At 75.2% G+C, this 191,533-nt stretch carries 161 protein-coding genes and 2 pseudogenes (1 of these 163 running past the window's edge); 82 read left to right on the plus strand and 81 right to left on the minus strand.

Annotated elements, in window-relative coordinates; all coding sequences use genetic code 11:
- From ACFY0O_RS23835 to ACFY0O_RS23855, 5 genes and pseudogenes are all read left to right on the plus strand, one after another.
- On the plus strand, window positions 1–1,309 hold the 3' end of the coding sequence (locus ACFY0O_RS23835; RefSeq protein ID WP_388949694.1) for a DNA-binding protein. The gene continues 3,662 nt to the left of window position 1, outside the view; the window shows 1,309 of its 4,971 coding nt (coding positions 3,663–4,971); its start codon lies off the left edge, out of view; its stop codon occupies window positions 1,307–1,309.
- Window positions 1,310–1,438: 129 nt separating this feature from the next.
- Window positions 1,439–2,593 carry an AAA family ATPase gene (locus ACFY0O_RS23840; protein WP_388949696.1) on the plus strand — a complete coding sequence of 385 codons (1,155 nt, stop codon included), beginning with the start codon at window positions 1,439–1,441 and terminating at the stop codon, window positions 2,591–2,593.
- Window positions 2,590–6,714 (plus strand): DUF5682 family protein, encoded by a 4,125-nt coding sequence (locus tag ACFY0O_RS23845; protein ID WP_388949698.1) that lies wholly within the window; start codon window positions 2,590–2,592, stop codon window positions 6,712–6,714. Before ACFY0O_RS23840 ends, ACFY0O_RS23845 begins: the two co-directional genes overlap by 4 nt.
- On the plus strand, window positions 6,711–8,822 hold the full coding sequence (locus ACFY0O_RS23850; protein WP_388949700.1) for a hypothetical protein: 2,112 nt from the start codon (window positions 6,711–6,713) through the stop codon (window positions 8,820–8,822). Before ACFY0O_RS23845 ends, ACFY0O_RS23850 begins: the two co-directional genes overlap by 4 nt.
- Window positions 8,823–8,997: 175 nt before the next feature.
- A pseudogene (locus ACFY0O_RS23855) lies at window positions 8,998–10,239 on the plus strand (DUF6777 domain-containing protein); the annotation flags it as partial.
- A gap of 443 nt (window positions 10,240–10,682) precedes the next feature.
- On the opposite strand, the gene ACFY0O_RS23860 reads toward ACFY0O_RS23855, so the two are convergent.
- On the minus strand, window positions 10,683–11,918 hold the full coding sequence (locus ACFY0O_RS23860) for an erythromycin esterase family protein (RefSeq protein WP_388949703.1): 1,236 nt from the start codon (window positions 11,916–11,918) through the stop codon (window positions 10,683–10,685).
- A gap of 87 nt (window positions 11,919–12,005) precedes the next feature.
- Between ACFY0O_RS23860 and ACFY0O_RS23865 the strand changes: the two genes are divergently transcribed.
- The 6 genes from ACFY0O_RS23865 (at window position 12,006) to ACFY0O_RS23890 (ending at window position 23,631) form a co-directional block, all read left to right on the plus strand.
- Window positions 12,006–12,770 carry a TioE family transcriptional regulator gene (locus ACFY0O_RS23865; RefSeq protein ID WP_388949706.1) on the plus strand — a complete coding sequence of 255 codons (765 nt, stop codon included), beginning with the start codon at window positions 12,006–12,008 and terminating at the stop codon, window positions 12,768–12,770.
- A 129-nt stretch (window positions 12,771–12,899) separates the two neighbouring features.
- Entirely contained in the window at window positions 12,900–15,200 is a 2,301-nt protein-coding gene (locus ACFY0O_RS23870) for an MMPL family transporter (RefSeq protein WP_388949709.1), read from the plus strand.
- A 73-nt stretch (window positions 15,201–15,273) separates the two neighbouring features.
- A complete protein-coding gene (locus ACFY0O_RS23875; protein ID WP_388949712.1) occupies window positions 15,274–20,502 on the plus strand; it encodes an aminotransferase class I/II-fold pyridoxal phosphate-dependent enzyme in 5,229 nt (1,742 codons plus the stop codon).
- 12 nt (window positions 20,503–20,514) lie between these two features.
- Complete coding sequence (locus tag ACFY0O_RS23880) at window positions 20,515–21,162, plus strand: 4'-phosphopantetheinyl transferase family protein (RefSeq protein WP_388949713.1); 648 nt, start codon at window positions 20,515–20,517, stop codon at window positions 21,160–21,162.
- 98 nt (window positions 21,163–21,260) lie between these two features.
- On the plus strand, window positions 21,261–23,219 hold the full coding sequence (locus ACFY0O_RS23885; RefSeq protein WP_388949716.1) for a SpoIIE family protein phosphatase: 1,959 nt from the start codon (window positions 21,261–21,263) through the stop codon (window positions 23,217–23,219).
- A gap of 175 nt (window positions 23,220–23,394) precedes the next feature.
- Complete coding sequence (locus ACFY0O_RS23890; protein WP_388949718.1) at window positions 23,395–23,631, plus strand: response regulator transcription factor; 237 nt, start codon at window positions 23,395–23,397, stop codon at window positions 23,629–23,631.
- An 18-nt stretch (window positions 23,632–23,649) separates the two neighbouring features.
- On the opposite strand, the gene ACFY0O_RS23895 is transcribed toward ACFY0O_RS23890, so the two are convergent.
- From ACFY0O_RS23895 to ACFY0O_RS23915, 5 genes are all read right to left on the minus strand, one after another.
- On the minus strand, window positions 23,650–24,702 hold the full coding sequence (locus ACFY0O_RS23895) for a serine/threonine-protein kinase (protein ID WP_388949721.1): 1,053 nt from the start codon (window positions 24,700–24,702) through the stop codon (window positions 23,650–23,652).
- A 178-nt stretch (window positions 24,703–24,880) separates the two neighbouring features.
- Window positions 24,881–25,459: a hypothetical protein gene (locus tag ACFY0O_RS23900; protein ID WP_388949723.1), complete on the minus strand. Its 579-nt coding sequence runs from the start codon at window positions 25,457–25,459 to the stop codon at window positions 24,881–24,883.
- A 135-nt stretch (window positions 25,460–25,594) separates the two neighbouring features.
- Window positions 25,595–26,065 (minus strand): hypothetical protein, encoded by a 471-nt coding sequence (locus ACFY0O_RS23905; protein WP_388949725.1) that lies wholly within the window; start codon window positions 26,063–26,065, stop codon window positions 25,595–25,597.
- A gap of 111 nt (window positions 26,066–26,176) precedes the next feature.
- Window positions 26,177–26,770 carry a hypothetical protein gene (locus ACFY0O_RS23910; protein ID WP_388949728.1) on the minus strand — a complete coding sequence of 198 codons (594 nt, stop codon included), beginning with the start codon at window positions 26,768–26,770 and terminating at the stop codon, window positions 26,177–26,179.
- 231 nt (window positions 26,771–27,001) lie between these two features.
- Window positions 27,002–28,135: a PP2C family protein-serine/threonine phosphatase gene (locus ACFY0O_RS23915; protein ID WP_388949730.1), complete on the minus strand. Its 1,134-nt coding sequence runs from the start codon at window positions 28,133–28,135 to the stop codon at window positions 27,002–27,004.
- 142 nt (window positions 28,136–28,277) lie between these two features.
- On the opposite strand from ACFY0O_RS23915, the gene ACFY0O_RS23920 reads away from it, so the two are divergent.
- The 9 genes from ACFY0O_RS23920 to ACFY0O_RS23960 all read left to right on the plus strand — a co-directional run bounded on the left by ACFY0O_RS23920 (window position 28,278) and on the right by ACFY0O_RS23960 (window position 38,674).
- Window positions 28,278–29,219 carry a cyclase family protein gene (locus ACFY0O_RS23920; RefSeq protein ID WP_388949733.1) on the plus strand — a complete coding sequence of 314 codons (942 nt, stop codon included), beginning with the start codon at window positions 28,278–28,280 and terminating at the stop codon, window positions 29,217–29,219.
- A gap of 138 nt (window positions 29,220–29,357) precedes the next feature.
- Window positions 29,358–32,057 (plus strand): SpoIIE family protein phosphatase, encoded by a 2,700-nt coding sequence (locus ACFY0O_RS23925; RefSeq protein ID WP_388949735.1) that lies wholly within the window; start codon window positions 29,358–29,360, stop codon window positions 32,055–32,057.
- Between the two features lie 96 nt (window positions 32,058–32,153).
- Window positions 32,154–33,713, plus strand: coding sequence for a sugar ABC transporter ATP-binding protein (locus ACFY0O_RS23930; RefSeq protein ID WP_388949738.1), 1,560 nt, complete (start codon window positions 32,154–32,156; stop codon window positions 33,711–33,713).
- Entirely contained in the window at window positions 33,611–34,747 is a 1,137-nt protein-coding gene (locus ACFY0O_RS23935; protein WP_388950041.1) for an ABC transporter permease, read from the plus strand. The genes ACFY0O_RS23930 and ACFY0O_RS23935 overlap by 103 nt, the downstream gene beginning before the upstream one ends.
- A gap of 20 nt (window positions 34,748–34,767) precedes the next feature.
- On the plus strand, window positions 34,768–35,904 hold the full coding sequence (locus ACFY0O_RS23940; RefSeq protein ID WP_388949741.1) for a substrate-binding domain-containing protein: 1,137 nt from the start codon (window positions 34,768–34,770) through the stop codon (window positions 35,902–35,904).
- A 122-nt stretch (window positions 35,905–36,026) separates the two neighbouring features.
- Window positions 36,027–36,764 carry an HNH endonuclease family protein gene (locus tag ACFY0O_RS23945; protein WP_388949744.1) on the plus strand — a complete coding sequence of 246 codons (738 nt, stop codon included), beginning with the start codon at window positions 36,027–36,029 and terminating at the stop codon, window positions 36,762–36,764.
- The gene (locus ACFY0O_RS23950; protein ID WP_358892148.1) at window positions 36,761–37,042 is read left to right on the plus strand and encodes a hypothetical protein; all 282 of its coding nucleotides are present in this window, start codon (window positions 36,761–36,763) and stop codon (window positions 37,040–37,042) included. Before ACFY0O_RS23945 ends, ACFY0O_RS23950 begins: the two co-directional genes overlap by 4 nt.
- A gap of 117 nt (window positions 37,043–37,159) precedes the next feature.
- Window positions 37,160–37,570, plus strand: a complete 411-nt coding sequence (locus ACFY0O_RS23955; RefSeq protein ID WP_388949748.1) for a rodlin — start codon at window positions 37,160–37,162, stop codon at window positions 37,568–37,570.
- Window positions 37,571–37,750: 180 nt separating this feature from the next.
- Entirely contained in the window at window positions 37,751–38,674 is a 924-nt protein-coding gene (locus tag ACFY0O_RS23960; RefSeq protein ID WP_388949751.1) for a glycoside hydrolase family 19 protein, read from the plus strand.
- Window positions 38,675–38,679: 5 nt separating this feature from the next.
- Here ACFY0O_RS23960 and ACFY0O_RS23965 read toward each other — a convergent pair whose 3' ends face one another.
- The 3 genes from ACFY0O_RS23965 to ACFY0O_RS23975 form a co-directional block, all read right to left on the minus strand.
- Window positions 38,680–41,445, minus strand: coding sequence for an AAA family ATPase (locus ACFY0O_RS23965; RefSeq protein WP_388949753.1), 2,766 nt, complete (start codon window positions 41,443–41,445; stop codon window positions 38,680–38,682).
- A 254-nt stretch (window positions 41,446–41,699) separates the two neighbouring features.
- Window positions 41,700–43,475 (minus strand): S8 family serine peptidase, encoded by a 1,776-nt coding sequence (locus ACFY0O_RS23970; protein WP_388950043.1) that lies wholly within the window; start codon window positions 43,473–43,475, stop codon window positions 41,700–41,702.
- Between the two features lie 426 nt (window positions 43,476–43,901).
- On the minus strand, window positions 43,902–44,648 hold the full coding sequence (locus tag ACFY0O_RS23975) for a DUF1838 family protein (RefSeq protein ID WP_388949755.1): 747 nt from the start codon (window positions 44,646–44,648) through the stop codon (window positions 43,902–43,904).
- A gap of 176 nt (window positions 44,649–44,824) precedes the next feature.
- On the opposite strand from ACFY0O_RS23975, the gene ACFY0O_RS23980 reads away from it, so the two are divergent.
- The 3 genes from ACFY0O_RS23980 to ACFY0O_RS23990 all read left to right on the plus strand — a co-directional run bounded on the left by ACFY0O_RS23980 (window position 44,825) and on the right by ACFY0O_RS23990 (window position 47,210).
- A complete protein-coding gene (locus ACFY0O_RS23980) occupies window positions 44,825–45,799 on the plus strand; it encodes a DUF1996 domain-containing protein (RefSeq protein ID WP_388949758.1) in 975 nt (324 codons plus the stop codon).
- 83 nt (window positions 45,800–45,882) lie between these two features.
- Window positions 45,883–46,488, plus strand: a complete 606-nt coding sequence (locus tag ACFY0O_RS23985; protein ID WP_358892154.1) for a sigma-70 family RNA polymerase sigma factor — start codon at window positions 45,883–45,885, stop codon at window positions 46,486–46,488.
- Window positions 46,485–47,210, plus strand: coding sequence for a zf-HC2 domain-containing protein (locus tag ACFY0O_RS23990; protein ID WP_388949760.1), 726 nt, complete (start codon window positions 46,485–46,487; stop codon window positions 47,208–47,210). Before ACFY0O_RS23985 ends, ACFY0O_RS23990 begins: the two co-directional genes overlap by 4 nt.
- A 107-nt stretch (window positions 47,211–47,317) precedes the next feature.
- Here the strand turns inward: ACFY0O_RS23990 and ACFY0O_RS23995 are convergent, their stop codons facing one another.
- The 6 genes from ACFY0O_RS23995 to ACFY0O_RS24020 all read right to left on the minus strand — a co-directional run bounded on the left by ACFY0O_RS23995 (window position 47,318) and on the right by ACFY0O_RS24020 (window position 52,804).
- Window positions 47,318–48,562: a cytochrome P450 gene (locus ACFY0O_RS23995; RefSeq protein WP_388949762.1), complete on the minus strand. Its 1,245-nt coding sequence runs from the start codon at window positions 48,560–48,562 to the stop codon at window positions 47,318–47,320.
- Entirely contained in the window at window positions 48,559–49,788 is a 1,230-nt protein-coding gene (locus ACFY0O_RS24000; protein ID WP_388949765.1) for a cytochrome P450, read from the minus strand. The genes ACFY0O_RS23995 and ACFY0O_RS24000 overlap by 4 nt, the downstream gene beginning before the upstream one ends.
- Before the next feature lie 71 nt (window positions 49,789–49,859).
- On the minus strand, window positions 49,860–50,468 hold the full coding sequence (locus ACFY0O_RS24005) for an ATP/GTP-binding protein (RefSeq protein ID WP_358892158.1): 609 nt from the start codon (window positions 50,466–50,468) through the stop codon (window positions 49,860–49,862).
- Window positions 50,449–50,805 (minus strand): DUF742 domain-containing protein, encoded by a 357-nt coding sequence (locus ACFY0O_RS24010; protein ID WP_358892159.1) that lies wholly within the window; start codon window positions 50,803–50,805, stop codon window positions 50,449–50,451. The genes ACFY0O_RS24005 and ACFY0O_RS24010 overlap by 20 nt, the downstream gene beginning before the upstream one ends.
- The gene (locus ACFY0O_RS24015) at window positions 50,802–51,203 is read right to left on the minus strand and encodes a roadblock/LC7 domain-containing protein (RefSeq protein WP_045948273.1); all 402 of its coding nucleotides are present in this window, start codon (window positions 51,201–51,203) and stop codon (window positions 50,802–50,804) included. Before ACFY0O_RS24015 ends, ACFY0O_RS24010 begins: the two co-directional genes overlap by 4 nt.
- On the minus strand, window positions 51,200–52,804 hold the full coding sequence (locus tag ACFY0O_RS24020; protein WP_388949767.1) for a sensor histidine kinase: 1,605 nt from the start codon (window positions 52,802–52,804) through the stop codon (window positions 51,200–51,202). The genes ACFY0O_RS24015 and ACFY0O_RS24020 overlap by 4 nt, the downstream gene beginning before the upstream one ends.
- A gap of 234 nt (window positions 52,805–53,038) precedes the next feature.
- Here ACFY0O_RS24020 and ACFY0O_RS24025 point away from each other — a divergent pair, with 234 nt between their 5' ends.
- The 3 genes from ACFY0O_RS24025 to ACFY0O_RS24035 are packed head-to-tail and all read left to right on the plus strand — an operon-like array spanning window position 53,039 to window position 55,822.
- Window positions 53,039–53,950 carry a RimK family alpha-L-glutamate ligase gene (locus ACFY0O_RS24025; RefSeq protein ID WP_388949770.1) on the plus strand — a complete coding sequence of 304 codons (912 nt, stop codon included), beginning with the start codon at window positions 53,039–53,041 and terminating at the stop codon, window positions 53,948–53,950.
- Complete coding sequence (locus ACFY0O_RS24030) at window positions 53,947–54,741, plus strand: RimK family alpha-L-glutamate ligase (RefSeq protein WP_388949771.1); 795 nt, start codon at window positions 53,947–53,949, stop codon at window positions 54,739–54,741. The genes ACFY0O_RS24025 and ACFY0O_RS24030 overlap by 4 nt, the downstream gene beginning before the upstream one ends.
- A gap of 31 nt (window positions 54,742–54,772) precedes the next feature.
- The gene (locus ACFY0O_RS24035) at window positions 54,773–55,822 is read left to right on the plus strand and encodes a zinc-dependent alcohol dehydrogenase family protein (RefSeq protein WP_388949774.1); all 1,050 of its coding nucleotides are present in this window, start codon (window positions 54,773–54,775) and stop codon (window positions 55,820–55,822) included.
- Window positions 55,823–55,867: 45 nt separating this feature from the next.
- Here the strand turns inward: ACFY0O_RS24035 and gap are convergent, their stop codons facing one another.
- Entirely contained in the window at window positions 55,868–56,863 is a 996-nt protein-coding gene (gene gap, locus ACFY0O_RS24040) for a type I glyceraldehyde-3-phosphate dehydrogenase (protein ID WP_358892164.1), read from the minus strand.
- A gap of 126 nt (window positions 56,864–56,989) precedes the next feature.
- A complete protein-coding gene (locus ACFY0O_RS24045) occupies window positions 56,990–57,946 on the minus strand; it encodes a helix-turn-helix domain-containing protein (protein ID WP_358892165.1) in 957 nt (318 codons plus the stop codon).
- Between the two features lie 67 nt (window positions 57,947–58,013).
- Between ACFY0O_RS24045 and ACFY0O_RS24050 the strand changes: the two are divergent.
- Both ACFY0O_RS24050 and ACFY0O_RS24055 read left to right on the plus strand, forming a co-directional pair.
- Window positions 58,014–60,195, plus strand: a pseudogene (locus ACFY0O_RS24050) (hypothetical protein).
- 207 nt (window positions 60,196–60,402) lie between these two features.
- Entirely contained in the window at window positions 60,403–60,888 is a 486-nt protein-coding gene (locus ACFY0O_RS24055) for a hypothetical protein (protein WP_388949778.1), read from the plus strand.
- Here ACFY0O_RS24055 and ACFY0O_RS24060 read toward each other — a convergent pair.
- From ACFY0O_RS24060 to ACFY0O_RS24080, 5 genes are all read right to left on the minus strand, one after another.
- Window positions 60,869–61,528 carry an HAD family hydrolase gene (locus tag ACFY0O_RS24060; RefSeq protein WP_388949780.1) on the minus strand — a complete coding sequence of 220 codons (660 nt, stop codon included), beginning with the start codon at window positions 61,526–61,528 and terminating at the stop codon, window positions 60,869–60,871. The two genes, ACFY0O_RS24055 and ACFY0O_RS24060, sit on opposite strands and share 20 nt — an antisense overlap.
- The gene (locus ACFY0O_RS24065) at window positions 61,525–62,619 is read right to left on the minus strand and encodes an ABC transporter ATP-binding protein (protein ID WP_388949783.1); all 1,095 of its coding nucleotides are present in this window, start codon (window positions 62,617–62,619) and stop codon (window positions 61,525–61,527) included. The genes ACFY0O_RS24060 and ACFY0O_RS24065 overlap by 4 nt, the downstream gene beginning before the upstream one ends.
- 5 nt (window positions 62,620–62,624) lie before the next feature.
- Complete coding sequence (locus ACFY0O_RS24070) at window positions 62,625–63,446, minus strand: ABC transporter permease (protein ID WP_388950046.1); 822 nt, start codon at window positions 63,444–63,446, stop codon at window positions 62,625–62,627.
- Between the two features lie 194 nt (window positions 63,447–63,640).
- Window positions 63,641–64,549, minus strand: a complete 909-nt coding sequence (locus ACFY0O_RS24075) for an ABC transporter permease (protein ID WP_388949786.1) — start codon at window positions 64,547–64,549, stop codon at window positions 63,641–63,643.
- Window positions 64,549–65,712, minus strand: a complete 1,164-nt coding sequence (locus ACFY0O_RS24080; RefSeq protein ID WP_388949789.1) for an ABC transporter substrate-binding protein — start codon at window positions 65,710–65,712, stop codon at window positions 64,549–64,551. The genes ACFY0O_RS24075 and ACFY0O_RS24080 overlap by 1 nt, the downstream gene beginning before the upstream one ends.
- Before the next feature lie 230 nt (window positions 65,713–65,942).
- Between ACFY0O_RS24080 and ACFY0O_RS24085 the strand changes: the two genes are divergently transcribed.
- The 7 genes from ACFY0O_RS24085 (at window position 65,943) to ACFY0O_RS24115 (ending at window position 75,155) form a co-directional block, all read left to right on the plus strand.
- The gene (locus ACFY0O_RS24085) at window positions 65,943–66,695 is read left to right on the plus strand and encodes a GntR family transcriptional regulator (protein ID WP_388949791.1); all 753 of its coding nucleotides are present in this window, start codon (window positions 65,943–65,945) and stop codon (window positions 66,693–66,695) included.
- A gap of 86 nt (window positions 66,696–66,781) precedes the next feature.
- Complete coding sequence (locus tag ACFY0O_RS24090; RefSeq protein ID WP_388949793.1) at window positions 66,782–67,696, plus strand: LysR family transcriptional regulator; 915 nt, start codon at window positions 66,782–66,784, stop codon at window positions 67,694–67,696.
- A 41-nt stretch (window positions 67,697–67,737) separates the two neighbouring features.
- Entirely contained in the window at window positions 67,738–68,745 is a 1,008-nt protein-coding gene (locus ACFY0O_RS24095; RefSeq protein WP_388949796.1) for a hypothetical protein, read from the plus strand.
- Window positions 68,746–68,812: 67 nt separating this feature from the next.
- The gene (locus ACFY0O_RS24100; RefSeq protein WP_388949799.1) at window positions 68,813–69,421 is read left to right on the plus strand and encodes a DJ-1/PfpI family protein; all 609 of its coding nucleotides are present in this window, start codon (window positions 68,813–68,815) and stop codon (window positions 69,419–69,421) included.
- 90 nt (window positions 69,422–69,511) lie between these two features.
- Window positions 69,512–73,087 carry an NACHT and WD repeat domain-containing protein gene (locus ACFY0O_RS24105; RefSeq protein WP_388949801.1) on the plus strand — a complete coding sequence of 1,192 codons (3,576 nt, stop codon included), beginning with the start codon at window positions 69,512–69,514 and terminating at the stop codon, window positions 73,085–73,087.
- Between the two features lie 50 nt (window positions 73,088–73,137).
- Window positions 73,138–73,629 carry an STAS domain-containing protein gene (locus ACFY0O_RS24110; RefSeq protein WP_388949803.1) on the plus strand — a complete coding sequence of 164 codons (492 nt, stop codon included), beginning with the start codon at window positions 73,138–73,140 and terminating at the stop codon, window positions 73,627–73,629.
- Between the two features lie 71 nt (window positions 73,630–73,700).
- Window positions 73,701–75,155: a condensation domain-containing protein gene (locus tag ACFY0O_RS24115; RefSeq protein ID WP_388949805.1), complete on the plus strand. Its 1,455-nt coding sequence runs from the start codon at window positions 73,701–73,703 to the stop codon at window positions 75,153–75,155.
- Here the strand turns inward: ACFY0O_RS24115 and ACFY0O_RS24120 are convergent.
- The 4 genes from ACFY0O_RS24120 to ACFY0O_RS24135 form a co-directional block, all read right to left on the minus strand.
- Window positions 75,145–76,380, minus strand: coding sequence for an RNA polymerase sigma factor (locus tag ACFY0O_RS24120; protein ID WP_388949808.1), 1,236 nt, complete (start codon window positions 76,378–76,380; stop codon window positions 75,145–75,147). The two genes, ACFY0O_RS24115 and ACFY0O_RS24120, sit on opposite strands and share 11 nt — an antisense overlap.
- Window positions 76,380–76,736, minus strand: a complete 357-nt coding sequence (locus ACFY0O_RS24125; RefSeq protein WP_388949810.1) for a YciI family protein — start codon at window positions 76,734–76,736, stop codon at window positions 76,380–76,382. The genes ACFY0O_RS24120 and ACFY0O_RS24125 overlap by 1 nt, the downstream gene beginning before the upstream one ends.
- A 140-nt stretch (window positions 76,737–76,876) precedes the next feature.
- Window positions 76,877–77,497 (minus strand): hypothetical protein, encoded by a 621-nt coding sequence (locus tag ACFY0O_RS24130; protein ID WP_388949813.1) that lies wholly within the window; start codon window positions 77,495–77,497, stop codon window positions 76,877–76,879.
- 95 nt (window positions 77,498–77,592) lie between these two features.
- Window positions 77,593–77,862: a hypothetical protein gene (locus ACFY0O_RS24135; protein ID WP_388949817.1), complete on the minus strand. Its 270-nt coding sequence runs from the start codon at window positions 77,860–77,862 to the stop codon at window positions 77,593–77,595.
- An 81-nt stretch (window positions 77,863–77,943) separates the two neighbouring features.
- Between ACFY0O_RS24135 and ACFY0O_RS24140 the strand changes: the two genes are divergently transcribed.
- The 3 genes from ACFY0O_RS24140 to ACFY0O_RS24150 all read left to right on the plus strand — a co-directional run bounded on the left by ACFY0O_RS24140 (window position 77,944) and on the right by ACFY0O_RS24150 (window position 79,856).
- The gene (locus ACFY0O_RS24140) at window positions 77,944–78,288 is read left to right on the plus strand and encodes a thioredoxin family protein (protein ID WP_358892183.1); all 345 of its coding nucleotides are present in this window, start codon (window positions 77,944–77,946) and stop codon (window positions 78,286–78,288) included.
- 153 nt (window positions 78,289–78,441) lie between these two features.
- Complete coding sequence (locus ACFY0O_RS24145) at window positions 78,442–79,641, plus strand: cytochrome P450 (protein WP_388949820.1); 1,200 nt, start codon at window positions 78,442–78,444, stop codon at window positions 79,639–79,641.
- Between the two features lie 5 nt (window positions 79,642–79,646).
- The gene (locus ACFY0O_RS24150) at window positions 79,647–79,856 is read left to right on the plus strand and encodes a ferredoxin (RefSeq protein ID WP_358892185.1); all 210 of its coding nucleotides are present in this window, start codon (window positions 79,647–79,649) and stop codon (window positions 79,854–79,856) included.
- A gap of 91 nt (window positions 79,857–79,947) precedes the next feature.
- Here ACFY0O_RS24150 and ACFY0O_RS24155 read toward each other — a convergent pair whose 3' ends face one another.
- Window positions 79,948–80,151 carry a cold-shock protein gene (locus ACFY0O_RS24155; protein ID WP_079424163.1) on the minus strand — a complete coding sequence of 68 codons (204 nt, stop codon included), beginning with the start codon at window positions 80,149–80,151 and terminating at the stop codon, window positions 79,948–79,950.
- 294 nt (window positions 80,152–80,445) lie between these two features.
- Here ACFY0O_RS24155 and ACFY0O_RS24160 point away from each other — a divergent pair, with 294 nt between their 5' ends.
- Entirely contained in the window at window positions 80,446–81,948 is a 1,503-nt protein-coding gene (locus ACFY0O_RS24160; RefSeq protein ID WP_388949824.1) for a DEAD/DEAH box helicase, read from the plus strand.
- 54 nt (window positions 81,949–82,002) lie between these two features.
- Here the strand turns inward: ACFY0O_RS24160 and ACFY0O_RS24165 are convergent, their stop codons facing one another.
- The 4 genes from ACFY0O_RS24165 to ACFY0O_RS24180 all read right to left on the minus strand — a co-directional run bounded on the left by ACFY0O_RS24165 (window position 82,003) and on the right by ACFY0O_RS24180 (window position 85,549).
- The gene (locus ACFY0O_RS24165; RefSeq protein ID WP_388949826.1) at window positions 82,003–82,950 is read right to left on the minus strand and encodes a class I SAM-dependent methyltransferase; all 948 of its coding nucleotides are present in this window, start codon (window positions 82,948–82,950) and stop codon (window positions 82,003–82,005) included.
- A gap of 117 nt (window positions 82,951–83,067) precedes the next feature.
- Window positions 83,068–83,646 carry a hypothetical protein gene (locus ACFY0O_RS24170; protein ID WP_388949829.1) on the minus strand — a complete coding sequence of 193 codons (579 nt, stop codon included), beginning with the start codon at window positions 83,644–83,646 and terminating at the stop codon, window positions 83,068–83,070.
- Window positions 83,647–83,715: 69 nt separating this feature from the next.
- On the minus strand, window positions 83,716–84,450 hold the full coding sequence (locus ACFY0O_RS24175; protein ID WP_388950049.1) for an SDR family oxidoreductase: 735 nt from the start codon (window positions 84,448–84,450) through the stop codon (window positions 83,716–83,718).
- Between the two features lie 91 nt (window positions 84,451–84,541).
- Complete coding sequence (locus tag ACFY0O_RS24180) at window positions 84,542–85,549, minus strand: NUDIX domain-containing protein (protein WP_388949831.1); 1,008 nt, start codon at window positions 85,547–85,549, stop codon at window positions 84,542–84,544.
- Window positions 85,550–85,850: 301 nt separating this feature from the next.
- On the opposite strand from ACFY0O_RS24180, the gene ACFY0O_RS24185 reads away from it, so the two are divergent.
- The 4 genes from ACFY0O_RS24185 to ACFY0O_RS24200 all read left to right on the plus strand — a co-directional run bounded on the left by ACFY0O_RS24185 (window position 85,851) and on the right by ACFY0O_RS24200 (window position 92,264).
- Window positions 85,851–86,342 carry a hypothetical protein gene (locus tag ACFY0O_RS24185; protein WP_388949832.1) on the plus strand — a complete coding sequence of 164 codons (492 nt, stop codon included), beginning with the start codon at window positions 85,851–85,853 and terminating at the stop codon, window positions 86,340–86,342.
- Between the two features lie 62 nt (window positions 86,343–86,404).
- On the plus strand, window positions 86,405–87,088 hold the full coding sequence (locus ACFY0O_RS24190) for a hypothetical protein (RefSeq protein WP_388949834.1): 684 nt from the start codon (window positions 86,405–86,407) through the stop codon (window positions 87,086–87,088).
- Window positions 87,089–87,183: 95 nt separating this feature from the next.
- Window positions 87,184–88,992: an RNA ligase family protein gene (locus tag ACFY0O_RS24195; RefSeq protein ID WP_388949836.1), complete on the plus strand. Its 1,809-nt coding sequence runs from the start codon at window positions 87,184–87,186 to the stop codon at window positions 88,990–88,992.
- A complete protein-coding gene (locus tag ACFY0O_RS24200) occupies window positions 88,992–92,264 on the plus strand; it encodes a poly(A) polymerase (protein ID WP_388949839.1) in 3,273 nt (1,090 codons plus the stop codon). The genes ACFY0O_RS24195 and ACFY0O_RS24200 overlap by 1 nt, the downstream gene beginning before the upstream one ends.
- Window positions 92,265–92,731: 467 nt before the next feature.
- On the opposite strand, the gene ACFY0O_RS24205 is transcribed toward ACFY0O_RS24200, so the two are convergent.
- Together ACFY0O_RS24205 and ACFY0O_RS24210 are read right to left on the minus strand one after the other, a co-directional pair.
- On the minus strand, window positions 92,732–93,649 hold the full coding sequence (locus ACFY0O_RS24205) for an NADP-dependent oxidoreductase (protein ID WP_388950052.1): 918 nt from the start codon (window positions 93,647–93,649) through the stop codon (window positions 92,732–92,734).
- A gap of 150 nt (window positions 93,650–93,799) precedes the next feature.
- Entirely contained in the window at window positions 93,800–94,879 is a 1,080-nt protein-coding gene (locus ACFY0O_RS24210) for an RNA ligase (ATP) (RefSeq protein WP_388949842.1), read from the minus strand.
- Between the two features lie 135 nt (window positions 94,880–95,014).
- On the opposite strand from ACFY0O_RS24210, the gene ACFY0O_RS24215 reads away from it, so the two are divergent.
- Complete coding sequence (locus tag ACFY0O_RS24215; protein WP_388949844.1) at window positions 95,015–95,758, plus strand: SDR family NAD(P)-dependent oxidoreductase; 744 nt, start codon at window positions 95,015–95,017, stop codon at window positions 95,756–95,758.
- Between the two features lie 70 nt (window positions 95,759–95,828).
- Here ACFY0O_RS24215 and ACFY0O_RS24220 read toward each other — a convergent pair whose 3' ends face one another.
- Together ACFY0O_RS24220 and ACFY0O_RS24225 are read right to left on the minus strand one after the other, a co-directional pair.
- Window positions 95,829–96,575 carry a peptidoglycan-binding protein gene (locus ACFY0O_RS24220; RefSeq protein ID WP_388949846.1) on the minus strand — a complete coding sequence of 249 codons (747 nt, stop codon included), beginning with the start codon at window positions 96,573–96,575 and terminating at the stop codon, window positions 95,829–95,831.
- A gap of 53 nt (window positions 96,576–96,628) precedes the next feature.
- On the minus strand, window positions 96,629–98,086 hold the full coding sequence (locus ACFY0O_RS24225; protein ID WP_388949847.1) for an MFS transporter: 1,458 nt from the start codon (window positions 98,084–98,086) through the stop codon (window positions 96,629–96,631).
- Between the two features lie 295 nt (window positions 98,087–98,381).
- Here ACFY0O_RS24225 and ACFY0O_RS24230 point away from each other — a divergent pair, with 295 nt between their 5' ends.
- Window positions 98,382–98,819, plus strand: coding sequence for a hypothetical protein (locus ACFY0O_RS24230; protein ID WP_388949850.1), 438 nt, complete (start codon window positions 98,382–98,384; stop codon window positions 98,817–98,819).
- A 17-nt stretch (window positions 98,820–98,836) separates the two neighbouring features.
- Here ACFY0O_RS24230 and ACFY0O_RS24235 read toward each other — a convergent pair whose 3' ends face one another.
- Window positions 98,837–99,130 (minus strand): hypothetical protein, encoded by a 294-nt coding sequence (locus ACFY0O_RS24235; RefSeq protein ID WP_388949852.1) that lies wholly within the window; start codon window positions 99,128–99,130, stop codon window positions 98,837–98,839.
- A 92-nt stretch (window positions 99,131–99,222) separates the two neighbouring features.
- On the opposite strand from ACFY0O_RS24235, the gene ACFY0O_RS24240 reads away from it, so the two are divergent.
- Window positions 99,223–99,678, plus strand: coding sequence for a hypothetical protein (locus tag ACFY0O_RS24240; protein ID WP_388950055.1), 456 nt, complete (start codon window positions 99,223–99,225; stop codon window positions 99,676–99,678).
- A gap of 100 nt (window positions 99,679–99,778) precedes the next feature.
- Here ACFY0O_RS24240 and ACFY0O_RS24245 read toward each other — a convergent pair whose 3' ends face one another.
- Entirely contained in the window at window positions 99,779–102,508 is a 2,730-nt protein-coding gene (locus tag ACFY0O_RS24245) for a DNRLRE domain-containing protein (RefSeq protein WP_388949853.1), read from the minus strand.
- 114 nt (window positions 102,509–102,622) lie between these two features.
- Window positions 102,623–104,563, minus strand: a complete 1,941-nt coding sequence (locus ACFY0O_RS24250) for a glycoside hydrolase family 5 protein (protein ID WP_388949856.1) — start codon at window positions 104,561–104,563, stop codon at window positions 102,623–102,625.
- A 225-nt stretch (window positions 104,564–104,788) separates the two neighbouring features.
- Here ACFY0O_RS24250 and ACFY0O_RS24255 point away from each other — a divergent pair, with 225 nt between their 5' ends.
- The 4 genes from ACFY0O_RS24255 to ACFY0O_RS24270 all read left to right on the plus strand — a co-directional run bounded on the left by ACFY0O_RS24255 (window position 104,789) and on the right by ACFY0O_RS24270 (window position 107,032).
- Window positions 104,789–105,091: a hypothetical protein gene (locus ACFY0O_RS24255; protein WP_388949858.1), complete on the plus strand. Its 303-nt coding sequence runs from the start codon at window positions 104,789–104,791 to the stop codon at window positions 105,089–105,091.
- Window positions 105,092–105,116: 25 nt separating this feature from the next.
- Window positions 105,117–105,755: a hypothetical protein gene (locus ACFY0O_RS24260; protein ID WP_388949860.1), complete on the plus strand. Its 639-nt coding sequence runs from the start codon at window positions 105,117–105,119 to the stop codon at window positions 105,753–105,755.
- 98 nt (window positions 105,756–105,853) lie between these two features.
- The gene (locus ACFY0O_RS24265) at window positions 105,854–106,324 is read left to right on the plus strand and encodes a Crp/Fnr family transcriptional regulator (RefSeq protein ID WP_388949863.1); all 471 of its coding nucleotides are present in this window, start codon (window positions 105,854–105,856) and stop codon (window positions 106,322–106,324) included.
- Window positions 106,325–106,588: 264 nt separating this feature from the next.
- Window positions 106,589–107,032, plus strand: coding sequence for a subtilase-type protease inhibitor (locus ACFY0O_RS24270; protein ID WP_388949866.1), 444 nt, complete (start codon window positions 106,589–106,591; stop codon window positions 107,030–107,032).
- Window positions 107,033–107,109: 77 nt separating this feature from the next.
- Here ACFY0O_RS24270 and ACFY0O_RS24275 read toward each other — a convergent pair whose 3' ends face one another.
- The gene (locus ACFY0O_RS24275) at window positions 107,110–107,952 is read right to left on the minus strand and encodes a GNAT family N-acetyltransferase (RefSeq protein ID WP_388949869.1); all 843 of its coding nucleotides are present in this window, start codon (window positions 107,950–107,952) and stop codon (window positions 107,110–107,112) included.
- Between the two features lie 22 nt (window positions 107,953–107,974).
- A complete protein-coding gene (locus ACFY0O_RS24280; RefSeq protein ID WP_388949872.1) occupies window positions 107,975–108,418 on the minus strand; it encodes a hypothetical protein in 444 nt (147 codons plus the stop codon).
- Between the two features lie 201 nt (window positions 108,419–108,619).
- Between ACFY0O_RS24280 and ACFY0O_RS24285 the strand changes: the two genes are divergently transcribed.
- On the plus strand, window positions 108,620–109,342 hold the full coding sequence (locus ACFY0O_RS24285) for an NAD-dependent deacetylase (protein WP_388949875.1): 723 nt from the start codon (window positions 108,620–108,622) through the stop codon (window positions 109,340–109,342).
- Here ACFY0O_RS24285 and ACFY0O_RS24290 read toward each other — a convergent pair.
- From ACFY0O_RS24290 to ACFY0O_RS24320, 7 genes are all read right to left on the minus strand, one after another.
- Window positions 109,339–109,830, minus strand: coding sequence for a VOC family protein (locus ACFY0O_RS24290; protein WP_388949878.1), 492 nt, complete (start codon window positions 109,828–109,830; stop codon window positions 109,339–109,341). The genes ACFY0O_RS24285 and ACFY0O_RS24290 overlap by 4 nt on opposite strands.
- 130 nt (window positions 109,831–109,960) lie before the next feature.
- A complete protein-coding gene (locus tag ACFY0O_RS24295; RefSeq protein WP_388949880.1) occupies window positions 109,961–113,524 on the minus strand; it encodes a CDP-glycerol glycerophosphotransferase family protein in 3,564 nt (1,187 codons plus the stop codon).
- A 196-nt stretch (window positions 113,525–113,720) separates the two neighbouring features.
- Window positions 113,721–114,095, minus strand: a complete 375-nt coding sequence (locus ACFY0O_RS24300; RefSeq protein WP_388949882.1) for a hypothetical protein — start codon at window positions 114,093–114,095, stop codon at window positions 113,721–113,723.
- Window positions 114,096–114,155: 60 nt separating this feature from the next.
- Window positions 114,156–114,593, minus strand: a complete 438-nt coding sequence (locus tag ACFY0O_RS24305) for a roadblock/LC7 domain-containing protein (RefSeq protein WP_358892214.1) — start codon at window positions 114,591–114,593, stop codon at window positions 114,156–114,158.
- Window positions 114,594–114,664: 71 nt separating this feature from the next.
- Window positions 114,665–115,450: a transcriptional regulator gene (locus tag ACFY0O_RS24310; RefSeq protein WP_388949885.1), complete on the minus strand. Its 786-nt coding sequence runs from the start codon at window positions 115,448–115,450 to the stop codon at window positions 114,665–114,667.
- Complete coding sequence (locus tag ACFY0O_RS24315) at window positions 115,447–115,860, minus strand: hypothetical protein (RefSeq protein ID WP_388949888.1); 414 nt, start codon at window positions 115,858–115,860, stop codon at window positions 115,447–115,449. Before ACFY0O_RS24315 ends, ACFY0O_RS24310 begins: the two co-directional genes overlap by 4 nt.
- Window positions 115,861–116,023: 163 nt before the next feature.
- Window positions 116,024–116,590: a TetR/AcrR family transcriptional regulator gene (locus ACFY0O_RS24320; RefSeq protein WP_388949890.1), complete on the minus strand. Its 567-nt coding sequence runs from the start codon at window positions 116,588–116,590 to the stop codon at window positions 116,024–116,026.
- 132 nt (window positions 116,591–116,722) lie between these two features.
- Between ACFY0O_RS24320 and ACFY0O_RS24325 the strand changes: the two genes are divergently transcribed.
- The gene (locus ACFY0O_RS24325; RefSeq protein WP_388949893.1) at window positions 116,723–118,027 is read left to right on the plus strand and encodes a helix-turn-helix domain-containing protein; all 1,305 of its coding nucleotides are present in this window, start codon (window positions 116,723–116,725) and stop codon (window positions 118,025–118,027) included.
- On the opposite strand, the gene ACFY0O_RS24330 is transcribed toward ACFY0O_RS24325, so the two are convergent.
- The gene (locus ACFY0O_RS24330; RefSeq protein ID WP_388949896.1) at window positions 117,933–119,885 is read right to left on the minus strand and encodes an APC family permease; all 1,953 of its coding nucleotides are present in this window, start codon (window positions 119,883–119,885) and stop codon (window positions 117,933–117,935) included. The genes ACFY0O_RS24325 and ACFY0O_RS24330 overlap by 95 nt on opposite strands.
- 176 nt (window positions 119,886–120,061) lie before the next feature.
- Between ACFY0O_RS24330 and ACFY0O_RS24335 the strand changes: the two genes are divergently transcribed.
- Entirely contained in the window at window positions 120,062–120,481 is a 420-nt protein-coding gene (locus ACFY0O_RS24335; protein WP_388949898.1) for an SHOCT domain-containing protein, read from the plus strand.
- 19 nt (window positions 120,482–120,500) lie between these two features.
- Here the strand turns inward: ACFY0O_RS24335 and ACFY0O_RS24340 are convergent, their stop codons facing one another.
- Together ACFY0O_RS24340 and ACFY0O_RS24345 are read right to left on the minus strand one after the other, a co-directional pair.
- On the minus strand, window positions 120,501–120,956 hold the full coding sequence (locus ACFY0O_RS24340; RefSeq protein WP_388949900.1) for a (2Fe-2S)-binding protein: 456 nt from the start codon (window positions 120,954–120,956) through the stop codon (window positions 120,501–120,503).
- A gap of 18 nt (window positions 120,957–120,974) precedes the next feature.
- On the minus strand, window positions 120,975–123,221 hold the full coding sequence (locus tag ACFY0O_RS24345; RefSeq protein WP_388949902.1) for a molybdopterin cofactor-binding domain-containing protein: 2,247 nt from the start codon (window positions 123,219–123,221) through the stop codon (window positions 120,975–120,977).
- 306 nt (window positions 123,222–123,527) lie between these two features.
- Here ACFY0O_RS24345 and ACFY0O_RS24350 point away from each other — a divergent pair, with 306 nt between their 5' ends.
- Window positions 123,528–123,776, plus strand: a complete 249-nt coding sequence (locus tag ACFY0O_RS24350; protein WP_358892223.1) for an SCO4226 family nickel-binding protein — start codon at window positions 123,528–123,530, stop codon at window positions 123,774–123,776.
- Window positions 123,777–123,983: 207 nt separating this feature from the next.
- Window positions 123,984–125,408, plus strand: a complete 1,425-nt coding sequence (locus ACFY0O_RS24355) for a PP2C family protein-serine/threonine phosphatase (protein WP_388949904.1) — start codon at window positions 123,984–123,986, stop codon at window positions 125,406–125,408.
- A gap of 128 nt (window positions 125,409–125,536) precedes the next feature.
- Here ACFY0O_RS24355 and ACFY0O_RS24360 read toward each other — a convergent pair whose 3' ends face one another.
- Entirely contained in the window at window positions 125,537–127,039 is a 1,503-nt protein-coding gene (locus ACFY0O_RS24360; RefSeq protein WP_358892225.1) for a hypothetical protein, read from the minus strand.
- A gap of 232 nt (window positions 127,040–127,271) precedes the next feature.
- Here ACFY0O_RS24360 and ACFY0O_RS24365 point away from each other — a divergent pair, with 232 nt between their 5' ends.
- Both ACFY0O_RS24365 and kstD read left to right on the plus strand, forming a co-directional pair.
- Window positions 127,272–128,399 carry an aminoglycoside phosphotransferase family protein gene (locus ACFY0O_RS24365; RefSeq protein WP_388949906.1) on the plus strand — a complete coding sequence of 376 codons (1,128 nt, stop codon included), beginning with the start codon at window positions 127,272–127,274 and terminating at the stop codon, window positions 128,397–128,399.
- Window positions 128,400–128,589: 190 nt separating this feature from the next.
- Window positions 128,590–130,389: a 3-oxosteroid 1-dehydrogenase gene (kstD, locus tag ACFY0O_RS24370; protein ID WP_388949909.1), complete on the plus strand. Its 1,800-nt coding sequence runs from the start codon at window positions 128,590–128,592 to the stop codon at window positions 130,387–130,389.
- A 21-nt stretch (window positions 130,390–130,410) separates the two neighbouring features.
- Here the strand turns inward: kstD and ACFY0O_RS24375 are convergent, their stop codons facing one another.
- Entirely contained in the window at window positions 130,411–130,911 is a 501-nt protein-coding gene (locus ACFY0O_RS24375) for a hypothetical protein (RefSeq protein WP_358892228.1), read from the minus strand.
- 337 nt (window positions 130,912–131,248) lie between these two features.
- Between ACFY0O_RS24375 and ACFY0O_RS24380 the strand changes: the two genes are divergently transcribed.
- The 3 genes from ACFY0O_RS24380 to ACFY0O_RS24390 are packed head-to-tail and all read left to right on the plus strand — an operon-like array spanning window position 131,249 to window position 133,670.
- Window positions 131,249–131,872: a hypothetical protein gene (locus tag ACFY0O_RS24380; RefSeq protein ID WP_388949912.1), complete on the plus strand. Its 624-nt coding sequence runs from the start codon at window positions 131,249–131,251 to the stop codon at window positions 131,870–131,872.
- 14 nt (window positions 131,873–131,886) lie between these two features.
- Complete coding sequence (locus ACFY0O_RS24385) at window positions 131,887–132,423, plus strand: toxin-antitoxin system, toxin component (protein WP_388950058.1); 537 nt, start codon at window positions 131,887–131,889, stop codon at window positions 132,421–132,423.
- Between the two features lie 2 nt (window positions 132,424–132,425).
- Entirely contained in the window at window positions 132,426–133,670 is a 1,245-nt protein-coding gene (locus ACFY0O_RS24390; protein ID WP_388949915.1) for an MAB_1171c family putative transporter, read from the plus strand.
- Between the two features lie 47 nt (window positions 133,671–133,717).
- On the opposite strand, the gene ACFY0O_RS24395 is transcribed toward ACFY0O_RS24390, so the two are convergent.
- Complete coding sequence (locus ACFY0O_RS24395) at window positions 133,718–134,536, minus strand: maleylpyruvate isomerase family mycothiol-dependent enzyme (protein ID WP_388949917.1); 819 nt, start codon at window positions 134,534–134,536, stop codon at window positions 133,718–133,720.
- A gap of 178 nt (window positions 134,537–134,714) precedes the next feature.
- Between ACFY0O_RS24395 and ACFY0O_RS24400 the strand changes: the two genes are divergently transcribed.
- Window positions 134,715–135,281 (plus strand): hypothetical protein, encoded by a 567-nt coding sequence (locus ACFY0O_RS24400; protein WP_388949918.1) that lies wholly within the window; start codon window positions 134,715–134,717, stop codon window positions 135,279–135,281.
- A gap of 6 nt (window positions 135,282–135,287) precedes the next feature.
- Here the strand turns inward: ACFY0O_RS24400 and ACFY0O_RS24405 are convergent, their stop codons facing one another.
- The 5 genes from ACFY0O_RS24405 to ACFY0O_RS24425 form a co-directional block, all read right to left on the minus strand.
- Window positions 135,288–135,527: a DUF397 domain-containing protein gene (locus ACFY0O_RS24405; RefSeq protein WP_079424222.1), complete on the minus strand. Its 240-nt coding sequence runs from the start codon at window positions 135,525–135,527 to the stop codon at window positions 135,288–135,290.
- A 117-nt stretch (window positions 135,528–135,644) separates the two neighbouring features.
- Window positions 135,645–136,829: a thiolase domain-containing protein gene (locus ACFY0O_RS24410; RefSeq protein ID WP_388949921.1), complete on the minus strand. Its 1,185-nt coding sequence runs from the start codon at window positions 136,827–136,829 to the stop codon at window positions 135,645–135,647.
- Complete coding sequence (locus ACFY0O_RS24415) at window positions 136,826–137,893, minus strand: thiolase domain-containing protein (RefSeq protein ID WP_388949924.1); 1,068 nt, start codon at window positions 137,891–137,893, stop codon at window positions 136,826–136,828. Before ACFY0O_RS24415 ends, ACFY0O_RS24410 begins: the two co-directional genes overlap by 4 nt.
- The gene (locus tag ACFY0O_RS24420; protein ID WP_388949927.1) at window positions 137,893–138,873 is read right to left on the minus strand and encodes a Zn-ribbon domain-containing OB-fold protein; all 981 of its coding nucleotides are present in this window, start codon (window positions 138,871–138,873) and stop codon (window positions 137,893–137,895) included. The genes ACFY0O_RS24415 and ACFY0O_RS24420 overlap by 1 nt, the downstream gene beginning before the upstream one ends.
- A gap of 157 nt (window positions 138,874–139,030) precedes the next feature.
- The gene (locus ACFY0O_RS24425; RefSeq protein WP_358892236.1) at window positions 139,031–139,831 is read right to left on the minus strand and encodes a crotonase/enoyl-CoA hydratase family protein; all 801 of its coding nucleotides are present in this window, start codon (window positions 139,829–139,831) and stop codon (window positions 139,031–139,033) included.
- Window positions 139,832–140,004: 173 nt separating this feature from the next.
- Between ACFY0O_RS24425 and ACFY0O_RS24430 the strand changes: the two genes are divergently transcribed.
- The gene (locus ACFY0O_RS24430; RefSeq protein WP_388949929.1) at window positions 140,005–141,636 is read left to right on the plus strand and encodes an acyl-CoA synthetase; all 1,632 of its coding nucleotides are present in this window, start codon (window positions 140,005–140,007) and stop codon (window positions 141,634–141,636) included.
- Window positions 141,637–141,803: 167 nt separating this feature from the next.
- Here ACFY0O_RS24430 and ACFY0O_RS24435 read toward each other — a convergent pair whose 3' ends face one another.
- Window positions 141,804–142,652, minus strand: a complete 849-nt coding sequence (locus tag ACFY0O_RS24435) for an alpha/beta fold hydrolase (protein WP_388949931.1) — start codon at window positions 142,650–142,652, stop codon at window positions 141,804–141,806.
- A gap of 193 nt (window positions 142,653–142,845) precedes the next feature.
- Here ACFY0O_RS24435 and paaK point away from each other — a divergent pair, with 193 nt between their 5' ends.
- The 3 genes from paaK to ACFY0O_RS24450 all read left to right on the plus strand — a co-directional run bounded on the left by paaK (window position 142,846) and on the right by ACFY0O_RS24450 (window position 146,120).
- The gene (gene paaK / locus ACFY0O_RS24440; RefSeq protein WP_388949933.1) at window positions 142,846–144,168 is read left to right on the plus strand and encodes a phenylacetate--CoA ligase PaaK; all 1,323 of its coding nucleotides are present in this window, start codon (window positions 142,846–142,848) and stop codon (window positions 144,166–144,168) included.
- 169 nt (window positions 144,169–144,337) lie between these two features.
- On the plus strand, window positions 144,338–145,192 hold the full coding sequence (locus tag ACFY0O_RS24445; protein ID WP_388949935.1) for a YhjD/YihY/BrkB family envelope integrity protein: 855 nt from the start codon (window positions 144,338–144,340) through the stop codon (window positions 145,190–145,192).
- 70 nt (window positions 145,193–145,262) lie between these two features.
- Window positions 145,263–146,120, plus strand: a complete 858-nt coding sequence (locus ACFY0O_RS24450; protein ID WP_388949938.1) for an oxidoreductase — start codon at window positions 145,263–145,265, stop codon at window positions 146,118–146,120.
- Between the two features lie 54 nt (window positions 146,121–146,174).
- Here the strand turns inward: ACFY0O_RS24450 and ACFY0O_RS24455 are convergent, their stop codons facing one another.
- Window positions 146,175–147,674: a fatty acyl-CoA synthetase gene (locus tag ACFY0O_RS24455; RefSeq protein WP_388949941.1), complete on the minus strand. Its 1,500-nt coding sequence runs from the start codon at window positions 147,672–147,674 to the stop codon at window positions 146,175–146,177.
- Window positions 147,675–147,735: 61 nt separating this feature from the next.
- Window positions 147,736–148,839 carry a calcium:proton antiporter gene (locus ACFY0O_RS24460; protein ID WP_388949944.1) on the minus strand — a complete coding sequence of 368 codons (1,104 nt, stop codon included), beginning with the start codon at window positions 148,837–148,839 and terminating at the stop codon, window positions 147,736–147,738.
- 158 nt (window positions 148,840–148,997) lie between these two features.
- Between ACFY0O_RS24460 and ACFY0O_RS24465 the strand changes: the two genes are divergently transcribed.
- Entirely contained in the window at window positions 148,998–149,552 is a 555-nt protein-coding gene (locus ACFY0O_RS24465) for a DinB family protein (protein ID WP_388949947.1), read from the plus strand.
- Between the two features lie 13 nt (window positions 149,553–149,565).
- On the opposite strand, the gene ACFY0O_RS24470 is transcribed toward ACFY0O_RS24465, so the two are convergent.
- Window positions 149,566–151,119: an acyl-CoA synthetase gene (locus tag ACFY0O_RS24470; protein ID WP_388949950.1), complete on the minus strand. Its 1,554-nt coding sequence runs from the start codon at window positions 151,117–151,119 to the stop codon at window positions 149,566–149,568.
- 14 nt (window positions 151,120–151,133) lie between these two features.
- The gene (locus ACFY0O_RS24475; protein ID WP_388949952.1) at window positions 151,134–152,240 is read right to left on the minus strand and encodes a nitronate monooxygenase; all 1,107 of its coding nucleotides are present in this window, start codon (window positions 152,238–152,240) and stop codon (window positions 151,134–151,136) included.
- Window positions 152,241–152,886: 646 nt separating this feature from the next.
- Between ACFY0O_RS24475 and ACFY0O_RS24480 the strand changes: the two genes are divergently transcribed.
- The gene (locus tag ACFY0O_RS24480) at window positions 152,887–154,605 is read left to right on the plus strand and encodes a serine hydrolase (protein WP_388949954.1); all 1,719 of its coding nucleotides are present in this window, start codon (window positions 152,887–152,889) and stop codon (window positions 154,603–154,605) included.
- A 342-nt stretch (window positions 154,606–154,947) separates the two neighbouring features.
- Window positions 154,948–157,014, plus strand: coding sequence for a protein kinase (locus ACFY0O_RS24485; protein ID WP_388949956.1), 2,067 nt, complete (start codon window positions 154,948–154,950; stop codon window positions 157,012–157,014).
- Between the two features lie 2 nt (window positions 157,015–157,016).
- On the opposite strand, the gene ACFY0O_RS24490 is transcribed toward ACFY0O_RS24485, so the two are convergent.
- The 4 genes from ACFY0O_RS24490 to ACFY0O_RS24505 all read right to left on the minus strand — a co-directional run bounded on the left by ACFY0O_RS24490 (window position 157,017) and on the right by ACFY0O_RS24505 (window position 159,979).
- Window positions 157,017–158,360: an AMP-binding protein gene (locus tag ACFY0O_RS24490; protein WP_388949958.1), complete on the minus strand. Its 1,344-nt coding sequence runs from the start codon at window positions 158,358–158,360 to the stop codon at window positions 157,017–157,019.
- 110 nt (window positions 158,361–158,470) lie between these two features.
- Entirely contained in the window at window positions 158,471–158,902 is a 432-nt protein-coding gene (locus tag ACFY0O_RS24495; protein ID WP_388949961.1) for a DUF6234 family protein, read from the minus strand.
- Window positions 158,903–158,988: 86 nt separating this feature from the next.
- Window positions 158,989–159,372 carry a VOC family protein gene (locus ACFY0O_RS24500; protein ID WP_388949964.1) on the minus strand — a complete coding sequence of 128 codons (384 nt, stop codon included), beginning with the start codon at window positions 159,370–159,372 and terminating at the stop codon, window positions 158,989–158,991.
- Window positions 159,373–159,382: 10 nt separating this feature from the next.
- Window positions 159,383–159,979 carry a TetR/AcrR family transcriptional regulator gene (locus tag ACFY0O_RS24505; protein ID WP_388949966.1) on the minus strand — a complete coding sequence of 199 codons (597 nt, stop codon included), beginning with the start codon at window positions 159,977–159,979 and terminating at the stop codon, window positions 159,383–159,385.
- Between the two features lie 80 nt (window positions 159,980–160,059).
- On the opposite strand from ACFY0O_RS24505, the gene ACFY0O_RS24510 reads away from it, so the two are divergent.
- Window positions 160,060–161,289, plus strand: a complete 1,230-nt coding sequence (locus ACFY0O_RS24510) for an FAD-dependent monooxygenase (RefSeq protein WP_388949969.1) — start codon at window positions 160,060–160,062, stop codon at window positions 161,287–161,289.
- Window positions 161,290–161,358: 69 nt separating this feature from the next.
- Window positions 161,359–161,814 carry a nitroreductase family deazaflavin-dependent oxidoreductase gene (locus ACFY0O_RS24515; protein WP_388949971.1) on the plus strand — a complete coding sequence of 152 codons (456 nt, stop codon included), beginning with the start codon at window positions 161,359–161,361 and terminating at the stop codon, window positions 161,812–161,814.
- A gap of 44 nt (window positions 161,815–161,858) precedes the next feature.
- On the opposite strand, the gene ACFY0O_RS24520 is transcribed toward ACFY0O_RS24515, so the two are convergent.
- From ACFY0O_RS24520 to ACFY0O_RS24530, 3 genes are read right to left on the minus strand one after another with little or no spacing between them, the layout of a single operon-like run.
- Window positions 161,859–163,439: a phytoene desaturase family protein gene (locus tag ACFY0O_RS24520; protein WP_388949973.1), complete on the minus strand. Its 1,581-nt coding sequence runs from the start codon at window positions 163,437–163,439 to the stop codon at window positions 161,859–161,861.
- On the minus strand, window positions 163,436–166,558 hold the full coding sequence (locus ACFY0O_RS24525) for a tetratricopeptide repeat protein (RefSeq protein ID WP_388949974.1): 3,123 nt from the start codon (window positions 166,556–166,558) through the stop codon (window positions 163,436–163,438). The genes ACFY0O_RS24520 and ACFY0O_RS24525 overlap by 4 nt, the downstream gene beginning before the upstream one ends.
- Entirely contained in the window at window positions 166,540–167,493 is a 954-nt protein-coding gene (locus ACFY0O_RS24530) for an oxygenase MpaB family protein (protein ID WP_388949981.1), read from the minus strand. The genes ACFY0O_RS24525 and ACFY0O_RS24530 overlap by 19 nt, the downstream gene beginning before the upstream one ends.
- 271 nt (window positions 167,494–167,764) lie before the next feature.
- On the opposite strand from ACFY0O_RS24530, the gene ACFY0O_RS24535 reads away from it, so the two are divergent.
- The 5 genes from ACFY0O_RS24535 (at window position 167,765) to ACFY0O_RS24555 (ending at window position 172,355) form a co-directional block, all read left to right on the plus strand.
- Window positions 167,765–168,166 carry an SAV_915 family protein gene (locus ACFY0O_RS24535; RefSeq protein ID WP_388949984.1) on the plus strand — a complete coding sequence of 134 codons (402 nt, stop codon included), beginning with the start codon at window positions 167,765–167,767 and terminating at the stop codon, window positions 168,164–168,166.
- Between the two features lie 16 nt (window positions 168,167–168,182).
- Window positions 168,183–169,517, plus strand: coding sequence for a diaminopimelate decarboxylase (lysA, locus tag ACFY0O_RS24540; protein WP_388949987.1), 1,335 nt, complete (start codon window positions 168,183–168,185; stop codon window positions 169,515–169,517).
- 577 nt (window positions 169,518–170,094) lie between these two features.
- The gene (locus ACFY0O_RS24545; RefSeq protein ID WP_388949990.1) at window positions 170,095–170,532 is read left to right on the plus strand and encodes a hypothetical protein; all 438 of its coding nucleotides are present in this window, start codon (window positions 170,095–170,097) and stop codon (window positions 170,530–170,532) included.
- A complete protein-coding gene (locus ACFY0O_RS24550; RefSeq protein WP_388949992.1) occupies window positions 170,532–171,884 on the plus strand; it encodes a hypothetical protein in 1,353 nt (450 codons plus the stop codon). Before ACFY0O_RS24545 ends, ACFY0O_RS24550 begins: the two co-directional genes overlap by 1 nt.
- 3 nt (window positions 171,885–171,887) lie before the next feature.
- Window positions 171,888–172,355, plus strand: coding sequence for a hypothetical protein (locus ACFY0O_RS24555; RefSeq protein WP_388949995.1), 468 nt, complete (start codon window positions 171,888–171,890; stop codon window positions 172,353–172,355).
- Between the two features lie 9 nt (window positions 172,356–172,364).
- Here the strand turns inward: ACFY0O_RS24555 and ACFY0O_RS24560 are convergent, their stop codons facing one another.
- From ACFY0O_RS24560 to ACFY0O_RS24570, 3 genes are all read right to left on the minus strand, one after another.
- Entirely contained in the window at window positions 172,365–173,555 is a 1,191-nt protein-coding gene (locus ACFY0O_RS24560; protein ID WP_388949998.1) for an acyl-CoA dehydrogenase family protein, read from the minus strand.
- Window positions 173,556–173,683: 128 nt separating this feature from the next.
- Entirely contained in the window at window positions 173,684–174,907 is a 1,224-nt protein-coding gene (locus ACFY0O_RS24565) for an Ig-like domain-containing protein (protein ID WP_388950001.1), read from the minus strand.
- A gap of 102 nt (window positions 174,908–175,009) precedes the next feature.
- Window positions 175,010–175,279 (minus strand): hypothetical protein, encoded by a 270-nt coding sequence (locus tag ACFY0O_RS24570; protein ID WP_388950004.1) that lies wholly within the window; start codon window positions 175,277–175,279, stop codon window positions 175,010–175,012.
- Window positions 175,280–175,349: 70 nt separating this feature from the next.
- Between ACFY0O_RS24570 and ACFY0O_RS24575 the strand changes: the two genes are divergently transcribed.
- Window positions 175,350–175,484 (plus strand): hypothetical protein, encoded by a 135-nt coding sequence (locus tag ACFY0O_RS24575; protein WP_388950007.1) that lies wholly within the window; start codon window positions 175,350–175,352, stop codon window positions 175,482–175,484.
- Here the strand turns inward: ACFY0O_RS24575 and ACFY0O_RS24580 are convergent.
- Entirely contained in the window at window positions 175,475–175,693 is a 219-nt protein-coding gene (locus tag ACFY0O_RS24580) for a hypothetical protein (RefSeq protein WP_388950010.1), read from the minus strand. The two genes, ACFY0O_RS24575 and ACFY0O_RS24580, sit on opposite strands and share 10 nt — an antisense overlap.
- A 77-nt stretch (window positions 175,694–175,770) precedes the next feature.
- Here ACFY0O_RS24580 and ACFY0O_RS24585 point away from each other — a divergent pair, with 77 nt between their 5' ends.
- On the plus strand, window positions 175,771–176,004 hold the full coding sequence (locus ACFY0O_RS24585) for a hypothetical protein (RefSeq protein WP_388950013.1): 234 nt from the start codon (window positions 175,771–175,773) through the stop codon (window positions 176,002–176,004).
- 572 nt (window positions 176,005–176,576) lie between these two features.
- On the opposite strand, the gene ACFY0O_RS24590 is transcribed toward ACFY0O_RS24585, so the two are convergent.
- The gene (locus tag ACFY0O_RS24590) at window positions 176,577–177,413 is read right to left on the minus strand and encodes a ketose-bisphosphate aldolase (protein ID WP_388950015.1); all 837 of its coding nucleotides are present in this window, start codon (window positions 177,411–177,413) and stop codon (window positions 176,577–176,579) included.
- On the minus strand, window positions 177,410–178,312 hold the full coding sequence (locus tag ACFY0O_RS24595; protein ID WP_388950017.1) for an SIS domain-containing protein: 903 nt from the start codon (window positions 178,310–178,312) through the stop codon (window positions 177,410–177,412). Before ACFY0O_RS24595 ends, ACFY0O_RS24590 begins: the two co-directional genes overlap by 4 nt.
- Window positions 178,313–178,530: 218 nt before the next feature.
- Here ACFY0O_RS24595 and ACFY0O_RS24600 point away from each other — a divergent pair, with 218 nt between their 5' ends.
- The gene (locus ACFY0O_RS24600; RefSeq protein ID WP_388950019.1) at window positions 178,531–179,310 is read left to right on the plus strand and encodes a DeoR/GlpR family DNA-binding transcription regulator; all 780 of its coding nucleotides are present in this window, start codon (window positions 178,531–178,533) and stop codon (window positions 179,308–179,310) included.
- Between the two features lie 84 nt (window positions 179,311–179,394).
- Here ACFY0O_RS24600 and ACFY0O_RS24605 read toward each other — a convergent pair whose 3' ends face one another.
- The 3 genes from ACFY0O_RS24605 to tdh all read right to left on the minus strand — a co-directional run bounded on the left by ACFY0O_RS24605 (window position 179,395) and on the right by tdh (window position 183,005).
- The gene (locus ACFY0O_RS24605) at window positions 179,395–180,309 is read right to left on the minus strand and encodes a LysR family transcriptional regulator (RefSeq protein WP_388950021.1); all 915 of its coding nucleotides are present in this window, start codon (window positions 180,307–180,309) and stop codon (window positions 179,395–179,397) included.
- Between the two features lie 12 nt (window positions 180,310–180,321).
- Window positions 180,322–181,530, minus strand: a complete 1,209-nt coding sequence (locus ACFY0O_RS24610; RefSeq protein ID WP_388950024.1) for a glycine C-acetyltransferase — start codon at window positions 181,528–181,530, stop codon at window positions 180,322–180,324.
- Window positions 181,531–181,976: 446 nt separating this feature from the next.
- Entirely contained in the window at window positions 181,977–183,005 is a 1,029-nt protein-coding gene (tdh, locus tag ACFY0O_RS24615; protein ID WP_388950026.1) for an L-threonine 3-dehydrogenase, read from the minus strand.
- A gap of 229 nt (window positions 183,006–183,234) precedes the next feature.
- On the opposite strand from tdh, the gene ACFY0O_RS24620 reads away from it, so the two are divergent.
- Window positions 183,235–184,146: an alpha/beta hydrolase fold domain-containing protein gene (locus tag ACFY0O_RS24620; protein ID WP_388950029.1), complete on the plus strand. Its 912-nt coding sequence runs from the start codon at window positions 183,235–183,237 to the stop codon at window positions 184,144–184,146.
- A 24-nt stretch (window positions 184,147–184,170) separates the two neighbouring features.
- Here the strand turns inward: ACFY0O_RS24620 and ACFY0O_RS24625 are convergent, their stop codons facing one another.
- Together ACFY0O_RS24625 and ACFY0O_RS24630 are read right to left on the minus strand one after the other, a co-directional pair.
- Entirely contained in the window at window positions 184,171–184,899 is a 729-nt protein-coding gene (locus ACFY0O_RS24625; protein WP_388950032.1) for a class I SAM-dependent methyltransferase, read from the minus strand.
- A gap of 106 nt (window positions 184,900–185,005) precedes the next feature.
- A complete protein-coding gene (locus ACFY0O_RS24630) occupies window positions 185,006–185,917 on the minus strand; it encodes a LysR family transcriptional regulator (protein WP_388950035.1) in 912 nt (303 codons plus the stop codon).
- 175 nt (window positions 185,918–186,092) lie between these two features.
- On the opposite strand from ACFY0O_RS24630, the gene ACFY0O_RS24635 reads away from it, so the two are divergent.
- The 3 genes from ACFY0O_RS24635 (at window position 186,093) to ACFY0O_RS24645 (ending at window position 191,366) form a co-directional block, all read left to right on the plus strand.
- Window positions 186,093–187,532, plus strand: a complete 1,440-nt coding sequence (locus ACFY0O_RS24635; RefSeq protein ID WP_388950061.1) for an MFS transporter — start codon at window positions 186,093–186,095, stop codon at window positions 187,530–187,532.
- Window positions 187,533–187,536: 4 nt separating this feature from the next.
- The gene (locus ACFY0O_RS24640; protein WP_388950037.1) at window positions 187,537–189,654 is read left to right on the plus strand and encodes a SpoIIE family protein phosphatase; all 2,118 of its coding nucleotides are present in this window, start codon (window positions 187,537–187,539) and stop codon (window positions 189,652–189,654) included.
- A 278-nt stretch (window positions 189,655–189,932) separates the two neighbouring features.
- Window positions 189,933–191,366: an APC family permease gene (locus tag ACFY0O_RS24645; RefSeq protein ID WP_388950039.1), complete on the plus strand. Its 1,434-nt coding sequence runs from the start codon at window positions 189,933–189,935 to the stop codon at window positions 191,364–191,366.
- Window positions 191,367–191,533: the final 167 nt, after the last annotated feature.

Below are 191,533 nucleotides of genomic sequence, written 5' to 3' on the forward strand. Positions count from 1 at the left end.
CGGCTTCCTCCCCGCCGAACTGCGCACGGTCCTCGGGGTCAAGGCCACCGAGGCCGCGCACGCCCGCGACGACCTCAAGGCACTCTCCCCGCAGGTGCGGCGCGAGCTGGTCGCGGCGCTGCTGCCCGCCGACCCGGCCCGGCTGTGGACGGACGGCCCGGACGCCGAGGCCGCCGCGCTCGTGTGGAACCGGCGCGCGGGCCGCCGTACGCCGGTACCCGAGTGGCTGCTCGCCGAGGCCGGCAAGGAGGTCCGCGGGGCCTGGGCCGCGCACCGGGCGCTGCCCGCGCTGCTGGACGCGGCGGCGTCCCCGGAGCTGTCCGCCGACACGGCCTGGGCCGTGAAGGGCGACCGGGCCGAGCCCGTGGTCCCGGGCGGGCGCCCCTTCGACGCCGGGGTGCTCACCTCCGCGGTGGGCTTCGCGGCCTGGCTCGCGCACCGGCTGCCCGCCGGGCACCCCGTACGGTCCTGCCTGCCGCCGGTGCTCACAGCGGTGCGGCAGCGGCTGGCCTCGCCGGAGCTGCTGCTGGCCGTGGGGCACTACGTGGACCTGGCCGGCTTCCGCAAGGCGGCCGGCACCCCGACCGAGACCGCGGCCGGCTACGAGCGGTACGGCGCGGTGGTGCTGGCCACCCAGGACGGCCGCCCGCTGCCCGCGCTGCGCACGGCGCTGCTGGACTCGACCGGGTCGGACCCGTACCTGCCGCTGCTGCGCGGCACCGAGCAGCTGCCCGGCGCGACGGAGACGGCGCTGCGACTGGCCCACGACCCGGGGTTCGCCGCGCTGCTCGCCGACCCGGGGGCGCCGGTGGCGGGCGCGGTGGACGCGGAGGGCGCCTGGTGGCCGCAGGACCCGGGCCGCAGCGTGCCGGAGCTGGTGGCGGAGGTGTCCGCGCGGTACGGGCTGGGGGCGGACGCGGCCACGCTGTACCTGGCGCTGCTCGCGATGCCCGACCCGACCGACCGCAACACGGCGCGCTGGACGGGCTGGAAGCCGGCCCGGCTCAAGGCGGCCCGCGCGGAGCTGGCCACCACGGAGCTGGTCGTCACGGCAACCCGGGCCCGGGCCGGGCGCTCCCTGTTCCTGCCCGGCCCGTGGGCCGAGCCGGCCGCGCCCGCGCTGCCGGTCGAGCAGTGGAAGCTGCCGATGTACGCCCTGGCTCCGGCCGGCCGCCCGGTGCTGGGCACGCTGGTGCCCGCCGAGCCGGCCGCGGAGCTGTACCGCCGGGCGTGGGCGCGGGTCCGCGAGGGCGACGTGCCGCGCTTCGAGGAGCTCAAGGTGAAGCGCACCGCCGGCCGGCGGCGCTGAGCCCCGCCGGGCGACCGGCTCCGGCGGGGGCGCGGCCCGACGGCCCGTGCCCCCGCCACCTCCTTGATTCTCTCCTTGCTTCTCCTTGCTTCTCTCCGACTTCTTCGACCAGGACTTGAGGACTACCCGATGACCGTGACCGAACCGTCCGCCCCCGCGCGGCAGGTGGTGCCCGCCGAGGAGCGGTACGCCGCCGAACTGGCCTTCCTCGCCGCCCAGGACCCCGGCCCCCGCCCGCCGGGCTGGGCGCTGACCCCGCGCGCGGTGGTGACCTTCGTGTGCGGCAGCGGGGGCGAGGAGCTGGCCCTGCCCAAGCGGCGCGCCGGGCTGCCGTCCAAGCTGGTGATCGCCCCGAAGTTCGTCGGCGAACGCGCCCTGGTGGAGCGCTGCGTGGTGACCCTGGCCAGTGAGCGGGGGCTGCTGCTCACGGGCGAGCCGGGCACCGCCAAGTCGATGCTGTCCGAGCTGCTGTCGGCCGCGGTGTGCGGCACGAGCGCGCTCACCGTGCAGGGCACGGCGGGCACCACCGAGGACGCCTTCCGCTACGGCTGGAACTACGCGCTGCTGCTGGCGCAGGGCCCGACCCGGGAGGCCCTGGTCGACTCCCCCGTGCTCGCGGCGATGCGCGCCGGGCGGGTGGTGCGGGTCGAGGAGATCACGCGTTGCCTGCCCGAGGTGCAGGACGCGCTGGTGTCGATCCTGTCCGACCGGCGGGTGAGCGTGCCGGAGCTGACGGCGACCGAGGACTCGGTGGTCTCGGCGGCTCCCGGGTTCACCGTCATCGCCACCGCCAACCTGCGCGACCGGGGCGTCTCGGAGATGTCGGCGGCGCTGAAGCGGCGCTTCAACTTCGAGACGGTCGGCCCGATCTCGGACCCGGACGCGGAGGCCTCGCTGATCCGCCGGCAGGCCGTCTCCGCCGTGGAACGGGCCGGGGCCGCGTTCGGGGTGGACGACAGCGTGCTCGACGCGCTGGTCACCGTCTTCCGGGACCTGCGCTCGGGGCGCAGCGCGGAGGGCTGGGACGTGGAACGGCCCGGCACGGTCATGTCCACGGCGGAGGCGGTGCAGGTGGCGGCCTCGCTGGGGGTCGCGGCCGCGTACCTGCCGGGTGGTGACGTGCTGGACCTGCTGCCGGGTCATCTGCTGGGCGTGGTGCGCAAGGACGACCCGGCCGACCACGGACGGCTGCTGGGCTACTGGGACGGTCCGGTGCGCCGCCGGGCCGAGGACGGCTCGGCGATGTGGCGCCGGCTCTGGGACCTGCGCGGGAGCCTGCGTTGACGCCGACCGCTGAGCCACGGGAGGCGGTGGCGGCCCTGGCCGCCTCGCGCGCGCCCTACCTGCTGGGGGTGCGGCACCACAGTCCCGCCCTGGCGGCGGTGGTGCCGGCGCTGCTGGCGGCCGCGGACCCGGAGGTGGTCTGCGTGGAGCTGCCGGCCGACTTCCAGCCGTGGCTGACGCACCTGGCCGACCCGGAGACGGTCGCCCCGGTGGCCCTGGCGGGCCTGGGCCTTGAAGGCCGGCTGGCCTTCTATCCCTTCGCGGACTTCTCCCCGGAACTGGCGGCGATCCGCTGGGCCCGCGACCACGGGGTGGAGGTCCGCTGCTGCGACCTCCCCCTTTCGGACGCCGGCTGGTCCCTGCCGGCTGCGTCGGGGCCCGGAGCGGCCCCGGCGGCGCCGGGTACGGGCCCTGCGGACGGGCAGGCCGCGGCTTCGGCGGGGCCCACGTCCGGCAACACCGAGACGGCTTCGGCCCCGGCGGGACCCGCGGGGCCGTCCCCGGTACGGCCCGGGACGCACGGCGGCTCCGCGTCCGGCTCCGCCCCGGCGGGTCGCGGAACGGACGGCGACAGGGAGGCCGCCGCGCTGCCCACGACGGTGCCCGAGGCGGAGCGGAGCTCCGGGCCCGGTCCGGGTGCGGGCCCGCGCCGGTCCTACGGGGACGCGCTCGCGGCGTCCGGTACCGGGCGCGAGGGCGACGACCTGTGGGACCGGGCGGTGGAGGTCCTCGCCCCGGGCTGCTCCCCGGAGGCCGTACGCCGTGCCGCGCTCGGTGTCGGCTGGGCCCTGCGTGCGGACGCCGGTGCCGTGCCGGCGACGGACCTGGCGCGGGAGTCCCACATGCGGGAGGTCCTCACGGCGGCCGCCGAGGGAGGCCGCCGTGTGGCGGCGGTCGTCGGCGCCTTCCACGCCCCGGCCCTCCTCACGGAGACGCCGGTTCCGGCGCCCCGCGGGCACGCGGCCGACCCGGGGCAGAAGCCCGGGGCCCGCTCGGAGGCCGGGGACGGCGGGGGCGGGGTCGTGACCTCGTTCGTGGCGTATTCCCATGATCTGCTCGACTCGCGGTCCGGGTATCCCGCCGGGATCCGGGATCCGCTGTGGCAGCAGGCCGTCTTCGAGGCCGGCGGGGATCCGGTGCGGCTGCGGGAGGCGGCTGCGGCCGCGCTCGTCCGGCTGTGCCGGGAGCTGCGCCGCGCCGGGCACACCGCCGGGACGGGGGAGGCCGCCGAGACCCTGCGGCTCGCCTGCGACCTGGCGGGGCTGCGCGGGCTGCCCGCGCCCGGCCGCGGTGAGCTCCTCGAGGCCGTCACCACGGTGCTCGGGCAGGGCGAGCCCCTCGGCCGGGGGCGGGCGCTGGCCCGCGCCCTGGAGGCCGTCTTCGTCGGTACGGGCCGCGGCCGGACCACCCCGCACGCCCCGCGCTCCGGGCTCGGCCCTTCCGTGGAGGCGGAGTTGGCGGCCCTGCGGCTGCCGTCCCCCGAGGACGCGGCGCCGCGCGAGGTACGCCTCGACCCCCTGCGCTCCGAGCTCGACGGGCGCCGCGAGGTGCTACTCCGGCGCCTGCTGGTGTGCGGGGCCTCGTACGGCGAGCCCGTGGACGTCGCCGCCACCGGCGACGGCACCGCCCTGGGGAGCAAGTGGCGGCTGTCCTGGACCCCTGCGGTCCCGGCCCGCCTGGACCTGGCGGGGGTCCGCGGCGTCACCGCCGCCCAGGCGGCCGCGGGTACGTTGCGCGACCTCGCACGCCGCGAGGCCGCCGAGGGCGGCCCGACCGCCGCGCAGGTGCTGGCCGGCCTGGAGGCCGCCGCGCGCTGCGACCTGCCCGAGCTGGTCGACGTACGACTGGAGGAGGCGGCCGCCGTGCTGCCGGAGACCGCCGGGGTGGCGGAACTCCTTGAGGCCGTCGACCTGTTGGAGGGGCTGCGGCGCGGCCACCTCCCCGGCACCTCCGCCGGGGCGCGGGCGGCTGCCGGGGTGCTGGCCGGCGATCTGCTGGACGCCGCCGTACGGTCGTTGCCCGGTCTCGCGGGCAGTGACGACCCCGCCGACGCGGCCGCCCTGGTGGCCCTCTCCGACCGGGCCGCGGCGCGCGGGCTGGGCGTGCGGATGGATGCCTCCCTGGCGGAACTCGCCGACGGGGGGAGCCCGTTGATGCGGGGGGCCGCGTCGGCCGTACGGGTGCTGCTGGACCTGGACCCGGCGGCCGGGCTCGGCGCCCGCGCCGCCGCCTGGGTGGACGGGGCGGCCACGGCGGACGGGCGCCGCACCCTGGCCCGCCGGATCGCCGGACTGCTCACCGCGGCCGGGCCGCTGCTGGAGACCTCCCCGGCCGCGCTGACCCCGCTGCTGGACCGGGTGGACGGCCTGGCCGACGCGGACTTCCTGCAGCGGCTGCCCGCACTGCGGGCCGGGTTCGACGCGCTGTCCCCGGCCGCGCGGGACCGGCTGCTGGACACGGTGGCCGAGCGCCTCGGCGACCGGCCCGACCTCGCCCTAGACGCTCCGCCCGCCCTGCTCGCCCTCTGGGCCGCCGCCGACGCGGCGGGGCTGGGCGCCCTCAAGGAACTCCCGCTGCCCGTGCCTCCGGCGCGGCCGGCCGGGGCGGCGGTCTCCCCGCTGCCGGGGTCGCCCACGGTGGCGGCCGCCCGTGAACAGGAGAACGCCCGGGCGGGCACGGCGGCGGCCTCGCACGCCGACGAGCGGCGGCCCGCGGGGGCGGAACGGGCGCCTGCGGCGCGGCCGGCCGGTCCGGGCAGCGGAGCCGCGGACGCCACCCGTCCGGCGGCGCCGACGGGCACGGCCGCGGAAGCCGCGCCCCACGCGGACCACGGGCGGCCGCAGGAGTCGGCCACCGCAGGGGCACGGCCCGTCGCACGGCGGTCCGCCGAGACGGCCCTCGGAGCGGCGCGGCCGGCGGGCGCGGCCCTTCCGGGCAGCCGTACCGGCGCGTCCGGCGGGACGGCGGACCCCGCGGGCCCCGGTGCCGGGGAGGGGGACGGGCAGCGGCTCGCCGCCGCCGACCGGTGGCGGCTGCTGCTGGGCCGCCAGCGCGACCGGCTGCCGTCCGGGGCGCACCGGTACGCCCGCGCCCTCGACGAGCTGTACGGCGCGGGACGCGGTGAGGGCTCCGGCGACATCGGCCGGTCGGGGCCCGGCGGCGGGGACGGGCCGTCCTTCCCGACGGCCCGGGAGTGGTCCGAGGAGCTGGAGTCGCTGTTCGGCGCCGACGTACGGGAGGAGGTGCTCGCGGACGCGGCGGGCGCGGGCCGTACCGACGTACTGGCGCAGCTGGATCCGGCGGCCGTGCGCCCCTCCGTGGAACTGCTGACCTCCGTGCTCTCCCTGGCCGGCGGCATGCCGGAGCAGCAACTCGCCCGGCTGCGGCCGCTGGTGAAGCGACTGGTAGACGAGTTGGCGGCACAGCTGGCCACCCGCGTGCGGCCGGCCCTGTCGGGCCTGTCCACCCCGCGCCCGACCCGCCGCCCCGGCGGCCGGCTCGATCTGGCCCGCACCCTGCGGGCCAACCTGGCGCACACGCGGCGCTTCGACGACGGCCGGGTGGTCGTGGTCCCGGAGCGGCCGGTGTTCAGCACCCGCGCGTCCCGCGAGGCGGACTGGCGGCTGATCCTGGTGGTGGACGTCTCCGGCTCGATGGAGGCCTCCGTGGTCTGGTCGGCGCTGACGGCGGCCGTGCTGGGCGGGGTCCCGACCCTGTCCACGCACTTCCTGGCCTTCTCCACCCAGGTCGTCGACCTGACCGGCCGGGTCGCCGACCCGCTCTCCCTCCTCCTGGAGGTCCGCGTCGGCGGCGGTACGCACATCGCGGCCGGCCTCGCGCACGCCCGGACCCTGATCACGGTGCCGAGCCGCACCCTGGTCGTCGTGGTCAGCGACTTCGAGGAGGGCGCCCCGGTCGGGGGCCTGCTCGGGGAGGTCCGTGCGCTGGCCGCCTCCGGTGCCCATCTGCTCGGCTGCGCCGCACTCCACGACGCGGGCGCGCCCCGGTACTCGGTGCCGGTGGCGCGGCAGCTCGTCGCGGCCGGGATGCCGGTGGCCGCGCTCAGCCCTCTCGCCCTCGCCCGCTGGGTGGGCGACCGACTCCGTGGGGAGCCCCGATGACCAGCCCGCTGTTGCCGCCCGTCGCCGCCGAGGTGACGGCGGAGGCCGTGGAGGCCCTGAGCGCCCGGCTGCGCAAGAAGCTCGACGCGGCCGTGGAGGGGTGCCGGGACGGCGCGCGGGCCGGGGCGGACGGGGGCCTCGTCGTCTCCTTCGGCGAGGACGCGGTGGTGACGCTGCGGCCGGGGCCGTCGGGGGTGGTGGCGGAGGCCGGGCAGGCCCTCTGCACCTGCCTCCTCGCCCCGCGCTGCCTGCACCGCGCGGCGGTCCTGGCCGCGTCCCCGGTGGCGGACCCGTCCCCCTGGCCGGGCGAAGGCGAGGCCGGGGACCCGGATGCCGGTACCCCGTCGGAGGCGGGGCGGCCCGGGCCGTCGCCCTGCGGGGCCGGTCCCCTCCCCGCCCTTCCTCCGTTCCCCGGGCCCCGCCCGGACCCCGACACGGACCCCGCCGGCGGACAGGAGAACGCCCCGGGGGCCGCTGCCCCGGTCCCTGGCTCCGCCGACGGCACCGGCCCCACCGGGACGGCCGGCCCGGCGGACGGGCCCGGCCCCCGGGGCGCGTACGGCGCGACCCCGGCCCCCGCAACCGCCGGGGGCGGCCCTGCCGCAGACGGATACGCCCCCGGACGCACGCGTGGCCCGGGCGGGCCCGGCGTCACCGCCGGGGTCGGCGCGGGACCGGGCGGGGACGCGCCCAGCGCCGCGCAGGTGCGGGCCGGGGCCGCGCTGTGGGGGGTAGGGGCCGAGGCCCTCGCCGCCGGGGCGGCCGCCGGGGGCGCGGTGGTGCAGGCCGAGTTGCTGCGGGCCGCGCACACCGCCCGCGTGGCCGGGCTGCCCGGTGCCGAGGCCGCCGCGCTGCGGGTGGTGCGGGGGCTGCGGGCCGCCCGGGAGCGGCGGGCCGGTGAGCGGCTGGCCGACCTGACCGCCGCCTTCGAGGCGCTGCTGCGCACCGCCGCGCTGCTGGCGGCCGGTACGGGCGGCCCCGGGCTGACCGGGAGCGGCCGCCGGGCCTACGCCTCCGGGGGCAGCCTGCGGGTGCACGGCCTGTGCCGGGAGCCCGTGCTGACGGCGACCGGCTACGGCGGCGTGGTCACCCACCTGCTCGGGGCGGACGGCGTCCCCTACTCGCTGTCGGACGTCCGCCCCGGCGGCCTCGCCCGTGCCCGCGGTGCGGGGGCCGCGTCCGTGGCCCTGGGCGGCGGCGTCCTCGACCACGCCGGGCTCGCGCGCGGCGGCCTGCGCATCGCCGGGGCGACGGTCTCCGCCGACGGGCGGCTCGGCGCGGGACGCGGGGTGCGGGCCACGCCCGTGCCGGGTGTCTCCTGGGACCGGGAGCCGCTCGCCGCGCTGTTCGCCCGCCCGGCGGTCGAGGCCGTCGCCGAGCTGCTCGCGCGGGACGCCGAACCCGGCCTGCTGGGCTGCGCCGTCCGGGTCGAGGGCGCGGCCGGCGAGCACCTCCTGGTGCGGGAGCTGTCGCCCGACGGCACGGTACGGGCGGACGCGCCGCTGCTCCGGCTGGTCCCGGCGCACCCGCACCCGGAGCTGGCGCACACCGCCAATCTGCGCCGGCTGGCCGGCTGGCCGGGGCTGGCGCTGCGGGTGGTGGGCCGCCCGGACCCGGACCGGGCGGCCACGCTGCGGCCCCTCTGCGTGGGGCCGGTGCCGGGGGCCGCGTACACGCTGCGGCTGCCGCCGGAATGGCGGGACCGGGCCGACCTCGGCTACGACCGCCTCCAGGGCGGCCACGTCACCGGCGAGGCCCCCGCCGCCGCGCCGGGCCCCCTCGAACCGGGCCCGGATCCGCTGGCCGACTCGCCCCTTTGGCGGGTGCGCCGGCTGCTGGAGGCCGGGGTCGCGGGCGGCCGCCGGGCGGTGGCGGAGTCGGCGCGCCCGCCCGAGCCTGAGGCCGGGTACGGGCCGTTGCGCCGGGCCGGGTTCACGGCGGCGGCGGACCTGGCCGCGGCCCTCGTCGCGGAGGCGGACCGGCGGCCCCGGGACGCCTTCGGCCGGCTCACCGACCCGTCGGCGGACGGGTACGCGTGGGCCTGGCTGGCGGCCTCGGCGCACCTGACGGCGGCGCGGCGGTCGCTCGTGGCCGCTTCCTGGGCGTAGGCGGAGGAGGGCGGGTGAAGCGGGGCCGGGGCCCGGTGTAGGCCGTTCGGCTTGCGGACCCCACGGGGCCGGGGGACACAATGGGCGCTAACGGTGTGAAACTCGGATGAAATTGCATAAAACATGTACGCCGTTCGAGTTTCGCGTTCCTGCGCCCGCCCGGTGGGAGGGGAATGTGAGTTCCGAACCGCTGTCAGAGCGTCCCACCGGCCCGCCCTCCGGCCCCCTCTCCGGGCGCCCGTCCGGCGACCAGGCCGGCCCCACGCCACCGCCCCCGCCCTCGGGCGGCGGCCCGCCGTCGGGCCCCGGCGGCCCCGGTCCCGGCGGACCGAGGCCGTCGTCCGGCGGCGACGGCCACCGCCCCTGGTGGCGGTCCGTGCCGCGGATCGCGGCGATCACCGCCGCCGTGGTCGTCGCCGTGGTCCTGGCCGTCGTGCTCGGCCGTCCCGGCGGCCAGACGGCCTCGGCCGGCGAGGTCATCCTCCAGCCCACGGACGACGCGGGCGTGGACCCCTACACCCCGTCGACCGCCAACACCACCTCCGCCCTGCCGGCGGCGGCCCCCACCGCGGCTCCCGTCAAGCGGGACAACATCGCCAGCGTGACGGGCTCGGAGCCGGGCCTCTACGGCGGCACCCGCAACACCGCCAGCTGCGACGTGGAGAAGCAGGTCCGCTACCTGTCGGCCGACCCCGCCAGGAACCGCGCGTTCGCCTCCGTCGTGGGCGTGCAGGAGTCCTCGGTCCCCGCCTACCTGCGGTCGCTGACGCCCGTGCAGCTGCGTTCGGACACCCGCGTCACCAACCACGGCTACCGCAACGGCGTCGCCACCAGCTACCAGTCCGTGCTGCAGGCGGGCACGGCCGTGCTGGTGGACAAGTACGGGGAGCCGAAGGTGCGCTGCGCCTGCGGCAACCCGCTGAGCCGGGTGGTCCCGCAGCAGGGCACCCCGCGGCAGAAGGGGGCCAGCTGGCCCGGGTACCAGCCGCAGAACGTCGTGGTCGTCAACCGCTCGACCACCGTGATCAACGTCTTCGTCCTGTACGACCCCAAGGACAAGAAGTGGGTCCACCGGTACACCGGTGACCAGGTCCACCACGACAGGCCCGCCCCGCCCCCGCCCCGGCACTGGCCGACGAACCCCCCGTCCCCGCCCTGGACGCACACCCCGGGGACGCAGTCGCCCTGGACGCACACGCCGGGAACGCAGACACCCGGCACGCAGACACCCGGCACGCAGACACCCGGCACGCAGTCCCCGGGCACGCAGTCCCCTGGCACGAAGCCGCCCACGGAGACCCCGGGAACGAAGTCCCCGGGCACCACGCCCCCGGCCACCGAGACCCCGGGAGGGAAGACGCCGACGGCCACCCCGACCGGCACGCCCACGGGCACCGCGACCGGTGCGACCGAGACCCCGGCGCCCACCCCCACCCCGACGCCCCACACCGAAATGCCCGTGCTGCCGCCCGTGCCCACGCCGGCCACCACCACCGAATCGCCGGTGACCCCCACGCCGAAGCCGACCCCGACGCCGAAGCCGACCCCGACGCCGGCGACCAAACCCCCGGCGCCCACCCCCACCCCGACGCCCCACACCGAGATGCCCGTACTGCCGCCCGTACCCACGCCTGCCACGCCGGCGCAGACACAGGGCCCGGCCACCCCGCCTCCGGTCACGGAACGGCCCGCGACACCGCCACCGCCGGCAGCCACCCAGGCGCCTCCGACCGAACGGCCCGCCGAACCGCCCGCCCCCGACCAGAACCAGCAGAACCAGAACCAGAACCAGAACCAGCAGAACGACAACCGGCAGAACCAGAACCAGAACAACCAGAACAACCAGAACCAGCCCGGGTACTAGCCCGCCCGTCCGACCTCCCGCCGGGGCCCTGCCTCCGGCGGGAGGTCGCGTACGTACACCAGCCCGTCGACCGTCGCCAGGTGGGCCGGGTCCAGCGGGGCGTAGCCGAACCAGGGCGACACGCGCGGCGCGGGCGGCGCGGCGGCGAGGACGGCCGCCAGACCGCGCGGGTCGACGAGGGGGCGGTCCGCCGGCAGCGCGTGCAGCAGCCCCTCCACCGTGTCCGGGGGCGGGGTGTCCACCCCGCGGTGCCGGATCGTGCCGACGGCGGTGGAGACGAAGGCGTACTCCCGGCCGAGGCGGGCGTCCACCAGCGCACCGGCGCTCCACCACTCCAGCGCGGTCCCGCCCATCCGCATGCAGCTCTTCTCCCGCTGCAGGTGGGCGTTGTGCGCGAAGACCAGGACCGGGCCCCGCTCGGCGAGGGCGAGGAGGTTGTCGGCCATCATCCGGTCACGCACCCCCGACAGCCGGGACCAGCGGGACGGCGACGGGTCCGCCGTCCAGTGGTGGTAGTGCAGCAGGCCGGTGGCGGTGCGCCCGTACAGCCGTGCCCGCTCCCAGTCCTCCCTCGACGTCGCGGAAATCAACCCCGGGCTCTGCTCGTCGAGCAGTTCCACCAGGTCGTCGGCGAGCAGCCGCAGCTCCCTGGCCTCGGCGGAGCGCCCCACGGACAGCGCCGGGTCCCACATCACGCCCTCGTCGGTCCACGGCCCGTCCGGGCCGAGTAGGCGGTCGAGCGTGTCGGCGTCACAGGGCAGCAGTGCCGGATCGACCGATGCCGCGAGCCTGCGGTGAAGGGCGGTGAGGGCCTGCCGGGGGCTCTCGGGCGCGGTGATCTCCAGCGGGCCGTCGATGCCGGCGAAGCGGAGCCGTTCGGCGGGGGGCCGGGCGGCGTTGTACTCCCGCATCCAGCGCACGAGCCCGCGGTTGGCGGCGGAGGCACCGAGCCCGTGGCTGAAGCCCCCCTCCATCACCGCGTCGAGGGTGCCCTCGCCCGTGGCGAGGTAGTCGTCCACGACCAGGCCCCGCAGGCAGTCGCTCTCGATCGCGACCGTCCGGTAGCCCTCCTCCTCGATCAGCCGGCGGAAGAGGTCGTTGCGCAGTTCGAGGAGGGCGTCCTCGCCGTGGGTGGGCTCGCCCAGGGCGAGCACCCGGGGCCGGTTCCCGAGCAGTTCCCTCAGGGCGGCGGCGTCGAGCGTACGCAGGGTGTGCTTGATGTCGATTGCCATGCATTCCACGCTATCGTTGAACTTTCGGTGGAGAGTTGGGCGGCCAACCAGCGCGCTATCCTCGGCGAGGTGGAACAAAACCTTCAAATGGGTCGGAAGCTCAGGCCGGTCGATCTCGCGCGCGCCCACGGTCTGTCCACCCAGGCGGTCAGGAACTACGAGGAGGCGGGGATCCTCCCGTCCGCCGCCCGCGGCGAGAACGGCTACCGCGTCTACACCCCGGGGCACGCCCTGGCTCTGGCCGCGTTCCTGGCGCTGGTGCCCGGCCACGGCCACGCGACGGCGACGGCCGTGATGCGGGCGGTGAACCGGAACGCCGCCGACGAGGCCTTCCGCCTCATCGACCTGAGCCACGCCCAGCTGGCGGAGGACCGCCGGACGCTCGAAGCGGTGGAACGGGCCCTTCGCGACCTCGCTCCCGCGGCGAAGGCGGCGGCGGCGCCGGAGGCGGCGGAGGCACCGGAGGCGGCGGAGGCACCGGACAGGAATGCCGGCGGCGGCCCCGGCGGCCGGTTCATCGGACCCCTGGCGCGGGAGCTCGGGGTCCGGCCCGCGACCCTGCGCAAGTGGGAGGCCGCCGGGCTGGTGCGCCCGCTCCGCGACCCGCTGACCGGGTACCGGGTCTACGACGCGGCCGCCGTGCGCGACGCCCGGCTCGTCCACCAGCTGCGGCGGGGCGGCTACCTGCTGGAGCAGATCGCGCCGCTGGCCGAGCAGGTGCGCGCGGCGGGCGGGGTGGAGCCGCTGGAGGCCGCCCTCGGCGCCTGGCGGGCCCGACTGTCGGCCCGTGGCCGGGCCCTGCTGGCGGGGGCCGCGGAGCTGGAGGCGTACCTCCGGGAGGCTGTCAAGTAACGAACAGCCGGGGCTACGTGCCCCGTACCTCCCCCGGGCACGGTGGAAGTCCACCGCCCCGCGCACCCGTCGGGTGCCGGAGCACCCGTCCGGACCGGAGGCATCATGTTCCGTCGTGCGGGGGACCGCGTGACCCGCCGTCCCCGACTCGTGCTCCTCGCCGCGCTGGCCTTCCTCGTCCTGGCCGCCGTGTTCGGCGCGGGCGCGGCCGGCCGGCTGAAGAGCCAGGGCTACGACGACCCGCGCTCCGAATCCAGCCGCGCCGCCCGGCTCCTGGCCGAGCACGCCGGGGCCGAACCGAACCTGGTCCTCGTCGCCCGGACCCGCGGCGGCTCCGTCGACGACCCGGCGGTCCGCAGTGCGGGCGAGGCCCTGACCGCCCGGCTCGCCGCCGAGCCGTACGTGGGCGGGGTGACCTCGTACTGGTCCGCCGCTCCCGGGGCCGCGGAGCTGCGCGGCCGGGACGGGGACGCGGCCATGCTGGTGGCGCACCTGGACGGCGAGGGCGGGCAGCTCGGCGAGCGCGCCCGGCGGCTGCGCGAGGAGCTGGGCACGGGCGGTGCCCCGGACGGCGGCGCCGGACCCGTCCTGGCCGTGCACGTCGGCGGTGCGGCCGTGGTCGACGCCGAACTCCAGGACCTCTCGGAGTCCGACCTGAAGCGGGCCGAGGCCGTCGTCCTGCCGGGCACCCTGGTGCTGCTGGTGCTGGTGTTTGGCAGTGTGGTGGCCGCGGCGCTGCCGCTGCTGATCGGGGTGCTGGCCATCGCCGGGACGCTGCTCGTGCTGAGCCTGCTGGGCGGTGTCACGGACGTGTCCGTGTTCGCGCTGAACCTCACCACGGCGCTGGGCCTTGGGCTGGGCATCGACTACGGACTGCTGGTGGTCTCCCGGTTCCGCGAGGAGCTCGCCGCCGGGCACCTCCCGCGCGAGGCCGCCGTGCGGACCGTGCGGACGGCCGGCCACACCATCGGGTTCAGCGCCGCGACGGTCGCCGCCGCCCTGGCGACGCTGCTGGTCTTCCCCCCTTACTTCCTGCGCTCCTTCGCGTACGCGGGCATCGCCGTGGTGGCCATCGCGGCGGTCAGCGCCGTCACGGTGCTGCCCGCGCTGCTGACGCTGCTCGGTGAACGGGTCAACGCCTGGCCCGTCCCCTGGCGCCGGCGGGCCCGCAGCGGCTCGCGCTCGCGGCTGTGGGAGGGGCTCGCGCGGATCGTCGTGCGGCGGCCGCTGCTGGCGGCGCTGCCGGTGATCGGCCTGCTGCTGGTGCTCGCCGCGCCGTTCGCGCACGCCGGTTTCGCCACCCCGGACGACCGGGCGCTGCCGGTGAGCTCGTCCAGCCGGCGCACCGGTGACCTGGTGCGGGAGGAGTTCGACCCGGCGGGCGCGAGTGCGCTCTCGGTGGTGCTGACGGGCCCGGTGTCCGCGTCGGAGCGGGCCGACTACGCCCTGCGGCTGTCGCAGCTGCCGCACGTGGCCCGGGTGACCGGCCCCGGGGTCGGCTTCCGGCAGGGCCTGCCGGAGCAGGCCCCCGGCCCCGGCCCGCAGGTGGCCCCGCCGGCCGCCCCGGGCGGGGCGGCCGCCGCGGGAGCCGGTCCGGAGCGGCTCTCCGTGGTGCCGCTGGACGACCCCCGGTCGAGCGCCGCGCAGCGGCTGGTGCACGAGGTCCGTGCCACTCCGGCCCCGGCGGGCACCGCCGTTCTCGTCGGCGGGCCGAGTGCGGTACTGGTCGACGCCAAGGCCACGGTGGGGGCGCGGCTCCCGCTGGCGCTGTACTTGATCGCCCTGACCACCTTCGCCCTGCTGCTCGGCTTCACCCGGAGCCTGCTGCTGCCGCTGAAGGCGATCGCGCTGAACGCCCTGAGCCTCGCGGCCGTCCTCGGTGCGATGGTCTGGGTGTTCCAGTCGGGCCATCTGCGCGACCTGCTGGGCTTCACGCCCGGGCCGCTCAGCACGACCATGCCGGTGCTGCTGTTCTGCATCGTCTTCGGGCTGTCGGTGGACTACGAGGTGTTCGTGCTCGCGCGCATCAAGGAGGCGCACGAGGCCGGCGAGGACAACGCCACGTCGATCGTCTCGGGCGTCTCCCGCACCGGCGGCATCGTGACGACCGCGGGCGCCCTGCTCGCGTTCACCCTGCTGAGCTTCGGCACCTCGCAGGTGTCCCTGCTGCAGTTCTTCGGCATCGGCGCCGGCCTCGGCGTGCTCCTCGACGCCACCTTGGTACGGGGGGTCCTGGTACCGGCGCTGATGCGCCTGGCGGGCGCCTGGAACTGGTGGGCGCCCTGGCCGGTGACCGCCGCGGCACGGCCGGCGCCCCGGCCCCCACCGCCCCTTCCCGCGCCGCCCCCGCCCCCGCCCCCTCCGGCCGGCGCGTGCCCGACCCGGGCGGTCCTGGCGGCGCCCCCGCCCCCGGCCCTCGCGCCGCCCTGACCCGGCGCGCCCCGCCCCGTTCCCCCTGATCCCCGCCACCACGACACGGCACACACATCGAAGGAAGACCGTCATGACCGACATCGCCATCACCGGACTCGGCTGCCGCTTCCCCGGCGCCCGCGACACCCGCGCCTACTGGAAGCTCCTGATGAGCGCGGAGCGCCAGTTCTCCTCCGTCCCGGCGGAGCGCTGGAACCACGGGACCTTCCACGAGCCCGGAAACCACTCGGCCACCCACGCCGCCTACACCGACCAGGTCGCCTTCCTGGACGGGGTGGACCGCTTCGACGCCCTCCACTACGGAGTGCCCCCCGCCCGCGCCCGGGCCATGGACCCGCAGCACCGGCTGATGCTCGACGTGACCCGCGAGGCCCTCGAGGACGCGGGGCTGGGGCGCGGCGACTTCGACCGGGAGAACACCGGCGTCTTCTTCGGCCTCTCCGTCTCCGATTACAAGGACCTGATGGCGGCTCCCCTGCGGGCGATCGCCCTGGCCGAGGAGGAGGGGGCCGCGGACGGCACCTTCGACCGCGAGGCCGCCCGGGAGCAGGCCCGGCGGTTCGGCACCGTGCAGTCCTTCACCCTGCCGGGGAGCCTGCTCAACATGGCCTCCGGCACGGTGAGCCGGCAGTTCGACCTGGGCGGCCCCAGCTTCGCCGTGGACGCCGCCTGCTCCGGCTCCCTCGTCGCCCTCGACCAGGCGATCGCCCAGCTGCACCGGGGCACCTGCCGGATCGCGGTCGTCGGCGGCGTGTACCTCAACCTCACGCCCGACAGCCTGATCGGCTTCTCCCGGCTGCGCGCGCTGTCCGCCGCCGGGGTGTGCCGCCCGTTCGACGCGCAGGCCGACGGCTTCGTCCTCGGCGAGGGCGCCGGCACGGTCGTCATCCGGCCGCTCGCCGACGCGCTCGCCGCCGGGGACCGCGTCTACGCCGTGATCCGGGGCATCGGCTCCGCCAACGACGGCGCCTCCCCCGGCCCGCTGGTCCCCACGGCCGAGGGCCAGCTGCGCGCCATGCGCCGTGCCTACGAGGACGCCGGGGTGCCCCCGTCCTCCGTGGGCTTCCTGGAAGCCCACGGCACCGGCACCGCCGCGGGCGACCGCGCCGAGATCGAGGCGCTGCGGCGGCTGCGCACCGAGTGGCCGGACGACGACCCGAGCCTGTGCTGGCTCGGCTCGGGCAAGGCCCTCATCGGGCACGCCCTGTCGGCGGCGGGCATCGCGGGCCTGATCAAGACCGCCCTGGTGGTCCACCACCGCACGATCGTGCCGCAGCCGCGCACCGCCCCGCACCCGGACCTGGGCGTTGCCGCGGCCGGCCTGCGCTTCGCCGAGACCCCGCGGCCGTGGAAGGACGGGGACGCCCCGCTCCGGGCCGCCGTGAGCTCGTTCGGCTTCGGCGGCACCAACGTCCACGTGGTGCTGGAGGAGCGGCCCGCGCCGGCTCCGGCCCGCCCGCCGCTGGAGGCCCCCTTTCCCGCCCACGGCACGCCCCAGCTGGTCCTCCTGTCGGCCGGCAGCCCCCGGCTGCTGGACCGGCACATCGGCGACGTGCTCGACGCCCTTGCGGCACTCGACCCGGCGGACCGGCCCCCGCTGGGGGCACTGGCCCACACCCTGGGCGGCCGCGCGCCGCTGAAGACCCGGCTGGCGATCGTGGCCGCCGACACGGAGGAGTTCACGGAGCGGCTGCGCCGGGCCCGCCGGCAGCTGGAGGACGGCGCCCGCGGCGACCTCGGCGACGACGCCTTCGCCGCCGAGGCCCCGCTGCCGCCCGCGCAGCGCCGGGTCGCCCTGCTCTACCCCGGCCAGGGCAGCCAGCGGCCGGGCATGATGCGGGACCTCTACGAGCGGTACGCGGGGTTCCGTACGGCCGTCGACGCGCTGGGCGCCGTCGCCGGAGCGGACACGGCCGCCCTGTTGTACGGGACGCGGCCGGCCCGCACAGGGTCGCCGGCGGAGGAGGCCGGGCGGCGGCTGGCCGCCACCGAGGTCTGCCAGCCGGTGCTGGGCGCCGTCCAGCTCGCCGCCACCGCTCTGCTCGCCGACTGCGGGATCACCCCGGACCTCACCCTCGGACACAGCGTCGGGGAGTTCGCGGCGGCGGCCGCCGCCGGGGCGCTGACCGGCGAGGACACCGTACGGCTGCTGGCCGGGCGGGGTGCGGCGATGCGGCGGGCGGCGGAGAGCGGCCCGCCGGGCGGGATGCTCGCGGTGCAGACGGACGAGGAGACCTGCCGGCGGCTGGTCGAGGGCATCGACGGGGTGTGGCCCGCCTGCTTCAACGAGCAGCGCCAGATCGTGGTCAGCGGCACCGCGCGGGGCCTGGCCGCGCTGCGGGAGGCCTGCGCCGGGGCCGGGGTGGTCACGGTGGCGCTCGAGGTGACGGGGGCCTTCCACTCGCCGCTGCTGGCACCGGCCGAGGAGGAGGTGCGCGCGGTGCTCGCCGCCCGGCGGATCACCGCTCCCGTGGTGCCGTTCGTCTCCTCGGTGGACGGGCAGCTCTGCGCGGACCCCGCCGCGCTGCGCGGGCTGTGGGCCCGGCACGCGTCCGTGCCGGTGCGCTTCGGTGACGCGGTCCGCACCGCCTACGGGCAGGGCGCGCGCGTGTTCCTCCAGGTGAACGGGGGCGGCTCGCTGCTCACCGCGGTCCGCCGCACCCTCTACCACCACGACGACGTGCACCTCTTCGCCGCCGACGCGGTGGAACGGGAGGACGGCCGCGGCTTCGTCCGGACCCTGGCCCGGCTCGCGGTCCTGGGCGTCCCGGTCGATCCGCGGGGCCTGGTCCCGGCCGAGCACCGCCGGATGCTGGACCTGCCCCCGGCGGAGCTGGACGCCCAGTCCTACTGGGTACCGGCCGGGCGCCCCGCCCCGCCCGCGCAGCCCCCGTCGGACGGCACCCCGTACGAACTCCTGCGCCTGATCCGCCACCAGGCGGCCCTCCTCACCCACCTCACCAACGCCCTCCCGGAACCCCGCAAGCCCGTCCCCACGACCACCGCGGCCCCGCCCGCGACAGCCCGGACCGGGGCCGCCCCGGCCGACGCACGCCCGGCGGTCGACGCCACGGCAGCGGACAACCGTCCCGAAGCCGCCCGGGGCCCGGACGGCCCGGCCCTGAGGGCCCGTGCCGACTCCAGGCCCGGCGGTGCGGCGGCCGCCACCCCGGCGGACACCGCCCGGACCGACGCGGGCCGGGTCGGGGCCGCACCGGCCGGTGCGAGCCTGGCCCCTGACGTCCCGGCCTCCGGCACCCGGGCCGACGCCGTCCGGTCACCGGATGCCCGGGGCGCCTTCCAGGGGCTCGACGGCCGGGATCCGGCGGGCCCGGGCGGCCTTCCGGCGGCCACGCCGGCCCCGGCCGCGGGTGCCGCGGAGGGCCCTGCCGTGGCCGTCCCCGAACCCGCCGTCCCCCTCTGGACCGCCTCCTCCGCCCGGCTCACCGCCCCACCGGCGCCCGTGCCGGAGGGGTCCGACCCGCTCGCTTCCCATGGGGAGCCCGTTCCCCGCGACCGCGAGGCCGACGCGGTCACCGAGTCCGTCCTCGCGCAGGTGGCGCGGGTCAGTGCCTTCCCCGTCGGCCATCTGCGCGGGGACCAGCTCCTGGTCGACGACCTCGGGTTCGACTCGCTGATGCTGACCGACCTGTTCACGGCCCTGGCCCGGCAGTGGCCGCAGTGGGAGTTCGACGAGGGGGCCGCCGCCCGGCCGACCGTCGGCGGGCTGGCCGCACAGATCGCCGCCGCCCACCCGGTCCCCGTGCCACGGGTCGCGCCGGAGCCGGCCGCCCCGGCGACCGACCCCGAGGCGCCCGCCGCCCCACCCCAGGCCGCCCCGACCTCCGCGCCACAGGCGCCCGCCACAGCCGCCCCCGCCCCCGCACCGCAGACCGTCCCGGAGCCCGTCGCCCCGACCCCCGCGCCGCGGGCCGTCCCGGAGCCGGTCGCCGCGGCCCCCGCGCCCGAGGCATCCCCCGTGGCCGCGCCGCCGGCGCCCGGGTGCGAGCCGCCGCCCGCGGGGGCGCCGCTGCCCGAGGAGCACACGCGGATCGAGTGCTTCCCCGAGGTCGCCCGTCACGGCGAGCGCTTCGCCCTCCTCGGCCGGACGGGGCTGGCCAACCCGTACTTCCTCGTCCACGAGGGCGGCCTGACCGGCACCACCGTGGTCGACGGCCGCGAGCTCCTCTCCTTCTCCGGCTACAACTACCTCGGCATGGCCACGGACCCGCGGGTCACGGCGGCGGCCCGGGAGGCCGTGGAGCGCTACGGCACCTCGGTGTCGGCCAGCCGGCTGCTGTCCGGCAACCGCCCGCTCCACCTGGAGCTGGAGGCGGAGCTCGCCGCCCTGCTCGGCTGCGATTCCGCCCTCGCCCTGGCCAACGGCCACGCCACCAACGTCACCGTCGTCGGGCACCTCGTGGGCCCCGGGGACCTCGTGGTCCACGACGCCCTGGCCCACGACAGCATCCTGCAGGGCTGCCGGCTCTCCGGCGCCACGCGGCGGCCGTTCCCGCACGACGACGCCGCCGCCCTGGACGCCTTGCTGGCCCAGGTCCGCCACCAGTACCGCAGGGTGCTCGTGGTCGTCGAGGGCGTGTACAGCATGGACGGCGACATCGCCGACCTGCCGGCCCTGATCGAGGTCAAGCGGCGGCACGGCGCCCTGCTGATGGTCGACGAGGCGCACAGCATCGGGACGATCGGCGCGACGGGCGGCGGCATCGGCGAGTACCACGGTGTGGACCGCGCGGCCGTCGACCTGTGGGCGGGCACCCTGTCCAAGGCGCTGGCCGGCTGCGGCGGCTACGTCGCGGGCGCCCGGGCGGTGGTCGAGTACCTGCGGTACACCGCCCCCGGCTTCGTCTACAGCGCCGGACTGACCCCGGCCGACACGGCCGCCTCCCTGGCCGCGCTGCGCCTGCTGCGGGCCGAACCGGAGCGGGTGGCCCGCCTGGCGGCGAACGCCTCCCTGTTCGCCCGCCTGGCGCGTGCGGCGGGGCTCGACATCGGCGACAGCCACGACACGCCCGTCGTGCCGTGCATCGTCGGGGACTCGGCGAAGACCCTGCGCCTGGCGGAGGCCCTGTTCCGGCAGGGCGTCAGCGTCAACCCCATCCTCCACCCGGCCGTCCCGGAGGAGCTGGCCCGGCTGCGGTTCTTCGTCACCCGCGACCACACGCCCGAACAGATCCGCCGGACGGTGACCGCGCTGACGCGGGAACTGCGCCGGCTCGACGCGGCGGCGGCCGGGGCGGGGGCTGCGGGCTCCGCCGCCGCGGCCCCGGCTGCCGCCTGACCGGGGCCCGCCGTGGAGACCGTCTTCCGGCCGCTCGTCCCGGGCCGCGTCCACCACTGGGGCGGGGCCGGGCTGCTGGTGGCCCGCCGCCCCGACCTCACCCACCTGCCGCTGCGCCTCTCCCCGGCCGAACAGCGGGTGGCCCGCGCGCTGCCGGCCTGGCGCCGGTCCGAGTGGATGGCCGGCCGCCTGCTCGCCAAGCGGCTGGCCGGTGAACTCCTCGGGGCCCCGGCCCGGGAGGTGGAGGTCCTGCCCAGGGAGGACGGCAGCCCGCAGCTCCTCGTCGGCGGCAGCCCGCCGCCCCGGGTGCACGTCTCCATCAGCCACACCGCCGGCCACGCCGCCGCGGCCCTGGCCGGGCGGCCGGTGGGCGTGGACCTGTGCGAGACGGGCTCGGCCGCCGCCGTGCGCCGGGTCGCGGACCACGCCTTCTCCCCGGGGGAGCTCTCCCTGATCGGCCCGGACCGGCCGGAGGCGCTGGCCGGGGCCTGGGCGCTGAAGGAGGCCGCGGTCAAGGCCGACCGCAGCGGGGTGTTCGGCCCGGCGCCGCGCCGGATCCCGCTCCTGGGGCTGCGCCCGCCCGCGCTCGGCGGCCCGCGCCGGGCGATGGCCTGGCGGACCGGGGAGGCGGTCGTGGCCCTGGTCCTCACGGGCCCGTGAGGACGGGGGACGCGGCCGCGTTGCGTTGGTGCTCCCCGCCCGGCCGGATCATGCTTGTCAGTGGAGCACCCTGCCTAGCGAGGGCGAGATGAGCTGCGATGGCGCAACTTCCCACCTTTCCCGGTGAGCGGCCGCAGGAGACGAGCGGCTCCGCCGGGGCGGCGTACACCGCGACGGCCATGATCGGCGAGGACGGCGTCGTGACCGAGTGGGGCGAGGGCGCCCGCCGGCTCCTGGGGTACGCCCCCTCCGAGGTGGTGGGACAGCCCGCCGCCCGGCTGCTGGCCGAGGACGGCGGGGCCGTCCGGGAGGCCGGTCCGGGGCAGGGGCGGTGGAGCGGCACGGTGGCGCTGCGGCACCGGGACGGCCGGCGGGTGGAGGTGCCGCTGATCGCCCACCGGTGGACGTCCACGGGCGGGACCGTCAAGTGGACGGTGGTGTCCGCCGTGCCGGACCCGGCCGACGGGCCCCGGGAGACTCCGCTGAACGAGTGGGCGTTCGCCCAGTCGCCGTGTTTCCTGGCGGTCTTCGACGCGGACCTGCGGCTGCTGCGGGCCAACGCGGGCATGCAGCGCACCCTCTCCCTGACCGAGGAGCAGATGCGGGGGCTGCGGCTGCCGGAGATCGCCCCGGACCCGGTGAGCGACGAGACGGAACGGCGGATGCGCCTGGTCGTCGAGACCGGCGAGCCGCAGCAGCTGACCGCGTTCGTCCCCCGGACGGGGGAAGGGCCCGAGCAGGGCTGGGAGACCTCCCTGGCCCCGCTGCGCGACCGGGACGGGCGGGTGCGGGCGGTGTGCCTGGCCGCGCACGACCGGGGTTCCGCCGAGCACGCCGCGCACCCCGAGCACCTGCGGCTGGCCGAGGAGCTCACCGCCCGGCCGGACGGGGGCGCCGCGCAGCCGCCCGGCCCGGGCCGGGAGCACCGTGAGCACACCACCACCATGACGCTGCAGCGCAGCCTGCTGCCGCACACGCTGCCCCGGCAGGGGGCGCTGGAGATCGCCTCCCGTTACCTGCCCGCCGGCGGCGAGGCCGGTGTGGGCGGCGACTGGTTCGACGTGATCCCGCTGTCGGGGGCCCGGGTGGCGCTGGTGGTGGGCGACGTGGTCGGGCACGGCATCCGGGCCTCGGCGACCATGGGCCGGCTGCGGACGGCCGTGCGCACCCTGGCGGACGTGGACCTGCCGCCCGACGAGCTGCTGACCCACCTGGACGACCTGATCATCCACCTGTCCGCGGACGAGGCCGATCCGGACGCGCCCGAGGAGTCGGCGGGGGGCATCGGGACGACGTGCCTGTACGTGGTCTACGACCCGGTGACCCGGCACTGCACCGTGGCCCGGGCCGGTCACCCGCCGCCCGCCGTGGTCTCCCCGGAGGGCTCGGTGTACCTGCTCGACGTGCCGGCCGGGCCGCCGCTGGGCCTGGGCGGGCTGCCGTTCGAGACCATCGAGGTGGAGCTGCCCGAGGGCAGTCTCCTCGCCCTGTACACCGACGGGCTGCTCCAGGCCCGGGAGCACGACCTGGACGAGGCCCTGGACAGCCTGTTCTCGGCGCTGACGCGGCCCGCCTCGACGCTGGACACGGTCTGCGACCGGGTGCTGTCGGCGCTGCTGACCCACCGTCCCGACGACGACGTGGCCCTGCTGGTGGCCCGGACCCGGGCCCTGCACGCGGACAAGGTGGTGGTGTGGGACCTGCCGTCGGATCCCTCGGTCGTGGCCGACGCCCGCCGGTACACCACCGAGCAGCTGACGGCGTGGGAGCTGGACGAGGCCGCGTTCGTCGCCGAGCTGGTGGTGAGCGAGCTGGTCACCAATGCCATCCGGTACGGCCGACCGCCCATCCAGCTGCGCCTGATACACGAGAACGACACGCTGATCTGCGAGGTCTCCGACGCGAGCAGTACGGCCCCGCACATGCGGCGGGCCCGGACCTTCGACGAGGGCGGGCGCGGGCTGCTGCTGGTGGCCCAGCTGGCCCAGCGCTGGGGGACGCGGCACGCCCCCACCGGGAAGACCATCTGGGCCGAGCAGTCGGTGGTGGGGTTCTGAGGGTTCCGTGTTCCGGTTCCCTGTGACGCGCCTGTGACAGTCGACGGACAACTCTATGAAGTGGCGCCCGCAAGCTCTTTAACAGGGACATACAGCGACATTCCGATATATGTCCCTCTGCTTCCAAGGGTGTGAGCAGCAGCGATGACCGAGCCGACACGGCGGAGGAAATCCCATGAGCCTCACCCTCGTTCTGGAGCACGTCGAAGCCCCCTCGACCTCGACCTCGCTGGCCCCGCGTGAGCAGGAGGCGCTGCGCCACATCGCCGCCGGGTGCACCTATCTCCAGGCCGCCCGCAACATGGGGCTCTCCAAGCACACCGTCGACGCCTACCTGCGCCGCATCCGCGCCAAGTTCGGCGTCTACACCACGGCGGAGCTGACCCGCCTGGCCGTCTCCCTGGGCCTCTGAACGAAGCTCCCCCCGGCCCTACGGCCCGTACGGCATCGCGCCGTGCGGGCCGTCGTGCTGTGCGCGGAAGACGGGCAGGGCCCAGGCCGGGGGCTCCTGCGGCGGCTCGGGGACCACGCAGACCTCGGTGGGCGGGTGGTCCGCCCGGACGCCGGGCTCCGTGTCGGTGCGGCGGGCGGCGGGGGTGCCGGTCGCGGCGCGCAGGGCGGCGATGAACTCAAGGCAGCTGTCGTAGCGGTCCTCGGGCACCTTCGCCAGGCCCCTGGCCAGCACCTCGTCGACGGCGGGCGCGATCTCCGGCCGCGTTCCGGTGAGCTTGGGGGGCGGGTCGTACTGGTGCGCCCACAGCAGCGCGGTGGGCTCGGTGTCGCGCCCGAAGGGCGGGCCGCCCGCGAGGGTCTCGTAGACCACGCAGGCCAGGCTGTAGAGGTCGCACCTGCCGTCCACCGGGCGCCCGGAGATCTGCTCGGGCGCCATGTAGTCGACGGTGCCGACGAACTCCCCGGCGGTGGTGAAGCCGGTGGGTGACAGGGCCTTCTTCGTGAGTCCGAAGTCGGTGAGGTAGATGTGCTCGGGATGGTCGCTGTCGGTGCCCGCGGCGACCAGCACGTTGCCGGGTTTGACGTCCCGGTGGACGAGGTCGTGGCGGTGGGCCGCGTCGAGGGCGGAGGCGAGCTGGCCGGCGATCCGCAGGGCGGTGGTGACGGGCAGGGGCCCCTCGCGGTCGAGCAGGGCCCTCAGGTCCAGGCCGGCGACGTAGCGCATGGCGATGTAGAGGAGGCCGCCGGTCTCGCCGGCTTCGAAGACGGGCACGATGTGGGGGTGGTCGATGGCCGCGGCCACCCGTGACTCGTGGGTGAAGCGCCGCCGGAAGGTCTCGTCGCGGGCCCGTTCGGGGGCGATCAGCTTGAGCGCGACCGTGCGGTCCAGCCGCAGGTCCCTGGCCTGGTAGACGACGGCCATGCCGCCGCGGCCGATCATGCGCTCGACCAGGTAGCCCGCGATCTGCCGGCCGATGAGCCCGGAGGCCCGGCCGTCCGCGTACAGGTGCAGATTGGATGCCGTGCCCATCAGGCGCCGCCCTCACCCGGCCGCCGCGGTCGCGCTGGCGCGCGGCTGGCCGCTATTGGCTCATGGAAAGTCTATCCAGTGGTCCCGCGGGGTGCCCCTCACCGGCGGGGCCCGTACGCGCGGGACGCCCTCCGGGGCGGGTGCTCCGGAGGGCGTCCGAGGGTGCGTGGGCCGGGGGTCAGCCGTCGCCGCCGTCGCCGCCGCGGCCGCCGAGGCCGCTGCTCTCGCAGCCGACGCCGACGCAGATCCCGCCGTTGCCGCCCCGGCCGCCGTCGCCGCCGTCGCCGCCGGGAGGGGCGTCGCCGCCGTTGCCGCCGTTGCCGCCGTTGGCGCTGCCGTGGCAGACGCCGGCGCAGACGCCGCCCTTGCCGCCATCGGTGCCGTTGCCGCCGACCGGGCCGGTGGTGCCGTCGCCGCCGTTGGCGCTGCCGTTGCAGAGGCCGGCGCAGATGCCGCCGCCGCTCCCGTTGGTGCCGTTGACGGTGCCGTTGCAGCGGCCGGCGCAGACGTTGTCGCCGACGCGGACGCTGCCGTGGCCGATCTTGACCCCGCCGGCGCCGGAGCCGGAGCCGGAGCCGCCGAAGATCTTCCCGAGCGGGCCGGAGCCGTTGCCGGAGCCGTGCTGGGCGAGGACCTGGGCCTGCTGGACGGCCGGTGCGGCGGGGGCCGCGGAGGCGATCGGGGCGAGGGCGCCGGCACCGAGGAGGGTGGTGGAGACGACGAGACCGAGACGAAGCTTCCAAGAACGTATACGCATGGCATTTCTTCCTTGCTGGGGAATCGTTTCCGCTACGGCTGAGAAGTCTTTTTCCTTGGGATGCGCGGGGCGCCCCGGCCGTTTCGGGCCGGGGCGCCCCGGAGCCTTTCGTTCCGGCTCGTCCGCCTCGCGGGATCAGGTGGTGGTGCCGCTCATCAGGGCGAACCAGTCACCGTCCTGGTACTGCTTCTTCCAGGTGTCGATCTGCTCGGTGCTGATCTTGTACTTGTCGGCGATCTTGTGCGTCATGTCCTTGGAGTCGTCGGCCGCCATCACCGTGAGCACGATGCGCACCTTGTCCACGACGGTCAGTTCCGACTTGGGCTTGTCCGGCAGGTCGGAGAAGCCGAGGCAAGCCGTTCCACCGGGCTTGCCGGGCTCGCCCGGCTGGCCGGGCTGACCACCCTTGCCGCCCTCGCCGCCCTTGCCGCCCTCGCCGCCCAGGCCGCCCAGGGCGCAGTCCGAGGTCCGCAGGGCCGGGGCCGAGGCGCTGGTGGCCGCCGGGGTGTGGGACACCGCCGCCTGCGCGGCGCAGGCCGTACCGGTGACGAGGGCCAGGGAGGCCGCGGCCAGGATGAGCGGACGCTGGAAGGGGATCGTGAACATGGGGGTTTCTCCGTTTCAGAGAACTTCGAGTCACAGGAGTGGGAGGGGATCGAGAGGGTGAGGGGGTGGGGGGAGGCCCGAGGGCCTCCACCCCGTCATGCCGGGCGCCGGTCAGAAGATGCTTCCGCCGCCGGTGCCGCCGCCGCCGCCGAGGCCGCCGAAGATGCCGAGGCCGCCGGTGCCGCCCTTGCCTCCGTTGCCGCCCTGGAAGACGCCGAACCCGCCGCCGCCGCCCTTGCCGCCGTTGCCGCCCTTGAGGAGGCCGTCGCCGCCGCCACCGCCGCCGCCGCCGTTCCCGCCGAAGAGGCCGGAGCCGCCCTTTCCGCCGCCGCCGCCGTTGCCGCCGATGACGCCGTCGCCGCCACCGCCGCCACCGCCGCCGCCACCGCCGGAGAGGATGCCGTTACCGCCGTTGCCGCCCTTGCCGCCGTCGCCGCCGGTGCCGAAGACGCTGCCGCCGCCGGAACCACCGGAGCCACCGCCGCCGCCGATCAGGCCGCCGCCGCCGTCGCCGCCGTCCCCGCCCTTGCCGCCGCCGTTGTGGAAGGCGGTGACCACGTGGGACGGAGCGGGAGCCGCCATGGCCGTCGAGGCCGGGAGGACGACGCCTCCGGTGACGATGGCCGCGGCGGCCGCCAGGGTCGCCAGGCGGAATCCCCGGCGCTGCGGGCGGACGGTACCGGTGGTGTCAAACTTGCGGTTCATGAGTTTCTCCTGACTGTGCATTCCGTTGATGGGGTGCCCGGAATTCGTGGGCGGTGCGGTGAGGGAGTGAGGGGGATTCGATCGGGAATTCCTCCGGGGAGGTTTTCCCTCTCTTTCCTGTTTCCTCGTTTCCTTTCCGTGCCTCAAGTAAGCCCCAGCGGGCACAGCAGGGTCACGTTCCGGAAAGTCGGGACTTGACAGCTCTGCGGACGGCGGGTTAAAAGCCGGATCTCAGTCGATCCGGTCGACGAGGACGACCGCCACGTCGTCGGCCAGCCGGCCGCGCGCATGGCGCAGCAGCGCCCCGCGCAGGCCCTCCAGGAAGGACTGCCGGGTGCGGTCGCGCAGGGCCTCCACGGCCCCGGCGAGATCGAAGAAGGTGTCCTCGCCGTCGCGGGCCTCGAGGATCCCGTCGGTGTACAGCAGCAGCCGGTCCCCCGGCAGGAACGGATGGGTCTCCGTCCTGCCCGGGGGGCCGCTCATGAGCTCCTCCAGGCCGAGCGGCGGCAGCGGGAGGGCGGGCACCAGCGGGCGGACCGCGCCGTCGCGCAGCAGCAGCGGGGGCGGGTGGCCCCGGTTGACGACCTGCACGTCGGGGCTGTCGGGGATCTGGGCCACGACCGCGGTCACGAAGCCCTCCAGGAGGGCCTCCTCGCCGCCGGCCAGGCCGGCGCCCGGGGTGCCCGCGTCCCGGCACAGGGCCGCGCCGCAGTGCCGGACGACCTCCACCAGGTCGTCCTCGTAGTGCACGGACTCCCGGAAGGCGCCCAGGACGACGGCGGCGGCGCGTACCGCGGGCAGCCCCTTGCCCCGGACGTCCCCGACGATGAGCCGGACCCCGTACCGGGTCTGGACGGCGTCGTAGAGGTCGCCGCCGATCTGCGCGCCCGTCTCGGCGGCCAGGTACATGCTGGCGGCGCGTACGGGGCCCAGCCGGGCGGGGACGGGCCGCAGCAGGACCTCCTGGGCGGCCTCGGCGATCCGGCGGACCTGGCCCAGCTCGTGGTCGCGGCGGGTGCGGACGGCGCGGCTGGTCATGACGCTGGCCGTGGTGACCAGGACGAGGGCGAGGAGGTTCGTGTAGACCTGCTGGCCGCCCCAGGCGTGGTTGTACGTGGCGGTGACGACGCTGACGCAGAGGGCCAGTCCGGCCGCCGCGAGCGTCCCGGCGGGGCCGAGGGTGACCGCCGCGAGGGCGGGGGTGGCGACCAGCATCGGGCCGCTGTAGACGAGGTGCGCGGGGGTGAGTTCGACGAGGAGCACCGCGAGGGCGATCGCGAAGGGGACGCCCTGCGCGAGGGTGAAGAGGAACTGGTGGTGGCCGCGGGCTCCCGGTTCCGGGGGCGAGCGCCAGGGCGCTCTCATGAGTCCAGCCTGCCCCGCCCGGGCGTACGGCCGCCACTTCGTGCGGCGCGTCGCGCCGGGGCACCGTCCGGGGGCGCGGCGCGGGGGGTAGGGATGCGGGGACGGCCCGCCGGCCGGCCCCCGCGACACCGGAGCGCCCCGCATGAGCACCGACCCCGACACCGAACAGGCCCCCCGGGTCTCCCGGGAGGAGTTCGACGCCCTGTTCGCCGAGGTCCGCACCTGGGGCCGCTGGGACCCGGCCGCCCGGGGCGCCTGGAACCGGGTCACCCCCGCCCACGTGCTGCGGGCGGCCGCCCTGGTCCGCGACGGTGCGGCCGTGCCGCTCGGGCGGCCGTGGGACACCCGCCCCTCCCCGGACAACCCGCGGCCGGCCCTGCACCACATGACCGACCTGGGCGACGTGGAGTCCCCGGAGCCCACCGCCCACAAGGACTTCCTCGGCGCCGACTACCACGGGAAGTCCGTCAGCCACCTCGACGCGCTGTGCCACATCGCCTACCGGGGGGAGCTCTACGGGGGCCGTCCGGCCCGCGCGGCCGTCGGCTCGGGCGGCGCCCGCTTCGGTTCGGTGGCCGCCCTGGGCCCGCTCGTCACCAAGGGCGTGCTGCTGGACCTGCCCGCCGTCCTGGGGACCGGCTGGCTGGAGCCCGGGCGGGCGGTGCGGGCGGGCGACGTGCTGGCCGCGGAACGGGCGCTCGGCGCGGAGATCGACGAGGGCTGCGCGGTGCTGTTGCGCACGGGCCGCTTCCGGCGTCGCCGGGAGCTGGGCCCGTGGGACCTCGACGCGGCGAGCGCGGGCTTCCACGTGGACGCGGTGCCCCTGCTGGCCGGGCGCGGGATCAGCCTGCTGGGCTCGGACGGGGACGGGGACCTGCGCCCCTCGCCGGTCGAGGGCGTGCACTCCCCGGTGCACACCCTCGCCCTGGCGGCCATGGGGGTGCCCCTGCTGGACAACCTGGACCTGGAGGGGCTGTCCGCGGCGTGCGCCGGAACCGGGCGGTACGCGTTCCTGCTCGTCGTGAGCCCGCTGAACGTCCCCGGCGGAACGGGGTCGCCGGTCAATCCGGTCGCCGTCCTGTGAAGCGGGAAAACTCCCGGAATATACTCAAATCGCACTGATTGAAGCTCCACCGCACACACACCACACACCGCACACCGCACGGACCAGAGCGATCGCCTCGACGCCGCCGGCCGGCCCCGGCAAGGGGAAGTGATGCAGATGGGGGTCACGGGAGACCAGACGGGCCCCGCACGCTCCCGTGAGCGGTTCCTGGGGGGCGAGCCGGTGGAGGGCGGGGTGCGCGGCCCCATCCTGGACTCCTGGCTGCGCTGCCGGCTGCTGGGGCTCTCCCCCGACGAGGCCGACCTCCCCTACCGGGAGGACTTCGACCCCGACAGCCGGCTCGTGCGGGCCGCCGGACCGGTCCTCGACGAGCTGCAGAACCGGTTCTCCGGCAGCCGGATGAACATCTCGGTCACCGACGCGGACGGCATGGTCCTGCAACGCCGCTTCGGCGAACCCTCCCTGGCCCGCAGCCTGCCCCCCATCCAGACAAGGCCCGGTTTCGTCTTCGCCGAGCGGTACGGCGGGACCAACGGCATCGGCCTCGCCCTGGCCGAACGCCGCCCCGTGCAGGTCTACCGCGCCGAGCACTTCGCCGAGCGCGCCCAGTCGAACGCCTGCTGCGCCGCCCCCATCCGCGACCGGCTCAGCGGGCAGGTCGTCGGCGTGCTCTGTTTCGGCTACCCCTACGCCTACGAGAACCCGGAGCTGCCGGTCCTGCTGGGCCGCGCGGTCGGCACGATCGAGCGGCGGCTGATGGCCCAGAGCGCGGAGCGCGAACGCGGCCTGCTGCGCACCTACCTCGACGCCGAACGACTCGCCCGGACGACGGCCCCGGCCGGCCCCGGCGCGGCGGACGGGGCGGACCTGCCGCCGGGCCCCGCCGCCCCCGGACTGGACCCGCACGACCGGGCGGTGCTCAGGGAGCGGGCCACCGAGCTGATCTCCTCGGCCCGCCGGGGCGCCTTCGGCGTGGCCCTCCCCCACGGCGGCGAGGCCACCCTGCTCAGCCGCCCCCTCACCAGCGGGGCCGGCGTCGACGGCATGGTCGTCGAGGCCGTCATCGGCGCCGGCCCGCCCGACCCGCACGCCGCGCCCCCGGACCACCCCGCGCCCCCCGCCCGGCCCCGGGACGCCTTCCGCGGCCTGGTGCTGGTCGGCGAGCCGGAGGTGGGCAAGTACGCCGTCGCGGCCCGGCGGCGCCTGGAGCTGCTGGCCGAGGCCAGCACCCTCATCGGCACCACCCTGGACGTGGCCCGCACCGCCCTGGAGCTCGCCGAGACGGCGGTCCCGCGGCTGGCCGACCACGTCACCGTCGACCTGCCCGAGTCCGTCCTGCACGGCGAGGAATCGGCCGACCCGGCGGCCGAGCTGCGCCGCACGGTGGTCCACGGCATCCGCGACGACTGCCCCTTCCAGCCGGCCGGTCAGCACGTGGAGCTGTTCCCCGGCGGCCCCCACATGCGCTGCCTGACCGGCGGGCACCCCGTCCTGGAGCCCGAGCTGGGCTCCGCCGCGGGCTGGATCGCCCAGGACCCGCGGCGGGCCCGCCGGCTCCTGGCACACGGCGTGCACTCCCTGATCGTCGTCCCGCTGCTCGCCCGCGGGGTGCTGCTGGGCATCGCGAGCTTCTACCGCGCCCAGGACCCGGCCCCGTTCGGGGACGACGACGTCCGGCTCGCCGGGGAGCTCGCCGCCCGGGCCGCCCTGTGCGTCGACAACGCCCGCCGCTACACCCGGGAGCACAACCTGGCCCTGGCCCTCCAGCGCAGCCTCCTGCCGCGCGGCCTGCCCGAACAGGGCGCCGTCGAGGTGGCCCACCGCTACCTGCCCGCCGAGTCCGGGGTCGGCGGCGACTGGTTCGACGTCATCCCGCTCTCGGGCACCCGGGTCGCCCTCCTCGTCGGAGACGTGGTGGGCCACGGACTGCACGCCGCCGCCACGATGGGCCGGCTGCGGACCGCCGCCCGCACCTTCGCCGAACTGGAACTCGCCCCCGACGAGCTCCTCACCCACCTGGACAACCTCCTGGTCCGCCTGGACCGGGAGGAGGGCGGCGACGAGGCCCCGGGCAGCACCGGCGTCGTGGGGGCCACCTGCCTGTACGCGGTCTACGACCCGACCACCCGGCTCTGCACCATGGCCCGGGCCGGCCACCTCCCGCCCGCCCTGGTCCACCCCGACGGCCTCGTGACCTTCCCCGACCTGCCCGCCGGCCCCCCGCTGGGCCTGGGCGGGCTGCCCTTCGAGACGGCCGAGATCGAGCTGCCCGAGGGCAGCACGCTGGTCCTCTACACCGACGGCCTCGTGGAGGACCGCCACGGCGACATCGACGTCGCCCTCGACCGGCTGCGGACCGTCCTCGCCCACCCGGACCGGGCCCCCGAGGAGACCTGCCGGGCCGTCATGGACGCCATGGCCCCCGAGCACCCGGGCGACGACATCGCCCTGCTCGTCGCCCGCGCCCACACCCTGCCCGCCGGGCGGATCGCCGCCTGGGACCTGCCGGCCGACCCCGCCCAGGTCTGCGACGTCCGCGCGGCCGCCACCCGGCGGCTGGCCGAATGGGGGCTGGAGGAGCTCTCGTTCGCCGCCGAACTGCTGCTGAGCGAGCTGGTCACCAACGCCATCCGCTACGGGGGCGAGCCCATCCGGGTACGCCTCATCCACGACCGCACACTGATCTGCGAGGTCTCCGACGGCGGCAGCACCGCCCCCCACCTGCGGCGGGCGGCCACCACGGACGAGGGCGGCCGCGGCCTGTTCCTCGTCGCCCAGCTGGCCCAGGCCTGGGGCACCCGCTACACCCCGCGGGGCAAGGTGATCTGGGCCGAATGCGCCCTGGACGCCGCTTAACGTCCGCCGTATCCCGAAATAGGGGCATCCGGCCAGTAGCATCCCCCTGTCCGCCCTCCCGTGCGGGGGCCCGAGGCCGGCCCCGGAGACGTCCCGTTGCACGACGCCCATGACGAGTACGACGCCCCGCCCCAGCCTGGCCCGGAGCCGCTCCTGCGGATCCGGGGCCTGCGCAAACGGTTCGGCGGCACCGTCGCGCTGGACGGGGTGGACCTCGACCTGCACGCCGGCCGCGTCCTCGCGCTCCTCGGCCCCAACGGCGCCGGCAAGTCCACGCTCATCAAGGTGCTCGCCGGGATCCACCGGGCCGACGCGGGCGAGGTCACCATGGCCGGACACCCGCTCGGCAGCGCGGCCGCCTCCGCGGCCATGTCCTTCATCCACCAGGATCCGGGCCTGGTCGACTGGATGACCGTCGCCGAGAACACCGCCCTGGCCACCGGCTACCCGCGCCGCCTCGGCCTGATCTCCTGGCGGCGCACCCGGGAGCGGTGCGCCGAGGCCCTCGCGGCCGTCGCCGGCCATCTGGACCCCGGCGCCCGCGTCGCCGGCCTCGCCCCCGCCGAACGCGCCCTGGTGGCCATCGCCCGGGCCGTCGCGCGCGACACCCGCCTCCTCGTCCTCGACGAGCCCACCGCCACCCTCCCCGCCGCCGACTGCGCCCGCCTCTTCGAGGTCCTGCACGCCCTGCGCGACCGGGGCCACGGCATCCTCTACGTCACCCACCGGCTCGACGAGGTCCACCGGGTCGCCGACTCCTTCGCCGTCCTGCGCGACGGCCGCACCGCCGCCCGCGGCCCCCTCGCCGGATACGGGCCCGACCGGCTGGTCCGGGACATCACGGGCGGCGGCGCCCCGGCCCGCCCCGGGCGCCCGACCCCGGCCGCGCCCCCGCCCGGGCGTCCCCCCGTCCTGCGCCTGGACGCCGTGACCACCGCGGGCTGCGGGCCCGTCAGTCTGGAACTGGCGGCCGGGGAGATCCTGGGCATGGTGGGGCTGACCGGAGCCGGCCACGCGCACCTGGGCCGCGCCCTGGCCGGGGTGCTGCCGCTGCTCGGCGGCCGGGTCCTGCTCGACGGCCGGCCCTACCGGCCGCGCGGACCGGCCGGGGCGGTGCGCCGGGGCGTGGGCTTCGTGGCCGCCGACCGCCAGGAGGAGGGCTGCGCCCCCGATCTGACGGTCCGGGAGAACCTGCTGGCCAACCCCGGGGCGGCCGGGGTGCCGGCCTGGCACTGGCTGGGGCCCCGGCGCGAGCGGCGCGAGGCGGCCGCGCTGACCGAACGCTTCGCGGTGCGCCCCGCGGACACCGAGGCGCCCCTCGCCTCCCTGTCGGGCGGCAACCAGCAGAAGGTCGTCCTGGCCCGGTGGCTGCGCGGGCACCCGCGGCTGCTGGTCCTGGAGGAGCCGACCGCGAGCGTGGACGTGGGCGCCAAGGCCGCGGTGCACCGGATGCTCGACGGTGCGGCCGCCGACGGGACGGCGGTCCTGCTGGTGTCCACCGACTTCGAGGAGGTCGCGGACCTCTGCCACCGCGCGCTGGTCTTCGTCCGGGGATCGGTGGCGGCCGAGCTGTCCGGCGCCCGCCTGACCCCGGCCGGACTCACCCGCACCGCCTCGGCCGTGCCCGCCGTCACCGGACCCGCGGGGGCTCCGTGAGCGCCCGTTCCCCGCGCGGGCACCTCGTCGGCACCTACGGCCTGCCGGCCCTGGGCGTCCTGCTGTTCCTGGCGTTCTCCCTCGCCCTGCCGGCCACCTTCCCCACCCGGGACAACGTCTCCTCGATCCTGTCCGCCCAGGCGATCCCCGCCCTGCTCGCCCTCGGCGCGACGGTGCCGATCGCCACCGGGAAGTTCGACCTGTCCCTCGGCTACGGGCTGGGGCTGGCCCACGTCCTGGTGATGCACCTCGTCGTCGATACCGGCACGCCCTGGCCCCTGGCCTGCCTCGCCGTGGTCGCGGGCGGCGCGCTGGCCGGCGCGGTGAACGGGATCGTCGTCGAGTTCGCCCGCATCGACTCCTTCATCGCCACCCTGGGCACGGGCAGCATCATGTACGCCTTCACCGGATGGCTCACCGAGGGCAGCCGCGTCGTGCCCGGCCCGCAGGGGCTGCCGCCCTCCTTCACCGCCCTGTACGACACCACGTTCCTCGGTCTGCCGCTGCCGGCGTTCTACGTCCTGGCCGCCGCCGCGGTGCTCTGGGCGGTGCTGGAACGGCTGCCCTTCGGCCGGTACCTGTACGTCGCCGGCTCCAACCCCCGGGCCGCCGCCGTCCTGGGGATCCCCACCCGCCGGTACGCGGTCTGCGCGTTCGCCGCCTCGGGCCTGGTCACCGGGATCGCCGGGGTGCTGCTCGCCGCGCAGCAGCAGATCGGGAACCCGAGCGTCGGCCTGGACTACCTGCTGCCGGCCTTCGTCGGCGCCCTGCTGGGCTCCACCACCGTCAGACCCGGCCGGGCCAACGCCCCCGGCACCCTGGTGGCCGTCGGGGTGCTCGCCGTCGGGCTCGCCGGGATCGGCCAGCTCGGCGCCGACTTCTGGGCCACCCCGCTGTTCAACGGCGGGACGCTGCTGGTGGCCGTCGGCCTGGCGGGCTACGCGGCCCGGCGGCGGCTGCGCGCCCGTCCCGCGGCGGCCGGGCCCGCCTCCCCCGCCGACGCCGTCTCCCCCCGGCCGCCCGCACACCCCTGACCAGGAGCACCGTGTACCCGATGCGCAAGCGCCTCCTCGCGGCGGCGGCCCTGTGGGCCGCCTCCGCCGTACTCGCCGCGGGCTGCGGCGGCGGCGGCTCCGCGCACCCCTCGGCCACCGCCTCCGGTGCCCGCTGCCCGGCCGCGCTCGCCCGGGCGCGGGAGGCGGTCCGGCTGGCCGAGCGGACCGGCGCCGCCTGGAACGGGCCCGCCACCGGCCCGGTGGCGGTCCCCGGCAAGTCCCTGGTCTACGTCGCCCAGACGATGACCAACCCCGGGGTGGCCGGGGTCGCCGAGGGGGTCCGGGAGGCCGCGGCGGCCATCGGCTGGCAGGTCCGGGTGATCGACGGGGAGGGCAGCCCGGCCGGTCTCCAGGCCGCGCTCGGCCAGGCGGTCACCCTGCGGCCCTCGGGCATCGTCATCGGCGGCTTCGACCCGCGGCTGACGGCGCAGCAGACGGCGCAAGCCCGGGCGGAGGGCATCACGCTGATCGGCTGGCACGCGGTCGGCTCCCCCGGCCCGAGCACGGAGCCCCGGCTGTTCACCAACATCACCACCAGGGTGGAGGAGGTGGCGGGGATCAGCGCGGACTGGGTCGTCGCCCGCTCCGGCGGCGCGGCCGGGGTGGTCGTCTTCACCGACGACTCCGTCCCCTTCGCCCGCGGCAAGGCGGAGCTGATCGGACGGCGGCTCGCGGCCTGCCCGGGCGTGGACGTGCTCGCCACGGAGAACATCCCCATCCCGGACGCCGGCCAGCGCACCCCCCAGGAGGTCTCCTCGCTGCTGTCGCGCTTCGGGGACCGGTGGACCGACTCCGTGGCAATCAACGACCTGTACTTCGCCGACGCCGCCCCGGCCCTCCGCGCCGCCGGGCGGCCGGGCGGGGGGCCGCCCTTCAACATCGGTGCGGGCGACGGGGACCCGTCCGCCTTCCAGCGGATCAACAGCCGCGGCTTCCAGGCGGCCACCGTCCCCGAACCGCTGTCCCAGCAGGGCTGGCAGGCCGTCGACGAGTTCAACCGCGCCTTCGCCGGGCAGCCGGCCAGCGGCTACGTCGCCCCGGTCCACGTGGTGACGGCCGAGAACAGCGGCGGGGCCACCTCCTGGGACCCGAAGGGCTACCGGGAGGCGTACCGGAGGATCTGGCACGGCGGGTGACCTGGGGGGCGGCGGAAAGGAATCGGCACCCCGTCCAGGGGCCGGTGCGGGGTTGGTTGTCCGGTTATGGGTAGGCTTCCCGAGTCGGTGTGCGGGTTCCGTCCGGGCGGGGTGGGGTTGTCATGGGTCGTCAGACCAGGGTGTGCGCGGGGGCGGTGGCCGCGGTGCTGCTGATCGGGCTGAGCGGGTGCGGCGGCCCGAAGGGCCAGGCGGACGGGAAGACCCCGCACGGGCCGGCCTCGGGCGCGGCCCCCTCCGCCTCCTCCGCGCCTCCGGCCGGGGACGCCAAGCCGCTCCCGGGGGACGTGCTGCCGGGCATGGTCGGCGCGGCCGTGGCGCGCGCCCAGCTGGCGGCGCTCAAAACGGGCAAGCCCGGCACCATGGCCGGGTACAGCCGCGACAAGTTCACCCACTGGGCCGAGCAGGGCGACAAGTGCGACACCCGCGAGGCGGTCCTCCAGCGCGACGGCAAGAACGTCACCCGGGACGCCGAGTGCCGGGCCGTTTCGGGCAGCTGGAAGAGCCTGTACGACGGGGTCACCGTCAACGAGGCGTCGAAGCTGGACATCGACCACATGGTCCCGCTCGCCGAGGCGTGGCGCTCGGGCGCCGCCGGGTGGGACTCGGCCAAGCGCAAGGCCTTCGCCAACGACCTGACGCGGCCCCAGCTGCTGGCCGTCTCGGCCGCCTCCAACCGTTCCAAGGGCGACCAGAGCCCCGACCTGTGGCAGCCGGCGGACAAGTCGAGCTGGTGCCAGTACGGGCGCGCCTGGACCACCGTCAAATCCCACTACGGGCTGACCGTCACCGATGCCGAGAGGGCCATGCTGACCACCATGATCGACACCTGCGCCGCATGACCGGCCCCCGTCAGTACCAGTGGCAGGACGAGGTCCTCGCCGGCCCCGGCGGGGCCATGACCGACGAGGTCGGCGTCATCACCGGCCCGCTGACGCTGCGCACCACCGGCGGCCCGGACGGGAAGGTCCGTTTCGAGGTGCAGTACACGGACGCGGACGAGTGGTACACCCTCACGGGCAGTCCGGCGGCGCACGGCGACCCGCACGCGCTGCACACCGCGGCACTGCGGGCGATCCGCGCGGGGGGTGGCGCCGAGGCCCCGGCGCCACCCGTCTGAGCAGCCCTTCCGGACGGATCGTTGGGCCGCCCGGGTGACGGGCGATAACCCCTGGCGCCGGGGGCAGTTGATCCAGACGTCCCGCCGGGGACAGCTCATGCGACAGAAGGATCCCCAATGCTCAAGAAGTTCATGGCCACCGCTGCGGTCACCGCCTCCATCCTGGGCACGGGCGCCCTCGCGGCCTCCCCGGCGATGGCGATCGGCAACGACAACGGCGTCAACACCGTCAACGGCAACGGCGCGCAGCAGATCTACGGCAACCAGGAGACCTCGGGCGCGATGAGCCCGGAGCTCGGTGTGGTCCAGGGCTCGCTGAACAAGCTCTGCGTCGGCCTGCCCGCCAAGGTCAACGTCCAGTCCGTCCTCGCCCTGATCAACGTCGGCGTCCAGGACATCCCGATCGCCTCCAACCCGCAGAACCAGCAGTGCGCCGAGAACTCCACCCAGGCCAAGGGTGACGAGACCCTCTCGCACATCGTGGACAACATCCCGGTCCTGTCCGGGAACCTGTCGGCCGGCAGCTGATCCAGCGGCTCCGGAGCGGCGTGGCGACGCGGTCGCCACGCCGCTCCGGCGTTTCCCCGCACGCACGCCGCTCCGAAGTTTGGTCTAGACCTTGACAGGTCCATACCAGTTCGGTTCAGTGGCGGTACTCGTCGCCCCCCACTTCCCGCGACGACTCCCCCCACTCAAGGAGCAGTTCACGTGATACGTGCGCTTCGCCGCCGCGCCCTCTCCCTCGCCACCGCCGCCACCGCGACCCTCGGTCTCGCCGTCGCCCTGCCCGCCTCCCCCGCCTCGGCCGCCCCCGCGTGCGCCGGCGCCTGGAGCTCCTCCGCCGTCTACACGGGCGGCATGAACGCCTCGTACGGCGGCCACAACTGGCAGGCCAAGTGGTGGACCCAGGGCGAGACCCCGGGCACCACCGGCCAGTGGGGCGTCTGGTCGGACCAGGGCGCCTGTGGCGGCGGGGGCGGCCAGGACCCCGACCCGGGCACCGGGAACCCGTCCGGGTTCGTGGTCAGCGAGGCCCAGTTCAACCGGATGTTCCCGAACCGCAACCCCTTCTACACCTACAACGGCCTGGTCGCCGCGCTCTCCGCCTACCCCGCCTTCGCCAACACCGGGGACGACACGGTCAAGCGGCGCGAGGCGGCGGCCTTCCTCGCGAACGTCTCCCACGAGACGGGCGGGCTGGTGTACATCGTCGAGCAGAACACCGCCAACTACCCGCACTACTGCGACGCCTCGCAGCCCTACGGCTGCCCGGCCGGCCAGGCCGCCTACTACGGCCGCGGCCCCATCCAGCTCAGCTGGAACTTCAACTACAAGGCCGCCGGCGACGCCCTCGGCATCAACCTGCTCGCCAACCCCTACCTCGTGGAGCAGGACCCGGCCGTCGCGATGAAGACGGCGCTCTGGTACTGGAACACCCAGAACGGTCCGGGCACGATGACCGCCCACGCGGCCATGGTCAACGGAGCGGGCTTCGGCGAGACCATCCGCTCCATCAACGGGGCCCTGGAGTGCAACGGCGGCAACCCGGCGCAGGTGCAGAGCCGGGTGGACAAGTACCAGGCGTTCACCAGCCTGCTGGGCGTCACCCCGGGGGCCAACCTGAGCTGCTGACCGCCTCAGTGGCCCCGCAGCGCGGTGGCCAGCTGGGCCCGGGAGCGGACGTCGAGCTTCTGGTAGATCCGGGTGAGCCGGGCCTCGACGGTCTTGACGCTGAGGAACAGCTTGGCCGCCGCCTCCTGGTTGCTCGCGCCCCCGCCGACCAGCAGGGCGAGCCGGGCCTCGGCGTCGGTCAGCGCCGCCGCGCCCGGGTGCGGGACGCAGGTCTCGGGCGCGTTCTCCCGGGCCAGGGCGAGCCACGGCCGCGCCCCGGCCCGCTCGAACACCTCGGCGGCGTCCTGCAGCGCGGCCCGGGCCGGCGCCCGGCGGCGGCGCCGGCGTTCCACCCGGGCCAGCGCGAGCAGCGTCCGGCCCCGTTCCAGGGGCAGTCCGAGGGCCTCGAAGCGCCGGACGGTGTCCTGGAGCAGGGCGACGGCGGGCTCCGGTTCGCCCTGCGCGGCCAGGGCGAGCCCCCGGGCCCGGTCCAGGGCGGCGAGCACGGGGCCGCGCTCCAGGGCGCGGGCGACGGGGGTCACCGCGTCGAGGAGGGCGACGGCCCCGCCCGGGTCGTCGGCGGCGACCAGCGCCTCGGCGAGCTCGCCGTGCCAGCGCAGGATCGAGGGGTCGACCACCTGCTGGGCCCGTTCCAGTTCGGCGACCCGGCGCAGGGTGGCCACCGCCTTGGCGGCCTCTCCGGTGGCCAGTTCCACGGTGCCCAGGGCGTAGAGGCCCCGGGAGAGGAAGACCTGGTCGTGTTCCTCCTCGGAGGCGCGGATGCCGCGGCGGGCGTAGGCGGCGGCCCGGGCGAAGCTGCCGCCGGCGGCCTCGGCGGTGGCGGCGACGTACCAGGCGGGGCCCGGGGAGAGGCCCGCCTCGATGGTCAGCTCCAGGGCGCGGCGGGCGTGGGCGGCGCCCAGGACGCAGGCGCCGCGCCGCAGTTCGACCTCGGTGAGGCTGCGCAGCACCTCGAAGACGTCCTCGGCGGATCCGGTGCGCTGGACGGCGGGCAGCAGCACGAGCAGCCGGCTGCGGGCGTCGGCGAGCCGGTCGTCGAAGAGGGCGTGGCGGACGGCGAGGTACTGGGGGGCGTTGCGCATGCCGAGGGGGACCTCGGGGGCGGGCAGGGCGAGGGCCTCGGCCAGGATGTCCTCGGCGTCGGGGTCGGCGAGGATGCGCCCCATGCGGGCCCGGACGGTCAGGGCCATGGCCTCGGCGACCTGGTCGCCGCCCGCCTTGGCGAGGGCCCCGGCCTCGGCGGCGGCGTCGCGGGAGCGGACGGGGTCCCCGTCGCTGAGGTTGTGCTTCCAGGCGATGCGCAGCTGTACGGCGGCCAGCAGGGAGGGGTCGTCGGCGGCGTCGGCCTCGGCGCAGGCGAAGGCGAAGGTCTCGTCGAGGGCGGCCAGGGCCTGCCCGGCGGCGTCGATCACGGCGAGCCGGGCCCGTACCCGCTGGGCGGGCGAGGCGTCCCGGGCGAGGACGGCGCGGGTGGCGCGGCGGGCGAGGTCGGCGCGGCCGGCCCAGCCGGCGTCCTCGGCGGCCGCGACGAGCCGGGCGAGTTCCTCGGCGGGCCGGTCGGCGGGGGTGCGTTCGGCGGCGAGCAGCCCGAGTTCGGCGGCCAGGGCGCGCTGGCCGCGGCGGCGGCAGGCGTCGGCGGCGCGGGTGATCCCGTCGGCGAGTTCCGCGTCGGGGGTGTCGACGGCCAGGGCGCGGTGGCGGACGGCCTGGACGGGGTCGCCGACGGCGGCGGCGAGGGCGGCGTGTCCGGCGGAGCGCTCGGGCCAGCCGGCGTCGGCGGCCAGGGCGGTGGGCAGGGCGCCGGCGGTGAAGGTGACGGCGCCGTCCTCGCCGACGGTGACCAGGGCGGCCCGTTCGGCCTCCGCGAGTTCCGCTTCGGCGTCGGGGCGGCCGGCGCGGCGCAGCAGGGCGGTGGTGGGGCGGTCGGCGAGGGCGGCGAGGAGCAGGGTGGGGCGGGTGTGGGCGGGGGCTTCGGCGAGGAGCCGGCGGGCGACCTCGCGGGCCTGGCCGGAGACGGGCAGGGGATCGGCGTGGTGGATGCGGGCGCCCTGGCTGCCGGCGGCTTCGGCGAGGGAGTGGCCGAGGGCGAGGGCGAGGCGGGGGTTGCCGCCGCTGGCCTGGTGGATGCGGCCGGCGAGGCGGGCGGGGAGGCCGTGGCGGAGCAGCAGTTCGGCGACCTCGTCGGCGCCGAGGGCGGGGACGCGGACGGCGGGGGCGCCGGGGCCGCAGAGGGTCTCGGCGGCGGGGGCGGCGCCCTGGGCGCGTTCGGCGACGAGGACCCGTACGCGGGGCGGGGTCAGGCGCAGGGCGTAGCGGAGCAGGTCGGCGCTCTCGGCGTCGAGCCACTGGGCGTTGTCGACGAGGAGCAGGAGGGGGCCGGGGGCGGCGAGGGTGCGCAGGACCTCGGCGAGGGCCAGGCGCAGGGCGACGTGGTCGCGTCCGGCGCGGGGTGCGTCGGCCTCGCGGCGCAGCAGGGCGATGGCGGCGCGCTGGGGTCCGGCGAGGCGGTCGAGGACGGAGCGGGGCACGCGGGCGAGCAGGGCGGCGGCCGAGGCCTCGGGTATGTGCAGGTCGGCGGCTTCGGGGGCGAGCCGCAGGACGGTCTCGCGGCGGGATTCGGCGGCGGCCGCGACGGCGTGGGCCACCTCGGTCTTGCCGGCTCCGGCGGGGCCGGTCAGGACGGCGCGGCCGTGCGCGCTCAGCGCGCGGCCGACGGCCTCGATGAGTACGCCGTGTCCGATGTTGGTGTCAGCGTGCCCCGTCGCCGCCACGCACAGCCACCAGCCTTTCGCTCCCCGGTCCTGCCCTTCCCGTGAGACGCGACAATACGAGGTCCGCCCCCCGGCGGACCCGGATTGTGACGCAGAATTCAGTCGGGCGACAGAAATGTCCCGCGGACCTGCCGGTACGGGAGGTATCGGCAGGTCCGCGGGGTGGGTTGGTCCGTACTATCGCCCCGTCAGGCCGGAGGTGGGGGACTCCGGCGGGCGTCCGGACCGGGGAGTGGCGCGGGGGGTCCGGCGGATCAGAAGCCGAGGCTCCAGGAGTCGATCTTGCCGGTGTCGCCGCCGGCGTTGTCGTTGACGCGGAGCTTCCAGGTGCCGTTCGCGGTCTCGGAGGAGGCGTCGACGGTGTAGGTCTGGTTGATGTTGGCGGTGCTGCCGCCGGCCCGGTTGTGCAGGGTGTAGACGGTGCCGTCGGGGGCGACCAGGTCGACCTTCAGGTCGCCGATGTAGGTGTGGGCGATGTTCACGCCGACCTTGAGGGCGGCCGGGGCGTTGCCGGTGACGCCGGTGACGGTGATCGGGCTCTCCACCGTGCTGTTGTCGGCGATGGCGAAGTCCGCGGTGTTCTCGAAGAACGGCGTGTTGGGGGTGGAGGTCACCGCGTTGACGGTGGCCGCCGCGTCGGCGAGGCCGGCGCCGCAGCCGCCGGTGCAGGTGCCGGCCAGCGGGCGGGCGTTGGCCTTGATGGCGGCCTCGACCTGCGCCGGGGTGAGGGAGGGCTTGGCGGCCACGAGGAGCGCGGCGAGGCCGGCGATGTGCGGGGCGGCCATGCTGGTGCCCTGGTACGGCTTGTAGATCTCGGCGCCGGGGGTGGTGGTGCCGTTGTTCAGCGTGGAGAGGATGCCGTTCTCGGGCGTGGTGACGGTGCCGGGCGTGTCGGTGGCGCGGCGGGTCTCGCCGCCGGGGGCCGAGACGTCGACCTTGGCGCCGAAGTTGGAGTAGAAGGAGCGGTCGCCGGTGCGGTTGGTGGCGGCCACGGTGATGACGTTGTTGCAGCTGGCCGGGGTGAAGGAGCTCGCGTCGGCGTTGCTGTTGCCGGCGGCCACGACGACGGTGGTGCCGCGGGCGACGGCCGCGTTGATGGCGTTCTGGTAGCTGGAGCTGCAGGTGCCGGAGCCGCCGAGGCTCATGTTGATGACCTTGGCGGGGGTCGGGTTCGCCGGGACGCCCGCGACGGTGCCGCCGGAGGCCCAGGTGATGGCGTCGACGATGTCCGAGGTGGCGCCGCCGCACTTGCCGAGGACGCGGACGGGCTGGATCTTCGCGTTGTACGCGATGCCCGCGACGCCCTTGCCGTTGTTGGTGGCGGCGGCGATGGTGCCGGCCACGTGCGTGCCGTGCCAAGAGGAGTCGCTGGCCTTGGAGCCGGTGCCGCACTCGCCGGCGGCGCTCCAGTCGCCCTGGTCGGCCGGGTTGTTGTCGCGGCCGTTGCCGTCGCGGGCGGCGGTGGAGTCGGAGATGAAGTCGTAGCCGGCGACGATGTTGGGGGCGACGTCGGAGTGGGTCACGTAGCCGGTGTCGATCACGGCGACGGTGACGCCGGCGCCGGTGGTCTTGTCCCAGGCGGCGGGCACGTTCATGCCGGCGGTGGGCTCGAAGAGGTCCCACTGCTTGGCGTACTCGGTGTCGTCCGGGGTGGCCATCGCGTAGGCGCGGGAGTCCGGCTCGACGTAGGCGACGTCCGGGTCGGCGCGGAACTGGTCCATCACCTTCGCCGCGTCGGCCGGGGCGGTCGCACCGCCCAGGTTGACGAGCGCGGCTCCGGTGCCCAGGCGGCGGTCGAACTTCGCCTTCTTGCCGGCCTTCTCGCCCTTGGCGCTGGCGTCGGCGGCGGCCGCGGTGTTGGAGCCGGCCTCGGGGGCGGAGGACTTGTAGCCCACGATCAGGTTCTCGACCGGGGCGGCGGCCGGGGCGGACGGGGCCGCCGCGTTCGGGAGGGTGTGGGCGGCCGGGTCGCTCGCGGGGGTCACGGCCACGGCGGCGGTGGCGGAGCCTGCGAGGAGGGTGACGGACATGGCCACGACGGATATGAGCCGTCGTCGGGGTGCGTGCACGGTGTTCCCCTTACGGGCCGGTTCCGGGCAGGCCGGAGCGGCCGGTGTGTGCGGTGTGGGAGGTGGAACCGGCGCCGCGGGGCCGGGAGGGCTGGTCGAACCGCCCCGGCCGCCGCCGCGCGCCAGTCGCCCGGCCGCAACGGCGGGGCTGGGCGACTGCGTGTACCGGCGATCCGCGCCTCCGCGTACGGCTTCACACCATGTGGGGTTGGTGCGGGGGCAGTTCGGGGTGCGGGAGACCGCCGGTGGGCAGACAGTAGGCAACGCGGGGATGAACCCGATACAGGGAAAACCCTTGTCCGGACCCTGGGGAAGCCTGTGGAACCCCTGTGAAACACCTGTGCAATCTGCACGCAACGAACGGGGGCGGCACCGGCCCCCCGCGGGCTACTGCGGGTTGCCGCGCGGGTGGAGGGCGCGGAAGTACGTCCAGCTGGTCTCGTTCGGCTCGGTCCACTTCTCCGGGGCGTGCGCGAACTCGGGGTGGCGGCCGGAGACGTAGGCGCGGGTGCGCTCGGGGACCTCGGCGTAGGAGCCGAGCTTCACGCCCCGGCAGTGGAAGGTGAGGCCGCCGGGGCGTTGTCCCTGCTCCATCCAGGGCAGCCAGGGGGACATCCGCGTCCAGGACATGGTCGCCGGGACGCTCGGCGCCGCGCCGGCGAGGGCCTCGGCGGGGGTGAAGAACTGGAAGAGCTCCAGGGCCCGGTAGGTGTCGTCGGCGGAGTTGAGCGGGTAGTCCGCGACGGGCAGCGGGGAGGGGTAGGCGAGGGGGATCTCCAGGCTGAAGCAGACCTGGCCGCCGAGTTCGGTGCGGGGGACGGGGAAGGGCCGCAGGCGCAGGTTGGCCGGGTCGTTCCAGACGTGGACCACGGGCTTGTCCTGCCAGGTCTCCAGGATCTCCCGAGTGGCGGGGTCGAGGTAGAAGGCGGCCTCGCGCGAGAGCAACCGGTAGCCGCCCTCCGCCTCGTCGGCCACGAGCCGGGAGACGTTGACCCCTTCGAAGCCGAAGAGGCGCCGGTAGGGCTCGCCGGGGGCCCAGGCGTGGACGTCGCCGGTCCACCAGTAGACGGCCTCCTCTCCGTCGAGGGAGGCCCGGGTGCGGGCGAAGTCGCGCAGCAGGTCGTCCGGTGTCATACGGAGAACTCTGGCCGGACGGTATCCGGCCGGGCAAGCGTCCCGTGCGCCAACTCCCGCGCGCGGCTTCGCGCCCGCCACCCCCACACCTACGAAGGCGGGGCCCGCAGCTCGTAGGGCCGCCCGGTTGACGGTTGTACGAACCACCGGCGACCGTGACCGCCATGGGGAACCCCTTGGGGAAGGTACACCGGCTTCCGCTGCTGCTGGCCTGCCTGGTGCTGGGCCTGGGACTCACCGCCGCCGTCCTGGGCGCCTCCCGGGCGGCCGGGCCCGCCTCCGTCGCGGGCCCGTACGTGGACCTGCGGCGGGTGCCGCCCGGGCCCGCCGGGCCCGCGCCCGGGCCGGGGGCGTCCACCGGCACGGTGACGGTGGAGTGCGGGCGCAACGAGGAGGGCCACTGGAACGAGGACAACCTGGTGGTCTCGCCGGGGGTGCGGGCGGGCGCCCACCACACGCACGCGTACGTGGGGAACCTGTCCACGGACGCCCTGTCCACGGACGCCTCGCTGGCCGCCGCCGCGACGAGCTGCACGGGCGGGGACCGGTCCGCCTACTACTGGCCGGTGCTGCGCCGTACGGACCGGCCCGGGAGCGGCCCGCACGAGGGGGCGGCGGGTCACGGCAACGCGGGCGAGATCCTGCGGGAGGCCTCGGTGCGGGTGGAGTTCCGGGGCAGTCCGGTGAGCGGGGTGGTGGCGATGCCCCGGTTCCTGCGGGCGATCACCGGCAACGCCGTGGCCTACACGGCGGGCGGGGGCGCGGGGGTCCGGGCCCGTTGGGGCTGTTCGGGCCTGCCGGACCGCTCCACCACCGGCTACCCGCGCTGCCCGGCGGGCGAACTGGTCACCCGTACGCTGGTCTTCCCCAGCTGCTGGAACGGGCTGGACACCGCCACCCCGGACCACCGCTCCCACCTGGCCTTCCCGGCCGCCTCCGGGGTCTGCCCGCAGGGCACGTTCCCGGTTCCGGAGCTGCGCGTGTCGCTGGCGTACGCGGTGGCGCCGGGGGTGCCGCTGGCGCTGGACTCCTTCCCCGAGCAGCGGCACAGCCCGATCACCGACCACGCGATGTTCGTGAACGTGATGACCGACGCGCGGATGGCGGAGCTCGTCGCCTGCCTCAACGAGGGCCGCGCCTGCCGGATGTGAGTGACACAGGTCACATGAACCGCCCGCGCCTGCGGGGCGTGTTCCGACCGCACCGAATGGCACCAGGCGGACGGAGAGCGTGAATGGCCGGACCACTGTGGCCCCGCGCGCGGCGGGGCTCGACCGACGAGGCTCTCATCAGGGCGGTCTACGAGGAACACGGCAACGCCCTGCTCGCGTACGCCACCCGGCTCACCGGTGACCGGGCCACCGCCGAGGACGTCGTCCAGGAGACCCTGATCAGGGCCTGGCGGCATACCGAGGTGCTGGTGAACGGGAAGGGATCGGTGCGCGGTTGGCTGCTCACCGTGGCCCGCAACATCATCACGGACCGGTACCGGGCCAGGGCGGCCCGGCCGCCGGAGGTCTCCGGCTCGGAGGCCGCTCCCCCGGTGGAGGGCGACCACGCGGACTCCGTGGTGGACGCGATGACGGTCCTCGGAGCCCTGGACCGGCTCTCCCCGGAACACCGGGACGTGCTCACGGAGTTGTACTACCGCCAGCACAGCGTGGCCGAGGCCGCCGACCGCCTGGGCATTCCGGCGGGCACGGTCAAGTCGCGCTCGCACTACGCGCTCAAGGCCCTGCGCGCGGTGTTCACGGACGGCGGCGCCGAGGGGTTCGGCGGGAACAGACGATCAGGCCGGCCGCCCCAGCAGCCCGGCGGACTGCGGGAGGTGGTGGCGTGAACGCGCCGCGGCACGAGGAGGAGCTGCTCGGACCGTACGTGCTCGGCGTCCTGGACGAGGAGGACGTACGGCGCGTCGAGGAGCACGTCGGCGACTGCACGGGGTGCCGGGAGGAGGTGGCCGCGTTGCGCGAGATGGAGAGCGTCCTGGGCGAGGTGCCCGAGGAGGCGTTCCTCGACGGGCCGCCGCCGGGCGGCGACCTGCTGCTCCAGCGGACCCTGCGGCAGGTGCGCGGCGAGCGGGCCGCGCGGACCCGGTGGCGGGGCGCGGTGGCGGGGCTGGCGGCGGCCGCCTCGCTGGCGGCCGTGTTCTGGGCCGGGGCCCGGCTGGGCGGGGACGCGGGGAGCACGGCGGCGCTGCCCCCGCCGCCACCGCCGAGCTCGTCGGCCCCGCCCTCGCCGCCGCCCCCGGGGACCAGGGTGGCCTCGGCGACGGATCCGGGGACCGGGGCGCGGATGACCGTCCAGGTGACCCCGGCGGCGAAGTGGGTCCGGGTGCGGGCGGCGGTGACCGGGGTGCCGGCCGGGGAGCGGTGCCGCCTGGTGGTGGTCTCCCGGGACGGTACGCGGTCCACGGCGGGCGGCTGGGTCGTGGGCACGGCCGAGCACGGCGAGGGCAAGGGCGCGGCCCTGGACGGCTCGGCGGCCGTGGACCCGTCGGACGTGCGGGCGGTGCTGGTGGAGAACGAGTCGGGGCGGACGTTCGTGTCCGTGCCGGTGTGAGGGCGGGGCCCCGCCGCTCGGGCGGGGCCCCTACGGGCCGTCAGGGGTCGGGGCCGGGGTGAGGAGGGCGGGTGAGGCCGCGGTGCGGCGGGAAGTCGTACGGCCGGTCAGGGGTGCAGGCGCACCGGGAGGTCGAACAGGTCGTTCTGGGTGAGGACCGGCTTGTTGCGCAGTTCCGCGGGCGGGACGGCGAGGGACAGGTGCGGGAAGCGGGCGTAGAGGGCCGGGAGGGCGACGCCGGCTTCCAGGCGGGAGAGGGCGGCGCCGGGGCAGACGTGGGGGCCGTGGCCGAAGGAGATGTGGCGGTTGGGGGTGCGGGTGGCGTCGAAGGCGCCGGCCGTCTCCCCGTGCTGGGCCTCGTCGCGGCCCAGCGCCCCGAAGGAGACGATCAGGCCCTCGCCCTTGGGCAGGATCCGGTCGCCGACCTCGATGTCCTCGGTGGCGAACCGGATCAGGACGTGCGAAGTGGGCGTGGCCCAGCGCAGGGTCTCCTCGATGACGTTCTCCCAGGGGACCTCGCCCGCGAGGACGAGGGCGCGCTGCTCGGGGTGGGTCTCCAGGGCGACGACGGCGTTGACGATCAGGCTGATGGTGGTCTCGTGGCCGGCCGCGACCATCAGCTGGAGGGTGTTGGTGATCTCCTCGGTGCTCAGGTGGTCGCCGTTCTCGGAGGCGGCGATGAGCGCGCTGGTGAGGTCGTCGCCGGGGTTGGCCCGCTTGGACTCGACGATCCGGGAGAAGAGGGCGCCGAGGTCCGCCATCATCTGCGGGACTTCCTCGGGGCGGGTCTGGGTGGAGAAGAACTTCTCGAACAGGGCCTTCAGGCGCGGGTGTTCGGCGGCGTCCACGCCCATCAGCTCGCTGATGACGTTCATCGGCAGCGGGTAGGCGAAGGCGGCCTTCAGGTCGACGGTCTCCCCTTCGGGCAGGCCGGCCAGCTTGTCGAGGGCCTCGGTGGTGAGGGCCTCGATGCCGGCGCGGAGCTTCTCGACGCGGCGGGCGGTGAGGGCCTGGGCGACGAGGGTGCGCAGCCGGCGGTGCTCGTCCCCGTCGACGGTCAGCATGGAGCGGCCGGGGTTGGCGAGGCCGATCAGCGGCCAGTCCAGGGGGATCTCGCCGCGCTGCCAGGCGCCCCACACGTCGATGTCCTTGACGACCCGGGGGTCGGTGAGCAGGGCGCGGGCCTCGGCGTGGTGGGTGACGGCGTAGACGCCGACGCCGCCGGGGAGGACGACGCGGACCAGCGGGCCGGCGGCGCGCAGGGCGGCGCTCTCGGCGTCGAGGTCGGTGACGAGGGGGTCGAGGGTGATCGGGGCGGGGACGGCGCCGGTGTGGTCGATCGGGCAGCTCATCGGTGGGCTCCAAGCGCGGGGGTCGGGGTGTAGGTCACGGGGAGCGCGGTCAGGCCGCGCAGCCAGGGCGAGGGGCGCCGGGTCAGTTCGGCGGCCGGTCCGGCGAGGTCCACGTCGGGGAGGCGGTCGAGGAGGACCTCGATGCCGGTGCGGGCGATGACCTCGGCGACCTCCTGGGCCGGGAAGGGGCAGCGGTGTTCGCCGTGGCCGAAGGAGAAGAAGGCGTTGTTCCCGCCGGTGAGGGCGCCCGCGTCGGCGCGTACGTGCGGGTCGCCGTTGGCGGCGGCCAGGCCCAGCAGGACCAGGTCGCCGCGGGCGAGGGTGCGGCCGGCCAGCTTGGTGTCGCGGGTGGTCCACCGTCCGGCGACGTTCTGGGTCGGGGTGTCCTCCCAGAGCACTTCGTTCATGGCCTCGCCGACGCTGTGGCGGCCGCCGGCGAGGGAGGCGGCGAAGCGGTCGTCGGTGAGCATCAGGCGCAGCGAGTTGCCGATCCAGTCGGCGGTCGGCTGGTGTCCCGCGGCCATCATCACCATCAGGTCCTGGGCCACCTCGTCGAGGGTGAACCCGGCCGTGTTGGCGAGCATCCGGGAGGCGACGTCGTGCCCGGGAGCCTGGGCCTTGGCGGCGAGCAGCGCGTACATGGACTCGCCGAGGTGGCGCTGGCCCGCCAGGGCGCCCTCACGGCCGTTGATCATGTCGTTCATGGCGGTGACGAGGCCGGGGCCCTGTTCGTCGGAGAAGCCGTAGACGCGGGCGAGGACGCGCAGCGGCAGGAGCATGGCGTACTCGCCGACGATGTCGCAGGAGCCCTTGCCGCAGAGTCCGTCGATCAGCTCGTCGGCGAAGCGTTCGGCGTGGCCCTTGAGTTCGAAGGGGTCGACGGATTCGAGGGCCTCGCTGATGACGGCGGCGCGCTCGCGGTGGCGTTCGCCGGTGGTGTAGAGGATGGAGGGCTGCTTGCGGCCGATCATCGGGAGCAGCGGCCAGTCCGCGGGGATGCGGTCCCACTGGTTCCACAGGTCGGAGTCGCGGGAGAACAGCTGCGGGTCGCTGGTGACCTGGTGCAGTTCGCGGTAGCCGAGGACCAGCCAGGCCGGGACGTCGCCGTCGAGGACCACGGGGGCGACGGCGCCGTGGTCGCGGCGCATCTCCCGGTACAGCTCGGCGGGGTCGCTCTGGAAGCGGGGTCCGCCGAGGTAGACGGGCTGGGGCTCGGGGGTGGTCACTGCGTGGGCTCCGGGAGGGTGCGGGGACGGCCCTCGGCTGGAGGGCTCTGGTCTCGGGGGCTCGGGCGCTGCTACGGGAGGGGCTGGAGGCTGCTGAGGTGCTGGAGGTGCCGCACGAGGGAGATGAGCACCTGCTTGCTGGACTCGCGGGAGCGGGCGTCGCAGAACAGCAGGGGCACCTCGGGCGGCAGGTCGAGGGCGGCGCGGATCTGCTCCGGGGTGTGGGCGGGCCCGCCGAAGTCGTTGCAGGCGACGACGAAGGGGGTGCCGTGGTGCTCCAGGCGGTCGATGGCGTACCAGGATTCCGCGAGCCGGCGGGTGTCGACGAGGACGACCGCGCCGAGGGTGCCGGAGAACAGCCGGTCCCACAGGAACCAGAACCGCTCCTGGCCGGGGGCGCCGAAGAGGTAGAGCACGTTGCGGGCGTCGAGGGTGATCCGGCCGAAGTCGAAGGCGACGGTGGTGGAGGTCTTCGCGGCGATGCCGTCGGTGTGGTCGACGGCCTCCCCGGCCTGGGTCATCGTCTCCTCGGTGTTCAGCGGGCGGATCTCGCTGACCGAGCGGACCATGGTGGTCTTGCCGACGCCGAAACCGCCGACGATCACGATCTTCAGACCGTTGTCGGCGGTACTGCTGAGTGCCTGCCGGGGCGCGCCCGGGTCAGAGGTTGCGGAGTCCAACGAGCACCTGCTCCAGGAGTTCGGGTTCGGGAAGGCGGTACGCCGCGGCCCGCGGGTGCCGGGCACTGACGCGTCCGGCGGCCAGGAGGTCGGCGAGCAGGATCCGGGTGATCGACACCGGCAGCCCCAGGTCGGCCGCCACCTCCACGACGGCGGTGGGGTGGCGGCACATCCGCAGGATGGCCGCGTGTTCCGACTGCATCCCGGGGACGGGGTCGCATTCGGCGACGATCAGGGTCACCAGGTCGAAGGCGTCGCTGCCGGAACTGCTGCGGCCGCCGGTGAGGGTGTAGAGCCGGTCCGGGGAGTCGTCCCGGCCCGGCCGGACCCGGCTCAACCCCGGGGCCTGGCGGTCAGATGCTCGCTCAGCTGCTCGACCAGTTCGGACATGTTGTGGCCGACGAGTCCGGCGTCGGCGTCCTCGGCGGCGACGAGGGCGAGGTGGGCGCCCTCGCCGGCCTCGACGATGAAGAGGATCCCGCCGTAGAACTCGGCCATGGCGGAACGAACCCCTCCGGTGCCGTCGCCGAACTCGATGGAGGCGCCGTGCGAGAGGCTCTGGATGCCGGCGGCGATGGCGGCGAGCTGGTCGGCCTGGTCGACGGAGAGCTCGGGGGTGCGGCACAGCTTGAGGCCGTCGCGGGAGAGCACGAGGGCGTGACGGGCGCCGGGGGTGCGCTCCAGGAGTCCTTCCAGGAGCCAGCTGAGCTTCTCGTCGGTGGTGGAGCCGGTCATCTCGTGTCGCCTTCCGGGTGCGGGGGATTCGTGGGCTGCTGCCGCGCCGGCGCGTCGCGCACGGCCTGGCGGAAGCTGCCGAAGCGGGCGGCGGAGCGGGACGCGCCGGTGGGGGCGCCCTGGGTGCGGGGCGCCGGGGAGGCGGCGTCGGGCCCTTCGGGGTGGGCTGCGGCCAGGGTGCGGCCGCGTCGTCGCTGGGGCAGTCCGCTCTCGCCGAGGACCGGGGTCCGGCCGGAGTGTTCGGGGTCGTGGGGTCCGTCGGGGCCGTCGGAACCGTCGGAGCCGCCGCGGGACGCTCCGGCCACCGGGCGCGGGGCGGGGGCGAGGGCGGGGACTGCCGGGGCGGGGGCGGGCGCGCGGTCCGCTGCGCCGGTGGGGGCCGCGAGGAGCGCCGGGGCCGGGACGGGCTCGGCCGGGGCGTGGCTGATCAGTTCCTCCGGGATCCGCATCAGCGCGCCGGTGCCGCCGCGCGCGGAGGGGCGGAAGGAGACGGTCAGCCCGTGCTTGCGGGCGAGGCGGCCGACGACGGCCAGGCCGAGGCGGGTGCCGGAGAGTCCCGCGAGGTCCAGGGTCTCGGCGCCGACGGCCTGTTCGGCGCGGCGCAGCTGGAGCTCGCTCATCACGAGGCCGCTGTCCTCGACGGTGATGACGATCCCGGCCGGGACCTCCTCCACGTAGACGTGGACCTCGGCGGTGGGCGGGGAGAAGTTCGCGGCGTTGTCGAGGAGCTCGGCGAGGGCGTGCATGACGCCCTCGGCGGCGTGTCCGGCGACGGCGGCCGTGCTGGTGGAGTGCAGCCGGACGCGCTGGTAGCCGCCGATGCGGCCCATGGCGCCGCGCAGGATCGACTCCATGACGATGGGCTTGGCCCAGCGGCGGCCCGAACGGGCGCCGGTGAGGACGGCGATGGAGTCGGCGAGGCGGCCGGCCTGGGCGGTGCGGTGGTCGAGGTGCAGCAGGTCGCCGAGGACCTCCTCGTCGGCGTGCTTGTGTTCCATCTCGCGCAGGTCGGCGAGCATGCCGGTGGCCAGGGCCTGCATCCGGCCGGCCGCGTTGGCTGCGGCGGCCATGGCGGCGGCCCGGCCCGACTGGGCGCGCCGCAGTTCCTCGCCGAGCCGCTCGCGGGTGGCCTGCTGGGCGGCGGCCAGGTGGTCGAGTTCGGTGGTGTGGGCGGCGGCGAGCCGGGCCGCGTCGGCGGTGTGGGCGGCCGTCAGCCGGTCGGTCTCGGCCGTGTGCTCGGCGGTGAGGCGGGCGACGCGGGCGGTGTGGTCCGCGGTGAGCCGGGCGAGTTCGGCGGAGAGGTCGGCCGTCTCGCGGGCCGCGTCGGCGGTCAGCCGGGCGATGTACGCGTCACGGGTGGCCACTTCCCCGCCGAGCAGGGCCAGGCTGCCGCGCAGTTGCCGGGTGGTGCGCGCGCACCAGGTGACGGTGAAGGCGGCGAGGGCGAGGAGCAGGGTCCCGAAGGCGGCGAACCAGCCCAGGGGGGCGCGGACGCCCGTCGGGGCCGCAGCCACCGCCGCCGCGGAGATGGTGCCGGCGGCCACCGCCGTGACGACCAGGGCGAGCGCGGAGGGGCGGAGGGGAGAGGGCGACGCCGTCATCAATCAGAGCCTCAAGAAAGGGGCGTATACGGAAGTGAGCGTTCCTGTGGCAACGAGGCATCACTATAAGAGGATTGGTGATCGTTTAGGAAAGCCTCTGACAAAGATCACGCTGTGTAGCGCCCACTAAGGTGGCTTCTGGAGCGGTTTCGGGGCTATGCCGTGGCATCCTGTGACGTCACAACTCGCCGGACGGGACCGACGGCGGACGTCCGGGGAATACGAGGAAGATCCATGAGGCTCTGCTTCCTGGTGGAGGAGCACTACCGCCACGACGGCATGCCGAACGAGGTGATCCGTCAGCTGACCTCGTGGGGCCACCGGGTGGACGTCGTGCGGCCCGGCGGCTCGCTGCTGCGCATGACGGACCTGGTGCGGGCGGGCACGCACGACGCCTGGGTGCTCAAGACCGTCTCGGGAGGCCCCGGGCTCACCCTCCTGGAGGCCGCGGCCGCCGCCGGGGTGACCACCGTCAACGACGCCCGGTCGATCCGCGGGGTCCGGGACAAGGCGCTCGCCGCCGCCCTCGGCAGCGCGCGGGGGCTCCCCCTGCCGCCCACGTACGCGGTGGCCCGCCCCGAACTCCTGGCGGAGATACCCGACGAGCTCTACCCGCTGGTGGTCAAGCCTGCCGACGGCAGCTCCGGCCGGGGGGTGCACCTGCTGCCCTCGCCGGACCGGCTCGCGGCGCTGCTCCCCGCGCTCGCGGGCGAGGGCATGCTCATCGCCCAGCCCTACGTCCCGAACCCGGGCACCGACATCAAGGTGTACTGCGTGAACGGGGAACTGCACGCCACCGAGCGCTGCTCCCCCCTGCACCCCGACGCCGCCGTCCGCGAGCGCCGGGTGCCGCTGCCGGCCGAGGTCGCCCGGATCGCCGCCCGGGTGGGCGAGGTGTACGGGCTGGACCTGTACGGGGTGGACGTGCTGCTGGGCCCCGACGGGCCGGTGGTGGTCGACGTCAACGACTTCCCGAGCTTCCGGCAGGTGCCGGACGCGGCGGCCCGGGTGGCGGGGGCCGTCCTGGACCTGGCCCGCGCGGGCGGCGGGCGGGCGTCCGCACCGCTGTGCCCGCCGGCCCGGCCGTACGCGCTGCCGGTGGCCATCCCGGCGCAGGCGTCGGCGCGGGCGGGGGACGGCGCGTGAGGATCGGCCTGATCACCCCGGACCCCGGGCACCCGCTGCTGGCGGCCACCGCCGCCCTGCTCGGCGGACGGCACGAGGTGCGGGTGCTGCACCCCGGGGCGGGCGCCGCCGCGGCCCCCGCCGAGGCCGCCGACGTCTACCTGCTCAAGGCCCGCACCCCGGCGGCGCTGGAACTGGCCCGCGCGCTGGAGGAGTCGGGCGCGCCGGTGCTGAACTCCGCCGCCGCCACCGAGCGCTGCCAGGACCGCACCGGCATGGCCGAACTGGCCCTGGGGGCCGGGCTGCCCTTCGCGGCCACCCGCACCTTCGCCGCGCTGTCACTGCTGGGGTCCGCCGAGGGCCTGCGGTGGCCGCTGGTGGCCAAGAGCCGGCGCAGCCGCAAGGACGACCTGGTGGTCCGACTCGACGGCCCCGGAGGGCTGCGGGAGCTGGAGCCGCGCTGGGGCGGGGAGCCGGTGGTCACGCAGGTGTTCGCGCCCAACGACGGCTGGGACCACAAACTGTGGGTGGTCGGGGACGAGGTCTTCGCCGGTCTGCGCCGCTCCGAACTCGCCGTCGGCGGCGGGGAGCCGGCCCGGGGCCCGGACCGGCTGCCGGACGGCTGGGCCGCCCTGGCCCTGCGCGTGGGCGAGGTGTTCGGGCTGGACGTGTACGGGGTGGACGTCATCGCGACCGGCGACGGGCCCCTCATCGTCGACGTGAACGCCTTCCCCGGCATCCGCGGCCAGGCCGGCGCCCCCGAGGCGCTCGCGGCCCTGGCCCTGAGGCGGGCCGCGGGCGCCGCGCGGTAGCCTGCGGGCCGGACCACAGGAGGGCGGGGCCGTGCGCGCGGTGGTGTTCGAGCGGTACGGGGAACCGGGCGAGGTGCGCGAGGTACCCGATCCGGTGCCGGCGGCGGGCGGGGTCGTGGTGCGCGTCGAGGCCACGGGGCTGTGCCGCAGCGACTGGCACGGCTGGATGGGCCACGATCCGGACGTCACCCTGCCGCACGTGCCGGGGCACGAACTGGCCGGAGTGGTCGAGGCGGTGGGCGCGGGTGTGGCGGACTGGCGGCCCGGCGACCGGGTGACCGTGCCCTTCGTCTGCGCCTGCGGCACCTGCGCCGACTGCGCGGCCGGGGACCACCAGGTGTGCGCCCGGCAGACACAGCCCGGGTTCACCCACTGGGGTTCCTTCGCCGAGTACGTGGCCCTGGACCACGCCGACGTGAACCTGGTCGCGGTGCCGGAGGAGCTGTCGTACGCGACCGCGGCCGCCCTGGGCTGCCGCTTCGCCACCGCCTTCCGGGCGGTGGTCGCGCAGGGCAGGGTCAGACCCGGCGAATGGGTCGCCGTGCACGGATGCGGCGGGGTCGGCCTGTCCGCCGTGATGATCGCGGCCGCGTCCGGGGCCCGGGTGGTGGCGGTCGACACCGCGCCCGCGGCCCGCGAGCTGGCCCGGGAGTTCGGGGCGGCGCACTGCGTGGACCCCGGCGCCGCCGGGCCCGGCGGGACGGCCGCGGCGGTGCGCGGGCTGACCGGCGGCGGAGCGCACCTCTCGCTGGACGCGCTCGGCTCCCCCGTGACCGCCGCCGCCTCGGTGAACGGGCTGCGGCGGCGCGGCCGGCACGTCCAGGTGGGGCTGCTCCCGGCGGCCGCCGGACCGGCGGCGCTGCCGCTGGACCGGCTGATCGGCTGGGAGCTGGAGGTCCTCGGCAGTCACGGCATGGCCGCGCACGCCTATCCCCCGATGCTGGAGATGGTCCGCTCGGGCGCCCTGCGCCCGGACCTGCTCGTCACCTCGACGATCCCGCTGGACGCGGCGCCGGCGGCGCTGGCCTCGATGGGTACGGCGCCCGGACGCGGGATGACGGTGATCCTGCCCCGGGGCTGACGTGGACCCGCCCCGGTCCTGGACGGAGGACCGGGGCGGGGGGTCTCAGCCCGCGAGGAGGGTGAGGGTGTCGATCACGCGGTTCGAGAAGCCCCACTCGTTGTCGTACCAGGCGACCACCTTGACGTGGCGGCCGTCGACACGGGTGAGCTCCGAGTCGAAGATCGAGGAGGCGGGGTTGCCCGTGATGTCGGAGGAGACCAGCGGGTCCTCGGAGTACTCCAGCACCCCGGCCAGCGGACCCTCGGCGGCCGCGCGGTAGGCCGCCAGCACCTCGTCGCGGGTGACCTCGCGGGAGACCGTCGTGTTCAGCTCGACGATGGAGCCGACCGGGACGGGCACGCGGATCGAGTCGCCCGAGAGCTTCCCGTCGAGGTTCGGCAGCACGAGGCCGATCGCCTTGGCCGCGCCGGTCGTGGTCGGCACGATGTTCACGGCGGCGGCGCGGGCCCGGCGCGGGTCGCGGTGCGGGCCGTCCTGGAGGGCCTGCTCCTGGGTGTAGGCGTGCACGGTGGTCATGAACCCGTGCTCGATGCCGGCCAGTTCGTCGAGGACGGCGGCCAGCGGGGCGAGCGCGTTCGTCGTGCACGAGGCGTTCGAGACGACGGTGTGCAGCTCGGGGTCGTAGGCGCCGGTGTTCACGCCGTAGGCGAGCGTCACGTCCGCGCCGTCCGAGGGGGCGCTGACGAGCACCTTCTTCGCGCCCGCCTTGATGTGGGCGCGGGCGGCCTCGGCGGAGGTGAAGCGGCCGGTGGCCTCCAGCACGATGTCGACGCCGAGTTCGGCCCAGGGCAGCTGCTCCGGCTCTCGCTCGGCGAGGACCGCGATGCGCCGGCCGTCGACCACGAGGGTGCTGCCGTCGACGGTCACCGGGCGGCCGAGTCGGCCGGCCGTGGAGTCGTAGGCGAGCAGCCGGGCGAGGGTGGCCGGCTCGGTCAGGTCGTTGACGGCCACGACCTCCAGGTCGCTGTCGCGTTCGAGCAGCGCGCGCAGCACGTTGCGTCCGATGCGGCCGAATCCGTTGATGGCGATGCGAGTCATGAGCGGTGTCCCCTTCTGTTCGCCCCCAGGTTCGCCCCCGCCGCGCGGCCACGACAGTGGCGAGATCGCCACGGTTCGAAAGTATCCCGCCAATCGGCCCTCCGGACTCCGAGGGCGCGGCGCGGGCTACTCGCCCCGGGTGAAGGTGCGCCGGTACTCGGTCGGGGTGGTGCCGAGGATCCGCTGGAAGTGCAGGCGCAGGTTCGCGCCGGTGCCCAGGCCCACGTCGGAGGCGATCTGCTCGACGCTCCGCTCGGAGCGCTCCAGCAGCTCGCGGGCCACGTCCACCCGGGCCCGCATGATCCACTGCATCGGCGTGTACCCGGTGTCCTCGGCGAAGCGCCGCGAGAACGTACGGGGCGACACGGCCGCGTGCTGGGCGAGGGCTTCGAGGGTCAGGGGCTCGCCCAGCCGGTGCAGCGCCCACTCCCGGGTGGCGGAGAACCGCTCCCCGAGCGGCTCCGGCACGCTGCGCGGCAGGTACTGGGCCTGGCCGCCGCTGCGGTACGGGGCCGCCACCAGCCGCCGGGCCGTGTGGTTGGCGGCGGCCACGCCCAGGTCGCGGCGCAGGATGTGCAGGCACAGGTCGATGCCCGAGGCGGCGCCGGCCGAGGTCAGGACGCTGCCCTCGTCCACGAACAGCACGTTCTCGTCGAGCCGGACGAGGGGGTGTTTCGCCGTCAGCGCCCGGGTGTAGTGCCAGTGGGTGGTGGCCCGCTTGCCGTCGAGCAGGCCGGTGGCGGCGAGGGCGAAGGCCCCGGTCGAGATGGCGGCGAGGCGGGCGCCCCGGCCGTGGGCCGCGGTCAGCGCCTCGACCACCTCGCGCGGCGGGTCCTCGCGGTCGGGGAAGCGGTAGCCGGGGACGAAGACGATGTCGGCCCATTCCAGCGCCTCCAGGCCGTGGGTGACGTGGTACGAGAGGCCGTCGCCGCCGGTGACCAGCCCGGGGGCCGCACCGCACACCCGGACCTCGTACGGCATGGACGCGCGGGTGCTGAAGACCTGCGCGGGGATCCCGACGTCGAGCGGCTTGGCCCCTTCGAGGACGAGGACGGCGACGCGGTGGAGACGGGATCGGGGCACGTCACAGAGCGTACGCGGGGAAGAAACCCGTGTGCGCGCCGCCGGACCGGTCTGGGAGCATGCGCGGATGGCACACCCTCTCGAATCCCTCGTCGTCCGGCACACCCTCCGCGTCCCGGTCCCCTCCGCTCCGGCTGGGCGGGGCGGCACGGCGGCGCGGCAGTTCGACGCCGCGCTGCTGTCCGCCGGCTTCAAGCTCTCGGCTGCGCTGCTGGACCGCCTGTCGGGGCTCGCGGAGGAGACGGTCGTGGCGACCGCCGCGCGCACGCTGGAGACCGTCCGGGAGATGACCGGCGACCACGTCGTGCACAACGTGTACTTCAAGGACTTCCCGGCCAACGTGCCGGACACCGTGGAGTTCTGGGCGGAGTGCGTCCGCGAGGCCCTCGCCGACGACGCCGCGCGCCCGGGCGTCCTCGCGCAGCTGAGCACGGGCGTCCTCGACCTGCTGACCCTCCCCTCGTACGGCACCTACCGGCACACGTACGAGGAGATGCTCGCCGCGCACGAGGAGCTGGTCGCCGCCGCCGGGGACCGGATGACGGTCCTGCAACCCGGGCGGCCCGGCCGACGAGGAGGTGCGCGCCCTCTACCTGGCCCTGGCGGGCAGCACCACGCCGCTGGGCGAGGAGGGGCTGCGCGACCTCGCGCTGCTCGCCGGGCACTGCGCCGAAAGCCCGCAGCCGGCGGAGATCCCGGTCCGCGAGAACCGCGCCGTGGTCAACCGTGCCCGCCTCGGCCTCGGTGCGGAGCTGCTGGTGGACACGGTCACCGACGTGCTGCGCCTGGCCTGCGCCCTGTCCGACGGGGACGTGACCCTGACGGAGCCGACCCGGCTGAAGTCCCTGTCGCGGCCGGTCCGGCGGGCCCTGCTGGCCGCCCTGGACGGGGTGGTCGCGGCGTCCCCCGCCAAGCTCGCGGACGTCACCGCGCACCGCGAGGAGTTCAAGCGGCTCGGCGAACGCCTCCACCCGCACGAGTACCCGCGCTGGCCGCAGGCCGCCCGGGTGTTCGCGGTCGCCCGGGGCGAGGAGGAGGCCCGGACCCTGGAGAGCCGGGTCGAGGAACTCCTCGGCTCCGGCGACGCCGTCGGGGCGGCACGGCTGCTGGCGGCCGCCGCGCCCGGCCGGCTGCTGCGCTCCCTGGACCGGCTGCTGCGCGTCTGCCCGGGTCCCGAGGAGCGCGCGGCCGTCGCGGCCGCCGCCGAGGATGCGGCCCCGCAGGTCTCGGGCCGGGTCCTGCTGTCGGTGCGCGAGCACCTCCTCAACCGGGGCGGCGGGCCGGACGCGCGCCGGGTCTTCGTCAACCCCCGGGGCCGTGCCTGGGTCGCCCCGGACACCCGCGCGCCCCTCCCGGCCGCCGAGGCCGGGCGGCTGGCCGCCGCCCTGGACGCGGAGGTGCTGCGCCGCCTCCCCGACCCCGGGCACCTGCTGGTCGACCCAGCCGTCCTCGACGTGGCCCTGCCGCTCAGCGGGAAGGCGACGGCCGCCGGGCTGGGCGTGCTGCCGCGCGGCTCGCTGTCGCCGGTGGACGGGGAGCTGCTGCGGTTCTTCGTGCACTGGACGCAGACGGACGAGAGCACCGACTACGACCTGTCGGCGGTGCTGCTCGACGCCTCGTACGAGACCCTCGCCTGGCTGTCGTACACGGCCCTCCAGACGGTGGGCGGCGAGCACTCGGGCGACATCACGGACGCGCCCGCGCCTGACGGCGCCTCGGAGTTCATCAACCTGCGCCTGGACGCGGTGCAGGGCGATTTCATCGTCCCGCAGGTCAACGTCTTCTCGGGGGAGGGCTTCGAGAAGGTGGCCGAGTCCTTCTTCGGGTTCATGCTGCGCGACGGCGAGCAGCTGGGCCGCCCCTTCGAACCGCGCACGGTCCGCATGAAGTCGGAGCTGCGGGGGCCGGGCCGGGTCGCGCTGCCCCTGGTGTTCCTGCGCGGGGCCGACGGCGGGTGGCGGGCGAAGTGGCTGCACCTGTACCTGTGCGGCACCCCGAGCGCCAACCGGGTGGAGGAGAACCGGGCGACGGTCGGCACGCTGGTGCACGGCATCGTGGAGCGCGAGTACCTCACGGTCCGCCACCTGGCCGGACTGCTGGCCGGACGCGCCCTCACCACCACGCGGTGGGACGGTACGGAGCCGCCGCGGGGCCCGGTCACCTACATCGGGCTGGAACGCCCGGACGGGCTGCATCCGGACTCCGTGGTGTTCACCCCGGAAAACCTGCGTGCCCTGATCCCGGCCTGACTGCTAACGTTGGCCCCGGCGAGGCCATGGGCGGACTTCCTTCTCAAAACCAATTGAACTAGTCCCCCCGCTTTCCTCGCCCTCGACGTGAACGACCGCGAGCCGGGATGCCCCAGGGGCGTCCCGGCTCCGTCGTGTCGGGGAGGGCGTCCGTCCCTCGGACGGGCGGCTCGACCGGCCCCCCTCCCGCTCCCATACTTGGGCCTCATGAGAGGGAAGGACAAGGACACCGCGCGCAGCAGCCCGCTGGTGCCCACCGCCGTCGGGGAGACGATCGCACGGCACGACTGGGCGGCCACCACCTGCGGTTGCGGCCGTTCGGCGGAGCATCTGGAGGACACCCTGTGGCATGCCGCCGAGGGGCATCCGGCGGCCTTCCACGCCCTGGAGGGGCACGTCTTCACCCGGCCCCGGCTCTGGCCCCCCGCCCCCGCGGCGTGCGCGGTGCTGATGGCCGTCTGGGCGGCCGGACCGCCCCGGCTGGCCACCCGCGAGGCCCTGCTGCGGACCCTGCTCGCGCTGCTGACCTCCGAGGACGACGGGACCGCGTACGAGGCGGGCCTGTACGGGCAGTGCGCCGCCTACGTCCGGGCCGGGCTGCCGGAGCTGACCGGGGAGCTGGCCGGCCGGCCCGGCAGTCCGACGGCCGCCTACGCCGACGGCATCCTCGACATCATCCGGCTGTGCGCCTGAGGCCGCCCAGCAGTTCCGGGGTGACCTCCTCCAGGGAGGTCGCGAAGGTGCGCGCCGCCGACCGGGTCACCTCCAGCAGCGAAGGGACGACCAGGACCGGGCAGCCCGCCGCCTCGGCGGAGGCCGCCCCGTCCGGGGAGTCCTCCACCGCGACGCACTCCCCCGGCGCGAGGCCCAGGCGTTCGGCCGCCGCGCGGTACGGGTCGGGGTGCGGCTTGGTGCGCGCGGTGTCGTCGGCGGACAGGGTGAAGGCGAACGGGACGTGCGCCAGCGCGCCGCCCACCACCTGGTCGACGACCACCCGGGGCGAGGCGCTGACCAGGGCGAAGGGCACGCCCTGGGCCTGAAGGGCGGTCAGCAGCCGCCGGGCGCCGGGCCGGACGGGCGCGCCGGCCGCGACCCGGCGGAAGAAGCCCTCGGTGAGCTCGTCCGCCACGGCCGCGGCGTCCGGGGCGCCGGTGGTCCGTACGAGGTGGGCGGCGGTGTCGGCGACCGCGCGGCCGACGACCTCGGGGGCGTCGGCCTGCCCGAGCCGGTGGCCGAGGCGGTCCGCGACCTCCTCGGTGGTCTCCCACCACAGCACCTCGGTGTCCACGAGGGTGCCGTCCATGTCGAAGAGGACGGCGGCGGGTGCGCTCACGCGGTCCTCCCCACCACGAGCACGGGACGCTCGGCCAGGCCGACGGTGGCCCGTGCGCCGGGGGTGAGGCCGCCCGCGTCCCGGGAGGGGACGTCGGCCTTGACGCGGGTGCCCGGGGGCAGGTCGAGGTGGAGGCGGGTGACGGCGCCGAAGAAGGAGGCCGAGGCCACGGTGGCGGTGCCGGCGGAGTCGGCGGCGACGGTGAGGTTCTCGGGGCGGACCAGCACCTCGACGTCGGGCCCGGCGGGGACCGGCCCGTCGACGGGCAGCCGGGTGCCGGCGACCTCCACCCGGCCGTCACCGGTGAGCCGGCCCGGGAGCCGGTTCATGGTGCCGACGAACTCGGCGACGAAGGGCGTGGCTGGCCGCTCGTAGAGCTCGGCGGGGGCGGCGCACTGCTCCAGCTTCCCGGCGTTGAGGACGGCGACCCGGTCGGCCATGGAGAGGGCCTCCTCCTGGTCGTGGGTGACGAACACGGTGGTGATGCCGAGGGAGAGCTGGAGCCGGCGGATCTCCTCGCGCAGGTTGGCCCGTACCTTGGCGTCCAGGGCGGAGAGGGGCTCGTCGAGCAGGAGGACGCGCGGACGCAGGGCCAGGGCGCGGGCGAGGGCCACGCGCTGCTGCTGGCCGCCGGACATCTGGTGCGGGTAGCGCTCGCCGTGGTCGGGCAGGCCGACCAGGTCGAGGAGTTCGGCGGCGCGCTCGCGGCGGCGGGCCGCCGGGACGCCCCGTACGCGCAGCCCGAAGGCGACGTTCTCGCGGGCGTTGAGGTTGGGGAAGAGGCTGTACGACTGGAAGACCATCCCGGCGTCGCGGCGGTTGGCCGGGACGCGGGTGATGTCCTGTCCGTCGACCAGCACCTCGCCGGAGTCGGGGTGTTCGAAGCCGGCCAGGACGCGCAGGGCGGTGGTCTTGCCGCAGCCCGAGGGGCCGAGCAGGGCGAGGAGTTCACCCGGCTCCACGGTCAGGTCGAGTCCGTCGAGGGCGGTGGTGGTGCCGAACGCGCGGCGCAGGCCGCGGAATTCGACGCGGGCGCCCCCGGTGGCGGCGGACTCGGCCGGCTTCCCGGCCTCGGTCAGGGTGGTGGACATGCGGGTCAGGACTCCTTGCGGGAGGTGGCGGGGGCGGAGGCCGTGGTGGACGGCGCGGATCCGGCCCGCGAGAGGACGAGCAGCAGCAGCCAGGTGATGAGGAGGCTGAGGATGGAGACGGCCACCGACATCCGGGCCTGGGCGCCGGAGATGGAGACGATCCACACCGCGAAGGGCCGGAAGCCCAGCAGCGAGGCGATGGTGAACTCGCCGAGCACCAGCGCCAGGGTGAGGAAGGCCGCACCGGCGAGGGAGGTCCGCAGGTTCGGCAGCAGCACCCGCCACACCACGTACGGCCAGCTCGCGCCGCAGCTGCGCGCGGCCTCGACCAGGGTCGGGACGTCCACGGCACGCAGGCCCGCGTCGAGCGAGCGGTGGACGAAGGGCAGCGCGAGCACGGTGTAGGCGAGGACCAGGACGACGGGGAACCGCTCGTCCTGGACGGCGATGAAGGTCTGGTAGAGCGGGGTCCGCGAGAGGTGGTCGGGCCCCCAGCGCAGCACCGTGGTGATCCCGGTGACCAGGGCGATCGGCGGCACCACCAGCGGCAGCATGCAGACCACCTCGACCACGGGCCGCAGCTTCGGCGAGCCGATCCGGACGGCGATCAGCGCGGGAACGGCCAGCAGCAGGGACAGCACGATGGTGGCGGCGGCCAGGCCCAGGGAGAGCAGCAGGCTCTGGGAGAAGCCGTCGGCGCCGCGCAGTTCGGAGTACGCCTCGAAGGTGACGCCCTGGCCGGGGACGTGCACGGTGAAGACGAAGGAGGCCAGGAGCGGGAGGAGGAAGTAGGCGCCGGCGAGGGCGAGCACGGCGCCGCGCCAGATCCGGGGGCGGGGGCGGGCCGCCTTGCGCGCCCGGGCCGCGGGCTTCGCGGGGGTCTCGGCGGCTCCGTCCGGCGCGGCCCCGGGCAGGGTCCCGGCGGTCCCGGCGGTCCCGGTGATCTCGGCGGTCCCGGCGGTCCCGGCGGTCCCGGCGGTCCCGGCGGTCCCGGTGATCTCGGCGGTCTCGGTGGGTCCGGTCATCGCAGCCATCGGGCGCTCCGTCGCTGGAGGGGCAGGTAGACCGCCATGACCAGGCCGGCGATCAGGATCATGTCGAGGCCGAGTGCGAGCGCCACGTTCTCCTGGCCGGTGAGCACGTTGCCGGAGAGGGCGTCGGCGATCTTCAGGGTGACCAGCGGTACGGAGCCGCCGACCAGGGCGGCGGCCGTGGCGTGGGCCGCGAAGGCGGTGCCGAAGAGCAGGACGAACCCGCCGAGCAGGGAGGGCGCGAGCACCGGCAGGCCGACGTGGCGCCAGAACTGCCGTCCGGTGGCCCCGTTGTTCTGGGCGGCCTCGCGCCACTGGGGGCGCAGCCCGTCCAGGGCGGGGACGGTGACCAGCACCATCAGCGGGATGAGGAAGTACAGGTAGACCACGGTGAGGCCGGTGAAGGAGTACAGGTCCCAGCCCAGGCCCGTCAGGTCGGCGAGCTGGGTGACCACCCCGGAGATGCCGGCGGTGGCGATGAACGCGAAGGCCAGCGGGACCCCGCCGAAGTTGGCGAGGACGCCGGAGGCGGTCAGGGCCGCCGAGCGCAGGGCACCCGAGCGGGAGGTGACCAGTGCCTGGGCGATCAGGACGCCGAGGAGGGTGGCGATGAGGGCCGTCAGGGCGGAGAGCTGGACGCTGCCGGTCAGGGAGGTGAGGTAGGGGCCCTGGAGGGAGCGGGCCAGGTGCTCGCCGGTGACGCGGGTGGCGCCGGTGGCGGGGTCGGTGCGGGTGACCGCGCCGAAGGCGATGGCGCCGAGCGGGATGCCGAAGCAGAGCCCGGTGAAGACGAGGAGGGGGAGGGCGGCGAGCCAGGTGCGCGGGCCGCGCCGCCGGCGGCGGGGGGTGGTGCCGCCGGCGGGTCCCCCGGTGTGAGGGGTGGTGGTGGGTGCGGACATCAGCTGAGGGCCTTGTCCCACTTCTCGGCGAGGACGGCCTTGGCCTTGTCGAGCTCGGTCGAGGCCGGGAAGGACGGGGTGCCCTGGACCTGGGGGAGCTTGGTGACGGCGTCCTTGTCGGCGGTGCCGTCCTGGGTCATGTTCGGGAGCAGGACGGGCCGGGCGTGGCCCTTGAGCCAGATGTTCTGGCCCTCGGCGCTGTAGAGGAACTCCATCCACAGGCGGGCGGCCGCCGGGTTGGGGGCCTCCTTGTTGATGGCCTGGGAGTAGAACTGGGCGTAGACGCCGTCGGCGGGGACGACGGTCTTCCAGTCGACGCCCTTGCCCTTGAACTGCTCGGCGTAGCCGGCGTTCAGGTAGTCCCAGTCGATCGAGATGGGGGTCTCGCCCTTCTCGACGGTGGCCGGGGTGGACTCGACGGGGATGAAGTTGCCGCTCTTGCGGAGCCGGCCGAAGAAGTCGATGCCGGGCTGGATGTCGGCGAAGGAGCCCTTGTTCGCGAGGGCGGCCGCGTAGACGCCGCCGAAGGCGGAGCCGGACTTGGTCGGGTTGCCGTTGAGGGCGACCTTGCCCTCGTACTCGGGCTTGAGCAGGTCGGCGAAGGTCTGCGGGCAGGTGGGGATCTTCGCGGCGTCGCAGCCGATGGAGACGTAGCCGCCGTAGTCGTTGTACCAGCGGCCGTCCGCGTCCTTCTGGGCGGCGGGGATCTTGTCCCAGGCGGTGACCTTGTAGGGGGCGAAGAGGTTCTCGTCGGCCCCGCTGCGGGCGAAGGCGATGCCGAGGTCGAGGACGTCGGGGGCGCGCTTCTGGCCCTTGCGGGACTTGACGGCGGCGATCTCGTCGGCGCTGGCGGCGTCCGGGTTCTCGCTGGAGACCTTGATCTTCGGGTACTTGGCCTGGAAGGCCTTGAGCATCTCGCCGTAGTTCGCCCAGTCCGGCGGCAGGGCGATCACGTTGAGCTGGCCCTCCTTCTCGGCGGCCGCGACGAGGGCGTCCATGCCGCCGAGGTCGGCCGCGGAGGCCGCGGTCGCCGGCTGGGCCTTGCCCTTGGCGTCGCCGCCTGCGGCGGGCTGGTCGGGGGCGGCGCCACACGCGCCGAGGGTCGCGAGGGCGGCGGCGCTGAGCAGGACGGCCGCACCGCGACGGGCGGAGGAACGGAACACGGTCTCTCCCGGAGACGAAGGGGGGATCACTTGTCAGGCGTCACTTGTCTGGACAAGTTGGCCCCAGTTCGCCCGGCCCGGCTGTACGGGCGGTGAACGGCGCCTGGACCGTGGAGCACGGCTCGACGAAAACACGAGAATGACTGAAAGAGGTCGTGACAGAACCCGCTGGAGTGATCATGGGTGGCGGTGCGGGGAGTCCGCACCAGGGCGAGCGGGGGGCTAACGGCATGGGCACGGTCCGGTATCTGGAGATCGCCGAGGAGCTGCGCCGGGAGATCCTGTCCGGCGCGTACCCGGTGGGCGCCCGGCTGCCCTCGGAGAGCGATCTGGCGACCCGCTTCGCCGCCTCGCGCGGTACGGTCCGCCAGGCGGTCGCGAGTCTGGCCGCCGACGGGCTGGTCGGCTCCAGCCAGGGGGCCCGCAGGATCGTCCTGCGGCACGAGCGCCGGCACAGCTTCGGCGAGCTGAACAGCTTCGCCCAGTGGGCCGAGGGGATCGGCCACGAGGCCCGCAGCCGCTTCCTGTCGCGGGCCCGCCGGCCCGCGACGGCCGAGGAGGCGGAGCGCCTCGCGCTGGCGCCGGGTACGGAGGTCCTCGCGGTGCTGCGGCTGCGCCTGCTGGACGGGGAGCCGGTGATGGTGGAGCGGACCGCCTACGCCGACTGGGTCGCGGAGGCCGTGGAGGCCATGCCGGAGGACTGCCGTTCGGTGATGGACGGCCTGGCGGCGGACTCCGGGGTGGTGGCCCACTACGGCGAGCACCTGATCGACGCCCTCCCCGCGGGCAGCGAGGACGCCCGGCTGCTGGAGGTCCGGCGCGGCAGCCCGCTGCTGCGCCAACGTCATGTGTCGGCCACGCGCACGGGCCGCCCGATCGAGTGGTCCGACGACCGCTACCGGGCCGGCAGCGTCACGTTCAGTGTGAGCAACTCGGCGGTAACCGCCCCACTGGAGCGGCACCCGGGCGGCGGCGAGCGCTGAGGGCCCGTCCGGCTTCCCGCCCCCCGGCCCCGCCGCTGTAGGGTCCCAGCGGAACCGACCGCCCCCGACCGGCCCGAGGAACACCCTTGATCGATGTGCACCGGCTGCGCGTCCTGCGGGCCGTGGCGGACCACGGCAGCTTCAACCGGGCCGCCGCGGCCCTGCGGCTGACCCCCTCGGCGGTCTCCCAGCACATCGCCGCGCTGGAGCGCGGCCTCGGCCAGCCGGTGGCCGAGCGCAGCACACGCGGGGTCACCCTGACCGAGGCCGGCCGGCTGCTGGTGGAGACGGCCGAGACCGTCACCGCCGAACTGGACCGGGTCCGCGCGCGCATCGACCGGCTGGCCGCCGGACGGCCCCGGCTGACGGTCGCCACGTTCACCAGCGGGGGCCGCCACCTGCTGCCGGGGGCCCTGTCCGCCTTCGTCCGCGCACACCCGGAGGTGGAGCTGACGGTGCTGGAGGCCGAGCCGGAGGCCTCGCTGCCGATGGTGCGGGCCGGTGCGGCGGACCTGGCGCTGGCCTACCACTTCGACGGCCCGCTGCCCTCCGGGACCGGGCTGTCCTGGCTGCCGCTGCTGGCGGACCCGCTGTACGCGGTCCTGCCCGCCGGCCACCGGCTGGCGGGGCGGGAGGCCCTGGAGCCGGCCGAACTGGCGGCCGACCGCTGGGTGCTGGGCTGCATGAAGACGGAGGCCTTCCTGCGCCGCTACGCGGACCGGGCCGGGTTCGAACTGCGGATCGCCGCGTCCACCACCGACTACTTCTTCTCCCAGACCCTGGTCGGCGCCGGGGTGGGCGTGGCACTCGTCCCGCACATCGCCCTGGCCCCGCCCCCCGGTACGGCGGTGGTCCCCCTCGCCCCGCCCCGCCCGGCCCGTCACCTCGGCGTGGCCGCTCCCCTGCGCTCCCCGCACCCGTACGCGACGGCCCTGGCAGGGGCCCTGGGCACCTCGGTGGCCGGGGAGGCGGAACCGGGGACGGCGGACCCCGGCGCGTAGGAGCATGGAGCCGGCCGGGGGAAGTCGCGGAGGGGGCCGGGATGTTCGTCGCGTACGTGGCCGGGGAAGGGCGCTGGGCGCTGTGGCTGGTCTGCGCCTGCTACCTCGTGGTCGTATACATCACCAGCCGGGGGCTGATCGCGGCCCCGCGCTACCGGCTGCTCCAGGCCCGCCTGCACGGCTGCCGGGTCCGGGCCGGGGTCTGCGCGGCCCGGGCGGCCCCGGACGGGGCGGAGCCCGCCGTCCGGGCCGCCGTGCTGAAGGCGGTCACCGACCGGCTGGACCGCCTGGAGCGCAACGGGCAGGTGGCCTGGCGGCTGCTGCCCCGGCGCTGGGTCGTCGCCATCCCGCTGTCCAAACTGGCCTCCGCCTGGCGAGTGCTGCACGAGGCCGAGGCGCAGCTCCTGCGCCTGGAGGACCCCGAGGAGACCGCCCTGCGCGCCCGCGCCCTGCGGCTGCGCCTGGAGGACGGCCGGGACCCGGCCGACGAAGGCCTCGCGCGGGAACTCGCCGCACCCACCGGTGACCCGGCGGCCGGACGGGCCGCGCTGATCGCCGTCACCGAGCGGCTCGCCGAACGCGAGGACGGCGCCTTCGAGCGCGAGTACGAACTCCAGCGCATCGCCCTGTGGCTGGCCCTCATCGGCCTCGGGGCGGTGCTGCTGATCGGCCTGGCCCTCGACCACCGGCTCTCGCTCCTCCTGGGCGGCCTGGGCGGGTTCCTGTCCCCGCTGGTCGGGGTGATGCGCGCGCAGCGGCCCGCCTCCTGGGGCGTCCTCGTCCTGGCGCCGGTCGGCGGGGCCCTGGCGGCACCCGGCGGGCTGCTGCTGGTGCGGATGCTCGCCGACCCCGAACTGAACCTCCTGGGGCGGGTGTTTCTGGACAATTCCTGGGGTTCCCCCGCCCGGCCCATCGCCCTGGCGATCGCGCTCCTGTTCGGCTTCTCCGGCACCCTGTTCTCCCGGCTCGCGCTCGCCGCCACCGGCCAGCTGGTGCCGGTGGCGGACCGCGGGGCGGAAGGGCGCAAACAGGCCACCGGACGCGCGTGACCGCATGGCGGACCGCTCGGCGGGCCGGGATCATGGAGGTCCGGCAGAACGGTCCCAAGGAGTGGTGATGCGGGTAGCGGTGGTCACGTTCGACGGGTTCAACGAGCTCGACAGCTTCATCGCCTCGGCGCTGGTCAACCGCTGCCGGCCCGACGGCCTGGAGGCCTTCATCACGACGCCGACCCCCGTGGTGACCTCGATGAACGGCGTCGAGGTGACGGGTCAGCGCCCGATGGAGTTCGTGCGGGAGGCCGAGGTCGTCCTGATCGGCAGCGGCATCAAGACCCGCGACGTGATCGCGGACGACCGGCTGCTGTCGATGCTGCCGCTCGACCCCTCGCGCCAGCTGATCGGCTCGCAGTGCTCCGGCGCGCTGGTCCTCGCCCGGCTCGGGCTCCTCGCCGGCCGGCCCGCCTGTTCGGACCTGACGACCCGCCCGTTCGTCGAGCAGCTGGGCGTCACCGTGCTGGACGAGCCCTTCCACGTCGAGGGGAACGTCGCCACGGCGGGCGGCTGCATGTCCTCGCTGTACCTGGGCGCCTGGGCCATCACCCGGACCCTGGGCGAGGAGGCCGCGCGCGCCGCCGTCGCCTACGTGGCACCGGTCGGCGAGCAGCGCGAGACCGTCGAGCGCACGATGTCCGCCATCGGCGTACGGGACTCCGCCCTGCTCTGAGCCCCCCGTATCGTCAACCGCCGCCGCCAATACGCCCGTTGGGCACCCGGCGGTCGCGGGGCCGTGGCCGCGCGGCTAGGTTCTGGCCCCATGCAACGACGACCGCTCGCCCTCGTCCTCGACGTGCTGCTCATGCTGGTGGGCACCCTGCTCGGGATCGCGACCAACTACGCCACCAACGTGGAGGGCGAGGTGCCGCTCCCGCTGCGGCTGCTGCGCCAGTGGTCCATACCCCTGGTCGGCGTCGGGCTCCTGGCCCTGGTCGGCGGCCAGCTGTGGCTGCGGTGGCTGGAGCGTCGGCCGGTGCCGGCCCCCGCGGCATGGGCGGCCGGGCAGCCGCCGTACCCGGGCCTGGAGGCCTTCGGGGAGGAGGACGCGGCCGTGTTCTTCGGGCGGGAGCGGGAGACCGCCGCGCTCGTGACCCGGCTGCACCCGGCGGCCCCGACCCGGGCGAACCGGTTCGTGACCGTGGTCGGGCCCTCCGGCTCCGGCAAGTCCTCACTGGTCCGGGCCGGGCTGCTGCCCGCGCTGACCGGGCGGCGCTCGCACTGGACCGCGTACCCGGCGATCACCCCCGGCACCGACCCGGTGGGCGCGCTGCGCCGGGCCCTGGACGGGGCCGTCGCGGACGGACGGTCCCGGGTGCTGGTGGTGGACCAGCTGGAGGAGCTGCTGACCCTGTCGGGGCCGCGCGAGCGGGCCGCGTTCGCCGCCGCGGTGCGCCGGGAGCTGGCCCGGCAGCCGAGGCTCTGGCTGGTGGGCACCTTGCGCTCGGACTTCCTGACCGGGTTCCTGGAGGAGGAACTGGCCTTCCTGGTACGGGATCCGGTGGTGATCGGGGCCCTGGAGCGGGAGGCGCTGCACGAGGTCGTGGCCCGGCCGGCCGCGGCCGCCGGGGGCTCCTTCGAGGCCGGCCTGGTGTCGCGGATCGTCGACGACTGCGGGGGCGGCGACGCGCTGCCGCTGCTGGCCTACACCCTCCAGGAGCTGTACCGGCGGGCGGGCGGCCCCGGGTCGGTGATCGGGTACGCGCACTACCGCGAGGCCGGCGGGGTCGCGGGGGCGCTCGTCGGGCAGGCCGACCGGATCCGCGCCGAACTGCTGGGACCGGACGCGGACTCCGGCGCCGGACCGGACCCGGTGGTGCGGACCCTGCTGCGGCTGGTCACGGTACGCGGCGAGGAGCCCGTCCGCAGCCCGGTCCCGCGCTCCGAACTGACCGCCGCCGAGCGGGAGATCGCCGACGCCTTCGTGGCGGGCCGGCTGCTGACCTCCGACGCGGGGGTCCTCGACCTGGCGCACGAGGCGCTGCTGCGCCGCTGGCCGCCCCTGCGGCGGGCCGTCGCCGGGCACGTGGAGGAGCTGCGGCGGCGCGGCGAGTGGGAACGCTGGGCCCGGGAGTGGGAGTTCGCGGGCCGCGGGGAGGCCTTCCTGCTGACCGGGGAACGGCTGGCGGCCGCCCGTGCCTGGCGGGAACGGCCCCCCGCCGGGCTGGAGGTCTCGGCGTTGGTGGCGGAGTACGTGGAGCGCAGCACGCGGGCGGACGGCGCGGACCGGGCGCGTACGGCGGACGCGGTGGCGGCCCGGGTGCTGGAGAGCCGAGAACCGGAGGCGGCCGTCGCCGTCGCCCTCGCGGCGGTCACGGAGTGGGCGCCGACCCCGGCCGCCCTCCAGGCCCTGCGGACCGCTCTGGACGCTTCCTTGCTGCGGGCGGCGCACGGGGGGTTCGGGGCCGAGGTGACCGGGGCGGCCTGGTCCCCCGACGGGTCGTGGCTCGCCGCCTGCGCCGGGGACGGCCGGGTGCGGGTCTGGCGGACGGACGGCCCGGACGGGGCGGAGGGCGGAGCGACGGACGGCGCCCCGGACGGGGGCCGCGCGGAGCCGGTGGTGCTCGACGTGCCGGGCGCATGGCCCCGGGCGGTGGCCTGGTCGCCGGACGGCGCCCTGCTGGCCTGCGCCACCCGGGACGCCCGGCTCACCGTCTGGGACACCGCCGCCTGGCGCCGGGTGGCCGCCCTGCGGCAGCCCTTCCCCGGGGGCGGGCCCGGCGGGGCGCTCGGCGCCCTCGCCTTCTCCCCGGACGGCCGCCGGCTGGCGTCGGCCGGAGCGGGCGGGGAGCTCCGGCTGTGGGACACGGCGTCCTTCACCCCGGCCGGGTCTCTGCGGGCCCCGGCGGCCGGGATGCTGTGGAGCGCGGCCTGGTCCCCCGACGGCGACCGGATCGCCGCCGCCGGGGAGGACGGCGCCGTACGGATCTGGCCGGCGGCCGGCGGGGAGCCCGTACCGGCCGGGCCCGCGCACGAGGGCGCGGTGACGGCCCTGGCCTGGTCCCCCGACGGGGCCCTGCTGGCCGCCGCCCGCGCCGACCGCACGGTGGTGCTCCGCGACCCGGCCACGGGCCGCGCGGTGCGCTCCCTGTCGAGCATGGACGGGATCGACTGCCTGGCCTGGTCCCCGGACGGGACCCGGCTCGCCGCCGGCGACCGGCACCGCAACGTCCGGATCTGGGACCTCCGGGTCGGGACCGCGGCCGACGGCGAGGGCTCGGCGCTCTGGCTCACCGGGCACCTGGACTCCGTACGCGCGGTCTCCTGGACCCCCGACGGGAGGCGGCTGGCCACCGCCTCGCGGGACCGCACGCTGGCCGTCTGGGACACCGCCGCGCCGCCGAACGTGCTGCGCGGGCACGCCGAGTCGGTGTGGCAGCTCGCCTGGTCGCCGGACGGGGCGCGGGTGGCCAGTGCCTCGGAGGACGGCACCGTACGGCTGTGGCCCACGGCGGAGCCCGGGCCGCCGCGGGTCCTGGCGGCGGGGCAGTGCGGGGACCTCGCCTGGTCCCCCGACGGCTCGCGGCTGGCCGTGGGCCGCCGCGACGGCGCGGCCGTGCTCTGGCTGCCCGACGGGACCCGGTCCGCCGAACTGCCGGGCGTCCACGGCGCGGAGGTGTCGACGGTGACCTGGTCCCCCGACGGCACCCGGCTGGCGACGGGCGGACGCGACGGCCTCGTCCACCTGCGGGACGCCGCCGGCCGGGGGCCGGTCCTGGTGCTGCGCGGGCACGGGGACTGGGTGACGGGCTCCGCCTGGTCGCCGGACGGCAGCCGGCTGGCCACCTGCGGGACGGACCGCACGGTCGTCGTCTGGGACACCGCGACGGGGGAGCGGCTGCGCACCCTGGAGGGGCACGAGGACCAGGTCTGGGAGGTGGACTGGTCGCCGGACGGGCGGCTGCTGGCCACCGGCTCCCGGGACCGCACCGTCCGCCTGTGGGACCCGCACGTGGCGGGGCCGGCCGCGGCCCGCGCCGTGCTGGCCGGGCACGACGACCGGGTCCAGGACCTCGCCTGGTCCCCGGACGGCACCCGGCTGGCGTCCGTCTCCCGGGACCGGACGCTGCGGCTGTGGGACCCGGCGGCGGCCGCGCCCGTCGCCGTCGTCGGACTGCACGCGGACTGGGTCAACGGGGTGGCCTGGGCGCCCGACGGCAGCCGGATCGCCACCTCCTCGCGCGACCGCACGGTCCGGCTGTGGACCCCGGTGGGCGAAGGCGGCGCCGGGCCGCTGCTGCGCCTGGCGGAGCGGCGCGTGCTGCACCCGCCCACGCCGGAGCAGCGCCGCGCCCACCAGCTGCCGCCGCCCGACGCGGACCCACGGCCACGCGGGTGAAGTGCGTCCCGGCGCCGGTTCCCGTCCGGGGCGGGGCCCGTTGGAAGGGCGTGAACACCCCCATAGACTCGATAAACGCCCACCTGCCCTGCCGGGCCGGAGTCCCGGCCGCTCCCCCGCGCCCGGTCCCCCGGGGCGTCCCGTCCCGGGGCCCCTCCCCCGTCCCGCCCGCCCCCGCCGACCCGCCGGATCGGGCCGGGGCGCCGCTCCCCCTCGTCCGGTCCTCGCTCGGCGGCGGGGCCCTCTCCGTGACCCTGGCCGGGGAGTTCGACCACTACAGCTGCCTGCCCCTGCGGGCGCTCCTCGACGAGGGCGCGGCACTCGGCGCCCGCCGCCTGGTCCTCGACGCGGCCCGCGTCACCTTCTGCGACTCCGCCCTGGCGCACCTCCTCGACCGGTGGGCCCGCGACGGCCGCACCTGGGAGATCGGCCGCGGGTCGCGCTCCCTACGGCTGCTGCTGGACCTGTGGGAGCGGCTGGGGCGCGCCCCGGCGCCTCCCGGGCGGGGCGCCGGCCCGGCTCCGGAACGGGAGCGGGAGTGAGGGCGTCACTTCCGCGGGCCGGGTGTCGTTAGGCGCTCGGGGCTGATTCGGGGGACGAAGGGATGGCGTGAATGCGGCAGTTTCCGCTGGAGATGCACCAGGTGGCGCCGGGGCGCCTCGTCGAGTGGCGGTTGCGCTCCACGACGGCACCGGGCACGGCGGACCGGAAGGCTTCGTTCAATCAGGACAAGCACTTCACCGTCGCCGAGGAGAGCCGCGCCGACGGCGACCGGGTCGCGTCCTTCGTGGCCGTCACCTTCGAGATCGACGGCGCCCTCGACGAGGCCGTGCTGGCCCGGGCCCTGCTGGGCTTCGTCCAGCGGCACGAGGTGCTGCGGTGCGAGTTCCTGCGGCTGGCCGGGGAGGTGTCCTGCGCCCCCCTGCCGGCCGCCGAACTCGCCCTGGAGGCCGAGGAGGTGGCCGCGCACGGTTCGGCCGGGCGGCTGGGGGCGTTCCTGTCGGAGCGGTTCCAGCGGAGCATCGACACGCTGTCCTGGCCGCTGTTCGTGATGGGCGCGGTGGTCCGCCCCGACTCCGCGACCGTCTACCTGGCGTTCGACCACATCGTCTGTGACGGCATGTCGATGCCGGTCGTCGCCCACCAGGTGCTGACCTCCTACGAGGCGCTCCTGCGCGGCGAGGAGCCCGAGCTGCCGCCGGCGCCGAGCTACCTGGACTTCGCCGACGAGCAGCGCCGCCGCTACCTGTCCATCGACGCGGACGACGAGCGGCTGGACTACTGGAAGTCCTTCATCGGGCGCGGCGGGGAGTTCTTCCCCCGCTGCCCGCTGGACCTGGGCGTCGAGCCGGGCCGGATGTACCCGATCGTCAACGAGGCCTCCTGGCTGCTGGACGCCGCCGAGGCCGAGGTGTTCGAGAAGGTGTGCCGGGAGACCGGGGCGAAGCCGTTCATGGGGCTGCTCGCCTCCGTCGCCGTGTGCCTGCGCGAGGCCGGCGGGCCGGGGGTGTACCGGGGGTTCATGCCGGTCAGCGAGCGGGGCCGGGAGACGTGGACCAACTCGGTGGGCTGGTTCGTCAACACCCTCCCGATCGAGTTCGACGCCTCCCCGGGCAAGGACTTCGCGCAGGTGACGGCCGGGGTCCAGGAGGGTTTCCGGGAGATGATGCGGCACCTGGACGTGCCGTTCGTCCGGGCCTGGGAGCTGCTGGCGCCGGAGGAGTTCGCCCTGCGGTCCTGGCCCTACGCGGTGAACTTCTTCTCCTACATCGACATGCGCCGCTGTCCGGGTGCCGAGCGGCACGAGGAGTGGCGGCCGACCACGCACGTGTGGTCGGCGACGGGCAACGGGACCTGCTCGTGGTTCCAGCGGGACGCGGACGGGCTGCACATGAACTCGCTGTACGTGGACACCCCGGCCGCGCGGCGCACGATGGACGACTTCCAGGAGGCGCTGCGCCGGACGGTGCAGTGCGTCGCCCGCACGGGCGGCTTCCGCAGGCCGGTGGGGCTGACGGCGCCGCGGCGCCCGGAGCCGGACCCGCGGGCGGTACGGGTCAGGGGCTGAGGCCGGGGAGGGCGGCGGCCCGGGCGAGCAGCAGTTCCCGTTCGCGGGTGTTGCGGGTGAGGGAGGCCGCCCGCTCGAACTCGGCGCGGGCCTCGGCCGCGCGCCCGAGCCGCTCCAGCAGGTCCCCCCGTACGCTCGGCAGCAGGTGGTAGGAGCGCAGCGCCGGTTCCCCGGCGAGGGCGTCGACCAGCGGCAGGGCCGCCGCGGGGCCGTCGGCCATGGACACGGCGACGGCCCGGTTGAGCTCGACGACCGGGGAGGGCACCAGGAGGACGAGGCGCCCGTAGAGGGTGGCGATGGCCGTCCAGTCGGTGTCCTCGTAGCGGACGGCGGCCGCGTGGCAGCCGGCGATGGCGGCCTGGAGGGAGTAGGGGCCGCTGCCGGCTCGCTGGAGGGCCTCGACCCCGCGCCGGATCAGGAGCCGGTTCCACCGGGCGCGGTTCTGGTCGGCGAGCAGGACCGGTTCGCCGTCGGGGCCGGTGCGGGTGGCGGTGCGGGAGGCCTGGAACTCCAGCAGGGCGGCGAGCCCGTGCGCCTCGGGCTCCTGCGGCATCAGCGCGGCCAGCTGCCGGGCCAGGCGCAGGGCGTCCTCGCAGAGGGCGGGGCGCAGGAGGTCGTCTCCGGCGGTGGCCGCGTAGCCCTCGTTGAAGATCAGGTAGATGACCTCCAGGACGGAGGCGAGGCGCTCGGCGCGGTCGGCGCCGTAGGGCACCTCGAAGCGCACCCCGGCCTTGGCCAGGGTGCGTTTGGCGCGGACGACGCGCTGGGCGACGGTGGGTTCGGGGGCCAGGTGGGCGCGGGCGATCTCCTGGGTGGTGAGCCCGCCCACCAGGCGCAGGGTGAGCGCGATCCGGGCGTCGGTGGACAGGACCGGATGGCAGGCGGTGAAGACCAGCCGGAGCAGGTCGTCGTCGATGTCGTCCGGGTCCGCGGGCTCGGCGGGCGGGGGCACGTCCTCCAGGGCCCGGCCGACCTCGGCGAGCTTGCGGGCGTAGGTCTCCCGGCGGCGCACGAGGTCGACGGCCCGGTGCCGGGCGGCGGCCATGAGCCAGGCACCGGGCCGGTCGGGGATCCCGGAGGCGGGCCACTGCTCGAGGGCGGCCACGAGGGCGTCCTGGGCGAGTTCCTCGGCGATGCCGACGTCCCGCACGATCCGGGTGACGCCGGCGATGATCCGCGCCGACTCCATCCTGAACACCGTCTCGACCGCCCCGGCCGTGGTCACTACATCTCCTGGATCTCGCGGACCTCGGCGCCCACGTGCCACGACGTCGGATGGGTTTCGAGGAACCGCTTGGTCCACTCCAGGGCCTCGGCCTTGTCCTTGCACTGCAGGAGGGCGTAGCCGCCGACGACCTCCTTGGTCTCGGTGAACGGGCCGTCGGTGAAGCTGAGCTTCCCGCCGGACCAGTCGAGGCGGGTGGCCTGGGCGGTGGGGAGCAGTCCGGCGGTGTCGAGCATGACACCGGCCTTGGTGACCTCCTCCAGCAGGGCGCCCATGCGCTGTTCGAACTCCGGCGGGAAGTCCTGCGGGGGGAGGCCCTGCTCGTCGATGCGGATGAGCGTCAGGAAGCGCGGCATGGTGACTCCTCGGTGGCGGTGGGCGGGGACTCTCCCCGCCTCTCACCCCTGCGTCGAACGGAAGGGGCCCGGATCGACAGGTCCCGGAAAAATTCTTCGGGAAATCCTCCGGGCGGGCCATCGGACGCGCGGGAGGCCCGTCAGGCGCACCAGAAGAAGATCGTGTCCTGGCCGGGCCGGCCCTCCTCCCGCGCGGTGGCCCATTCCTCGGCCTCGAAGCGGATCGCCTTGAGGAAGACCTCGACGGTCTCCCGGACCTCCGGGTCCAGCCGGTCCAGCACCGCCTCGTGCGCGGCGACGAACTCGGCGGCCAGTTCGGTCGGGAAGGTGCCCATCCAGGGGGTGGAGTCCCCTGCCGGGGGCAGGCGGACGGGCGGGCCGGACAGGAGGATCCGGGAGAGGGCCAGGCGGGCCGGGACGCCGGTGCGCGAGACCTCCTCGTCCACCGTCCGGAACCAGGACTGGCGCCGCCAGTCGCCGAGGTCGTGGGTGTCCGAGAAGTGGGCGGAGATCAGGGCCTGCAGCGCGTAGTGGTAGCCGGGGCCCTGGTCGGCGCCGACCGTGCCGTCGAGCAGCTCCTCCAGGGCCTGGGCCACGGAGACCTCGAGGTCGATGCCCTGGCTGTGCAGCCGCCCGTCCACGGTCCGGCACTTCTCCCGGACGGTGGCGAGCGTGCGCTCCTGCTCGGGCGTGCGCTCGACGGCGGTGAGCAGCCTCATCGCTTCGCGCATGCTGCCGGTGCTCATCACAAGGTGACCCACGGTCACATCCTTCCCCAGGCGATGCTTCATGTTCGCCGAACCGGGCCCTTCCGGCGAAACCGGCGTGCGGTGCGCATCCGGTCCGCGCGGCGGTTCTAGCGGCTGTCCCCGGACCAGTCCCAGCGGCCGGGGTCCGTGGCGCGGCGGCGGTAGTGGGCGCGGCCGCCCGGCCCGTAGCGGCCTATCTCTGTGGGCAGCCGGGCCTCTTCGGCCAGCCGCTCGGGGCTCCAGCCGGTGACGTCGAGGAGCAGCCCGTCGAGCGGGCCGCCGACGAGCTCGCCGTAGGCGCGGCCGGGGCGGGGGCCCGGATCGGGGTCGTCGTGGTCGGCGCCGTAGACCCTCCGGCGCGGTGTGCTGAGGTCCATGCCCCCAGGATCACAGCCACCACTGACAAGGGGCCTAGGCTGGCGGGAGTACCGGCACGAACTGCGAGGAGGGCGCCGCCCATGAACCGTCGGGTGCACCGGCCCCTGGAGGACCAGGAATTCGACTTCATCACCGGCATGGCGCGGGAGACCCCGGTCCTCGCGTATTTCACGGGCACCTGGCCCAAAGCCGTGGGGCCCTCGAGGGCGCTGGACGCCGTCGTCGAGGAGGTGGCGCAGGAGTACGGCGCCCGGCTGACGGCCGTCCGCGCGGACATCACCCGCTGCCCGGCCACGACCCGCCGCCACGGGGTGGCGGGGGCCCCGACCGTGGTCCTGCTGCGTTCGGGGGAGGCGGTGGCGACGCACGCGGGCCCGATGACGGCGGCGCAGCTGCGCGCCCTGCTGGAGGAGGCGGGGGTCTGACCACTGCGCCCACACCGGCCCCACGGGCCCCTGGCGCTCCCCTGCGGGTGAACTCGGGCAGGCTGGCCGAAACTGGCATAGGTAGGATAGGTGCCTGAGGCATGTAATGGAGTCAGGCAAGACGGAACCAGCCCTTGCGAGGTGTTGTTCTCCATGTCCGAAACCCTGCCCGGCGCCCTCTCCTTCCCGCAGGACCGCACGTGCCCCTACCACCCGCCGGCCGCCTACCAGCCCCTGCGGGACACCCGGCCGTTGACCCGGGTCACCCTTTTCGACGGCCGCTCCGTGTGGATGGTCACCGGTCACGCCGCGGCGCGTGCCCTGCTCGCCGACAACCGGCTGTCCACCGACCGCACCCACGAGGCCTTCCCCCTGCCCAGCGCGCGGTTCAAGGGGATCACCCGGCAGCGGACCGCGCTGCTCGGGGAGGACGACCCCGTCCACAACACCCAGCGCCGGATGCTGATCCCGAGCTTCTCGGTCAAGCGGGCGGCGGCCCTGCGGCCCCGGATCCAGGAGACCGTGGACCGGCTGATCGACGCGATGGTGGCGAAGGGCCCGCGGGCCGAGCTGGTCGGCGCCTTCGCCCTGCCGGTGCCGTCCATGGTCATCTGCGCGCTGCTGGGGGTCCCCTACGAGGACCACGAGTTCTTCGAGGCCCAGTCCCGGCGGCTGCTGCGCGGCCCCGGTCCCGCCGACGTCGAGGACGCCCGGGCGCAGCTGCAGGGCTACCTCAGGGCGCTGATCCTGCGCAAGCGCGCCGAGCCGGGCGAGGGGCTGCTGGACGAGCTGATCGCGACCCGGCTGGAGGCCGGTGAGCTCGATGTCGAGGAGCTGGTCTCGCTGGCCGCGATCCTGCTGATCGCCGGGCACGAGACCACCGCCAACATGATCTCCCTCGGCACCTTCACCCTGCTGCGCCACCCCGAGCAGCTGGCGGAGCTGCGGGCCGACCCCTCGCTGCTGTCGGGGGCGGTGGAGGAGCTGATGCGGTTCCTGTCGATCGCGGACGGCATGCTGCGCCTGGCCACCGAGGAGATCGAGGTCGGCGGGGTCGCGATCCGGCCGGGCGAGGGGGTGATCTTCTCCACCTCGGTGATCAACCGCGACGAGGCGGCGTTCGAGGACCCCGACGTGCTCGACTGGCACCGGGGGGCCAACCGCCACCTGGCGTTCGGCTTCGGCATCCACCAGTGCCTGGGCCAGAACCTGGCGCGCGCGGAGATGGAGATCGCGCTCGGCACGCTGTTCGACCGGCTGCCCGGGCTGCGGCTGGCGGCCGACCCGGAGACGATCCCGTTCAAGCCCGGGGACACCATCCAGGGCATGGTCGAGCTGCCGGTGGAGTGGTGAGCGGCATGCGCGTCTCCGTGAACCGCGAGGTCTGCATCGGCGCGGGCCAGTGCGTGCTGGCCGCCCCCGAGGTGTTCACCCAGGACGACGACGGGCTCAGCGAAGTGCTCCCCGGCCGCGAGGACGGCCACGGAAGCCCGATGGTCCGGGAGGCGGCGCGCGCCTGTCCGGTCTCGGCGATCACCGTACGGGAGGACGCGCGGACCCCGGAGTGACGCGGCGGCCCCCGCCGGCCGGGCCGGCGGGGGCCGCCGTCACGTACGGGGCGCGTGGCGCGCTGTCACGTACGGGGCGCGTGGAGCGCGGTCAGAGCGGGCGGACCATCTCCGCCTGGGGTCCCTTGGAGCCCTGGGTGACCTCGTACTCGACGAGGGCGTTCTCGTCGAGCGACCTGTAGCCCTGCGCCTGAATGGCGGAGAAGTGTACGAACACGTCGGGGCCGCCGTTGTCCTGCTGAATGAACCCGAACCCCTTTTCCGCGTTGAACCACTTCACGGTGCCAGTTGCCATCGGTACTGATCCTCACTCGACGTTCCACTCGGGCCGCCTGCGCGGCCGTCTCGATACTGCCCACCCGTCCCGCGCACCACACTCCGGGCGCCGCCAACCGGGGGCGCTTCGAACACCAGGCCGACACCCCGGGCCGCTGGTAAAATGGGGCAAGACTTCAGGCGCGGGGCGCTTTCGCCCGGTGCGGACGCGTACGACGAGCCGGGGACCGTACCGAGGGGTGCGGACCCCGGCTCGTCGCCGTATCGGACCCGCTCCCCACGCGCGCTCGGTTCTCCTCACGAAAGGTTCTGCATGAAGAACCCGTCAGCTCACGGGCGTTTCGGCGTCAAGGCCGCGGCGTCGGCCGGCTCCCGCTCCAAGGGCGGGAACGGCGCCGGCAAGGCTCCGCGGACCCTGGGCCCGCAGGGCGAGTTCGCCATGCCCCGGACGGCCACCCCGGCCCTGCCGCCGGTGGACTCGTTCGACGAACTCGGTCTGCCCGCCGAGCTGGTGGAGACCCTGGCCGCCCAGGAGGTGCGGGAGCCCTTCCCGATCCAGGCGGCCACGCTGCCGAACTCCCTGGCGGGCCGTGACGTCCTCGGCCGGGGCCGCACCGGCTCCGGCAAGACCCTCGCCTTCGGCCTGGCCCTGCTGGCCCGAACGGCGGGCAGGCGGGCGGACCCCAAGCGGCCGCTGGCGCTGGTGCTCGTCCCGACGCGCGAGCTGGCACAGCAGGTGACCGAGGCGCTCGCCCCGTACGCCGACGCGCTGCGGCTGCGCATGGCCACCGTCGTCGGCGGACTGTCCATCGGCCGCCAGTCGGGGGCCCTGCGCACCGGCGCCGAGGTCGTGGTGGCCACTCCTGGACGGCTGAGCGACCTGGTCAAGCGGCGTGACGTGCACCTGGAGCGGGTGCGGATCACGGTGCTGGACGAGGCGGACCAGATGTGCGACATGGGCTTCATGCCGCAGGTCACCGAGCTCCTGGACCAGGTGCACCACGAGGGGCAGCACATGCTGTTCTCGGCCACCCTGGACCGCAACGTCGACCAGCTGGTGCGCCGCTACCTGAAGGACCCGGTGTCGCACTCGGTGGACCCGCAGTCGGCGTCGGTGGGCACGATGGACCACCACGTGCTGCACATCCACGCGGCGGACAAGGTCTCGGCGGCCACCGAGATCGCGGCGCGCGAGGGCCGGGTGATCATGTTCCTGGACACCAAGCACGGCGTCGACCAGTTCGTGAAGCACCTGCGGGCCATGGGCGTGCGGGCGGAGGGCCTGCACAGCGGGAAGTCCCAGCCGCAGCGCACGAAGACCCTCGGGCAGTTCAAGGACGGGCAGCTGACGGTCCTGGTCGCGACCAACGTGGCGGCGCGCGGCATCCACATCGACGACCTGGACCTCGTGGTCAACGTGGACCCGCCGGCCGACAGCAAGGACTACCTGCACCGCGGCGGGCGCACGGCCCGCGCGGGCGGGTCGGGCAAGGTCGTCACCCTGATCACGCCCAACCAGCGGCGCGACATGGTCCGGCTGATGGCCGACGCGAAGATCCGGCCCACCATCACCCAGGTGCGCTCGGGCGAGGCGGCGCTGAGCCGGATCACCGGCGCGCGCAAGCCGTCCGGGGTGCCGCTGTCCGGGGCCCTGCCGACCGACGCCAAGGGCCGCCCCAGCGGTACGGAGCTGGGCTTCCGCGGCCTGGGCACCCGCCCCGGCCGGACCGGCCGGGGCAAGGAGTCCCGCAAGACGATCGAGGCCCGCCAGGCCGCCGAGGCCCGTCGCGCCGCCCGGGTCCGCAAGGGCCTGTGACCCGGGGCGTACCGGGGGTGTCCGGCCCTGACCGGCCGGACACGCCCGGCGGCATCAGCGCCGGCGGCGCCGGGCGGTGACGATCGCGCGGGTGACCACCGGCGGGAGCAGGTCCTTGGCCAGCTTGCGCCAGGGGTCCACCGGCCGGGGCGCGGGCTTGGGGGCCGGCTTGGGCGCGGGCGGCGTCACCGGCTGCTCCGGTTCGGCCGGCGGGTTCAGCAGCCGGGGGGCGGGCGGGGCGGCCACGCCGTGGTCGCCGATGCGCACCAGCGGGCGCCCGCAGACCGTGTCCACGCCGTGCCACAGGTCGGTGCGGCCCTCCAGCCAGGCGAGCAGCGCCTTCTGGTGGGGCTCGGGGTCGTCCCAGGTCGCGTAGAGCTTCGAGGCGGACACGGCGATCACGTGCAGGCCGCCGACGGCCACCGCCTCCCAGACCGCGGCCGCGACGCCGGGGCAGTGCTCGGAGCGGTAGTCGTCGAAGACCACGACGGCCCCGGGGCCGGTGACGGTCTTCGAGGAGGCGATGTCCTGGACCACGTGCTCGTGCAGGTGGGAGGCGTCGACGTGGACGAAGCGGCAGCTGCCGGGGCGCACCCGGTCGGCCACGACCGAGGTCGGGGCCTGGATGACGGTCGGCAACTGCTCCTGGAACGCCAGGTAGTTGGCCTCGAAGCCGCGGCGGGTCAGGGTGGGGTAGGACTCCCGGACCTCGTCGAGGTTGTCGTCGTCGGGCGCGGGCGAGTCGAAGAGGTCGACGACGGTGAACTCCTCGCCCTCCCGCAGGTACGCGGCGAGGAAGATCGCGCTCTTGCCCATGAACGCACCGAGTTCGAGGAGGTCGCCCTTCGTGTCCGCCGTCTCGTTCTGGCGGGCCAGGAACCAGTCGAAGAGCACCTGGTCATACGCCGAGAACCAGCCCTTGACCTCGTCGAACGACCGGGGTGCGGGCGGTGCGGGCTCGGCGTCGGGGGTGGTGACGGGAGCCTGTGAAACGTGCGACACGGAGAGTCATCCTCCAGCGGAATGGCATCGGTTCAACGCTGATACCCGGCCGGGTACGCCGACTTTAAACCCCCGAACGGGCGTATGGCGAGAATTCCGGAGGATTGATCGTTCCGTTCAGACGGTGGCCCGGCGGTGCAGCCGTCGGGCCGCGGCGATGCGCACGCCGCGGGTCCGCGCGGAGGCGGCGAGGAGGGCAAGCGCCTCGTCGGAGGCGGGCGAGCGCACCGCGGTGCGCTGGCACCAGTCGGAGGCGGCGGCGAGGTCGGCCGGGGACCAACTCCCGCCGCCCGCTATCGCCTTGAGGAGGGTCCACTCGCGCAGCCGGCGGGCGGGGAAGGCGTGGCCCTCCAGTACGGAGCGCAGCGCGCCGGCCCAGTCTCCGAACGCGTCGTCCGGCAGCAGGCGCACGGCCCGGCGGTCGAGGTGGGTGACGACGGCGCTCTGCGCCATCACCGGGTCGGGGTCGCGCAGGACGGCGGCCACGGCTCCGGCCTCCCCCGCCACTCCGGCCGCGCCGGCGGCGGCGAGGAGGTCGAGGTGGCGGGCGTAGCGCCAGCGGTCGGGGGCGCCGTGCGCCGGGGCGGCCGCCGGGCGCCCGTCGGGCGCCCGGCCGTCCTGCGGCGCCGGCCGGGCGGCAGGCGTCTGCGGGGCGCCCCCCGGCGTCCCGTCCGTCTGTATCTCAGTGGTCCCCATGCCCCCATTCCACACGACCGGCCCGGCCGCCGCCGGGCCGGGGTGCCGCGGGTCCCGGGGCCGCCGCTTTCAGACCTGTTCGAAGTAGAACGACTTGATGAAGCAGTCCCGGGGCTGGCCGATGGCGAAGAAGACGCAGTCGACCAGCGACTGGGAGGTGAGCGGGTCCTTCGCGGTGCGCGGGGCGTCCCGCCAGGCCGGGGACAGCGGGTCGTGGTTGTCGAAGTCCGGCGGGTAGAGGGAGATCACCCGTACGCCCTGACCGCGCAGCCGGCGGGAGAGGGTCTCGGTGAAACCGGCCTGGGCGCTCTTGGCGGCGTAGAAGGCGTCGTGGGCGTCGGAGCGCTGGTTCCCCCGCTCGCCACAGCCCGAGATCATGGTGACGATGTCCGGCTTGTCCGAGGCCAGGAGCAGCGGCAGGAAGGCCTTGGTGGCGAGGACGGTGCCGGTGGCGCCGGAGGCGAGGGTCTCGACCACGTCCTCGTCGGAGGCGGAGAGCAGGTCCGTGCCGTGCTGGTAGCGGGCGCCGTTGTTGACGAGGACGTCGATGTGGCCGCCGCGGGCGGCGACCGCCGCGGCGAAGGCGCGTACGGAGGCGGGGTCGGTGAGGTCGCAGGCGTGGGCGTGGACCCGGTCGGGGTCGTGGCCCTGTCCGATGATCTCCTGGCGGACGCGTTCGGCGGCCTCGGCGGTGCGGGCCGAGAGGTGGACCTCGGCCCCCCTGGCGGCGAAGGCGATGGCCAGGGTCCGGCCGAAGTCCCGCCCCGCCGCCGTGATGACGACGCGATGGCTCTCTGCTTCCATGCTCATGCTCGGTTCCCCCGTCTGTGTGCTGGGTGCCCATGGTCTCAGGCGTCGATCATGGTTCGGCGGCCGCGCCACCCGTGCGGGCCGCTCACCAGCGCAGGCCCTGTTCGGGGAGCTCGGTGGGCGGGGTGCGGGGCGGGACGGGCAGGCCGAGCTGGGTCCGGGCCGCGTGCACGGCCGCGACCTCCTGGCGGCCGGCCGGGCCCCAGTCGCTGAGCTCCCGTACCTGTTCCGGGGTGGCCAGCAGCCGGGCGTACGCCGGGTCCCCGGCCGGGGCGAGTCCGGTGAGGCGGGCCGCGGTGCGGGCCAGCGCGGCGCGGTCGGCGTAGCGGTAGCCGAGCGGCAGGGCGGCCACGGCGGGCTCCGCCGCGGGGGCGGGGAGGTGGGCGGCGCCGGTGGCGCGGGCGATGAGCAGCAGGACCCGGCCGTCGGGGGCGAACAGCCAGCCGGAGCGGCCGCGTACGGGCAGGGGGGCGGGGACCGGGCCGGGGTGCCAGGTGCCGCGCTGCGGGACGCGCCGGGTGCGCAGGACGCCGAGCCGGTCGAGGGCGGTGGGGGTGGTGGGGCGGCCGTCCTCCAGCAGGGCGGGGCCGGAGCCGTTGATCTTGGCCCGGAGGGCCGCCAGGGCGCGGCGGGCGTCCCCGGGCTCCATCAGGGCGGGCAGGTCGGCGGGCTCGGCGAAGTCGATGCCGGTGATCTCCTGGGCGGGCAGTCGGATGGACTCGATCCGGTCGGGGGTCCAGGTGCCGCCGTCGTACACGTGCAGGATCTCGCCGGGGAAGCCCATGTCGGGCGGGAAGCCGGGGGCGTCGGCGGGGATCCAGTCCACGGCGAGCCCGCGCGGGTAGCGGCCCTCGACCCCGAGCTCCTCGCGCACCTCGCGGGCGGCCGCCGCCGCGGGCGCTTCGCCGGCGTCCACCGCGCCGCCGGGCAGCAGCCGGTCGGGGCGGTAGTCGACGCTCTGGACGAGGACCCGGCCGTCGGTGTCGGTGACCAGGACGACGGCTCCGGCCCAGAGGGCGGCGCGCGAGGCCCCGTACTCCGCCGGGGTCATCCAGGTGCCCTTGCGTCCGGGGTCCTCGGTCAGCTGGGGCATGGGCACTCCGTTCACCGTGGGTGGGTCCGCCGCCTGTGCAACAGCGGGCGCGACCGTCGGGTTACGGCGGGCCACGGGTGGTGGGAGGCGATTTCCGCTTTACCACCCGTATACCTTCGGGCACCTTCCAGGGCCCACCTTCCAGGGCCTCCTTATTGCCCGATTATGTCGATCTTGATACGGTCCGTCGTGCGGGCTGGCGGTGTGAAAGTCGCTGGTCCGACCACGTATGCGGCCCCGCGATCACCCCTTCGTGTGAGCGGGGGCGCCGGGCGGTGCCCCGGTACGGCAGGGTGGGCGGATGCCGTCACGCCTCGCCCTCCCGCTCTGGGTCCCCGTCCTCGTCCTGGCCGCCGGGTGTGTGACCGTACGGCCGTCGGCGCCCGCGGAGGCTCCCCGCCCGGAGCCCGCGGCGGCCCGCACGGCGCCGTCCCCCCGGCCGGCCGCGCCCCGGGGGCTCCCCGGGCGGCCCGCGCCGGAGGGCCTGCCGCTGGGGCCCGTGCCGGAGGTGCCTGAGGTGTCGCCCGCCGGTCGGGATGCGGACCCCGCCGACGCGCCGGAGGCCGCGCCGGAACGGCCCGCGCCCGCCGTCCCGCACCGCTCCGACGACCGCCCCCGCCGCCGTACCTCCCCCGCCCGGCCGCCCCACCGCGCCCCCGCCGCCAGGCCCCGCGGGGAGTCCGCGCGGACCACCGCGCCGCGGCCCGCGCCCCCGCGCTCTTACGACATGTCCGCCCTCTGCGAGGCCGCCAAGGGCCGGGTCGACCCCGCGATCGTCGCCCTGTGCCGGTAGGTCGTCTCCTGCGGAGCAGGCCGCGGGAGGCGCTGTCGGTGCCGGATGGCACAGTGCGCCCCATGAACACGGCGCACCCCATGGACGACGACATGCACGGCCCGGCGCTGATCGACCGGGTGATCGAACGGGTCAGGGAGCGGGGCTGGCCCACCTCCGACGCCCCCGACCTCGACGAACCGGTCCCGCTCGCGCCCGAGGCGCTCGACCGGCTGACGCTGCCCGGGGGCCGGCCGCTGCCGCCCAGCCTGCGCCGCTGGCTCGCCTTCGACGCCTCCTGGCCGGCCGCCGTCGGCTGGTACGAGGACCCGGCCGCGCCCGTGCTCGGCGACCGGGGCCTGAAGGAGACGGCGCAGTGGATGTACGGATCCGGCGACGGGATGGCGGGCATGTTCGGCGCGTTCGAGGAACTGCTGCCCGCCGTGTGCCTGCCGCTCGTCGGCGGCAGCGACTCCCGCCGCCTGCTCTACCTCGGCGCCCCGGACTCCACCGGCGAGTACCCGGTGCTGGTGACCGACATCGACGACCTGCCGTACGTGGCCGTGATGTACCCCGGCCTCGACGTGTACCTCGCGGACCTGGCCGAGGTCCTCGACCTGGACTTCGACACCTACACCTCGCTCGCCGAGCACCCCGAGTACGCGGCCCGGATGGCCGAGCACGCGCGGAACACCGGACTCGGCGCCGACGGCCTGGACTTCTGCGAGCTGGACTTCCGCGAGCCGGACCTCCGCGAAGCGGACTGACCCGCGCGGAACCCGGGCGGACGGAAATGGGGTGGATGCGTCCGCTCCGGATACCTACAGTGACCGGACACCCCTCCCCCGAGCCGGAGTCCGCCATGCGTACCCCCTACCCCCGTACCGCGCACCTGCCGTGGTCTCCCGGAGCCACGCCGGACGACGTGCGCGCGGGCGGGACCGCGGCCCTGGCCGGGCGGGAGGTGGTGGTCACCGAGAAGCTCGACGGGGAGAACACCACCCTCTACGCGGACGGGCTGCACGCCCGCTCCCTGGACTCCGGCCACCACCCCTCCCGCGCCTGGGTCAAGGCCCTCCAAGGGCGGATCGGGCCGCGGATCCCGGCGGGCCGGCGGATCTGCGGCGAGAACGTGTACGCCCGCCACTCCCTCGGCTACGAGGAACTCGACAGCTGGTTCTACGCGTTCTCGGTGTGGGACGGCGACCACTGCCTGGACTGGGATCGCACCGTCCGGTTCCTGCGGGGTCTCGGCCTCCCCGTGCCCCGGGTGCTGTGGCGCGGGACCTACGACGAACGCGCGCTGCGCCGGCTGCGGATCGACACCTCCCGGCAGGAGGGGTACGTGGTCCGCACGACGGCCGGCTTCGAGCGCGCGGACTTCGGGCGGTACGTGGCCAAGTGGGTGCGCGGCGGGCACGTACGGACGGACACGCACTGGATATACGCGCCCGTGGTGGTCAACGGGCTCGGCCCCGCCGCGCCCCTGTGGGACGTCCGCTCGGGCGCCGAACCCGACCTCGCCGGGCTGCTGTCCGCCCTCGGCACCGACGCCGCGCCCGTCCCGCAGGACGAGGCGGCCGTCGCCGCGGTCACCGCCCGGCTCGACGGCGCCGGGCGCACCGGGGAGGCCCGGCTGGCCGGCGTCCTGGCCGCCGCCCTGCGCCGCGAACCGCGGGCCGCCCTCGGGGCCCGGCTCGCGGCGGGGCCGCTCGGGATGCGGACGGCGCGGCGGGTGGCGGACCTGGTGGGGCTGTACCCGGCGCTGCGCAGGCCCTTCCCGGAGGAGGAGCGGCGGGCCGGGCTGGTCCGGCTGGCCTCGGCGGCCGACCTGGGGGTGCTGCACGCCCTGGCGGCGGCCCTTCCGGAGCTTTCGCCGGAGGAGGCCGAGTGCGTGGAGTGGTCCGCGCTGTGCGCCGAGGAGGCCGGCCTGCTCGGGCCGGACCCGCTGGGCCCGCTGCGCGCCGGGATGCGCGGGGCGCTGGGCTCCCTGGACCCCGACGCCGCCGACCGCTGCTGGGCGGAGGCCCGCGAGGCCTTCGGCCGGGGTGCGCTGGGCGCGCTCTCCGCAGCCTCCGCGGGCTCTGGCGCCTCCGCGGGCTCTGCCGCCTCGGCCGGGGCCGCCGCCGGGGAGGCCGTGGCCGCGACCTGGCGGTGGCGGGACGCGACGGCGTACCCGAGGCTGGTCCAGCTGTGCGGGCCCTCGGGCAGCGGCAAGAGCACCTTCGCGCGCGGCCTGACGGGGGTGGACGCGTACATCGCCCTGGACGACCTGCGCGAGGCCCGGGGTGCGCGCGCCGACCAGCGGGCCAACCCCGAGGTGCTGCGCGAGGGCCTGGACCGGCTGGACCGCGCCCTGGCCGCCGGGGGCACGGTCGTGTGGGACGCGACCTCCCTGACGGAACAGCAGCGCGGCCTCGCCGGGGCGGTCGCGCGGCGCCGGGACGCCCTGGTCACCCGGGTCGTGGCGCTGGTCGGCGAGGAGGAGCTGCGGCGGCGCAACGCGGTGCGCCCGCACCCGGTGCCGGAGCCCGTACTGGCCGCGCAGCTGCGCCGGTTCAGCCCGCCCTACCCCGGGCAGGCGCACCGGACCTGGTACGTCGGCGCGGGCGGCACGGTCGAGGACACGGCCGGCTCCCTGGCGGCCGCCTCCGAGGGGGAGGACCTCTGATGCGCACCAGTGAACAGCTCTACCACCAGGTCCGCTGGGACCCCCGCTTCGATCCGGCGCGGTTCACGCTCGGGCTGCTCCAGCGCGGGGCCGCCCCCAAGCGGGTGCCGCTGCCCTCCTTCGTGCCGGGCGGGGACATCCCCTGGCACCGGGTGCTGTTCGTCGAGGCCGACGGCGAGCTGGTGTGGGACCGGGCCGGCGGGCTGGACCTGATCGACTCGACGACGGCCGGGCGGGTGCGCGGCACCCGGGTGCTGCCCGAGCCCTTCTTCACCGCGCGGACCCCGCACGCCTGGGACCCGGCCGGCGGCGCCTGGCGGCCGGTCCAGGCGGGTCCGGCCGCGTACCCGCCGGCCCGGGTGCGGCTGCTGACCTGGAACACGCTGTGGGACCGGTACGACGCCCCGCGCATCGCCACCGCCCGGCGCAGGCCGATGCTGCTGGCGGACCTGGCGGCGGCCGACGCCGATGTGATCGCCCTCCAGGAGGTGGAACCGGCCCTGCTCGCCGTGCTGCTGGCCGAGCCGTGGGTGCGGGCCGGGTACACCCTGGGCACCGATCCGGACGGCGCGGACGTGGCGGACAGCGGGCTGCTGGTGCTGAGCCGGCTGCCGGTGCGGGAGGCGGGGCTGCACGTGCTGGGCCGGCACAAGGCGGTGGCCGCCGTCGCCGTGGACACCGCCGGGGGTCCGCTGGCCGTCGCCGCGACGCACCTCAGCAGCGACCACTCCGAGGACGGCGCCGGTCGCCGGGAGGCCGAACTGGCCCGCCTGGCCGAGGGGCTGGGCGGGCTCGCGGCGGGGCTCGCGCTGCTCGGGGACTTCAACGACGGCCGCACCGGCGCCGAGGGGCCGGCGGCCGCGCTGGGGCTGCGGGACGCCTGGACCGAGGTGCACGGCCCCGGCGACGACACGCCCACCTTCGACCCCGGGGCCAATCCGCTCGCCGCGGTCGGCTCCCTGACGGGGCGAGCGGGCCGCATCGACCGGATCCTGCTCTCCTCCGGCCCGGGTGCCCGGGTGCGGGAGGCGGGGTTGCGGGGCGACTCCCCCGCGCCGGACGGGCTGTTCGTCTCCGACCACTTCGGGGTGGAGGCCACCGTGGAGTACGGGGCGGGGGACGCCGCCGAGGCGCCGGCGGGCGTAGCGGCGACCGCGCGGACGGCGGTGGCGTGGCTGCCGCCGCACGATCCGGCCGTCGAGGAACTGCGGCGCGCCCACGACCCCGGGGTCACCCGCTGGCCGGCGCACGTCAACCTGCTGTTCGGCTTCGTACCGGAGGCCGCCTTCGCGCGGGCGCTGCCGCTGCTGGCCGAAGCCGCGGCGGAGCGGCGGCCGTTCACCGCCCGGCTGGACGGCGTGCACTCCTTCGGGCGGCGCGAGGACGCCGTGCTGTGGCTGGACCCGGCGGCGGGTGAGGGCGGGGACGACCCCTGGCAGGAGCTGCGCCGCGCCCTCGCCGCCCGCTTCCCGGGCTGCCGGGACCGGTCCACGGGCTGGACCCCGCACCTGACGCTGGGCCGCAGCACGGACCCGCAGCGCGCCCGGCGGGAGTTCGCACAGCGGCTCGCACCGGGCGGGCGCACGGCCCGGGTCGGAGAGCTGGCGGTACTCTCGCGGCGCGGGGACGGCCCGATGCGGGTCCGGGCGGTGGTGGAACTCGGCACGGGCACCTGGCGGTGGACGGACCCCCAGCCACCCCCCACCGCCCCGGCCGAACCCCTGGGCACGACGCCCTCCGACGCCCCCGCCCAGCCCCTGGGCGCGACGCCCTCCGACGCCCCGGGCCAGCCCCTGACGGCGACCGACCCCCACGCCCCGCGGTCGCCCCGGACGGCGGGGGTCCACGACCCGCTGCCGGAGCCCGGCGGGACCTCGCGGACGGCGGAGTCCGGGGACGAGCAGAGCGACCACCCCGAGGCGAAGCGAACTGCCCGGCGGGCTCCGGCGCTTGCCGCGGGGGCACAGCCCCGCGAACCGCAGGCGGCACGGGCCACGTCCGACGGCCGGCCGACCGACCCCAACGCCACGGGAACGCGAGAACCCGACCCGGCGACGCAGCCCGACGGGACGGACACGATGCGGGCGGCGTCCGACGGGCCGGGGGCGCGGGAGCCCGAGGCGGCGGCGCGGCCCGGCGGGGCGGAGGCGGCCGGGGGCACGGGCGTGGGGGTCGCCGGGTGGATCGCCGCGCGGGTCGGGGCGGCGCTGCCCGGGGCGGTGGTGCGGGCGGCCGGGTCGCGGGCGATGGGCTGCGCCCTGCCGGGGGCCGACCTGGACCTGGTGGCGGTGCTGCCGGGGGCGGCCGACGCCGGGGCGGTGCGGGCCCGGGTGGCGGCGGCGCTGCCGGAGGCCGAGCGACTGCGGGAGGTGACGGGGGCGCGCGTGCCGGGACTGCGGCTGCGTACCTCGGGGCTGGACGTGGACCTGGTCGTGGTCGGGGCCGGCGGGCTGGATCCGGCCCGGGCCGTGGAACGGCGGGCGGAGCTCGGCGAGGCGGCCGCGGTGGCGCTGAGCGCGCTCGGCGACGCCGAGGCCGTCCGGGCGGCCGTAGGGGCGGAGCACGCCGCTTTCGCCGGGCTGGCGCGGGAGGTCAAGGCCTGGGCGCGGGCCCGAGGACTGGACTCGGCACCCTTTGGGGGCCTGCCCGGGCTGGCCTGGACGGTGTTGGCCGCACGGACGGTACGGGAGGCCGCGGACCGGTCGCCCGCGGCGCTACGGCGGGAGTTCTTCGGGACCTGGGCCGCCTGGGACTGGAGCGAGCCGGTGTCCCTGGACCCGGCGGCCGGCGCCGCTCCGGGCCCGGACCCGCTGACGGTCCTGACCCCCTCGGCGCCGGTCCGCAGCTGTACGGCCCAGGTGGGGGCGGGCCTGCGGGACCTGCTGCTCGGGGAGCTGTACGAGGCCTGGGAACGGCTGGAGGCGGATCCGGCGGCCCCGCTCCCGGTGCCCCCGCCGCACCGGCGGCACGCCGCCTGGGCGGTGGTGACCGTACGGGCGGACACGGACCGGGAGTTCGAGGAGCGCCTGGGCCGCGCCCGGGGCCGGATGCGGGCCCTGCTCGCCGCCCTGGAGGAGACCGGGCTCCCGGAGGTCCACGCCTGGCCGCGCCCCTTCGAACGCTCCACGACACTGGCCCGCTACGCCGTGGGCCTGGGGTCCGCCCCGCCTGACGCCGCCGCCCTGGCCGCCCTCACGGCCCCGTGGTCGGCGGCCCTGCCGGGGGTGACGGTGGCCCACGCGGACGGCGGCGAGGTCCCGGACCTGCGCTGAGGCGGCGGCCGGCCCGCGTTGGTCCGGTTCAGGCGCCGGCTCAGGCGCCGGGCCGACGATGTGCGGTTCTGTGCCGCTCGGCGGGCCGACATGGCCGCGGCCGTACCCGGCTTCCGGGATGGCCGCCGGTTCGCCGTGGCCGTGGCCGTGGCCGTGGCCGTGGCCCTCCAGGCCCTCGGCCGGGCGGCGTTCACGCCGTTCGGGACCGGCGCGGTGATGCGCGTCGGCGACCGTGTCCGCCCGGCCCGCCGGGGAGTGGCACGGCGACGCCCCGCTTCGCGGTGTGGGCCACCATGCCGGGAGGACCGGCCGCTCACGGCGCGCGGACGAGTGCGGCGGACCGGACCGGCGGGACCAGCCCAGCGGCCGGACTCCTCGCCGTACGGCCCCGGCCCTCGTCACCGCACCTGTACCTCTCGCCCGGCCCGGGCCGGCGGCCGCCGCCCCGCCCGGCCGGGGCGGCCCGCTCAGAGGTCGATGACGATCTTTCCGGCGGTGTGGCCCGCCTGGCTGAGGGTGAAGGCCTCGGCGAGCCGCGCGAGCGGGAAGGTCTCGGCGACGGTGACCGTCAGCCGGCCCTCGTCGGCGAGCCGGGCCAGCGCCGCGAGGTCCTCGCCCACGGGGCGGACCCACATCCACTGGCCGCCCGCCCCCAGCACCTCGGGGTCGGCGATGGAGGCGTGCCGCCCGTCGTCGGCGAGCACGGCCGTGGTGACGTCCAGGACCCCTCCGACGAAGTCGGCGACCACGCTCACGCCCTCCGGAGCCAGGGCCCGGACCCGCTCGGTGAGCCCGTCCCCGTAGGCGACGGGCTCACAGCCCAGCTCCCGCAGCCGGTCGTGGTTGCGGGGCGAGGCGGTGCCGATCACGCGGGCGCCGAGGGCGCGGGCGATCTGCACGCCGAACGAGCCGACCCCGCCCGCCGCGCCGTGGACGAGGACGGTGTCGCCCTCGCCCGTGCCCAGGCGGGTCAGCAGCTGGTAGGCGGTGAGCCCGGCCAGCGGCAGGCCGGCCGCCTGCCGCCAGTCGAGCGAGGCGGGCTTGCGCGCGAGGGCCCGTACGGGAACGGAGACGAACTCGGCGAAGGTGCCGCCGTGCACGTGGTCCTTGCGGGCGTACGCGATGACCTCGTCGCCCTCGGCGAACTCGGGGACGTCGATGCCGACCCGCTCGACGGTCCCGGCCACGTCCCAGCCGGGGACCACCGGGTACACGGCGTCCATCAGGGCGTCGAGCCCGCCCGCCATGATCTTCCAGTCGACGGGGTTGACCGCGGCGCACCGCACGCGGACGAGGACCTCGCCGGGGGCGACCTTGGGGACCGGGAGCCTGGTCTCGGCCAGTACCTCCGGTCCGCCGTACGTCTCGTACGCCATCGCCCGCATGGTGGGCCGGCCGCCCTGGGGTTCCTGTGACATGCGTGTGCCCTCTCGGTGAACCGGCGGAACCGGCGGAACCACCCCTTCCCCATCCCACCACGAACCGCCCGGCGGGCCCCGGCGCAACACGGGCGGCGCCGCGAACCCGCCGCCCGCTCACTCGTACTCGGTGCCGCCCTTGCGCGTCAGGTAGGCCGGGCTGACCGCCTTGGCGATGGCGCGCCCGCCGGTGACGGGGCTGTACCGCTCGGCGGCCGGCCGGATGACCACGCCCTCGCGCAGGTGCAGGCCCCGCCCGGAGACGGTCTCCCGGCCGCCGGCCAGCTCCAGCACGGTCTCCAGGGCGTACGGTCCCTCGTAGAGCCGGGGCACCAGGGGGAGTTCGCCCTCCTCCAGCACCCGCGCCGGGTCCAGCCAGCCCACCTGGCCGTCGATCTCGGCGCAGACGTCGAAGACGGCGAACCCGGGCGGCGCGTCGGCGGCCCTGGCCTGCGCCCCGTACGGCAGGTCCTGCACGCCGGCGCCGTAGACCTCGCCGAAGACGCCGATCCGGGTGGCGCCGAGCCGCTCGGCGAGCCGGGCCGCGGCCCGTTCGACGCCGTGGCCGCGCACGGCCCGCCAGTAGAGGTTGCGCTCCTCCTCCTTGAGCGCCAGGCCGCGTGCGCCGAAGCCCTTGGAGGAGACGAGGACCCGGCCGCCCTCCTCGGCCAGGTAGGTGACCAGGCAGGCCGTACCGTGGAGCTTCTCGGTCAGGACGACGGGCTCCCCCGGCTCGAAGATCCGCGGGTAGCGCTGGAGGTTCTCGATGTCCACCCAGGGCAGGAGTCCGGGCGCCGCCTCGACCTCGCCGCTCATCGTCGTCGGGACCGGTGGGGACCATTTGACGATGCCCAGGGCCTCGGCGAAGTCGGTGCCCTCCTCGGCGGCCTTCTCCAGGTCCGTCAGGTCGAGCGCCCGGGGCCGGCACACCAGCCCCTGGGACAGCTCGCCGCGCAGCCGGACCGCCCGGACCCGGTCGCCGGAGCTGCCGGCCAGCCGGCCGGTGAGGCCGAGTTCCTCGATGAGCGCGGCGGGCAGGACGGCCTGTTCGGGGATGTAGAGGGCCAAGTCGCCGGTCCGGTAGGTGCCCTTGGCGACGACGGCCCGGTAGAGGCCCACCTGGGCCAGCTCCAGGGCGTCCGCGTTCGGGTGTGCGTGGACGGTGAGTTCCTCGACGGTGACGCGCAGGGTGGACATCGCGGCTCCTCTGCTCGGGATCGGATTTCCGGACCACTGTCGGGGCCGCCATTTCCGCTGGTCCAGCGGATATCGGGGTGTTAGCCTGCGCCGCGCCCGGCAACCGGCCGCGGCGCAGCACGTCTTGGAGGAGCCATGGAACGCCGACCCGTCACCGTCGTCACCGGAGGGAGCCGCGGGATCGGCGCGGCGGCCTGTGTCCGGCTCGCCGCCGAGGGCCACGACCTGGTGCTTGGCTACGCGCGCGACGAGGAGGCCGCCGCGTCGGTCGCGGAGCGGGTACGGGCGGCGGGCTCGCGGTGCCTGACGGTCCGGGGGGACACGGCGCGGGAGGAGGACGTGGAGCGCCTCTTCGACCTGGCCCGGGACGGCATGGGGCCGGTCACCGGGCTGGTCAACAACGCCGGAGTGACCGGTCCGCTGGGCCGGCTCGCCGACGCCCGGACCGAGGACCTGCGCCGCGTGGTGGAAGTGAACCTGCTCGGGTACCTGCTCTGCTGCCGCCGGGCCGCACGGGACATGGCGGCGGCCGGTGGCGGGGCCATCGTGAACGTCTCCTCCGCGGCCGCGACCCTCGGCAGCCCCGGGGAGTACGTGCACTACGCGGCGACCAAGGCGGGCGTCGACGCCCTGACCGTCGGGCTGTCCAAGGAGCTGGGGCCGGACGGCGTCCGCGTCAACGCCGTGGCCCCCGGTGTCATCGAGACCGACATGCACGCCGCGATGGGCGACCCGGACCGCCCTGCCCGCACGGCCGGCGCGACCCCGCTGGGGCGGCCGGGGCGGCCCGAGGAGGTCGCCGGCGCCATCGCGTGGCTGCTGTCGCCGGACGCCTCGTTCACGACGGGCGCGGTCCTCCGGGTCTCCGGCGGCCGCTGACCCATCGGGGCCGGGCGGTGGCTTCCGGCCCCGGCCCCCGCGGTTCCGGCGGTTCCGGCGGTTCGGGGCGTCAGCCGAAGGCGGCCCGGGTCGCGGGGCCGTAGACGCCGTTCGGGTCGCCCTTGATGTCGCGGTCGTGCTGGAGCTGGGAGACGCCGCGTTTGGTCTGGCCGTCGTAGACCCCGGTGATCCGGACGTAGGTGAACCCCTGCGCGTAGAGCCGTTCCTGGAGCTCCCGGACCTCGGGCCCCTTGTCGCCCGGGCGCAGGGTGCCGGAGCCGCCCGGCTGCTTGGCGGGTCCGTCCGACGCCTTGCCGGTGGGGCTCGTCGAGGGCTTCGCGGTGGACGGGGACGGGGAGGGGCCGCGCGAGGCCCCGGAAGCCGAGGGCTTCGCCGTGGCCGCCTGGGCGCGCACTTCGGGGTCCCCGGCGCCCGGGCTGCGGGCGGGCAGCGCCGGCAGGGCCACGTCCGGGCGGACCGGGGCCGGATCGCTCTCCGGTTCGGGCCCGCCCGTCAGGAACACCAGCGTGCCGGCCCCGGCGGCCACCGCCACCAGCGCGAGGGCGGCCAGGGGCAGCCGGCCGGCGCGCCGTCCGGGCGCGCGGCGGGCTTCGGTGGCCGCCGGGGCGGCCGGGGGTGCGGCCGGCACCCGCGGCAGGGGCTGCGTCGACTCCTCCGCCGCTTCCGGCGCGGCTCCGGGGATCGCCGGCCAGGCGGGGTAGGCCGGGGCCGCCGGGTCCTGGGGGACGACGACGTAGGGGCGGACGAACAGGCGGTCGTCGGGCTCGGGCCCGCTCTCATCGGGGTGTGGGGACACGTTGTCTCCCGGCACGGTCGGGGGCCGGTGCGGCACCGGCCCCCACCCGCCGGTCAGGCCCTGCGCCGCCGGGCGGCCGGGGCCTGGCCCGCTCCCGTGGCCGGCGGAGTGAGCGGGGAGCGGACGGGTATCGGCATCTGGGGCGTCTCCGAAGTGCGGCTCGGGAAGTCGTTCTTGAGCGGACTCTTTCCCTCCGGGGCGGGTCCGGTCAAGCCCAGTGTCCGATCCGCCCCATCCATCCGTTCTCCCGCCTCCGCGCCCGCACCCGGGGCAATGCCTGCGCCCGGGCCGCGCCGGCGGAGGTGCACGGCCAGCGTGAGGGCGGCGAGGAGCATCAGGGCGGCTCCGGTCAGCGGCGCGGCGGGCACCGAGAGGCGGTCCACGGCGAGTCCGCCGACCAGGGCCCCCGCCGCGATGGCGAAGTTGAACATGGCTACCATCAGCGAGGACGCGGCCTCGGCGGCGTGGGGCGCGGCCCTGAGCATCCAGCCCTGGAGGCTGACGGAGACCCCGCCGTAGGCCAGACCCCAGAGCACCAGCAGACCGGTCCCGGCGACGGGCCCCGGGAGGACGGCCGTCAGCGCCAGCACGGCGGTGAGGGTGGCGCTGACGGTGAGCAGCGTACGGCGCGGATCGCGCGGTCCGGCCAGGAAGTTGCCGGCGACTCCGGCGAGGCCGTAGCAGAGCAGCAGGGTGCTGACGAGCCCGGCGTCGACGCCGGAGACGTCGCGCAGGATGGGCCGGACGAAGGTGTAGGCGGCGAACTGGCCGGTGACCACCAGGAAGGTCACGGTCACCCCGGTGCGGACCCCCGCGTCGGACCGCAGCAGGGCGGGCAGTTCGCCGAAGGTGACGGGCTCGGCCGGGGGCAGGGCGGGCAGCAGCAGGAGCAGGGCCCCCACGGTGAGCGCGCCGAGGGCGCCGACGGCCGCGAAGGCGGCCCGCCAGCCGCCGAGTTCGCCGAGGAGGGTGCCGGCCGGGACCCCGAGCACCGAGGCGGTGGGGACGCCGCCGAATATCAGGGCCGTGGCCCGGCCGACACGGTGGGCGGGGACCAGCCGGACGGCGAGGCCGCCCGCGATGGCCCAGAACCCGCCGACGGCGATGCCGACGAGCAGCCGGGCGGCCAGGACGACGGCGAAGCCGGGGGCGAGGGCGACGGCGAGGTTGGCGACGGCCATCAGGGCGATCAGCGCGCACAGCACGTGGCGCCGGTCGAGCCGGGCGGCGCCGACGGTGACCAGGGGCGCGCAGAGGCCGGCGACGAGCCCGGGGACGGTCACCATCAGCCCTGCGGTGCCGTCGGAGACCCGCAGGTCGGCGCCGACGGCGGTGAGCAGTCCGACGGGCAGGAGTTCGGAGGTGATCAGGCAGAAGATCGCGAGGGAGACGGCGCCGACGGCCGCCCACCCCTTGGCCGGACGGTCACCGTACTCGGGCGTGCCGGGCGGGGGGACGCTGTGCGGGAGAACGCTGGACGGGGGAACGCTGGACGCGGCTGGTTCGGTCATGCTCGGCACTCCGTACGGGGTGAAGGCGGGCGGACGGTTGGGGTCCCCCCGGACGGAGTCCGGGGGGAGTGGCACGGCGGCACCAGGTCCCGGGGGTCGCGCCTCCCCCGTCGCCCGCACTGCCGTGCCGTGCCGATCGCGTTCGTGCCCATTCTGCGGCCGTCCGGCCGCTTTCCGGTCCGCCTGTGGAGAATCGGTTCTCCAGGGGTGCGGGACGGTTCCCCCGCCGCGCCGGCATCACCCGGAAGCGTGACGGTCGGAACGTCACGGCCCCGGACTACGGCATGGTGGTCGGGTGCTGTTGCGCCGGGCCGCCCTGCCCCTCTCCCTCCTGGCCCTCCTGGCGAGCGCCGGCTGTGTCTCCGTAGGCCCGGGGCCCGGTGCACCGGGCCCCGCCCGGGGTTCCGCACCGCCCGCCGGCGCCCCGGACCCCGGCCGCACCGGCACCCCGCCGGCCCGGCCCCTCCCCCTGGGCGAGGTCCCGGAGCCGGCCCCGGCCCCGGCCCCCTCCCCCGATTCGAACCCCGCCCCGGCGCCTCCCGTCCGCAAGGCCCGCCCGCCCGCCCCGCGCGCGGCGAAGCCGGCCCCGCCCCGCCGCGCCAGGCCCCCCAAGCCCGTGCCCCCGCGCCGCGGGGCCCCGCCCGTCCCGCGCGGGGAGGACCTGTGCGACGCCGCGGAGGGGACGGTCCCGCCCTCCATCGTCGACCTCTGCGTCGGCCAGTACGGCCGCTGACCGGGGCGGACGATCCGTCACCGGGTTCCGGGAGCCGTCGGCTTCCTGAGGGCCGCACAGCGGCCGCGGACGGCCCGGCGGGCCGTCCGCAGCCGGCGCACCGCGCCGTGGCCGCGCCGGCTCCACTCGGCGCGCGGCAGCCCGGCGCGCCGGCCGCCACTGCTGATGAGGGCGTTGACCGGGGCGTGCGGGTCGGCGCCCATGCCCTTGGCGGCCAGGATCCCGACCGCGAGCGGTACGAGGGCCACGGCGAGGGCGGTGCCGGCGCAGGTCACCCGCTGCAGGCGCGGGCGGGGGGATCGCGAAGTCATGGCGCCATTCCAGCAGCGGCGGCGGGTCGGGGAATCGGCGCGGGTACTCAGGCCGTTGGACCGGGGTACTCAGACGGCGGAGGGCGGGCGTGGTGGCGGATCCCCAGGGGCAGGGCTTCGAGCCCGCGACGGGCGACGGCGCGGAGCCGCCGGGCCCCGGACGGGCGGCCGAGCTGCGCACGGCGTACGAGGGGCTGCTGCAGATCCGCCGCCTGCTGACGGGCGGCACCGGCACGCCCGCCCCGTGGGAGCTGCGGCTGGTGCCCCGCGCGGTGGCCCTCGTCCTGGAGGCGGCGGGCTTCCCGCCCTCGGCGGTGGACGCCGACGGCCGGCGCAGCCGCACGGGCTACCGGGTGGCCGCGGGGGCGCGGGGGACGACCGAGGTCACCTGGGTCGGCCCACCCGGCGGCGGGGCCGCCGGGGAGGAATCGGAGCGCCTGTCGGCCTGCGCGGCCGAACTGGAGCGCCACGGCTGGGACTGCCTGGTCTACCGGGGCCCGCGCGGGCGCCGCTTCCTGGAGGTGGCCGCGCCCCACCCCGGAGGGTGAGGCGCGCCCGCGCGGGCGCGGCCGCGGTCCGGTCGCGGTGGCGCAGCAGGCGGAGGGCGTTGGAGCACGTGCACCACCCGCGCCGGGCGTAGGGGGTGGCTCACGGCGCGCCGAAGGTGAGCGTCAGCCGCGGCGTCGCCTCGGCCGCCGCCGCCTCCGAGGACCACAGCCACAGGGCGTCGGTCCCGGCGCTGGTCAGCGCCAGGCTGTAGGAGCCGCCCAGCGCGCCGGCCACGGCGGCGGTGTTCAGCCCGGCGGTGTGGACCGCCGAGCCGTCCGGGATCCCGGGGAACGCGCCCAGCGCCGGGGCGCCCGTGCCGGGCCGGTTGGCGTACGTGGTCCCCGCTTCCGTCCACGCGCCGGTGACCGGGACCACCGAGACGGTGTCCGTGGTGCCGGCGCCCGCCATGGTGCTGGTCTTCACGCTGAGCGTGGCCGACTTGAGCACCTTGCCCGCCGGCGCGGCCGGCAGGGCGAAGCGCAGGTAGCTGGTGTACAGGGAGGTCCCGCGGACGGCCAGGGAGCCGGAGGTGCCGTAGTTGGCGTCCGGGGCGCCCGCGTTGGCGTAGGTGTCCTCGGCCGCGGTGATCTGGACGGTGGAGTCCGCCGGGGCGGAGGCGAGGGCGTAGTGGTTCTGCACCTGCGCCGCGCTCAGGACGGTCGGGTAGACGGCCGTCTCGTCCAGCTGTCCCGCCCAGTGCTCGCTGGTGGGGCGGTTCGGCCAGCCGCCGAGCCCGTCGAAGCCGACGCGCCAGTAGCCCGTGTAGTTCTCGTGGGTGGTGACGTTCAGGGTGCCCCGCTGGACGCCGTCCACGTACAGGGTCATGCCGCCGGGGCCCTGGGTGGCGACGACGTGGTGCCACTTGTCGTCGTTGAAGGCGGCGGCGGTGGTGACGGTGCGGGTGGCGCCGGTGTAGACCCCGTAGACCAACCGGCCGTCGTCGGTCATGTAGACGTGCTTGTCGTACTGGCCGCTGCCGTTGATCTGCTGGCTGCCGAAGCCGATCAGCTTGCCGCCGCGGGTGGTGTTCGTCTTGAACCAGGTCTCGATGCTGTACGTGGCGCCGACCGTCTGGCGGCGGTCGCCGTACACGTGCGCGTCGGTGCCGTTGAAGCCGATCGCCGTGCTCGCGCCGGCCACCGCCCCCGGGCTCTGGCGCAGGGCCGGGCCGTTCTCGTCCACGCCCGCCTGATCGCCGTCGGAGGAGTCGGCCACGTACGGCAGCACGGTGTCGTCGTAGCGCCAGTACAACTGGGCGCCGTCCGCCCGGACCTGGTTCGCGTACGCCTCGGGCGAGGTCGGCACGGTCACGCTCGCCGGGGCGGACAGGGCGCTGGTGTTGCCCGCCGCGTCGGTGGCCGTCACCCGGTAGGTGTACGACTGGCCGGGCTGGGCGGTGGTGTCGGTCCAGGAGGTCTGCGGCCGCTTGAAGAACAGGGAGTCGGCGGTGACCGTGCCGATCGGGGCCGCCGCGCCGTTGCGGTAGATCCGGTAGGTCAGCGCGCTGTCGTCCAGGTCCAGGCTGGTGCGCCAGCGCACCCGCACCTCGCCGGGCTTCATGCTCGCCGCGCTGGCCAGCGGGACCGTCGGGGCGCCCGTGTCGCCGGTGGAGGAGAAGCGCGTCAGGCTCTGCTGGGCCGCGCCGTTGACGGTGGTGAACTCACCGCCCACCCACAGGTACGGCGTTCCGTTCTTGGCGCCGACGGTCATCACGCGCGGCCCGATGCCCTCGCCGACGCCGTCGTTGGTGTCGGGCGCCCAGCCCAGCTTGCCCACGCTGGTGGTGGGCTGCGCCAGCAGGTGGTGGCGCCGGCCGTCGGGGTACTCGCCGACGCTGGAGCAGTCGTGCGCGTGCGAGGCGCTGTAGAGCACGTTCTGGTACGGCAGCACGGCCTGGGTGGCGCCGAGGCAGGTGTCGCGCCAGCGCTGGTCGAAGTCGGAGAGGTCGAGGGCGATGCGGCCGTCGAAGACCCCGCCGCCGGTGCCCTCGTTGGCCGTGTAGAAGCCGGTGGCGTCGGTCGCGATGTCCTTGACCACCGAGTTGGTCTCGATGAAGCCCGGGTAGCCCTTGGTGAGGGCGCCGGTGGCGGAGTCGACGACGGCCAGGGCGTGCGTGTTCGTCCCGTTGACGGTGAAGAAGTCGCCGCCGAGCAGGACGTTCCTGCCGTCCGGGGTGACCTCGACGGCGCGCCCCGGCTCGTCCGCGTCGGCCGTGAAGGGGCGCAGCGCGCCGTCCGCCGCGGCCACCGCGGCGAAGCGCCGCCTCGCCTGGCCGCTGACGGTGAGGAAGTCGCCGCCCGCGTAGACGGTGTCGCCGGTGGCGGCGATGGCCCGTACGGTGGCGGCGAAGGCGGGGCGGAAGGACGGCTTCACGGTGCAGGTGGCCACGTCGATGGCGGCCATGCTGGAGACCGGGGTGCCGTTGACGGCGCCGAAGTAGCCGCCCGCGTAGAGCGTCTTCTTGTCCGGCGACAGGGTCAGGGCGCGGACGGTGGCGGTACCGCTGCCGACGGTGAAGGACAGGGTGCAGGAGGTCGGGGCGCCGGTCGCCGCGTCGAGGGCGGCGAAGTTCACCGCCGACCGCTCACCGCCCGCCCCGCCCGCCGGCGGCCGGACGGCGGAGAAGGTCCCGCCGACGAAGACGGTGCCCCCGGCCTCGGCGAGGGCCCAGACGATGCCGTTGGGCTGCCAGGTGGGCAGCGCGTCGGCGGTGAAGGCCACGGGCGGGGTGACGGCCGCGGCCTGCGGGACGGGCCCGAGCCCCACGAGCGCCCCGGTGCCGGCCAGGGACAGGGCGAGGGCGACTGCCGGCCCTCTGGATCTGCGCATGAACCCCCCAGTTCGGTGTGTCCGTTGTCCGTACGGGCGCACCATAGGTCGAATTCCCGTGCAGTTCACCAGACTTGACGCATCGCATGCCGAACGGCCGGCGGGCCGGCACCCTCAGCCGGCGGGCAGCTCCCGGCACAGCAGGGACGCCGGGGAGGGGCGGAAGCCGACCCGGGCGGTGAAGGCGATGCCCGCCGCGTACTCGCTGGGCAGGCACTGGCCCTTGAAGTGGCCCCAGGCGTAGTCCCCGCCCGGGTTGCCGGCCGGGCGGGCGTCGCCCCGGTCGAACCACACCGTGCGGCCGGCTCCGGCGAGCGGGACGCGGGCCGGGGCGCACAGGGCCGCCGAGACCCGGTCGCCGCGCAGGCTGTAGCCGGTGAGGAACTGTCCGGCCGGGCACTGGAGCTTGGTGTAGCCGCCCGCCCAGTCCCCGCCCGCCGGGACGTACCTCTCGTCGCGGACCACGGTCTGGCCGCCGCCCGGGGCGCGCAGGTCGGAGGTGGAGCACAGCCCGCGCCCGCCGGTGTGGCTCAGACCCGCCAGGCGGGCGCCGTCGGGGCAGACGGCCTTGCGGGCGCCGCTGTCCCAGTCCCCGGCGGCGCGGGTGAGCAGGGAGGCGTTCTGGTCCCGGTGGTCGGTGCTGAGCTGGTACCAGGCGGGGGTGGCCGGCACCGGCCCGGTGCGGCCCGCGGCCGAGGTGAGGGCGGTCCACGGGGCGGTGCGCCAGTCGCCGGTGTCGAGGACCCCCCGGCGCCGGCCGGCGCCGTCGTAGCGGAGCATCGCCCAGCTGTCGCCGCCGGGGGCGCCCTGGGCGGTGGTGCTCCAGCCGACCAGGGGCCAGTAGGCGAAGTCGGCGTCGGAGGCGGCCAGGTAGCCGGTCATGTTCTGGAACCAGGTGCGCGGGGCGGCGCCGGTCTCGTCGGCGCCGATGCCGAACTCGCTGATCCACACCGGGGCGGTGAAGTGCGTGCCGGTCTCGGCGGAGACGAAGAACGCCTGGTCGTAGAGGGCCCGTTCGAGCTCGGCCCGGCTCATGTCCTGGTAGCGGGGGTCGTGGGTCTCGCCGAGGCCGGTGGCTCCGCTGTGGTGGGGGCCGGTGTAGCCGTAGAAGTGGGCCGAGTAGACCAGCTTGTTCGAGACGACCAGGGTGTGGGAGAGGGTGCGGGCGGGGGTGAGGGCGGGGCGGCCGTGCGGGAGGCCGTCGGCGGGGATGCCCGTCCAGTTGATGCCCTCGACGACGATGAGCAGGTTCGGGTTGGCCTCCGTCAGGATTCGGTCGGCGGCCTCCTCGGAGGCGGCCTGCCAGTCGTGGCCGTCGCCCAGGCCCCAGTTGGGGTCGTCCCAGGTGTCGCGGCGGACCTCGTTGTACAGGTCGGCGCCGACGACGCGGGGGTTGTCGCGGTAGCGGCGGGCCAGGAAGACCCAGTCGTCGGCCCACTGGGCGGTGGAACGGGTGCTGTTCCAGCGCTCGTTGCCGTCGAGGCCGCAGCACCAGCGGGTGGTTCCGGTGTGGTTGTTGAGGATGACGGCGAATCCCGCGTCGGTGAGGGCGGAGACGACGGCGTCGTAGACCTGGAGCGGGGTGCGGCCGCGCAGCGCCGGGTTGGCGGCGACGGCGGCGTCCGGGACGGGGGCGGTGGTGTGCAGCATCTCGTTGGAGAAGGGCAGGCGGACGCTGTTCAGCCCGAGTGCGCGGAAATCGGCGAGCAGCGTGGGCAGGGGCACCCGGTCCAGGCCGAGGGGGATGCCGTGGGAGTCCTGGCCCGCGTGGTGGTTCGCGGGGTCGGCGATGTCCCCGGAGCCGTTCCAGGAGCCCTGGGCGCCGTCCCAGTTGCCGGAGCGCAGGCGGAAGCGGTTGCCCTGGGCGTCGACGACGTAGCGGCCCCGGGTGGAGAGCGGGGGCGTCCACGGCGCGGGGTCCGCGGCCGGGGCGGCGGCCTGGGCGGGGGCAAGGGCGGGCGGTACGGCGGCCCGGGCCGGCGCGGCGGTGGCGGGCAGGACCGCACCGCCGGTCAGGAGCAGCACGCCAAGCAGCACCCGTACGAGGCTCTTCATCTGGCTCCCGCCCGTTCCGGCCGCCTCGTCCGGGCGGCTGCGGCGGACAAGTTACCGGCCGGTCGCACCGGGGGGAAGGCTCCTGCACGCCCGGGCGCGGGCGTCGACCGTGCGGGCCCGCGCGGCCCGCTCCGCGGGTGACCCCCGGCAAAACCGCCCCGCCCGGGCCCGCACCGCTCTACCGTGCCCTGAGAGGTCGGGCGAAGGGACCGGAGGGCGGGGCTGATGGACGAGGAAGAGGACATGCGGCTGGCGGGGATCACCCCGGAGATCTCCCGCCGCACGCTGACGATGCTGCGGGGGCTCGCCGGGCTGGAGCCCGCGGAGCGGGTGCCCGAGGACGCCATGGCGGTGGCCGACGCGATCCTCGCCGAGCACGGCACGGACGGGCTGCGGGTGCTGGTGATGACCCTGGCCGCCTGGGCGACGGCCCAGATCGAGAACGTCGCCGAGCTCAGCGGACGCAGCCACGAGGCGGTGCTCGACGCGATGGAGCTGGCCTGCCTGGAGGCCAACGCCGACGATTGAGGGGTCCCTGATAGAACGGTGACCCATGGGTGCCCGGGAACGCGAACGGAAGGTGTACCGGTCGCTGCGGCGGGCCGGGCTCGAGGTGATCCCGGACGCCGTGCCGGACGGGACGATGCCCTTCGTCACCGGCTACCGCACCGAGGAGGTGTCCGGCTCCTTCTCCCACCGGTACGGCACCCCACGGCTGGTCGAGCGGCTCAACGAGGACTGGTACGGCCTCGCCGTCGCCTCGGGCCTCTTCGACGAGCGGCGCGAGTTCCTCGTCCAGCTCCCGCAGGGGACGCGGACGCACCAGGCCGCCGTGCGGCAGCTGCACGGCGGCGGGGTGGTTGCGCCCTGGCTCTGGACCCGCGTCCGGCTCCTGGAGCACTGGGACGTCATGGGCCGGGGCGCCGCCTCGGCGTTCCTCGGCATCCGCGCGGGTCACCCGGGCTTCGGCATGATGGCGCTCGACGGCGGCGTGTACCTGGCGTGCTCGACGGGCGAGCGGGGCGTCGACGTGCTCGCCGTCCCCCGGCCGGACCGCTCGGAGAACGTCCTGCGGCACCTGGAGGAGATCGTGCTGCGCGACAGCCCCCACGTCGGCCGCGAGTACAAGGACCGGATCGCCGGCTGGCTCACGGGCCGGTCACCGGGCCCGCCCGGCGGCCCGGAGCGCTGACGGGCGGCCCGCCTGGGCCGAGGTGTGACGCGTTCCGGCCCGGGTCGGCGACACTGGGGGGACCAGAAGGTTGCGGGGGGTCCTGAACGGAGGCCGTCGTGAGCACACCTTCCCCCATCCGGATCGCCGCCGTACTGTCCGCCGAACACCGCGGCCGACTGATGTCCTACGCACGTGAGGTCAATTTCCCCGAGGGCGCCCGGATCTTCGACGAGGGCGCCCGGGCGGAGTCCTTCTGGATCGTGCGCTCCGGCACGGTGACCCTGGAGGTCCCGCTCCCCTCCGGCGGGCACCGGGGCGCCGTGTCCGTCGAGAGCCTCGGGCCCGGCGAGCTCGTCGGCTGGTCCTGGCTGTTCCCGCCGTACACCTGGCAGCTGAGCGCCGAGGCCATGACCCCGGTACGGGCCTACGAGTTCGACGGGGCGGCCGTGCGGATGCTGATGGACGCCGACCCCGCCTTCGGCTCGGCCATCGGCCACTGGGTCGGGCGGATCCTCGCGGTCCGGCTCCAGCAGACCCGCACCCGCCTCCTCGACCTCTACGCCCCACGTCCCACCCCCACCCGCTGACTCCCGGACCTCTCCGGACGCCTTCGGACGCCCGGAGGCACTCCCCACCCGCCACACCGGCCCCACACCGGCCGCGCTGGGGGAAGGTGTTCGGCCGATTCCCGGAATCCCTCCTTCACAGGTCACGACCACGGAGGTCGCTGCGGACTGCACTCATGCGCTCACGAACCGTGACGAGAAATGGCGGTACGAACGGGCGTTCACACCCCGGATGGGCAAGACTCGCGTCCGCTATCCGAAACACCGACCCGAGGAGTGTTCGAAATGCGGTCCATCACCAGGAGCCTGGGACTGGCCTCCGGAGCAATGGCGCTCACCGCCCTCACCGCCCTGGCCGGTACCGGAGCCGCCGACGCGGCACCGGCCGGAACGCAGAGCCTGTACGCCCCCTCCGCGCTCGTGGTCAGCGTGACGGCCGGTCAGGACGCCGCCGGCGGGACCGTCCTGCGCGCGGTGACCCTCGTGTGCGCGCCGCGCCCGGGCGGGACGCACCCCTCGCCCGCCGCCGCCTGCGCCGAGCTGAAGGCGAACTCGGCCTCGCTGGACGCCCTCGCCGCCCCCCGCCCCGACGCCGCCTGTACCCGGGAGTGGAACCCGGTGACGGTCACCGCCGACGGGGTGTGGCAGGGCAAGCGGATGAGCTACACGTACACCTTCGGCAACCCCTGCGGGCTGCGCAGCAGCACCGGCGTGCTCTTCGGCATCTGAGCCCCGCGGGCCGACGGCCCCGCGGAGCGGCCGGGCGGCGCCGCCGACCGCCGCCCGGCCCCCGCGGCCCCGGCCCGTCAGCCCAGTTCGAGGCTGGTGACCCCGTACAGCCCGGACAGGTCCAGCTCGGGCGCCGGACCGGTGTACATGCGGGCGGTCTCGAACGCCGGGACCAGCCCCAGCCCCGCCGCCACGGCGGCCGCGGCCGGATTCACGTCGGGCACGTCCACCGCCACCTCCCCGCCGGGGGCGTGCCCGGCGAGCCGCCGCACCAGGGCGGCCGCCACCTGCGGTGTCGCCGCGTACAGGGGCCCGATCCGCGCGGCGGAGCTACAGGGGCGCACCACGCCGAGGCCCTCGATCCGCCCGTCGCGGAGCGCGGCGAGGGCGGTCCGGCCGGGCAGGGAGGTCCAGGCCGAGAGGAAGGCGTCGCGCGCCTCGGGGAAGAAGGCCCGGTCGTAGGCGGCGATCCGGGCGAAGGGCAGCGAGGCCGCGTCCACGATCTCCACCCCCGGGTCGCCCCCGGGCTCCGGGGTGCCCTGGTAGCGCATGTTCGTCCAGGCGGAACGGAAGCCGGACTTGCGGTAGTTGTCCTGCTGTTCGACCACCCCGTCCAGGCCGACGAGCCGTCCGCCCAGCCGTTCCATCCCGGCCCGCCACAGCCGGATGCCGTGGCCCCGGCCGCGCATGTCGGGGCGGGCGATGTAGAAGCCGATGAACCCGAAGCCGCGGCCGTAGCGCACGGCGGAGATGCAGGCGACCGGATCCCCGTCGAGCCGGCCGACGAGGAAGCCGTCCGGGTCGGCGACCGCGAAGGCGAAGCGGTCGCTGTCCCCCGGGTTCCAGCCTTCCGCGTCGGCCCAGGTGCGCAGCATCTCCATGTCGGCGGCGCTCGCGCCGGTGATCTCGAAACGTGTCATGCCGGGTGTTCTACCCCGGAATTCACCCCGCGCAGATCACGTCGTCCAGGGTGATCGGGCGGGAGTCCGTGCGGACGTACGCGGTGAAGGTGTCGGTGACCCCGGACGGCCAGGTGGTGGTGACGGTGGCCCAGCCGACGAAGGCGGACGGGGCGGCGGTGGCCGGGCCGACGGTGACGGACTGCGGGGTGCCGGGGCGGCAGAGCAGGACGTCGGTCTCCGGGAAGTGCGCCTGTTTGTCCTTCAGCAGCTGTGAGACCCGGTTGACCCGGTCCTGTTCCGAGGGGCCGTGGCTGCCGTAGAAGCCCCGCAGGAAGCGGGTGATCTCCTCCGTGGTGTGCCTATGGAGCCGGCGGGGCTGCGGATCGGCGAGGGCGGCCGCCGGTGCCGACGACGCGACCAGGGTGATCAGGGCGGACACGGCGGCGAGCAGCAGGGCGCCGGAGCGGTGTGGGGTGAGCGTCATGTCCGGTATGTAACCGGCGGCCCGCCCCGTCTGCCGGGGGCGCGGCCGGTTCTCACTCCGGTGGACGTGGAGATTCACCGCAGAAACGCCCCTCCGCTTGCGCCGACCGGCCCCGGATGCTCGCCCGCGCGGGCCGGCCGCCGGGGGCGGGCGGCCGCAAATCGTTCGCGGGCCGGGGCGGGCGCTGTCTAGGGTCGGCGCATGGGGAAGCAGCTTGTCGCAGTGTTCAGCGGGGCCGGGATGTCCACCGACTCCGGCATCCCGGACTACCGGGGGCCGCAGGGTCTGTGGCGGCGGGATCCGGAGGCCGAGAAGCTCGTGACGTACGAGTACTACATGGCCGATCCGGACGTCCGCCGCCGCTCCTGGCTCATGCGGGCCGAGATCGGGGCCCTCGGGGCCCGGCCCAACGCGGCGCACACGGCGGTGGCGGAACTGGAGCGCTCCGGCACCCCGGTGCGGGTGATCACGCAGAACGTGGACGGGCTGCACCAGCTCGCCGGGATGCCCGAGCGGAAGGTGTTCGAGCTGCACGGGACGGCCCGGTCGGTGGTGTGCACGGCCTGCCACGCCCGCTCGGCGATGGACGAGGCCCTGGCCCGGGTCGCCGCCGGGGAGCCCGATCCGGCCTGTGCGGTGTGCGGGGGGATCCTCAAGGCGGCGACCGTGATGTTCGGGGAGCGGCTGGATCCGGAGGTGCTGGCGCAGGCGGTGGCCGTGGCCAAGGGCTGCCAGGTGTTCATCGCCGTGGGGACGACCCTGCAGGTGCAGCCCGCGGCCTCCCTCGCCGGGATGGCGGCCGAGGCCGGGGCGCGGCTGATCATCGTCAACGCGGAGGAGACCCCGTACGACTCCCTGGCCGCCGAGGTGATCTGCGAACCGATCGGCACCGCCCTCCCGGCCCTCCTGGCCCGGTTCGCCTAGGCGCTGTCCTCCCCGTCGGCCGCGCGGCGCATGGCCGCCACGTCGAGCTTCTTCATCCGCATCATCGCGGTGGTGGCGCGGGCCGCCCGGCCCGGGTCCGGGTCGCTGATCAGGTCGATGGCGCCGGGCGGGATGACCTGCCAGGAGACCCCGAACCGGTCCTTGACCCAGCCGCAGGCCGACTCCTGGCCGCCGTCACCGGTCAGCGCGGCGTAGTAGTAGTCGGCCTCGGCTTCGTCGGAGCAGTGGATCTGGAAGGAGATGGCCTCGGTGAAGGGGAACTGGGGGCCGCCGTTGAGTCCGATGAACCGCTGGCCGTTGATCTCGAACTCGACGACCATCACCTCTCCGGCCGGGCCCGGGCCCGCTTCGGTGTAGCGGGCGGTGCGCAGGATCCGGCCGTCCTTGAAGACGGAGAGGTAGTAGGCGGCGGCGGCCTCCGCGTCGCCGTCGAACCACAGGCATGTGGTGAAGCCGTTACCGGTCATGGCAGCTGCCTCCAGGGGGTGCGTGAGGGAAGGCCGGCCGGCCTTCCCTCACATACGGACCGGCCCCGCGCCCGAAACTCATCGGTGGGCGCGGGGCCGGTCCGTACTTTCACCCGTCCGGGCTACCCGACTACTTCCCGAGCATCCGGTCGACGACCCGCTCGGCGGCGTGGCCGTCGTCGAGGTCGCAGAACTCGGCGCGGAACGCCTTCCGGGCGTCGGCGTACCGGGCGGCCACGGCGTCGGCGTCGCGGACGGCCTCGATCAGGGCGGCCGAATCCTTCAGCAGCGGGCCGGGGGCCTTCTCCTCCAGGTCGAAGTTGAAGCCGCGCAGGGTCGTGCGGTAGTGCTCCAGGTCGTACGTGAACAGCAGGATCGGCTTGTCGGTCAGCGCGAAGTCGAAGATCGCGGAGGAGTAGTCCGAGACGAGGACGTCGGCGACGAGCAGCAGGTCCGTGGTGTCGGGCCAGCGGGAGACGTCCACGACGAACCCGTCGCGCACCCCGTCGCGGAGCTGTTCGCGCACCAGGTGGTGGCCGCGGACGAGGAGGACGTGGTCCTCGGCGAGCTCGCGGCGGGCCGCGTCCAGGTCGATCCGCAGGTCGAGCTTGTAGCCGCCGCTCCAGTCCTCGCGGTTCTCGCGCCAGGTCGGCAGGTACAGGACGACCTTCTTGCCCTCCGGCAGGCCGAGCCGCCGGCGGACCTCGGCGATCCGCTCCGCGTCGGGACGGACCAGCGCGTCGGCGCGCGGGCTGCCGGACTCGACGACCTCGCCGTCGTAGCCGAGGGCCCGCTTGAGGACGGGGGTGGCGTACGAGCTCGGGGAGGCGAGCAGCGTCCACTGGGCGCTGTCGTGCGCCAGGCCCTCCAGCACCTCGGGGCTGGTGTAGTAGTCGTGCGTGAAGTCGTAGCCGATCTGCTTGAGCGGCGTGCCGTGCCAGGTCTGGACGACCGTCTGGCCCGGGCGGCGCCGGAAGTGCATCGGCACGCTGTCGTTGACCACGTAGAAGCGGGCGCGGGCCAGGACGTCCCAGGCCTCCAGGCTGTCGTACTGGACGGCGCGGGCGGTCGGGGGGACCTCGGCGCGGCCGTCGCGGACCAGCCAGACGTGGTCCAGCTTCTCGCCCCGGCGCAGGAGTTCCTCGTGGATGGCGCGGGGCGAGTCGCCCGCGCCGTTGCCGCCGAAGGTGTCGTAGACGACCAGGTCCTTGACCGGGAGCTGCTGCTGTGCCGGGTAGGTCTCGTCGCGGGCGACGCGCTGGGCGTAGCGGGAGCGGTCGTGCGGGCTCAGCAGCGGGTCGCTGACCAGGACCATGCGGTCGTGGTGGCGGGCCTCGACGCGCATGCGGCGGCCCAGGACGGTGACCGGGTGGGGACCCGCGGTCAGGGCGGTGGCGACGAGCTGGACGGGGGCGCCGCGGTCGACGCCGAGCAGGCCGGCGGTGGTGCCGCCCTGGCTCACCGGGCGCAGGGTGGGCCACCAGCGGCCGTGCGGGAGGCTGGTGCGGCCGGCGTACGGCTCGGGGAGCACGGGCTCGAAGGCGGCTTCGAAGCGGTCTCCGTCACGGGTGACGGGGTAGCTGAACTCGGTGCCGTGGTGGTCGTGCAGGACCAGCTCGTACGGCTCGTCGGCGCTGTCCGCGGGGGCGCGGAAGGTGCCGCGCAGGGTCAGCGTGCCGTTCTCGGCGGAGACGGTGTCGACGAGCGGCGGGGCGGGCTGGACGGACAGGAGGAGGTGGCCGCCCTTGGAGCGCTTGGCGAAGACGGCGAGCTCGCCGTCGCCGCCGGGGAGCGGTACGGCCAGGCCCGTGAAGCCGCCGCGTTCGTCGTGGACCAGCGGGTGGCGGGTGCCGTCGGGGCGGACCACGGCCAGGGTCCAGGCCTCGGGGGTCCATTCGCCGGGCGCCGGGGCGGCGGCGACGTCGCCGAGTCCGGCGAGGGGGACGACGGCGGTGAAGGGGATGCGGCCGCCGGACGGGGCGCTGCCCAGGGTGAGCGGGATGTCGAGGGCCGTGCCGGTGCCGGCGTGTTCGGCGCGCAGGGTGATGCCCTCGCCGGCGCCCGCGGCCAGCTCGCCGGAGAGTTCGAGGGCGTCGTCGCCGTGGGGGCGGACGTCCAGGACGCGGGCACGGACGATCTCGACCTGGACGGTGAGGGCGCCCGCGACGGTCGGCACGATGCGGACGTCGGGCGTGGCCCAGTAGGAGGGCGGGTTCGTGCCGCTGTCGTGCTCACCGCCGCGCAGGCGGGCCCGGTGCAGGCCGCCGGGGCCGGTGACGGCGATGGAGGTGGTCCACACGCCCTCGCGCCACTTGCCGCCGGACTGGAAGACGGTGGGTTCGACGACGGCGCTGAAGCCGGCCCAGTCCGCGTGCCGCAGGGCGAGGTGCGGGGAGTTCACGGTGGCCATCGGGGAGGCCACCGTGCGGGTGGGGACCACCGTGCGGCGGCGCTTGCCCTGCTCGCGGAAGACCAGCATCTTGCGGGAGCCCAGGCGGCTCTCGGCGCCCATGTGGCCGGGCAGGGCGTAGCCGCGCAGCAGCAGCTTGCCGTCGCTCCATGCGGCCTGCTCCAGCCGGCTGACGATGCGGCGCTCGCGCGGGCCGAGGGTCAGCAGCTTGGGCGGGACGGGCGCCTTGAGGAAGGGGTAGTCGGCCTGCGGGCGGGCCAGGCCCTTGACCGGCACGCTGTAGGAGAAGTCCCGCTGGTGGTGCAGGAGGGCGATGAACTCCTCGACGCGGCCCTCGCGGGCCAGGAACGCCTTGAGCCGGTCGGCGACGGTGAGGTCGCTCCAGGGGCCGGTGCCGATCTCGCGGACGAGGCCGCCGACCTCCTTGACGAAGGCGGCGCGGAAGTCGTCCCCGCCTTCGGCGACGTACTTGTAGATGAGCGGGAGTTCCTCGCTCAGCACGTTGTAGTCGTAGTCGCGCAGGTAGCGGGCGTACTTCTCGCCGGTCTTGCCGAGGAGGGCCTCGCGGACCAGGCGGACGGAGGTGACGCGGTCGATGACGGAGACCGGGTCGGTGGAGCGCTGGGTGATGGAGCGCTCGCCGGTCTCGCGGACCCGCCAGTGGTAGACGACGTCGCTGATCACGTCGACGCTCTTGGCGAAGTAGTGCGCGGGGATGCTGACGGGGGCGTCCTCGTAGAGGATGCCCTCGGGGTACTGGAAGCCGTGCTCCTCCCAGAAGCCGCGCCGGTAGACCTTGTTCCAGGCGGTGCGGTCGGTGACCAGCGCCGGGAACTTGGAGATGTGGGTCTTGAGCCGGGTGTTCGCGAACGCGACGCGGTGGCCCCAGGACTGCTGCATGCCGACGGAGCGGAAGCGCTTGACGTTGCCCGCGGCGAAGTCGGAGCCGCTGGAGTCGAGGGCGTCGATCAGCTTCTGGTAGGCGTCCGACGGCAGGGTGTCGTCGCTGTCGACGAAGGCTATGTACTCGCTGTCCGGCGAGGCGTGGCGGAAGCCGACGTTCCGTGCGGCGCCGAGACCGGCGTTCTGCTGCAGGACCACCCGGAAGCGCTGGTCACGCTCAGCGAAGGCCGCGGCTATGGCCGCGCTGTTGTCCGTGGACCCGTCGTCGACGATGACGACTTCGAAGTCGTCGAAAGTCTGGGCTGCAAGGGATTCCAGGCACTCGTCGAGGTAGAGCTCGACGTTGTAGGAGGGCACGACGATGCTCAGGCGCGGGGGCATGGGTGGCGGGTTCTCCAGCGTTTTTATCTTTGTCGACCGGGTTGATGATCAGCCAATTACAGCATCTTACTCTGTAACAGGATGATAAAGCCGACCCATTTCGGACATATCGCTCGGTCCGCCGGGGCGGACGGCAAAGAATTCAGCCGCCCGCCACCGTGCCGTCGCGGCCCACCGCGGGCCGCCGCCGGAGCCGTCAGACCTCCAGGCTCTCCTCGATCTTCTTCAGCTGGTGCCGGGCCATGGCCAGATTGGCCCTGCTCCGGTCGAGGGCGAGGTAGAGGAAGAAGCCCTCGCTGTTGCGGCCCTTCATCAGCCTGATCAGGTGGTACTGACTGCCGAGAGTGATCAGGATGTCCTCGATCTCGTCCTTCAGACCCAGCATCTCCATCGTGCGGACCTTGGCCCGCACCACGTCGGTGTTGCCGGCCGCGGCCACCGTGAGGTCCAGGTCCTTGCCGCCGCCGACGTGGCCGAGGGCCATGCCGCTGCCGTAGTCGACGAGGGCCGCGCCGATCGCGCCCTCGATGCTGGTGGTGGCTTCCTTGAGGGCGGTTTCCACGTTGACCATGGGGGTTTCCTTTGCAGTCGTTTGCTTTTTGGCTGGTTCTGGACTGTCGGCCGGGAGCGGTCAGGAACGGTCCGGCGCCGGCGCCTCGGGGCCGGACCTGCGGCCCAGGCTGTGCTCTATGAGCTCGGTTATCCGGACGCTGGAGCGGCGCGCCTCCAGGTGGAGGCGGCCGACGTTGACGCGCGGCTCGGCGATCAGCGTGAGCACGGCCGCCTCGCCCGCGGCGTACGTGGCGACGTAGCCGTGCTCGCCGCGGACGAGCAGCTCGCGGAAGCCGCCCTGGCCGGTGCAGTCGCTCAACCGCTGGGCCACGCCGAGGGCGGCGGCGGTCAGCGCGGCGACGGACTCGGCCTCGGTCGCGGCGCTGTCCTGCGCCAGGACCAGCCCGTCGGCGCTCGCCGCGAGCGCCCCGCTGAGCTGGGGCACCCGGGCCCGCAGCCGGCGGAGCTCGGCGAGAACCTCGGCTTCGGCCTCGGCGGGCAGCATCAGCGTGTTCATGTCGGCCTTCCTCCCTTCGGGCGGCCTCCGCTCGGAACGGTCGGCTCGCAGAACCGGTCGGAGCGGGAGCCTCACAGGCTTGCCTCCAGTGCGTCGCGTAACCGGCGGAGCAGCGCCACGTCCGGGGGTTGGGCCTGGGTCATCCAGTCGGGCAGGGGTGCGGCCGGCGCCGGGGCCGGCCGGACGTGCGGCGTCTCGACGAGCCCGGCGGCCGCGAGTCTTCGTACGTCGAGCAGGGTGTGGAAGGCGGGCCGGCCCAGGACCCACGCCAGGTCGGCGGGGGTCCGTACGCCGTCCGCCTGGGCGAGCAGGGCCCGCTGCCGGGCGGTGACGATCTGCCCGGGCGCGGCCGGGCGGGGCACGACCGGGGCGGTGTCGAGCCGCGGGTAGGGCCACACGGCGTCGAGCAGCTCGCGGCGCCTGCGGGTCTCGCGCTCCACGGCGGCGGCCGGGACGGAGCGCATGGAGCCGATCCAGTGGGTGGCGCCGCGGCGGAAGCGGGACGGGCCGCTGCCCGGGGAGAGGGCGAAGAAGGCGGCGTCGAATATCGCGGCCAGGTGGCAGATCTCCAGCTCGCCGCCGGCCAGGCCCCCGCTGTCCACGAGGAACCGGGCGACCTGCCGGGTGGCCCCGGCTTCGCTGAGGGCCTCGTTCCAGCGCTCGGGGGCCAGCCCCCCGCCGGTGGTCAGCAGCACGTCCAGCCCCGGGGTGGAGGGGCTCTCGGCGTGCACGATGCGGCCGTCCTCCAGGAAGAGCGTGCCGCGGTCGCGCAGCAGGGCGCCGGTGGCGCGCTCGGCGGCGAGCCGGGTCAGCAGCGGGGAGACGGCGGCGAGGCCCTGTGCGGGAGCGGTGGTCACCGGAGCACCAGCCCTTCGGCGAGGGCGCGGAGTCTGAGCCGGGCGAGAGCGAGGTTGCCCTCGGCGCGGTCGAGCCAGAGGTGGAGGAAGACGCTGCTGTCGAAGCTGGTCTCCACGAAGCGGAGCACGTGGTAGCCGGTCCGGGTGGTGACGATCAGGTCCTCGACGGGCGGGCCCGCCGGCCCCCCGCCGCCGGCCGGCGGCGGCGCGGGGGCGGGCTGGGCGAAGGACTCGTACTCGGCGGCCGCCCGGGCCAGCTCGGCGGTCTCGGCGGCGGTGGTCTCGTGGTCGCCCACCGGGGACTCACCGACGGTCCCGAGGGCCAGTCCGCTGCTCCAGTCGACCAGCGCGGCCCCCCGCGCGCCCGGCAGGGCCATGGCTTCGAGCAGGCATTCGTCGATCCCGGGCACGCGGGCTCCCCTCCCGGCCGAACGCGCTGGGCACACGTTCGTCGTACGGCGTGACAGGAGGGAACTTACTCAAGTTCCACACTGCGGAAGGGGGTTCTGGCATTTTCCGCGGGAACATGCGCGGTCCTGCACGGCAGCTTGGCCGGAACCCGTTTGTTTTTGATCAAGACTGTCCCGGCCCCGGCGGGAGCAGGCGCTCGACCATCACCCCGAGGAGGGGCTCCACCGGGTGGGCGTCGAGCAGGGCGGGGACGGTGAGGTCGTCCACGATCAGGCCCTGCATGGCGAAGTAGAGCAGTTCCACGCCCTGCCGGTCCCCGGGCAGGCCCGCCTCCAGGTGCCCGGCGATGTTCGCCTCCAGCTCCTCGGCGAGGAACGCGGAGAGCTCCTCGCGCAGTTCCGGCCTGCGGGTGGCCTCCAGGCGCAGCTCCAGGACGGCCGTGTGCACGCTGGGCTCGCGCCGCAGCCGGCCGAGGAGCCGGCGCAGCAGTTCCAGGGTGTCCGGCGAGCCGGCCAGGTCCTCGGGGGGCGGGGCGAGGCGCTCGCGGGTGCGGCGCAGGATCTGCGAGAGCAGCTGGCCGCGGTGGGCGAAGTAGTTGGAGGCGGTGCCCGTCGGTACGCCCGCCTCCTTGTCCACGGCCCGCAGGGTCAGGCCCCGGGAGCCCTCGCGGGCCAGGACCTCGATGGCTGCGTCGAGCAGCGCGGCCCGGCGTTCCGGATTCTGGCGCATGGGCGGTCCCCCTGGGGTCTGGCGGAGCGGCTGGGCGTGAGCACTGCAGCCGCAGTGCTCCGAACACGCTAGCGGACCGGGCCGCTCCGGGCCCTCCCCACCGCCCCCTCACCCGTGTCACCCTTGCCCGTCATGGAGCGGATCGTCGAGGAGATACGCGAGGACCTGGACCGCCGCATCGCCCTCGCGGCGGACCGGCTCACCGACCGGACGCTGGCCCGGGAACCCGCCTGGGCCGTCCCGCTGGGCCGGGCCGGGGTCCGGGAGCGGATCCGGCTCGTCCTGCGCCGGATCCTCGACGGCCTGGTCGGCGCCTGCCGGGGGGAGCCGGTCGACGTGGCGGACGCCCGGGCCGCCGGCGCCGAACGGGCCGGACGGGGGCTCCCGTTGGACCCCCTGCGGCGCACCTACCGCGAGGGCGCGCGGCTGGTGTGGCAGTGCCTGACCGAGGCGGTGGCGGTACACGACCGCTCTGCGCTCGCCCGGCTGCCGGCCGGGCCCGACGCGCTGTGGGACGTGGTGGACCGGCTGACGGACGCCGCGTCGGAGGCGTACCACCGGGCGGGGGCCGAGCGGGAGGACGGGGAACGGGAGCGGCGGGCGGCCCTGCTGGACGCGCTGCTCGACGGTCCCGGCGCCGCCGGGGCGGATCCGGAGCCGGCGCTCGCGGCGGCCGTCCGGCTGGGACTCCCCGAACGGGGCCGCTTCGCGGTGGTGGCCCTGGCCCCGCCCCGCCCGGGGACCGCCGGCCCGGGCGGGCCGGGTGGTGCGGCGGACGGCGCGGCCGGAGTGGCCGACGCGCCGCGGGTGCTGTGGCGGGTCCGGGCCGACGGGGAGACCGGGGTCGCCGAGCTGGGCCACCACCCGTTGGAGTCCCTGCGCGTCCTGCTCGCCCCGCTCCCCGTGCGCGCCGGGATCAGCCCGGTGGTCGCGTCCCCGGCCGAGCTCGCAGGGGCCCGCCGGCTGGCGGCGCTCGCGCTGCGGGTGGCGCCGACCGCCCCGGCCGGGTCCGGCGCCGCCCTCCTGGACGAGCGGCTCCCGGCGGCGCTGGTGGCGGCGGACCCGGAACTCGCCGCCCGGCTGCGGGAGGTGGTGCTGGGGCCGGTGCTGGCGCTGCCCGGACAGGAGGCGCGGGTGCTGCTGACGACCCTGGGCACCTGGCTGGCCTGCCAGGGCTCGACCACGTACGCCGCCCAGCGGCTCTACTGCCACCGCAACACCGTCTCCAACCGGCTGCGGCGCCTGGAGCAGCTCACCGGCCGGACCCTGTCGGACCCGGCGCACGTGGTGGAACTCGCCCTGGCCCACGCGGCGCTGGCCCACGCCCCGGCGGCCCCGCGCGCTAAGGCCGGGCCGCCTCCGGCGGACCCGGCTGCGGGTGGTGGCGGGCCGACTCCAGGAGGTACGGCACGTCGATCACCGCGATCCCCGGGGTGAACAGCAGCCTCGCCTTGAGCCGCAGCGCGTTCTGGTTGTGCAGGGGCTGCTCCCACCAGTGGCCGACGACGTACTCGGGGATGACCACCGAGAGCATGTCGGTGCCCTCGGCGGCGGCCTCCTCCTCCAGGTAGGCCACCACGGGTCCGACCACCTCCCGGTACGGCGAGTGCAGCACCTTCAGCGGCATGCCGGGGTCGATCTCCGCCCAGGCCTGGCGCAGCCGCTGCGCCTCCTGCTCGTCGGCGGCCACGGACAGCGCGCCGAGGGTGTCGGGCCGCAGCCCCTGGGCGTAGCCGAGGGCCTTGAGGGTCGGCGCGTGGACGTTGGCGACGAGGACGACGACGTGGTGGCGGGCCGGTCTGCGCGGCCGCTCGCCGGGCGCCACGGCCACCTGCCCGGCGACCTGGTCGTAGTGCCGGCGGACCCCCTTCATGCCGAGGAACAGGGCGGGCATGGCGATGACGACCAGCCAGGCGCCGTGCGTGAACTTGGTGATCAGGACGATGACCAGGACCACGGCGGTCATGAGCGCCCCGACGGCGTTGATGGCGAGCCGGCGGTGGATGTGGACCCGCCCGCCGCGCGGGGTGGCCGGGTCGGCGAGCGCGCGCCGCCAGTGCCGGACCATGCCTGCCTGGGAGAGGGTGAAGGAGACGAAGACGCCGATGATGTAGAGCTGGATGAGGCGGGTCAGCTGGGCGTCGAAGGCGACGATGAGGGCGATGGCGGCGAGCGCGAGCAGGACGACGCCGTTGGAGTAGACGAGCCGGTCGCCCCGGTTGTAGAGCTGGCGGGGCGCGTAGTGGTCCTTGGCGAGGATCGAGGCCAGCATCGGGAAGCCGTTGAAGGCGGTGTTGGCGGCGAGGACCAGGACGCCCGCGGTGGCGGCCTGGAGCAGGTAGAAGAGGAAGTCCAGGTCCCCGAAGGTGGCCCGGCCGATCTGGGCGAGGGCGGTGGACATCGGGGTGCCCGGGGGCAGGCCCAGTTCGGTGGGGTCGGCGGCGACGTGCACCCGGTAGGCCATGGCGAGGGCGGTGATGCCGGCGAACATGGTCACGGAGAGCACGCCCATCGCGGCCAGGGTGGTCGCCGCGTTCTTCGCCTTCGGCTTCCGGAAGGCGGGCACGCCGTTGCTGATGGCCTCGACGCCGGTGAGGGCGGTGCAGCCGGAGGCGAAGGCGCGCAGGGCCAGGAAGACGACGGCGATGCCGGTGTAGGTGCCGGCGGCGTCGATCGGCAGGTGGGCGGACTCGGCCCGGATGGTCGCACCGGTGCCGAGGCGGACGGCGGCGACGGCGAACATCACGTAGATGATGAGCACGAACCCGTACGTGGGGACGGCGAAGACGCGCCCCGACTCCCGTACCCCGCGCAGGTTCATCAGCGTCAGGAGCACCACGAAGGCGACCGACATCGCGACCTGGTGGTCGCTGAGGGAGGGGATCGCCGAGGTGATCGCCGCGACGCCGGAGACCACGGACACGGCGACGGTCATCACGTAGTCGACGAGCAGGGCGCTGGCGGCGGTGAGGGCCGCGGTGGGGCCGAGGTTCTCGGAGCTGACGACGTAGGCGCCCCCGCCGCCGGGGTAGGCGTGGCAGGTCTGCCGGTAGGAGGCGACGACGACCACCAGCAGGAAGACGATGGCGGCGGCCGCGTACCACGCGAGGTGGAGCAGCGCGACTCCGCCGAGGGCGAGGATCAGCAGGATCTCCTCGGTGGCGTAGGCCACGGAGGAGAGCGGGTCACTGCAGAAGATGGGCAGGGCGAGCCGCTTGGGCAGCAGGGTCTCGCCCAGGCGCGCGGTGTCGAGGGGCTCACCGACCAGCAACCGTTTCGCATTGATTCGCCTCATTCCGCGATGGATATCCATCTCGTACGGATTTCAGACGTTCAGGGGTGGCACTCCGCCGGGTCGGCGTCCCCCGTACGGCCCAGTGGCGATCTTGAACGGGCGCTGCGATGGTGATCCGGTCGGCCGCCGCGCGGCCATCCGCGCGGGGCGGCCGGCCCCTACGGAAGGAGACGGCCGTGGTGACCTCCGTCGACCTGGCCTACGACTACCCGGTGCTCGGTGCGTTCTGGACCGTGATGTGGATCTTCCTCTGGGTGATGTGGCTGATCCTGCTGTTCCGGGTCGTGGTGGACGTCTTCCGCGACCACGCGATGAGCGGCTGGGTCAAGGCCGCCTGGCTGATCTTCCTGTTCCTGATCCCGTTCCTGGGCGTCCTCGTCTACGTGATCGTCCGCGGCCGGGACATGGGCAAGCGGGAGATCAAGCACGTGCAGGAGCAGCAGGAGGCCTTCAACGCCTACATCCGGGAGACCGCCGCCTCGCCCTCCCCCGCCAAGGCCACGGCGGACGACCTGGTGAAGCTCTCCGACCTGCGGGCCAAGGGCGAGCTGAGCGAGGAGGAGTTCCGCCAGGCCAAGGAGAAGCTCCTGGCCTGACCCCGTCCGCGGGCGGCCGTCACATCCTGGCGGCCGCGCTGCGGATGGCCTCGCGGATGCGGAAGTAGGTCCCGCAGCGGCAGATGTTGGCGATGGCGTCGATGTCCTCGTCCGTGGGCTCGCTCGTCCGCTTCAGCAGGGCCACGGCGGCCATGATCTGCCCCGGCTGGCAGTAGCCGCACTGGGCGACGTCCTGTTCGAGCCAGGCCTCCTGGACCGGGTGGAGCCGGTCGCCGTCCGCGAGCCCCTCGATGGTGGTGACGCGCTTGCCCGCGCAGGCGGAGACCGGCACCACGCAGGGGCGGACGTCCACCCCGTCGAGGTGGCTGGTGCAGGCCTTGCAGACGTCCACCCCGCAGCCGTACTTGGGGCCGGTGATGCCGAGCAGGTCGCGGAGCACCCACAGCAGCGGGAGGTCGTCGGGCGCGTCGACGGTGACGCTCCGGCCGTTGACGGTGAAGGTGTGCGAGGGCACGGCGGCGTACTCCAGGGGTCAGCGCGGGTAGGGGGTGAAGTCGACGTCGAAGTCGAGGGGGAAGCTGCGCGGCTTGGAACCGGTGGCCCGGGCCCAGGCGTTGGCGATGGCCCCCACGGCGGCGGGCAGACCGAGTTCGCCCGCGCCGCCCGGCTCGGTGCCGGTGGCCGGGAGCACGAAGACGCGTACGTCCTGCGGGGTGTCGCGCTGCCTGGCCCAGTGGAACTGGCTGTAACTGCCCTCCAGCGGGAGCCCCTTGTCCAGGTGCAGGCCGGCGCGCAGGGTGGTGGAGATGGCGTCGGTGAGGCCGCCGATCATCTGGGCCTCCAGTCCGCGGGGGTTGACGGGCAGGCCCACGTCGACGGCGATGACCGCCCGGGTGACGCGGACGTGCTCGCGGTCGCGGGCGTCGATCTCCACCAGGCAGGCGGTGCGCGACTTGTACTCCTCGTGGAAGGCGATGCCCTGCGCGCAGCCGGCGGGGAGGGCGCGGCCCCACTGTCCCTCGGTGGCCGCCTTGTCGAGCACGGCGCGCTGGGCGTCGGTCTTCAGGAATGTGCGCCGGAAGCGGTAGGGGTCCTTGCCGGTGGCGGCGGCCAGTTCGTCGACCATGATCTCCTCGGCGCCCCGGGTGTTGGCCGAGTAGACCGAGCGCCAGGAGCCGGTGGGTATGCCGGTCGGCACCTCGGTCAGCGCCTGGGTGGTGAGCCCGAAGTGGTACGGGGACTTCACGGTGGTGAGGAACAGGGTCTGGGCGAGGGTGGCGTTGCCGATGCCGGAGGGCAGGCTCGCGGCGGTGGCGGTGATGATCTCGCCGAGCCCGTGCCGGAAGTCGGTCTCGGCGGCGGCGACGCGGTGCTCGAAGCTGAGCACCTCGCCGAGCAGGTGGGTGGCGCGGATCCTGTGGTGGGTGGCGGGGCGCATCCGGCCGTGCCGGGTGTCGTCCACGCGGGTCCACATCAGCTTCACCGGGCGGCGGCAGGCCTTGGAGACGCGGGCGGCCTCCAGGGCGGCGTCGAAGAACAGGCGCCGGCCGAAGGAGCCGCCCGCCTGGACCACGTGCACCTTCACCTTGTCCAGCGGCAGTCCGAGGTCGGCGGCGATGGTCTCGCGGGCGACGATGGGGGACTTGAGGCCGGACCAGATCTCGGCGCGGTCGTCGCGGACGTCGGCGACGGCCGAGTTGGTCTCCATCGGGGCGTGGCTGACGAAGGCGAAGTCGAACTCGGCGTCCACGTACGGGGTGAGCAGCGGCGGCACCAGCAGGGGCGGGGTGGCGGCGCGGAGCTTGGCGCGGACCTGCTCGTCGGAGAGCTGGTCGGCGGGGCCGGGACCCCACTCGACCTGGAGGGCCGCCTTGGCGTCCAGGGCCTGGCCGAACGTTTCCGCGACCACGGCGACCCCGGTGGGGACCGTCACCACGTGCAGGACGCCCGGCATGGCCTGGACGGCCGCGCGGTTGGCCACGGAGCGGACGGTGCCGCCGAGGCTGGGCGGGCGGCGCACCACGCAGGGCTTGGCTCCCGGCACGTCGAGGTCGAGGGTGTAGCGCTGGGCGCCGGTGACCATGGCCCGGGCGTCGATGCGGCTGGTCCGGGTGCCGACCAAGGTGCGCCGGGCGGCCGGCTTGGGCGTGGCGCCGAGGACCACGAGGCCGGGGGCGGCGGCGGCCGCGGCGAGGCTGCCGTAGCCGGCGCTCCGCCCGTCGGCGGCCCGTACGGAGCCGCCCGCGGTGGTCAGTGCGGAGGCGGGGAGGTTCCAGCGGGCGGCGGCCGCGGCGACGAGGCGGGCCCGGGCGGTGGCGGCGCACTGGCGGACCGGCCCGTACAGGGAGCGGATGGAGTTGGAGGACCCGGTGAGCTGGTTGAACAGCAGCTCGGGGCGGGCGTCGTCCAGTTCCACCCGGACCCGGTCCAGCGGGGCGTCGAGCTCCTCCGCGACCAGCATCGCGACGGCGGTGGTCAGACCCTGGCCGACCTCCTCGCGGGGCAGCCGGAAGCGGATGGTGCCGTCCTCCTCGACGACGAGCGCCAGGAGGGCGGAGGTCGGGGCGCCGGCCAGGATGAACAGGTCCCCGAGGTCGACCAGGTCGGCCACCTCGGGCAGGCTCGGGATCACGGCGTGCGCGGGCTGCGGGGCCAGCGCGTCGGCGCCGGCGCGGGTGACGAGCGCCAGGGTCGGGGCCGCGACCAGGCAGGTCAGGAAGGACCGGCGGCTGTGGCCGCTCCCGTCCCGCCCCGTCGGCGTGCTGCTCTCCACTGCCATCTTGGTCCTGCCCCACCCTCCCCCGGCCCGCGCGCGAAGAAGCGGACCGCACCGGCTCGTTACCGACACGTAGGGTAGCGATCAAGCGGTGGGGTGGGAAGCGGAAGTGACGCACGGGGTCCTTCGTTCGAGTGGTGCCCCGGACGGGCCCCCGACCCCGCCTTCCGGCGGCCCCGCCGGGCCCCGGCCCTCGCACATCTCGCCCGTACGATCGAGGCGTGCCGCCCGGAAGGCCGATTTCCGGCCAGGGGCGGACGATGGAAGCAGAGCCGTACGCGTTGGCGACACAGGAGGAGGTGTACGGCGATGGCCCAGTTCATGGATGTCCACCACGGTATGAAGGGCATCACCGCGGACCAGCTGATGGAAGCCCACAAGGCGGACCTCGCCATCCAGTCGGACGAGAAGGTCACGTTCCAGCGCGCCTGGGCCGACCCCCAGTCCGGCGAGGTCTACTGCCTCTCCGAGGCCCCGTCGGCGGAGGCGGTCCAGAAGATCCACGAGCGGGCGGGGCACCCCGCCGACGAGATCCACGCGGTTCCGCTCAGCGTCTGACGGGACGGGGCACTTCGATACTGACCGGAAATGTTCGTACGGACGGGAGGCAAACGGGAGGCCTTCGGCATATGCCGTGAGCAAGAACGTTACGGATGTTGCCAAACGCCTTACAGGCTGTCTCGCGCTGTGCCACAGTCGTAACCGGTCCTTCTTTCAGACCTGGCCGTGCCGCGCCTGTATCGCCGCGCCTGTATCGGAGTGCTCATGCCGTCCCACCTGTACGCGGACCGTTCCGCGCAGCCGCCCGAGCCGGGATCCGTGGACGCGCTGATCTCGCAGACCCGCCGGCTGCGCGGCGAAGTGGACGCCGTGCGCCGCGACACCGTCGTGGACGACGACGACGCCCAGGGCCGCTGGCAGCGCGCCCTGTGCGACCTCGCCGTGCACCACCTCGACGACCTCGGCCAGCACCTGGGCCAGCTCAAGGAAGGGCTGCCGCCCGCCCCCGAGCACGTCGAACTCCCCCCGGCGCGCCCGGAGCCCGCCTCCGAGGACCGCCAGACCCGCGTCGGCAGCGCCGAGTGGAACCTGCTGACGGACGAGGTCACCTGGTCCGAGGAGCTCTTCCAGATCTTCGGCCGCTCCCCCGAGGCGGGCCCGCTCCCCCTCGACGAGCTGGGCTCCACCCTGTTCTCCGAGGACCAGCCGCTGCTGACCGCGATGGTCACCGACTGCCTCGTCGACGGCAAGCCGATAGACGGCGAGTTCCGCATCGTCCGGGCCGACGGCCGCGTCCGGACGCTGCACATGAGGGGCGAGCCGGTACTCGACGCGGACGGCTGCACGGCCTCGATGTGGGCCGTGCTGCGCGACGTCAGCGAACTGCGCCGCAGCCAGCGGGCGGAGCGCGAGTCCCGTGACTCGCTGCAGCGCCAGCGGGAGATCGCGCAGACCGAGCACCGGCTGGCGGTCGAGCTGCAGGAAGCCGTGCTCCCCCCGTGGCGCGGCTCCCTGCGGTTCCCGCACGAACACGCCGGCACGATGGACGTGGCCGCGCACTACCTGCCCTCCGCGACCAGCACCCTGATCGGCGGCGACTGGTACGACGCCCTCGAACTCCCCGACGGCCGCTCCCTCCTGACGGTCGGCGACCTCACCGGCCACGGCGTGAGCGCCACCTCCGGCATGGCCATGATGCTCGGCGCCCTGCGCGGGATGGCCATGGCCGGCATCGAGCCGGGCCCGCTGATGGGCTGGCTCAACCAGCTGCTGGAGACCTCCGCGCAGCCGGCCCTCGGCTCGGCCGTCTGCTGCCGCTACGACCCCGACCGCCGGCTGCTCTCCTGGGCCCAGGCCGGGCATCCCGCACCGCTCCTGTTCCGGCGCGGCCGGGGGCGTGCGCTCCAGCCGCCCGAGGGGGTCCTGCTGGGCGCCACCTCGGGGGCCGTGTACGGGCAGGCCGAGGAAGTCCTCGAACTGGGCGACGTACTCGTGCTGTATACCGACGGACTGGCCCCGCACGGCTCCGAGTTCGGCCGGTCGGACCAGACGGAGCGGCTGCTGGCGCTCGCACCGCGGTTCTCCGCGGCGCGCTCGGCGCGCGACTGCGTCCGGATGGTCACGGAGGAGTTCGGGGAGAACGAGCGCGAGGACGACGCCTGCGTGCTGGTGGCCCGTATCGGCGGCTAGCGGGGCCCGCCTTCACCGCGTTCCGACAGCCCGGCCCGACGGTTTGATCCGACGGTCCGATCCGGGGGCCGCGCCCACGGCGCGGCCCCGTCCGCTTCCCCTTCCGCCACGGCCCGCGGCACCGCCCCCTAGACCTCCGCCTGCACACCGCGCGCGGCGGCGCTCGGGGACGGGTCGGGGAGGGCCTGCTCGATCTCCTCGCGCAGGTCCTCGATGCGCGCGCAGCCCGCGTACTGGCCGGTGAGCCGGTACATCTCGCGGAGCCGGTCCCACGTCCGGTGCGAGGAGGTCTCGTTCATCGAGACCAGGGCCAGGCGGGCATAGCGGTCGGCCTGCTCGGGATCGTCGGCGATGAAGCAGGCCGAGGCCATGGAGATGTAGTCGAAGATCTGCGAGCGCTGGTGGCCGTCGCCGCGCAGCCGCAGCGCCTCCCTGGCGTGCCTCGCCGCGACCGGCGCCGCCGAGGCGTCGTGGTCGGCGAGCGTGCGGTACGCCAGGGCCTGCATCCCGTGCAGGTCGGCTTCGTCGAAGTGCTGCATCCAGGACGGCGGCGGTACGTCGCCCTTGTCGGACACGAACAGGTCCTCGGCCTCGCCCAGGGTGCGGCGCATGGCCTGGCCCTTGCCCATGGCGGCCTGCGCCCAGGCCTCGATGGTGTGCAGCATGGCGCGGGTGCGCGGCAGGGTCTGGTCCCCGGAGCCGGCCTGGGCCAGCTTCATCAGGTCCAGGGCCTCGTTCGGCTTGCCCAGGTGGACCATCTGCCGGGCGGCCCGGGACAGCGCCTCGCCGGCGCGCGGGCGGTCGCCGCCCTCGCGCGCCGCGTGCGCGGCGATGACGAAGTACTTCTGCGCGGTCGGTTCGAGGCCGACGTCGTGCGACATCCAGCCCGCCAGCACCGCCAGGTTGGCCGCCACCCCCCACAGCCGGCGCTGGAGGTGGTCGGGGTGGTGGTAGGCGAGCATCCCGCCGACCTCGTTCAGCTGGCCCACGACGGCCTTGCGCTGGAGCCCGCCGCCTCTGGAGGCGTCCCAGGCCCGGAACACCTCGACCGAGCGCTCCAGGGCCTCGATCTCCTGCGAGCCGATGGGGGCGGCCTCGTAGCGGTCGTAGCCCGCCGGGTCGGCCTGGTAGGGGTCGCCGAAGCGCTGGGGGTCCTTGGCGGTGGCGGGATCGCCTTGCAGCCAGTCGTACATGGCGTTGCTGAGGGCTGAGCCGGCGGTGAGCGCGGCGCCCGCGCCCATCAGGCCGCGACGGTTGAGCATGAGGTCCATTCCCGTGAATTCGGTGAGGACCGCGGCTGTGCGTTCGGGCGCCCAGGGCACTCCGTCGGGGTTCTCCTTCGCCCCGTCCGGCTGCCGTTTCGCGGTGCGCCGCTGTCGTACGAACCCGAGGTCCTCGATGGTCACGACACGACCGAGCCGCTCGGTGAACAGTGCTGCCAGTACCGTGGGCACCGGCTCGCGGGGGGTCTCCCCCATGTCGATCCAGCGCCGCACCCGCGAGGTGTCGGTGGCCAGTTGGTGGTGGCCCATCGCGGCCGCCTGCCGGTTGACCATCCTCGCGAGTTCGCCCTTCGACCAGCCGGCCAGGCCGAACAGGTCGTTCAGACGGGTGTTTGGACCCTTGCTCACGTCAAGCCCCCAGGTTCTCGGCTGAGTTGACAGTAACCCCCTGTCAGTTCCCCGTGGACTATTCGCCAGGGTTCGCCAGGGCCCGCCCCGTGGTTCGCCACCTGCCGCCGGGTGTCAGGTAGGAATGCGCCTCCCCGACCCGGTTCACCGGCGGAACTCCCCAGGGTGAAGCACGGGATCCGGCGGGGAGGGGTACGCAACTCGTCGGCGCACGAAGGGAACCGTAGAAGCCATGTACGCAGCAACGTCCTCCGTGTCCGCCCCGGTCCGTCCGCACCGCACCCTCCAGGCGGGGGGCGGCGGCATCTCCCTCGAACCCGGCCGTCAGCCCGTCCCGGCGCAGGGCGCCGTACGGGCGCGGCGGATGCCGGCGGCCGGATCGCAGCCGTTGAGCGGAAGAATCGACCTGTCCGGGCCGCAGGGTGCGCAGCTGCGCACCGCGCTCGCGTCGGTCCAGCGGATCTGTCCGGAGTTCGCCCCGGTCCAGGTGCTGCGGCGCAGCGGCCGGTCGGTCCTGCTGGTGGGGACGACAGGCCGGATGACCGCGGTGGCGAAGGTTTTACTGGACCACTCGCCCGAGTGGCGCGAGCGGTACCGGCACGAAATAGCGACGTACCGGACCTTCGTCCGGCACCGCCCGCCGGTCCGTGTGCCCCGGCTGATCGCCGCCGACCCGGAGAACTGCGTCCTGGTCGTCGAGCGGATGGCCGGCCGGGTCGCCGCCCTCCAGCGGCATCCCGTGGAGGCACCTCCGAGGACCGACGTACGGGCGGCGCTGGGCGCGGTGTGCCGGGTCAACCAGTGGCGTCCGCCGGCCGATCTGTTCGGGCACCCCGTGGACTACGCGCGGAGGATCTCCCGGGACCACGACCTGGGGCTGCTGACCGACCGGGACTACGGCGACCTGCAGAAGCTGCTCCACGGGCTGCGGATGGCGGGCGTCCCCTGGCAGTTCAACCACGGTGACGCGCTGCTGTCGAACCTGCTGCTGTCCCCGGCCGGTCCGGTGATGCTGGACTGGGAGCACGCGGGCTGGTACCTGCCGGGCTACGACCTGGCGACGCTGTGGGCGGTGCTGGGTGACGCCCCGGCGGCCCGCAGCCAGATCAGCCGGCTGGCGCAGTCGGCCGGGCCGGCCGCCCGGGACGCCTTCCTGGTCAACCTGATGCTGGTGCTGACCAGGGAGATCCGGATGTGCGAGACGGCCGTGCAGCGCTCGATGCTGGCGGCGCCCGCGACCCAGCCGCTGCCCGCGGGGGCCGTCTCCTCGGGGGAGGAGCAGCGCCTGCTGCTGCGCCGCCTCCACGACGACGCGGGCATGGCCCGCAGAGCGGTCCGGGCGGCGGTCGGCACCCGCTGATCCCGCCTCCTCCCCCGCGCTCCGAAAATCCCGTGGTCCCCCCACCTGGTGGGGGGACCACGGGATTTCGGCCGTTCGGGGCGATCGCCCCGGCGCGCGTGCCTTGACATCACATGATCCCCCGAACACCTTTTCTGACTCAGCACCAGGAGACCGGACCCGCCCCTTCCCACACCACTGGAGCCCGCCCATGACCGAGGCCGTGTCCACGTCCGCGAGCGCCGACCCGGCGCGCCCCGCCCTCCCCTCCCGCCGGACGGTGCTCGCCGGGGCGGGGGCCGGGGTGTTCGCCTCCGCCGTGCTGCCGGGGGCCGCCGCACGGGCCGACGGGGCCCCGCTCGGGGAGTACGACGTCGTGGTGGTGGGGTCGGGGGCGGCCGGGATGACCGCCGCGCTCACCGCCGCCGGGCGCGGGCTGAGCGTGCTGGTGGTGGAGAAGGCCCCGACCTTCGGCGGTTCGGCGGCGCGCTCCGGGGCCGGGATCTGGCTGCCGAACAACTCGGTGATCCTGGGCGCGGGGGTGCCGGACACCCCGGAGAAGGCGGCGCGGTACCTGTCGGCGGTGGTGGGGCCGGACGTGCCGGCCGACCGGCAGCGGGCCTTCCTGGACAACGGCCCCCGGATGCTGGACTTCGTCATGGCCGCCAGCCCGCTGCGGTTCCGCTTCATGGACGGCTACAGCGACTACTACCCGAACCTGCCGGGCGGCCTGCCGAACGGCCGCTCCATCGAGCCGGACCAGATCGACGGCAACGTCCTGGGCGCCGAGCTGGCGCACCTGAATCCGGCGTACATGCCGGTGCCGGCCGGGATGGTGGTGTTCAGCCAGGACTACAAGTGGCTGAACCTGGCCGCGGTGACCGCGAAGGGCCTGGCGGTGTCCACGGAGTGCCTGGCTCGTGGGACGAAGGCGGCGCTGCTGGGCCAGCGGCCGCTGACGATGGGGCAGGCGCTGGCCACGGGGCTGCGGGCCGGACTGATGCGGGCCGGGGTGCCGGTGTGGCTGAACAGCCCGCTGGTGGACCTGGTCCAGGAGGGCGGGGCGGTCACCGGGGTGGTGGTGGAGAAGGAGGGCGTGCGGGGTGTGGTCCGGGCCCGGCGGGGCGTGGTGGTCGGCTCGGGCGGCTTCGAGCACAACGCGGCGATGCGGGAGCGCTACCAGCAGCAGCCGATCGGCACCGGGTGGTCGGTGGGCGCGAAGGAGAACACCGGCGACGGCATCCTGGCGGGGCAGCGGGCGGGCGCGGCGCTGGCGCTGATGGAGGACGCCTGGTGGGGACCGTCGATCCCGCTGCCCGGGGAGCCGTACTTCTGCCTGGCGGAGCGGACCCTGCCGGGCGGTCTGATGGTCAACCGGGCAGGGACGCGGTTCGTGAACGAGGCCGCGCCCTACAGCGACGTGGTGCACGTGATGTACGAGAAGGACCGGGCCGCCATGGGCTCCCACATACCGGCCTGGCTGATCGTGGACCAGAACTACCGCAACCGGTACCTGTTCAAGGACGTCCTGCCGACGCTGCCCTTCCCGGACGCGTGGTTCGACGCGGGCGCCGCGAGGAAGGCGTGGACCTGGGACGCGCTGGCCGGGCAGATCGGGGTGCCGGCGGCGGCGCTGCGGGCGACGCTGAACCGCTTCAACGCCCAGGCGTGGAGCGGCTCCGACCCGGACTTCCACCGCGGGGACACGGCCTACGACCACTACTACACGGATCCGAACGTGACCCCGAACTCCTGCCTGGCGCCGGTCTGGGCCCCGCCGTTCTACGCGTTCCGGATCGTGCCGGGCGACCTGGGGACCAAGGGCGGCATCGTCACCGACGCCCGGGCCCGCGCCCTGCGGGCGGACGGGTCGGTGATCCGGGGCCTGTGGGCGGCGGGCAACGCGAGCGCGGCGGTGATGGGGCACAGCTACGCGGGGGCCGGGTCGACGATCGGGCCCGCGATGACCTTCGGCTACGTGGCGGCGAACGACATCGCGGACACCGCCTGAGGGCGCGGCGGCCCCGGAGGGTCAGCCCTGCTGGAAGAGCTCGGCGGGGAGCGGCTTCAGCAGCGCGTAGAGGTCGTCGGTGATGGGGCGGTCCCAGCTGGCGATCGTCACGAGGACGTTGTCGCTGCGGTCGAACTGGACGCAGGAGATCCGGCCCTCGGAGAGCTTGACCTTGCGGACGATGAGGAGGTTGTCGCCCTGCATGACGGGGCAGTCCTCGGTGCCGGTGACCTCGACCTCCTCGTCGTTCTCGAGGGCGTCGAGGAGCTGGGCCACCTCGAAGGGCACCTGCCCGTCGGCGAGGTCCCGGGCCGGGGACCCCTCGGGGAGGTTGCCGATGATCATCGCGGGGCCGCGGCCGCCGAAGAGGTCGTAGCGGAGGAAGACGCCCTGGCAGCTGCCGTCGGGGGCGGGCAGCAGCCCGGCCCCGAGGTTGCCCGGCCAGTCCCCCGGGTCCATGGCCAGGACGTCGAAGTCCGGGCCGGCGGGTGTGGCGGCGCGGTGGCGGCGGAGGAAGGACATGCGGCCCATGGTACGTGGCCGCGCGGGTTTTCCGGCCCCGGGGTGCTCCGGCCGCCGGGGCGGGGCCGAAGCGTCGCAAAACATCCCGGACCTGCGGGTATGGGGTGTCCATCCGCCATACTCCTTACTGCGCGGCCGGCTCCCGGCCTGCTCTTTTTCCTGCCGCCACGGGCCCTCCTGGCTGTATCTTGCTGTCGGTCCCCGCCACCCGTCCGCGATCGTTTTCGAATCGGCGACTACGATCCGCAGGTGGGGATCAGGTGGGGATCTCGACGGCCGGGGGGCCGACCGCCATCCCGGGCGCACAGGCGGCCTCGGACGTAGGGGAGCACGACGGATGACCGTTTCTGCTGGCGATCCGCCGCTCCCCCTCGCCGTGACGCTGGAACGGATACGCGTGCGCGCCGCGGAGAGGGGTCTGGACGTGGAGGCCCTCCTCGATCCGCGGAGCCTCTCGGAGCGGGCCGGCGTCCCCCTGGAGGTGACGGCGGCCCTGCTGCGCGGCGAGGAGGTTGCCGAGCCGGCGGCCGGGGGGACCGAGGAACGGGTCCGGCGGCGGGCGGCGTTCCTGTACGCGGTCTCCCGCGACACCGGCGGCCGCCCCTACCGGGTGGCGGACATCGCGGCCACGATCGGCGCCCCGCCCCGGTGGGTCGACGCCCTGGTGTCCGGGCGCAAGCCCCCGCACCTGCGCCACTGCAAGGCCTTCGCCGCCTTCTTCGGCCGTGAGCCCTCCTTCCTGACGGACCCCCCGGCCCAGGCCGTGAGCCGGGCCCTGCGGCCCACCCTCGAATCCCTCGACTACCGATCGGGCAACCTGATGGCAGACCTCGTGGACCAGTACGGCCTGGTCTCCGTCTCCACCCGCGGAAGACCCCTGACCCGTACGCAGGAGGCCCTGCTGCTGGGCATGATCACGGGGATGCTGTCCGCCGAGCGGCACGCGGGGGTGGGCCGGTGAACCTGTCCCGTTCGATGCGCAAGCTGTGCACCCTGCTGACCTCCTCGCTCGAACTGGAGTCGCCGGCGGATCCGCAGGCCCTCTTCCGCGCCCTGTGCGACGCCATGAGCCGCACGCGCGGCGGGCGGCCCATCGTCCTGCGCTTCGAGCGCTTCCCCACCGAGCTGACGACGTCGGGTCTCTGGCTGAACATGGAGAAGTACGACATCGTGGTCGTGGAGAAGTACACGACCCCGGACCACCAACTGGTCATCCTGGGGCACGAGCTGTGGCACATGAACGCGGGCCACTGCGGTGAGCACGGCCACGGCCGCCGGGCGGCCGACGCGGCCCGGTCCCTGCCGGACGCCTCCTCGCTGACGTACGCGAGCGTCGCCGCCCGCTCCCACTACGAGGACGCCCAGGAGATAGAGGCCGAGCGGTTCGGTCTGATGCTCGGCGACCGGTGCCGCCCGTGGCTGGCGCGTGACGAGTCCCCCGGTGCCGTGCGCCGGGACGGCGTGGCGGGCCGGATCGGCAGCGCCCTGGGCTACCGCGGGCCGATCGGCTGACGTTGACCTCGGACAAGTACTACATCCCGTACCTCATTCCGGCGGCGATCCTCACGCTGGCCCTGGCCATCCGGCTGCCGGTGATCATGAGGTTCTGGCGGATCGACCCGAACGTGCGCTCCCTGGGCGGCCTGCTCCTGCTGGGCTCGGCGGTCTTCTACTTCGGGCGGCCCAAGACCCTCGCCCTGCTCAACAGCTCGACGGGCGTCAGCAACTTCGCGGCGCCGCTGGTCTACTCGCTGCTGACGATGTTCTGCGCCTCCTGCCTGGTCATGGTCATCCACTGGCGCGGGGGCGATCCCCGGCGGGTGCGGCGGACCATCTGGACGATCTGGTCCGTGTACGCGTCCGTGGTCGCCGGTCTGTGGGTGACGTTCGCCTTCGCCGACGTGCCGGTGGAGCGGCTGCGGGACCTGGACACCTACTACGCCAACACCCCCTGGATGCGCGAGCACATCCTGCTGTACCTGGGGGCCCACACGGCCGCCTGCCTGGTCACCGCGACGGTCATCCGGAGCTGGCTGCGCGAGGTGGCGGGCTGGCTGCGGGCGGGTCTGGTGTTCCTGGTCGTCGGGTTCGTCCTGAACCTCGCCTACGACGCCGTGAAGCTGATCGCGGTGGTGGCCCGCTGGACCGGGCACGACCTGGACTGGCTGAGCACGTACGTGGCCCCGCCCATCGCGTCGGTGTGCGCCCTGTTCGTCGCGGTGGGCTTCATCCTGCCGCACGCCGGCCAGGCGGCGCAGGTGCTGTGGACGGACTACCGCCAGTACCGCTCCCTCGCCCCGTTCGTGCGGGAGCTGGAGGGGCTGGACACCGGCTCGCTGCGGCTGCCCCGGCGGACGCCGCTGAGCCGGCGCCTGGTCCAGCGCAGGACGCTGATCAGCGACGGGCTGCTGCGGCTGCAGCCGTACATGGACCCGGGGGTCCGGGGGCGGGCCCTCGCCGAGGCCCTGGCCCGCGACGAGGCGCCCGACCGGGCCGCGGCGACGGCCGACGCGGTGGCGGTGGCGGTGGCGGTGCGCAGCCTGCGCCGGGGCGTCCCGGCGGTGGCGGGGGCGGTGGCCGGGGCTGTGGCCGGTCCGGGGGCTGTGGCCGGGGCCGGCGCGGCGGGGCCGGGCGGTGTTGCGGCGCGGGGGGCGGACGGGGTCCCCGTGCCGGGGTCGGCCGGGGGGCCGGACCTGGTCGCGGTGGCCCGGGCCCTGCGCCGCTCCCCCGTCGTCGGCTCCTTCCGCGAGCGGTCCTGAGACGTCCTTCGGCGGTTGCAGGCCTGCTGCGGGCCGCTGCGGCCGGTTCAGGCCGGGGGGACGAGGGTGAACCAGTGGTCCAGCAGGGCCGGGTCGCCGGTGACCTCCAGCGCGCTGGCGGGGATGCGCTGCCAGAGGAACAGGGTGAGGTCGCCGGCCGTGCCCGCGGCCTCGACGGCGACCGGGCCCGTCCCGCCCGGCTCCACGCGCGGCACGTCCCCGGCGAACTCCACCGTCCAGGACTCCGGGCCGTCGGTGCGGCGGAAGCGGTAGTGCTCCCCGGCGCCCGCCGGGGCGGGCTTCCAGCCGCGCCGGGCCGGGACCATGACCTCGAAGGTCTGGGCCACCGCGTCGGCGGCGAAGGCCGGTTCGAAGGGCGCCGGGTCGCCGGTGACGGACTCCGCGTCCCAGCGGTGGACGGCCTGTTCGATGGTCTGCACGCGCATCCAGAAGCCGCTGGTCCGCTCGGCCGACCAGCTCCACACCGGGACGTCCGGGCCCAGTTCCTCCAGTACCTCGGCCAGTTGCCGGGCGGCGTCCGCCGACCAGTCGAGCAGTTCCCCGGGGACGGGCCCGCGGTACGGGGTGGCGTCGTGCCGCGGCCAGGCGGCGCGTACGGCCGGGTCCTCGGGGAGGTCGTAGAGGGCGGGGTCGGCGGGGTCGACGGGTTCGGTGTGGCGGCCGCGGAGGATGTGGGTGAGGTAGTGCTGGACGCTGCCGAGGTGTCCGGCGAGGTCGGCGAGCGACCAGCCGGGGCACGAGGGCACCGGCGGGCTGTCCCTGGCCCCGTCGGCCGCCCGTCGCAGGGCCTTGTCGTAGGCCGCGGCCTCGCTGCGGAACACACTGAGCCTGGTGGGGTGGTCCATACCGTCCACTGTGCCGGAGAACGCGTGTCGTGGGGGCTGCGTCGCGGTGGGGTCGGGGGCGGGGGTGGGGTTTGGGGCGGGGCGCAGCGGACAGCCGCCTGGTGAGGCACCCCGACGTGCCGGTCAACGGCCGGCCCCGGCTGAGCGCGGGGGCCGTGCCCCGATCCGGAGGCGAAGGATGGACGTGAACCACGGGCACGAGGACCCCGGACGCGGCGGCGTGCCGCTCCCGGACGTGGGGGCGATGGTGGACGAGCACGGCCGGCCCCCCGGTGTGCCCTCCCGGACGGGAACGGGTGCGGGCGCGGCCGCCGACCCCGCGCGGGTCGACGCGGCGCGGCTGCCCGAGTCGCCGCCCGCCGCGGAGGCGGAGGTGAACGTGCTGGTGAGCCACTGCGACCGGGAGGGGGCCGAGGCCGTGCTGGGCGTTCTGGCGGAGGCGTTCCCCGGGATGACCCCGCCGTCCCCGGCCCCGGCGCGGGCCGCCGCCGGTCCCGGGGCGGACCCGAGCATCTGGGCGGTGACGGTGGACGTCCGCCGCCGGGTGCCGGACGCGGGCCTGCGGGCCCGGCCGGCATCGCCCGTGCGGGCGGAGCTGGACGGCGCCGCCGAGCCGGTCCGCCAGGTCCGCGCCGTGCTGGAGCGCGCCTTCTCCGGCGAACACCTGGGCACCGTCTCCGGGGAGCACGAGCTCCAGGTGGCCCTGCGGCTGACCGCCCGCGGCGACGGGCCCGGGCCCGCCTGAGACGGCCTAGGTGAGGTCGAAGCGGCCCGCCCTGGCTCCGAGGACGAACTTGCGCCATCCGTTCGGGGCGAAGACCAGTGACGGGTCGCCGGGGCGGTCGCTGTCGCGCATCGCGATGAAGCCCTCCACGAAGGCGACCTGGAGGTCGCCCGCGCCCCGGCTGCTCGGCTGCCAGTCGGCCCCGCTGAGATCGAGCTCGGGCCTGCCCCGGTCAGCGAGGGTCCGCGTGGTCGTGCTCTCGGCCATCTGCCTGCTCCTCCCGGTACGTCGTCGTCCGGGGGCCCACAGTAGCCATCGCGGCGGGCACCGCACAGACCACGCGGCCCTGCCGTTCCGCCCAGTCGCCCGGCCCCTCCGCCCCGCTCAGCCGCCCGGCTGCTCGGCGCCGACCAGCCACATGGCGAAGAACTGCGCGCCGCCGCCGTACGCGTGGCCCATCGCCCGGCGGGCGTCCGGCACCTGGTGTTCCCCGGCCAGGCCCCGGACCTGGAGCGCCGCCTCCGCGAAGCGGATCATGCCGGAGGCGCCGATCGGGTTGGTGGACAGCACGCCCCCGGAGGGGTTGACGGGGAGGTCGCCGTCGAGTTCGGTGACTCCGGCCTCCGTGAGCTTCCAGCCCTCGCCCTCCTGCGCGAAGCCCAGGTTCTCCAGCCACATCGGCTCGTACCAGGAGAAGGGGACGTACATCTCCACCGCGTCGATCTCCCGGCGCGGGTCGGTGATCCCGGCCTGCCGGTACACGTCGGCGGCGCAGTCCTTCCCGGCCTGCGGCGAGACGAAGTCCTTGCCCGCGAAGAGCGTCGGCTCGCTGCGCATCGCCCCGCCGTGCACCCAGGCGGGGGGCCGGGGCGAACGGGCCGCGCCCGCCCGGTCGGTGAGGACCATCGCACAGGCCCCGTCCGAGGACGGGCAGGTCTCGGAGTAGCGGATCGGGTCCCAGAGCATGGGCGAGGCCTGGACCTTCTCCAGGGTGATGTCGTGCTCGTGCAGGTGCGCGTACGGGTTCTTCAGGGCGTTGCGCCGGTCCTTGTAGGCGACGAGCGAGCCCACCGTGTCGGGCGCGCCGGTGCGCCGCATGTACGCGCGCACGTGCGGGGCGAAGAAGCCGCCGGCCCCGGCCAGCAGGGGCTGCTGGAAGGGGACGGGGAGGGACAGCCCCCACATGGCGTTCGACTCGGACTGCTTCTCGAAGGCCAGGGTCAGCACGGTGCGGTGGACGCGGGCGGCGACGAGGTTGGCGGCGACGAGCGCGGTGGATCCGCCGACCGAGCCGGCCGTGTGCACGCGCAGCATCGGTTTGCCGACGGCGCCGAGGGCGTCGGCGAGGTAGAGCTCCGGCATCATCACGCCCTCGAAGAAGTCGGGGGCCTTGCCGATGACGACGGCGTCGATGTCCGCCCAGGTCAGTTCCGCGTCGGCGAGGGCGCGGACCGCCGCCTCGCGGACCAGTCCGGCGAGGGAGACGTCGTGCCGGGCGGCGACGTGCTTGGTCTGTCCGACACCGACGACGGCCACCGGTTCCTTGCCGGACGCATCGGATCCGCTCATGCTCGGTCCCCTTCCAGGACGGCGACCAGGTTCTGCTGGAGGCAGGGGCCGGAGGTGGCGTGGGCGACGGCCCGGTCGGACTCCCCGCGGTGGATCCGGGCGGCGGCCTCGCCGATGCGGATCAGTCCGGCGGCCATGACGGGGTTCGCGGCGAGGGCGCCGCCGGAGGGGTTGACGGTCACGCCCTCGCCGAGGCCGAGCGCCTTGCGCAGGACGACCTCCTGGGAGGAGAAGGGCGCGTGCAGCTCGGCCGTGTCGACGGGGCCGTCGAAGAGGCCGGCGCGCTCGGCGGCGGTCCGGGTGGACGGGGAGTCGGTGAGGTCGCGCAGGCCGAGGCCGTGGGCCTCGATGCGGTGGTCGATGCCGGTGATCCAGGCGGGCCGCTCGCACAGCCGGCGGGCGGTGTCCCCGGCGGCCAGGATGACGGCGGCGGCGCCGTCGCCGATGGGCGGGCAGTCCCCGGTGCGCAGGGGCGCGACCTGGTAGCCGCCCTGCGGGACGGTCCCGCGGAGCTGGGCGTGCGGGTTGCCGGCGGCGGCGGCCCGGCTGCGGGCGCCGATGGCGGCGAGGGCGGGCTCGTCGGTCTCGCCCGCGTCGATGAGCGCCTGCGCCTGGAGGGCGGCCAGGGCGACCGAGTCGGGCCAGAGGGGGGCGAGGTAGTAGGGGTCGAGCTGGCGGGTGAGGACGTCGCGGACGGAGCCCGGGGAGGACTTCCCGTACGCGTAGACGAGCGCGGTGTCGGCCTCGCCGGTCTGGATCTTGACCCAGGCCTCGTAGAGGGCCCAGGCGCCGTCCATCTCCACGTGGGATTCGGAGATGGGGGGCCAAGCGCCGACGCCGTCGAGGGTCATGGTGAAGGAGAAGGCCCGGCCGGCGAGGTAGTCGCTGGAGCCGGAGCAGGTGAAGCCGATCTCGCCGGTCTTCAGGCCGGTGGCGGCCAGCACCTGGTGCAGGACCGGCATGACCATCTCGACTTCGCTGAGTTCGTCGGTGCGGCGCAGGTGGTCGCTCTGGGCGAAGGCGACGACGGCCACGTCGCGTGCGTGCCTGCTCGTCCTGGGCATCAGATGAGCTCCTTGTACGCGTCGTAGTCGGCGTCGGGCTCGCCGGTGGGGCGGTAGTGGTCGGGGTAGCGGCCGCCTTCGGTCCACACGGGTTCGACGCGCAGGCCCATGCGGACCTGGTCGTAGGGGATGCCGCCGATCCGGCCGTGGAGGGCGAGGCCGGCGCCGTCGAGGGCGATGTGGGCGTACACGTAGGGCACTTCGATGTCGAGGTTCTTCGCCTTGATGTTGACGATGCAGAAGGTGGTGACGGTGCCGGCCGGGCCGACCTCGACCCGGTCGGTGGTGGCGACCCCGCAGGTGGGGCAGGCGCCGCGCGGGGGGACGTACACCTTGTGGCAGGAGGGGCAGCGCTCGCCGACCGTGCGGCGCTCGGAGAGGGCGGCGATGTAGGCGGTCTGGGCGCGGCCGGGGCTGTAGGTGTAGTCCAGGCGGGCCTCGGCGACGATCCCGGTGACGGGTTCGCCGAACACGCCGTCGTGCGGGACGGCGCTGCGCTCGTCCACGCCGCCCTCGTCGCCCTCGTCGCCCTCGTACGGTTCGAAGCAGGCGATGTCGGTGATGGCCCCGGTGCGTTCGGCCGCCCAGCGCACGCGTACCCGCATGCCGGTGCGGACGGCGTCGGGGCCCGGGGCGTCGAGGGCGTGCAGCAGGGCGGTGTCGGCGCCGTCGAGGCGGACGAGTACCCAGGCGAAGGGGGTGGCGAGGGGCTGCTGGGGGCGCGGCTCGCCGTTCCAGGCCCAGGTGGTGACGGTGCCGGTGGGTGCGACCTCGACGAGCTCGCGGAGTTCGTCGGCGGTGACGGGGTCGTACTCGACGGGCGGCACCATCACCTTCCCGGCGGACGTCCGGACCCCGAGCACGACGCCTTCGCGCAGCCCGGTGAGGAAGGCGCTCTGGACGGGCCCGAGGGACCGGGTGAAGGGGAACTCGACGACGAGGGGCGCACGCAGCACCTCGGGCGGGGACGCGGCAGTCATGGGTGGTCTCCGATGCTCGAAAGGTACGAAACGGGGGACGCCGGGGGGGGCGCCGGGGGGCGCAGCCCCGCAGGGGTCCAGGGCGCAGCCCCGGGGAACGGGGGAAGGGCGGGTAGGGGACCGGCCCCGCAGGGACGCCGCTCCCCCGAGGGGCCCGTCAGGCCCGCCGGTACGCCGGCTCCCGCTTCTCCGCGAAGGCCCGCGCCCCCTCCTTCGCGTCGGCGGTGTCGAAGACGGGCCAGCCCCGGGCCAGTTCGGCCGCCAGCCCCTCCGTCTCCGTCATCTCGGCCGTCTCGTAGACGGAGGCCTTCACCGCCTCGACGGCCAACGGCCCGCACGCGTTGATCCGTTCGGCGATCTCCAGCGCCGCCTCCAGCGCCGTCCCCTCCGGGACCACCCGCCCCACGAGCCCGATCCGCTCCGCCTCCTCGGCCGAGTAGGGCCGCCCGGTGAGCAGCATCTCCAGGGCGTGCGTGCGCGGGATCTGCCGGGGCAGCCGTACCGTGGAGCCGCCGATCGGGAACAGCCCCCGCCTGACCTCGAACAGCCCGAAGGTCGCTCCGGCGCCGGCGACCCGGATGTCGGTCCCCTGGAGGATCTCCGTGCCGCCCGCCACGCAGTAGCCCTCGACCGCCGCGATCACCGGCTTGCGCGGCCGGTGGTGGCGCAGCATCGCCTTCCAGTGGAGGTCGGGGTCGGCCTTGAGCCGGTCGCGGTACTGGTCGCCCGCCATGCCCTTCCCGGCCAGCGCCTTGAGGTCCATTCCGGCGCAGAAGTCCCCGCCCGCGCCGGTGAGGACCACCGAGCGGATCCCGTCGTCCGCGTCCGCCTCCAGCCAGCCGTCGTACAGCCCAACGAGCAGCGGAAGCGAGAGGGCGTTCTTCGCCTCCGGCCTGTTCATCGTGAGCACCAGCGTGGCGCCCTGGCGGTCCACGGTGAGGTGTTCCGTCCCACCCATTGCCGTCCTCCCGTCTCGAGACCTAGAACAGGTTGCAGGAGGGCAGGGAGCAGTACAAGGGTTTTCTGACGCCCAGTCAGTTTTTTGGCACGCGCCCTTCCCAGTTGCGCCGGGCGCGGCTCTAATGACCGCCGAGCAGACCGGCCGCCCGGTCCGGGTCAGGAGGAGGAACGGTGGAGTACAACCTTGCCGACCTGTTCGAGTCGGTCGTGGACGTGGTGCCCGACCGCGAGGCGCTGGTGTACGTGGACCACCCGGGGACCGGCGCCGAGCGCCGCCTGACGTACGCCGAGCTGGACGCGGCCGCGAACCGCGTCGCGCACCACCTCGCGGACAGCGGCCTGACCCCCGGCGAGCACGTGGGGCTGCACCTCTACAACGGCGTCGAGTACCTCCAGACCGTGCTGGCCTGCCTCAAGGCCCGACTGGTCCCGGTGAACGTCAACTACCGGTACGTGGAGGAGGAGTTGGTCTACCTCTACAACGACGCCGACCTCGCCGCGCTCGTCTTCGAGGGCGAGTTCACCGAACGGGTCGCGGCCGCGCTCCCCCGGACCCCGCGGCTGCGCCACCTGGTCCGGGTGGGCGCCACGCCGCCCGGCGCGCCGGAGCCGGCGATCGCGCCGGTGGCGTACGGGGACGCCGAGGCGGCCGGGTCCCCGGAGCGGGGGTTCCCGCCGCGCAGCCCCGACGACCTGTTCATCATCTACACCGGCGGCACCACCGGCATGCCCAAGGGCGTGATGTGGCGGGCCGAGGACCTGTTCTTCGCCGGGCTGTTCGGCGGGGAGCCCTCGGGAGAGCCCGTCAAGCGGCCCGAGGAGCTGGCGGAGCGGGTCGCGGCGCGCGGCGCCGGCCTGACCTTCTTCCCCGCCCCGCCGCTGATGCACGGCACCTCCACCCTCACCTCGTTCATCGCCTTCAACTACGGCCAGCGGGTGGTGATCCACCGCAAGTACGCGCCGGAGGAGGTGCTGCGCACCATCGAGAAGGAGAAGGTGTCGAGCGTGTCGCTGGTGGGTGACGCGATGCTCCGGCCGCTGATCGACGCCCTGAACGGGCCGCTGAGGGGGACGGACCTGTCCTCCCTGTTCAGCGTCTCCTCGTCCGGGGCGATCATGTCGGAGTCGGTGCGCGCCGAGTTCCAGCGGCTGGTGCCGAACGTGGTGCTGCTGAACAACTTCGGCTCGTCGGAGTCGGGTTCGAACGGGCGGGCCACGGACGACTCCGGCCCGGAGAAGGGCTTCCGGCTCCAGGTCAACGACCGTACGCAGGTGGTGGACCCGGTGACGCACGAGCCGGTCGCGGTGGGCGTGCCGGGACGGCTCGCGCAGCGCGGGCACGTTCCGCTGGGCTACTACAACGACCCCGTGAAGACGGCGGAGACCTTCTTCCGGAAGGGCGCCGAGCGCTGGGTGCTGCTGGGCGACATGGCGACGGTCGACGAGGAGGGCATCGTCACCGTCCTCGGACGGGGCTCGCAGTGCATCAACACCGGGGGTGAGAAGGTGTACCCGGAGGAGGTCGAGCAGGCCCTGAAGTCCCATCCGGACGTGTACGACGCCCTGGTGGCGGGCGTCCCGGACCCGACCTGGGGCAATCACGTGGCGGCGGTGGTACAGGTACGCGCGGGGGCGCCGGAACCCACGCTGGAGGAGATCCAGCGGCACTGCCGGACGCGGCTGGCGGGGTACAAGGTCCCGCGCCAGTTGGTGGTCACCCCGGCGATCCAGCGCTCACCGAGCGGCAAGGCGGACTACCGCTGGGCGAAGGCGGTGGCCACGGAGGCGGACGCGGGCGCCTGAGCGGGCGGCGGGCCCACGGGCCCGCCCGCCGTCCGGTGCCGTCGCCCGCCCTCCAGCCACGCGCGGACCTCCTCCCGGAACTCCCGGTCCTCGCCCCTCGCGGCGAGCCACTCCACCTGCCACTCCAGAGCACGCAGGACCCCCGGGGGCGGGGGGATGCGGACCGGTCAGGTGCCCGTCGTCAGGAAGTGTTCGACCCGGCCCGCGAAGCGGGGGGCGTCGTCCAGCCAGGGGAAGTGCGCGGCGCCGGGCTGGACGTCGAGGACGCCGGCGGGGAAGATCTCCGCCAGTTGCGCCGCGAGGGCCGGCGGCGGGCTGCCGTCCAGTTCGCCCGCCAGGACCAGCACCTCCCCCGTGAAGCGCCCCAGGGCTGCGCGGGTCGCGGGCGGGTCGAAGGCCCCGTCGGCGGCGAAGGCCACCGAGGCCTTGTCGTTGCGCTCGGCTGCCCCGGCCGCGTGAAGGGCCCGGGCGGCGTCGTCCCAGCGCCCGTGGAAGAGGGGGGCGGCGAGGTCCCTGTCACCGTCGGCGCCCTCGCCCGCCAGCAGCCGCCGGAGGGCCTCGGCGGCCGAGTCGTACGGCTCGCCGGCGGGTCGCAGGCCGGCCGCGCCCAGGTGGTGTTCGGCGGTGATGGAGAGGCCGACCGCCCATGGGGTGGGGGTGACCAGGACGAGGCGCCCCACCCGGTCGGGGTGCGCGGCCGCGTACAGCATGGCGAGGTTGCCGGCCGCCGAGTGGCCGAGGAGGTCCAGGCGCTCCAGGCCCAGGTGGACGCGGAGCGCCTCGACGTCCGCCACCTGGTGGTCGACGCGGTACGTGGCCTCGTCCGCCGGTGTCGCGGAGTCGCCCGTGCCGCGCAGGTCGAGCCGGACGAGCCGGCGGCCGGCGGTCAGTCCGCCGAGGTCGCCGAGGTAGCGGGAGGCCCGCATGGCCCCGCCCGGCAGGCAGATCAGCGGCTCGCCGTCACCCTGGACGTGGTAGGCGAGTTCGGTCCCGTCGTACGTGGTGAATACATGCATGGACCCATCCCAACAGACGATCACTCGTTCGAGTCATTGATTTGCTGGTCGGGCTCGGGCAATCTACCGAATGAACGTTCGGTTGGGATGGTTGGTCCTCGGTGAGGTGACGGCAATGGCGGCGCACTCGGAACCCGGCAACGGCGAAGATCAAGGAGGATCCGGAGGCCCCGGAGGACTCGGGGGGCGGGCGGTGCGGCAGGACGCGGGCGGGCCGCGCGACGAGGCGGAGCGGCTCGGCCCCGACGAACTGGCCGCGCTCCAGCTCAAGCGGCTGCGGGCGACCCTGCACCGGGTCTACGACCGCGTGCCCTTCTACCGCGAGGCCTTCGACAAGGCGGGGGTGCATCCCGACGACTGCCGCTCCCTCGCCGATCTCGCCCTCTTCCCGCTCACCACCAAGGCCGACCTGCGCGGGCAGTATCCCTTCGGGATGTTCGCCGTCCCCCGCACCGACGTCCGCCGGCTGCACGCCTCCAGCGGGACCACCGGCCGGCCCACGGTGGTGGGCTACACCGACGGGGACCTCGCCGCCTGGGCGGATGTCGTCGCGCGGTCGCTGCGCGCGGCGGGCGCCCGGCCCGGCCAGATCGTGCACATCGCCTACGGGTACGGCCTGTTCACGGGCGGCCTCGGCGCCCACTACGGGGCGGAGCGGCTGGGCTGTACGGTCGTCCCCGCCTCCGGAGGCATGACGGACCGCCAGGTCAGACTGATCCAGGACCTCCGGCCGGAGGTCATCATGGTGACCCCCTCCTACATGCTCACCCTGCTGGACGAGATGGAGCGCCAGGGCATCGACCCGCGCTCGACCTCCCTGCGCACGGGGGTCTTCGGCGCGGAGCCCTGGACCGAGGAGATGCGCCGGGAGATCGAGGACCGGCTGGGCATCGACGCCGTCGACATCTACGGCCTGTCGGAGGTGATGGGACCGGGCGTGGCGCAGGAGTTCGCCTCGCACAAGGACGGGCTGCACATCTGGGAGGACCACTTCTACCCCGAGGTGATCGACCCGCTGACCGGTGCGGTACTGCCGGACGGCGAGCTCGGCGAGCTCGTCTTCACCTCCCTCACGAAGGAGGCCATGCCCCTGGTCCGCTACCGCACCCGGGACCTGACGCGGCTGCTGCCGGGGACGGCCCGGCCCGCGTTCCGCCGGATGGAGAAGGTCACGGGCCGCAGCGACGACATGATCATCCTGCGCGGGGTGAACCTCTATCCGACCCAGATCGAGGAGATACTCCTGCGCATCCCCGCCCTGGCCCCGCACTTCCAGCTGCGGCTGACCCGCGAGGGGCGGCTGGACGCCCTCACGGTACGGGTGGAGGCGCGCCGGGAGGCCGACGCCGGTCAGCGCAGGGCCGCGGCCGCGGAGCTGGGGCGGGCCGTCAAGGAGGGGGTCGGGGTGTCCGTCGGGGTGGAGGTGGTGGAGCCGGAGAGCCTGGAGCGCTCGGTCGGCAAGATCAAGCGGATCAAGGACCTGCGCGAGAGCGTGGAGGTCCCGGAGGGACACTGAGGCGGGGAGGGCGGGGAAGGGCGGACCGGGCAGGCCCGGCGAGGGGGCGGCGGACCCGGACCCCGGGGCTGTGCCGGGGCACGTCGGCCGGTCGGCGGCGCCACCCCTTCGGCCCCACTTCGGCGCGGCTTCCGGGACCCGCCGGGCCGGGCCGGGTAGGGGATGGGGTGTGACCTCGATCTTCCGGCAGCTGCACGACCGGTTCCTGGCCTCCCCCGCCGGGCTGGCCTGGAGCAGGGGCCGCGAGATCGAACTGATGCACCGGGCGATGGGCTTCGCCGCCCTCGGGTTCCTCACCCTCGTGCCCCTGCTGGTGGTCGTGGCGGCGGCCGCGCCGGGCAGCGGCTCGGGTTTCGGCCGCTGGCTGGGCCAGGCCCTGGGGGTCACCGCCTCCTCCCGGGCCAAGGTCGAGCTGCTGTTCGGGGCGGCCGACCTGGCCCTGGAGCGGACGACGGCCTTCGGACTGGCGGCCCTGGCGGTGTTCGGCCTGACCTTCGGCTCCGCCGTGCAGACCGGCTACGAGAAGGTGTGGGACCTGCCGACGGCCCGCTGGCACACCATGTGGCGGCACGTGGTGTGGCTGGCCCTGCTGGTCTGCTACCTGGCACTGCTCGTCGGTATCCCGGCGCCCTCCGCCGACGCGGCGGGGGCGGTGGTGGGCACCATCAGCGACCTGGTCGGTACCTGCCTGTTCTTCTGGAGCTCCGGACGGCTGCTGCTGGGCGGGCGGGTGCGCTGGGCCGCCCTGTTCCCCGGAGCGGTGGCGACCAGTGTCGGACTGCTGGGCCTGCGGGTCTTCTCGCAGTTGGTGTTCTCCCCGCTGATCGCTTCCAACGCGGTGACGTACGGCCCGTTCGGCACGCTGCTGGTCGTCCAGTCCTGGCTGGTCGGTGTCGGATTCGTGGTCTACGGAGGGGCCCTGGTCGGCCGTCTGACGCACGAGCACCTCACCCTGCGCCGGCTGCGGTCCGGCGGAGTCCTCAGCTCCGGCGAGGACCCCTCTCATGATCCGGGACAGGGGTGAGCACGGCGGGCGCGAACATGGCAGGATCACGCCGTACCACTCACAACACCGTTTGGTACCAGGGGGATTGATGTCTGCGCAGGAACTCGGCGCCGGGCGGGTATGGCTGATCACCGGAGCGTCATCGGGCTTCGGACGGACCCTCGCGGAAGCCGCGCTCGCGGCCGGGGACACGGTCGTCGCGACGGCCCGCCGGCCCGCCGCCCTGGACGACCTGGCCGCAGCCCACCCGGAGCGGCTCGTCCCGGTGGCGGCGGACGCGACCGACACGGCGCGGGCCGAACAGGTGGTCGCCGAGGCCGTGGACCGCTTCGGCCGGATCGACGTCCTCGTCAACAACGCCGGCCGGGGCCTGATCGGAGCGGTCGAGGAGACCTCCGAGGCCGAGCTGCGCGATCTGATGGAGCTGCACTTCTTCGGCCCGGCCGCGCTGATCCGCGCCGTGCTGCCGCACATGCGGGAGCGCAGGTCCGGGGCGATCGTGCAGATGAGCAGCATGGGCGGCCGGCTGTCCTTCCCGGGCGTCGGCGCCTACTCGGCGACGAAGTTCGCCCTGGAGGGCCTCACCGAGGCACTGCGCGGCGAGGTCGCGCCGTTCGGGATCAAGACGCTGATCGTGGAACCCGGGGCCTTCCGTACGGGATTCGCGGGCGGCGCCGCGCTCCAGCAGTCGGCCGGCGTGCTGCCCGCCTACGCGGACACCGTCGGCGCGGTCCGCAGCGGACTGCCCGACAGCGACGGCAAGCAGCCCGGGGACCCGGTCAAGGCCGCCGCCGCGATCCTGGCCGCCCTGGACGCGCCGGAGACCCCGCTGCGGCTGGCCCTGGGCAACGACGCCCTCGACGCGATCCTCGCGCACGCCGACGCCGCCCGCGAGGAGGCCCGTACCTGGGAGCCCGTCAGCCGGGGCACCGACTTCGACGCCTGACCGCGCACGACAGGCCGGACCCCGCACGGCGCGGGCCCGGCCTCCGGCGGGGCGTCAGGCGGCGCCGAGGCGGTCGCGGAGCTTCCGCTTGAGGATCTTGCCGCTGGCGTTGCGCGGCAGGGCGTCCACGAACAGGACCCGCTTGGGGGCCTTGAAGTGGGCGAGCCGTTCACGGGCGTAGGTCATCAGCTCGGTCTCCGTGACCTCCCCGCGCGGGACGACGACGGCCGTGACCGCCTCGATCCACCGCTCGTCGGGGAGGCCGACGACGGCCGCCTCGGCCACGCCCGGATGGGTGTAGAGCACGTCCTCCACCTGCCGGGAGGCGACGAGCACCCCGCCGGAGTTGATGACGTCCTTGACCCGGTCGACGACCGTGAAGTAGCCCTCCGTATCCCGGACGGCGAGGTCACCGGAGCGGAACCAGCCGTCCCGGAAGGCCTTGCGGGTGGCTTCGGCGTCGTTCCAGTAGCCCAGGCACAGCTGCGGCGAGCGGTACACCACCTCCCCCGCCGTGCCGTCGGGGACCTCGGCGCCCTCCTCGTCGACCACCTTCGCCTCCACGTGCGGCACCGGCCGCCCGCAGGACTCCATCCGCCCCTCGTGCTCCTCCGGTCGCAGCACGGTGGCCAGCGGGCCGATCTCGCTCTGCCCGAAGCAGTTGTAGAAGCCCAGCCCCGGCAGCCGCTCCCGCAGCCGCTCCAGGACCGGGACGGGCATGACGGAGGCCCCGTAGTACGCCTTGCGGAGCGCGCCGAGTTCCCGCCGCCCGAACTGCGGGTGGTTGGCGAGGGCGATCCACACGGTCGGCGGTGCGAACAGGCTGTCCGCCCGGCCGGCCTCCACCAGGTCGAAGACCTCCTCGGCGGCGGGCCCGTCCAGGACGGTGTTGTCCGCGCCCACCGCGAGGTAGGGCAGCAGGAACACGTGCATCTGCGCCGAGTGGTAGAGCGGCAGGGAGTGCAGGGGGCGGTCCCCCTCGGCCAGGTCCAGGGCGGCGATGGCGCTCTCGTACTCGTGCGCCAGTGCCCGGTGCGTCATCATCGCGCCCTTGGGCAGGGCCGTGGTCCCCGAGGTGTACAGCAGCTGCACCACGGCGGAGGGGTCCGAGGAGGCCTCGTGGGGCCGGGGTTCGGCCAGGTCCGCCAGGAACGAGCCGGGGGCGTCGCGCAGCGCCCGTACGGTGTGCCCCTCGGGGATCCGGTCGGCGAGGCCGGGATCGGCGAGGACCAGGGCGCTCGCGCAGTCGCCGAGGATGTGCGCGAGGTCCTCGCCGGTGAGGTTCTGGTTGATCGGGACGTGTGTGAGCCCGGCCCGGGCGCAGGCGAGGAAGGCGATCAGGTAGGCGTCGGAGTTGTGGGCGAAGGCGGCGACGCGGTCCCCCGGCGCCAGTCCGTGGCGTTCGCGCAGCACGGCGGCGCCGGTGGAGACCGCCGCGTCGAGTTCCGCGTACGTCCAGGTCCGCTGCCGGTAGCGCAGGGCCGTCCGGTCGGGGTGCCGCCGCGCCGCGGCCCGCAGGAGTCCGTCGACCGTGTGGTGCCGTACTGGCGTCATGGCGCGATCCTCTCCCCACCGCGCCGCCCGGTCAAGATCGGTGCGGCGGGCTCCCAGCCGGTTACGGGCTGACGGCGAGGAAGAGGTATGCGGCGAGCAGGACGAGGTGGACACCGCCCTGGAGGAGGGTGGCGCGGCCGGGGACGAGGGTGAGGGCGCCGACCACCACGGTCAGCGTGAGCAGCACCATGTGCGTGGGGCCGAGGCCGAGCAGCAGCGGGCCGTTGAGCCAGATGGAGGCCAGGGCGATGGCCGGGATGGTCAGGCCGATGCTGGCGATGGCGGAACCGTAGCCCAGGTTGAGGCTGGTCTGGACGCGGTCGCGGCGGGCGGCACGGACGGCGGCGAGGGTCTCCGGGGCCAGGACGAGCAGGGCGATGATCACACCGACGACCGCGTGCGGCAGGCCGGCGTCCGCGACGCCCTTCTCGATGGTCGGGGAGACCGCCTTGGCGTTGCCGACGACCGCGACGAGGGCGACGAGCAGCAGGCCGAGGCTGGCCAGCGCGGCGCGGGCGGTGGGCGGTTCGGCGTGCTCGGCGCCGCCGTCGGGGGTGTTGGCGGTGGCCACGGGCAGGAAGTAGTCCCGGTGGCGGACGGTCTGGACGGCGATGAACAGCCCGTAGAGGGCGAGGGAGGCGACGGCGGCGAAGGTCAGCTGGGCGCTGGAGAACTCGGGGCCGGGCTTGCTGGTCGTGAAGGTCGGCAGGACCAGGCTGAGCGTGGCGAGGGTCGCGACGGTGGCCAGGGCGGCGCCTGAGCCCTCGGCGTTGAACACGGCGACCCGGTTGCGCAGGGCGCCGACGAGCAGGGACAGGCCGACGATGCCGTTGCAGGTGATCATCACGGCGGCGAAGACGGTGTCGCGGGCGAGGGAGGCGGTCTTGTCGCCGCCGTCGGCCATCAGGGTGACGATGAGGGCCACTTCGATGACGGTGACGGCGACGGCGAGGACGAGGGAGCCGAAGGGCTCGCCGACGCGGTGGGCGACGACCTCGGCGTGGTGGACGGCGGCGAGGACCGCGCCCGCCAGGCACAGCGCGACCACGCCCACCAGGCCTCCGGGCAGATCGCGGCCCCAGCTGAGGACGAGCGCGACGAGCGCCGCCACGGGGACCAGGAGGGTCCAGTCGGTCAGGGGGGATCTGCGCGTAGCCGTACTCATGTCTGCCAAGTTGCCAGACCGGCCGCCCGGGTGCGGCGCAAGGCGCGCGTCCGGGGCCCCTGAGTGGTACTTCTCACGAAATTTCGGACCTGCCCCCGGGCCCGCCCGGCAGACCTCCGGGGCTTCCGGACGGTCCCCGGATGACTCATGATCCGTACATGACGAGCGACCGTACGAGACGAGTGGAACTGATCGAGGCCACGGAGAGCGGGGGCCGGTTCGAGGGCCCGGCGACGGGCGACGAGCGGCCGATGCTGCTGTCGATGCTGGCGGCCCAGCGCACGACGCTGGAGCTCAAGTGCGCCGGGCTGGACGAGGAGTTGTCGCGGCGGTCGGTGGAGCCGTCGACGCTCTCGCTGCTGGGCCTGGTCCGCCACCTGGCCGATATGGAGCGGCAGTGGTTCCGGCGGGTGCTGGACGGGCAGGACGTGGTGCCGCGCTTCTCCTCGGCGGCCGATCCGGACGGGGACTTCGACGGCGCGGTGTCCGGTCCGGGGGCGGCGGCGGAGGCCTGGGCGGCCTGGCGCGAGGAGGTGGAGTTCGCGGAACGGTTCGCCGCCGGTGCTCCCGGTCTGGACGTCGAGGGGGAGTCCCCCTGGCGGGGGAAGGTGTCGCTGCGGTGGGTGCTGATCCACATGATCGAGGAGTACGCGCGCCACAACGGCCACGCCGATCTGCTGCGCGAGCGGATCGACGGGACCGTCGGCATGTGACGGGCGAGCTCCGTCACACCGCCCGTTCGCGGCCCTCCCAGTAGGGGTCGCGCAGGTGGCGCTTGTAGAGCTTGCCGTTGGGGTCGCGGGGCATCGTCTCGATGAAGTCGACCGACTTCGGGCGCTTGTACCCGGCCAGCCGCCCCTCGCAGTGGCGCAGGATCTCGGCGGCGAGCGCCTCACCCGCCTCGAAGCCCTCGGCCGGTTCGACGACGGCCTTGACCTCCTCGCCCCAACCCTCGTGCGGGATGCCGAAGGCCGCGGCGTCCGCGACCGCCGGATGGGTGAGGAGGGCGGACTCGATCTCGGCCGGGTAGATGTTCACCCCACCCGAGATGATCATGTCGATCTTGCGGTCGCGGAGGAAGAGGTAGCCCTCCTCGTCGAGCAGGCCGAGGTCGCCGACGGTGAAGAAGTCGCCGATGCGGTTCTTCTTCGTCTTGCCCTCGTCCTTGTGGTAGCTGAAGCCGCCGGTGTTCATCTTCAGGTAGACGGTGCCGAGTTCGCCGGCCGGCAGCCGGTTGCCCTCGTCGTCGAAGATGGCGAGCTCGCTGATCGGCCAGGCCCGGCCGACGGTTCCCGGCTTTTTGAGCCAGTCCTCGGCGGTGGCGAAGGCCCCGCCGCCCTCGCTGGCCGCGTAGTACTCCTCCACGCACCGGCCCCACCAGTCGATCATCGCCCGTTTGACGTGGTCGGGGCAGGGGGCGGCGCCGTGGATGGCGTGCCGCATGGAGGAGACGTCGTAGGCGTCCTTCGTCTCCTGCGGCAGGGCGAGCAGGCGGTGGAACTGGGTGGGCACCATGTGGGTGTGCGTGCAGGCGTGCCGGTCGATCAGCCGCAGCATCTCCTCCGGGCCCCACTTGTCCATCAGCACCAGCGGGTGGCCGATGTGCAGGGACGCGCCCGCGAACTGGAGCACGGCCGTGTGGTAGAGCGGCGAGCAGACCAGGTGGACGTTGCCGTCGAAGGGGCGGATCCCGAAGATGCCGAGGAACCCGCCGAGGTAGGTCTCCTCCGGAAGCTTGCCGGGCAGGGGGCGGCGGATGCCGCGCGGGCGTCCGGTGGTGCCGGAGGTGTAGTTCATGACCCAGCCGAGCGTGCGGCCGGCCGGGGGCTCGGGGCTCTGCCCGTCGAGGAGTTCGGCGTAGGGGCGGAAGCCCGGCACGCCTCCCACGGCGTAGCGGCGGTCCCCGGGCAGTCGCGCCTCGTCGGCGGCGGCGGTGGCGGCCTCGGCGAAGCGCTCGTGGGCGATGAGGACCTTGGCGCCGGAGTCGGCGACGATCCAGGCGATCTCGGGGCCGACGAGGTGGTGGTTGACCGGGACGAGGTAGAAGCCGGCCTGGGAGGCGGCCAGGTAGGCGGTGAAGAACTCGACTCCGTTGGGCAGGACGACGGCGAAGGAGTCGCCCTCCTCCATCCCGGCGGCGCGCAGGCCGTGGACGAGGCGGTTGGCGTCCGCGTGCAGCCGCCCGGCGGACCACTCCTCACCCTCGGGGGTGACGAGGACGGTGCGCGCGGGGTCGGCGACGGCCTGGGCCCAGAAGCCGTTGGGGGGCTGGTCGGTCATGCTGCTCACACCTCTCAAGGCCTTCCGGCGATGCGGTTGATGCGGTCGATGGCGCGCTCGAAGCCGGCGGTGAGCTCGTCGAAGACGGCCTGGACGCTGCGTTCGCTGTTCATCCGGCCGACGATCTGGCCGACGGGGGTGCCGAGCAGCGGGCGCACCTCGTACTTCTGGATCCGGGAGACGGCCTCGGCGACGAGCAGGCCCTGGAGCGGCATGGGCAGGGCGCCGGGGCCGGCCGGGTCGTCCCAGGCGTCGGTCCACTCGGTGCGCAGTTGGCGGGCGGGTTTGCCGGTGAGGGCGCGGGAGCGGACGGTGTCGCCGGAACCGGCGGCGAGGAGCTTCTCGGTGAGGGCGCGGGAGTGGAGTTCGGCCTCGGTGGTGGTCAGCCAGAGCGAGCCCAGCCAGACGCCCTGGGCGCCGAGGGCGAGTCCGGCGGCGATCTGCTCGCCGCTGCCGATGCCGCCGGCGGCCAGGACCGGGAGCGGGGCGACCGCCTCGGCGATCTCGGGGACCAGGACCATGGTGGCGATGTCCCCGGTGTGGCCGCCGGCCTCGTAGCCCTGGGCGACGACGATGTCGATGCCGGCCTCGGCGTGGCGGCGGGCGTGTTTGGCGCTGCCGGCGAGGGCGGCGACGAGGACCCCGTGGTCGTGGGCCCGGGCGATGACGTCGGCGGGCGGGGAACCGAGGGCGTTCGCGAGGAGTTTGATGGGGTAGTCGAAGGCGACGTCGAGCTGGTTGCGGGCGACCTGCTCCATCCAGCCGGTGATCCGCCAGCCGGAGGCCTCTCCCTCGGCGAGCTCGGGCACCTGGTGCTTGGCGAGGGTGTCGCGGACGAAGGCGCGGTGCGCGGCCGGGATCATCGCCTCGATGTCGGCTTCGCTGATGCCGTCGACGGCCTTCTTGGCGGGCATGACGACGTCGAGGCCGTAGGGCTTGCCGTCGGTGTGCGCCTGCATCCAGTCGAGGTCGCGCTTGAGGTCGTCGGGTGCGGTGTAGCGGACCGCCCCGAGGACGCCGAACCCGCCCGCGCGGGTGATGGCAGCGGCGACCGCCGGGAAGGGCGTGAACCCGAAGATGGCGTGCTCGACTCCCAGTTTCTTGCTGAGCTCCGTCTCCATGCGCGTGAGGATGCCGCAGTGGGGCGGCCGAGGGAAGAGATTTTCTGATGCGGTGTCAGATTCTTCCGGGCCGCCCCGTGCGGAGGGTGCGCGGTGGAGGGGCAGATACCCAGTAGCGTGCGAACCGCCTGCGGCGTCGCGTCGGCGGACGGGGCACGGGGCCGCGCGTGACCACCGCCCGGGCACCGGCGCCCGAAGCCCCGGCCCGCCGCCGGGCGCCCGGCGCCCGGCGAGGGACGGGAGCACCGGCTGCCGCTGAGGGCCGGCCGGCGAGCGGCGAGCGGAGGAACGGCGCGCGGCAGGCAGTTCGGAGCGGACAGGAGGGCCGATCATGGCGACAGCCACAGGGGCAGACGCAAAGACGAACCACCCGTCACCCGACGACGCAACCACCCAGTCCAGAACCGGAAGCGATCCCGCCACCCAGGCCGCACCCGCCCCCCGCCACGAGGCCGAATCCCGCCCCGGGCCCGAAGCCGGGACCGGGACCGGGACCGGCTCCGGGGCCGGAGCCGGAGCCGGGGCCCTGGCCGAAGCCTGGGGCGGGGGCGAGAGGAGGGGCGGGGAGGGACGCGGGGAAGGAGGCCGCCCCGCACCGGCGGTGAGCCGGCGGCGGCTCGGGGCACGGTTGCTCGCGCTCGGCGGGGTGTTCGTGTTGCACGCGGCGCTGCCCGGCGGGTCCGCCGGGGCGGCCGAGCGGCGGGCGCTCCAGGGGCTGCGGCTGCGGTACGGGTCCGCGCGGCAGGCCGGACTGCTGGAGCGGCACCTGGAGGGAGTGGCCGACGAGGCCCGCCGCTTCCTCGGCCCCTCCCCCGAACACCCCTACTACGCCGGGGCGGTGGTCCTCGCGGGCCGTGGCCGTACGGTCGCCCTCCACCGGGCCATGGGGGACGCCGTCCGGTACGCGGACTACGACGGGCGCACGGACCGCCCCCGGGAGTTCCCGGCCGCCGAGCGGATCGCCATGGCCGAGGACACCGTCTTCGACCTGGCCTCCCTCAGCAAGCTGTTCACCTCCATCGTCGCCGTGCAGCAGATGGAGCGGGGCCGGCTGGAGCTGGAGGCCCCCGTGGACCGGTACCTCCCGGAGTTCACGGGCGGCGGCAAGGAGGCCATCACCGTCCGGCAGCTGCTGACGCACACCTCCGGGCTCCGCTCCTGGGCGCCCTTCTACCAGGAGTCCACCCGCGAGGGGCAGTTGAGACTGCTGTGGTCGGTGCGACCCCAGGACACCCCCGGGACGGTGTACCGCTACTCGGACCTCAACCTCATCACCCTCCAGCTGCTCCTGGAACGGATCACCGGCCGCACTTTGGACACCCTGGTCCACGACGAGATCACCGCTCCGCTCGGGATGCACCGCACTCGCTACAACCCGCCGCGCGCCTGGCGCCGCGCCATCGCCGCCACCGAGGTGCAGCGTCCGCCGTGGTCCGGCCTGGACCGCGGCCTCGTCTGGGGCGAGGTCCACGACGAGAACGCGTACGCCCTCGGCGGGGTCGCGGGCCACGCCGGGGTCTTCGGCACCGCCTGGGACCTCGCCGTCCTCTCCCGGGCCCTCCTCGACGGCGGGGCCTACGCCGGCCGCCGCATCCTGCGCCCCGCCTCCGTCGAACTCCTCTTCACCGACTTCAACACCGCCTTCCCCGGCGACGACCACGGCCTCGGCTTCGAGCTCTACCAGCACTGGTACATGGGCGCCATGGCCACGCCCCACTCGGCCGGCCACACCGGCTTCACCGGCACCTCCCTGGTCCTCGACCCCTCCACCGACTCCTTCCTCGTCCTCCTCGGCAACTCCGTGCACCCCGTCCGCACCTGGCGGGCCGGCAGCGCACCCCGGGTGGCCACCGGCAACCGCTTCGCCCGGGCCGTTCCGGTCCGCACGCGGCACGGCGGCCCGGCGTGGTTCTCCGGCATGGAGACCGGCGGCTCGGGCACCCTCACCCTCCCCCCGCTGACCCCGGCCACCGCCGAGGCCCGGCTGCGCTGCGCGGTCTGGTGGGACACCGTCCCCGGGGCCGGCGCCTTCCACCTGGAGGCCTCGGCGGACGGCACCGCCTGGCAGCCCGTCCCGTTCTCGACGGTCCGCACCACGGGCGGCGCCCCGGAGCAGTGGCCCGAGGGCTCGGCCGGCGGCTGGTCGGGCCGCGTCTGGCACCGCCTGGAGGCCCCCCTCCCCGCCTGGGCCGACCGCCAGGTCAGACTCCGCTTCCGCCACACGGCGACGGGCCGCTATGTGGGCCGAGGCGTCTACGTGGACGTCATCCGCGTCTCCGAACCGCGCTCCCTCCTCTTCTCCGAAGACCGCCCCGCCGACGCCACCCGCCTCGAACCCAAGGGCTGGACCCGCTCCCCGGACTGAGCGGCGACCTCGGCGGGGGTACGGGCAACGGCGAACCCATGCCTGGACGACAGCCTCGCCGACTCCCAACTCCGTTCCAACGCCGCACACTACCCACCCTCCGTACTGACGGACCGGCCTGCCGCGCAGGCCACGGCCGGGCCACGGTCGGCTCTGCCGTCGAGCAGACCCCGAACGGCATGCAGAATGTGCTGGCGTCCGCCCCGTCCGCAGGGACTGGGGGCGGGCGGTCCTCGTCGCAGACGCATGGAAGAAGGCGGCTCACGGCACCGGGGAGCCGCGAGAGGGGGAGCCTTGGGCTGGCAGGTCGAGAACACACCGTCGGCGGTGGGGGAATACCGTGTGGAACGTCGTATAGGCGCTGGTGGCATGGGCGTCGTCTACCTGGCCTTATCGCCGTCGGGCCGGCGCGTCGCCCTGAAGGTGATCCGCCAGGAATTCGCCTACGACGCCGACTACCGTGCCCGGTTCCGCAATGAAATCCAGGCGGCGCGGCAGGTGAGCGGGGCATTCACGGCCCCCGTGGTGGGCGCCGACGCCGAGGCCGATCCTCCATGGATGGCCACCCAGTACTTCGACGCTCCGACACTCGCCGAACAGATCGGCAAGGAAGGCCCCCTGGGCGAGGAGGCCGTCTGGCGGCTGGGGCGGGGCCTGGCCGAAGCCCTGCGCGACATCCACCGGGCCGGACTCGTCCACCGCGACCTCAAACCGAGCAACGTCCTGCTGACGGAAGACGGCCCCCGGGTCATCGACTTCGGCATCGCCCGCGTACTGAACGCCACACCCCTGACCCGGTCCGGCAGCGTCCTCGGCACCATCTCCTTCATGGCGCCCGAACAGCTGAGTACACCCCGCCACGTGGGCCCGGCAGCGGACGTGTTCGCGCTGGGCGGCGTCCTCGCCTACGCGTCGACGGGCCGGGGTCCTTTCGACGGTGGCACCGGCACTCCTCCCATAGCGGTCGCGATGAAGATCGTGCAGGACGAACCGGACCTCGACGGGATGGCGTCACCCGTGCGCGCCGTGGTTGAGCAGTGCCTGCACAAGGAGCCGGCCGAACGGCCGTCTCCCGCCGAACTGCTCATCTTGCTCCAGGGAGACGGAACGGGCACGGCAGGCCCCATGTCACGCCTGCGGAAACCCACGGTGTCCCCCGCCGGGGCGAGTGGTCGGACCCAGCGGCGGCCCGGCAAGCGCGCCTACGTGCTGGCCTCGGTGGTCCTGGCCGGTGCGGCGGTGCCGATGATGTGGGCCATCGGCCCGGGTGGAGACCGCGGCGAAGCGAAGGCACCGCCCCCGGCCACCGCGTCGACGCCGCCGGCCGGCCCCGCCATGGAACCGGTGGCGGCCCTCCGACCGCAAGGATGGGCGCTGTGGGAGAGGGGCCCCACCGACCCTGACGGAAAGCATGGCCAGCGCCCCATGTGCGGCAGCTCGGGCGACGTCCTCCTCTGCAGCGACGACAACACTGCGGAACGCATCGACAAGGCCTCGGGACAGGTCATGTGGCACGAGGCCGGCCACGTCGTTGGACTCGCGCAAGAGACGGTCCTGGTATCCGACAAGGACCAGAGCACGCTGATGGGATTCGACGCGAAGACGGGCAGGCGACTTTGGTCTGTGGCGGCCATCTCACCGGGCTGGGGCTACCTCCACGTCGGTGCGTCGACGGTGCTCTGGAGGAACGGCAACCGGATCGAGCGCAGGGACCTACGGACCGGCAAGGTGCTGGCGACCAGATCCATACCCGGCATGGAGTGGAACCCCTTCGAAGGTGAGGACGGCACCCTCCTCCTGCTGGACCGGCACAGCGACGGAAAGGCCTTGACCACCTCCATCGCGCTCCTTGATCCCGTCACCTTGGACACCGGCAAGGTGATCACCACGCTTGCCGGGTCGTTTGAAACGCTCGCGGCCGATCGGAACTCCCTCACCTTCCTGGCCAACGTGATGGACGCCAAGAACAGAAGCCGTGTGGGCCAGGACCTCGTCCGGATCACTGTCGCGGACGGACGGGTCACGCGCGCCCCCCTCCAGGACACCCCGTCGGCCAATGCCCTCGTACAGGGCGACAGGCTCTATCTCAGCCGTGCGGACGGCAGGTTGACCACGTACGACATGTCCACCTCCCACCCGACGTGGACCGTGGAGACGGGGAGCGACTCCCCCGCCCTGCCGGTCGTCGCCGACGGCCGCCTGTACAGTCTCGCGGGCAACGGTCGCATCACCTGCGTGGACGTCGCCACCGGAAAGGTCCTCTGGCGGAGCGCGGCCCGCCGGGACCTGAACATGCCCGCCGGTGGCGGTGGCCTTCAGGACCACCCGGAATTCGCGGTGATGGACCGGGTGGTCTACGCGGGAGCCGACACGGGGGCCGTCTTCGCCGTCGCCCCGCCCGGCCGCTGAACCTAGGTCCTCCCGGCTCGGCGGCCCGTCACCACCAGGTTGCCGTCCGCCGTGCGGTGGGCGAGGTGGCCCGTGCGGAGGTAGCCGTCGGGGGTGAAGGTGCGGGCGTCGTGGTCGGGGGCCCGGTAGTAGCCGCGGATCGTGTGCGGGCCGCGGGCGAGGAGTTCGCCGGGGGTGCCGTCCGGGACGGGGGCGCCGTCGGCGTCGACCAGGCGGATCTGGTCGTCGGGCGAGAGCGGGCGGCCGTGGGTGGCGAGGGCGGGGTCGTCGGGGTCGGTGGGGCGGGTGAGGGTGAGCAGGCCCTCGGGCGTGCCGAAGACCTGCTGGACGCGGCAGTCCAGGGCCGTGCCGATCCGCTCGGCGGTCGCGCGGTCCGGGGGCGTCCCGGCGATCTGCGCGAGGCGCAGGGCGGAAAGGGCGGGGCCGGCGGCCGAGAGGGCGTCGAGCCAGCGCCGGGCGGTGTCCGGGGTCAGCGCCGTGACGGTCACCCGCTCCCGGGCGAGGGTCGCGAGGCAGACGGCGGGGTCGGTCACATCGGCCAGGACCACGGTGGCGCCGGCCGACAGGGCGCCGATGACGCCGGGGGCGCCGAGGGCGAGGTCGACGTCGGCGGGCAGTGCGGTGAGATAGACGTCGTCCTCCGTGAGGGAGATCGACCGGGCGGCGGCGGTCGCCTGGTAGGCGAAGTCGTCATGGGTGCGCGGGACGAGCACGCCGGCGCCCGACACCAGAAGGAAGGCCACCTGGCCCGCGCCCAGCGGGAGCGCCGGCTCGGGCGGGGCGTCGAGGGAGCCCAGCGGGGCGTACTGGCAGTTCGACGGGTCGGTGGTGAGGCCGCCGTACGGGGACTCGGTGCCCGGCGCCTCATAGGTGAACACCCGCCGCAGGAACGGCCATCGGGCGGCGATGCCGGCGGCCATCACCGTGTGGTCGAAGTCCTGGTGCGTCGAGGGGCCGACGTAGCCGACCGCCTGGGCGGCGCGCACGAGTTCGGGCACCTCGGGCTCGCGGGCGGAGAGCGGGCAGAACACGGGGACCAGCCCGGCCCGCATCAGCGCGAACGCGGTGACCACGAACTCCGGCACGTTCGGCAGCTGGACGACCACCCGCATCCCGGGCCGCAGCCCCCGCCCCCGGAACCCGGCGGCCATCCGGTCCACGCGCCGGTTCAGCTGCGCGTACGTGAGCCGGCTGGCGCCGTGCACGAGGGCGGTGCGCGGCCCGTACTGGAGGGCCCAGCCGCGCAGCAGGTTGTCCAGGGTGTTGCCCCGCCAGTGGCCGGCCGCCCAGTAGTGGTCGACGAACTCCTCCGGCCAGGGCGTACACCCGTCGAGCATCGAAGCCATGCGCCTGTCCCTCCCCGTTGATCATGCCCACCCAAACCCGCGCCGCCGGGCGGGGGCAATGCGTGGTCCCGACCAGGCAGACCGGTCCGCTTGGGCGGAACGTCCAACTGTCAGTTGCACCTGCCGCTGCCGCTGTAGCACGGCACGTACTCCGGCCCCGGGCGGGGCGCGGGGCGGGGATGGGACCGGTCGTACTCGTGCTGGGCGAGGACGAGGAGGGCGGCGGCGGCAGCGGCCGCGAGGAGGTGGGACGCCGCCGTCCAACGGGCCCGCGAGACCATCGCGAGTACGGCCAGGACCAGCATGGCGACGAGGAACTGCGCCATCCAGACGCGTCCCGCGTGGTCCGCGGCCTCGATCCGCTCGCGGTCGCCCTGGGCGGCCCATGCCTCCATGCCGTGTCCGAAGAGGACGAGCACGAACACGGCCGCTTCGAGCAGGAACAGCAGGACGGCGACGGTGACGTCCGCGCCCGTGGAGGTCCGGTGGGACCAGGGCCGGCGCCGGCGTCGGCGCGGGGTGTCGAACGGTGCGTGTGTCATGCCGTCACCCTGCCGGGCAGGCGCCCGGCGGCGCATGAGTAGGGGTACTCAGAGGGGCCGCCGCCCCGGGTGGTGTCGCGTGCGGGTCAGGCGGGTTCCCGGATGAGGCAGAACGGGTGGCCCGCCGGGTCGGCGTAGACGCGCCAGCCTCGGGCGGTCGGGGTGGTGTCGAGGAGGGTGGCGCCCAGGGTGAGGACCTGTTGTTCGGCGGCGTCGAGGTCCGGGACGGCGAGGTCCAGGTGGGACTGCTGGGGGTGGGCCGGGTCGGGCCAGCGCGGGGGGCGGTGGTCGGACACCTGCTGGAAGGCCAGGACCGCGCCCGTGGGGGTGTGGAGGGTGGCCCAGTGGTCGTCGCAGGTCCAGCGCCGGTCGGGGCGGTTGACCTCGCCGCCCAGCAACGCCCCGTAGAAACGGGCCAGTTCGAGGGGGTCGGGGCAGTCCAGGACCACGCACTGCAGTTCAGCGATCATGACCCGGATCCTAGACGGCGCCGCCCAGGACCGCATCGAGCATCCGGCGGACGGTGGCGGTGAGTTCGGCCGGGTCCGGGGCGGGTCGGGCGTGGGCGAGGGCGCCGGCTAGCCGGTCGTAGAGGAGGCCGTCCGTCCAGGCGGCCAGCAGTTCGGCGCTCTCCTGCGGGTCCGGCGCGCCCAGCGCCGCCAGGACCGCGGCCGCCCGGGCCCGGACGGCGAGGCCCGCCTCCCTCAGGTCCGGCTCCAGTTCCGGGTTCCGCGCCGCCTCCAGGCTCAGCTCGAAGCGGGCCAGTTGGCGTGCGCGGCCTGCCGTCAGCCAGTGGTGCAGGAGGCCGCCCAGCGCCCGGGCGGCGGCGTCGCGGTCGGTCGGCAGCTCCAACGGGCCCTCTGAGGCGTCCAGTTCGGCCAGGCGGCGATAGCAGGCGGCGATCAGGGCGGTCCGGGTGCGGAAGTAGTACGAGGTGCTGCCCGCGGGGAGCCCGGCGGCGGCGTCGACGGCGCGGTGCGTGAGGCCGCGCAGGCCGGCGGAGGCGACGAGGTCGATGGCCGTGTCCGCGATCAGCGTCCGGCGGTCCGGGGTGGGGGTGGGTTCCTCGGTGGACATGGGATCACTCTACAGCTGTAGAGTGTGCATCGAGCCCTCTACGGATGTAGAGGATTCTTCCCGGAGCAGGAGGCCGTGCCATGCCCGTACGCCAGCACCAGCGCCACGCCGTCGTCGCCGGAGCCGGGATCGGCGGTCTCACCGCCGCCCTGGCCCTGAGCCGCCAGGGATGGAAGGTCACCGTGTGCGAGCGGGCCGAGGGGCCCACCGCCGTCGGCGCGGGCATCGTCCTCGCCCCCAACGCCCTGCGCGCCTTCGACGCCATCGGCTTCGACCCCCTCCCCGGCACGGGCCGCGCCCCCGCGATGGCGATGGGCCTGCGCCGCCCCGGCGGCGGCTGGCTCGACCGCGCCGACCCCGCCGCCCTGGCCGCCCGCTTCGGCCGCACCCCGCTCGCCCTGCACCGGTCGGCGCTGACCTCCGCGCTGGCCGCCGAGCTCCCCGAGGGCACCCTGCGGTACGGTGCCGCCGTCACCGCCGTCACCGCCGTGGACGAGGCCGACGGGCGCGCGGTGGTCCGTACCGCCGACGGGGAACTCACCGCCGACGCCGTGGTCGCCGCCGACGGCATCCACAGCCCGCTGCGCCGCCGCCACTTCCCCCACCACCCCGGGCTGCACTACTCCGGCGAGACCGCCTGGCGCACCGTGCTGCCCGCCGGGACCGCGCCCACGGGCATACCGGCCGCCGAGACCTGGGGGCGCGGCGAGCGCTTCGGGACGGTCCCGCTCGCCGACGGCGGCCTGTACGCGTACGCCACGGCCGTCGTCCCCGAGGGGTACCGGCCCGCCGATGTCCGCGCCGAACTCCTGCGCCGCTTCGGCGCCTGGCACCATCCGGTCCCCGCCCTGCTGGAGCGGATCGACCCCGCGCAGGTGCTCCAGCACGACCTGTACGACCTCGCCGCCCCGCTCCCCCGGCTGCACCACGGCCGCATCGCCTGGATCGGCGACGCCGCGCACGCCATGACCCCCAACCTCGGCCAGGGCGGCTGCCAGGCCGTCGAGGACGCCGTCGTACTGGCCCACCTCCTCGCCCGCCCCGACGTACCGGCCGCCCTGGCCGCCTACACCCGGGCCCGGCTCGCCCGGACCGACGCGATCCGGGTCCGCGCCCGCCGGGCCGGCCGGGTCGCCGCCCTGCGCCACCCGTTGGCCGTCGCGGCCCGCGACCTGGCCTTCCGCGCCCTCCCCGCCGAGGTCTCGCTGCGCGCCCTGGACGACCTGTTCGACGGCTTCACCCTGCCCGGCCGCACCGGGCAGGGGCCGAACGGGGCAGCGCGGAATGGCCGCCGTGCCCGGGGGCGTTGAGGATCGTTGTCCGTCGAGGCAGTCGACCGTGCGACCGTGCGACCGTGCGACCGAACAGAGGAGAACGAGATGACGAGCGACATCGACTGGGACCACCCCGCCGACCCCAAGCCGGGCAGCTGGCAACTCGACCACCTCCGGCAGTACGTCGCATCGAACGGCGCCGAGGGCCACGAGTGGCGCGGTACCCGGACCCTCCTGCTCACCACCGTCGGACGGGTCTCGGGCAACCCCGTGCGGACCCCGCTCATCTACGGCGAGGCCGACGGCCGCTACCTCCTGGTCGCCTCGAAGGGCGGCGCCCCCGAGCACCCGCTGTGGTACCGCAACCTCACGGCCCACCCCGAGGTCCGCGTCCAGGTCGGCCCCGAGATCATGCAGGGCACGGCGCGCACCGCGACCGCCGAGGAACAGCGCGCGTACTGGCCGGTGATGGTCGCCGAGTGGCCCGCCTACGACGAGTACCAGGCCCAGACGGACCGGGCCATCCCGATCGTGGTGATCGAGCCGGCCCGGGCCGACTGAGTTCGGCGGTCAGCGGTCAGGGGGCAGCGGTCAGCGGTCAGCGGTCAGCGGTCCAGGAGCGCCATCGCCGCGTTGTGGCCCGGGATCCCGCTGACCCCGCCGCCGCGGGCCGCTCCCGCCCCGCACAGCAGGACGTTGGGGCGATCGGTCTCGACGCCCCACCGGCCCCGCTCCCCGTACGGCCAGGACAGGTCGCGGTGGAAGATGTGCCCGCCGGGCAGGCGCAGTTCCTGCTCCAGGTCCAGCGGGGTCTTCGCCTCGATGCACGGCCGGCCGTCGGCGTCGAAGGCCAGGCAGTCGGTGAGCGGTTCGGCGAGGTGGGCGTCGAGCTGGGCCAGGGTGGCGGTCAGCAGGACCTCGCGGGCCTGCCGGTTGTCCTTCTCGAACAGCCGGGCCGGGGTGTGCAGTCCGAAGAGGGTCAGCGTCTGGCAGCCCTGCTCCGTCAGGTCCGGCCCGAGGATCGTGGGGTCGGTCAGCGAGTGGCAGTAGATCTCCGAGGGCGGCGCGGACGGGAGTTCCCCGGCGGCGGCCTCGGCATGGGCGCGCCGGAGCTGCTCGTAGCCCTCGGCGACGTGGAAGGTGCCGGAGAACGCCTCGCGCGGGTCCACCGAGGTGTCGCGCAGCCGGGGCAGCCGGCGCAGCAGCATGTTGACCTTGAACTGGGCGCCCTCCGGGGCCCGCAGGACGGGGTCCGGGGCCTCCCCGAGGAGGTCGGCCAGCGCCTTCGGGGAGGCGTTGACCAGGACGGCGCGCCCGACGACCGTGCCCTCGCCGTGCGCCGTCCGGAAGGTGACCTCCGCCGGGGCGGTGCCGTCGGTGTGGATCCGCAGCACCTCGTGCCCGGTGGCGATCTCCGCGCCGCCCGCACGGGCGGCGTCGGCCAGCGCGTCCGTCAGCGCGCCCATGCCGCCGACGGGCACGTCCCAGTCGCCGGTGCCGCCGCCGATGACGTGGTAGAGGAAACAGCGGTTCTGGGCGAGGGACAGGTCGTGGGCGTCGGCGAACGTGCCGATCAGGGCGTCGGTGAGGACCACGCCCCGGACCAGGTCGTCGGCGAAGCGCTCCTCCACCGCCCGGCCGAGGGGCTCCTCGAACAGCATCCGCCAGGCCTGCTCGTCGTCGATCCGGGCCCTCAGTTCCGCACGGGTGGGCAGCGGTTCGGTGAGGGTGGGGAAGACCCGTTCGGCGAGGCGGCCGGTGGTGGCGTAGAAGGCGCGCCAGGCCTCGTACTCCCGGTCGGAGCCGGTGAGCCGCGCGAAGGACTCCCGCGTACGGGCCTCCCCGCCGCCGACGAGGAGCCCGCCGGGGCGGCCGTCGCGCTCGAAGGGCGTGTACGAGGACACCGTGCGCCGGCGCACCCGGAAGCGCAGCCCCAGATCGCGGACGATCTTCCCCGGGAGCAGGGACACGAGGTACGAGTAGCGCGACAGCCGGGCGTCGACCCCGGCGAACGGCCGGGTGGAGACGGCGGCGCCGCCGGTGTGCCCGAGCCGTTCCAGGACCAGGACGGAACGGCCCGCGCGGGCCAGGTAGGCGGCGGCGACGAGGCCGTTGTGGCCGCCTCCGACGATCACCGCGTCGTACACGTCGTGCGCGAAACCCGTGGAGCCTGCGTCAGCGGTCATGGCTCTTGGTAACACACCTGGCCCAGCCGCTCCAGACAGTGTGCCTCGTCGGCGTGGGCGAGCACGGTGTCCGGGTGCTCGTCGCCCAGGGAGCGCTCACGGATCCCGGACAGCTCCCGGTAGACGGGCAGCGCCTGGTCCCAGCGGCCGAGCCGGCCCAGCCCGACGGCCAGTTCACGGCGGCTGACGAGGGTGTCCGGGTGCTCCGCGCCCAACACCTTGGCACGGGCCGCGCCCACCTCGCGGGCCTCGGCCACCGCCTCCTCCCAGCGGTCGAGGCGGCCCAGGTTGACGCCGAGGACGTGCCGCGCCCGCAGGGTCTCCGGGTCGGACGCGCCGTAGGCGCGGGTGCGGTCGCGGACCAGGGACCGGAACAGGTCGAGGGCCTCGGCGGCGCGGCCCGTGCGGCCGAGGGCGATGCCGGTCTCGTAGCGGGCGGCGAGGGCGTCGGGGTGGTCCCGGCCGAGGACGCGCTCGCGGGCGGCGGCGACGGCCCGGAACACGCTCAGCGCCTCGTTCCAGCGGCCGAGTCGGCCCAGGGCGTAGCCGACCTCGTAGCGGGTCAGGAGGGTGTCGACGTGCTCGGGGCCGAGCACCCGGGTACGGTCGGCCGCCACCGCGGCGGCCGCCTCGTGGGCCTCGGCGTGCCGGCCGAGGGCGCCGAGGGCGCAGGCCAGGTTGTGGCGGCAGCGCAGGGTGTCGGGGTGGAGGGGGCCCATGGTGCGGATCCGGGCGGCGAGCACCGCGCGGTACCTCTCGTAGGCCTCGCCGTGCCGGCCGAGGCGGCCGAGCTCGTACGCCTCCTCCTGCCGGGCGGCCAGCGTGTCGGCGTGGTCGGGGCCCAGCACGCGGGCGCGGCCCTCCGCCACGGCGGCGTACACGGCGAGCGCCTCCTCGGGGCGGCCGGCCCGGCTGAGGGCGAAGGCGCGGATGTGCCCGGCGTCGAGGGAGTCGGGCCGGCCCGGGTCGGTCGGGGCGTGCGTGCCGACGGCCCCGTGGGTGCCGGTGAGCCGGGGGTCTTCGGCGGGGGCGGGCCGCAGGATCCGCTGCTCGCCCGAGGCCCCGGCGCCGGAGGGGTACCCGTCGCCCTCCGGCCCAGGGGCCGCGCCGAAGCCGGTCCCGGACCCGGTGCCGTAGCCGGCCGCCCCGGGGGCCGGGTACGCCATCGGGCCGGACCCCGGCGCCCGCCCCGGCAGGGCGGAGTGCGCGGCGTCGCCGGCCCCGGACGGCCCCGGGACGGCAGGATGGCCGGACAGGGGCATGGAGGCGGTACCGGACGCGGGCGCGCTCACCGACCCCGGAACGGGTCCGACGCCCGCCGGCCCACCCCCGGTCCCGGGCCACCCGCCACCAGCCACGGGGTGCCGACCCGAGGCGGCCCCGCTTCCGCCGGACGCGGGGTGACTACCGGAGGCGGGGCCGCCGCCGGACGCGGAGTGACTACCGGAGGCGGATTGGCTCCCGGACGCGGAGTAGCCACCGGACCCGGCGTGACCCCCAGAGCCGGGGTATCCACCGGACACGGCCTGCCCACCGGAGGCGGCGTGACCGCCAGAGGCGGGGTCACCACCGGACGCGGGGTATTGACCGGACACGGCCTGCCCACCGGAGGCGGCGTGACCGCCAGAGGCGGGGTCACCACCGGAAACGGCGTGCCCACCGGAACCGGGACCACCACCGGCCACGGAGTAGCCACCGGACCCGGCGTGACCGCCGGACACGGGGTAGCCGCCGGACACGGGGTAGCCATCAGAGGCACGGTGGTTGTCGGAAGCGGCGGAGGCATCAGCGCCGGGGAAGCCGGCGGACACGGCGTTGCCGCCGGGAACAGGGGAGCCCCCGGACCCGGAACGGCCGCCGGGCACGGTGTGCCCTCCCGGCCCGGATGGACCACCGGACACGGCATACCCACCCGACCCGGAAGGACCACCGAACACGGCATACCCACCCGACCCGGAAGGACCACCGAACACGGCATACCCACCCGACCCGGAAGGACCACGGGACACGGCATGCGCACCCGACCCGGCGGGGCCGCCGGGCGCGGACGCGCCGGGGCCGTGCGGCGGCGGCTGGTGGGCGTCGGGGCCGGGCGGGGCCGGGTGGCCGTCGGTGGGGCGGCGGGGGGCCGTCCAGGAGCCGGTGAGGACGGCCCACTCCCCGCTGGCCGGGCGGGCGTCGATGCCGGCCTTGCGCCCGGCGGTCATCCCCTCCGCCCACGCCGGCAGCGGGGCTTGGACGCGGCCCGACCCGCCGGGGCCGGAGCGGGCGTCGACCAGCCGCCGGTGCAGGTGGAGGGCGTCTCCGGGCCGGTCCTCGGGGCACTTGGCCAGCAGGTCCAGCACGATCCGCTCGAAGTACTCCGGCAGCTCGGGCCGGTGGTCGCGCGGCGGCACGGGCGCGGTGTCGCGGTGGCCGACCAGCACCGACCAGGAGTCGCCCAGGTCGAACGGCGGGGCCCCGGTGGCGATCTCGTACAGCACGCAGCCCAGGGAGTACAGGTCGCTGCGGTGGTCGACCTCGCCGCCCGCGATCTGCTCGGGCGACATGTAGTGCGGGGTGCCCATCGCCATGCCGCCGCCGGTGAGCTTCGCGGTGAAGCCGATGTCGGCGGCCAGGCGGGCGATGCCGAAGTCGCAGATCTTCACCGTGCCGTCCGTCAGCCGCATGATGTTGGCCGGTTTCAGGTCCCGGTGGACGACCCCCTGGTCGTGGGTGTAGCCGAGGGCGGCGGCCATCTGCTCGGCGATGTCGAGGACCACGTCGACGGGGAGCGGGCGCGCCTCGTTCTCCTCCATCAGCTGGCTCAGGTTGCGGCCGTCGAGGAGTTCCATGACCAGGTAGAGGGGTCCGCCGGCGGCACTGTCGTCGCCGAAGTCGTGCACGACGGTGACGCCCCGGTGCTGGAGGGAGGCGGCGACGCGCGCCTCACGCCGGAAGCGTTCGCGCAGCACCTGCGTGAAGTGGGCGTCGTGTTCGGCGCCGACGGGCTTGAGGCACTTCACGGCGACCTGCCGGCCCAGCGACTCGTCACGGGCGCGCCACACCTCGCCCATGCCGCCGCGCCCGATCAGATCGAGTGACCGGTACCGGCCCTGGATCAGTCTGGACTCCGCCATGTCTTGAAGCCGCCCCCGTCATCGTGCCCGTCGTCGTATCGCGCCCTCCCCGGCCGGTCCAGTATGGCCGCCGACTTACGCAGTGTGTACGCGGAGGGGCGGCTCCCGGGGCCCAGTCGGCGCATCGCTCTCAAGATGTGACCTGGAGGCAGCTGCCAGCGTAGACCTGCGGGAATGGTGCGCAGCACGCGGCCCGTGAGACGCAGGCGCCGGGTGACCGTGAGTGAGGGTGGTGCGGGGCGTCCGTACAACTGGTGCGCCCAGCCGGGGAGGGAACCGTACGCGAGCCCTGCGAGCGGTCGCCACAGCAGGTTTCGGCCAGGTACCAGCAGCGGCGAGACGGGCGGGGAGCGCAGGAAGTCGTCCACGGCCCGGGCATCGGTGCCGGCGGCGAGCCGGGGTCGGACCCCCTCGAAGTACGCGGCCAGCTGCGCGGTGGAGGCGGGCGCGGCGGCCGGATCGAGGCCGACGAGGCGGGCGTTGACGCGGTTCTCGTCCACGTATCGGTCGGCCTGGGCGGGAGTGAGGGGAACGCCGGAGCGGCGGAGTATGTGCAGGAAGCTGTCGATCTGGGCGCAGTGCACCCACGGGAGGAGTTCGGGGTCGTCGACGGGGAACCGCTCGCCGGTGTCGGGGTCGGTGGCGGACAGCCGGCGGTGGATGGCGCGCACCTGGGCTCCGGCCCGCTCGGCGGCCCTGGTGGTGCCGTAGGTGAGGGTGCCGACGAAGTCGGCGGTGCGCAGCAGGCGGCCCCAGGCGTCCTCGGCGAAGGCGGAGTTCTCCATCACCCCGCGGACGGCGCGCGGGTGGAGGGCCTGGAGGTAGAGCGCGCGGACCCCGGCGATCCACATGACCGGGTCGCCGTGGCACTGCCAGGTGACGGACCCGGGCCCGTACAGTCCCGGGTCGGCGTCCTCGTACGGGGTTCCGCTCATCGCCCGCCTCCCGCGGGGAGCCTACCCAGCCGGGCACGGGTCCGACCGTCCCCCGGCCCGGCGCGGCGCGAAACGACCGGACGGCGGCCGGACGGCGGCCGGCGGGTGTCAGAGGTCCGTCAGGACCCTGCCGGACGGCGTCAAGGACCCGTCAGGGGCCGTCGCCGGGCGTCCCGGCCCGGGGATAGCTTCGGTGGCGCGCCCCGGACCGCCTCCCCGCAGCCCGGGGCACCCTGCCCCTCCGTCATACGTGGTTCCCCTGGAGGACCCCATGTGCCTGTTCACGTACGAAGACGACCCCGAGCCCGAGGAACGCGTCCCGGCCGGACCCCTGTACGTCCCGGTCCGGCCGGGTACCGGGGAGGTGGCGGTGCGCCTGTTCCGCACCCCGCTGGGCGCGCGTACCGCCGTCGGCTTCACCCGGGCGGAGCGGCTCGCCGCCGTGCTCGGCGCGGGGCACCCGTGGATCCGGCTCTCGGAGCCGGCGCTGCGCGCGCTGGCCGGGCCGCTGGGGGTGGCCTCGCTGACCGTCGACCCGACCCTGACGGCCCCGGCGGCCGCGCCGACGGAGGGCGCCCCGACGGGGGCGGCGGGCACGGTACCGGCCGGCACGATCACGGGCGGGGCGGGGGCGGCCGCCGCCGCGCCCGGGCTCTCCGCCCGGGCCGTCTGAGGGGGCCGGGACCGTCATGACCGTCGACGTGCTCTCCGAGGTCGCGGCGGACGCCGACGACCTCTGCGTGTGGCCCGCCTCCACGGCCCGGCTCCCACACGGCGGCCTGGCCGTCGGCGGGGTGTCGCTGGCGGAGGTCGCCCAGCGGTTCGACACCCCCGTCTACGTGCTGGACGAGGGCGAGGTGCGCGGCCGCTGCCGCACCTACCGGGACGCCTTCCCCGACGCCGAGGTGCTCTACGCCGCCAAGGCGTTCCTCTCCCGCGCGATGGCGCGGTGGGTGTGCGAGGAGGGGCTGGGCCTGGACGTGTGCTCCGCCGGGGAGCTGGAACTGGCCGTCACCTCGGGGTTCCCGCCCGAACGCATCCTGCTGCACGGCAACGCCAAGTCACCCCGGGACATCGCCTCCGCGCTGCGGCTCGGGGTGGGCCGGATCGTGATCGACAGCACCTCCGAGATCGCCCGGATCGCGGCGGCCGTGGCTCCCGGGGGGCGCCAGCGGGTACTGGTGCGGGTGGTGCCCGGCGTGGCGGCGGGCGGCCACGAGAAGGTCCGTACCGGTACGGAGGGCCAGAAGTTCGGGCTGTCCGCCACCGACGGGAGCGCCCAGGCGGCCGTCGCCCGGATCCTGGACCAGCCCCGGCTCGAACTGGCCGGGCTGCACTGCCACATCGGCTCCCAGATCACCACGGTCGACGCCTACCTGGTGGCACTGGGCCGCATGGTGGAGCTGATGGCCGCCGTGCACGAGGCGCACGGGGCCGTGCTGCCGGAGCTGGACCTGGGCGGCGGCCACGGCGTCGCCTACCGGCCCGGCGAACCGGCGCTGGACCTCACCGCCCTGGCACGGGAGCTGCGCACCGCCCTGGTGGACCGCTGCACGGCCGCCGGCCTGCCTGTGCCCCGGCTGACCGTGGAGCCCGGGCGGGCGATCGCCGGTCCGGCGGGGGTCGCCCTGTACCGGGTGCTCGCCGTCAAACGCTCCGGCGGGACGCTGTTCGTGGCCGTGGACGGCGGGATGAGCGACAACCCGCGGCCCGCCCTGTACGGGGTGCGGTACGCGCCCCGGCTGGTGGGCCGGCACTCGACGGCGGGCTCCGCCACGGCCACCGTCGTCGGCCGGCACTGCGAGGCCGGCGACGTCCTGGCCTCCGACGCCGAACTGCCGCGGGACGTCCACCCGGGCGACCTGCTGGCCGTTCCCGTGGCCGGTGCCTACCAGCTGTCCATGGCCTCCGGCTACAACATGGTCGGCCGGCCGCCGGTGGTCGCCGTCCACGAGGGTGCGGCGCGGGTGCTGGTCAGGCGGGAGACCCTGGAGGACTTCCGCGGCCGGGACGTCGGCGCCTGAGCCGGCCGAGGTGGAGACCTCGGACGCACGTGAGCCGCCCGGTCCCGGTATCCCCACACCGGAGCCGGACGGCTCTTGTGACGTGCGACGGGCGCCGGCGGCTCGGTCGCGTCGTTCCGGGCCCCCCACGGGCCGGAGTCCGCGCCCTCGCACGGGGTGTGATGCCCCGCCGTCGGCCGTACGCCGCGGAACTGCCATTCCGCTCCGTCGCCCCTCCAGTCTGGTGCCGTCCCGGACCTCCCCCTGACACCCTTGACACGTTCCTTCCGTTTGTTCACCGATCCTTGACGCGCCCTTGATCTCCCCGTCCGGATCGCGGCTGAGGGCGGAAAGAGTCCGTCCGCTTCTCGCGGATCCCGATTGTGCGGTGCGCGGCACGGGACCGCTTCTCCGCATCCTCGCAAAAGGGCTCTTCCCGCCCTTCCATGGAACCACCACCGGTCTGCCCCTGCCAGGGATGCCCGCCGCCGCCGGTCCCGGCCCACGGCTGCCGTCCGCACGCCCCGCCCGACCCTGGGGTTGACGACCTGTCAGCGAACCGGCCGACGGTGTCAGTCGGGTGTGCGAGGCTGGGGAGATGACGTTCGAATTCGAAGCGGAATGGGCTCGGGCGAAGGGGGAGGCGGCCCTGCGCCTCGCCTCGGCCGGACCGAGGCCCGCTCCCACTCCCCAGCCGAGCCCCTCCGCGTCCCCGCACGCCGGGGACACCGACCTCGGCCTCGTCGACGACCCCGTCCACCGCAAGGCGTCCGGCATGCGCACGGCGAACACCCATGCCCGGGGCAAGTCCACCCTCGACGACGCCGAGGCCGTGGGCCGCATCCACGCCGGCTGGGCCGCCGGACCCGCCAGCGACGACTGCGTGGGCGCCTGGCAGCGCAGGCTCCGGGAGCTCGCGGACCTGGTCGACGGCGCGGCCGACGCCCTGACCGGGGGCGCGAACGCGCTCACCGCCGAGGACCAGGCGATCGGCGCCTCGCTGCGCGCGGCCGGCGGCGTGCTGGAGGACGTCTGATGGTCTCCGTACCCGAACTGAAGCAGGCCGACCCCGGCAAGTGGCGCGCCGCGGCCGACGACGCGGTGGCCGTGGCCAAACAGTGCGACGGCCTGGCCACGTACGCCCGTGAGGACGTCGCCCGCACGGTGAACCGCTGCTGGGTCGGCGAATCGGGCCGCGCCGCCACGGAACGCTTCGTGAAGCACGCCGACGACTACGAGACCTCCGCGCTGGCCCTGCGCGCGATGGCCAGGGTCTACGACGACCTGGCGGAGGTGATCACGGCGGCGCAGCGCGACCTCAACAGCGCCCTGGACTACGCCCGCTCCCACGAGCTCAAGGTCGACGACAGCGGCCGAGTCCAGCTGTCCCACCCGGTCATGGTGCCCCCGGGCAGCACCGAGCACCTCGAACCGGCGAACCACGCGCAGGGGATCATCGTCGACGCCCTCCGCCGGGCGACCCAGGCCGACACGGAGGCGGCACGCGCCCTGCGCACCGTCGAGGGCCTCACCGCGATCTCCGACCCGAAGCTCGCCAAGGAGGCCCTGACCCCCGGTTCTCCGCTCGCGGTCGCCCTGGCCCTGTCGGGCGGCATCGACGGCCTCCACCCGATCAACGTCTCCCCGGCGCAGTTCGCGGCGGTCGACCGGGCCGCGGCCGAGACGGGCATCAGCCGGAAGCTGCTGCTGGCGATCCTGTGGCAGGAACAGCAGTGGTACCAGAACTACAGCCCGAGCCTGAAGGGCCCGCTGCCCCTGTTCGGCCGGGTCTTCGACTGGACGCTGGAGGAGTCGATCAAGCCGGACAAGTCCCTGGGGATCACCCACATGAAGCCGGACACCGCTCGGGATGTGATGCGTTCGAACCATCGGGCGTTCACCCTGCCCGACGGCACGTTCCTCGGCGATCTCGGCGACGCGGAGCTGACCAAGTACATCGAGAAGAATCCTGACGAGGACATCCGACTGAGCGCATACCTCCTGCAGGACATTCAGCGGAACCCCTACGGGGCAAGGACCGACAAGCAACTCTTCACCCTCTACGCAGCCGACACTCCTGCTGTCCGAGAGCTGAACGAGCAGTACGGTGACGAATCGGACAACCGTGGGGGCGACATCAGGACCCGGGGCCGGAACTGGGACAAGGTGGAGCCCCACTTGGACGACGCGATGGCCTGGTACGCGCTCACGGACGAGGAGCGCGCCAACGCCATACGACAGTTGGAGTCCCAGACCCCGGCCGGCCACCACCTCTCCGTCGACCCGATCTACGGTGGGCCGCACACGGGTGCCGGAACCGGTCCTGCGGAACCCGGCACCCCTTCCCCCGGCCCGGGGCCGGCCCCCCAGCCGCCGAGGAGCAACTGACCCATGCGCACACCGAAGTCCGTCCTGCTGCTGACCCTGCTGCTGACCCTGAGCGGCTGTGGTCTCGTCGGCGGCGACCGGGGGCCGCGTCCCCGGGTACCGATGCCGAGCGAGGTGCCGACCGGCCCCGTGTACACGTCGGTCGATGACGTGGTCACGGCCCTCGGGAAGGGCGGCTTCGACTGCAAGGTGATCCTGCGCAACGAGAACAAGTTCGGCTCGGACGCCACGTGCGAGGTGCAGCACCGCCAGACGACCGTCACGAACGAGATCTCCGTACTGAGCACGGACCGCTACGGCCGGGACGACGTCGGAGATTCGATCGATGCGGGGCGCCGGGCGTTCGGGCACACCATCGTCGCCGCCGGCAACTGGTTCATCTGGGTCCGGCCCGGCGTCTACGCCCATGACATGGCCGCCGCCCTGCCCGGCGCCGTCGTCCTGGAACCGCTTCCGGCGAAGGGGAAGTAGGCGGGGCCGTCAGCGGCGGACCCTCGGCATGCCCAGGCCGATCCAGGAGATGATCTCGCGCTGGATCTCGTTGTTGCCGCCGCCGAAGGTGAAGATCACGGCGCTGCGGTAGCCGCGTTCGAGTTCGCCGTGGAGGACCGCGCCCGCCGAGCCGTCCTTCAGGGCGCCCGCCGCGCCCACGACCTCCATCAGCCAGGCGTACGCGTCCCGGCGGGCCTCGGAGCCGTAGACCTTGACGGCGGAGGCGTCCTGGGGGGTGAGGGTGCCGGACTGGACGGCGTTCACCATCTGCCAGTTGAGGAGTTTCATCGCGTCCAGCCGGGCGTGGGTGCGGGCCAGGCGGGCGCGTACCCAGGCCAGGTCGATGACGCGGCGGCCGTCGGCGAGCTTGGTCTCCGCGGCCCAGCGCTGGACGTCGTGGAGGGCGCGGATGGCCATGGTGCCGTGGGCGGCGAGGGTGACGCGCTCGTGGTTGAGCTGGTTGGTGATCAGGCGCCAGCCCTTGTTCTCCTGGCCGACGCGGCGGCTCGCCGGTACCCGGATGTCCTCGTAGTAGCTGGCGGTGGTGTCGTGCGAGGCGAGGGTGTTGATCAGCGTGCAGGAGTAGCCGGGGTCGGAGGTCGGGACCAGGAGCATCGTGATGCCCTTGTGCGCGGGGGCGTTCGGATCGGTGCGGACGGCGAGCCAGACCCAGTCGGCGGTGTCTCCGTTGGTGGTCCAGATCTTCTGGCCGTTGACCACGTAGGTGCCCGTCTCCTCGTCGCCCTCCCGGACGGCCTTGCAGGCCAGGGCGGCGAGGTCGGTGCCGGCGCCGGGTTCGCTGTAGCCGATGGCGAAGTCGATCTCGCCGGAGAGGATCCGGGGGAGGAAGTACGCCTTCTGCTCGTCGGTGCCGAACTGCATCAGGGTCGGCCCGACCGTGTTGAGCGCCATCAGCGGGAGCGGGACGACGGCCTGCGCGGCCTCGTCGAAGAAGATGAACTGGTCCATGGGCGACATGCCGCGCCCGCCGTACTCCTTCGGCCAGCCGACGCCGAGCCAGCCGTCCGCGCCGAGGCGGCGGATGGTCTCGCGGTAGAAGCGCTTCTGCGCGGCCGGGTCCTCGTAGCGGGCGTAGACGTCCTGCGGGACGAGCTCGGCGAAGTAGGCACGCAGTTCGGCGCGCAACTGCTGCTGCTCGGGCGTGTATTCGAGGTGCACGGCCCCTCCGGGATCCTCGCGGTCCAGCCGGTCGCTGCGAACGGCGGCGGTCAGAGTAGAACCCGTTACAGGAATAGGGAAGGGGCGGGGAGCCCCCGCCGGAGCGTGGCCCGGCGGGGGCCCGGGCGTCAGTCCGCCGGGCGGCACTGGCCCGTGCGCGGGCCGGTCGTGGTGGTGCCGGTCTGGAGCAGGTCCGGGGCGTTGTCCTCGCAGCGCAGGGGGCCGGTGACCCGGTTGGCGCGGAAGGCGGGCGGCAGGGCCTCGGGGAGCGGTCCGGTGCCGCTGTTGCCGGTGATGCGGACGGCGCCGGTCACGGCGTTCGCCGACACCTCCACCCCGCCGGTGTCGGCCTCGACGGTGAGCGGCCCCCGCAGGGTGTTGCCGGCGCAGGCCGCGCCCACGCGGTCCGAGCCGACGACCACGGGGCCGGTGGAGCGCTGGACGGTGACCGGGCCGGTGAGGGCGGAGTGGCAGATCGTCAGGGCGAGGGCGCCGTCGGCGGAGACCGGGCCGGTGATGCGGGCGCCGGTCACGGCGAGGGCGCCGCCGGGCCGGACGGTGACGGGGCCGCTCTGGCTGCCGCCGGCGCCGACGCAGAGGGCCTCCCCGGCGGCGACGGTCAGCGGGCCCTGGTGGGCCGTGGTCAGGCAGGGGCCGCTGAAGCCGACGGTGACCTCGGTGGGCCCGCCCGTCGTGGCGGGGGTGAAGGCCGCGTCCCCGGCGTAGCGGGCGGTGAAGGTGTGGCCGGTGGGCTGGAGGGTGCCGGTGCGCAGGCTCGCTCGGCCGTCGTTCAGGGCGGCGGTGCCCAGCGGGGTGGTCCCGTCGAAGAAGGTGACCTCGCCGCTCGGGGTGCCCGCGGCCGGGTTCGCCGGGGTGACGGTGGCGGTGAGGGTGACGGGCCGCCCGAACATCGGGGTGGCGTCGTCCACGACCACGCTCACCGAGGCCCCGTACCGGAAGGACACGACGGCCGCGCCGTTGCCCCGGCGGACGCCGCGCGCGAGGGTGACGTCCGTGGCGGACGGCGCCGCGAAGCTGCTGCCCCCGCCGCCGCCGGCCCCGGACAGGTTGCCCGGGTTGCCGCCGCCGGAGCCTCCGCCGCCATGGGCACCGCCGCCGCCGGAGCCGTGGCCCCGGCCGCCGGGCCGGGCGTACTCGCCGTGCCGGGAGGTGCCGGAGCTGCCGACGCCGCCGACGGTGATCTGGAGGGCCTGGCCCGGGGTGACGGCAAGCGTGGCGCGGGTCTCGCCGCCCAGGCCGCCGGGCGCGCCCGCGTTCGGGGGTGCGGGGAGGACGTAGCCGGCCGCGATGCCACCCTCGGCGCCGAAGAGGTCGACCGTCACCTCGCGCACCCCGGCCGGGACGGTGAAGGTGTCCGTGCCAACGTCGCCGTAGGTACAGGAGGGGGCCGCGGGCGCCGGCCGCGGCGACCGCGCGGCGGGTGGATCAGGAGGTCAGACGCCGTCGTCGGCGCACAGCGCCCAGGCGTCGGAGTAGGTGTTCGGGGAGCTGGGTGCCCCGGTGTGGGTGTAGGCGGACCAGTAGGCGGCGTTGGTGGTGCCGTCGGAGAGCGGGCTGCCGCCGGAGTCGCTGGGGTAGCTGCCGTTGAGGTGGTCGCCCGGGGAGCCGGGACCGGTGAAGTTGGTGGTCGTGACGGAGCCCCCGCTGATGGCGGCGCCGCCGCTGACCAGCTTGCCGTCGTTCTGTCCGCAGCCGACGGTCACGGTCGCGCCGGCGGTGCCGGCGGTGGGGCCGCTGACCTCGGAGAAGCGGACCTTGACGGTGGTGCCGCTGATGTTGATGTTGTTGCCGCTGCAGATGGCGTACGCGTACGTGGTGTTGCCGCTGTCACCGCCGCCGCCGTTCCAGCCGACGGCGCTCCAGGAGTCGGGGTTGGTCTCCCCGTCGGCCGCGGCCTTCTACCCGTAGGCGTGGGCGGAGTCGTTGAAGGTGGGGAAGCTGGCGATCGGCTTGAGGCTGCCGACGACGGCCGGGGTGATCCGGGCTCCGCCGCCGAGCAGGCGGGTGCCCGAGGGGCAGGTCGCGGTGACCAGGCCGACCGTCGAGCTGGTGACGGGGCCGGCGACCTTGTTCATCACCACCTGGATGTGGTTGACGAGGTTGCTGGTGAAGCACATGGCGTACGGGGGTGCTGGAGAAGGAGGCGTTGACCGCTCCCCCGCTGCCGCCGATGCCGAGCCAGTAGGCCACGTCGGTGCCGACGACGCCGGTGGAGGCGGTGTACTCGGTGCTGCCGTCGGGGCTGGGCGAACTGCCGTTGATCTTGTTGCCGTTGGACGAGGAGCCGGTGCCGATGGCCTGGTTGACCCCGCCGCCGGAGATCAGGCCGCTCGAACAGTGGGCGTTGGTGGAGATCTCGGCGAAGGCGGAGCCGGGCCCGGAGGTGGCGCCGGGGGTCTTCACGGTCACGCCCACGGTATTGGCGTAGGCGGTGCCCGGTATGGCCAGGGCCAGCAGGGCGCCGAGGATCAGCGCCCTCCCGGCGAGCGGGCGCCGGCGCAGGAACTTGTCCATCAGGACGTCTCCCTTTCGGAGGTGGAGCGTTCGGGCGGGCGAGGGCGCGCACGGGCGGCGCCGGAGGCGTCGGCGCTGACGTCCGGTGCGGCGGGGTGCGGGGGCTTCGCTCGGGTCGGGGGTGCCGGCCGGACGCCTCGGGGGCGTGGGGCCGGCGCCGCGGTGGGCTGTGCGCTGTGCGCTGGATCAGCGGACGGACGGGGCCTCGCGGGAGCGGGTGCCGTGCGCGGGGCGCGGGACGGACCAGGTCGTGGACTGTCCCGCGCCCTTGGCACGCGGATGGCACCTGCGGAATGTAGCAGCCAGACCAGGCCGCATGTAAGACGGGAATGGCGAATTCACCTGGCAGATGCGGTACTCGCAAGTAGCTCGCGGGGCGGTCGGACACGCCACCGCGGCCGCACCCCGGGGAAGGCCGTCGGGCAGGGCCGCACACGGCAAGGCGCCCGGCCTTGGGCCGGGCGCCCGACTACGGCTGCCGACAGATCAGTTCAGGGCGGCGATCATGGCCTCGGCCGTCGCGGCCATCGCCGCACGCGCGGCGGTGAGGTAGGGGCGGGGGTCGGCCCCGGCCAGATGGCTGCGGATGGCCTCCGTCATGGCCACGTTCAGCGCGGTGCCGATGTTGACCTTGCGGATCCCGCCGGCCACCGCCGCGGCGAGTTCCGCGTCCGGCAGGCCGGAGGAGCCGTGCAGCACCAGGGGCACGTCCACCGTCTTGGCCAGCCTGGCCAACAGGGCGTGGTCGAGGGAGGCGGTCCTGCTGGTCATGGCGTGGGTGCTGCCGACGGCCACGGCCAGGGCGTCCACCCCGGAGTCGGCGACGAACCGCCGGGCCTCGTCCGGGTCGGTCCGGGCGCCCGGGGCGTGCGGGTCCAGCGGGGCGGCGCCGTTCTTCCCGCCGACCTCGCCCAGCTCGGCCTCGATCCACAGGCCGTTGGCGTGCGCCCAGTCGGCGGCGGACCGGGTGGCCTCCAGGTTCTCGGCGTAGGGCAGGTGCGCGGCGTCGTACATCACGGAGCCGTACCCGGCGTCGGCGGCCTGCCGGAGCAGGTCGGGGCTCTTGACGTGGTCCAGGTGCAGCCCGACGGGCACCCGCGCGGCCTCGGCGCACGCGGCGGCGGCCCGGCTGATGGGCAGCAGCGCCCCGCCACGGAACTTCACGGCGTTCTCGCTGAGTTGGAGGATCACGGGCAGCCCGGCCCGCTCGGCCCCCTCGACCACGGCCTCGGCGTGCTCCAGGGTGATGACGTTGAAGGCAGCGACGGCCCGTCCGGCGGCGGCCGCCTCCGCGACGAGGGTCCCGGCGGGGGCGAGGCTCATCGGACCGCCCCCTCGCCGCTGGTGAGGATCACCGAGCGGGTGAGGTTGCGGGGCGCGTCCGGGTCCAGCTGCCGCACGGCGGCGACCGCCACGGCCAGGCGGTGCACGCGGACCAGTTCGGCGAGCGGGTCGAGCGCGCCGTCCACCCACTCCGCACCCGTGCTCAGGACCTGCTGCGCGATCCCTTCGGGGGTGCCGCCCAGCGACCAGGTGACGGAGCCGGGCCCGGTGACGCTGACCGGCCCGTGCCGGTACTCCATCGCCGGGTACGCCTCGGCCCACGACAGGGAGGCCTCGCGCATCTTCAGGGCCGCCTCGTGGGCCAGACCCACGCTCCAGCCCCGCCCGAGGAAGGTGAACTGCCCCCGTGCCTCCAGCCCCGGGGGCAGGGGCTCGGCCAGCGCGGCGCGGCCGTCGGCGACCACGTCCGGGGTGTGCGCGCCGACGTGAGCCCGCAGGAGGGTGAGGGCGGTGGTGGCGAAGCGGGTCTGGACGACGGACCGCTCGTCGGCGAAGTCCAGCACGACCAGCGCGTCGGCCAGGCCGGCCACCGGGGTGTCCGGGTCGCCGACGACCGCGGTGGCCGGGACCCCGGCCTCCCGCAGCCCGGACAGCAGGTCCAGCACCTCGGTGGTGGTCCCGGACCGGGTCAGCGCCACCACCCGGTCGTAGCGGCGGTGGCGGGGGAACTCCGAGGCGGGGAAGGCGTCGGTCTCCCCCTGCCCGGCCTCCTCGCGCAGGGCGGCGGCGGCCTGGGCCATGTAGTACGAGGTCCCGCACCCCACGATCGCGGTACGCTCCCCCCGCCCCGGCAGCACCGCCCGGTGGGCCGGGGCCAGTTCGGCGGCCCGTTCCCAGCTCTCGGGCTGCGTGGCCAACTCGTACGCGACGTGACTCATGCGGGCTCCCTGCGCGGTGGATGCGTCATCCTGGCGGTTCCTGCGTGCTGTTACTGCATGGCGGCATGGTGCTGCTGCGTGTTCCTGCAAGGTAGCGGCCCGTTTCACGCAACTTCAAGCATCGGCGGGGTGTTCGCCTCGGCTAATGTCGACGGCGGGACCGGGAAGGGCCCCGGCACGGTACGGGGACGACCCGGGGACGACACGGGAGGGGCGCCATGACCCGCACGGAGCGCTGGCAGAGACTGCTGGACCTGCTGGTGGAGCGGGACGGGCTGGAGGTGGAGGCCGCCGCCGAGACGCTCGGCGTCTCCGCCGCCACCATCCGCCGCGACCTCGACCAGCTGGCCGAACAGCAGCTGCTGGTCCGCACCCGCGGCGGGGCGGTGCCGCACGGGGTGTCCTACGAACTCCCCCTGCGCTACCGGACGTCACGGCGGGCCGCCGAGAAGCGGCGGATCAGCGAGGCCGTCGCGGCGCTGATCACGCCGGGCGAGGTGGTCGGCCTGACGGGCGGCACCACCACGACGGAGGTGGCCCGCGCCCTGGCGGCCCGCCCGGACCTGGCCGGCGGCTCCCCCGCCCTCACGGTGGTCACCAACGCCCTGAACATCGCGGGCGAACTGGTGATCCGGCCCCAGTTCAAGATCGTGCTGACGGGCGGGGTGGCCCGCCCCCAGTCGTACGAACTCACCGGCCCACTGGCGCAGCAGACGCTCGGTCAGCTCACCGTGGACACGGCGGTGGTGGGCGTCGACGCCTTCGACCCGGCGGACGGCGCGGCCACCCGTCATGAGGACGAGGCGGCCGTCAACAGCCTCCTGTGCACCCGCGCCCGGCGGGTGGTGGTGGCGGCGGACTCCACGAAACTGGGCGTCCGAGCCTTCGCCCGCATCTGCCCCACCACCACGGTCCACACCCTGGTCACGGACACGGCCCTCACGGCCCCCCTCGCGGCGGCGTTCGAGGGGGCGGGGGTGGAGTTGATACGGGTATAGGGCTCGCCCATCGCCCACCCGCCGCGCGGCGGGGCGGGGGGCGGGGGCGGGGGCGGGGCGGCACTGAGGCGGGTCGAAGCCCGCCTAACACCCCGGCACCCGTTCCCCCTCCCGCGACAGGGCCGCCAGGACCGGGGCGATCAGGGGGTGGGACTCCGCGCCGCGGCGGGTGGCGGCGAAGACGCGGCGGGTGGCGGAGGGGCCCGTGACCGGGCGGACGCGGACCTCCTTGAGGTCCATGCCGCGCAGGGCCGAGCGCGGGACCAGGGCCACCCCGGCGCCCGCGCCGACCAGGGCGGTCACCGCGCGGAAATCGTCGGAGGAGTGCACGAACCGGGGCTCGAAGCCCGCCAGTTCGCAGGCCAGCAGGGTCACGTCGTGGCAGGGATTGCCCGGGTACTGGCCCACCCACTCCGCGTCGGAGAGGTCCGCCAGGGACACGGCGGGGAGGTCGGCCAGCGGGTGCCCTGCCGGCAGGACCGCGTCGAAGGGCTCCGCGTACAGCGGGATCACCGACAGGCGGCCGTCGTCGGCGCCCGGCGCGCCCCGGTACTCGACCGCGAGGGCCAGGTCCGCCTCCCCGTCGAGCAGTTGGAGCAGGCTCTGGTCGCCCTCGGCGTCCCGGACGCGGAGCCTGATGCCCGGGTGTTCGCCCGCGAGGCGGGCTATGGCCGGGGCCAGGACTTCGGCGATGCCGGTCGCGAAGGCCGCCACGGTGACCTCGCCGGCCGCCCCGCCCGCGTAGGCGGCGAGTTCCGCTTCGGCCCGTTCCAGCTGGGCGAGCACCTCGTGGGCGTGGCCGAGGAGGATCTCCCCGGCCGCGGTGAGCCGTACCCCGCGGCCGCTGCGGTGGAGCAGGGTGTGGCCGGTCTCCTGCTCCAGCGCGGCGAGCTGCTGGGAGACGGCGGAGGGGGTGAGGTACAGGGCTGCGGCCGCGGCGGTCACCGTACGGTGGTCCGCCACGGCCCGCAGGATGCGCAGCCGGCGGGGGTCGATCACCCCTCCATGATGTCAGCCCTGAGCAGCGGAAAGCGCCGCTCGGGCGTCCACGAACGCGGCCACCGCGCGCTCCACGTCGGCCGTCGAGTGGGCCGCGGAGAGCTGGACGCGGATGCGGGCCTGGCCCATCGGCACGACGGGGTACGAGAAGCCGATGACGTACACGCCGCGCTCCAGGAGGAGCTCCGCCATCCGGGCCGCCTCGGCGGCGTCGCCGATCATGACGGGGGCGATGGCGTGGTCGCCGGGCAGGATCTCGAAGCCGGCCTCGGTCATCTTCGTGCGGAACAGCTTGGTGTTGGCGGCGAGCTGGTCGCGCAGGTCGCCGGCGGACTCCAGGAGGTCGAGGACCTTGAGGGAGGCGGCGGCGATGACCGGGGCGAGGGAGTTGGAGAAGAGGTACGGGCGCGAGCGCTGGCGCAGCAGTTCGACGATCTCGGCGCGGGCGGCGACGTAGCCGCCGGAGGCGCCGCCGAGGGCCTTGCCGAGGGTGCCGGTGATGATGTCGATCCGGTCCATGACGCCGTGCAGCTCGGGGGTGCCGCGGCCGCCGGGGCCGACGAAGCCGACGGCGTGGGAGTCGTCGACCATGACCATGGCGTCGTAGCGGTCGGCCAGGTCGCAGATCTCGGTGAGGGGGGCGACGTAGCCGTCCATGGAGAAGACGCCGTCGGTGACGATGAGCTTGCGGCGGGCGCCGCCTTCGGTGGCGGTCTTGAGCTGGGCTTCGAGGTCCGCCATGTCGCGGTTGGCGTAGCGGAAGCGGCGGGCCTTGGAGAGGCGGATGCCGTCGATGATGGAGGCGTGGTTGAGGGCGTCGGAGATGACCGCGTCCTCGGCGCCGAGGATGGTCTCGAAGACGCCGCCGTTGGCGTCGAAGCAGGAGGAGTAGAGGATCGTGTCCTCCTGGCCGAGGAAGGCCGACAGGCGCGCCTCGAGCTCCTTGTGGACCTCCTGGGTGCCGCAGATGAAGCGGACCGAGGCCATGCCGTAGCCCCAGCGGTCGAGGGCGTGCTTGGCGGCGCTGACGACCTCGGGGTGGTCGGCGAGGCCGAGGTAGTTGTTGGCGCAGAAGTTCAGGACCTCGCCGGGGGCGCCGCCCGCGGTGACCGCGACGGCGGCGTTCTGCGGGGTGCCGATGACGCGCTCGGGCTTGTGCAGGCCCGCTGCGCGGATCTCGTCGAGGGTGGTGCGGAGGTCTTCGCGTACGGACTCGAACATGGCTTCGGTGTCTCCTTGTGCGGTCGGGAGGAGGGCCGGGGGTGGGGCCGGGCCCCGCGGAGGGGGGAGGGTGTGCGGGGCCCGGCCCGGAGGGAGATGGTCTTGGGGGGTGGTGGCGGGCGGCTGGTACCGCGCGACGACCGTAGCGGCTGCCGGGGCCTCCGGCGGCCGCTGTGGCCGTACGTGGCCGGCGCGCGCCGTCGGCCCCGCGGCTGCCGGGGGCTGCGGGCACGGCGGCCTGCGCGTCGCCGGTCACGGCCCGCAGCCGAGGCCCAGGGCCCGGGGAGCCTGACCCTGACCCGGAACCCGGGGACCGGACCCGGATTCTGGGCCCGGATTCTGGGTCCGGGTCCGGATCCAGGTCCGGGACCTGGGTCGGAGCTCAGGGTCGGGACCTGGGCCGGAGGCCGAGGCCCGGGGGGCCCGAAGCGCCGCGTCGGCTGACGCTACTTCGTCCAGTCCAGGATGATCTTGCCGCTGCGGGCCGTGGCGGCCTCGTCGAAGGCGGCCTGGAAGTCGGTGTGCGCGTAGCGGCCGGTGATGACCGGGGTCAGGTCGAGGCCGCCCTCCAGCAGCACGGTCATCGCGTACCAGGTCTCGAACATCTCGCGGCCGTAGATGCCCTTGATGGTGATCATCGAGGTGACGACCTTGGCCCAGTCGACGGGGAACTCCTGCGCGGGCAGGCCCAGCATCGCGATCTTGCCGCCGTGCGTCATGTTGTCGATCATGTCGCGCATCGCCTCGGCGCGGCCGGACATCTCCAGGCCGACGTCGAAGCCCTCGCGCAGGCCGAGGCGGGTCTGCGCCTCGGCGATGGAGGACTCGGCGACGTTGACGGCGAGGGTGGCGCCCGCCTTGCGGGCGATCTCCAGGCGCTCGGGGCTGACGTCGGTGATGACGACGTTGCGCGCGCCGGCGTGCTTGGCGACGGCGGCGGCCATGATGCCGATCGGGCCCGCGCCGGTGATCAGGACGTCCTCGCCGACCAGCGGGAAGGACAGCGCGGTGTGCACGGCGTTGCCGAACGGGTCGAAGATGGCGGCCACGTCGAGGTCGACCGGGGCGCGGTGGACCCAGACGTTCTGCGCGGGCAGGACCACGTACTCGGCGAAGGCCCCGTCGCGTCCGACGCCGAGCCCGATGGTGGAGCGGCACAGGTGGCGGCGGCCGGCCAGGCAGTTGCGGCACTTGCCGCACACCAGGTGGCCCTCGCCGCTGACCAGGGCGCCGACCTCGATGTCGCGGACGTCGGAGCCGAGGGCGGCGACCTCGCCGACGAACTCGTGGCCGAGGACGAGGGGCGTCTTGACGGCGCCCTGCGCCCAGCCGTCCCAGGCACGGATGTGGAGGTCGGTCCCGCAGATTCCGGTGCGCAGCACCTTGATCAGCACGTCACCGGGGCCGTACTCGGGCTCGGGGACGTCCATGAGCCACAGGCCGGGTTCGGCTTTGTGCTTGACGAGTGCCTTCATGGGGGTGGCTCCAGGCGTGCGGAAGGAGGGGGCGCCGGGCCCGCTGGTGCGCGAGTGGCGTGGTGATGGGCACCAATGTGCCGATCGGTGCGGTGATCAGTCCATCGAGACTTTCTTAAGCGGGTCGACAGCGCAGCTTCACGCCTATGCTCCTCCCTGGAACGGGGTAGGGCCTGGTCCGGGATCGCCCGTGCGGTCCGGGGCCGGGGTGAAAGGGGAGGTGAGGGGCGTGCCGAGTCTGCGCAGCAGGGCATTGTCGGCCGCACTGGTCGCGACGGGCCGGCGAAGACGGTTCGCCACCGCGGAGGCGGTACGGGCGACGGTGGCGCAGGCGGCCCGCAGGCCCGCCTCGCACCTTCCGCCGCGTTCGCTGGGGCGGGTCGCCGAGGTGTCGCGGACCTTCGTGGGGGCGTGGCCGGTGTACGACGTCTCCCCGCTCGGGCAGGAGCCCGTGGCGCGGGTGCTGTACGTGCACGGCGGGGCGTTCATCAACGAGCTGGTGCGGCCGCACTGGTCGCTGATCCGGACCCTGGTGACGCGGGCCCGTGCCCGGGTGGTGGTGCCGGCGTACGTGCTGGCCCCGCGCGGGACGGCGGACCGGACCGTGCCGGTGGCCGCGGACCTGCTGAGCGGTCTGATCGAGAGCGGTGGCGCCGGCGGGACGGTGCTGCTCGGGGACTCGGCCGGGGCCGGGATGGCGCTGGCGGCGGCGCAGCGGCTGCGGGAGCGGACCGGGGCGCAGCCGTCGCGGATCGTGCTGATCTCGCCGTGGCTGGACGTGAGCATGAGCCATCCGGGCCAGGCGGCGATCGAGGCGGCCGATCCGGTGCTGGCCCGGCCGGGGCTGGCGGAGGCGGGGCGGCTGTACGCGGGGACGCTGACGGCGGACGACCCGCGGGTGAGCCCGCTGCACGGGTCGTTCGCGGGGCTGGCGCCGCTGACGGTGTTCACCGGGACGCGGGACGTGCTGACGACGGACAGCCGGGAGCTGCTGCGCCGGGCGCGGGCGGCGGGTGCGGAGGTGGAATGGCACGAGGAGCCGGGCATGCCGCACGGGTATCCGCTGCTGCCGGTCCCGGAGGGGCGGGCGGCCCGGGACCGGATCGTGGAGCTGGTGCGGGCGACGGCCGACGAGGAGTGAGCCCGGACCACGGGGGGCCGGAGCCTAGGCGGTGCAGGTCATCAGGGAGCTGACGGGCGCGGCGCGGTAGGCGGACCAGTAGGCCTCGTCGCGCGCGGCGTCGGCGGGTGGGGTGCGGCTGGGCTGCCAGGCGACGGTGGTGAAGCCGGCGTCGACGGCCGCTTCGGCGAAGTCGGCGTGCGCCCATTCGCGGTATTCGAAGTGGAACGGGGGTTCGGTCAGGAACTGGGCCTTGAGCAGGGGTGCGTCGCCGTCGGGTACCCGGTCGAGGATGCGCATGCCGTAGGGGGACCAGTCGACGCGGGGGTAGGCGCCGGGGTTGCGGACGAGGGAGAGCAGCCTGCCGCCGGGGCGCATGTTGGCGCGGATGCCGCGGAACATGGCGTGCAGGGCGGCCCGGTCGGGGGCGTGGCTGAACGGGTAGACGGCGGTGACCAGGTCGAAGTGGCCGAGGTGGGGCATGTCGGCGGCGTCGGCGACGACGTACTCGACGGCGGCGGCGTGGCCGTCCGGGCCGCCGCTCTGGCGCTCGCGGGCCCGGCGGACGCGGTCGGGGCAGTTGTCGACGCCGACGGTGCGCCGGGCGCCGCCGCTCGCGAGGAGCGCGGCGGTGCCGCCGTGTCCGCAGGCGACGTCGAGGGCGTCGAGGTCGCGGACCCCGCCGAGGGCGTCGAGGGCGGTGCGCAGGGTGTAGGCGTCGGCCGCGGTGAAGGCGGCCCGGGGCGCGGGGTGGGTGGAGGTGTCGTCGTGCATGGGGCCATGCCTCCCCGGCGGGGGTGCGGGGGACGGCGGGCCGGGCCGGTGCGTCCCCCGTACGAGGGAGGCGTTCGGGTCAGTGCGCGGGGCGCGCGGGGGCTCCTCAGGCTTGTACCAGTTCGCGGGCGCAGGCGCGGAGCCAGGTGTGGGCGGGGTCGGCGTCGTGGCGGGGGTGCCAGGCGAGGCCGAAGGGGAGGGTGGGGAGGTTCAGGGGGACTTCGAAGGTGACCAGGCCGAGCGCTTCGGCCTGGCGGACGGTCCGGGTGGCGATGAGGCCGATGAGGTCGGTCTCGCGCAGCACGAACAGCGAGGCGGGGTAGGAGCCGATGCTGCCCACGACCCGCCGGGACAGGCCCTGTTCGGCGAGGGCGGTGTCCACGGGGCCCTCCAGCCTGCCGCGCCGCGAGACGATCAGGTGCTCCCCCGCGGCGAACCGGCGGGCGGTCAGGGGGCCGCGCAGGAGGGGGTGTCCGGGGCGGACGACGCCGAGCATCCGCTCGTCGAAGAGGTGCTCGACCCGTACCTCGGGGGAACGGCTGTCGATGACGCCGAGTTCCAGGTCCGCGACCCCTTCGCGCAGGGCGGGCACGTCGACGTGGCTTTCGGAGAGGAACCGGAGCCTGACGCCGGGGGCCTCGTCGGCCATCCGCCGGAAGAGGGTGGCGCCGTAGGAGGCGGCGAAGGAGTCGTGGGCCAGGACGGTGAAGTTGCGCTCCAGGGTCCGGAGGTCGACCTCTCCGCCGGTGAGGAACAGGGCCCGGGCCCGTTCGACCACGGAGCGGACCTCGCCCTGGAGGGAGAGGGCGTGGGGGGTGGGGACCATGGTGCGGCCGGCCCGGACGAGCACGGGGTCGCCGAGGGCCTTGCGGATCCGGCCGAGGGTGCGGCTCATGGCGGGTTCCGAGAGGTGGAGGCGGGCCGCCGCCCCGGAGACGCTGGACTCGTCCAGCAGGACGTCGAGGGCGAGGAGCAGGTTCAGGTCCAGTCCGGCCGGTCCGGATTGCGTCACACGCATTCATCCCTTGCAGAAGTTGCACTGGAAAGCAGGTCGCCCCAACTCTACGGTGGTTCCGCGGGGTTGACCGACAGCCGGTCCCCCGCCCACCACCGTCCACCGACTCCCAGGAGGAGCCGTGCTCCGCCATGCCCGCACACCGTCCGCACCCCGCGCGTCCGGCTCCACCCCCGCCATCCCCGCCCCGGAGGGGGCGGCCCCGGGGCCGTCGCGTGCCGCCCCGCTCGCCCTCTACGCCTGCGTGCTCGTCGCGCAGGGCATGGTCGCCGCCGTCAACCTGCTGATCCCGCAGCTGGCCGCGTCCACCCTGCACCCGAGCCCGGGGCAGCTGCTGTGGGCGGTGGACGCCTACGTGATCGTCTTCGCCGCGCTGCTGATCCCGGCCGGCGCCCTGGGCGACAGGTACGGCCGCAAGGGCGCACTGCTCGCCGGTCTCGGGCTGTTCGCGGCGGGCGGGGCGCTGAGCGCGCTCGCGCGGGATCCGGCGGTGCTGATAGCCGGGCGCGGGCTGTGCGGGGCGGGGGCCGCCCTGATCATGCCCGCCACGATGTCGGTGCTGATCCAGCTGACCCCGCCCGAGCGGCGCCCGCAGGCGCTGGCCACCTGGACGCTCTCCGCCGGCCTCGGGGGCCTGGCGGGCAACGTGGGCGGTGGTCTGGCCGGGGAGTTCCTCACCTGGCGGGCGCTGTTCTGGGCCGTCGTGCCGCTGGGCGCGCTGCTCGCCGTCGCGGTGGCCCGTACGGTGCCGCGCACGCCGTCGCGGCCCGACGCGGGGGTCGACCCGCTGGGGGCGCTGATCCTGGCGGGGGCGCTGTTCTCGGTGGTCTACGGGATCATCGAGGGACCCTCGTACGGCTGGGCCTCGGCCCAGGTGCTGACCGCGTTCGCGGCGGGGGCGGTGCTGCTGGCCGCGTTCACCGGCTACGCGCTGCGCGCCGCCCGCCCGCTGCTGGACCCCCGCGTCTTCGCCTCGCGCCGGCTGCGCGCCGGGGCGCTGGGCATCGGTGCCGCGTTCTTCGGGCTGTTCTCGCTGTTCTTCGTCAACGCCCAGTACCTCCAGTACGCGAAGGGCTTCTCGCCCGCGCAGACCGGTTTCGCGATCGTCCCGCTGACGGTCGGCATGGCGCTGGTGCCGCGCTTCGGCGCCCGGCTGCAGCAGCGGACCGGCCCCCGGCTGCCGGTGGGACTGGGGCTGGGGCTGATCGCGGGGGGCCTGCTGCTGGTGTCCACCGTCGACGCCGGGACACCGTACCCGGTGTACGCCTGCCACCTGCTGGTGCTGTCCGTGGGGACGGGGCTGTGCGCCCCCTCGCTGACGATGACGGTGGTCTCCTCGCTGCCCCCGCACCAGGCGGGGCTGGGTTCGGGGCTGAACACCGCGGCCCGGGAGATCGGCGCGGCGCTGGGCGTGGCGGTGGTCGGCACCGTGCTGGCCTCCCGGTTCCACGGGAGCCCGGCGGGGGACGCCGCGGCGGGCGCCTTCACGGACGCCATGGGGGTGGCGCTGCGCACGGTGGCGGTCGTGCTGCTGGTGGCCGCGGCGGCGGTGGTGTTGGGCTTCCGGGGGTCCGGGGAGCGCCGGGGTGCAGCGGCCGGGGGCCCGGGAGGATCCTGACCGTATGACGGCGAGACCGGGCGGCGGCGGCCCGGCGTCCGAGGCCGCGGGCCGGGTGCTCGCGCGGGCGACGGTGGATGCCGTGCGGGCGCTGGGCGGCCACGCGGGCGGGGTCTACCTGCGGTCGGGCACCGGGGGGCTGCTGCGGATGGCGGCGGTGACGGGTCTGCCGGGGCCGTTGTTCCGGCCGTGGTGGCGGATCCAGGTGAACCGCCCGTACCCGGTGGCGGAGGCCTTCCGCAGCGGGCAGGCCGTGCACCTGCCGGACGGGGAGTCGGCGGTGCGGCGGTTCCCGCAGCTGATGGCGGGGCTGCCGTTCCCGTTCGGGTCGCTGTACGAGCCCGTGGGGGCCGGGCCGGAGCGGTTCGGGGTACTGCTGGTGGTGCGTCCGGCGGCGGCCTCGGTGGAGGCCGGGGAGCGGCGGCTGATGCGGGAGGCCGCGGCGGGGCTGGCGCGGGAGCTGGCGGGGCTGGCGGCGGCCGGGGATCCGGTGCGCTGGGAGGGGGACCCGGTGTGCGTGCCGTGGCCCGTGCCGGGCGGGGGTGCCGGGGAGGCCGTGGAGCGGCTGGCGCAGGGGGTGCTGTCGGTGGACCGGCAGGGGGTCGTCGGGTTCGCCAGTGCCGCGGTCGGGGAGCTGCTCGGGCTGCCCGCGGGGCGGCTGGTGGGGCGGGGGCTGTGGGAGGCGCTGCCGTGGCTGGAGCAGCCGGCGTACGAGGACCACTTCCGGGGGGCGTTCCTCTCCGGGGAGCCGGTGTTCTTCGCCGCGCGGCGGGGGCCGGGCGCGGATCCGGCGGCGCTGTCGGTGGGCCTGTATCCGGGGCCGTCGGGGGTGACGGTGGTGCTGGAGGCGGCCGAGCGGCCCGTGTACGCGCCCGGTGCGGCGGCCCGGCCGGGAGCCGGGCCGGGGGCTCCGGCCGCGCGGGCCTCGGCCCTGTACCGGCCGGTGGCCCTGGCGATCGCGCTGACGGAGGCGATGACGGCCCGCCAGGTGTCGGCGGTGGTCACCGAGGAGCTGCTGCCCGCGTTCGGGGGCCGGCAGCTGGCGATCTACCTGCTGGACGAGCGGCACCTGCACCTGGCCTGGGAGACCGGGTTCCCGAAGGGGTTCCTGGACCGGTTCGACGGGGTCTCGCTGGACGTGCGGCTGCCGGGTGTGGAGACGCTGACCTCGGGGCGGCCGCTGTTCTTCGAGTCGATGCAGCACCTGGCGTCGGCCTATCCGGGCATCCCGCTGGACGCCGACGTCGGCGCCCGGGCCTTCCTGCCGCTGATCGCCTCGGGCCGCCCGGTGGGCTCGTGCATCCTCGGGTTCGACGCGCCGCGCGGGTTCAGCCCGGAGGAGCGTACGGTGCTCACCGCGCTGGCCGGGCTGATCGCGCAGGCCCTGGCCCGGGCGCGGCGCTACGAGAACGAGGCGGCGCTGGCCCGGGGGCTGCAGGCGGCGCTGCTGCCGCACCGGCTGCCGGTGACGGGCCGGGTGGCGACGGTGGGCCGGTACCTGCCGGGCTCGGCGGGGATGGACGTGGGCGGCGACTGGTACGACGTGATCGAGGCGGCGTCGGGCCGGCTGGCGCTGGTCATCGGGGACGTCCAGGGCCACGGGGTGGCGGCGGCCGCGACGATGGGCCAGCTGCGCAGCGCCGTCCGGGCGTTCACGATCGGCGGCAGCACCCCGGAGCAGGTGGTGCGGGGCACCAACCGGCTGCTGATCGACCTGGACCCGGGGCAGTTCGCCAGCTGCTGCTACGTGCTGCTGGACCCGGCGTCGGGGCGCGCGGTGGCCGCCCGGGCGGGGCATCCGCAGCCGCTGCTGCGCCGCCCGGACGGCCGGGCCGAGGTGCTGGACCTGGCGGGCGGGGTGGTCCTGGGCGTCGACCCGCAGGCCGAGTACCCGGAAACGGAACTGCTGCTGGAGCCGGGTGCGGTGCTGGCCCTGTACACCGACGGGCTGGTGGAGGTCCCGGGTGTGGACATCGACGAAGGCGTGGAACGGCTGCGCTCCGCCCTGGCCGGGGCCGGTCCGGTGCCGCTGACGGAGACCGCCGATCGGCTGGTGGCGAAGGCGGACGGTGCGGCCGACCGCCCGGACGACATCGCCCTGCTCCTGGCGTCCCGAGCCTGAGGGAGAGCAAAGCGGAGGGAAATTCATTCGGATCTCCGTGCGGTTCCCGCACCCCGCGCCGGGCCGGTGTTTACACGCCCTTAACGCCCGGAACGGCGTGTCAGAGTTGCGCCGCACGATGGATTCCGTACGTGGACAGCTCTTGACCTGCGGATGTCGTCGAGTTTCCATATCGGCCACGGGAGCCACCCAGCAGAAGTGCCCACCACCGCCCCGGAGGCGATACCGCTCCCGCACCCCCTTTTTCTTCGCGACTGCCGATCGGAAATCCCGCACCGATGACTGAAACGATCAGCGCGCCTCAGGCGCTCGCCCCCGCCACCGGGCCCACCCCCCAGAAGCTCAAGCGCTCCATCGGCGTGGTCGGCGGGACCCTGCTCACGCTGTCGTGCGTGACGCCCGCCTCCACCCTGTTCGTCGTCGTGCCCGATCTCTTCTCCAGCCTCGGCACCTGGACCGCGCTGACCATCGCGATCGGTTCGCTGCTCTGCATCGGCGTGGCGTTCTGCTACTCGGAGCTGGGCACGCTGATCCCCAGCGCGGGCGGCGAGTACGCCATGGTCTCCACCCTCGCGGGCCGGCTCGCGGGCTGGCTGGTGTTCGTGCTGTCCCTGCTGGTGGTGATGATCGTGCCCCCGGTGATCGCCATGGGCACCGCCGACTACCTGGCCCCCGTCGTCCACATCCCGGCCCCGGTGGCCGGCGGCGCGGTGATGCTGCTCGCGACCCTCGCCGGTCTGCTGGACCTGCGGGCCAACGCCTGGATCACCGGCATCTTCCTGGTCCTCGAAGTGATCGCGGCCGCGTTGGTGGCCGTGCTGGGCTTCGCGCACAGCGAGCGGGGCGCCGACGCGCTGGTGCACGGCACGGTGGCCGCCGAGGGCGGCGGCACCTCCACGGTGACGGCCATGATGGTGGTCTCCGGTCTGGCGATCGCGCTCTTCATCACCCAGGGCTTCTCGACGGCCGTCTACCTCTCGGAGGAGCTGGAGAAGCCGCGCCGCAACGTGCCCCGGACCGTCCTGGCCACGCTGGCCATCTCCACCGCCGTCATCCTGGTCCCGGTCGTCGCGATCACCATGGGCGCCCCGGACCTGGACGCGCTGGCCTCCGGCGACCTCGGCGCGATGGTGACCGCCTGGTCGAACTCGGCCGTCGGCACCTTCGTCAGCCTCTGCGTGGCCCTCGCGATCATCAACGCGGGCATCGTCATGGTCATCCAGAACTCCCGGGTGCTGTTCGCCTCCGCCCGTGACAAGGCCTGGCCCGAGCCGGTCAACCGCGGCCTGTCCCGCCTGGGCCGCTTCGGCTCCCCGTGGGTGGCCACCCTGCTGGTCGGCCTGCCGGGCGCGGCGATGTGCTTCGTGAACCTGGACACCCTGTACGGCGTGACGGGCGTGTCGGTGACCGGCATGTACCTGCTGGTCGCGGTGGCGGCGCTGTTCAGCCGGCGCGGGAAGCACCGTGAGGCGGCCGCCTGGCGGATGCCGCTGTGGCCGGCGGTGCCGGTCGCGCTGATCGCCGTGCTGGCGTACATCCTGACCCAGCAGGAGACCGAGTACCTGCTGTGGACCGGCGGCATCACGGCCGTGGCCACCCTGTACTGGGCGCTGTACCTGCGGCCCCGCAAGGACACCCGCTGGCTGGTGAGCATCCCGGAGGACGCCGAGGAGGAGGACGAGAAGGAGGCCGGGCAGCCGGTCACGGCGTAGCCGACCACGACGCCTTCCCGAAGGCCGGTGGGGGCGCCGCGGGGCCCGGGGGGCCCCCCCCCCCCCCCCCAACCCCCCCGCCCCCCCCCTCCCCCTGTGTTGGGGGGGTTGAACCCGCCGCAGTGGGGGGAGGGCGGGGGGGAGTTGGCCGCCGGGCGCCCCCCCCC

It is taken from the genome of Streptomyces sp. NPDC001594, assembly GCF_042893675.1.
GTDB lineage: Bacteria > Actinomycetota > Actinomycetes > Streptomycetales > Streptomycetaceae > Streptomyces.

What these genes read in the sequence shown, in the direction of transcription:
- ACFY0O_RS24380 (WP_388949912.1), top strand. Translation starts at nt 131,249, where the DNA reads ATGACCGTTTCTGCTGGCGATCCGCCGCTCCCCCTCGCCGTGACGCTG.
- ACFY0O_RS24520 (WP_388949973.1), bottom strand. Translation starts at nt 163,439, where the DNA reads ATGACCGCTGACGCAGGCTCCACGGGTTTCGCGCACGACGTGTACGAC.
- ACFY0O_RS24095 (WP_388949796.1), top strand. Translation starts at nt 67,738, where the DNA reads ATGTTCGTCGCGTACGTGGCCGGGGAAGGGCGCTGGGCGCTGTGGCTG.
- ACFY0O_RS24055 (WP_388949778.1), top strand. Translation starts at nt 60,403, where the DNA reads ATGAGAGGGAAGGACAAGGACACCGCGCGCAGCAGCCCGCTGGTGCCC.
- ACFY0O_RS24065 (WP_388949783.1), bottom strand. Translation starts at nt 62,619, where the DNA reads ATGTCCACCACCCTGACCGAGGCCGGGAAGCCGGCCGAGTCCGCCGCC.
- ACFY0O_RS24345 (WP_388949902.1), bottom strand. Translation starts at nt 123,221, where the DNA reads ATGGCAGTGGAGAGCAGCACGCCGACGGGGCGGGACGGGAGCGGCCAC.
- ACFY0O_RS24450 (WP_388949938.1), top strand. Translation starts at nt 145,263, where the DNA reads ATGTCTGCGCAGGAACTCGGCGCCGGGCGGGTATGGCTGATCACCGGA.
- ACFY0O_RS23975 (WP_388949755.1), bottom strand. Translation starts at nt 44,648, where the DNA reads ATGACACCGGACGACCTGCTGCGCGACTTCGCCCGCACCCGGGCCTCC.
- ACFY0O_RS24280 (WP_388949872.1), bottom strand. Translation starts at nt 108,418, where the DNA reads ATGACGCTCACCCCACACCGCTCCGGCGCCCTGCTGCTCGCCGCCGTG.
- ACFY0O_RS23995 (WP_388949762.1), bottom strand. Translation starts at nt 48,562, where the DNA reads ATGAGCTGCCCGATCGACCACACCGGCGCCGTCCCCGCCCCGATCACC.
- lysA (WP_388949987.1), top strand. Translation starts at nt 168,183, where the DNA reads ATGACCGTCGACGTGCTCTCCGAGGTCGCGGCGGACGCCGACGACCTC.
- ACFY0O_RS24100 (WP_388949799.1), top strand. Translation starts at nt 68,813, where the DNA reads ATGCGGGTAGCGGTGGTCACGTTCGACGGGTTCAACGAGCTCGACAGC.
- ACFY0O_RS24405 (WP_079424222.1), bottom strand. Translation starts at nt 135,527, where the DNA reads ATGGCCGAGAGCACGACCACGCGGACCCTCGCTGACCGGGGCAGGCCC.
- ACFY0O_RS24425 (WP_358892236.1), bottom strand. Translation starts at nt 139,831, where the DNA reads ATGGGTGGGACGGAACACCTCACCGTGGACCGCCAGGGCGCCACGCTG.
- ACFY0O_RS23840 (WP_388949696.1), top strand. Translation starts at nt 1,439, where the DNA reads ATGACCGTGACCGAACCGTCCGCCCCCGCGCGGCAGGTGGTGCCCGCC.
- ACFY0O_RS23850 (WP_388949700.1), top strand. Translation starts at nt 6,711, where the DNA reads ATGACCAGCCCGCTGTTGCCGCCCGTCGCCGCCGAGGTGACGGCGGAG.
- ACFY0O_RS24270 (WP_388949866.1), top strand. Translation starts at nt 106,589, where the DNA reads ATGCGGTCCATCACCAGGAGCCTGGGACTGGCCTCCGGAGCAATGGCG.
- ACFY0O_RS24320 (WP_388949890.1), bottom strand. Translation starts at nt 116,590, where the DNA reads ATGCGCCAGAATCCGGAACGCCGGGCCGCGCTGCTCGACGCAGCCATC.
- ACFY0O_RS24460 (WP_388949944.1), bottom strand. Translation starts at nt 148,839, where the DNA reads ATGAGTACGGCTACGCGCAGATCCCCCCTGACCGACTGGACCCTCCTG.
- ACFY0O_RS24625 (WP_388950032.1), bottom strand. Translation starts at nt 184,899, where the DNA reads ATGCACGACGACACCTCCACCCACCCCGCGCCCCGGGCCGCCTTCACC.
- ACFY0O_RS23875 (WP_388949712.1), top strand. Translation starts at nt 15,274, where the DNA reads ATGACCGACATCGCCATCACCGGACTCGGCTGCCGCTTCCCCGGCGCC.
- ACFY0O_RS24205 (WP_388950052.1), bottom strand. Translation starts at nt 93,649, where the DNA reads ATGCGGGCGATGGCGTACGAGACGTACGGCGGACCGGAGGTACTGGCC.
- ACFY0O_RS24295 (WP_388949880.1), bottom strand. Translation starts at nt 113,524, where the DNA reads ATGCCCCCGCGCCTGAGCATCGTCGTGCCCTCCTACAACGTCGAGCTC.
- ACFY0O_RS23945 (WP_388949744.1), top strand. Translation starts at nt 36,027, where the DNA reads ATGGGTCGTCAGACCAGGGTGTGCGCGGGGGCGGTGGCCGCGGTGCTG.
- ACFY0O_RS24245 (WP_388949853.1), bottom strand. Translation starts at nt 102,508, where the DNA reads ATGCGCAGATCCAGAGGGCCGGCAGTCGCCCTCGCCCTGTCCCTGGCC.
- ACFY0O_RS24275 (WP_388949869.1), bottom strand. Translation starts at nt 107,952, where the DNA reads ATGACACGTTTCGAGATCACCGGCGCGAGCGCCGCCGACATGGAGATG.
- ACFY0O_RS24145 (WP_388949820.1), top strand. Translation starts at nt 78,442, where the DNA reads ATGTCCGAAACCCTGCCCGGCGCCCTCTCCTTCCCGCAGGACCGCACG.
- ACFY0O_RS24550 (WP_388949992.1), top strand. Translation starts at nt 170,532, where the DNA reads ATGGTCTCCGTACCCGAACTGAAGCAGGCCGACCCCGGCAAGTGGCGC.
- ACFY0O_RS24495 (WP_388949961.1), bottom strand. Translation starts at nt 158,902, where the DNA reads ATGACACACGCACCGTTCGACACCCCGCGCCGACGCCGGCGCCGGCCC.
- ACFY0O_RS24535 (WP_388949984.1), top strand. Translation starts at nt 167,765, where the DNA reads ATGTGCCTGTTCACGTACGAAGACGACCCCGAGCCCGAGGAACGCGTC.
- ACFY0O_RS24610 (WP_388950024.1), bottom strand. Translation starts at nt 181,530, where the DNA reads ATGTTCGAGTCCGTACGCGAAGACCTCCGCACCACCCTCGACGAGATC.
- ACFY0O_RS24595 (WP_388950017.1), bottom strand. Translation starts at nt 178,312, where the DNA reads ATGAGTCACGTCGCGTACGAGTTGGCCACGCAGCCCGAGAGCTGGGAA.
- ACFY0O_RS23900 (WP_388949723.1), bottom strand. Translation starts at nt 25,459, where the DNA reads ATGCGTATACGTTCTTGGAAGCTTCGTCTCGGTCTCGTCGTCTCCACC.
- ACFY0O_RS23925 (WP_388949735.1), top strand. Translation starts at nt 29,358, where the DNA reads ATGGGGGTCACGGGAGACCAGACGGGCCCCGCACGCTCCCGTGAGCGG.
- ACFY0O_RS24125 (WP_388949810.1), bottom strand. Translation starts at nt 76,736, where the DNA reads ATGCCGCGCTTCCTGACGCTCATCCGCATCGACGAGCAGGGCCTCCCC.
- ACFY0O_RS24150 (WP_358892185.1), top strand. Translation starts at nt 79,647, where the DNA reads ATGCGCGTCTCCGTGAACCGCGAGGTCTGCATCGGCGCGGGCCAGTGC.
- ACFY0O_RS24215 (WP_388949844.1), top strand. Translation starts at nt 95,015, where the DNA reads ATGGAACGCCGACCCGTCACCGTCGTCACCGGAGGGAGCCGCGGGATC.
- ACFY0O_RS23970 (WP_388950043.1), bottom strand. Translation starts at nt 43,475, where the DNA reads ATGTCCGTCACCCTCCTCGCAGGCTCCGCCACCGCCGCCGTGGCCGTG.
- ACFY0O_RS24545 (WP_388949990.1), top strand. Translation starts at nt 170,095, where the DNA reads ATGACGTTCGAATTCGAAGCGGAATGGGCTCGGGCGAAGGGGGAGGCG.
- ACFY0O_RS24490 (WP_388949958.1), bottom strand. Translation starts at nt 158,360, where the DNA reads ATGGCTTCGATGCTCGACGGGTGTACGCCCTGGCCGGAGGAGTTCGTC.
- ACFY0O_RS24600 (WP_388950019.1), top strand. Translation starts at nt 178,531, where the DNA reads ATGACCCGCACGGAGCGCTGGCAGAGACTGCTGGACCTGCTGGTGGAG.
- ACFY0O_RS24640 (WP_388950037.1), top strand. Translation starts at nt 187,537, where the DNA reads ATGACGGCGAGACCGGGCGGCGGCGGCCCGGCGTCCGAGGCCGCGGGC.
- ACFY0O_RS24160 (WP_388949824.1), top strand. Translation starts at nt 80,446, where the DNA reads ATGAAGAACCCGTCAGCTCACGGGCGTTTCGGCGTCAAGGCCGCGGCG.
- ACFY0O_RS24575 (WP_388950007.1), top strand. Translation starts at nt 175,350, where the DNA reads ATGTTGATGTTGTTGCCGCTGCAGATGGCGTACGCGTACGTGGTGTTG.
- ACFY0O_RS24235 (WP_388949852.1), bottom strand. Translation starts at nt 99,130, where the DNA reads ATGACTTCGCGATCCCCCCGCCCGCGCCTGCAGCGGGTGACCTGCGCC.
- ACFY0O_RS24510 (WP_388949969.1), top strand. Translation starts at nt 160,060, where the DNA reads ATGCCCGTACGCCAGCACCAGCGCCACGCCGTCGTCGCCGGAGCCGGG.
- ACFY0O_RS23860 (WP_388949703.1), bottom strand. Translation starts at nt 11,918, where the DNA reads ATGGCAATCGACATCAAGCACACCCTGCGTACGCTCGACGCCGCCGCC.
- ACFY0O_RS24210 (WP_388949842.1), bottom strand. Translation starts at nt 94,879, where the DNA reads ATGTCCACCCTGCGCGTCACCGTCGAGGAACTCACCGTCCACGCACAC.
- ACFY0O_RS23955 (WP_388949748.1), top strand. Translation starts at nt 37,160, where the DNA reads ATGCTCAAGAAGTTCATGGCCACCGCTGCGGTCACCGCCTCCATCCTG.
- ACFY0O_RS24025 (WP_388949770.1), top strand. Translation starts at nt 53,039, where the DNA reads ATGAGGCTCTGCTTCCTGGTGGAGGAGCACTACCGCCACGACGGCATG.
- ACFY0O_RS23920 (WP_388949733.1), top strand. Translation starts at nt 28,278, where the DNA reads ATGAGCACCGACCCCGACACCGAACAGGCCCCCCGGGTCTCCCGGGAG.
- ACFY0O_RS24115 (WP_388949805.1), top strand. Translation starts at nt 73,701, where the DNA reads ATGCGGCAGTTTCCGCTGGAGATGCACCAGGTGGCGCCGGGGCGCCTC.
- ACFY0O_RS24020 (WP_388949767.1), bottom strand. Translation starts at nt 52,804, where the DNA reads ATGACGGCGTCGCCCTCTCCCCTCCGCCCCTCCGCGCTCGCCCTGGTC.
- ACFY0O_RS24500 (WP_388949964.1), bottom strand. Translation starts at nt 159,372, where the DNA reads ATGATCGCTGAACTGCAGTGCGTGGTCCTGGACTGCCCCGACCCCCTC.
- ACFY0O_RS23940 (WP_388949741.1), top strand. Translation starts at nt 34,768, where the DNA reads ATGCGCAAGCGCCTCCTCGCGGCGGCGGCCCTGTGGGCCGCCTCCGCC.
- ACFY0O_RS24350 (WP_358892223.1), top strand. Translation starts at nt 123,528, where the DNA reads ATGGCCCAGTTCATGGATGTCCACCACGGTATGAAGGGCATCACCGCG.
- ACFY0O_RS24530 (WP_388949981.1), bottom strand. Translation starts at nt 167,493, where the DNA reads ATGAGCGGAACCCCGTACGAGGACGCCGACCCGGGACTGTACGGGCCC.
- ACFY0O_RS24105 (WP_388949801.1), top strand. Translation starts at nt 69,512, where the DNA reads ATGCAACGACGACCGCTCGCCCTCGTCCTCGACGTGCTGCTCATGCTG.
- ACFY0O_RS24200 (WP_388949839.1), top strand. Translation starts at nt 88,992, where the DNA reads ATGCGCACCAGTGAACAGCTCTACCACCAGGTCCGCTGGGACCCCCGC.
- ACFY0O_RS23865 (WP_388949706.1), top strand. Translation starts at nt 12,006, where the DNA reads ATGGGTCGGAAGCTCAGGCCGGTCGATCTCGCGCGCGCCCACGGTCTG.
- ACFY0O_RS24465 (WP_388949947.1), top strand. Translation starts at nt 148,998, where the DNA reads ATGACGAGCGACCGTACGAGACGAGTGGAACTGATCGAGGCCACGGAG.
- ACFY0O_RS24505 (WP_388949966.1), bottom strand. Translation starts at nt 159,979, where the DNA reads ATGTCCACCGAGGAACCCACCCCCACCCCGGACCGCCGGACGCTGATC.
- ACFY0O_RS23950 (WP_358892148.1), top strand. Translation starts at nt 36,761, where the DNA reads ATGACCGGCCCCCGTCAGTACCAGTGGCAGGACGAGGTCCTCGCCGGC.
- ACFY0O_RS24555 (WP_388949995.1), top strand. Translation starts at nt 171,888, where the DNA reads ATGCGCACACCGAAGTCCGTCCTGCTGCTGACCCTGCTGCTGACCCTG.
- ACFY0O_RS24155 (WP_079424163.1), bottom strand. Translation starts at nt 80,151, where the DNA reads ATGGCAACTGGCACCGTGAAGTGGTTCAACGCGGAAAAGGGGTTCGGG.
- ACFY0O_RS24325 (WP_388949893.1), top strand. Translation starts at nt 116,723, where the DNA reads ATGGAGCGGATCGTCGAGGAGATACGCGAGGACCTGGACCGCCGCATC.
- ACFY0O_RS24470 (WP_388949950.1), bottom strand. Translation starts at nt 151,119, where the DNA reads ATGACCGACCAGCCCCCCAACGGCTTCTGGGCCCAGGCCGTCGCCGAC.
- ACFY0O_RS24225 (WP_388949847.1), bottom strand. Translation starts at nt 98,086, where the DNA reads ATGACCGAACCAGCCGCGTCCAGCGTTCCCCCGTCCAGCGTTCTCCCG.
- ACFY0O_RS24015 (WP_045948273.1), bottom strand. Translation starts at nt 51,203, where the DNA reads ATGACCGGCTCCACCACCGACGAGAAGCTCAGCTGGCTCCTGGAAGGA.
- ACFY0O_RS23885 (WP_388949716.1), top strand. Translation starts at nt 21,261, where the DNA reads ATGGCGCAACTTCCCACCTTTCCCGGTGAGCGGCCGCAGGAGACGAGC.
- ACFY0O_RS24630 (WP_388950035.1), bottom strand. Translation starts at nt 185,917, where the DNA reads ATGCGTGTGACGCAATCCGGACCGGCCGGACTGGACCTGAACCTGCTC.
- ACFY0O_RS24305 (WP_358892214.1), bottom strand. Translation starts at nt 114,593, where the DNA reads ATGAACACGCTGATGCTGCCCGCCGAGGCCGAAGCCGAGGTTCTCGCC.
- ACFY0O_RS24435 (WP_388949931.1), bottom strand. Translation starts at nt 142,652, where the DNA reads ATGCATGTATTCACCACGTACGACGGGACCGAACTCGCCTACCACGTC.
- ACFY0O_RS24475 (WP_388949952.1), bottom strand. Translation starts at nt 152,240, where the DNA reads ATGGAGACGGAGCTCAGCAAGAAACTGGGAGTCGAGCACGCCATCTTC.
- ACFY0O_RS23915 (WP_388949730.1), bottom strand. Translation starts at nt 28,135, where the DNA reads ATGAGAGCGCCCTGGCGCTCGCCCCCGGAACCGGGAGCCCGCGGCCAC.
- ACFY0O_RS24085 (WP_388949791.1), top strand. Translation starts at nt 65,943, where the DNA reads ATGGGCACGGTCCGGTATCTGGAGATCGCCGAGGAGCTGCGCCGGGAG.
- ACFY0O_RS24140 (WP_358892183.1), top strand. Translation starts at nt 77,944, where the DNA reads ATGAACCGTCGGGTGCACCGGCCCCTGGAGGACCAGGAATTCGACTTC.
- ACFY0O_RS24375 (WP_358892228.1), bottom strand. Translation starts at nt 130,911, where the DNA reads ATGTCCTTCCTCCGCCGCCACCGCGCCGCCACACCCGCCGGCCCGGAC.
- ACFY0O_RS24525 (WP_388949974.1), bottom strand. Translation starts at nt 166,558, where the DNA reads ATGGCGGAGTCCAGACTGATCCAGGGCCGGTACCGGTCACTCGATCTG.
- ACFY0O_RS24330 (WP_388949896.1), bottom strand. Translation starts at nt 119,885, where the DNA reads ATGAGGCGAATCAATGCGAAACGGTTGCTGGTCGGTGAGCCCCTCGAC.
- tdh (WP_388950026.1), bottom strand. Translation starts at nt 183,005, where the DNA reads ATGAAGGCACTCGTCAAGCACAAAGCCGAACCCGGCCTGTGGCTCATG.
- ACFY0O_RS24185 (WP_388949832.1), top strand. Translation starts at nt 85,851, where the DNA reads ATGCCGTCACGCCTCGCCCTCCCGCTCTGGGTCCCCGTCCTCGTCCTG.
- ACFY0O_RS24075 (WP_388949786.1), bottom strand. Translation starts at nt 64,549, where the DNA reads ATGTCCGCACCCACCACCACCCCTCACACCGGGGGACCCGCCGGCGGC.
- ACFY0O_RS24250 (WP_388949856.1), bottom strand. Translation starts at nt 104,563, where the DNA reads ATGAAGAGCCTCGTACGGGTGCTGCTTGGCGTGCTGCTCCTGACCGGC.
- ACFY0O_RS24395 (WP_388949917.1), bottom strand. Translation starts at nt 134,536, where the DNA reads ATGGACCACCCCACCAGGCTCAGTGTGTTCCGCAGCGAGGCCGCGGCC.
- ACFY0O_RS23985 (WP_358892154.1), top strand. Translation starts at nt 45,883, where the DNA reads ATGGCCGGACCACTGTGGCCCCGCGCGCGGCGGGGCTCGACCGACGAG.
- ACFY0O_RS24590 (WP_388950015.1), bottom strand. Translation starts at nt 177,413, where the DNA reads ATGAGCCTCGCCCCCGCCGGGACCCTCGTCGCGGAGGCGGCCGCCGCC.
- ACFY0O_RS24365 (WP_388949906.1), top strand. Translation starts at nt 127,272, where the DNA reads ATGTACGCAGCAACGTCCTCCGTGTCCGCCCCGGTCCGTCCGCACCGC.
- ACFY0O_RS24255 (WP_388949858.1), top strand. Translation starts at nt 104,789, where the DNA reads ATGGACGAGGAAGAGGACATGCGGCTGGCGGGGATCACCCCGGAGATC.
- ACFY0O_RS24135 (WP_388949817.1), bottom strand. Translation starts at nt 77,862, where the DNA reads ATGGACCTCAGCACACCGCGCCGGAGGGTCTACGGCGCCGACCACGAC.
- ACFY0O_RS24290 (WP_388949878.1), bottom strand. Translation starts at nt 109,830, where the DNA reads ATGACCGGTAACGGCTTCACCACATGCCTGTGGTTCGACGGCGACGCG.
- ACFY0O_RS24385 (WP_388950058.1), top strand. Translation starts at nt 131,887, where the DNA reads ATGCGCAAGCTGTGCACCCTGCTGACCTCCTCGCTCGAACTGGAGTCG.
- ACFY0O_RS24580 (WP_388950010.1), bottom strand. Translation starts at nt 175,693, where the DNA reads ATGTGCTTCACCAGCAACCTCGTCAACCACATCCAGGTGGTGATGAAC.
- ACFY0O_RS24285 (WP_388949875.1), top strand. Translation starts at nt 108,620, where the DNA reads ATGGGGAAGCAGCTTGTCGCAGTGTTCAGCGGGGCCGGGATGTCCACC.
- ACFY0O_RS24195 (WP_388949836.1), top strand. Translation starts at nt 87,184, where the DNA reads ATGCGTACCCCCTACCCCCGTACCGCGCACCTGCCGTGGTCTCCCGGA.
- ACFY0O_RS24300 (WP_388949882.1), bottom strand. Translation starts at nt 114,095, where the DNA reads ATGGTCAACGTGGAAACCGCCCTCAAGGAAGCCACCACCAGCATCGAG.
- ACFY0O_RS24410 (WP_388949921.1), bottom strand. Translation starts at nt 136,829, where the DNA reads ATGAGCGGATCCGATGCGTCCGGCAAGGAACCGGTGGCCGTCGTCGGT.
- ACFY0O_RS24260 (WP_388949860.1), top strand. Translation starts at nt 105,117, where the DNA reads ATGGGTGCCCGGGAACGCGAACGGAAGGTGTACCGGTCGCTGCGGCGG.
- ACFY0O_RS23895 (WP_388949721.1), bottom strand. Translation starts at nt 24,702, where the DNA reads ATGGGCACGGCATCCAATCTGCACCTGTACGCGGACGGCCGGGCCTCC.
- ACFY0O_RS24400 (WP_388949918.1), top strand. Translation starts at nt 134,715, where the DNA reads ATGGACGTGAACCACGGGCACGAGGACCCCGGACGCGGCGGCGTGCCG.
- ACFY0O_RS24645 (WP_388950039.1), top strand. Translation starts at nt 189,933, where the DNA reads ATGACTGAAACGATCAGCGCGCCTCAGGCGCTCGCCCCCGCCACCGGG.
- ACFY0O_RS24515 (WP_388949971.1), top strand. Translation starts at nt 161,359, where the DNA reads ATGACGAGCGACATCGACTGGGACCACCCCGCCGACCCCAAGCCGGGC.
- ACFY0O_RS24455 (WP_388949941.1), bottom strand. Translation starts at nt 147,674, where the DNA reads ATGACGCCAGTACGGCACCACACGGTCGACGGACTCCTGCGGGCCGCG.
- ACFY0O_RS24415 (WP_388949924.1), bottom strand. Translation starts at nt 137,893, where the DNA reads ATGCCCAGGACGAGCAGGCACGCACGCGACGTGGCCGTCGTCGCCTTC.
- ACFY0O_RS24420 (WP_388949927.1), bottom strand. Translation starts at nt 138,873, where the DNA reads ATGACTGCCGCGTCCCCGCCCGAGGTGCTGCGTGCGCCCCTCGTCGTC.
- ACFY0O_RS24180 (WP_388949831.1), bottom strand. Translation starts at nt 85,549, where the DNA reads ATGCCCCAGCTGACCGAGGACCCCGGACGCAAGGGCACCTGGATGACC.
- ACFY0O_RS23890 (WP_388949718.1), top strand. Translation starts at nt 23,395, where the DNA reads ATGAGCCTCACCCTCGTTCTGGAGCACGTCGAAGCCCCCTCGACCTCG.
- ACFY0O_RS24190 (WP_388949834.1), top strand. Translation starts at nt 86,405, where the DNA reads ATGAACACGGCGCACCCCATGGACGACGACATGCACGGCCCGGCGCTG.
- kstD (WP_388949909.1), top strand. Translation starts at nt 128,590, where the DNA reads ATGACCGAGGCCGTGTCCACGTCCGCGAGCGCCGACCCGGCGCGCCCC.
- ACFY0O_RS23905 (WP_388949725.1), bottom strand. Translation starts at nt 26,065, where the DNA reads ATGTTCACGATCCCCTTCCAGCGTCCGCTCATCCTGGCCGCGGCCTCC.
- ACFY0O_RS24175 (WP_388950049.1), bottom strand. Translation starts at nt 84,450, where the DNA reads ATGGAAGCAGAGAGCCATCGCGTCGTCATCACGGCGGCGGGGCGGGAC.
- ACFY0O_RS24355 (WP_388949904.1), top strand. Translation starts at nt 123,984, where the DNA reads ATGCCGTCCCACCTGTACGCGGACCGTTCCGCGCAGCCGCCCGAGCCG.
- gap (WP_358892164.1), bottom strand. Translation starts at nt 56,863, where the DNA reads ATGACTCGCATCGCCATCAACGGATTCGGCCGCATCGGACGCAACGTG.
- ACFY0O_RS24170 (WP_388949829.1), bottom strand. Translation starts at nt 83,646, where the DNA reads ATGGGGACCACTGAGATACAGACGGACGGGACGCCGGGGGGCGCCCCG.
- ACFY0O_RS23910 (WP_388949728.1), bottom strand. Translation starts at nt 26,770, where the DNA reads ATGAACCGCAAGTTTGACACCACCGGTACCGTCCGCCCGCAGCGCCGG.